Source organism: Bradyrhizobium sp. (genome assembly GCF_016219575.1).
In the GTDB taxonomy this organism is placed as follows: domain Bacteria; phylum Pseudomonadota; class Alphaproteobacteria; order Rhizobiales; family Xanthobacteraceae; genus Bradyrhizobium.
This window is the reverse complement of sequence record NZ_JACRMG010000028.1, coordinates 1-205,910: the sequence shown is the minus strand read 5'-3', so window position 1 is coordinate 205,910 and position 205,910 is coordinate 1. Positions and strand designations below refer to the sequence as shown.

At 61.9% G+C, this 205,910-nt stretch carries 187 protein-coding genes, 1 tRNA gene and 8 pseudogenes; 108 read left to right on the top strand and 88 right to left on the bottom strand.

Features of this window, described 5'->3' with window-relative positions; all coding sequences use genetic code 11:
* From trbJ to HZB49_RS22570, 7 genes are all read left to right on the top strand, one after another.
* The coding region (trbJ, locus tag HZB49_RS22600; RefSeq protein ID WP_291615324.1) for a P-type conjugative transfer protein TrbJ at positions 1–606 on the top strand (606 nt) is incomplete at its 5' end.
* Positions 603–977, top strand: coding sequence for a putative entry exclusion protein TrbK-alt (trbK-alt, locus tag HZB49_RS22595; RefSeq protein WP_082770511.1), 375 nt, complete (start codon positions 603–605; stop codon positions 975–977). The genes trbJ and trbK-alt, both read left to right, overlap by 4 nt.
* Positions 978–2,207, top strand: coding sequence for a P-type conjugative transfer protein TrbL (gene trbL, locus HZB49_RS22590; protein ID WP_021075732.1), 1,230 nt, complete (start codon positions 978–980; stop codon positions 2,205–2,207). It abuts the gene before it with no gap.
* An 85-nt stretch (positions 2,208–2,292) separates the two neighbouring features.
* Positions 2,293–2,970 carry a conjugal transfer protein TrbF gene (trbF, locus tag HZB49_RS22585; protein ID WP_021075733.1) on the top strand — a complete coding sequence of 226 codons (678 nt, stop codon included), beginning with the start codon at positions 2,293–2,295 and terminating at the stop codon, positions 2,968–2,970.
* Positions 2,971–2,975: 5 nt separating this feature from the next.
* Positions 2,976–3,944, top strand: coding sequence for a P-type conjugative transfer protein TrbG (trbG, locus tag HZB49_RS22580; protein WP_035649424.1), 969 nt, complete (start codon positions 2,976–2,978; stop codon positions 3,942–3,944).
* Complete coding sequence (locus HZB49_RS22575) at positions 3,944–5,134, top strand: TrbI/VirB10 family protein (protein ID WP_021075735.1); 1,191 nt, start codon at positions 3,944–3,946, stop codon at positions 5,132–5,134. Before trbG ends, HZB49_RS22575 begins: the two co-directional genes overlap by 1 nt.
* A 9-nt stretch (positions 5,135–5,143) precedes the next feature.
* Positions 5,144–5,386, top strand: coding sequence for a DUF2274 domain-containing protein (locus tag HZB49_RS22570; protein ID WP_021075736.1), 243 nt, complete (start codon positions 5,144–5,146; stop codon positions 5,384–5,386).
* Here the strand turns inward: HZB49_RS22570 and HZB49_RS22565 are convergent.
* From HZB49_RS22565 to HZB49_RS22550, 4 genes are all read right to left on the bottom strand, one after another.
* Complete coding sequence (locus HZB49_RS22565; protein WP_021075737.1) at positions 5,359–6,315, bottom strand: LysR family transcriptional regulator; 957 nt, start codon at positions 6,313–6,315, stop codon at positions 5,359–5,361. The genes HZB49_RS22570 and HZB49_RS22565 overlap by 28 nt on opposite strands.
* Before the next feature lie 182 nt (positions 6,316–6,497).
* Positions 6,498–6,782 (bottom strand): LysR family transcriptional regulator, encoded by a 285-nt coding sequence (locus HZB49_RS22560; RefSeq protein ID WP_156457153.1) that lies wholly within the window; start codon positions 6,780–6,782, stop codon positions 6,498–6,500.
* Between the two features lie 20 nt (positions 6,783–6,802).
* Positions 6,803–7,897, bottom strand: a complete 1,095-nt coding sequence (locus HZB49_RS22555) for an acyl-CoA dehydrogenase family protein (protein ID WP_021075738.1) — start codon at positions 7,895–7,897, stop codon at positions 6,803–6,805.
* Between the two features lie 2 nt (positions 7,898–7,899).
* Positions 7,900–9,117 (bottom strand): acyl-CoA dehydrogenase family protein, encoded by a 1,218-nt coding sequence (locus tag HZB49_RS22550; protein ID WP_021075739.1) that lies wholly within the window; start codon positions 9,115–9,117, stop codon positions 7,900–7,902.
* A gap of 209 nt (positions 9,118–9,326) precedes the next feature.
* Between HZB49_RS22550 and HZB49_RS22545 the strand changes: the two genes are divergently transcribed.
* The 4 genes from HZB49_RS22545 to HZB49_RS22530 all read left to right on the top strand — a co-directional run bounded on the left by HZB49_RS22545 (position 9,327) and on the right by HZB49_RS22530 (position 12,922).
* The gene (locus HZB49_RS22545) at positions 9,327–10,478 is read left to right on the top strand and encodes a hypothetical protein (RefSeq protein WP_021075740.1); all 1,152 of its coding nucleotides are present in this window, start codon (positions 9,327–9,329) and stop codon (positions 10,476–10,478) included.
* Positions 10,479–10,483: 5 nt separating this feature from the next.
* Positions 10,484–10,900 carry a Zn-ribbon domain-containing OB-fold protein gene (locus HZB49_RS22540; protein WP_021075741.1) on the top strand — a complete coding sequence of 139 codons (417 nt, stop codon included), beginning with the start codon at positions 10,484–10,486 and terminating at the stop codon, positions 10,898–10,900.
* Positions 10,897–11,787 (top strand): MaoC family dehydratase N-terminal domain-containing protein, encoded by an 891-nt coding sequence (locus HZB49_RS22535; RefSeq protein WP_061026541.1) that lies wholly within the window; start codon positions 10,897–10,899, stop codon positions 11,785–11,787. The genes HZB49_RS22540 and HZB49_RS22535 overlap by 4 nt, the downstream gene beginning before the upstream one ends.
* A 274-nt stretch (positions 11,788–12,061) precedes the next feature.
* Positions 12,062–12,922 (top strand): alpha/beta hydrolase, encoded by an 861-nt coding sequence (locus HZB49_RS22530; RefSeq protein WP_021075743.1) that lies wholly within the window; start codon positions 12,062–12,064, stop codon positions 12,920–12,922.
* Between the two features lie 243 nt (positions 12,923–13,165).
* Here the strand turns inward: HZB49_RS22530 and HZB49_RS22525 are convergent, their stop codons facing one another.
* The 16 genes from HZB49_RS22525 to HZB49_RS22450 all read right to left on the bottom strand — a co-directional run bounded on the left by HZB49_RS22525 (position 13,166) and on the right by HZB49_RS22450 (position 32,620).
* Positions 13,166–14,914 carry an NAD(P)/FAD-dependent oxidoreductase gene (locus HZB49_RS22525; protein ID WP_021075744.1) on the bottom strand — a complete coding sequence of 583 codons (1,749 nt, stop codon included), beginning with the start codon at positions 14,912–14,914 and terminating at the stop codon, positions 13,166–13,168.
* Positions 14,915–15,232: 318 nt separating this feature from the next.
* Entirely contained in the window at positions 15,233–16,447 is a 1,215-nt protein-coding gene (locus HZB49_RS22520; RefSeq protein ID WP_245325337.1) for an ABC transporter substrate-binding protein, read from the bottom strand.
* Between the two features lie 120 nt (positions 16,448–16,567).
* A complete protein-coding gene (locus tag HZB49_RS22515) occupies positions 16,568–17,374 on the bottom strand; it encodes an ABC transporter ATP-binding protein (RefSeq protein WP_021075746.1) in 807 nt (268 codons plus the stop codon).
* A 17-nt stretch (positions 17,375–17,391) separates the two neighbouring features.
* Complete coding sequence (locus HZB49_RS22510; RefSeq protein WP_021075747.1) at positions 17,392–18,465, bottom strand: branched-chain amino acid ABC transporter permease; 1,074 nt, start codon at positions 18,463–18,465, stop codon at positions 17,392–17,394.
* A 4-nt stretch (positions 18,466–18,469) separates the two neighbouring features.
* Positions 18,470–19,357: a branched-chain amino acid ABC transporter permease gene (locus tag HZB49_RS22505; RefSeq protein WP_021075748.1), complete on the bottom strand. Its 888-nt coding sequence runs from the start codon at positions 19,355–19,357 to the stop codon at positions 18,470–18,472.
* Between the two features lie 3 nt (positions 19,358–19,360).
* Positions 19,361–21,286, bottom strand: coding sequence for an AMP-binding protein (locus HZB49_RS22500; protein WP_021075749.1), 1,926 nt, complete (start codon positions 21,284–21,286; stop codon positions 19,361–19,363).
* Complete coding sequence (locus HZB49_RS22495) at positions 21,273–22,073, bottom strand: ABC transporter ATP-binding protein (RefSeq protein ID WP_035649285.1); 801 nt, start codon at positions 22,071–22,073, stop codon at positions 21,273–21,275. Before HZB49_RS22495 ends, HZB49_RS22500 begins: the two co-directional genes overlap by 14 nt.
* A 122-nt stretch (positions 22,074–22,195) precedes the next feature.
* The gene (locus tag HZB49_RS22490) at positions 22,196–22,618 is read right to left on the bottom strand and encodes a PaaI family thioesterase (protein ID WP_245325336.1); all 423 of its coding nucleotides are present in this window, start codon (positions 22,616–22,618) and stop codon (positions 22,196–22,198) included.
* A 117-nt stretch (positions 22,619–22,735) separates the two neighbouring features.
* Positions 22,736–23,608 carry an alpha/beta hydrolase gene (locus HZB49_RS22485; RefSeq protein ID WP_021075751.1) on the bottom strand — a complete coding sequence of 291 codons (873 nt, stop codon included), beginning with the start codon at positions 23,606–23,608 and terminating at the stop codon, positions 22,736–22,738.
* Between the two features lie 97 nt (positions 23,609–23,705).
* Positions 23,706–25,211 (bottom strand): AMP-binding protein, encoded by a 1,506-nt coding sequence (locus HZB49_RS22480; RefSeq protein WP_021075752.1) that lies wholly within the window; start codon positions 25,209–25,211, stop codon positions 23,706–23,708.
* Positions 25,212–25,299: 88 nt separating this feature from the next.
* Positions 25,300–26,064, bottom strand: coding sequence for an enoyl-CoA hydratase/isomerase family protein (locus HZB49_RS22475; RefSeq protein ID WP_021075753.1), 765 nt, complete (start codon positions 26,062–26,064; stop codon positions 25,300–25,302).
* A gap of 32 nt (positions 26,065–26,096) precedes the next feature.
* Positions 26,097–26,879 carry an enoyl-CoA hydratase-related protein gene (locus tag HZB49_RS22470; RefSeq protein ID WP_021075754.1) on the bottom strand — a complete coding sequence of 261 codons (783 nt, stop codon included), beginning with the start codon at positions 26,877–26,879 and terminating at the stop codon, positions 26,097–26,099.
* 41 nt (positions 26,880–26,920) lie between these two features.
* Positions 26,921–27,715, bottom strand: coding sequence for an SDR family oxidoreductase (locus HZB49_RS22465; RefSeq protein ID WP_021075755.1), 795 nt, complete (start codon positions 27,713–27,715; stop codon positions 26,921–26,923).
* A gap of 28 nt (positions 27,716–27,743) precedes the next feature.
* Positions 27,744–29,741: a biotin carboxylase N-terminal domain-containing protein gene (locus HZB49_RS22460; RefSeq protein WP_021075756.1), complete on the bottom strand. Its 1,998-nt coding sequence runs from the start codon at positions 29,739–29,741 to the stop codon at positions 27,744–27,746.
* 19 nt (positions 29,742–29,760) lie between these two features.
* On the bottom strand, positions 29,761–31,368 hold the full coding sequence (locus tag HZB49_RS22455) for a carboxyl transferase domain-containing protein (RefSeq protein WP_021075757.1): 1,608 nt from the start codon (positions 31,366–31,368) through the stop codon (positions 29,761–29,763).
* Between the two features lie 88 nt (positions 31,369–31,456).
* On the bottom strand, positions 31,457–32,620 hold the full coding sequence (locus tag HZB49_RS22450) for an acyl-CoA dehydrogenase family protein (protein WP_021075758.1): 1,164 nt from the start codon (positions 32,618–32,620) through the stop codon (positions 31,457–31,459).
* Positions 32,621–32,874: 254 nt separating this feature from the next.
* On the opposite strand from HZB49_RS22450, the gene HZB49_RS22445 reads away from it, so the two are divergent.
* Entirely contained in the window at positions 32,875–34,482 is a 1,608-nt protein-coding gene (locus HZB49_RS22445; protein ID WP_156457150.1) for a carboxyl transferase domain-containing protein, read from the top strand.
* A 16-nt stretch (positions 34,483–34,498) separates the two neighbouring features.
* On the opposite strand, the gene HZB49_RS22440 is transcribed toward HZB49_RS22445, so the two are convergent.
* The 4 genes from HZB49_RS22440 to HZB49_RS22425 form a co-directional block, all read right to left on the bottom strand.
* Positions 34,499–34,897 carry an OB-fold domain-containing protein gene (locus HZB49_RS22440; RefSeq protein ID WP_244646212.1) on the bottom strand — a complete coding sequence of 133 codons (399 nt, stop codon included), beginning with the start codon at positions 34,895–34,897 and terminating at the stop codon, positions 34,499–34,501.
* A gap of 17 nt (positions 34,898–34,914) precedes the next feature.
* Positions 34,915–36,105, bottom strand: a complete 1,191-nt coding sequence (locus HZB49_RS22435) for a hypothetical protein (protein WP_021075761.1) — start codon at positions 36,103–36,105, stop codon at positions 34,915–34,917.
* 30 nt (positions 36,106–36,135) lie between these two features.
* A complete protein-coding gene (locus tag HZB49_RS22430) occupies positions 36,136–36,855 on the bottom strand; it encodes a nitroreductase (RefSeq protein ID WP_021075762.1) in 720 nt (239 codons plus the stop codon).
* 87 nt (positions 36,856–36,942) lie between these two features.
* Positions 36,943–38,619, bottom strand: a complete 1,677-nt coding sequence (locus HZB49_RS22425; RefSeq protein WP_245325334.1) for an AMP-binding protein — start codon at positions 38,617–38,619, stop codon at positions 36,943–36,945.
* Between the two features lie 120 nt (positions 38,620–38,739).
* On the opposite strand from HZB49_RS22425, the gene HZB49_RS22420 reads away from it, so the two are divergent.
* A complete protein-coding gene (locus HZB49_RS22420) occupies positions 38,740–39,549 on the top strand; it encodes an enoyl-CoA hydratase/isomerase family protein (protein ID WP_021075764.1) in 810 nt (269 codons plus the stop codon).
* A gap of 79 nt (positions 39,550–39,628) precedes the next feature.
* On the opposite strand, the gene HZB49_RS22415 is transcribed toward HZB49_RS22420, so the two are convergent.
* Together HZB49_RS22415 and HZB49_RS22410 are read right to left on the bottom strand one after the other, a co-directional pair.
* Entirely contained in the window at positions 39,629–41,248 is a 1,620-nt protein-coding gene (locus HZB49_RS22415) for an AMP-binding protein (protein WP_021075765.1), read from the bottom strand.
* A gap of 99 nt (positions 41,249–41,347) precedes the next feature.
* Entirely contained in the window at positions 41,348–43,315 is a 1,968-nt protein-coding gene (locus HZB49_RS22410) for an AMP-binding protein (protein ID WP_021075766.1), read from the bottom strand.
* A gap of 305 nt (positions 43,316–43,620) precedes the next feature.
* On the opposite strand from HZB49_RS22410, the gene HZB49_RS22405 reads away from it, so the two are divergent.
* Positions 43,621–44,313: a transglutaminase family protein gene (locus tag HZB49_RS22405; protein WP_021075767.1), complete on the top strand. Its 693-nt coding sequence runs from the start codon at positions 43,621–43,623 to the stop codon at positions 44,311–44,313.
* 180 nt (positions 44,314–44,493) lie between these two features.
* Here HZB49_RS22405 and HZB49_RS22400 read toward each other — a convergent pair whose 3' ends face one another.
* Positions 44,494–45,684 (bottom strand): acyl-CoA dehydrogenase family protein, encoded by a 1,191-nt coding sequence (locus HZB49_RS22400; protein WP_021075768.1) that lies wholly within the window; start codon positions 45,682–45,684, stop codon positions 44,494–44,496.
* Positions 45,685–45,773: 89 nt separating this feature from the next.
* Between HZB49_RS22400 and HZB49_RS22395 the strand changes: the two genes are divergently transcribed.
* Both HZB49_RS22395 and HZB49_RS22390 read left to right on the top strand, forming a co-directional pair.
* Positions 45,774–47,840, top strand: a complete 2,067-nt coding sequence (locus tag HZB49_RS22395) for an NADPH-dependent 2,4-dienoyl-CoA reductase (RefSeq protein WP_021075769.1) — start codon at positions 45,774–45,776, stop codon at positions 47,838–47,840.
* An 18-nt stretch (positions 47,841–47,858) separates the two neighbouring features.
* Positions 47,859–48,731 carry an SDR family oxidoreductase gene (locus HZB49_RS22390; RefSeq protein WP_021075770.1) on the top strand — a complete coding sequence of 291 codons (873 nt, stop codon included), beginning with the start codon at positions 47,859–47,861 and terminating at the stop codon, positions 48,729–48,731.
* A 57-nt stretch (positions 48,732–48,788) separates the two neighbouring features.
* Here the strand turns inward: HZB49_RS22390 and HZB49_RS22385 are convergent, their stop codons facing one another.
* Positions 48,789–49,643: an SDR family oxidoreductase gene (locus HZB49_RS22385; protein WP_021075771.1), complete on the bottom strand. Its 855-nt coding sequence runs from the start codon at positions 49,641–49,643 to the stop codon at positions 48,789–48,791.
* An 87-nt stretch (positions 49,644–49,730) separates the two neighbouring features.
* Between HZB49_RS22385 and HZB49_RS22380 the strand changes: the two genes are divergently transcribed.
* Complete coding sequence (locus HZB49_RS22380; RefSeq protein WP_021075772.1) at positions 49,731–50,516, top strand: enoyl-CoA hydratase-related protein; 786 nt, start codon at positions 49,731–49,733, stop codon at positions 50,514–50,516.
* Positions 50,517–50,623: 107 nt separating this feature from the next.
* Positions 50,624–51,796: an acyl-CoA dehydrogenase family protein gene (locus HZB49_RS22375; RefSeq protein ID WP_021075773.1), complete on the top strand. Its 1,173-nt coding sequence runs from the start codon at positions 50,624–50,626 to the stop codon at positions 51,794–51,796.
* Between the two features lie 21 nt (positions 51,797–51,817).
* Here the strand turns inward: HZB49_RS22375 and HZB49_RS22370 are convergent, their stop codons facing one another.
* From HZB49_RS22370 to HZB49_RS22360, 3 genes are all read right to left on the bottom strand, one after another.
* On the bottom strand, positions 51,818–52,459 hold the full coding sequence (locus HZB49_RS22370) for a TetR/AcrR family transcriptional regulator (protein WP_063817274.1): 642 nt from the start codon (positions 52,457–52,459) through the stop codon (positions 51,818–51,820).
* A gap of 260 nt (positions 52,460–52,719) precedes the next feature.
* Positions 52,720–53,955, bottom strand: coding sequence for an acyl-CoA dehydrogenase family protein (locus tag HZB49_RS22365; RefSeq protein WP_021075775.1), 1,236 nt, complete (start codon positions 53,953–53,955; stop codon positions 52,720–52,722).
* A gap of 187 nt (positions 53,956–54,142) precedes the next feature.
* Positions 54,143–56,599, bottom strand: a complete 2,457-nt coding sequence (locus HZB49_RS22360) for a LuxR C-terminal-related transcriptional regulator (RefSeq protein ID WP_061026540.1) — start codon at positions 56,597–56,599, stop codon at positions 54,143–54,145.
* A 325-nt stretch (positions 56,600–56,924) separates the two neighbouring features.
* On the opposite strand from HZB49_RS22360, the gene HZB49_RS22355 reads away from it, so the two are divergent.
* The 5 genes and pseudogenes from HZB49_RS22355 to HZB49_RS22335 all read left to right on the top strand — a co-directional run bounded on the left by HZB49_RS22355 (position 56,925) and on the right by HZB49_RS22335 (position 62,050).
* Entirely contained in the window at positions 56,925–58,127 is a 1,203-nt protein-coding gene (locus HZB49_RS22355; protein WP_061026539.1) for an alkane 1-monooxygenase, read from the top strand.
* A gap of 227 nt (positions 58,128–58,354) precedes the next feature.
* Positions 58,355–58,492, top strand: a pseudogene (locus HZB49_RS22350) (rubredoxin); the annotation flags it as partial.
* A 246-nt stretch (positions 58,493–58,738) separates the two neighbouring features.
* Positions 58,739–58,903, top strand: a complete 165-nt coding sequence (locus HZB49_RS22345) for a rubredoxin (protein ID WP_245325341.1) — start codon at positions 58,739–58,741, stop codon at positions 58,901–58,903.
* 43 nt (positions 58,904–58,946) lie between these two features.
* A complete protein-coding gene (locus HZB49_RS22340; protein ID WP_021075779.1) occupies positions 58,947–60,410 on the top strand; it encodes an aldehyde dehydrogenase family protein in 1,464 nt (487 codons plus the stop codon).
* 8 nt (positions 60,411–60,418) lie between these two features.
* Positions 60,419–62,050, top strand: coding sequence for a choline dehydrogenase (locus HZB49_RS22335; RefSeq protein WP_021075780.1), 1,632 nt, complete (start codon positions 60,419–60,421; stop codon positions 62,048–62,050).
* 92 nt (positions 62,051–62,142) lie between these two features.
* On the opposite strand, the pseudogene istA reads toward HZB49_RS22335, so the two are convergent.
* Together istA and HZB49_RS22325 are read right to left on the bottom strand one after the other, a co-directional pair.
* Positions 62,143–62,967: pseudogene (gene istA / locus HZB49_RS22330) on the bottom strand (IS21 family transposase); the annotation flags it as partial.
* A 362-nt stretch (positions 62,968–63,329) separates the two neighbouring features.
* Positions 63,330–65,336: an EAL domain-containing protein gene (locus tag HZB49_RS22325; protein WP_021075783.1), complete on the bottom strand. Its 2,007-nt coding sequence runs from the start codon at positions 65,334–65,336 to the stop codon at positions 63,330–63,332.
* A 405-nt stretch (positions 65,337–65,741) separates the two neighbouring features.
* Between HZB49_RS22325 and HZB49_RS22320 the strand changes: the two are divergent.
* A pseudogene (locus tag HZB49_RS22320) lies at positions 65,742–66,164 on the top strand (transposase); the annotation flags it as partial.
* Positions 66,165–66,268: 104 nt separating this feature from the next.
* Here the strand turns inward: HZB49_RS22320 and HZB49_RS22315 are convergent.
* Entirely contained in the window at positions 66,269–66,508 is a 240-nt protein-coding gene (locus tag HZB49_RS22315; RefSeq protein ID WP_082770518.1) for a PilZ domain-containing protein, read from the bottom strand.
* A 336-nt stretch (positions 66,509–66,844) separates the two neighbouring features.
* Between HZB49_RS22315 and HZB49_RS22310 the strand changes: the two genes are divergently transcribed.
* From HZB49_RS22310 to HZB49_RS22305, 3 genes and pseudogenes are all read left to right on the top strand, one after another.
* Positions 66,845–67,276 carry a GAF domain-containing protein gene (locus HZB49_RS22310; protein WP_035649294.1) on the top strand — a complete coding sequence of 144 codons (432 nt, stop codon included), beginning with the start codon at positions 66,845–66,847 and terminating at the stop codon, positions 67,274–67,276.
* Positions 67,221–67,421, top strand: a pseudogene (locus tag HZB49_RS30095) (GAF domain-containing protein); the annotation flags it as partial. The gene HZB49_RS22310 and the pseudogene HZB49_RS30095, both read left to right, overlap by 56 nt.
* 76 nt (positions 67,422–67,497) lie before the next feature.
* A pseudogene (locus tag HZB49_RS22305) lies at positions 67,498–67,662 on the top strand (ABC transporter permease); the annotation flags it as partial.
* Between the two features lie 42 nt (positions 67,663–67,704).
* Here the strand turns inward: HZB49_RS22305 and HZB49_RS22300 are convergent.
* Positions 67,705–67,917 (bottom strand): annotated as a pseudogene (locus HZB49_RS22300) (AAA family ATPase); the annotation flags it as partial.
* A gap of 39 nt (positions 67,918–67,956) precedes the next feature.
* Positions 67,957–68,241, bottom strand: a complete 285-nt coding sequence (locus tag HZB49_RS22295; protein ID WP_021075786.1) for a hypothetical protein — start codon at positions 68,239–68,241, stop codon at positions 67,957–67,959.
* A gap of 248 nt (positions 68,242–68,489) precedes the next feature.
* On the opposite strand from HZB49_RS22295, the gene HZB49_RS22290 reads away from it, so the two are divergent.
* The 3 genes from HZB49_RS22290 (at position 68,490) to HZB49_RS22280 (ending at position 70,521) form a co-directional block, all read left to right on the top strand.
* Positions 68,490–69,086: an AMP-binding protein gene (locus tag HZB49_RS22290; RefSeq protein WP_365858903.1), complete on the top strand. Its 597-nt coding sequence runs from the start codon at positions 68,490–68,492 to the stop codon at positions 69,084–69,086.
* A gap of 18 nt (positions 69,087–69,104) precedes the next feature.
* A complete protein-coding gene (locus tag HZB49_RS22285) occupies positions 69,105–70,073 on the top strand; it encodes a tripartite tricarboxylate transporter substrate binding protein (protein ID WP_021075788.1) in 969 nt (322 codons plus the stop codon).
* 166 nt (positions 70,074–70,239) lie between these two features.
* Positions 70,240–70,521, top strand: a complete 282-nt coding sequence (locus HZB49_RS22280; RefSeq protein WP_291615282.1) for an acyl-CoA dehydrogenase family protein — start codon at positions 70,240–70,242, stop codon at positions 70,519–70,521.
* 38 nt (positions 70,522–70,559) lie between these two features.
* On the opposite strand, the gene HZB49_RS22275 is transcribed toward HZB49_RS22280, so the two are convergent.
* The 3 genes from HZB49_RS22275 to HZB49_RS22265 form a co-directional block, all read right to left on the bottom strand.
* A complete protein-coding gene (locus tag HZB49_RS22275) occupies positions 70,560–70,706 on the bottom strand; it encodes a hypothetical protein (RefSeq protein WP_021075790.1) in 147 nt (48 codons plus the stop codon).
* Positions 70,707–71,062: 356 nt separating this feature from the next.
* The gene (locus tag HZB49_RS22270; protein WP_035649301.1) at positions 71,063–71,326 is read right to left on the bottom strand and encodes a hypothetical protein; all 264 of its coding nucleotides are present in this window, start codon (positions 71,324–71,326) and stop codon (positions 71,063–71,065) included.
* A 257-nt stretch (positions 71,327–71,583) separates the two neighbouring features.
* Positions 71,584–72,423: an IclR family transcriptional regulator gene (locus HZB49_RS22265; protein ID WP_021075791.1), complete on the bottom strand. Its 840-nt coding sequence runs from the start codon at positions 72,421–72,423 to the stop codon at positions 71,584–71,586.
* A 176-nt stretch (positions 72,424–72,599) separates the two neighbouring features.
* On the opposite strand from HZB49_RS22265, the gene HZB49_RS22260 reads away from it, so the two are divergent.
* The 8 genes from HZB49_RS22260 (at position 72,600) to HZB49_RS30090 (ending at position 80,845) form a co-directional block, all read left to right on the top strand.
* Entirely contained in the window at positions 72,600–73,370 is a 771-nt protein-coding gene (locus tag HZB49_RS22260) for an SDR family oxidoreductase (protein ID WP_021075792.1), read from the top strand.
* A gap of 47 nt (positions 73,371–73,417) precedes the next feature.
* Positions 73,418–75,145, top strand: coding sequence for an FAD-binding protein (locus HZB49_RS22255; RefSeq protein ID WP_291615278.1), 1,728 nt, complete (start codon positions 73,418–73,420; stop codon positions 75,143–75,145).
* A 38-nt stretch (positions 75,146–75,183) separates the two neighbouring features.
* The gene (locus HZB49_RS22250; protein ID WP_021075794.1) at positions 75,184–76,347 is read left to right on the top strand and encodes an ABC transporter substrate-binding protein; all 1,164 of its coding nucleotides are present in this window, start codon (positions 75,184–75,186) and stop codon (positions 76,345–76,347) included.
* 62 nt (positions 76,348–76,409) lie between these two features.
* On the top strand, positions 76,410–77,291 hold the full coding sequence (locus HZB49_RS22245) for a branched-chain amino acid ABC transporter permease (protein ID WP_021075795.1): 882 nt from the start codon (positions 76,410–76,412) through the stop codon (positions 77,289–77,291).
* A gap of 3 nt (positions 77,292–77,294) precedes the next feature.
* Positions 77,295–78,260 carry a branched-chain amino acid ABC transporter permease gene (locus tag HZB49_RS22240; RefSeq protein WP_021075796.1) on the top strand — a complete coding sequence of 322 codons (966 nt, stop codon included), beginning with the start codon at positions 77,295–77,297 and terminating at the stop codon, positions 78,258–78,260.
* On the top strand, positions 78,257–79,039 hold the full coding sequence (locus HZB49_RS22235) for an ABC transporter ATP-binding protein (RefSeq protein ID WP_021075797.1): 783 nt from the start codon (positions 78,257–78,259) through the stop codon (positions 79,037–79,039). Before HZB49_RS22240 ends, HZB49_RS22235 begins: the two co-directional genes overlap by 4 nt.
* A gap of 1 nt (position 79,040) precedes the next feature.
* Positions 79,041–79,766: an ABC transporter ATP-binding protein gene (locus tag HZB49_RS22230; RefSeq protein ID WP_021075798.1), complete on the top strand. Its 726-nt coding sequence runs from the start codon at positions 79,041–79,043 to the stop codon at positions 79,764–79,766.
* The gene (locus HZB49_RS30090; protein WP_021075799.1) at positions 79,766–80,845 is read left to right on the top strand and encodes a hypothetical protein; all 1,080 of its coding nucleotides are present in this window, start codon (positions 79,766–79,768) and stop codon (positions 80,843–80,845) included. The genes HZB49_RS22230 and HZB49_RS30090 overlap by 1 nt, the downstream gene beginning before the upstream one ends.
* A 58-nt stretch (positions 80,846–80,903) precedes the next feature.
* Here the strand turns inward: HZB49_RS30090 and HZB49_RS22215 are convergent, their stop codons facing one another.
* The 3 genes from HZB49_RS22215 to HZB49_RS22205 are packed head-to-tail and all read right to left on the bottom strand — an operon-like array spanning position 80,904 to position 84,068.
* The gene (locus HZB49_RS22215; protein WP_021075800.1) at positions 80,904–81,677 is read right to left on the bottom strand and encodes an SDR family NAD(P)-dependent oxidoreductase; all 774 of its coding nucleotides are present in this window, start codon (positions 81,675–81,677) and stop codon (positions 80,904–80,906) included.
* A gap of 19 nt (positions 81,678–81,696) precedes the next feature.
* Positions 81,697–82,950 (bottom strand): thiolase family protein, encoded by a 1,254-nt coding sequence (locus HZB49_RS22210; protein ID WP_245325322.1) that lies wholly within the window; start codon positions 82,948–82,950, stop codon positions 81,697–81,699.
* 2 nt (positions 82,951–82,952) lie between these two features.
* Positions 82,953–84,068, bottom strand: a complete 1,116-nt coding sequence (locus HZB49_RS22205; RefSeq protein ID WP_021075802.1) for a CaiB/BaiF CoA-transferase family protein — start codon at positions 84,066–84,068, stop codon at positions 82,953–82,955.
* A 115-nt stretch (positions 84,069–84,183) separates the two neighbouring features.
* Here HZB49_RS22205 and HZB49_RS22200 point away from each other — a divergent pair, with 115 nt between their 5' ends.
* The gene (locus HZB49_RS22200) at positions 84,184–84,999 is read left to right on the top strand and encodes an enoyl-CoA hydratase/isomerase family protein (protein WP_365858858.1); all 816 of its coding nucleotides are present in this window, start codon (positions 84,184–84,186) and stop codon (positions 84,997–84,999) included.
* A gap of 19 nt (positions 85,000–85,018) precedes the next feature.
* Here HZB49_RS22200 and HZB49_RS22195 read toward each other — a convergent pair whose 3' ends face one another.
* The 6 genes from HZB49_RS22195 to HZB49_RS22170 all read right to left on the bottom strand — a co-directional run bounded on the left by HZB49_RS22195 (position 85,019) and on the right by HZB49_RS22170 (position 91,875).
* Entirely contained in the window at positions 85,019–85,810 is a 792-nt protein-coding gene (locus tag HZB49_RS22195; protein ID WP_021075804.1) for an ABC transporter ATP-binding protein, read from the bottom strand.
* 50 nt (positions 85,811–85,860) lie between these two features.
* Complete coding sequence (locus tag HZB49_RS22190) at positions 85,861–87,090, bottom strand: ABC transporter substrate-binding protein (protein WP_021075805.1); 1,230 nt, start codon at positions 87,088–87,090, stop codon at positions 85,861–85,863.
* A 62-nt stretch (positions 87,091–87,152) separates the two neighbouring features.
* Positions 87,153–88,199 carry a branched-chain amino acid ABC transporter permease gene (locus HZB49_RS22185; RefSeq protein ID WP_021075806.1) on the bottom strand — a complete coding sequence of 349 codons (1,047 nt, stop codon included), beginning with the start codon at positions 88,197–88,199 and terminating at the stop codon, positions 87,153–87,155.
* Between the two features lie 3 nt (positions 88,200–88,202).
* Entirely contained in the window at positions 88,203–89,087 is an 885-nt protein-coding gene (locus tag HZB49_RS22180; RefSeq protein ID WP_021075807.1) for a branched-chain amino acid ABC transporter permease, read from the bottom strand.
* Positions 89,087–91,069 carry an AMP-binding protein gene (locus tag HZB49_RS22175; protein ID WP_021075808.1) on the bottom strand — a complete coding sequence of 661 codons (1,983 nt, stop codon included), beginning with the start codon at positions 91,067–91,069 and terminating at the stop codon, positions 89,087–89,089. The genes HZB49_RS22180 and HZB49_RS22175 overlap by 1 nt, the downstream gene beginning before the upstream one ends.
* Positions 91,066–91,875, bottom strand: coding sequence for an ABC transporter ATP-binding protein (locus tag HZB49_RS22170; RefSeq protein WP_021075809.1), 810 nt, complete (start codon positions 91,873–91,875; stop codon positions 91,066–91,068). The genes HZB49_RS22175 and HZB49_RS22170 overlap by 4 nt, the downstream gene beginning before the upstream one ends.
* A gap of 140 nt (positions 91,876–92,015) precedes the next feature.
* Between HZB49_RS22170 and HZB49_RS22165 the strand changes: the two genes are divergently transcribed.
* The gene (locus HZB49_RS22165) at positions 92,016–92,987 is read left to right on the top strand and encodes a nitronate monooxygenase (protein ID WP_021075810.1); all 972 of its coding nucleotides are present in this window, start codon (positions 92,016–92,018) and stop codon (positions 92,985–92,987) included.
* A 102-nt stretch (positions 92,988–93,089) separates the two neighbouring features.
* Here the strand turns inward: HZB49_RS22165 and HZB49_RS22160 are convergent, their stop codons facing one another.
* From HZB49_RS22160 to HZB49_RS22150, 3 genes and pseudogenes are all read right to left on the bottom strand, one after another.
* On the bottom strand, positions 93,090–93,716 hold the full coding sequence (locus tag HZB49_RS22160; protein ID WP_021075811.1) for a TetR/AcrR family transcriptional regulator: 627 nt from the start codon (positions 93,714–93,716) through the stop codon (positions 93,090–93,092).
* Between the two features lie 98 nt (positions 93,717–93,814).
* Positions 93,815–94,975, bottom strand: coding sequence for an acyl-CoA dehydrogenase family protein (locus tag HZB49_RS22155; RefSeq protein WP_021075812.1), 1,161 nt, complete (start codon positions 94,973–94,975; stop codon positions 93,815–93,817).
* Positions 94,976–95,219: 244 nt separating this feature from the next.
* A pseudogene (locus HZB49_RS22150) lies at positions 95,220–95,570 on the bottom strand (IS5/IS1182 family transposase); the annotation flags it as partial.
* A gap of 10 nt (positions 95,571–95,580) precedes the next feature.
* Between HZB49_RS22150 and HZB49_RS22145 the strand changes: the two are divergent.
* The 5 genes and pseudogenes from HZB49_RS22145 to HZB49_RS22135 form a co-directional block, all read left to right on the top strand.
* Positions 95,581–95,890 (top strand): annotated as a pseudogene (locus tag HZB49_RS22145) (type IV secretory system conjugative DNA transfer family protein); the annotation flags it as partial.
* A 97-nt stretch (positions 95,891–95,987) separates the two neighbouring features.
* Positions 95,988–96,179 carry a GntR family transcriptional regulator gene (locus tag HZB49_RS30085; RefSeq protein WP_035649309.1) on the top strand — a complete coding sequence of 64 codons (192 nt, stop codon included), beginning with the start codon at positions 95,988–95,990 and terminating at the stop codon, positions 96,177–96,179.
* 6 nt (positions 96,180–96,185) lie between these two features.
* Positions 96,186–96,386 (top strand): tripartite tricarboxylate transporter substrate-binding protein, encoded by a 201-nt coding sequence (locus tag HZB49_RS30080; protein ID WP_035649311.1) that lies wholly within the window; start codon positions 96,186–96,188, stop codon positions 96,384–96,386.
* 391 nt (positions 96,387–96,777) lie between these two features.
* Positions 96,778–97,965, top strand: coding sequence for a cytochrome P450 (locus HZB49_RS22140; RefSeq protein ID WP_021075814.1), 1,188 nt, complete (start codon positions 96,778–96,780; stop codon positions 97,963–97,965).
* 160 nt (positions 97,966–98,125) lie between these two features.
* Positions 98,126–99,262, top strand: a complete 1,137-nt coding sequence (locus HZB49_RS22135) for a nitronate monooxygenase (protein ID WP_021075815.1) — start codon at positions 98,126–98,128, stop codon at positions 99,260–99,262.
* Between the two features lie 925 nt (positions 99,263–100,187).
* Here HZB49_RS22135 and HZB49_RS22130 read toward each other — a convergent pair.
* Positions 100,188–101,573, bottom strand: a complete 1,386-nt coding sequence (locus HZB49_RS22130) for a tyrosine-type recombinase/integrase (protein ID WP_021075817.1) — start codon at positions 101,571–101,573, stop codon at positions 100,188–100,190.
* Positions 101,574–101,685: 112 nt separating this feature from the next.
* Here HZB49_RS22130 and HZB49_RS22125 point away from each other — a divergent pair.
* Positions 101,686–101,762: transfer RNA gene (locus tag HZB49_RS22125), tRNA-Glu, on the top strand.
* A gap of 167 nt (positions 101,763–101,929) precedes the next feature.
* Here the strand turns inward: HZB49_RS22125 and HZB49_RS22120 are convergent.
* On the bottom strand, positions 101,930–103,069 hold the full coding sequence (locus HZB49_RS22120; RefSeq protein WP_291615257.1) for an acyl-CoA dehydrogenase family protein: 1,140 nt from the start codon (positions 103,067–103,069) through the stop codon (positions 101,930–101,932).
* A gap of 19 nt (positions 103,070–103,088) precedes the next feature.
* Between HZB49_RS22120 and HZB49_RS22115 the strand changes: the two genes are divergently transcribed.
* The 5 genes from HZB49_RS22115 to HZB49_RS22095 are packed head-to-tail and all read left to right on the top strand — an operon-like array spanning position 103,089 to position 109,347.
* A complete protein-coding gene (locus HZB49_RS22115; protein ID WP_291615255.1) occupies positions 103,089–104,018 on the top strand; it encodes an FCD domain-containing protein in 930 nt (309 codons plus the stop codon).
* Positions 104,019–104,069: 51 nt separating this feature from the next.
* Positions 104,070–104,879, top strand: a complete 810-nt coding sequence (locus HZB49_RS22110; RefSeq protein WP_291615253.1) for an enoyl-CoA hydratase-related protein — start codon at positions 104,070–104,072, stop codon at positions 104,877–104,879.
* Between the two features lie 8 nt (positions 104,880–104,887).
* Positions 104,888–107,113 (top strand): acyl-CoA dehydrogenase family protein, encoded by a 2,226-nt coding sequence (locus HZB49_RS22105; RefSeq protein ID WP_291615332.1) that lies wholly within the window; start codon positions 104,888–104,890, stop codon positions 107,111–107,113.
* A 9-nt stretch (positions 107,114–107,122) separates the two neighbouring features.
* Positions 107,123–108,322 (top strand): CoA transferase, encoded by a 1,200-nt coding sequence (locus HZB49_RS22100; RefSeq protein WP_291615252.1) that lies wholly within the window; start codon positions 107,123–107,125, stop codon positions 108,320–108,322.
* Between the two features lie 56 nt (positions 108,323–108,378).
* Positions 108,379–109,347, top strand: coding sequence for a tripartite tricarboxylate transporter substrate binding protein (locus tag HZB49_RS22095; RefSeq protein ID WP_291615251.1), 969 nt, complete (start codon positions 108,379–108,381; stop codon positions 109,345–109,347).
* A gap of 12 nt (positions 109,348–109,359) precedes the next feature.
* Here the strand turns inward: HZB49_RS22095 and HZB49_RS22090 are convergent, their stop codons facing one another.
* Both HZB49_RS22090 and HZB49_RS22085 read right to left on the bottom strand, forming a co-directional pair.
* Entirely contained in the window at positions 109,360–110,313 is a 954-nt protein-coding gene (locus tag HZB49_RS22090) for a tripartite tricarboxylate transporter substrate binding protein (RefSeq protein ID WP_291615250.1), read from the bottom strand.
* Between the two features lie 133 nt (positions 110,314–110,446).
* Entirely contained in the window at positions 110,447–110,932 is a 486-nt protein-coding gene (locus HZB49_RS22085; RefSeq protein WP_291615249.1) for a MarR family transcriptional regulator, read from the bottom strand.
* Positions 110,933–111,116: 184 nt separating this feature from the next.
* Here HZB49_RS22085 and HZB49_RS22080 point away from each other — a divergent pair, with 184 nt between their 5' ends.
* Genes HZB49_RS22080 through HZB49_RS22055 form a run of 6 tightly spaced genes read left to right on the top strand, consistent with a single transcriptional unit; the run spans position 111,117 to position 116,716 of the window.
* Positions 111,117–111,434 carry a hypothetical protein gene (locus HZB49_RS22080; protein ID WP_291615247.1) on the top strand — a complete coding sequence of 106 codons (318 nt, stop codon included), beginning with the start codon at positions 111,117–111,119 and terminating at the stop codon, positions 111,432–111,434.
* A gap of 21 nt (positions 111,435–111,455) precedes the next feature.
* Positions 111,456–112,775 (top strand): Rieske 2Fe-2S domain-containing protein, encoded by a 1,320-nt coding sequence (locus tag HZB49_RS22075; protein ID WP_291615245.1) that lies wholly within the window; start codon positions 111,456–111,458, stop codon positions 112,773–112,775.
* A 10-nt stretch (positions 112,776–112,785) separates the two neighbouring features.
* Entirely contained in the window at positions 112,786–113,742 is a 957-nt protein-coding gene (locus HZB49_RS22070) for a PDR/VanB family oxidoreductase (protein ID WP_291615243.1), read from the top strand.
* Positions 113,743–113,784: 42 nt separating this feature from the next.
* Positions 113,785–115,068 (top strand): CoA transferase, encoded by a 1,284-nt coding sequence (locus HZB49_RS22065; protein WP_291615241.1) that lies wholly within the window; start codon positions 113,785–113,787, stop codon positions 115,066–115,068.
* Positions 115,065–116,261, top strand: coding sequence for an acetyl-CoA acetyltransferase (locus tag HZB49_RS22060; RefSeq protein ID WP_291615239.1), 1,197 nt, complete (start codon positions 115,065–115,067; stop codon positions 116,259–116,261). The genes HZB49_RS22065 and HZB49_RS22060 overlap by 4 nt, the downstream gene beginning before the upstream one ends.
* Positions 116,258–116,716: a zinc ribbon domain-containing protein gene (locus HZB49_RS22055; RefSeq protein WP_291615237.1), complete on the top strand. Its 459-nt coding sequence runs from the start codon at positions 116,258–116,260 to the stop codon at positions 116,714–116,716. The genes HZB49_RS22060 and HZB49_RS22055 overlap by 4 nt, the downstream gene beginning before the upstream one ends.
* A 28-nt stretch (positions 116,717–116,744) precedes the next feature.
* On the opposite strand, the gene HZB49_RS22050 is transcribed toward HZB49_RS22055, so the two are convergent.
* Together HZB49_RS22050 and HZB49_RS22045 are read right to left on the bottom strand one after the other, a co-directional pair.
* Positions 116,745–117,596: a GntR family transcriptional regulator gene (locus HZB49_RS22050; RefSeq protein ID WP_291615235.1), complete on the bottom strand. Its 852-nt coding sequence runs from the start codon at positions 117,594–117,596 to the stop codon at positions 116,745–116,747.
* Between the two features lie 68 nt (positions 117,597–117,664).
* A complete protein-coding gene (locus tag HZB49_RS22045) occupies positions 117,665–118,435 on the bottom strand; it encodes an SDR family NAD(P)-dependent oxidoreductase (RefSeq protein WP_291615233.1) in 771 nt (256 codons plus the stop codon).
* A 173-nt stretch (positions 118,436–118,608) separates the two neighbouring features.
* Here HZB49_RS22045 and HZB49_RS22040 point away from each other — a divergent pair, with 173 nt between their 5' ends.
* Genes HZB49_RS22040 through HZB49_RS22025 form a run of 4 tightly spaced genes read left to right on the top strand, consistent with a single transcriptional unit; the run spans position 118,609 to position 122,329 of the window.
* Positions 118,609–120,126: an acyl-CoA synthetase gene (locus tag HZB49_RS22040; RefSeq protein WP_291615231.1), complete on the top strand. Its 1,518-nt coding sequence runs from the start codon at positions 118,609–118,611 to the stop codon at positions 120,124–120,126.
* A 29-nt stretch (positions 120,127–120,155) separates the two neighbouring features.
* Positions 120,156–121,097 carry a tripartite tricarboxylate transporter substrate binding protein gene (locus HZB49_RS22035; protein ID WP_291615229.1) on the top strand — a complete coding sequence of 314 codons (942 nt, stop codon included), beginning with the start codon at positions 120,156–120,158 and terminating at the stop codon, positions 121,095–121,097.
* Between the two features lie 9 nt (positions 121,098–121,106).
* Positions 121,107–121,967 (top strand): MaoC family dehydratase, encoded by an 861-nt coding sequence (locus tag HZB49_RS22030; RefSeq protein WP_291615226.1) that lies wholly within the window; start codon positions 121,107–121,109, stop codon positions 121,965–121,967.
* Between the two features lie 17 nt (positions 121,968–121,984).
* Complete coding sequence (locus tag HZB49_RS22025; protein WP_291615224.1) at positions 121,985–122,329, top strand: hypothetical protein; 345 nt, start codon at positions 121,985–121,987, stop codon at positions 122,327–122,329.
* A gap of 177 nt (positions 122,330–122,506) precedes the next feature.
* Here the strand turns inward: HZB49_RS22025 and lipA are convergent, their stop codons facing one another.
* Positions 122,507–123,535 (bottom strand): lipoyl synthase, encoded by a 1,029-nt coding sequence (gene lipA / locus HZB49_RS22020; RefSeq protein ID WP_291615222.1) that lies wholly within the window; start codon positions 123,533–123,535, stop codon positions 122,507–122,509.
* A gap of 623 nt (positions 123,536–124,158) precedes the next feature.
* Between lipA and aceE the strand changes: the two genes are divergently transcribed.
* The 16 genes from aceE (at position 124,159) to phaC (ending at position 146,828) form a co-directional block, all read left to right on the top strand.
* On the top strand, positions 124,159–126,846 hold the full coding sequence (gene aceE, locus HZB49_RS22015; protein WP_291615220.1) for a pyruvate dehydrogenase (acetyl-transferring), homodimeric type: 2,688 nt from the start codon (positions 124,159–124,161) through the stop codon (positions 126,844–126,846).
* A 23-nt stretch (positions 126,847–126,869) separates the two neighbouring features.
* Positions 126,870–128,435 carry a dihydrolipoyllysine-residue acetyltransferase gene (locus HZB49_RS22010; RefSeq protein ID WP_291615218.1) on the top strand — a complete coding sequence of 522 codons (1,566 nt, stop codon included), beginning with the start codon at positions 126,870–126,872 and terminating at the stop codon, positions 128,433–128,435.
* Positions 128,436–128,451: 16 nt separating this feature from the next.
* Positions 128,452–130,197 (top strand): dihydrolipoyl dehydrogenase, encoded by a 1,746-nt coding sequence (lpdA, locus tag HZB49_RS22005; protein ID WP_291615216.1) that lies wholly within the window; start codon positions 128,452–128,454, stop codon positions 130,195–130,197.
* A 14-nt stretch (positions 130,198–130,211) separates the two neighbouring features.
* Entirely contained in the window at positions 130,212–131,186 is a 975-nt protein-coding gene (locus HZB49_RS22000; RefSeq protein ID WP_291615214.1) for a TAXI family TRAP transporter solute-binding subunit, read from the top strand.
* Between the two features lie 28 nt (positions 131,187–131,214).
* The gene (locus HZB49_RS21995; protein WP_291615212.1) at positions 131,215–132,582 is read left to right on the top strand and encodes a dicarboxylate/amino acid:cation symporter; all 1,368 of its coding nucleotides are present in this window, start codon (positions 131,215–131,217) and stop codon (positions 132,580–132,582) included.
* A gap of 70 nt (positions 132,583–132,652) precedes the next feature.
* Positions 132,653–133,831 carry an acetyl-CoA C-acetyltransferase gene (locus HZB49_RS21990; RefSeq protein WP_291615210.1) on the top strand — a complete coding sequence of 393 codons (1,179 nt, stop codon included), beginning with the start codon at positions 132,653–132,655 and terminating at the stop codon, positions 133,829–133,831.
* 125 nt (positions 133,832–133,956) lie between these two features.
* A complete protein-coding gene (phbB, locus tag HZB49_RS21985; RefSeq protein ID WP_291615208.1) occupies positions 133,957–134,682 on the top strand; it encodes an acetoacetyl-CoA reductase in 726 nt (241 codons plus the stop codon).
* A gap of 54 nt (positions 134,683–134,736) precedes the next feature.
* Positions 134,737–135,120 (top strand): acyl-CoA thioesterase, encoded by a 384-nt coding sequence (locus tag HZB49_RS21980; protein ID WP_291615206.1) that lies wholly within the window; start codon positions 134,737–134,739, stop codon positions 135,118–135,120.
* An 11-nt stretch (positions 135,121–135,131) separates the two neighbouring features.
* On the top strand, positions 135,132–135,557 hold the full coding sequence (phaP, locus tag HZB49_RS21975; protein ID WP_291615204.1) for a TIGR01841 family phasin: 426 nt from the start codon (positions 135,132–135,134) through the stop codon (positions 135,555–135,557).
* A 68-nt stretch (positions 135,558–135,625) separates the two neighbouring features.
* The gene (locus HZB49_RS21970) at positions 135,626–137,905 is read left to right on the top strand and encodes an NADP-dependent malic enzyme (RefSeq protein WP_365858826.1); all 2,280 of its coding nucleotides are present in this window, start codon (positions 135,626–135,628) and stop codon (positions 137,903–137,905) included.
* 39 nt (positions 137,906–137,944) lie between these two features.
* Positions 137,945–139,267, top strand: coding sequence for an NAD(P)/FAD-dependent oxidoreductase (locus HZB49_RS21965; RefSeq protein ID WP_291615199.1), 1,323 nt, complete (start codon positions 137,945–137,947; stop codon positions 139,265–139,267).
* 89 nt (positions 139,268–139,356) lie between these two features.
* Positions 139,357–140,730 (top strand): cytochrome ubiquinol oxidase subunit I, encoded by a 1,374-nt coding sequence (locus tag HZB49_RS21960; protein ID WP_291615197.1) that lies wholly within the window; start codon positions 139,357–139,359, stop codon positions 140,728–140,730.
* Positions 140,727–141,731, top strand: a complete 1,005-nt coding sequence (locus HZB49_RS21955) for a cytochrome d ubiquinol oxidase subunit II (RefSeq protein ID WP_291615195.1) — start codon at positions 140,727–140,729, stop codon at positions 141,729–141,731. Before HZB49_RS21960 ends, HZB49_RS21955 begins: the two co-directional genes overlap by 4 nt.
* A gap of 187 nt (positions 141,732–141,918) precedes the next feature.
* Positions 141,919–143,604, top strand: a complete 1,686-nt coding sequence (locus HZB49_RS21950) for an ATP-binding protein (protein WP_365858821.1) — start codon at positions 141,919–141,921, stop codon at positions 143,602–143,604.
* Complete coding sequence (locus HZB49_RS21945; RefSeq protein ID WP_291615193.1) at positions 143,594–144,970, top strand: sigma-54 dependent transcriptional regulator; 1,377 nt, start codon at positions 143,594–143,596, stop codon at positions 144,968–144,970. Before HZB49_RS21950 ends, HZB49_RS21945 begins: the two co-directional genes overlap by 11 nt.
* A 139-nt stretch (positions 144,971–145,109) precedes the next feature.
* Entirely contained in the window at positions 145,110–146,828 is a 1,719-nt protein-coding gene (gene phaC / locus HZB49_RS21940) for a class I poly(R)-hydroxyalkanoic acid synthase (protein WP_291615192.1), read from the top strand.
* Between the two features lie 779 nt (positions 146,829–147,607).
* On the opposite strand, the gene HZB49_RS21935 is transcribed toward phaC, so the two are convergent.
* From HZB49_RS21935 to HZB49_RS21910, 6 genes are all read right to left on the bottom strand, one after another.
* On the bottom strand, positions 147,608–147,823 hold the full coding sequence (locus tag HZB49_RS21935; protein ID WP_291615190.1) for a hypothetical protein: 216 nt from the start codon (positions 147,821–147,823) through the stop codon (positions 147,608–147,610).
* Entirely contained in the window at positions 147,811–148,773 is a 963-nt protein-coding gene (locus HZB49_RS21930; protein ID WP_291615188.1) for a hypothetical protein, read from the bottom strand. The genes HZB49_RS21935 and HZB49_RS21930 overlap by 13 nt, the downstream gene beginning before the upstream one ends.
* Before the next feature lie 175 nt (positions 148,774–148,948).
* A complete protein-coding gene (locus HZB49_RS21925) occupies positions 148,949–149,758 on the bottom strand; it encodes an ABC transporter permease (RefSeq protein WP_291615186.1) in 810 nt (269 codons plus the stop codon).
* A gap of 27 nt (positions 149,759–149,785) precedes the next feature.
* On the bottom strand, positions 149,786–150,745 hold the full coding sequence (locus HZB49_RS21920; RefSeq protein ID WP_291615184.1) for an ABC transporter substrate-binding protein: 960 nt from the start codon (positions 150,743–150,745) through the stop codon (positions 149,786–149,788).
* 20 nt (positions 150,746–150,765) lie between these two features.
* Entirely contained in the window at positions 150,766–151,536 is a 771-nt protein-coding gene (locus HZB49_RS21915; protein ID WP_291615182.1) for an ABC transporter permease, read from the bottom strand.
* Positions 151,520–152,320: an ABC transporter ATP-binding protein gene (locus HZB49_RS21910; protein WP_291615180.1), complete on the bottom strand. Its 801-nt coding sequence runs from the start codon at positions 152,318–152,320 to the stop codon at positions 151,520–151,522. Before HZB49_RS21910 ends, HZB49_RS21915 begins: the two co-directional genes overlap by 17 nt.
* Before the next feature lie 272 nt (positions 152,321–152,592).
* Between HZB49_RS21910 and HZB49_RS21905 the strand changes: the two genes are divergently transcribed.
* Both HZB49_RS21905 and HZB49_RS21900 read left to right on the top strand, forming a co-directional pair.
* Complete coding sequence (locus HZB49_RS21905) at positions 152,593–152,787, top strand: type II toxin-antitoxin system HicA family toxin (protein WP_291615178.1); 195 nt, start codon at positions 152,593–152,595, stop codon at positions 152,785–152,787.
* Positions 152,784–153,185: a type II toxin-antitoxin system HicB family antitoxin gene (locus tag HZB49_RS21900; protein WP_291615176.1), complete on the top strand. Its 402-nt coding sequence runs from the start codon at positions 152,784–152,786 to the stop codon at positions 153,183–153,185. The genes HZB49_RS21905 and HZB49_RS21900 overlap by 4 nt, the downstream gene beginning before the upstream one ends.
* Before the next feature lie 66 nt (positions 153,186–153,251).
* On the opposite strand, the gene HZB49_RS21895 is transcribed toward HZB49_RS21900, so the two are convergent.
* From HZB49_RS21895 to HZB49_RS21875, 5 genes are all read right to left on the bottom strand, one after another.
* The gene (locus tag HZB49_RS21895; RefSeq protein ID WP_291615174.1) at positions 153,252–153,548 is read right to left on the bottom strand and encodes an HGGxSTG domain-containing protein; all 297 of its coding nucleotides are present in this window, start codon (positions 153,546–153,548) and stop codon (positions 153,252–153,254) included.
* Positions 153,545–154,198, bottom strand: coding sequence for a hypothetical protein (locus tag HZB49_RS21890; RefSeq protein WP_291615172.1), 654 nt, complete (start codon positions 154,196–154,198; stop codon positions 153,545–153,547). Before HZB49_RS21890 ends, HZB49_RS21895 begins: the two co-directional genes overlap by 4 nt.
* Before the next feature lie 303 nt (positions 154,199–154,501).
* Positions 154,502–155,407 (bottom strand): PaaI family thioesterase, encoded by a 906-nt coding sequence (locus tag HZB49_RS21885; protein WP_291615170.1) that lies wholly within the window; start codon positions 155,405–155,407, stop codon positions 154,502–154,504.
* Between the two features lie 57 nt (positions 155,408–155,464).
* The gene (locus HZB49_RS21880; protein ID WP_291615168.1) at positions 155,465–155,719 is read right to left on the bottom strand and encodes a hypothetical protein; all 255 of its coding nucleotides are present in this window, start codon (positions 155,717–155,719) and stop codon (positions 155,465–155,467) included.
* A gap of 92 nt (positions 155,720–155,811) precedes the next feature.
* Positions 155,812–156,561 carry an aldolase/citrate lyase family protein gene (locus HZB49_RS21875; RefSeq protein WP_291615166.1) on the bottom strand — a complete coding sequence of 250 codons (750 nt, stop codon included), beginning with the start codon at positions 156,559–156,561 and terminating at the stop codon, positions 155,812–155,814.
* Between the two features lie 162 nt (positions 156,562–156,723).
* Here HZB49_RS21875 and HZB49_RS21870 point away from each other — a divergent pair, with 162 nt between their 5' ends.
* Entirely contained in the window at positions 156,724–157,977 is a 1,254-nt protein-coding gene (locus HZB49_RS21870; RefSeq protein ID WP_291615164.1) for a serine hydrolase domain-containing protein, read from the top strand.
* A 14-nt stretch (positions 157,978–157,991) separates the two neighbouring features.
* Here HZB49_RS21870 and HZB49_RS21865 read toward each other — a convergent pair whose 3' ends face one another.
* Complete coding sequence (locus tag HZB49_RS21865) at positions 157,992–158,186, bottom strand: hypothetical protein (protein ID WP_291615162.1); 195 nt, start codon at positions 158,184–158,186, stop codon at positions 157,992–157,994.
* Positions 158,187–158,383: 197 nt separating this feature from the next.
* Here HZB49_RS21865 and HZB49_RS21860 point away from each other — a divergent pair, with 197 nt between their 5' ends.
* A complete protein-coding gene (locus HZB49_RS21860) occupies positions 158,384–158,800 on the top strand; it encodes a hypothetical protein (RefSeq protein ID WP_291615160.1) in 417 nt (138 codons plus the stop codon).
* 80 nt (positions 158,801–158,880) lie between these two features.
* On the top strand, positions 158,881–159,819 hold the full coding sequence (locus HZB49_RS21855; RefSeq protein WP_291615158.1) for an AEC family transporter: 939 nt from the start codon (positions 158,881–158,883) through the stop codon (positions 159,817–159,819).
* A gap of 11 nt (positions 159,820–159,830) precedes the next feature.
* Here the strand turns inward: HZB49_RS21855 and HZB49_RS21850 are convergent, their stop codons facing one another.
* Both HZB49_RS21850 and HZB49_RS21845 read right to left on the bottom strand, forming a co-directional pair.
* Positions 159,831–161,300, bottom strand: coding sequence for a GH1 family beta-glucosidase (locus HZB49_RS21850; protein WP_291615156.1), 1,470 nt, complete (start codon positions 161,298–161,300; stop codon positions 159,831–159,833).
* A gap of 17 nt (positions 161,301–161,317) precedes the next feature.
* Positions 161,318–162,253: a glycoside hydrolase family 16 protein gene (locus HZB49_RS21845; RefSeq protein ID WP_291615328.1), complete on the bottom strand. Its 936-nt coding sequence runs from the start codon at positions 162,251–162,253 to the stop codon at positions 161,318–161,320.
* A gap of 203 nt (positions 162,254–162,456) precedes the next feature.
* Between HZB49_RS21845 and HZB49_RS21840 the strand changes: the two genes are divergently transcribed.
* From HZB49_RS21840 to HZB49_RS21825, 4 genes are all read left to right on the top strand, one after another.
* Entirely contained in the window at positions 162,457–163,419 is a 963-nt protein-coding gene (locus HZB49_RS21840; protein ID WP_291615154.1) for a VOC family protein, read from the top strand.
* Positions 163,420–163,576: 157 nt separating this feature from the next.
* The gene (locus tag HZB49_RS21835) at positions 163,577–163,813 is read left to right on the top strand and encodes a hypothetical protein (protein WP_291615152.1); all 237 of its coding nucleotides are present in this window, start codon (positions 163,577–163,579) and stop codon (positions 163,811–163,813) included.
* A 93-nt stretch (positions 163,814–163,906) separates the two neighbouring features.
* Positions 163,907–164,782: a dihydrodipicolinate synthase family protein gene (locus tag HZB49_RS21830; RefSeq protein ID WP_291615150.1), complete on the top strand. Its 876-nt coding sequence runs from the start codon at positions 163,907–163,909 to the stop codon at positions 164,780–164,782.
* A gap of 173 nt (positions 164,783–164,955) precedes the next feature.
* The gene (locus HZB49_RS21825; RefSeq protein ID WP_291615148.1) at positions 164,956–167,283 is read left to right on the top strand and encodes a xanthine dehydrogenase family protein molybdopterin-binding subunit; all 2,328 of its coding nucleotides are present in this window, start codon (positions 164,956–164,958) and stop codon (positions 167,281–167,283) included.
* Between the two features lie 99 nt (positions 167,284–167,382).
* Here HZB49_RS21825 and HZB49_RS21820 read toward each other — a convergent pair whose 3' ends face one another.
* Genes HZB49_RS21820 through HZB49_RS21810 form a run of 3 tightly spaced genes read right to left on the bottom strand, consistent with a single transcriptional unit; the run spans position 167,383 to position 170,626 of the window.
* Positions 167,383–168,579 carry an acyl-CoA dehydrogenase family protein gene (locus HZB49_RS21820; protein ID WP_291615146.1) on the bottom strand — a complete coding sequence of 399 codons (1,197 nt, stop codon included), beginning with the start codon at positions 168,577–168,579 and terminating at the stop codon, positions 167,383–167,385.
* A gap of 12 nt (positions 168,580–168,591) precedes the next feature.
* Positions 168,592–169,737, bottom strand: a complete 1,146-nt coding sequence (locus HZB49_RS21815; protein ID WP_291615143.1) for an acyl-CoA dehydrogenase — start codon at positions 169,735–169,737, stop codon at positions 168,592–168,594.
* A 1-nt stretch (position 169,738) separates the two neighbouring features.
* On the bottom strand, positions 169,739–170,626 hold the full coding sequence (locus HZB49_RS21810; protein ID WP_291615142.1) for an enoyl-CoA hydratase: 888 nt from the start codon (positions 170,624–170,626) through the stop codon (positions 169,739–169,741).
* 220 nt (positions 170,627–170,846) lie between these two features.
* Between HZB49_RS21810 and HZB49_RS21805 the strand changes: the two genes are divergently transcribed.
* The 4 genes from HZB49_RS21805 to HZB49_RS21790 all read left to right on the top strand — a co-directional run bounded on the left by HZB49_RS21805 (position 170,847) and on the right by HZB49_RS21790 (position 173,942).
* Positions 170,847–171,455, top strand: coding sequence for a LemA family protein (locus HZB49_RS21805; RefSeq protein WP_291615140.1), 609 nt, complete (start codon positions 170,847–170,849; stop codon positions 171,453–171,455).
* A 22-nt stretch (positions 171,456–171,477) separates the two neighbouring features.
* Entirely contained in the window at positions 171,478–172,362 is an 885-nt protein-coding gene (locus HZB49_RS21800) for a YgcG family protein (RefSeq protein ID WP_291615138.1), read from the top strand.
* A 1-nt stretch (position 172,363) separates the two neighbouring features.
* Positions 172,364–172,861: a TPM domain-containing protein gene (locus HZB49_RS21795; RefSeq protein WP_291615136.1), complete on the top strand. Its 498-nt coding sequence runs from the start codon at positions 172,364–172,366 to the stop codon at positions 172,859–172,861.
* An 88-nt stretch (positions 172,862–172,949) separates the two neighbouring features.
* A complete protein-coding gene (locus tag HZB49_RS21790) occupies positions 172,950–173,942 on the top strand; it encodes a tripartite tricarboxylate transporter substrate binding protein (RefSeq protein WP_291615134.1) in 993 nt (330 codons plus the stop codon).
* A gap of 19 nt (positions 173,943–173,961) precedes the next feature.
* Here HZB49_RS21790 and HZB49_RS21785 read toward each other — a convergent pair whose 3' ends face one another.
* Genes HZB49_RS21785 through HZB49_RS21770 form a run of 4 tightly spaced genes read right to left on the bottom strand, consistent with a single transcriptional unit; the run spans position 173,962 to position 176,940 of the window.
* A complete protein-coding gene (locus HZB49_RS21785; protein WP_291615132.1) occupies positions 173,962–174,435 on the bottom strand; it encodes a YbaK/EbsC family protein in 474 nt (157 codons plus the stop codon).
* A 4-nt stretch (positions 174,436–174,439) separates the two neighbouring features.
* Positions 174,440–175,183, bottom strand: a complete 744-nt coding sequence (locus tag HZB49_RS21780) for a haloacid dehalogenase type II (protein ID WP_291615130.1) — start codon at positions 175,181–175,183, stop codon at positions 174,440–174,442.
* On the bottom strand, positions 175,180–176,019 hold the full coding sequence (locus HZB49_RS21775; RefSeq protein ID WP_291615128.1) for a dienelactone hydrolase family protein: 840 nt from the start codon (positions 176,017–176,019) through the stop codon (positions 175,180–175,182). The genes HZB49_RS21780 and HZB49_RS21775 overlap by 4 nt, the downstream gene beginning before the upstream one ends.
* Positions 176,020–176,055: 36 nt before the next feature.
* Positions 176,056–176,940, bottom strand: coding sequence for an amidohydrolase family protein (locus tag HZB49_RS21770; protein ID WP_291615126.1), 885 nt, complete (start codon positions 176,938–176,940; stop codon positions 176,056–176,058).
* 116 nt (positions 176,941–177,056) lie between these two features.
* Between HZB49_RS21770 and HZB49_RS21765 the strand changes: the two genes are divergently transcribed.
* The 5 genes from HZB49_RS21765 to HZB49_RS21745 all read left to right on the top strand — a co-directional run bounded on the left by HZB49_RS21765 (position 177,057) and on the right by HZB49_RS21745 (position 179,582).
* Entirely contained in the window at positions 177,057–177,533 is a 477-nt protein-coding gene (locus HZB49_RS21765; protein WP_291615124.1) for a MaoC family dehydratase N-terminal domain-containing protein, read from the top strand.
* 13 nt (positions 177,534–177,546) lie between these two features.
* Complete coding sequence (locus tag HZB49_RS21760) at positions 177,547–177,996, top strand: MaoC family dehydratase (RefSeq protein ID WP_291615122.1); 450 nt, start codon at positions 177,547–177,549, stop codon at positions 177,994–177,996.
* Between the two features lie 289 nt (positions 177,997–178,285).
* Positions 178,286–178,411, top strand: coding sequence for a type B 50S ribosomal protein L36 (gene ykgO / locus HZB49_RS21755; RefSeq protein WP_006611362.1), 126 nt, complete (start codon positions 178,286–178,288; stop codon positions 178,409–178,411).
* 108 nt (positions 178,412–178,519) lie between these two features.
* Positions 178,520–179,194 carry a tetratricopeptide repeat protein gene (locus HZB49_RS21750; protein ID WP_291615120.1) on the top strand — a complete coding sequence of 225 codons (675 nt, stop codon included), beginning with the start codon at positions 178,520–178,522 and terminating at the stop codon, positions 179,192–179,194.
* Positions 179,195–179,297: 103 nt separating this feature from the next.
* The gene (locus HZB49_RS21745; RefSeq protein WP_291615118.1) at positions 179,298–179,582 is read left to right on the top strand and encodes a hypothetical protein; all 285 of its coding nucleotides are present in this window, start codon (positions 179,298–179,300) and stop codon (positions 179,580–179,582) included.
* Between the two features lie 154 nt (positions 179,583–179,736).
* On the opposite strand, the gene HZB49_RS21740 is transcribed toward HZB49_RS21745, so the two are convergent.
* On the bottom strand, positions 179,737–179,922 hold the full coding sequence (locus HZB49_RS21740) for a hypothetical protein (protein WP_291615326.1): 186 nt from the start codon (positions 179,920–179,922) through the stop codon (positions 179,737–179,739).
* 264 nt (positions 179,923–180,186) lie between these two features.
* Between HZB49_RS21740 and HZB49_RS21735 the strand changes: the two genes are divergently transcribed.
* The gene (locus HZB49_RS21735; RefSeq protein WP_291615116.1) at positions 180,187–181,143 is read left to right on the top strand and encodes an alpha/beta hydrolase; all 957 of its coding nucleotides are present in this window, start codon (positions 180,187–180,189) and stop codon (positions 181,141–181,143) included.
* 1 nt (position 181,144) lies between these two features.
* Here HZB49_RS21735 and HZB49_RS21730 read toward each other — a convergent pair whose 3' ends face one another.
* Both HZB49_RS21730 and HZB49_RS21725 read right to left on the bottom strand, forming a co-directional pair.
* On the bottom strand, positions 181,145–183,070 hold the full coding sequence (locus HZB49_RS21730; protein ID WP_291615114.1) for an HlyD family type I secretion periplasmic adaptor subunit: 1,926 nt from the start codon (positions 183,068–183,070) through the stop codon (positions 181,145–181,147).
* Positions 183,067–184,878, bottom strand: coding sequence for a type I secretion system permease/ATPase (locus HZB49_RS21725; RefSeq protein WP_291615112.1), 1,812 nt, complete (start codon positions 184,876–184,878; stop codon positions 183,067–183,069). Before HZB49_RS21725 ends, HZB49_RS21730 begins: the two co-directional genes overlap by 4 nt.
* Before the next feature lie 257 nt (positions 184,879–185,135).
* Between HZB49_RS21725 and HZB49_RS21720 the strand changes: the two genes are divergently transcribed.
* The 3 genes from HZB49_RS21720 to HZB49_RS21710 all read left to right on the top strand — a co-directional run bounded on the left by HZB49_RS21720 (position 185,136) and on the right by HZB49_RS21710 (position 189,802).
* Complete coding sequence (locus tag HZB49_RS21720) at positions 185,136–186,707, top strand: hypothetical protein (RefSeq protein ID WP_291615110.1); 1,572 nt, start codon at positions 185,136–185,138, stop codon at positions 186,705–186,707.
* A gap of 243 nt (positions 186,708–186,950) precedes the next feature.
* A complete protein-coding gene (locus tag HZB49_RS21715) occupies positions 186,951–188,816 on the top strand; it encodes an ethylbenzene dehydrogenase-related protein (RefSeq protein WP_291615108.1) in 1,866 nt (621 codons plus the stop codon).
* Positions 188,813–189,802, top strand: coding sequence for a 2Fe-2S iron-sulfur cluster-binding protein (locus HZB49_RS21710; protein WP_291615106.1), 990 nt, complete (start codon positions 188,813–188,815; stop codon positions 189,800–189,802). The genes HZB49_RS21715 and HZB49_RS21710 overlap by 4 nt, the downstream gene beginning before the upstream one ends.
* Positions 189,803–189,820: 18 nt before the next feature.
* Here HZB49_RS21710 and cycA read toward each other — a convergent pair whose 3' ends face one another.
* Positions 189,821–190,213 (bottom strand): cytochrome c-550 CycA, encoded by a 393-nt coding sequence (gene cycA, locus HZB49_RS21705; protein ID WP_291615105.1) that lies wholly within the window; start codon positions 190,211–190,213, stop codon positions 189,821–189,823.
* 206 nt (positions 190,214–190,419) lie between these two features.
* Here cycA and HZB49_RS21700 point away from each other — a divergent pair, with 206 nt between their 5' ends.
* The 6 genes from HZB49_RS21700 (at position 190,420) to HZB49_RS21675 (ending at position 196,897) form a co-directional block, all read left to right on the top strand.
* Positions 190,420–191,913 (top strand): FAD-linked oxidase C-terminal domain-containing protein, encoded by a 1,494-nt coding sequence (locus HZB49_RS21700; RefSeq protein ID WP_291615102.1) that lies wholly within the window; start codon positions 190,420–190,422, stop codon positions 191,911–191,913.
* A gap of 9 nt (positions 191,914–191,922) precedes the next feature.
* Positions 191,923–193,161 carry an FAD-binding protein gene (locus HZB49_RS21695; protein WP_291615100.1) on the top strand — a complete coding sequence of 413 codons (1,239 nt, stop codon included), beginning with the start codon at positions 191,923–191,925 and terminating at the stop codon, positions 193,159–193,161.
* Positions 193,158–194,474: a glycolate oxidase subunit GlcF gene (glcF, locus tag HZB49_RS21690; protein WP_291615098.1), complete on the top strand. Its 1,317-nt coding sequence runs from the start codon at positions 193,158–193,160 to the stop codon at positions 194,472–194,474. The genes HZB49_RS21695 and glcF overlap by 4 nt, the downstream gene beginning before the upstream one ends.
* Before the next feature lie 82 nt (positions 194,475–194,556).
* Entirely contained in the window at positions 194,557–194,895 is a 339-nt protein-coding gene (locus HZB49_RS21685) for a hypothetical protein (RefSeq protein ID WP_291615096.1), read from the top strand.
* Between the two features lie 361 nt (positions 194,896–195,256).
* Positions 195,257–196,294, top strand: coding sequence for a TorF family putative porin (locus tag HZB49_RS21680; RefSeq protein ID WP_291615094.1), 1,038 nt, complete (start codon positions 195,257–195,259; stop codon positions 196,292–196,294).
* A gap of 90 nt (positions 196,295–196,384) precedes the next feature.
* On the top strand, positions 196,385–196,897 hold the full coding sequence (locus HZB49_RS21675) for an HPP family protein (RefSeq protein ID WP_291615092.1): 513 nt from the start codon (positions 196,385–196,387) through the stop codon (positions 196,895–196,897).
* On the opposite strand, the gene HZB49_RS21670 is transcribed toward HZB49_RS21675, so the two are convergent.
* The gene (locus tag HZB49_RS21670) at positions 196,892–198,640 is read right to left on the bottom strand and encodes an ABC transporter ATP-binding protein/permease (RefSeq protein ID WP_291615090.1); all 1,749 of its coding nucleotides are present in this window, start codon (positions 198,638–198,640) and stop codon (positions 196,892–196,894) included. The two genes, HZB49_RS21675 and HZB49_RS21670, sit on opposite strands and share 6 nt — an antisense overlap.
* Positions 198,641–198,880: 240 nt before the next feature.
* Between HZB49_RS21670 and HZB49_RS21665 the strand changes: the two genes are divergently transcribed.
* Entirely contained in the window at positions 198,881–199,291 is a 411-nt protein-coding gene (locus tag HZB49_RS21665) for an META domain-containing protein (RefSeq protein ID WP_291615088.1), read from the top strand.
* 188 nt (positions 199,292–199,479) lie between these two features.
* On the opposite strand, the gene HZB49_RS21660 is transcribed toward HZB49_RS21665, so the two are convergent.
* The 3 genes from HZB49_RS21660 to groES form a co-directional block, all read right to left on the bottom strand.
* Entirely contained in the window at positions 199,480–200,682 is a 1,203-nt protein-coding gene (locus tag HZB49_RS21660) for a hypothetical protein (RefSeq protein ID WP_291615086.1), read from the bottom strand.
* Between the two features lie 118 nt (positions 200,683–200,800).
* Entirely contained in the window at positions 200,801–202,447 is a 1,647-nt protein-coding gene (gene groL, locus HZB49_RS21655; RefSeq protein ID WP_291615084.1) for a chaperonin GroEL, read from the bottom strand.
* A 158-nt stretch (positions 202,448–202,605) separates the two neighbouring features.
* A complete protein-coding gene (gene groES, locus HZB49_RS21650; RefSeq protein WP_291615082.1) occupies positions 202,606–202,902 on the bottom strand; it encodes a co-chaperone GroES in 297 nt (98 codons plus the stop codon).
* A gap of 322 nt (positions 202,903–203,224) precedes the next feature.
* Between groES and HZB49_RS21645 the strand changes: the two genes are divergently transcribed.
* Positions 203,225–203,746 (top strand): hypothetical protein, encoded by a 522-nt coding sequence (locus tag HZB49_RS21645; RefSeq protein ID WP_291615080.1) that lies wholly within the window; start codon positions 203,225–203,227, stop codon positions 203,744–203,746.
* 214 nt (positions 203,747–203,960) lie between these two features.
* Here the strand turns inward: HZB49_RS21645 and HZB49_RS21640 are convergent, their stop codons facing one another.
* The gene (locus HZB49_RS21640) at positions 203,961–204,734 is read right to left on the bottom strand and encodes a protein phosphatase CheZ (RefSeq protein WP_291615079.1); all 774 of its coding nucleotides are present in this window, start codon (positions 204,732–204,734) and stop codon (positions 203,961–203,963) included.
* A gap of 298 nt (positions 204,735–205,032) precedes the next feature.
* On the opposite strand from HZB49_RS21640, the gene HZB49_RS21635 reads away from it, so the two are divergent.
* Positions 205,033–205,734 (top strand): L,D-transpeptidase, encoded by a 702-nt coding sequence (locus HZB49_RS21635; RefSeq protein WP_291615076.1) that lies wholly within the window; start codon positions 205,033–205,035, stop codon positions 205,732–205,734.
* Positions 205,735–205,910 lie beyond the last annotated feature (176 nt).

The window sequence follows — 205,910 nt, the reverse complement described above, 5'->3', positions numbered from 1 at the left end:
CGAGCCCTGCAGCAGATCAACAACCAGATCACATCGCTGCAAAATCAGGCGCAGATGCTGGTCAATCAGGCCAGGAATCTCGCGAGCTTGCCCTATTCGTCACTGCAGCAGTTGGAGCAGTCAATCCAGCGTACGCAGCAACTGCTCGCCCAAGCCCAGCGCATCTCTTTCGACATCCAGCAAATCGATCGCGCGTTCTCCACCACGTACGCGCCGGCATCTCCCGACGCCACGGACCAGGCGCTGATCGCGAATGCGCAGGTCCGTTGGCAAAACTCGGTTGCAGGCTTTCAAGATGCCATGCGGGTGCAGGCTACGGTGGTCAGTAATCTCGACACCAATCGCGCCCAGATGTCGACGCTCGTCACCGCCAGCCAGGGCGCGACCGGCGCCCTGCAAGCGAGCCAGGCTGCCAATCAGCTTCTTGCGCTGCAGGCACAACAGCTTGCCGATCTCACGGCAACAGTCGCCGCTCAAGGACGCGCCCAAAACCTGGAATCTGCCCAGCGAACGGCCGCTCAGGACCAGGGCAGGGAGCAACTCCGGCGCTTCCTGACGCAGAGCCGAGGTTACCAGCCCACAATAGTGCAGATGTTCCACCAATGAGTGATTTCAGGGCGTTCAAGGCGCTGTCTCTCGGCGTGACAATCTTTGTCGTCGTGCTCGCTGCTGCTTGCACCATCCACCTGCGTGACGACGACAATCAGCCTCAGCCTGCCTCTTCGGTCGTCCGAGAAGGCGATCCCCAGACAGCCGAGCTCGAGCGATGTCGTTCAGTTGGATACGAGCAAAAAGACAGACTTGCCGAATGCCGAAAGGTTTGGGCGGAACAGCGCCGCCACTTCCTAAGGCAGAACATCGACACTCCGCGCAATCCCGCCCGGCCCGATCCAGACGCCACACCGCCTGCGTCCGTCAAGGATCAGAGCCGTTTGCCGCCCGGTTTGTTTCCGGCACCTCAGCCGACGGAGCGATAGATGGGTGGTACAGGCATCATCGACCAGTTTCTGGAAACATTCACCCGCTATATCGACTCTGGCTTCGGCCTGGTGGGAAATGAGGTCGGACATCTCGCGTCCACGCTTGTTGCCATCGACATCACGCTGGCGGGATTGTTCTGGGTCTGGAGCTCCGATGAGGACATGATCGCTCGGCTGGTCAAGAAGACCTTGTTTGTCGGCGTCTTCGCTTTCCTCATCGGGAACTGGAATGGCCTGGCCCGCATCGTCTTCGAGAGCTTTGCCAGTCTGGGGTTGAGGGCCTCTGGCACGGGCTTGTCGTCCGCAGATTTCTTGAGGCCAGGACGGATCGCCCAGGTCGGCCTGGATGCCGGACGGCCGATCCTTGAATCGATTTCGGGGCTGATGGGCTACGTCAGCTTCTTCGAGAATTTTGTACAGATCGTGGTGCTGCTGTTTGCCTGGATCGTCGTGCTGCTGACGTTCTTCATCCTCGCCATCCAGCTCTTTATCACCTTGATCGAGTTCAAGCTGACGACCCTGGCCGGTTTCGTGCTGATTCCGTTCGGCCTGTTTGGGAAGACCGCCTTCGCAGCCGAGCGCGTACTCGGAAACGTCATCTCGTCCGGCGTCAAGGTATTGGTGCTTGCCGTCATCGTTGGGATCGGATCGACCCTGTTCTCCCAGTTCACCTCGGGGTCCGGCGGTAACCAGCCGACTATCGAAAATGCGATGGCACTGGTGCTCGCGGCCCTCTCGTTGCTTGGCCTCGGTATCTTCGGGCCGGGAATTGCCAACGGCATTGTATCTGGCGGTCCGCAACTTGGGGCCGGTGCGGCCGTCGGAACCACGATGGCCGCAGGTGGTGTGGTTGCCGCCGGAGCAGCACTCGCAGCAGGCGGGGCTGCTCTCACCGGCAGCATGGTTGGAGGCGCGGCGAGGGGAGGCAGCGCGCTCATAGGCGGCGCGGCATCCGCCTTTCGGACGGGCGCGCAGACCGGGGAGGCGGGCGCCACTTCGGCAGCGAGTCCCCTGCGATCGCTGGCCGCCCGCTTTGGCAGATCAAATGCCGCGGGCGATGAAGCCGGCGGCGCGGATGCGTCATCTGGAGGCGCACCCGCCTGGGTTCGCCGCATGAAACGTGGACAGGCTGTCAGTCATGGTGTCTCGGCGACGACGCAGGCGCTGCGGTCCGGGGATCGCGGCGGAGGTGGGGCCTCCGTCGATCTCAAGGATTCAGAGCGCTGAGGTCAGCACCGTCGGAGCACCTCTCAGAACTCTTCAAACGTACCAAACGCTACTCACGCCCGATTTCTCGTACGTCGAGGTCAACATGTTCAAACGATCGGCCGTTCATTATGGCCGCACACCTCAGCCGGTTACGCCTTACCAAAAAGCCGCGCAGGTTTGGGATGACCGGATCGGCTCGGCGCGTGTCCAGGCCAGGAATTGGCGCTTGATGGCCTTTGGTTGTCTGTTCCTCTCTGCCGGCTTCGCCGCTGCTCTCGTCTGGCAGTCAGCACAGGGGTCCATTACGCCTTGGGTCGTTGAAGTCGATCGCCTCGGCGAAGCAAAGGCGGTCGCGCCAGCAAATTCGACCTACAAGGCAACCGACCCGCAAATTGGCTTCCATCTCGCCCGCTTCATCGAACATGTCCGCGGCCTCCCGATGGACGCCATCGTGCTACGCGAGGATTGGCTTCGGGCGTATGATTTCACGACCGATCGCGGTGCCGCCGCGCTGAACGACTACGCCCGCAACAACGATCCCTTCACAAAAGTCGGGAAGATCCAGGTCGCCGTCGAAGTATCCAGTGTCATCAGAGCTTCGCCCGACAGCTTCCGTATCGCCTGGATCGAACGCCGCTACGAGAATGGTCAGCTTGCCGCGACCGAGCGGTGGAGCGCCATCGTCAGCGTTGTCGTGGAACCGCCGCGCGACATCGATCGGCTGCGCAAGAACCCTCTCGGCATCTACGTCAACGCCATCAACTGGTCCAAGGAGTTTTGACAGTGATGCCGACAAATCAACGTTCACTGCGAATGAAAACGGGGAGTGGATTTCCGGCTCTCCTGATTTGCGCCTGTGCCCTTGCTGGGTGCACGACATTCAAGCCGCCGCAGATCAGCTATGACGACGAAATCCCGCCGCTGCCCAGTCAACCGGCGCTTGCAGACGATCGGCCGCGCTCCCTTCACGTCCCACCCGCTTGGACGCCGGCACGGGGCGGCAAGGAGAAGGAAGCCGAAGCACCCGTTGAACGGATCGAAAGCGCCAACGATGCGGCCCGCGTACAGCCTCGGAAGGCGGGGTATTTCAACGCTGTGCAGGTGTTTCCATATAGCCCAGGCGCGCTCTATCAAATCTATGCGGCGCCAGGACAGATCACGGACATTGCCTTGGAGCCAGGTGAGAAATTGATCGGCTCCGGACCCATCTCCGCGGGCGACACGGTGCGCTGGGTGGTCGGAGATACCGAGAGCGGCAGCGGTGACATCCGGCGGGTCCATATCATGGTCAAGCCGACACGAGCGGCCATCGAAACCAACCTCGTTCTCAACACCGATCGGCGGACGTATCTGATCGAGCTGCGCTCGCGTGAAAAATCATACATGCCATCGGTCTCCTGGTTCTATCCTGAAGACCGAGCCGCGCGCGGTCGTGCGCTTCCGCCAAAACCCTTCATTCCGGATCCTGCCCAACGGCGCTATCGATACACCTTCGAGGGCGACAATCCTCCCTGGCGCCCCGTCAGCGCCTTTGACGATGGCCGCAAGGTCTACATCGAGTTCTCGCCGGGCATCGGGCAGGGCGAAATGCCTCCGCTGTTCGTCATTAACTCCGACGGCAAGCCGGGTCTCGTCAACTACCGGGCATTCGGCAACGTCCTGATTGTCGACCGGTTGTTCGCGGCCGCCGAACTGCGGCTGGGGGGCGAGGAACAGCAAAAGGTCCGCATCATCAGAACCGATGGGAGATCTTGATGAGCAACACCGAACAGGAGGCCACAAACCGGACGGGTGCTCCGCCGGCGCTCGAGACAGAAACGAGTTCTTTTCGGTTGCGGCCGGAGCGCCCGCACGTCACGCGGCTCTCGCGCAAAGCACTGATCGGGGGCACGGCGCTGGTGCTGATCCTCTTGACCGCTGCCGTTTTCCTGGCGCTGCAAACACGCGAGAAGCGGGCTCCCGCCCCGGACGAACTCTACTCAACCGATCACCACAATGTGGCGGACAAGCTTGCGAGCTTGCCAAAGGACTACGGTTCAATTCCCCCGGACGTGCCACGACTAGGGCCGCCTTTGCCAGGTGATCTAGGCCGTCCAATTGTCGCGGCACAGGCCCAAAACGGCCCGCTAGCGGTTGACGCCGAGCAACAACGAGCAAGCCAGGAAAGTGAAGCTGCACGAACCAGCAAAGTTTTTGCCAATACGGTGACCCGACCATCGCCTGGCCAAGCGGCGCCAGCCGAGACCTCGCCAACGGGAGCCACTTCAACTGACGACGCATTTGCCCAGAACGGTCAAGACCGTAAACTCGCGTTCGTCAATGCTTTGATCGATCGACGCACCACTAGTCCTGACCGTTTGGCCAAGCCGGCTTCGCCATTCGTAATTCAGGCCGGGACCATCATTCCGGCGGCACTCATCACTGGGATCCGCTCCGATTTGCCGGGCCAGATCATCGCGCAGGTAACCGAAAATATTTTTGACACGCCGACCGGTCGGGCTCGTCTTGTCCCGCAGGGAGCGCGCTTGATCGGTCTCTATGATAGCCGAGTATCGTTTGGACAGTCGCGCGTCCTTCTGGTCTGGACGAGGCTGATCATGCCGAATGGTCGCTCTATCGTACTCGAAAGACAGACGGGGGCAGACACCGCGGGGTATTCCGGCCTTGAGGATGAGGTCGACAACCATTGGAAGGAGTTGCTCGGAGCAGCGGCCTTATCGACATTACTCGGTGTGGGTTCAGAGCTTGGATCTGGCGCCGACGCTGGATCCAGCACGGCCGTTCTTCAGGCGCTCCGGCATGGGGCCGCCAATTCTCTCAATCAGACCGGACAGCAAGTGGTCCGACGGAACCTCAACATTCAACCGACGCTCACAATCCGGCCAGGTTTCCCTGTGCGTGTCATCGTCAACCGTGACTTGATGCTTGAGCCATACAAAGGATAGGGAGTACACATGGCGAAACTCAAGCTCGGTGCCATCGCGGACGATAAACCCGTGAAGTTGACGATCGAACTTCCGGCAGCCGTACATCGCGATCTGCTTGCTTACGCTGAAATCCTCGCGCGCGAGAGCGGCCAGTCTGCGTATGATCCGGTAAAGCTGATCGCACCAATGTTGGCGCGATTCATGGCGACGGATCGCGCTTTTGCAAGATCACGAAAGACGCCTTACGGAGCCACCGGACCGAGGGGATAGCGCTCGCCAAGCAATTTCAGGAGGTTTTGGAGAGCAGGGTTTTCGTTGTCCGCTCGCCAAACCGCTGAAAAGCCGATGCGGCTCGACCCCGTTCCGTCGCGCAACTCCCGATAAACTAGACCGGAAAAATTGGCCCCGATATCGGACTCCAGCACGAGACTGATGCCGAACCCCACGGCGATCAAGCTCTTGATGACCCCGCGGCTGACGTCATGACGTTCGATCCGCGGTCGGTCATCGGGAGAGATTAGCTTTGCGTTCAAGAGATCCTCAAGCTCGCGCCCTGGATCGTAGTGGCTGAGCAAAACAGTCTGATTCCGTAGATCCGTCCAGTAGATGACTTCGCGCGCAGCCAAAGGATGCTCACTCGGCAGAACGGCCAGAATTCGTTCACTCCAGAGTGGCGTTGTTTTGCTATCGAGGGCTTGCGGGTCGCCCGTTAGGATGCTCACGTCAATGACACTGTTGCGGAGCGCGGTTGTGAGCCGCGTTCTCGACCTCTCGACGGTTACAAGCTCAACGTGCGGAAAAAGCTTCTTGAAGTCGAGTAATGTTGCGCGCAGATTGCCTGCCGTCAGCGAAGTACAGAACCCGATGACGAGACGACCCGCTTCGCCAGACCCGTGCGCTCTTGTTGATGCAGTCAGCGCCTCGACTTGTTCAAGTATCGAGCGCGTCATGCGCAGAAAGTGACGACCTGCCGGCGTTGCTCGAACGCCACCGCTTGACCGCTCAAAGATGACAACGCCAATCGAGTGCTCAAGGAGCTGGACAGAACGACTGAGTGTCGATTGCTTGATCGACAATGCATGGGCAGCTTGCCGAAAACTCCCGTAATCTTCGGCAGCGATCGCGTGTTGGAGTTGGCTGAAGACAACGGTCAGGCGTCGGCCTCCGACAGGTGGACCGGCAAAATTCGTATCGTCCATATGAGCGACACCTTCATGCTCAAGTTGCGTCGAGTTAGATCGTGCAAAACATTAAGACAATTGTTGGTTGTAAGATGACGCGGCTTGCTCCGTGAACAACCGAGCCACGACGCTCCAAGCAAGGCAGAGTATTGCTCGAATCGGCGAATTGTGAAGCGACCGAGTCTAGAAATCCACGAGCGTTACCCGCAGACAGTTCGGAGAAAATCTCGTCCAACCGTCGTTGCTTGCACCCCGCCGCTGGATCGCTCGAAGTCGGTCATACCGAGTGAATGTTCGAGCTGGCTAATGCAACGGCTAAGCGCGGATTGCCGAAGCATCAAGACTTCGGACACGCGCCGAAAGCTACCGTGACCCGCTGCTGCCACAGCGTATCGAATACTCTGCAGATCAACGTCGGACGTTTGACTAGGACTAGGTTTTCTGTGGGATAATATTCGCTGACCATTCTTGCCGCTACTGAACATTCGTGCCATTAGAGGACGCTTCAACTCACCCACTCTTGCGCTACGGCGGCCTGGTGTCTGCAGCGCTCGGGAGCCCCGAGAAGCTGCCGGTTGAACGCAATGCGCTTGAACCAGTAATGAAGGCCGAGCAGGTCCGTAAATCCGATGCCGCCGTGAATCTCGGTCGCCAGACGGGAGATTTCGCGGCCGGCATCACCTAGATGCGCCTTTGCCTGCAGCGCGGCAACGCGAGCTTCCTCAGGAGACCCATCCTGAGCGTGAGCCGCGTACCACACCAGCGAGCGGCACGGCTCGAGCATGGTGATGATGTCGGCGAGCGTATGCTTGACGGCTTGAAACGAGCCGATCACGCGGTCGAATTGCACCCGCTCCTTGGAATAGAGCAGCGCCTTGTCAAACATGGACTGCGCCGCCCCTAGCGTGTCGGCCGCGAGCATGACGCGGCCAGCGTCGAGCACGGCGGTCGCCGCTGCCTTCGGATCGTTGGCGGCGCCAAGGATCTCAACCCCCGCATCATGCAGTACCAAAGCCGTCAACGGTCGTGTGCGATCAAGACTGCGATGCGTGCTTACGCTGACACCGGGTTCCCCGACCGCGGCGAACAGGCCGGCACGGCCGTCATCAAGGTAGACAATGAAATGCGTCGCGTTTCCGCCATCGAGCACACCCGTTACGCATCCGGACAGCATATTTCCGGCGAGGCGGACAGCCGCCTCGCCGGTCTGCCCCGACATGCCGGCGAACCCGACCCCGATCCGGACTTCGCCGCTTGCGATCCGCGGCAGCCATGCTTTCTGCTGGGCGCGGTCGCCACTGGCAATCAGGGCGAGGGGGGCCATGACCAGCGCAGCCGCGAATGGCGTCGGTGTCGCGTGATATCCAAGCGCCTCCGCGGCAACAGCCGCATCAAGCAGCGAGAGGCCCAGACCCCCAAAGTCCTCGGGGACCATGATGCCCATGATGCCCTGTTCCGTGAGGCCCGACCATAGTTCACCATCGAAGCCCAAGCCGCCCTCCGCGATCTTGCGCAACTTGCTCATGGGCAGTCTTTGGTCCAGAAATCCGCGCAAGGAATCCGCTAGCATCAATTGCTCTTCGCTGAGGCCGAACTCCATGCTTATCCTCTGACGGTTGGCGGGGCGGATTTCGGCTCGCGCGGCAGACCCAGTCCGCGCTCGCCGATGATGTTTTTCTGGATATTCGATGAGCCGCCACCGATGATGAGGCCGATGTCGTACATGTTATCTATCTGCCAGGTGGTGGCTTCGTCGTCTTCCGCCGCTTCGCCGACCGGTTCGTAAGCGAGCCCCGCCGCGCCGAGCACGTCAACGACCAGCGATGACAGCCGATACGCAATCATCGTCCCGTTCAGTTTGACGATCAGGCGTTTGACCCCCGAATCCTCTCCCTTCGCCTGCTCGGTCATTAATCGAAGACCGTGGTATTTCGAGGCCATCACCTCGCCCTGGAGTTTGAGCAATCGCTCGCGATACTCGGGGATGTCGATGAATCGGCAGCCATCGAGCGTCGTTTTTTTCATCAATTCGACAGCCCTCGCCAGACGGTAGGTCAGCTTGTTGGCGTCGCCGAGCAGCATCCGTTCGTACTTCAAGGTGACATTGGCGACATGCCAGCCGTCGCCGCGTCCCATCACAATCTGGTCGGTTGGCACGCGGACATCCGTGAAGAACGTCTCGTTGAACTCGGCGCGGCCGGTCATCGTGACCAATGGGCGCACCTCAATGCCAGGCGCATTCATGGGGACAAGAAGGTAGGACAGCCCATCGTGCTTGCTCTTGTCGAGCTCAGTACGGCAGAGGAGGAACATCATGTCGGCGTAGTGGGCAGAACTCGTCCAGATTTTCTGGCCATTGACGATGAATTGGCTATCCTCGACACGGGCGCTGGTTTTGGCGGCGGCAAGGTCGGAGCCCGAACCGGGCTCCGAATAGCCCTGGCACCAAATGATGTCACCGCGGATGGTAGGCCCGATCCATTGAATGCACTGCTCCTTCGTTCCGACCTCGAGCAATGTCGGCACCAGCATGGAAATGCCCTGGTTCATGATGCCCGGAGACACGCCCGCGTTCGAGAATTCTTCGGCGATGATCGCCAATTCCAGGATGTCGACCGGCAGGCCGAAGCCGCCATATTCGCGGGGAATGTTGCGGGCAAAATAACCGCGCTCCAGCAGAAGCTTCTGCCAATCCAGGGCTCGCGCGTCAGGCCGCTTCCGTCCGCCCCCCGTTTTCGGCGAAAGGTGGCCGTATTTCTTTACGAAGCCGCGCGCTTCCTCCTGGAGGGCGCGATGTCGGGCGCTGTAGCGGAGGTCCATAGAGACGCTCTTTCCCAGGCGCGGTTTGTGCCTGTTACTCTACACGGAAAGGACTAGCCACGGTCGATTGACCGCGCTACGGATTAAATCTAACATCTGTTCGAAATAGTCGTGCCTTGGGCGGCCGGCGTCAAGTAGAAAGCTTGAATGATTGTTCCGTCGTCACGGAAATCGTTCAGGGGTTGCGAGCCTCCGTGGGAGCTTTGCCTATGTCACTGAAAGAAAAGGCCGCCATCACTGGCGTGGGAGAGACCGAGTACACGCGCATGTCGGGCAAGAGCATACTTGCGCTTCAGCTCGAGGCTTCGTTGAATGCGATTGCGGATGCGGGGCTCAGTCCCAAGGAAATCGACGGCATTATTCCATACTCGAATTCGCCGGTCGTAGCCGAAGACTTTGTCACGAATTTCGGTATATCCGACCTGCGCTTTTCGGCCACTGCGCCGCTCGGCGGAGCCAGCTGCGTCGCGGCCATACAATGTGCGCTGCTCGCGATCAGCGGCGGCGTGTGCAGCAACGTGCTGATCCCGATCGGTCGTAACGGCTCGTCTGCGGGTCGCATCGGCACGCGCGTTCAGCAAATGCCCCAGTTCAAGGTCGTTGGTGAGCATGAGATGCCGGTCGGCGCGATCGCCCCGGCACAGCTATATGCGCCGATGGCCCGTCGCCATATGGAACTGTTCGGCACGACGAGCTCGCAGCTTGGCGAAATCGCCGTGTCTACCCGTCACAACGCAATTCTCAATGGCCATGGGATGATGACGAAGCCGCTGACCCTTGAGGATCACCAGACGTCACGCATGATCTCCGATCCTTTGAGACTTTATGATTGCAGCCTGGAAAGCGACGGCGGCGCGGCGATCGTGGTCAGTGGCGCGGACCGGGCAAATGATCTTCGCAAACCACCGGTCTACGTCATGGGGGTCGCCGAAGGCCATCCGGATTCACCGAGCGTCATCACGCAACGCCCGGATATGACGCGCCTCGGGATCGCGAAGGCTGCGCCGAAGGCGTTTGCCATGGCCGGTGTTTCGCCTGGAGATATTGACGTTGCCGAGATTTACGACTGCTTCACCTACATCGTGCTGTGTCAACTTGAAGACCTCGGCTTTTGCAAGAAAGGCGAGGGCGGTCCGTTTGTTGCGAGCGGAGCGATTCGGCTTGGAGGAAAATTGCCGATCAACACCCACGGCGGACTGCTTTCTCAGGCGCATATGGTCGGCATGAACCACATTGTTGAACTTGTGCGTCAACTCAGAGGCGAGGCCGGCAAGGCACAAGTTAGGGGAGCCGAGATCGGCCTTGTGACTGGATACGGCGATATGGGCGACGGATCCGTCGCGATCATGCGCAAAGGATGATCGCAATGACTGCGGAGACCTACCTCAAGCCCGTTCCTGAGCCGACCCATGAGTCGAAGCCCTATTGGGATGGCCTCCAAAATGGACGGCTGCTCCTTCAGAAATGCGGGCAATGCGGAAAAATCCGTCACTATCCAAGGCCGGTTTGTGACGTCTGTTATTCGTTTGAAGTGAAATGGATCGAGGCCTCGGGCCGGGGAACGGTCCACAGCTGGACCATCACCCATCACGCCTTCAATCCCGGGTTCAAGCTCGATTTACCTTACATTCTGGCCACTATCGACCTCGAGGAGGGCGTACGGATGCAAGTCCCTCTTCGCGGCGCCAGGGAGACGGACGTCAAACTTGGGCTGCCGGTTCGTGTCATTTTCGAACAGGCCAAGCCCGATCTGGTGACTCCCGCCTGTGTAACCGCGTCGTGACCATCACCACCCGGAGCGGCATCAAGATGAACGTGGACATTGACGCACTGCGCAAGCACATCGGGACGAAAATCGTCGAGCACGATGTCGCCACCCAGGCGCCGCTGCGCGGACTTGCGGTGACCTTCGATCGGCAGGACCAGATTCCAGGGCCCGGGGATCCGATCCAGCCGGGGTGGCATCTGGTGTATTTCATGCCGCTGTCGCCCAAGGCTACTCTCGGTGACGATGGGTTGCCGATCTCTGGCGGCGTTCTGCCGCCGATGCCGTTTCCACGGCGGATGTATGCGGGAACCGAACTGACCTTCCACGATCCGATCCGCCTCGGCGATGCGCTCAAGCGCGAGACGGAGTTCACCGATGTCTCGCTACGGTCGGGCGGTACCGGAGCGTTGATATTCGCGACGCAGACCCGTCGCATTTTCACGCCTCGCGGCCTTTCGATTGTAGAACAAAATCACACAGTGTTCCGCGAAGAAGTGAAGCCTGGAGAGAAGAGCGTCACACCGAAAAGGAACAAGCCGCCAGCCGATACACCGTGGCGCCGAACGATTACGACGGACCCGGTTTCCTTGTTCCGCTATTCCGCGCTGACTTTCAACCCGCACCGCATTCATTACGACCGGGACTATGCGATGCGCGTCGAAGGTTATCCCGGCCTTGTCGTGCATGGACCCTACTCGCAGCAGTGCCTGATCGACCTTGCGCGCGATCACGCTCCGGAAAAAACGCTAAAATCGTTTTCGCAGCGCGCCCGTGCACCACTGTTCGACACGGCGCCTTTCAGCGTCGTTGGCCGCGCCGTTGACGGCGAAAAAGGAGCGGAGCTGTGGGCCCTCACACCGGAGGGAACCATCGCCATGGAAGTCACAATACGATACGCGTGAGAACAATGGTTAATGAAAAAGTTGTTTTGACGGATATCAATGATTGTGGCCAATCATCGCTTCTGTGTAAGCAGTTATGCCCCGAAGCGCGCGTCAGCTTAAAGAAGCTCCGCCGCAAAGCTGATGATGTTTAAGCAGCCATGTGGGTTGACTTCACGATAGACGATCTGGCGATCCTTCAGGCTCAGCTACGGCTGCTCATGGCGCAACCCGCGAGTGTAGATCGTGCGGCCGACGAGTGGGATCAAAAGAGCGCAGGACGGGCAATTTGAGAATGATCGCTTCTAGGGTTGGCAAAATTGCGACGTTGACGTCGGACAACGTGAATAGCTGCGCTCCGCTTCTGCATTTCGCACATGCGACCGGCTTCAATGCGGAAACGTATCGACGCTTTCTGGAGCAGCTATCAGCAAGCTTCCGTGTCGTCGCGTCCGACGCGCGTGGACATGGACGCACCACATTGCCAGCAATTCCGGAAAGGCTAACAAGTTGGGAGACCTATGAATTGGATCTTGAGGAGCTTCTTGGCGTTTACAAGGAGCCTGCCTTCCTCGTGGGTCATTCGATCGGTGCAACCGTCAGTGTGATGCTGGCGGCCCGACGGCCAGACTTGGTGCTCGGGGTGGGCTTGCTCGAGCCGTCATTTGTCCCGTTCGAGAGGGCGTATCGAGTTGCGAGCGAGCGGCGGGAGGGGCGCATCGTGGACTTCGATATTGCAATCCAGGCGCGCAAGCGCCGATCGACATGGGCGTCCCTGCCGGAGATCCGCGAGTCTTATGCAAAGAAAGCAATGTTCGCCACTTGGCAAGACGGATTTCTTGAAGATTATCTTGAGGGTGGGTTGGTATTCCTAGCTAACGATCAAATCCGGCTGGCGTGTAATCCATCCTGGGAAGCTGCAACCTTCCAGGCCGCGACGACCGATTTTTGGGACATTCTTCCACGTTACAAAGGCAAGTTACTGTTGGCCTACGGCTCGCGATTTAGCACTGTAAGTGATGTCGATGCGAAGAAGATTGTCGAACTTGCACCTCAAACTCGCGTATTCAATTTTCCGGAGAATAGCCATTTTCTTCCAATGGAACGGCCAGAAGCACTATCTCGGCTGATTATGAGTGAGTTTGATAATTCCTAGCGTGGCTATCGCCGCGGATCGATTGAGCGATTTTACTGTTGCGCCGGCGCGACGATTGCCATGAGGCCGCCCAACGTGATTGCGCGCGACTGGATCGTGGCGCCAAGCATCGGTTGTTCAGCGGAAAACATGCGGCGCCATTCCATTGGAAATCACGGAGACGACCCGGGAATCAATCGCGGAAAAGTGGACATTGACGATAACTGCTTCCAACCCACATAACAGCCATGTGTTGATCACTCTTCAGACTACTGGGACACGTTTGGCGGCGACGGCGGCCGGTGAAATGACGTCGATGTCGATCGGCACCCGCCAGCGCTCGGTGTAGCGCACCTGGGGCGCCGCGTTGCTGGCCGGTGCGCCTTCCAGCACAAAGCCATCGAAGCCGGCACTCATCACCTCGTTGCATTTCTGCACATAGACCGGGAAGCCGCCGATATACGGCATGAAGACGCGCGGCCGGCCGGGGATGTTGGTGCCGACATACCAGGAGCTGCAGGTCGATCGCAGCGAAACAGTCGATACGTCAGTGACGTGCTCGACCCAGGCGTCCTCGTCCTCGCGCTTCGGCTCGATGGTCGCGGCCCCGACGTCGCGCATGTGGGCCATGCAGTCGGCCAGCCAGTCGACATGCTGCTCAATCGCCTGGATCATGCTGGCGAGCACTGAGGGACTACCGGGACCGGTGATCGTGAACAAATTGGGGAAGCCGGCGGAGGCGATCCCGAGGTAGGCGCGCGGGCCGGCGCGCCACTTCTCGGCCAGCGTCAAACCTTTGCGGCCGGTGATCGCAATCTTGTCGAACGAACCCGTCATCGCGGCAAAGCCGGTGGCGCAGACGGCGGTGTCCAGTGGATACGCGACCCCGTCGACCTCGATGCCGTCAGGCGTGAAGCGTTCGATCGGCGTCTTGGACACGTCGACCAGTTTGACGTGCTCCAGATTGTAGGTCTCGAAGTAGGAAGTATCGACGCAGAGCCGCTTGCAGCCGAACACGTTGTCCGGACACAGCAGGTCGGCCGTCGCCGGGTCCTTCACGATGCCGCGAATCTTGCGGCGGGCGAAGTCGGCGATGGTGTCGTTGGCGGCCTTCTCGAACAGCAGATCGCCGAAGGCGCCGAGGAAGGGCAGGCCGCCGCGGGTCCAGGCTTCCTCGTATTGCCGTTCGCGCTCTTCGGGTGCAGCCTCCAGCGCCGGCTTCATGTTGAAAGGAAAATAGAAGCCGGTCGGGCGTCCGCGTGCCTTGGCCCGCAACGCCGGATAATCCGCCTTGGCCGCCTGCAAATATTCAGACGTCAGGCTCTCGTTGCGCGCCGGCACGGACCACGTCGCCGTGCGCTGGAATACCGTGAGGTGCGCCGCCTGCTGCGCGATGATTGGGATCGACTGAATCGCCGAGGAGCCGGTGCCGATCACGCCGACCCGCAATCCTGTAAAGTCGACGCCTTCATGCGGCCATTCGCCGGTGTGGTAGATCGGACCGCGAAAGTTCTTCATGCCCCTGAAGTTTGGCCGGTTCGGTGCCGACAGGCAGCCGACCGCCATGATGCAGAATCTGGCCAAAACCCTGTCGCCGCGGTTGGTCTCGATCAGCCAGCACCCGGCGTCTTCGTCGAACGTCGCCGCGGTGACACGCGTGTCGAACACGATATCCCGGCGCAGGTCGAAACGATCGGCAACGTGGTTGGCGTAGGAAAGGATCTCGGCCTGCGGCGCGTATTTCTCCGACCAGTTCCACTCCTGGTCCAGCTCCTCGGAGAAGGAGAATGAGTACTGCATACTCTCGACGTCGCAGCGTGCACCTGGATAGCGGTTCCAATACCAGGTGCCACCCACGCCACTGCCGGCCTCGAAGACCCGTGCCGAGAAGCTAAGCCCGCGCAGGCGATGCAGCATGTACATCCCGGCAAAGCCCGCACCCACGATAACAGCGTCGAAAACCGCTCCCATTTCGCCTGGGCGCTCTTGTCGCGTTGTGTTGTCGGCAATCATGACTCGTGTCGTCTCCTTTGCAGGTCGACTAAGCTAATCGAGATAAGTTCGTTCTCCGCAGGCGCCAGAGGGTTCGCAAATAAAGCCCGAGAAATGCATCTCGTACCCCGGCTCGCCTATTAAGTCCTGAGTCTTATATTTTGGTAGGCGGGCAGGGCAATCCACCAGTGGCCGAAGCTGGTACATGGCGGATCGAAACGCAGAGCTGGCTAGCTATATGCCGCAGGCGGACGGCATCGGAGATATTTGCAATGGAATGGAATCAGCGCCAACTTGGCCGGCAACGTCGGTAAATCGACTTCGCCGGCCAGAGACAGTTCATTTTTGCGTCTCAGATTTGGCGAAGTCCGCCGACTGTTCCTTCACTACGCTCCAAACCTCGTCTTGAAAGCCAGCGATCCAATCGGTTTGTGCAACCCATTTCTCTCCATCCCACATTTCAATGCGTGTCTTGCCGCCGCCGCCATGATCCTGTGCCGTGACTGTAATAGGTGCAATCAGCCCGTTAGCATCGTAATTTTTCAGACTCTCAAGACCAGTCTTAATTTTATCGGGTGTTAGCGGCCAGCCGCCATTCTTGATCGCAAGCCGTGCGCCTTCGAATGCGATCGAGTAGATCGCAAGACCAGTGTTGTAATAGACGTCCTCGGTAAATTTGCGATCACCGTTGCCTTTGCCCCTGTCGTAAAGCTCCTTGATAATCTGCTGAACCAACGGCTGATATGAGCCGCCGGCGACGTTGGTGCCGCGTTTCAATCCCTTAGCGACATCGGGTCCAATATTCTTGATATCGACCTCGTTGAGCCAATTAACAGCGATATACTTTTCAATCGAGATCCCATTGCGCTTCATCTCGCGCGATGCGATCACATGCATATTCGACAGGCTCCAGCTCACAATCCAGTCGGGGTTAAGACGACGGATCTGCGTCCATGCCGAGGCCTGATCGTTGCCCGGCAGCGGATACGGCACGAGCTGCAACTCGAAACCCTCCTTCTGCGCCAGCGTCTTCAGAATACCGATCGGTTCCTGTCCGAACGGATAATCGATATAAAAGAACGCGACCTTGACGCCCTTCAGATTTCCGCCGGACTTTTGTTTGATGTATTCAATGTCATTGGCGGCCTGACCCCAGTAGGTCGGCCCGATCGGAAATACCCATTTGAACACGTTGCCATCGACCGCATCCCCTCGACCGACCAGTGACTGGATCAGGATGTTGCCATCCTTCATAATGCGCGGAAGGACCGCGCGCGATACCGGCGTCGACAACATGTCGAACACCATCACGCCTTCGCGCTTCAAGCGTTCGTAGCATTCGATGCCGCGCTGCGGCTCGTTGCCGTGGTCCTGCACGATAATTTCGATCGGATGGCCTTCGAGACCTCCCTTCGCATTGAGAAGGTCGGCATAGTCGCGCACAGCTTGGGCAATCTGCGGCGTGACGAACGTATAGGCCTTGCTCAGGTCATAGCACAGCGCGAAGCGCACAGGATCGGCCGCGGCTGCCGGCACGACGTTGAGCAGCGCCAACGCTAGTCCGCCTAGTATAGATAGTAATCTCATTTTAGCGATCCTTCCTTGGTTGACTGAGCGAACTCAGGAAATTCTTAATCATCCCAGCTTTATCGAACGACGCACATCTGGTGATCGTCAGGTCAGCCAACGTTTCCGCCGGCTATAATGTTTGATGTCACGAAAATTCTTGTTTTGCGCGCCTCCCAGGTAAAATTCCTGAATGTCGGGATTTTTCTTCAATGCAGCCGCACTGTCGTGCATCACGATGCGACCGCTTTCGATCAGATAGCCGTGGGAGACAATTTCGAGCGCGGCAATGGCGTTCTGCTCAACCAGCAATATCGAAAGTCCTTCATCGCGGTTGATGCGGCCGAGGATCTGGAAGATCTCAGCCACGAGAAAAGGAGCCAGTCCCAGGCTGGGTTCGTCGAGCATCAATAGTTTTGGCTGGGTCATCAGAGCACGGCCGATTGCGAGCATTTGCTGTTCGCCGCCGGAGAGATAACCCGACGCGACGGTCCGGCGCTCGTGCAGACGTGGGAAATAACTGTAAACCCGGTCCTTGTTGCGGTTCATGTCCTGGCGGCTATGCAACGCCGAAGCCGCGATCAAGTTTTCGTCGGGCGTGAGATGTTCGAACACCCGACGCCCTTCGAGCACGTGGGCGATCCCCAGCTTGACGCGGTCCTGCGGCATCAGGCCGCCAAGGCTTTGGCCGCGGAACTGCAATTCGCCCCGCCGCACCTCGCCCCGCTCGGCCGTGAGCAAACCGCTGATCGATTTCAGCGTCGTACTCTTTCCCGCGCCATTGGCGCCGAGCAGGGCCACCATTCCGCCCTCGGGCACATCGATCGAAACACCTTTGATCGCAAGCGAAACGTGGTCGTAGACGACCTCAATATTGTTGAGGGACAGTATCTTAGCGGCAATGGGTGCATTCATGGCGTTCGTGCTTCCCGCTATTTCTTCGTGTAGCCGAAAGGCCATACCAGAAGATAGTCCCGAATGTTGTTGTAGATCTTCCCAAGCCCCAGCGGTTCAATCAGGAGAAACCCGATAATAAGCGCGCCATAGAAAGCTTGGGGTAGATGAGCCAGAGTTTCGATACCCAGCGAGAACCCGAACTTGGTTGCCGCCCAGGAGATGAAACTGTTCATAACGCCCGGCATCAGCAGAATGAACGCGGCGCCGAAATAACTGCCGATGATGCTGCCCAGCCCGCCCACGATGACCATCGCCAACGCCTGAATTGAGACGTCGACGGAAAACTGCTCGGGGGTTACGGCATGGTAAAATGTACCGATCAGGATGGCTCCGCTCACGCCACCGATGAACGAGGATGTCGCGAACGCCACCAGTTTGAAGTAGAAGCTGTTCACGCCGATGACCGCGGCTGCGTAATCTTTCTCCCGAACAGCGACCAGAGCGCGGCCGAGCGCGGTGCGCCGCAGATTGAGCATGAAGGACGTAACCAGCACGCACCAGACGAGGGCGACGTAATAGAGTCCTGCATCGGAGGTGACAGCCCAGCCCAGCAGGCGGATGTCAGGTGCCTGCAACGTGGCCTGTGTGCCGCCGCTGATCGCGGGTACGTGCGAAATCGTCCAGTCCATCACGAACTGCAAGGCGAGCGTGCTGAGCGCCAGATACAGGCCTTTCACGCGCAGTGCGGCAAAAGCGAACACACTTCCGATAACCGCTGCTGTTATTCCCGCGAGGACGATGGCAATCTCCCACGGTATGCCCGCCCTTGTGGCATGAACCGCGGCGTAGGCGCCGATTCCCATCACCGCTGCGTAGCCCAAATGAAATTGCCCCGCCCATCCGAGGATCAAATTGAGACCGAGCGCGCCCGCAGTCCAGACAAGCCAAGGCAGCAAGTAACTGCTGAGATAAAGCGTGTTCATGTAGATCGGCGCGGCCAGCGCCAGCAATAGCAGAATACCAATCATCCATCGATCGGCGGGGATCGGAAACAGTGCGCGGTCGGCGCTGTAATCCGTATGAAAAATCCCGGCTTGACGGAATAGCATGATCCTAGACCCTCTCGATGTCGTGGCGACCGAAAAGTCCGTGCGGTCGGATCAAGATGGTCAGGATCAGCATTGCCGCATCGACAAGATCGCGACTCGCGCCACCCAACAGGGGATCGAGAACGCTGGATGCAATTCCCTCGACGACGCCGAGCAGGACGCCGGCGAGCAACGCGCCTCCTATACTGTCCAGTCCGCCCAAAACGGCTACGGTCACGCCCTTGAGCAGCAGTTGCGCGAGCGATTGATCGACGCCCTGTACCGAACTCCAGAGCACACCGGCAATCGTCGCGACCACCGCCGACATGGCCCAAGACAGCGCGACGCCGCGCTCGACCGAAATGCCGACCGACCAGGCCGCCGTATAATCATCGGAAATCGCACGCAAAACCACACCCATCCGGCTCCGGAAGAACAGCACGAAAAAACCGAACATCGCAATTGTGACCACCGCTCCAAAAGCGTAAGCACGATTGATCAATAATGGACCGAGAAAAAGCGGGGCATCGCTGATGCCCAGATTCATGGGTCGCGTGGTACCGCCCCAAATGGTCATCGAGCCGGCTCGCAGGAAAATCTCCAGGCCAAGCGTCATCATCAGGATCATGATGATGGGGCGGCCGGCGAGGCGCCGCAGCGCCACCCGTTCGATGGCCATTCCGATGATGAACATTGTTATGATCGCCAGCGAAATCGCGGCCCAGATCGGTGCGCCCGCGCTGTTGGCGAACGCGAGCAGGACATAAGCGGCCAGCATCGTCATCGAGCCCTGTGCAAGATTAGGCACCGATGACGATTTGTAGATCAGGACGATTCCCATCGCGACAAGTGAATACATCAAGCCAATAAGCGCGCCGTTGGCAGCAGATTCCATCAACGATATCGCGTCCATTCTTCAGGCCTCCTGTACCGACAGTGTGCGTTCGATGACGCCGACTTCGCCTGACTCGTAGCTGACCTTTGCCTTCATCAGCACTGTGTTTTGATGCCCGTAGATGGCGTCGATGATCGGTTTGTAGCGCTCCTCCACGACGTTACGTCGAATCTTTCGGGTTCTGGTGATTTCGCCGTCGTCGGCATCGAATTCCTTGTGCAGGCAGACGAATTTCCGCAACTGCAAGCCGTGCGGCAGTGCACTGTTAACGTGCTTCACCGCGGCGGCGATCAGGGCGATGACCTGCGGCTTCTGCGACAGGTCGGCATAGGAGATGTAGGAAATGCCGCGCAGTTCGGCCCAAAGGCCGACAGCTTCCTTGTCGATGCAAATAATGGCTGACAGCGTATCGCGGCCGCTTCCGAGTACCGCAGCATCCTTAATGTACGGACTGAACTTGAGCCGGTTCTCAATATAGTTGGGAATATAGCGCTCGCCCTTCGCGGTGTGCACGATGTCCGACAGGCGCCCCAGCACCACGAGGTGCCCGTCAGGTTCGAGGTAACCTGCATCTCCGGTGTGTAACCAGCCGTCTTCGAGGCTTTCGCGCGTGGCCTCGTCCTGCTTGAAGTATCCGCTGAACACGCTGCCCGAGCGGACCAGGATTTCGCCGGCGTCGCTTATCCGGATATCGACGCCCGGCAGGGGACGTCCGACGGTGTGGAGCCTTACCTCGTTGAGATCCTGGATGGCATTGTAGGCACTGGTTTCAGTCTGGCCATAGAGTTGGCGCAATTTGATGCCGAGCGCGCGGTAAAAGACGAACGTATCCTCGCCCATCGCTTCACCGCCGGTGAAGGCGCCACGCAGCCGGGTCAGGCCGAATTGGTCCTTGATCGGTCCATAGACCAGCCACTCGCCTATTGGGCTCAACAACCACTGCTTGAGTGTCGGCTGACCGCCTTCGAGCTTGCGTTTTTCGGCTGAAATGGCCAACGCCATAAAAAACTTGTAGACCAGCCTCTTCAGCCACGAGGAATCTTCCATGCGCACCTGGATGGTGGTCAATAGATTGTCCCAGCTGCGCGGTGCGGCCAGATAGAAAGTCGGCGCAATCTCGCGCAGGTTTTGCAGCACGGTCTCCTGCCGCTCTGGAATATTGATCGTGAAGTGCAGGGCGATTCCGGCGCCCATCGTCACCGCGAAGTCGCCAACCCAGGCCATCGGCAGATAGGCCAGAATGCTCTCGCCGAACTGGAACGCTCCGCCTCGATAGGCATTTCGAACGCCGGCCAACAGGTTACGATGCGACAGCACCACCCCCTTGGGCTTGCCGGTGCTCCCGGAGGAATGCACGAACACGGCCGGGCCCTCGGGCTGCGCGCGGGCGATCAGCTCGTTTCGGAGATTGGGGTTGCGGATGACTAGCTCCGCGCCCTTTGCCTGAAGCGTGTCCCATGAGATCAGGCCTGGATTGGCGTAAGCGGCCAGTCCACGCGGATCGTCGTAGATAATATGCTCGATCGTCGCGCCTTGCTCGCGCAGATCGAGTATTTTGTCCACTTGTTCCTGGTCTTCGGCCAGCGCGAAACGCGCGCCCGCCTCATGAACGAAGTGGCGAATTTCATCGAGGGTTGCATCGGGGAAGGCCGGCATCGCGTACCCACCGAGGGCGCCAGCGGCCAGCATCCCCGCGTAGAGCCGAGGGCGGTTGTCGCCCAGCACCAGCATGACGTCGCCCGCCTTGAAATCCAGTTCTTCGAGACCAGCGGCGCAGCAAAGCACGATCTCGAGCAGCTGCTGCCACGTCGTCTGATTCCAGATGCCCTTGTCTTTCTCGCGCATCGCGACACGATCGGGAAAGACTTCGGCATTCTGCGCCAGAACGCGGATCAGCGTGGTATCGGTTTCGAAATTCCAGGCCAAGGCCGGTTCAGCGCGCGACATGCGCACCCCCGATGTATGCCTCGATCACCCTTGGGTCGGCGACGACGTCGGCCGGCACGCCGCTGCCGATCATTTCGCCATAGTTCAACGCCAGCATGCGATCGCAAATGCCCGTGATGACGTCCATGTGGTGCTCGATCAGCAGCACGGTGACATTGCGTTCATCGCGTGCATCCAGGATGAAGCGCGCCATGTATTCCTTTTCTTCCTGGTTCATCCCCGCCATCGGCTCGTCGAGGATAAGGAAGCTGGGCTCGGCGGCCAAAGCGCGCGCCAATTCGACCCGCTTCTTCAGGCCGATCGGAATCCCGTCGACCAGTTCGTCGCGTACGCCTTCAAGCTGCAGAAAATCGATCACGTCTTCGACCGCGGCGCGGTTCAACGTCTCGTCGCTGCGGGCAAGCCACCAATAGAGCGCCGTACGTCCTACACTGGGTTTCATGTGAATGTGACGGCCCAGAAGGATGTTATCGAGTACGCTCATACCATTGAAGAGCGCCAGGTTCTGGAAGGTGCGGGCAACTCCCAACGTCGCGACATAGTGTGGCGCCAGGCCCGTGATGTCCCGGCCGTTCAGCAGAATATGTCCACGCTGTGGCGGATAAAATCCGGTGATTGCGTTGGTGAGGGTGGTCTTGCCGCATCCGTTGGGGCCGACAAGGCCGAATATCTCGCCGCGCTCGATCCGCATATCGATTCCGTTCAGCGCGACAATGCCGCTAAAGCGTCGCTCGACAGACCGGCATTCGAGTACTGGGGCGTCGCCGCCGCGATCCTTGAGGGTCAACTTGAATCCCGTTTGAAGGTCAATCTGTTAAGAACACTTTCAGTTTCCAAATCTAACGTCTGTTAGGCATTTGGGCAACTGAAGAATGGTGCGTTGCAATTGGCCAAACGACCGTACACGCCTCATTGTGCGAGATATGCGCCCCGCCCACTGGCTAAGAGAACTCGGCTGGTATCGGTCACGCGTACGTCGGCAGTGCTTATCCGGCGCCCCAGTTTGACCACCATGCCGCGAGCGAGAACTGTCCCGCGGGTGGCCGGCCGATGATAATCGACCCGAAGATCTGCCGTAGCACTTACAATACCCCCGGCTGCGCGAACGGCGTAAAGGCCCGTTAAATCGATCAGGGCTGCCAGGATTCCACCGTGAGTTGCTTCGATTGCAGTATTGGCAACAAATTCCTCGCGCCAAGGTAGAGAAATTTCGATTTGTTCACGAGCGACCATGATGGCTTTCAATCCCAGCCACCGGTGGAACGGCGAAATCATCAACGCCTTTTGAAATTCAGCAATAGTCTCTTCGTTGGGGGGGCCAGTCTCATTCACTCGTTCGCTCCTATGTATTTTCTTTCAGCAATCAAGCACTGACATGCCACCACCGGCTATCACTGGTTCATTCCTTCGACAAAGCTCTCACAAAATGGGTCGACTTCGATTGCGGGGCTAATCGTCGCGTGTATCGCCATTACGTTGTGATATCTGCGGTCCTCGAAAGAAACTGACGACGGCCTCAGTAAATGCATCATTTCGATCGCCAACGACCATATGACCCGCGCCGGCAATATCGGTGTACGCAGAGTGGGGAGCAAGTCGAAGAAACTCTTGCGCAGCATCCACGCTTACCAAATTGCTTGATCCTCCACGTATCAGGTGAATCGGCAGCTTAAGGTTTTTGGCAGCGTCGGTCAGTCGGTTTTCGGACTGGCCCACTTTGCCATTTGTCACAGAAGTTATGAAGCGCGGATCCCAGTGCCAGCGAAGACGTCCGTCATCGCATCGTCTCAAATAGCGGTCGAGGCTCTCCGAGCCTTTCCGTCGCCGTCGATTTGGCAAATAGTTGGCGATCGCCTCGGCGGCTTCATCGGGCGAAGCAAAGCCGTCCGCCAAATGTGCCCTCATGAAATCCAGGACGTGCGCAACGCCGACCGGCTCCATATTTGGTGTAATATCTACAAGCGTAAGCGAAGTGAAGGATCCTGAGCGAAGTTCACCTTCGGCTATCAAGCCCGCCAGGCCGCCGAGGGAAGCGCCGACGAGAGCTGGTTTCTCGTCTAGTTGATCAGACATCGCAAGGAGATCCATCGCAAAGTCGTCGAGTTGGTAAGAGCCCGATGGCGACCATGCACTTTCCCCGTGGCCACGCAAATCCATCGCAATTGCACTATATCCTGCCTGCATCAAGGCCCGTGCAGTTCGAGTCCACGCCAAGCGGGTCTGGCCCCCTCCGTGCGCCAGCAAAATCGGCGAACCCTCACCAAACACGTCGGCTACAATCGCGTGTCCCTGAGCCCCGCAAAAAATCTTCTGTTTTTTCACTTGCGTCCTCAACTATCGTCACACCGCGCTCAAGTTGTTCCTTATTGAAACGGCACCTCGAAATAACGCGCAACACCTGGCAATCGCCAAGTCCTCTCTAAGAGTTGTCGAATTTGACTGCGGCGCGATCGATTTCGCCCTTGGCGGTCCTCGGCAGTTGATCGACGAAAACAATGTGCTTTGGCTTCTTGTAGCGTGCGATCTTTCCGGCGACGAAGTCGATGAGCTCGTCGGCGGTGACATTCGCGCCAGTTCGGCGCACGCAGATCGCTTTGATGGCTTCGCTCCACTGGGGATCAGGCACGCCGATGACCACGACGTCGGCGATATCTGGATGTTGGAGAATCGCGTTTTCGACCTCCGCCGGGTAGACGTTCTCCCCACCCGTCTTGATCAGCTCTTTCTCGGGAGCACGGCCGGCATACCAGAGATAGCCATCGGCATCGAAATAGCCGATGTCGCCGGTGTGATGCCAGCCATTACGGAAGGTGTGGGCAGTATCGGCGTCGTTATTCCAGTAGCCTTTAAAAACGGTGGGACCACGCACCACGATCTCGCCGGTTTGTCCGGTGGGCCTTGGTTTGTCGGCGCTGTCGACGACCGTAATGGTGCGCCAGAACAGGGGGCGCCCAGCTGATCCTGGCCGGTTGCGGTAGGGCGACAGCGTTGCGAGGCCCGATGTCTCGGACTGTCCGAAGGCTGCCCAGAATACCGCGTGGGGGCACGCTTTCTCGAAGCGTTCAATCGTCGCCGGGGTATCCAGTCCGGTCACAGCACGCAACGTCTTCAATTCGTCGCCCTTGGCCTGATCCATCAGGCCCGCCAGCATCGGCGCGAACTCCGACATGACGGTCACCCTCTCGGCGGCAATGTCGCAAACCGCCTGTTGCGGGTCGAATTTCGAAGCGATGACGCTGGCGCCGCCAGCCTGCTGTACCGTCAGCATCAGGCCAAGGCCGGCGACGTGGAACAGCGGCAGCACACCAAGATTGACGTCGCGCTCGGTCAGGCTCCAGGCCTGCACCAGCGAGCTGTGCGCCGTTAGAAGGTTGGCTTGCGACAACAGCGCGCCGCGCGGCCGCCCGCCGACGGCGGCGGTGTGAATGATTACGAAGCCATCATCGGCGCTGAAGTTCACGTCAGACATCGACGCGTCCGAAGCCGCAAGATTTGCGAGCGGCGCAAACGGCGCAGTGTGCTTGCCGATGCCAAAATAGCTCCGGACCGAAGGTAGCGACGGTTTTAGAGCCGCGATAATCTCCTGGTATTCTGCCCCCGCCACAACCAGCACCGGCGCACCGTCGGCGAGGACGTAGCCGATTTCTTCGGCGTTGAGCCGGAAATTAACCGGCAGCAGGATCGCGCCGAGCCGTGCGACCGCTCCGATCACATCGATCATTTCGAGCGAGTTTTGCGAAAGGATGGCGACGCGGTCACCGGATTTTACGCCCTCGCGTGCTAGGCCCGCCGCCAGCCGCTCGACCCTTTTCAGATATTCACGATGGGTGATGCGCTGGCCTTCAAAAACGAACGCGGTGCGGTCGGGAAAAAATTCCGCATTGCGGCGGTACACGTCGAGGAAAGTAAATTCTTTCAGGGGCATCGAGTCCTCGATGTTATGCACGATCTATCTACCGCAAAGTGCTCCACTCGAAGAAGGTCTTCGAAGCCGTCGCTCGCAGCGCGCTTTGTCAACTCTCGAATTTTGGCTCACGTTTTTCGAGAAAGGCAGCGATACCTTCCTGTGCGTCTCGATGCATGAATAGGAGCGGAAAACCATCGATGGCGTGCCGTATCTCATCTCCACCGAGGCCGCGGTTGTAAAACGATTTGGCCATCTGCACCGCAAGCTTTGGTTTTGATGCAATTCGTTCGGCAAATGCCAGGGCGTCCGTGAGCAGATCGCCGTGAGGAACCACACGTAGTACGAGGCCTAGTCTGAATGCCTCATCCGCGCTGATTGGATCGCCGAGGATACTCATTTCTTTGGCCTTGGCGCGGCCGACCATATCGTGCAGGCGTACAATCGCAAAACCGGGCAGTAGTCCGAGCTTGATCTCCGGTACCGCGAAGCGTGCGCGATCCGATGCGATGATAAAGTCTGAAGCGATCGCGAGTTCAAAGCCACCGCCGAACGCAATACCATTGACGGCGGAGATTACGGGTTTGCGGCAATTTTCCGGTGCCGCTAATACCGCCAAAGCCTCGATCATAAACTTGCGTACTTTGTCCGGATCAAAGTTGAAGCCGCTAATATCGGCGCCCGCGCAAAATGCCTTGTCCCCGTTGCCGGTGATGATGGCGACGCGGACGTTGTCGTCTGCATCCACTTTCTTCAGGCCATCCAGAATACCCTCACGGATGCCTGTGCTGAGTGCGTTAAGCTTGCCCGGCTCGTCCAGCGTAAGGATGGCGATCTTCCCTTTAGTTTCATAGTTGACGCTGCCTAGTCTCATCGCAGTCTCCCTTACGTTATAGCGCCCTGTCTTTAGCGAAACGCGCTGAAATCCGGCTTGCGCTTCTCGAGGAATGCATTGGCGCCTTCCTGCTGTTCTTGTGTCGTAAAATAGGCGGGTGCGACCTCGCGGACGAGGTCATCCATGTCGCGCTCCATGATCGGCGCCATGTGATAGTAGAATGAGCGCTTCAGAATCTTCAGGCAAGTGGGGCTCAAAGCCAGGAGTTCGTCGCAATACTTCCGCACCTCGACGTCAAGTTCGGCCATCGGAACGACGGAATTGGCCAGTCCCCAGTCGAGCGCTTGTTTGGCGGTGTAGCGTCGCGCCAGCATCCAGAGCTCTCGCGCGCGCTTGTGGCCAAGCACATTGGCGCTGTGCGAGACGATGTAGCCTCCGGCCGGGGAGCCGACACGTGGACCATTCTGGCCAAAGATCGCATGCTCCGCGGCGATGGTGAAATCGCAGAAATAGGCGATGTGGTGTCCGCCGCCAATCGCGTAACCGTTGACACGCGCGATCACCGGTTTCGGGCATTCGACGATGTGGCGGTTAAAGTTGAATTTCAGTCCTTCGAGCCCGCTCTTGCCGCCGGCGTCCTTCTCCCAGTTGACGTCGCCGCCGACGCAGAACGCGCGCTCGCCGGAGCCGGTGAGGACGATGACGCCAACTGTTTTGTCTGCGGTTGCCTCGAGGATCAGCCGCTCCATCTCTACGATGTTATCGCCGGTAAAGGCGTTGAGGGTCTTTGGCCGATTGATGGTGATGGTCGCGACGTAGTCCTTGACGTCGTACAAGATCTCTTTTTCGGACACGATGGAACTCCATTTTGTTCTGGCGAAATTAACGGCCGACGTCAGCCGATCATGGTGTATCCGCCTGACACCGACAGGACCTGGCCGGTGACATGACCTGCGGCGGCGGACGAGAGGAACACTACGGCATTGGCAATATCGTTTGGGCGACCCAGCTTGCGCAGCGGCAGCGCCTTGGCGACTTTCTCGAATTGCTCCGCCGTGAACATTGAGTCTGGCTTTGTCCACATGCTGTTGGCGCCGACTTCTTCCGTATCCACGGGAACAGTGACGCCAGGACAAACGACGTTGCAGCGGATGCCATAGCGGCCGTTCTCTTTGGCAATGGTCTTCATGAAAGAATTAACGGCGGCCTTGACGCCACCATAGACCGCCTCGCGCGGCTCGCCCGAGCGGCTTGCGTCGGAACTGATCGACACGATAGCGCCGGCACCCTTCGGAATCATGATATCGAGCGCACATTTGGTGCAGTTAAGCACGCCGACGTAGTTGATCTTGATAATCTTGTCCCAGAACTCGGGCGTTGTTTGCGTAAAGAACATCAGCTGATCCCAGCCTACGTTATTGACGAGCACATCGACCGTGCCATGCTTATCGGTAGCGGCCTTGAACATGGCGTTTACCTGATCGAAATCGGTCACGTCGGTCTTGATTACCTGAATGCTGGCAGCGCCGTTCTTCCGCGCAAGTTCGGCAACTTTCTCCGCCTGCGCCTGGTCGAGATCGCCAACCGTAATGTTGGCGCCCTCGGCTGCAAACCCGAGCACAATGGCTCGGCCGATGTTGGAGCCGCCGCCAGTGACGACGACCGATTTGCCCTTCAGATTAAAATCCATACTTGCCACTCCCGGTTCTGTCATTGAATTACGGTTGCTGCTCTGGCTCCACGACCACGACAACCGCGTTGCGCTCGACGGTCTCGCCCGGCCGGCAATTGACTGCCGTGACCACGCCATCGGTTTCGCAATTGATCCGCAACTCCATCTTCATCGATTCCAGTACGGCTGCGACATCGCCCGCCTTGATCGTATCGCCGACTGCGACGTTGACCTTCAGGATCATGCCCATCATAGGCGCACGCAGCTCGCCGCTGGTTTCGGCGACAGCGCTGATGTAGGTAAGATAGGGGATTGCCGTCAGCGTGTGGACGCCGCGGCGATGGTGGACAAAGATGGTTTGGTTTTCCTGATAAATGCGCACCGTCTCACGCCGCGCGCCGACAATCGCCGTGAAGCAGTCGTCTTTGAGCGGGATGAGTCTGACCGGTAGCTTCTCGTCGTTGACGCCGACAATCATCGAGCCGTCGGCCTTGAGCGGTGCGAATCGGATCTCCGCGCTTGCGCCCGCGGTTTCGAGGTGCAGGATCGGAATCGGTGACAATCCGTCGCCACCCGCGGCCATGTGCCATCCAGTCATTTCGCGCGACTGCCACGGCCCCCTTGCGAGGGGCTGTCGTTGCCGGATCATCCAGAAGTAGGCGCCCAGCGCCAACGCCCCGGCGTCCAGATTCTTTGCCTTGTCGACCAACTGGTCGATTTGCTCGTCGATCAGGCGTGTGTAAAAGGTGGCACTGCGCGTCGCTGGCAGGCCGAGCAAGCGCTTGAGAAATCCTTGATTGGTCGTAATTCCGAAAATCGAGGTCGCGTCGAGAGCCCGCTCGAGTTTATCGAGCGCCTCATTGCGCGTTTCGGCGTGGGCAATGAGTTTTGCCAGCATCGAGTCGTAATACGGCGTGACTACCGACCCGCTTTCGACGCCCGTCTCGACGCGAACGCCGTCGGCGGGAAATTTGACGTAAGCGAGGTCTCCCGTGCAAGGGAGAAAATTATCTGCCGGATCCTCCGCACAAATGCGCACCTCGACGGCATGCCCGCTACATGTCACCGCATTTTGTGTAAACGGCAGCCCTTCTCCGGCGGCGATGCGGAGCATCACCTCGACAATATCGATGCCGGTGACCATCTCGGTCACGGGGTGCTCGACCTGGAGACGCGGGTTTACTTCCAGAAAATAGTAGGTGTCTCCGCTCAGGATGAATTCGACAGTGCCGACCCCGCGATAGTTCAGGCGCTTGCCGAGCCGCACCGCGTCGGCGGCCATTTTGTCGCGAAGCGTTGCGGCGAGATTGACGGCAGGGGCTTCCTCGATGAGCTTCTGGTGACGGCGCTGCAGGGAACATTCACGCTCGAGCAGGTGAAGCACGTTGCCTTTGCCATCGCCGGCGATCTGCACTTCGATATGGCGCCCGCGTTCGACCAGTTTTTCGACGATCAGTCCGGGATAGCCGAACGAATTCTTCGCCTCACGCATGGCCGATTCGATCTCATTGGCAAGGCCATCGAGATCGGAAACGGCACGCATACCCTTGCCGCCGCCGCCGGCCGCTGCCTTCAGCATCACCGGAAGCCCGACTTCCTGGACGATCCGGGCGATCTCGGCAGCATCCTCACTGGGCTTCTTGCTGCCGGGGACGATAGGCACGTCGGCCGCCTCAGCCTCTTTCTTGGCAGAGGCCTTGTCGCCGAGCCGTTCGATCACGTCCGGCGTCGGCCCGATAAAAACCAGACCTGCCGCCTCGACGGCGCGGGCGAACGTGGCGTTCTCGGCCAGAAATCCGAAGCCGGGATGGATGGCCTGGGCGCCGGTCGCTTTCGCTGCGGCAATCACCGCATCGATCCGCAGGTAGCTGTCGGACGCGGCGGCGCCTCCAATCTCTATGGATTCGCCGATCATCTTCACATGCAAGGCGTCGGCGTCGGCTGTGGAGTGAATGCCGGCAACCGCGACCCCGAGCCGATGGCAGGTTCGCGCGATCCGGCAGGCGATCTCGCCGCGATTGGCAATCAGGATTTTCTTGAACACGGAACGATATCCTCTGTCATCACATCCTGAACACGCCGAAGTCTGTTTCCTGCTGTGGCAGACGGCCGGCGAGATCAAGCAAGAGGGCCATCACGTGGCGGGTCTCGAGCGGATCGATCACCATGTCACACCAGGTGTTGCGCGCGAAGTTGTAGGCGTTCGCAAAATCCTCAAAAGTCTTGCGAACCGGAGCGCGATAAGCCTCGCGCTCTTCGTCGGTCCAGCTCGTGCCATCGCGCTTGTGGATATCGTCCTTGACCATCGCGAGCGTGTTGGCGGCCTGATCCGGCCCCATGATCGCGGAGCGCCCGTGCGGCCACATCATCATCGCATGAGGTTTGAAGGCACGGCCGCACATCGCCAGATAGCCGGCTCCGTAGGAATTCCCGATGATCAGCGTGTATTTCGGCACGTTGGCGCTGGCCATTGCGGTGATCATCTTTGCGCCGTGCTTGGCGATGCCGCCTTCTTCCGCCTCGCGCCCGACCATAAAGCCGGTGACGTCGGCCATGAACAGCAGCGGGATATTGCGCTTGCAGCAGAGGTCGATGAAGTGAGTCGCCTTCAGCGCGCATTCGGAAAACAGCACCCCGTTGTTACAGAGAATCCCGATCTCGAAGCCCATTATGCGGCCAAAGCCGGTGATCAGCGTCTCGCCATATAGCGGCTTGAATTCGTGAAACTCACTGCCATCGACCAACCGCGCAACAATCTCTCGATTGTTGGTGGGGATACGCGGGTCCGTGCTGATCAGCCCATAAATATCCTTGGGGTCGAAGCGCGGCTCTCGCGGTGGCGCCACGTTCCACCGTTGCATGGGAATGTCACCGAGATTGGCGACGATATCGCGGGTAATCGCGATCGCGTGGCTGTCGCTTTCCGCCAGATGGTCGGTGACGCCGCTGACGCGGCTATGCATTTCACCGCCGCCGAGCGCTTCGACGCCGACTTCTTCCTTGGTCGCGGCATAGACCAGTTGTGGTCCGCCCAGGAACATGGCGCCCTGATTGCGGATGATGACGGTCTCGTCGCAGAGCGCCGGCATGTAAGCGCCGCCGGCGGTCGAGGGCCCATGGACGATTGCGATCTGCGCGATACCCTCGCTCGACATCCGGATCTGGTTGTAAAAGATCGATCCGAACTGTCCGTCGTCGGGAAAAATGTTGGGCTGGTCCGGCAGGTTGGCGCCGCCGGATTGCACCATGGTGACGCAGGGGAGGCGGTGTTGCCAGGCGAATTTCTGTGCGCGGACGTGCTTCTTGCAGGTGATCCCGTAGTAGGTGCCGCCTTTGACCGTGGCGTCGTTGGCGATCAGCATGCAGGCGCGGCCCGACACCATTCCAACGCCGGTGACGATGCTGCCGCCGGGCGGCACGCCGTCATACATGCCTTCGCCCGCGAACTGGCAAAATTCGAGGAACGGCGAGCCGGGATCAATTAGCGCAGCGATCCGTTCGCGAGGCAGTAATTGCTTGCGCTCCTTGTGCAGCAGCCGCGCCCGTTCCGGACCGCCGACCATTGCAGCTGCCCGGCGCTCATGCAGATCGGCGATTCTCAAGCCGTAAGCGTCCCGGTTACGGCGATACTCTTCGCTCGCAGCGGACACATCGGACTTCATGAGAGCCATTGCAGACAACCTCGTTCTTTGGGGGGATCTCTGAACAATTGAAGACGAATCGCCGGTAGAATCGCGCCTCACCGTTCCGGGTCTTGCTCTAATAACTGCGAGGCAAGCCCATCACGTGCTCGCCGATGTAGTTGAGAATCATTTCGCGATTGAGCGGCGCGGTCTTCAACAGCCGCACCAGCGGATAGATATCGAAGATGCCGTACTCCTTGGTGAACCCGTTGCCGCCGAAGCATTGCAGCGCGGTGTCCACCGCCTTGATGCCGGCGTCGGCTGCGGCAAGTTTTGCCATGTTGGAGAATTCGCCGGCTTCGCGGCCCTGATCGAAGATCCAGGCGGCTTTTAGTGTCATCAGCGATGCCAATTCGACATCGGTGCGGGCGCTGGCCAGGGGATGCTGCAAGCCCTGATAAGATCCGATCGGCACGTTGTTGAAAACCCGCCGCTCCTTGGCGTATTCGACTGCCCGGTTCAGGGCATAGCGGCCGAGACCGCAGGAAATCGAACCGACAAGAATGCGTTCGGGATTAAGGCTTTTGAACAAAATGCCGAATCCCTTGTCGACTTCGCCAACAATGTCCTCCGGCCCAAGATCGACTTCGTCGAAAAACAGCTGCCATTGTGTTTCCGGGGCCGGAATGCTCACTGGAATGTATTGCTTCTGCACGCCCTTGGCTTTCAGGTCGACCACAAACAGGGTGAAGCCATCGGTTTTCTTCTGAACCTCGGTATGCGCTGTCGTTCGCGTCACCACCAGCGCGTAGTCCGCGCCATCGGCGTCGGTGATAAATGTCTTCTGACCGCTCAGCGCGAAGCGATTGCCACGCTTCTTTGCTATCGTGGAAGTACGAATCGTGTTGGTTCCCGCGTCAGGCTCGGTGATCGCGAAGCAAAAGCGCGTCTTGCCGCCACACGCATCGGGCAGATAGCGCAATTTCTGCGCTTCGCTGCCGTATTTGGCTATGAATCCCAAGCTCATTGCCGCGCCGACGACGAGGTTTAGCAGTGGAATGCCATTGTTTGACAAGCCCTCAAGGAACAGGTGCATCTCGACCATGCCTTGTCCCGAGCCGCCGTATTCCTCAGGCACCATCGTTCCGACGAAGCCATCCTCCGCAACCTTGCTGTAAAGGGCTTGGGGGAATACGTGCTTGTCGGCGCATTCCATCCAGTATTTGCGATCGAATTGCTTCGCAACCATATCGCCGTATTCGTAGATTTGCCGCTGCTCGTGCGTAAGATCAAAGTCCATGTGGGAACTCCGCCGCCGGCCGAAACCGCGTTGTTCTAAGTTGAGAATTCGAAACCCTCTCGGGAACACCGTCGAGTTTATTGTTTGCGAGGCGGCCGGCTGTCGGTCGGCAGCATCAATTGCTTGCTATCTTTAGGCAGAAGCGGCTAGGATTTCAACCTAACAATCGTTCGAAAACGAACGAATGTTAGAAAATAATGAAGACCGTCGAGCCCGCATTTCCTGGCTTGTGATCAGTTTTGGGGAATAGCCAATTGACCGCGATGAAATCCGCTGTCGCGACCGGGTCGGACGAGTTCAAGCTCAATCGCGCTCATTATCTGGCGCGGATCGCCGATCTCCAAAGGCGTCGGGCCGAGGCCAATCAGGGCGGCTCCGCCAAGGCTCGCGCCTTGCATAAATCGCGCGGCCAGCTGCTGCCGCGCGAACGCATCGCGGCGCTGATCGATCCCGGTTCGCCGTTTCTCGAGTTCGGCCACCTGGCGGGCGAGGGGATGTACGACGGCGTGCCGCCGGGCGCGACAATTATCACGGGCGTCGGACAGGTCTGCGGGCGCGGTTGCATGCTTATCGCCAACGATGCCACAGTGAAGGGCGGGACGCTGTTCGGCATGACAACGAAGAAGCATACCCGCGCCCAGTTGTTTGCGTGGCAACACCGGCTGCCCTGCATCACCTTGGTGCAATCAGGTGGCGGCTTCCTGCCGGACATCGCCAATATCTTTCCGGACGAAGGGCAGGCCGGATCGATCATGTACAATCAGGTAAAGATGTCGGCCGAGAATATCGCGCAGATCGCCGTCGTTCACGGCCCTTCGACCGCGGGCGGCGCTTACATTCCGGCGCTGTGCGACGAGGTGGTGATCGTACGCGACCAGGGCGCGATGTTTCTCGGCAGCCCGCAACTGGTATTTGCCGCGACCGGCGAGACCATCGAGATCGAACCGCTCGGCGGCGCGGAGATGCACAGCCGGATCAGCGGCGTCACCGACCATATCGCCGAGAATGACAGCCACGCGCTGGCGATCGTGCGTAATATCGTCGCCAACCTGGGAGAGCCGCCGCGATTGCGCTGGACGGTCGAGCAGGGCGAACCGCCTTGCCATGCGGTCGAGGAAATCTATGGAATCGTCAGCGCTAACCGGCGCATCCCAACGGACAACCGGGAGATCCTGGCGCGCCTCATCGACGGCAGCCGCTTTCAAGACTTCAAGCATCTTCACGGCGAAACCATGCTATGCGGATTTGCCCGCATCCACGGTTTCGAGGTCGGCATCCTGGCCAATAACGGCGTGCTGTTTTCGGAAAGCGCGGTCAAGGGGGCGCACTTCATCGAACTTTGCTGCAAGCGCGACATTCCGTTGCTGTTCCTGGTCGATGTCTCCGGCTTTATGGTCGGGTCCGCAGTCGAGCGTCAGGGCATTGCCAAGCATGGAGCCAAGTTCATGACCGCGATGGCCTGCGCCGATGTGCCGAAATACACTATCATTACCGGCGGCTCTTATGCCGCGGCTTATTTCGCAATGCTAGGCCGCGCGTTCAAACCAAACGCTACCCTGATGTGGCCAAGCGCCCACGCCGCCTTGATGGGACCGGAGCAGGCGGCGACAACGCTAACGATGGTGCGCGACAATATCCATCAGCGCGAAGGCAGTTCTTGGACCGACGAAGAACGTGAAGAGTTCAAGCGGCCGATCCTGAGGGACTTCGAGGCGTTCGCCGATCCCTATAACTACGCCCGCCATTTGTGGTGCGATATGGTGATCGAACCTGCGGAGACCCGCGAGGTGATGGCGCTGCTGCTCGACCTCGCCGGCCGGACGCCTGCCAAGCCGACGAGATTCGGGGTGTTCCGGATGTAGCTGCTCGCCTGTCAGGCTAAGCCCGCCGGAAGCGCGGCAGCGTCACTTCCTCGCTGATTTTTTCGCAGACGAGCATGACGTCCATGTCGAACGTGACCTCTTCGGGCTTGCCGCCGGTATAGGTGCTGATCATCCGCGGGCCCTCCTCCAGATCGATCAACAAAACAGCGTAGGGCAGATCGGTTTTGAAAGCGGGTCCCGGTGCGCGCTGTACCACGCTGAAGGAATGTACCTTGCCGCGCCCGCTTGCCGGTCGATGGGCAAGATTTTCGCCGCCGCACTGCCGGCACATCGCCTGCTGGTAATATTGCACGTGGCCGCAATCGGCGCAGTGCTGCAGCAGCAGCACGCCGTCGTGCAGGCCGCGCCAGAGGGCGGCGGAATCCGCGTCGGGCGTCGGCACCGGCTTCTTCATGGCGTCTTCGGACGAGATCACAGCGTGTTCTCCGTGCCCAGAATGGTGGTGGCATTGGTTGCGAAACCCGCGCCGAGGCTGTGCACCAGCCCGAGTTCCGCGCCCGGCACCTGGCGTTCGCCGCATTGGCCGCGCAACTGCGCGATGACCTCATGAAAATGGAACAGCGATCCCGGCATTCCCGAATGGGCGAACGACAACAATCCGCCATGGGTGTTCGATGGAATCTGGCCGCCATAGGTCATATGGCCGTCCGCGACGAAACGGCCGCCTTCGCCCTTCGGGCAAAAACCGAGATCTTCCAGCATCATGATGACGGTGCCGGTGAAGCAGTCATAGACGCCGGCGACGTCCATGTCCTTGGGGCCATAGCCGGCCATTTCGTAAGCCTTTCGGCTCGACGCGACCGCGCCGGTTTCGGTCAGCGAGGGCATCAGGAAAATATGTTCGTGGGTGTAGCATTCGCCGCCGCCCAGAATGTAGATCGGGCTTTTGATGCCGAGCGCCTTGGCATGTTCGGCCGATGTCAGAATGAATGCCGCGCCGCCATCCGATATCAGCGAGCAATCGAGCTTGTGGTAGGGCGTCGTCACCATAGCTGAGCTTAGCACGTCGTCCACCGTGATCGGGCTGGTCTGCTGCGCACCGGGCGTGCGCATAGCATGACGCCGCTGGACCACGGCGACTTCCGCCAACTGTTCCGGTGTGGTGCCGAAATCCTTCATATGCCGGTGTGCCGTCATGGCAAAGGTATTCGCGACAGGAATGCCGAACGGCATCTCGTATTGCTGATCACGGCTTTCCGTCATCGAGCGCAGCGCCAGATCCGGCGTCAGGCCGGTCAGCAGGCTGTCGCCGCCGACCACGAGTACGACCTCGGCGAGGCCGCCATGAATGGCAGCGGCGCCAATATTGAACATCGTCGCCGCCGTCGCGCCGGATACCTGAAGCGTGTTCGAAAAGGTCGGCTGAATACCTAAATACTCGCTGAACGCAACGCTGAAGCGATGGAAGGGAGAAGCGAAGGCATGGCTCGACAGCACGCCGTCGATCTCGTTTTTCCCGATGCCGGCATCGGCCAGCGCCTTCTTCGCGGCGTCGGCGGCGAGCCATAACGGGCTCTTTCCCGGCACCTTACCAACCGGCGACATTCCGATACCGATTACCGCGACCTTGCCGCGTAGCGTTTGTTTACGAATGGAAAGCATTTGGTCTCCGCCCGGCGTGATGCGTGAAGGTCAGTTTCCGGCCGTCGTGCGTGCCGAGGCGACGCCCGTGCTGCCGCCGGAAAATCCCAAGAACTTGGCGTAGGTATCGACTGGCACCCGCCTGGTGACGAGCTTGTTTTCGGGCGCAGTCGTGTCCTCGTAACCCAGCGCCACGCCACAAATCAGGATTTCGGTGTCGTCAAACGAAAGATGCTTGCGGATGATGTCGTGGTACCAGGTGAACGCGGCCTGGCCACAGGTGTGCAGGCCATGACCGCGCGCGGCGAGCAGGATGTTCTGCAAGAACATACCCATGTCGATATAGCTGCCGGTGTTCAAGCGGCGGTCCATCGTCACGAAAAGTCCGACCGGGGCGTCGAAAAAAAGATAGTTGCGGTTCATCTGCGATGTGCGTGCGGCAACGTCGTCGCGAGCAATGCCAAGCTTTGCGTAAAGGTCGTAGCCGAGCTCGCGCCGACGCCCGATATAGGGCTCGTGCCATTCGGTCGGATAATACTCATATTCCGGCCGATGCTTGTCCGGTTCAGTTTCGGCAGCTTTCAGGATGTCCGCGCAGAGCCGATCCTTCACCTCGCCCGCGATCGCGTAGACCTTCCACGGCTGGATGTTGTGGCCACTTGGCGCACGCGCCGAGACCTCGATGATTTTTCGCACGACCGGTTCTGGAACCGGCTTGGGAAGAAATCGCCTGACCGAGCGCCGCGTCAAAATGGCTTCTTCGACATTCATGTTTCCGTCTCCGATTGCGGTGCCTTGCCGCGAGCAGTTTTCGTTCGACGAAAATTGCGACGCGAAGAGCTAATGGGCGTGTCCGTATTAGCTGTTTACCCGTTGCCTTTCGCCCGCCAGCCTGGCTTCGAGCTCGTGGCGCTGAACCTTGCCGCTGGTGGACCGCGGAAATTCCGAAAAATCGATGAACCGGAACTGCCGGGGACATTTGTATCCGGCAAGATCGCGCCGGCACAGAGCAAACAGGTCCGCCTCGGTGACCGTGGTGTCGCGGCGCGACACGAATGCCACGGGAACTTCACCCCATTTCACATCGGGGACACGCACAACCGCGGCCTCGGTGATCCCTGCATCACTCATCAAAACGCGCTCGATCTCGGCTGGATAAACGTTTTCGCCGCCAGTCTTGATCATGTACTTGGCGCGATCGACGAAATCGAGCGAGCCGTCATCATTGCGCCGAAACACGTCGCCCATGTGAAACCACCCGCCGCGAAAATCGCGCACGTTGGTATCATCAGCTTTCCAATAGCCGGAGAATAAAGTTGGGCTGCGAATAGCCAACTCTCCCGGTGCGCCAATCGGAACCTCCTTGTCGGCAGAATCGACAAGCTTGATGTCGCAGAACGCGCTTTGTTGCTTCGCCAGGCTGGCAGGTATTTCGCCTACCGGGATCAACGATCTGGTTGCCGGCGGCAAGCCAGTCTCGGTCGAACCAAAACTGTTGACGTAGGGAGCTCGCAGCAGGTCAGTGACCTCGGCGATGACATGCGGAGGGACCAGGTCGGCCATCGCGCCGCAAAGGCCAACGCCTTTTACGGTCGTTTTTTGCTCCTTGAAGCCGGCGATGAATGCTTCAATCATGCCCGGAATCAAGACAAACCAGCCGATCCGATGGCGCTCCAAAGCAGACAATAACGGCTCGATCTGGAAGCCATCGACCACGACGACCGTTCCCCCGCGCAACAGTGTCGCGAGACTGTGGTCCGTGGATGCCATGTGAAACAGCGGCGCCCAGGCCACAAAGGTATCGTGATGCGAAATGTTCAGCTCGGAACTGAACACCAGCGCCCGCATGATCATCGCCCGATGCGAAATGACGGCCCCTTTGGGTTGGCCGGTGGTCCCACTGGTGTAAAGGATAACCAGGCCGTCTTCGGATTCCGCCGCAATGGGCAGCGCATGACCGTTTTGTTCTTGCAATATATGCTCGTATTGCGGGCCGATCTTGATAACCTTGCGGTCCCCTATGGGAGAAAGTTCGAGATTTCCGGCCAGTTCTTCTTCAACAATCAAGAGCTTCGGTGAGACCAGATCGATACAATAGGCGAGTTCCCGCTGCGACAATCGCCAGTTCAGGCAAGCGGTGATGACCCCGAGATTGGCGGCCGCCAGCTCCACTTCGAGATACTCCGGTCTGTTACGCGAGAGCAATGCTACGCGGTCGCCTCGTCGAAGATCTTGGCTCGCCAGCATCGAGGTTGCCCGATGTACACGGTCAAGGAGCTGCCCATAGCTGATCTGTCTGCCCTGATACTCGATCGCGACCGAAGATTTGTGGATCAGCGCTCTCGCGCGAAACAGCTCGCCAATCGTGGGACTGGCGCCCGCCCTCGTTGTCAGAGCTTTTTCGTGCCCGTCTGTCACGGCAAATCCTCCGAATCTTGCTCTCGCCGCCCCCGACGACGGCCTCAATTGAAAAGTATAAGCTTGCAGCCTTTCCCGATCGGTTTTAAATTCTAACATCTGTTCGAATGAATTCATAGCAGGTTCGTGGCGAGGACGTATCGGAAGGCAGGAGAAATCTGCCGACTGCGATATGCATCGTCATCCCCTGTAAGATTTAACCCGACCAAGCAAATCAAGTGTCCAGAAGGGAAGCCGATGTCCAATCGTTATGCTGCTTATACCAAATTGAAGCTCGACTATCCGTCCAAGCGGGTTCTCCGGCTCACATTCGACCGGCCCGAGACCTACAATTCGGTCGACGCCGAGACCCACACTCAGCTCACCAATATCTGGCGTGACATCAACGACGATCCAGATGTCAACGCGGTCATCGTGACCGGAGCTGGCAAAGCCTTTTCGGCGGGGGGCGATTTCGAGCTGATCAAGAGTATTCTAGACAACCCGGTCGCACGGATGTCGACCTGGAAGGAGGCCAAGGATCTCGTTTATAACGTTATCAATTGCAACAAGCCGATCATCTCGGCGATCAACGGCGTCGCCGTCGGTGCAGGTCTCGTCGTCGGAATCCTGGCCGATATCTCGATTTGTGGAAAGTCCGCGCGCATCGTCGATGGTCATACGCGGCTTGGCGTCGCGGCGGGCGATGTCGCTTGCATCATCTGGCCGTTATTGTGCGGCCTTGCAAAAGCAAAATATTACCTGCTGACCTGCAAGCCACTGTCCGGCGAAGAAGCTGAGCGGATCGGTCTGGTGTCGCTATGCGTCGAAGACGCGGACTTGCAGAGGATAGCGATCGAGACGGCCGAGGAGCTTTCTAGCGGCGCGCAAAGCGCGATCCGTTGGACCAAGTACGCTCTTAACAACTGGCTGCGCGTCAATGGTCCGCTGTTCGATACCTCGACCGCGCTTGAGATTTTGGGTTTCACCGGCGCCGAGGCGCGCGAGGGATTGGCGTCCCATCTCGAAAAACGCAAGCCGGTGTTTCCGCAGGATTGCCCGCTCTGATTTTCGCGCGCGGCGGTCATCTCAGAAGGGGGCCGGAATTTCACCCGGCCTTCTTCTTGCGGCAGCCGTTAGCCGAGAATTATTTCATCGAACTGACGATCTCGCGAAGCCTGAATTTCTGCACTTTGCCGCTCGGCGTTTTCGGCAAGGCTTCGAGCACCTCAATGCGCTCCGGCCAGTAGTTCTTGGCTACAGCGTTCTCCGCCATATACGCCATCACGTCAGCTAACGTCAGTAATGCTCCCTCGCGCAGCACGACACAGGCACAGGCCCGCTCGCCCAAGCGTTCATCTGGCACTCCGACGATTGCGACTTCCCGGACGGCTGGATGGCGATACATCAGTTGTTCAATCTCGATCACCGGAACGTTCTCGCCGCCGCGGATGACGATGTCCTTGGTGCGCCCCGTGATACGAATGTAGCCGTCCTTGTCCTTGCGGGCGAGGTCGCCGGTCTCAAACCAGCCATCCTGATCGACGGCATAGAGATGCGGCCGCTTGAGGTAGCCCACAAAGGTGCCGGGGCCCCTCGCTTGTAGGCGCCCTTCTTCATCGTGAGGCAGGACTTTGCCCCCGCCATCGACGATCCTGACTTCCATACCCTGGCTTGGGCAACCGTCGGTCTCGAAGACTTTTTCCGGTGGATCGTCGAGCTTGGTGGTCGTCACCAGCCCGTTTTCCGTCATCCCCCATCCCGAGACGATGTGCGCACCAAGATTCTGTGTGGCCTGGCGCACTAAAACACGGGGAATTGGGGCGCCTGCCGATACGAAAGTGCGCAGTGAACGCAGCGCTTCAGGCCGCCGCTCCGCCTCCGCAGTCAAATCCGCCAGAAACGGCGTCGATGCCATGGTCATCGTCACGCGCTCTGTCTCGACAATATCGACCGCCTTGGCTGGATTCCAGATATCCTGAAGAATGACCCGTCCTCCCAGATACAGCGGCAGCAGCAGGCCGACGAGAAAACCGGTCTGATGGGCCATCGGCGAGGCCATCAGCACGACATCGTTGGCTGTGAGACGGACGCGATCCTCAAAATATCGCACGCTGTTCAGCAACGTATTGCCTGTATGCATCACCCCCTTGGGCTCACCTGTTGTGCCCGACGTATAAAGCAATTGCACGACATCATCGGCCGAGGCAGCGGTCGCTGCCTCAACCCGCTTTCCCGGCGAATTCAGCACGGTCTCGAAGTCTTGATTGTCGCCCGAACCGATAATGACGACGTGCTCAAGTGTGGGCACCTTGGCCTTGAGGCGGTCCGCCATTGCGGCGTGATCGAAATCGCGAAATCGCTGTGGAACGATCAGCACGCGCGTCTCGGCCAAGGTCAGCATGAATTCCATTTCGCGATCGCGGAAAATCGGCATGATGGGATTTGTGACCGCGCCGATCCGCAGCAGTGCGAGGTGAAGAGCCATGAATTGCCACCAATTCGGCAACTGATACGACACCACTTCGCCAGGCTTGACACCAAGCCGCAACAAATTAGCCGCGGTTCGCTCGGCAGCTTGCTGCAGTTCGCCGTATGTCAGCGCCGTACGTCGGTTGGACGCAGCTTCGTAGCCAACAACCGCGAGCCGCCCTGGATCGTTTCTGGCATGCCTCGAAAAAAACTCGAGCAAGGTTTGATCGCTCCAGAATCCAGCGGCCCGCATCGCTTGCTTGCGCTGATCTGACAAGATCGGATCCATCCCCATTGTACGCCTCTCCTTATGAAATCCTTGGAGTACCGGGGTCGGGGCCCGGTAAAAAGTCCGCTTCCACCCAGCCCGACAGCTCGCCATTTTCTCCGTGGTTTATGCGGCGCCAAGTTTCTCGCGAAGCCTGTCAACTGCTTCGGGATTGGCGAGTGCGGAAAGATCGCCGGGATCCTTGCTTTCGAACACTGCTCGCAGCACCCGGCGCATGATCTTCATGTTGCGGGTTCGAGGCAGATCATCTACAAAAATTATCTTCTCCGGCCGGTACGATGCTCCCATGCCGCTCACGATAGCGGATGAGAGCTCGTTGACAATTTCACTCTCGACGTTCGTACCTGGCATGAGCACGCAGGCACAAACGATCGCCGAACCCTTTACCGGGTGCGGAATACCGAACACCGCCGCCTCGGAGACCTTGCCGGTGTCGATCAAAATGCCTTCGAGCTCGGACGGCCCGGTCCGCTTGCCTGAAATCTTGATGGTGTCGTCGGAGCGCCCGAGAATATAGTAAAGCCCATCATGGCCGCGCATCGCAAAATCGCCATGCACCCAAAGGCCGGGAAGCGTGCTCCAGTAGCTTTCGACATAGCGCGCATCGGCCTTCCACAAGCTCTTGGTCAATCCGATCGACGCCTGGCGGAGCACCAGTTCGCCGACTTCGCCGGGCGGCAAGCTCTTGCCGGACATGTCCACGATGTCCGCGCCGACACCGAGCGCCGGACGGGAGAACGAACCGGGGTTCATCGGATGGTTCGGCGTCCCCGTGAAGATGCAACCTCCAACCTCGGTGCCGCCGGAAATGTTGATGATTGGAAGCTTTCTCTTGCAGACATGCTCGAAGAACCATTGCCACGGCGCGTTGGTCCATGCCTCGCCGCCCGACGCGGTCATACGCAGGCTCGACAGATCGTGGCGCTCGACGTCCTGCGTTCCATAGCGCATCAAACTACGGACTATGGTGGGGGATACTCCGAGATAGCTGACGCGATGATCCTGGATCAGCCGCCAGAATCGTCCGGTGTCCGGAAAATCCGGCGTGCCTTCGGCGATCAGAAGGCTCGCGCCGGCGAAACTGGGAATACATGCGCACATCGCGCCGACCATCCAGCCCATGTCACTGAGAAAGAAAAAACGGTCCGATGATTTGAAATCGGCGCAAATGATCATGTCGCGTGTGACCATAGAACCGATGAAGCTGATATGGGTCCAAACGCAACCCTTCGGTTCGCCGGTGGTTCCCGAGGTGTACAGCAGAATCGCGGCATCTTCCGCATTCATTTCGGCGGTCGCGATAGCGCCGTCCTTGCCGATGACGATATCGTGCCACCAGTGATCGCGGCCCTTTCGCATCGGGGTTTCGATCTTAAGGCCTTCACGATCGACGACGATCACGTGCTGCACTGTCGGTGAGGATTCGAGCGCGACGTCGAGGACGGATTTGAGCGGTGCCGCAGCGCCCCGCCGCCAGGTCCCGCTCGCGGTGATGACGGCCTTGGCGCCGCCATGGTTGAGCCGGGTTTGCATGGGAGCCGGACCGAAGCCGGAGAACAGCGGCATCAGGATCGCGCCCAATTTCAGCACAGCGAAAAACGCGATAAAGGTTTCCGGCAGGTTCGGCAAATAGAGAGCGACCACATCGCCCTTACCGACGCCGAGATCACGCAGTCCCTGCGCAAGCCGTCCGACGCCGCGGTCCAATTCACGATAGGTAAGCGCGCGCTGTTCGCGCTTGTCTTCACCCTCCCAGACCAAAAATGTCTGGTCCCATACGGGCGTGCTGCGATGCTTGTCAATGCAGTTCAGCACGATGTTGGTGGTCCCGCCGACGCACCAGCGTGCCCATGGCTGCCCGCGCGACAGATCCAACATTTGGTCGTAACTGCGATAGAATCGAACATCGCAGAACTTAAAGACTTCCTCCATTAGCCATGCCGGATCGGCCTCAGCCTTCGACGCGAGGTGATCGTAATCGTCATATCCGGTTGCGCGCAGGAAAGCGGTCAGATTGCTTGTTGCAATTAGCTCCGGCGGAGGTGTCCATGCATAGGACGTTGGATTATTCATCGACTACGTTCCCTGATTTGCAGTCAAGTTCAATTCGAGATTGACTTACCGGCCGATAGGAACGCATGCCCGATCGAACACGAGACGGTGGACAGGCCCGCCCGATAAGCATGTGTCCAGCCTGGACGCCTAATGCTAACGCTCTCGTCTTGCGAGTTCAATCGATTCTAACAATCGTTTGATAAATCTATTCGTATGGAACAACAAATGAGGTATCCATCTTTTGGACGCCGGTCGCAACCCGATTTGACTTGCCTCAATTTCTAACGTCTGTTAGGTTAGTGCAGGTACCAATCGAGGCACAAGTGAAAGTCAACCCGGACCTCGCGGAATTTCTCGCTCCAACGCATTACGTGGATTGCGACTCACCTGCGATTAGAGAGTTTGTCTCGCGTGTGGCTGGCGACAAACAGGACCGGTCGACGGCCGAGAAGGCAATCCTCCTATTTAACGCGGTACGAGACCAGATCAGATACGACCCCTACGCGGTGAGTTTGTCCGAAGCCGATTATCGCGCCAGCGAGATTCTCAAAACGCCTTCGGCGTTTTGTGTTCCGAAGGCAATATTGTTGACGGCCGCCATGCGCGCAGCGGGAATCCCCGCCGCGATCGGCTTTGCAGACGTTCGCAACCATCTGAATTCCCCCAAGCTGACGGAGTTAATGGGGACTGATCTCTTCATTTATCACGGCTACGTCGCGCTTTGGCTCGATAGGAAGATGTTCAAAGTGACGCCCGCGTTCAACATGGAGCTATGTGAACGATTTGGAGTCCGACCTCTTATCTTCGACGGTACGGCCGACGCGTTGTTTCACGAGTTCGACACGAGCGATCATCGCCATATGGAATATGTCAATGACCGAGGTTGGTTCGCCGACGCTCCGATAGGCAAGATGCTTGAGGACTTTCGCGTTGCATATCCCGCGCTGGTGACATTGAATACTGGTGGCGTCTTAATAGATGACGCTGCCTTCGGAGCGCCTCAATCAGGGGAGTAGGCCGGAGCGAACGAAACCGCGGGATTTGACTAGCCGAATCCAGGTGCGAGCTGAACACGACACTTGGGCGCGCAGTTTATCGATGGCGCGATCGGAATCGTCCGATTGGCCCCAGCCCGAAAATCTACGCACGGCGGCACGCGTCTCGCCGAGAGATGGCAATGGGGGCGATAGGTACGCTCATTTTGAGATCTGCCGCAATTCGGAAGGCTGCTTGGCGTATTGAACCGCGACACGACCGACCTTTTCACGTGCGATGACAAGTTTCTGAATTTGTGCGGTTCCGTCGCCGATTTGCAGGCCCATCACGTCGAGGTAACGCTGATGAAACGGCAGATCGGTGGTGTAACCGTAGTGGCCGTGAGTGAGGAGGCACTGGTGGATGATCTCGCAGGTCACTTTCGGCACATACCATTTGCACATCGCAGCTTCCGCGGTATGTGCAAGCCCGCGATCTCTGAGCGAAAGCGTATAGTAGCAAAGCTGCCGCATCATGGTGAGCTGGGTCTCGGCTTCCGCGAGCGGAAAGCTCACGCCCTGAAACTGCGCGATCGGCCGCTCGAAGGCGAGCCTTTCGGTTGAGTATTGCCATGCTTCATCGACCGAAGCCTGGGCAGGTCCGATGCACTCAAGGCCGATCAAGGCACGGCTATAGTCGAAGCCTGACATGATCTTGGAGAATCCCTTGTTCTCCTCTGCCATCAGGCACTCGGCCGGAATGAAGACGTCGTCGAAGAACACCGAGCCGCGTCCGACAGGTTTGGTACCGATGTCATCAAAATGCGTCCGCGTGATTCCGCTCTGCGCCAGATCGACAAAGAATGCGCTGACGCCACGTGCGCCGTCTTCGACCTTCCCGGTTCGGGCAAAGATGACTGCTGCGTCGCATTGATCTGAAAAACTCATGGAAGTCTTTTCACCGTTGAGGCGATAGCCATTTCCCGATTTTTCAGCTCGCAAAATGAGGTTGGCAGCGTCCGAACCGCCCCGCGGCTCGGTCAGGCCGAGGCCGATGATCTTCTCACCCCGGGCCACTTGCGGTAGCCACTCCTGAGCGATTTCGGGCGAGGCGTGCTCTGCGAGCATTCCGCCGAGCAGTGACGCCAGAAGTTGGACGTAGCTGGCGTTGAAGTCTCCATAAGCGATCTGCTCGACAATAATGCCTGCCGTCACGCTGCTCTCGCCAAGGCCGCCGTATTTTTCCGGCAGATCGGCGCCAATCAGGCCGAGTGACCCCATTTGTTTCAGCATGGCACGATCGATGCGGTGTTCCCTTGCCCGCCTCTGATAGTGGGGGCCCAGCTTGTCCTTCGCGAAACGCTTCGCGGTTTCCTGAAAAGCCTGCTGCTGCTCGCTAAGCGCGTAATCCATCGCGATTCCTCCCATCTAGGTGATCTTCAGTTCTTGCATTCAGTCTAACAACTGTTAGAAATTTAACAACCAGCCACGGAGGCAAGTCCATGCTGACGCCGACCAGCCCCGGAACATCGCTTTACCCTCATTTGCTATCTTCGCTAAAGGTAGGGCGGACCACGTTGCGTAACCGCATGATCATGGGGTCGATGCACACCCGTCTCGATATGGAGGACAACGGCGTGCACAAGATGGCGGTTTTCCTTGCCGAGCGCGCCAAGGGGGAGATAGGACTCATCATTACCGGCGGTTATGCGCCCAACAGCGCGGGTCTGATTGAGCCTGGGGGGCCGATTTTGACCGAACGTGCGCAAGCTCGCGAACTTCGTCGCATCACTGATGCTGTCCATCAGCACGGTGGTAAAGTCTGCATGCAAGTGTTGCATTCGGGCCGCTATTCCAAGCAAAGGGACTGCGTCGGTCCTTCTGACATCCCCACCCGCATCAATCGGTTTCCCCCGCGTGCAATGACTGGGGCAGAGATTGAACAGACGATCTCGGATTACGTGCGCTGCGCGCTGCTCGCAAAGGAGGCCGGGTTCGATGGCATTGAGATCATGGGATCGGAAGGTTACCTCATTAATCAGTTCACGGTGGTGCGAACCAACAACCGTACCGATGAGTGGGGCGGATCGGAGCAGAACCGCCATCGGCTCGCGGTGGAACTCGTCAAACGCTCGCGAAGCGCCACCGGCGACGACTTCATCATTGTCTACCGAATCTCGGCGCTGGACCTCGTCGAAGGAGGTGCAACCGGCGAGGAGATTGATCGGCTTGCCCAACGGGTCGAGGCCGCGGGCGCCGACATTCTCAACACCGGTATCGGCTGGCATGAAGCGCGCGTTCCCACGATCGCTTACGTCATTCCGCGCGGCGCATGGCGTTTTGCGGCATCGCGTCTGAAGAAAGCGGTCAGGATTCCGGTAGTGGCATCAAATCGCATTAATACGCCGGATACCGCAGAAGAGATTCTGGCGGCGGGGGATAGCGATCTAATATCGATGGCCCGCCCGATGCTGGCCGATCCGCACTTCGCCAGGAAGGTGCGGGAGGGCAACGCCGGCAAAATCAACATCTGCATTGCCTGCAATCAGGCCTGCCTCGACCTGATCTTTTCCGAGCGGACCGCGAGTTGCCTGGTTAATCCGCGTGCCTGCCGCGAGACTGAGTTTGAGGACGGCCCGGCTCAGACCTCGCGCAGGATCGCAGTGATTGGCGCAGGCGCGGGCGGTCTCGCAGCTGCCGCGGAAGCCAGCCGACGCGGGCACAAGGTAACCCTGTTTGAGGCCGCTGATCGCATAGGCGGGCAACTCAACCTTGCCCGAGCAGTCCCGGGCAAGGTCGAGTTCGACGAAATGCTGAGTTATTACAGCGGCCAAATCGCCGATGGCGGCGTCGATCTCAGGCTGAATTCTGCTCCATCGGTTAGTGACCTGAAAGACGCGCGGTTCGATGCTGTCGTTGTCGCCTGCGGCGTCCATCCCCGTGTGCCGGAGATTCCCGGCATCAAACATCCCAAGGTGGTGTTCTACAACGATTTGTTGAGTGGCAAAAGCCACGCGGGACGGCGAGTCGCCATCATCGGCGCGGGAGGCATCGGTTTCGATGTCGCCGAATACCTCTGCCATTCGCAGCCTGATGAACCGCCAAAATCACGGGCAATGGATATTCGTGAGTTTCAGCAGGAGTGGAATGTCGATGCCAGCCTTACGAAAGCTGGAGGGCTATCGGGCGATCCGCTGGCACCAAAGCCAAGTTCGCGCGAAATTACCATGCTGCAGCGCAAGAAGACGCGGCCTGGCCTCGGTCTCGGCGTCTCGACTGGTTGGATCCTGCGTAGCAGTCTTGAAAAGCGCGGGGTCAAGATTGTCGGAGGGGTTATCTATCAGCGGATCGACGATCAAGGTTTGCATTTCGTGGCCGAGGGTGAGCCAAGTACGCTCGCGGTCGATACGATCGTAGTTTGCGCCGGCCAAGTATCTAACCGCGATATGCTCACCGAACTGCTCAAGACCGGAATCGAGACGCATGTCATCGGCGGCGCCAAGGAGGCTTCCGAACTCGACGCGATGCGTGCGGTCGAGGAGGGCGTGCGGGTCGCGCACGCGCTTTAAAGGGGGGAGGAGCCTGAGATGAGTTCGCAAAGCAGCCAGCCGAGTTACGGGTTCACCGACGACGAACTCTCCACGATCCCGACAGTGTACCGACCTGATCTGTTCACCGGCCAGACCATCATCGTCAGCGGCGCGGGGAGCGGACTCGGGAAGGCGATCGCATTCCTGTTTGCGAGGCTTGGCGCCAATCTGGCAATCTGCGGGCGCGACGCCGAGAAGCTCGCACACGTCGTTCCGGATCTAGAGAGTCTCGGCGCCCGCGTCTTCAGTAGAAGTCTCACCATCCGCGACCCCGATCAAGTCAACGAATTCGTCAAAGACGTCTGGGATCATTTTGGTCGTGTCGATGTGATGATCAATAATGCCGGTGGGCAGTTCGCCCAGATGGCCATCGACTTCAAGCCAAAGGGCTGGAACGCAGTGATCGATACCAACCTGAACGGATCGTGGTGGATGATGCAAGCGGCGGCTCGCGAGTGGATCGAGCGCGGCAAGACCGGCAATATCGTCAATATCGTGGCATTGATCTGGCGAGGCCTGCCGGGGATGGCGCACACCGCCGCGGCGCGGGCCGGGGTGATCTACGCGTCCAAGACCGTCGCGGTCGAATGGGCGCCGCACGGCATCCGGGTGAATTGTGTTGCCCCTGGCGTCAATGAAACCACGGCATTCGACCGCTATGTTCCGGAAGGCTCCGCGACCTACAAGGAAGCGAATCCCATGAAACGGCACGGCGATGCATGGGATATCGCCGAGGCCTGCGTTTATCTCGCCGCGCCGTCAGGGAAATTCATCACGGGCGAAACGCTTTCGGTAGACGGCGGGCAGCAAATGTGGGGCGATCCGTGGCCTGCCGGACGTCCGAAATATTTTCGCATTGGTCAGACGTAAACAAGCTCCCGAAATCGAATATCCGATATGCCGCCGCAGCGTTAACGATTTTGACCGCTACGACAATCCTGCATCGCCGCGTTCGCGTTTGGCAAATTTAACGGCGTCGATCATATCGCGGGCGTCGTGGGCCAGATGTAGCGTCTCGCCGCCGTCGATGTACCAGTCCTCGCCGGTGACGAATTGACCGAGCGGCGAGGACAGAAAAATGATTGCTGCAGAAATATCCTCGACGCTGCCCATGCGCCCCAGCACGTTGCGGTTGAGCCTGACCCAGTCGTCCGGCGGTATCGGATAGCGGCCAAGCGCCTCGGTCTTGATGGTTCCGGGTGCGACGCAGTTTAGGCGAATACCGAACTCGGCCCACTCGTAGGCGAGCGTTCGCATCATCGCGGTAACGCCGCCGCGCGCTGCCGCGGTATGCACGAAGCCGCCAAGGCCGCTGCGGATACAGGCGGTTACGAACACAATCGATCCGCCATTCGCCAACATGAAATGGTCCGCGGCAGCCTTGGTTACCTGCCACGAGCCGATCAGGTTGTTGCGGATCACGGTTTCAAAGCCCTTGTTGCTGAGTTCGCGGGCTGGCGTGACGAATTGTCCGCCGGCATTATTGACGAGGATATTGAGCCCGCCGAACTCGGCTTTGATCTTCTCCATCGCGCGTTCGATCAAGTCGGGTTCGCGAATGTCCGCCGACACGGCAAATGCCTCGCCACCCGCGTCGCGGATTACCTTTGCGGTGCTCTCTATCGGATCGATGCGGCGGCCGAGAACGGCGATGCGGGCCCCGCAGCGCGCCATCTCAATGGCCGTGGCGCGGCCCATTCCTGTGCCGCCGCCGGTGACGAGTGCGACCTGGCCCTTGAGAAGTTCCGGCGCGAAGCGCGTTTTTGAAGGACTCTCGTGCATCACCAATCCCATGCCTGAAAATACTTTTGCGTTCGGTCGAGTTTAATATATTCTAACATATGTTAGAATACATAAAAAGGCAGATCGATGTCAGACAATGAACCTATACGTTATTCGCTCGAGGATGGCATTGCCACGATTACCATCGATCGGCCCGCGCGTAAGAACGCCCTGTCGGTTGAGGCGATGAACGGTTTGACCAATGCCTGGGAGCGTGTCGAACGGGATTCCCAGGCGAGGGTGGTGATCCTGACCTCGGCTGACTGCGGCGTATTCTCCGCCGGTCTGGACCTCAGGCAGGCAGCCGAGATCAGGGCGCGTGACGGCGTCGACATACTGACCCTGATGCGCGATCCGATGCAAACGGCCATGCGAACCGTTTCAAAGCCGATCATCGCGGCGATGACTGGGTCGCTGATGGCGGGCGGGATGCTGCTGGCGCTGAAGTGCGACCTGAGGATCGGCTTACGCGGTACACGCGCCGGGATTACCGAGGTCAAGATGGGGCGGGGATCGCCGTGGGCAGTACCGCTGCTCTGGATGTTGCCGCAACCCGTGGTGATGGAACTCGTCTTGACCGGCGAGACCCTGCCGATCGAGCGGCTCGCGGAGTATGGTTTCGTCAATTATCTGGAAGAAACACCCGACGCTGTTCGTGCGCGTGCATTGCAACTTGCGCGCAAGATTGTAGAAGGCGCACCATTGTCGGTGAGGGCGGCCAAGGCCAGCGTGTTGGCCGCGATGGACCTCGGCTGCGAGAAGGGGCTCGTTGAGGCCAACAGGCTTCATGTCGAAGCCTACGCAAGCCTCGATGCCATTGAAGGCCCGAGAGCCTTTGCAGAGAAGCGTAAGCCGGTGTGGCAAGGTAAATAAGGCAAGGCAGATGAGGATTGTGCCGAACGATGTCCGCTTTCATGCTTTCGAGTTGATAGCGGATACCAATCCTTTCCGACAATTTTTCCTTACCCGCAGGGTCAACGATGAGCACGCACCACGTCGGCACCCCGAAACGCTCGGCTTATTTCAGAGAAGAGCATGAACTGCTGAAAGCCCAGATACGGCGATTCGTCGAGGAGGAGATCAAGCCGTATGCGCTGCAATGGGAGCAGGACGGCATGGTGCCGCGCGACGTGCTGCGGCGCATGGGTGAGCTTGGCTTTCTGGGCATCCGCTATTCAGCAGAATATGGCGGCTCGAACATGGATACGTTGGCCACCGTTGTTTTGGCCGAGGAACTGGGACGGTCGACGTTCTCGGGAGTGGCGATCACGGTTCTGGTTCATACCGACATGGCGTCGGTGCATCTCTACAACGCCGGCTCGCAGGCCTTGAAGGACCACTTCATGCCGGATGTCATTGCAGGGAAGAAGATCGTCGCTGTCGGCGTCACCGAACCTGGCGCGGGCTCTGACGTGAAAGGCATTCGCACCACCGCGCGCCGCGAGGGCGACGGCTATGTGCTCAATGGCACCAAGATGTTCATCACCAACGGTGTACATGCGGACCTTTATTGCATCGCCGCCGTGAGCAGTCCGGATGCACGTCCGTCCCAGCGCTTGTCGATGTTCCTCGTGGAGAAAGGTACGCCCGGTTTCCGGGTTGGTCGCGATCTCGACAAGCAGGGCTGGAGGTCATCAGACACGGCGGAGTTGCTGTTCGAGGATTGCCGGATCCCCGCAACGAACCTGCTCGGCGAGGAGGGACGCGGTTTCTACGGGATCATGCAAAACTTCCAGAACGAGCGGATCGTGCTCGGTGCAATGGCGATGGGTGAGGCGCTAGCTGCGATAGAGATCACGCTGGACTGGGTCACGCAGCGGCAGACCTTCGGCGCGCCGCTGTGGTCGAGACAGGCTATCCGTCATCGGTTGGCGATGCTGGCGGCCAAGGTTGAGGCAGGGCGGCAACTTGTTTATTGCGCGGCATGGCTGGTAACGCAGGGGATCGATGCCACCAAGGAAGTATCGATGGTCAAGGCTTATTGCGGCGAGCTCGTCAACGAGGTGATGTACACGTGCCTGCAATTTCACGGCGGCATGGGTTACATGCGAGAGAGTACGATTGAACGAATGTCGCGAGATGCTCGCGTTCAATCAATTGGCGGCGGCACTACTGAAGTAATGCTGGAAGAGGTCGCCAAGCGTATGCGATAACCAACGCACAAACTGGAAACACTAACGCGGCAAGATGCCGTTGAAGATCAGCAACGTGGTCCGGCTCGCCAATTCCTGTACCGAGCTGCTTTTTCGCGCATCGAACCACTCGACCGTCCAATTCAAGGCACCAAGAATAAACCTGCGTAGCGGAACGATTAGTATCTCCGGGCGGATTTCGCCGGCACGCTGCGCATCCGCCAGCATGTCATCCCAATATTTGCCATAGGCGCGGCGCAGTGGACGATGGCGCTTCTTGATGCGCTCCGGCAACTGACCGTAGACGCGCATGTTGGCGGAGGTGTAGTCGCTTTCTTGCAGCAGGGTGACAAGATGAGCTTTGATCGCGGCGCTGATCTTGTTCCGGTGCGACCCCTTGCCAAGTTCGTTCACACTTGCCTTTACCGCATCGAATATACGTTGCAATCCAAGTTCGAGGATTTCGTCCAATATCGCGGTTTTCGAATCGAAGTGGTAGTAGATGCTGCCTGCCTTCATTCCCGCCTTGTCAGCGATCTGTCGAAGCGTAGTGGCGGAATAGCCCTGCTGTCGAAAAAGCTGTGCCGCGACCCGAAGGATAAGGTCTCGTGAAACGTGCGATTTCGGCGGCACGGAAAGTGCGACATTTTTACGCTTGGGCTCGCGCTTGGCAACCCGCTTCATTCTCGATGAAGATTTCAAATCTTGCTCGCTCAAACCCGAATGGCATCACCGTACAAAGCCCAGCTCTTGCACCAGATGAGTAATGCCGTGTAATAGACCAACAAGGCTGTTCGGGCAACATTGCGAAGCGCTGAAACTACTTTCAATGGGCGGCCAGCGAACGACTCAAGCCTCGGACGATACATCATCACGATCCGACCGTAATAGACGGATCGGCCTCTTGCAAGGGAGCCGGGCCTTGTCCCCATTGGTCTGGCCGGCTACAACTCGATATCGCCGGCCAGCAGCCGCTGCGCGATGGTGCGTGCCAGGATCTCGTTGGTGCCGTCGGCAATGTTGATGATTCGCAAATCCTGCAAGGCATGGACGAGGCCGACCTCGTTGGTAAGGCCCATGGCGCCGTGGGCCTGTATCGCTTGATCGACGGCTCGATAGCCCACCTGTACGGCGTAGGCTTTCGCCATCGACAACTCCTTCACGGCCCGCTCGCCACTATCGAGCAGCATCGCGGCGTTGAGTCCCATCAGATGCGCGGCGTGAAGTTCAGTGGCGGCGCGCGCGAGCGGGAACGAGACGCCCTGATACTCGGCGATCTTGGCGCCGAACGCCTCACGCTGCTTTACATAGCCGAGCGCCTTCTCGATCGCCCAGCGGCCCTGACCAACCGCACGTGCCGAATTGTAGATCCGCCCGAGCGAAACGCCATAGAGCGCGAGCTTGAAGCCGTCGTCGAGCGCGCCGACGAGTTGCCACGGCTCAACCCTGATGTTCTCAAGCACCAGCGCGCCTTCATGACCGCCGGGATGACCGAAGAGCCGCACCACGCTTTCAACTTCAAACCCCTCGGTGTCGGTCGGCACCAGAAAGCCGCTGATCCCGCCGGCTTTTCGCTGCGCCTTACCCGGATCGGTGACGGCAAACACGATGCACCATTCCGCGGTGGGCGAGTTCGTGGTCCAGAGTTTCCGTCCGGTGATGCGCCAGCCGTCTCCATCGCCCACCGCGCGGGTCTTTATCATGCTGGCGTCCGAGCCCGCTCCTGGTTCCGACAGTCCGAAACACATCGAGGTGCGTCCCGTGATCATTGCGTCGAGACAGCGCGCCTGCGCCTCCGGTGTCGCTTGCGTCAGCATTGCGCTCGGCCCAAAGGCCCAATGAGCGATCACCCAGGGCGTCAGGATCGAATGGCCGCCGATTCGTCGGTAGACGGCCTCCCAGGCGACGTAATAGGCAAGATGTCCGAGCCCGCCGCCGCCAATCGCGGCTGGCGCACACATCGCGTAGTAACCTGCCGCGGCGGACGCCATGCGCACCTCGCGGATTAGCGCGCGCACCTCCGGCGCATAACGCCCGTCGGCAGCATAGGTGAGGCGCGGATCATTGAACAACGCGTGGTTGCGCTCCAGGCGCGGGAGAACCTCGGCTTCGACAAACCGCATGACCCCATCGCGCACCGCAACCACGTCTTCGGGAAGCTGAAAGCCGATTGCGCTCATGTAACCATCTTCCGTGTCGAGACCAGGGGCTGCGGGCGAAGCGACTTTAGTTATAAGGCAAACTCATCTCACGAGCGATTGTACGCTGTCGTGTTCTCCGGCTGCTAAACATCGAGGGAGCCGACCAGGGCGTATCAAGGGCGAGCCACTCATCTTTTCTTTTCAGGCTAAAGCCGGAAATACCCCGTCAGATCAGATTGCGACGCTCGGCCTCGCTGATGGCCTGCACGCGGTTGCGTGCTTTCAGGTCAGCGAAAATCCTGCGCATATGCCATTTCACCGTGTCTTCGCTGACCAGGAGTTGGTCAGCGATCCGCTTGTTCGAAAGTCCATCGCGGGCAAGCCGCAGGACGCTGATCTGCCGGACGGACAGCGTGGTAAGCTCGAGGGGGAACGAGGGCCGCTCAGTCCTTGGCCTTGGCTTGGCGATCCCGTCGAAATCGAACGTGACAAAGGCATCGGCGGATACCGGGGCCAAGGCGAGCAACAGATCCCGCGTGTCTAGCCCGGTCCGGTAGCATCCCAACTGCTTGATGAGTTCGAAGGCATTGACCGCCTTTCGTCGCGCGGGCGTCAGCGCCCCGGCGGCGGCGTGGGCCCCAGCTTCGCACATCAGCGCGCGCACTTCCAATCGACCAGCACCGATCGACCGCGCGATCTTGGCAGCCGCCTCGGCGTTGCGGAGGGCGAGGCTGTGCTGCCCCTTGGGGATGGCTTCCATCGCGCGCAACAGCGATATTTGGGCACGCAGGGGTCTTGCATGGGGCCCGGTCAGGACCTCACTAGAGTCACGCGGCAGCAGGTAGTCGATATCCCGCGCGCCGCTTAACAGGGCCAATTCGGCAAGTTCCAACTCGATCAGCATTCCCAGTCGCGGCAGTGCCCTTTCCCCCGCAAGGGCGCGTGCCCGTTCCAGCAATGCCGCGGCGCCCCTGAGATTGCCATTGGCCCGATGCCAGGTCGCGATGACGCGGCTGACCCCGTAGAACACGTCGGTAACGCCGTAGTTGGCGACAAAGTCAAGCAACCCGGCGACAGAGTGCTCGGCGATATCCAGCCGCCCCAGTTCGAACAGCACGTCAAGTTCCAGGGCGATCAGCAGCTTTGACGAGAAGGATGTGCGCGTCACCTGAACGTCGCTGTCATTGCGGGCGGTATCGATAAGTTGCAGCGCCGTGCGCATGTCGCCCCTGGCGAGGGCTGCCTGAATCTCGGCCGCATAAAGCCAGCCAAAGGCATAGTGTTGGTGCGCGGCGCTGTTGACTGAATGGGCCATGACTAGCGCCTGCTTCAGTTCGTCAAACCGGTATTCACTCGCTAGCATGAAGGCCAGACAGGTGAGTGCCGCACCCTTGCCGACGGCATTATCGTCGCCAAAGTTACTGATCCAATCGTTGCACAGCCGCTCGCTCAACTCCAGTTCGTCATGGGTCGCAGCACCGATCGCGCGGACCAGTTGCAGCCAGCCGCGGTCAGGATGCGCACCGGACGACGCGCGCGGGGCGGGCAGATAGCCCAGCAGCCTTTCGGCCTTGTCGGCCTGTTGGCTGAAATACATCGTCCAAGCGTAGCTGAGGCAGATGATCGGATGCTTGCGCAACTCGCGGGTTGGGAACCGGCCCAGCCATTCGCGCAACGCCTCGATCTCGCCTTGGCGCAGGGCGAGATCGAGCATGATGTCCTCACTCAGCCCCAGCGCCCAGCGGTGGTCGCCCGCCCGCAGCGCAAGGTTTACCGCCTTCTGGAACTCGCGCCTCCGCCAGTGCCAGAAGGCCGCACGTTTCAGGACATAGGATTTTCGCTCAGCACTGCGCACCAGAAACCGATGCTGAAGGTAATCGCGGAGAACCGGGTGCAGCGAGAACAGCGTTGAGTCATTTTCGGCGGGGCGAAACAGCAGGTGATCGAGGTCGATCTCCCTGATCAGCGCGTCGGCGTTGGTGGACTTGTAGGCGTAATTGTAGCTTTCCGCCGAAATCGGGTCGATCATCGCTGCGTTTTCAACGAACTCAAGCTGCCGACGCGACAGGCGTCTCTCGATCTCCTCATGGAGGAAGGTCACCGTTTCGGGCCAGTTTACCGCGGGCCGGACCGGCAATTCGGTCCGGCACATGATGTGGCAGAGCGCGGGCCAGCCCTGCGTCTCGGCGATCATCTGCTGTGCTGTTACGTTGGCGACCGGGTGCGCCCGCAAAAACGTTTCGGCATCGTCCAAGGTGAAGGCCAGATCGCGGGCATGGACCTCCCGCACTCCGCTTTCCAGCCCCAGCCGGGCAAAACCGCGCCGGGTATCCCCGGCGATAGCGAATCGGACATTCGGCGGGGTTTCCAGCACGAAGGTTTCCAGTGCGTGCAGCAGGGCGGGTGCGTGTTCGATGTCGTCGATGCAGATTACATTGGCCGGTCGCTCAGCGCCGAATTCTTCCCATAGCGTGGCCACTAACTCGGCCAGATCCGCCGGGACCGCTCGGCCTTCGCGGGACGCTGCGTCGAGCAGTTGGCCGTAGATGGCCTCCGCCAGCGCGCCTTCCGTTTCGTATCCGTCGCGCAAAGACACCCAGGCTGCGTTGTTTCCAGCAGCCCTGAAGGCCAACCAGTTCTGCGCCAGAACGACCGATTTTCCATAACCCTGCGTTGCGCGCAAGATCAGTGTCCGGGTCTCCGGTTGGCCTGAAAACGTAAATCGGGGCCGCGCGATACAGCGCCTGGCGATTGTCCCCAGACGCGCGGAAATGCGGACGGCACGCAGCCGTCCCGGATATGTCGGCTCGTCGCAGGTACCCCTGATCATGGGCGTCTCAAGGCAGCGCAGATAGCTATAGGATACCCCAATCGGGAACTACACTTAAGTGTAGTTGTGAGTCCCGGCCCAATGATCTCCGCTTCCTCCGCTCGCTCGGAATCGGGATGGGCGTACTGGTGTCACCTGCCGCGCGACGAATGGTGGGGTCAAGGGGAGGACATGCCGAATGATCAATACGCCAGATCAGTCTGTTTCAATCTTAGGCTACATCGACCGTAAGCGCTATCTTTGGATGCTGTCCACCCTGTGGCCGGCGACGCCAATGATCGGGCTCTGGCTGGTAGCGCAGACCGGATGGAGCATCTGGTACGCCTTGGTCCTGATCGTCTGGTACGCGATGGTGCCGCTTCTGGACGCCATGTTCGGCGAGGATTTCAACAACCCGCCGGAAGAGGCCGTCGAGATGCTTGAGAAGGACCGATACTACCGCGTCCTGACCTATCTGACCGTGCCGATCCATTACGCAGCCCTGATTGTAGCGGCCTGGTGGGTCAGTACCCATGCGATGTCTTGGCTCGAAATCATAACCTTGGCGCTCTCGCTAGGAATCGTGAACGGCCTCGCGCTGAACACTGGGCATGAGCTTGGGCACAAGAAGGAGACTTTTGACCGCTGGCTGGCCAAGCTGGTGCTTGCGGTTGCGGGTTACGGCCATTTCTTCATCGAGCACAACAAGGGCCATCACCGCGACGTTGCCACCCCGATGGATCCCGCGACCTCACGTATGGGCGAAAGCATCTACAAATTCTCCACCCGCGAGATACCCGGTGCCTTCCGCCGCGCATGGGCCCTTGAAGAAGAACGTCTGTCGCGCCGGGGCAAGAGCGTTTGGAGCATAGAGAACGAAATTCTGCAGCCGATGCTGATTACCTTCGCGCTCTATGCGGGTCTGCTTGCCTTCTTCGGCCCCCTGATGCTGGTCTTCCTTCCGATCCAAATGGCGTTCGGGTGGTGGCAGCTGACTAGCGCCAACTACATTGAGCATTATGGCCTGCTGCGTGAAAAACTGCCCAATGGCCGCTACGAGCACCAGAAACCGCACCACTCGTGGAACTCGAACCACATCGTGTCGAACCTGATCTTGTTCCATTTGCAGCGCCACTCGGATCACCACGCGCATCCGACGCGGTCCTACCAATCGCTGCGCGACTTCAAGGATCTGCCGACGCTGCCCTCGGGCTATCCGGGCATGTTCTTCATCGCGTTGATCCCAAGTTGGTTCAGGTCGGCCATGGACTCGCGCGTGGTAGATTGGGCCCATGGCGATCTGAGCAAGATCCAGATCGAGGATGGCAAGCACGCGCTTTACGAACGCAAGTTTGGTACGGTCGGCACCGACGCAAAGCCCGGCTTGGTTGCTGCCGAGTAAACCGCCAACTTCCGCACCGCTCTCGCTTGCCAAACGATGCGGACACCCGACACCACAGCCCTGAGCCACTCGACTCGTTTCAATCGTCGGGCGGCCAGCGGCTGGCCATGTGGGGCGGTCAGGCCGTGCGATAGGGCAGAGGTTGCGCGCCGATTACGGAAAAAACCAGGGATAGCTGCCATTCGGCCCAGCAATGTCAGATCGGCGGAAAAGGAGGAAAAAGGAACATGGCCAAGTACCAGTGTCCTGGTTGTAAATACACCTATGACGAAACGCTGGGCCATCCGCATGAAGGATTTCCCGCAGGCACTGCTTGGGCCAACGTGCCCGACGAATGGGCTTGCCCCGATTGCGCAGTGCGCGACAAGGTCGACTTCGAATTGATCGGCGAAGCGCCGGCCGCTACGACGCCGGCCACTCAGGCCGTCGAGTTTGCCGGGACGGCACGTAGCGCGGTCCCGGTCACCGACACGGCCGTTATCGAAAAGCCCGCCAGCCCGATGTCGAAACCGGCGGCGCGGATGGCCGCCGTACCGCAGGCCGCGGAGGCTTTGCCCCCCCAATTGTTCAGCCTGCAAAGCGAGCCCGGCTTTGCCGAAAACAAGCCCTTTGTGAAATGGGTCTGCATCACCTGCGGGCATATCTACGACGAGGCACTCGGCGACCCTTCCGGGGGCATCGCTGCAGGAACCCGGTTCGAAGAGATTCCCGAGGATTGGTGTTGCCCGGAGTGCGGCGCCACCAAGAAAGATTACGCGCTTTGCCAGGAAACCTAGTCAACTCGTGTTGGCAAAGGGTATCGGGCCGATCAGGCCCGCCATGGAGGTCATTGTGAATATTCACGCCGATCCGAACGACATTCCATTGGTGGATACCAGATCTACCGTTGCGGATGTTTTTGCGAAGCAACGGGAGGCGGGCTGGGCGCGTCGCTCGGATTTCGACCGCAAGGCACGCATCGCGGCGCTGAACCGGCTGAGGGAAGTCCTGCAGCGGCGCGAGACGGACATCATCGCGGCTCTTTATGCGGATTTCCGTAAGCCCGAGAGCGAGGTGAGGCTGACCGAAATCCTGCCGGTGCTGCAGGAGATCGCGCACACCAAACGCCACTTGAAGGGCTGGATGCGATCGCGCCGGGCAGCGGCCACGCTGGGTGTTTTCGGCACCAGGGCCAGGATCCGACCCGAGCCGAAAGGGATCTGTCTGATTATTGCGCCGTGGAATTATCCGTTGAATCTAGCCTTCGGGCCGCTGGTCTCGGCATTGGCGGCCGGCAACAGCGCGATCATCAAGCCGTCGGAACTGACGCCTGCTACCTCCACCCTGATTGCGGATATAGTGGCCGAAACGTTTTCGCCCGATCTGGTGGCGGTGGTCGAGGGCGATGCAGCGGTCGCGCAGGAGTTGCTGGCACTACCGTTCGACCACATCTTCTTCACCGGCAGCCCGCAGGTGGGCAAGCTGGTGATGGAAGCGGCGGCGAAATCACTGGCCTCGGTTACCTTGGAACTGGGAGGCAAGTCGCCCACCATCGTTGGCCCCACTGCCAACCTGAAAAAGGCCGCGCGTAATATTGTCTGGGGCAAGTTTGCCAACAACGGCCAGACCTGCATTGCGCCCGACCACGTGTTCGTGCATCGCGACATTGCGCAAGAGTTCAACGAGACGGTGATGGCGGAAATCGGTCGCGTCTATGGCAAGACGCCCGAGGTGCAGAAGATGACGCCCGACTATTGCCGTATCGTGAATGACCGGCATTTCAACCGGGTCGCCGGCCTGATCGAGGATGCCCGTGCCAAAAGCGCGCGGATACTGCTGGGCGGGCAGACGGATGCGGTGCAGAAATTCGTGGCGCCCACGCTGATCAGCCAGATCACCCCCGAGATGGCGATTTCGCGCGAGGAACTGTTCGGCCCGATCCTGCCGATCATCGAATATGACGATATCGACAAGGTGATTGATCAGATTAACGCCAATCCGAAACCGCTGGCGCTTTATGTCTTCGACAATAGCCGGGCTTTTGCCGAGGACATCATCACGCGCACCAGTTCCGGCGCGGTGGGGATCAACCTTACCGTCGTGCATTTCCTGCATCCCAATTTGCCCTTTGGCGGGGTGAACAACTCGGGCATCGGTGCGGCCCACGGAGTCTTTGGCTTTCGGGCATTTTCGCATGAGAAGGCCGTCCTGCAGGACCGCTACTCGATCGTCCACATGCTGTTCCCGCCCTATACAGGTTTTGTGAAGCGGCTCATCAGGCTTGTCGTCAAGGTGCTGGGGTAACTGGTTCGATGGAACAACGATCTGAAAGTCACGGAACGTACGACTACATCATCGTGGGAGCCGGCTCGGCAGGCTGCGTGCTTGCAAATAGGCTGTCCGCAGATCCCGCGAAGCGCATCCTCTTGCTGGAGGCGGGACCGCGAGACAAGAGCGCGCTGATCCATACGCCGATCGGCATCGCGCTGCTGGCCAACAGCAAGAAACTGAATTGGGCCTTCAATACCGAACCCCAGCAGCATCTGAACGCCCGCCCCCTGTTTTGGCCGCGCGGCAAGACGCTGGGCGGGTCCAGCTCGATCAACGCGATGGTCTATATGCGCGGCCACAAGGCGGATTACGACGGTTGGGAAGTCGCCTCTGGCACCTCGGTCTGGGGCTGGGACCGTGTCCGCGCCCTGTTCAAGCGACTGGAAAACAATCAACGATTCGGTAATTCAGAATACCACGGGACGGGTGGTGAACTGTTTGTCAGCGAATTGCAGACGGTCAACCCGCTCAGCCGATCCTTCGTCAAGGCGGGGCGCGAACTGCAGATCCAGCATAATGATGATTTCAACGGCGAGCGTCAGGAAGGGGTCGGCCTTTATCAGGTTACCCAGAACCGCGGGCGGCGCTGGAGTTCGGCAAAGGCGTTTCTGGAAAGCGCGCTGGACCGGCCGAATCTGGAGGTCATCACCGATGCGCGGGTGACCCGCGTGGTGATGGACGGGCGGCGCGCGATCGGCGTGTCCTACAGGCGGAACAACAAATACAAGCAGGCGCGGCTGAACCCTGCGGGTGAGGTTCTGCTGTCTGGCGGCGCGGTGAATTCGCCGCAGATATTGATGCTCTCGGGCGTCGGCGCAGCGGAGGAGCTGAAGGAACACGGCATTCCGGTGCTGCATGACCTGCCCGCCGTGGGCAAGAACCTGCAGGACCATCTGGACATCACGCTGATGAACGCGGCCAGTTCGCGTCAACCGATCGGAGTGGCACTCAGCTTCCCGCCGCGCGCGGTGGCGGGGCTGTTTTCCTATATCTTCCGCCGCAAGGGGTTTCTGACCAGCAACGTCGCGGAATCGGGCGGCTTCGTTAAAAGCACGCCCGAGCGCGACCGGCCGAACCTGCAATTCCACTTCCTCCCGACCTATCTGAACGACCATGGACGCAAGATCACCTACGGTTATGGCTTTACCCTGCACATCTGCGACCTGCTGCCGAAAAGCCGGGGCAGGATCGGTCTGAAAAGCCCCGATCCCCTGGATGATCCGCTGATCGACCCGAAATACCTCGATGACCCGGAGGATATGAAAACCATGATCGCGGGGGTCAAGATCGGCAGGCGCATCTTCGACGCGCCTGCCATGGCTGTTCATTCCCGGCGCGAGGTTTTGCCCGGTCCCGCGGTTCAGAGCGATGACGAAATCGCCGCCGATATCCGCAAGCGGGCCGAGACGATCTATCACCCGGTCGGAACCTGCCGGATGGGCGCCGATCCGGCGTCGGTGGTCGATCCGCAGCTTCGGGTGCGCGGTATCGAGGGGCTGCGGGTGATCGACGCCTCGATCATGCCGACGCTGGTGGCGGGCAACACCAATGCGCCGACCATCATGATCGCGGAAAATGCTGCTGACATGATTTTGGGGAAGATCCATATTTAGGCTGTGTCGCAGAATATTTCCAGCAAAGCTGTCAATCCGTGTGAAATATGCCGATCCGGCGGGTGTGACTCCAACCGAGTTCGGATGAAAAGCCTACGTCCGACGCTCTCGTCGACGAAGCCTCGCCATGCCGCAAGATCGTCGAAGTCGCGCGACGCGCGCAGCAACAGGGCGTCGGCGAGCGCCCTCTTGAGATGGCCATGCGCGCTCTCGATCGAACCATTCTCATGCGACACTCCGCGATTGTTGCGGGTCGGTGTCATGCCGTAATAGCCGCAGAATGCCTCGTAGCGTGTCGTCAAATCCTCCTTGGCGTCGGCGCCGAGATTGCGGAACGCCGCCGAAAGGCTGTCGCTTCGGTGCTGCTCGGGAACCCCGCCCAGCGACCACAGGGCGTTCTGCAACCCTTCCGCCAGCGCGACAAAGCTCTCGCCACCGAGCACGACATGGGCGTGTTCGAAGCCGGAAAACGGCAGACGGAAGTGATAGAACCGGCAGTCCAGCAACTGGCCGGCGACGGTGATCCGCGACCTCGGTGAAGTCTGACAAGCCCATGCGACCCGGCGGATGCTCCTGGCGGAAGATCACCTCCCGGTCCGGGCCGTTCACCGCGCGCCACGCCCTGATCCGCCGTTCAAGCGTCCGCCGCTTCCCGGAGCCCAGTTCCGGGTGCCGACGGCATAGTTCCTCGAACACGGCGATCGGCCGCAATCCGGGGCGGCCTTCAGCATGGGGAGGACGTCGTTCTCCCAGACGTCGACGAATGGATCGGCGCGGCGACGTTCGCGGGGCGCCTGTTTTTGGGTTGGAAGTCGGGGATCCTTCTCGAACCGGTAGGCGGCGGAGGTGCTGAATCCGGCCTTCGCAGCGGCAATGGCTGGCGAATGGTTGCGGCGCAAGTTCATGAAAAGCCTCATTTGTTGATCGGTGACGTGTCGGTCAGCCAAGGAATTGGGGTCCTCTCGAAAGAGAAAACCGATCCTTGACCAGCCGCCGTTACCGCCAAATGAGGCCCTTCGGGCGCCCACGCCGCTGCTGGGGTAACTCCGGTCGGGCTACGCCCTCCCTTCGTCACCCCAGCAGCGGCGCATTCTCATCCTGATTGTCGCGGGATTCCCATCTTGATTGTCGCGCCGCACGACCCGGACATCATCATGAGATGCTCGACGACCTTGGAAAGGACCATGACCCCAGCGATGACATCAGAAAGGAACTTGACACGGACCCGCAATTAAAGGGCCGAATAACGGTAAATGTGGCTTGGACATTCTGGTCGTCATCACGCAACGACTCTGGTCTGTCCCCGCATTCTGGAAAGCAGGGCAGCGATCTCCCCGGCCGGTCGCGCTGGGCTGAACAGATAGCCCTGCACCTCGGTGCAGCCTTCGGCTCGTAGCGCAGCAAGCTGCTCCTCCGTCTCGACGCCCTCGGCGGTCGTGATCATGCCAAGGTTCACCCCGAGCCCCATCATAGCCCGCACGATCGCCAAGGAATCGGCCCGATCCGGCAAACCTAGAGTGAAAGACTTGTCGATCTTGATCTTGTCGAACGGGAATTTCCGCAGGTAGCCCAACGAAGAGTAGCCTGTCCCGAAATCATCCATGGCGATGCTGAGTCCGAGTTGTCGAAGCTCATACAGGACCGCGATGGTCGCCTCCGTATCCTGCAACAACGCGGTCTCGGTGATCTCAATTTCAAGCCGGCTTGCAGGCAGTCCCGAATGACCTAAGGCTGCCACGACATCGAGGGATAACCTGTTACTCCTAAATTGAAGAGAAGATACGTTAACGGCGAGTTTCAGGTGATCGGGCCATCCCATGGCGTCCGAACACGCCTGTTTCAGCACCCAGGCTCCGATTTCGTTGATCAATCCGATCTCTTCCGCAAGCGGTATGAAATTGTCGGGCCCAACCATGCCGCGCACGGGGTGTCGCCAGCGCAGCAGCGCCTCGAAGCTGCTGACCTCGTTCGTCTGAAGGTTGACGAGAGGCTGATAGAACACCTCGAACTCCTCCCGCGCCAGAGCCTTGCGGAGATCGACCTCAAGCGCTCGACGAGCTTGCATTCTCTCGTCCATCCAGGCTTCGAAAAAGAAGTACTTGCCCCGGCCATCCGCCTTGGCTCGATAAAGAGCCATATCGGCCTTCTTCAGAAGCTGGTCTGGGTCGTGACCATCGGTGGGCGCCACGGCGATGCCGACGCTCGCTCCGATCATGAGCTGATGGTCGCCGATGTCGTAGGGCGTGCTGAGCGTCTCGATGATTCGTTGCGCCAGCACGGCCAAGTCGTCCGGCTGACCCACGGCCAACACAACTGCAAACTCGTCTCCCCCAAGGCGGGCGACAAAGGCGTCGTCACGCATGCTCGCGCGCAACCGATCCGCGACAGCGACCAGCAACCGGTCCCCGATCGCGTGGCCAAGCATATCGTTCACGGCCTTGAAACCATCCAGGTCAAGGTAGATAACGGCGAGCTGTTCGCCCCGGCGCGCTCGCTTGAGCGCCTGCTCGGCCTCTAGACGGAACAGCACCCGGTTGGGCAAGCCCGTGAGCGCGTCGTGATGCGCCATATGCGCGATCCTCGCATCCGCCGCGCGACGTTCGCTGATGTCCTCGAAGGTCGCGACCCAGCCACCATTCTCCGTTGGTACGGCCGAGATCGAGATCGTGCGGCCATCCGCGAGCCGCTGCTCAGGTAGCAGACGCTCATCCCTCGCGAGAGCAGCCTTTATCGTCGCGTAAGCTTCCACAAGGTCGCATTCCCAATCGTGGCCCACGCATTCCGGCTCGGCAACGCGGTGGATGGGAGTTCCGGGCTCGATGGCCTCGGCGGGGAGACCGTAAATATCCTGAAAGCGGCTGTTGCAGACGACAAGCCGGTCATCGGCGTCGTACATGCAAAGCCCCTGCGACATGTTCGCCATGGCCGAATTCAGTAGATTTGATTTAAACTGGACGTCCAGGCCACGCTCATGGAACTGGCGGAGCGTTCGGGCCAACGCTCCGATCTCATGTTTGCGGCCTTCATACTCGGGCAAAAACTCCATCCCCGGATATGCGTCAGCAGATGTTTCGGGCCGCTCGATAGCCGAGGAAGTCCGGGCAAGCGGCGTTTCGCCGGTGCGTAACCGTTCCATGGCAGCGGTGAGCAATTCGATTGGCCTCAACATGCTCCTATCGACGAAGTACCCGATGGCAAGCCCGATCATCAACGCCGCCATCACGGCGCAGGAACCGAGAACGAGAGTTAAGTCAATGGCGGCCAAGTGACGATCGGACAGCGCCATGATGCCGTCCGGCTCAGGTTTGGACGCAAGTTCCAGGAAGCTCGACCGAATGTCGTTTCGCGTGAGGATAAGGTTAGTGACAGCTACCGCCCCGAGAAGCGGTCCAAGTACGCAGAGGAGCGCCACGGATCCAAGAACAGTTTGCCGAAGATTAAGGTGCATTTTACTCGTTACAGACATTGCCAGCCGTTGGCTAATATTAGGCTGTCGTTACGAAAGGAAGTATTAAAGCCGGTTGACGATGTGTGGACACTCACAAATCTTTCAGGCCGCTATGATCTAGCCCGTCTTATTCGCCAGATGGCACCGGAGAGGCTGGCGAGCGTGGTGTAAAGCGCTGATGCGGCGTAGGATTCGGTTGCGAAGCCAACCCCATCACCTTCAACCGCGAACGCCACGCCCGCCATGACCGATGATACGATTCTGCCCTTCTCATTTCCAGCCGTTCACACCAAGAAAATTACAGCTGCCTTCGATGGCGGTCGCCTGACCTCGAATGGGGGCGTGATGCTTCTGGCGATGGCCGAGCGGCGTCTCGGTTTGGCCGACAAGTTGGCCCGGATGTTCCCGGATCGGCGCGACCCGACGCGGGTCGTGCACAGCCTTGTCGATATGTTCCGCGCTCGCATGTTTGCGATCTGCTGCGGCTACGAGGACGCCGACGATCTCGACCATCTGCGGTCCGATCCGGCGTTCAAGCTGGCCTGCGGACGGCTGCCGGACAGCGGTCGCGATCTGTGTTCTCAACCGACGCTGTCGCGCCTGGAGAATGCTCCACGCCTGCGCGACGTGATCCGCCTGACCTACACTTTGGTCGACGCATGGATGGATAAAGCCGTAACCGCGCGGCCACGTGGATTTGGATCACTCAAATACCAAAATGCTGGAACAGAAGCGGGGACGGCAACCCTGGGGGAGGTGTGATTGTCGTCTCAGTCAAATGCGACGCCAATCCGTTTCTCTTTTCGCCATTTGACATGACACGGTCGGCTTAGCTGATCTGCCTCTATAACCAGTCTGAACTCGTGAGGAATGCCTAGCGGACTTTCGACGTCCAGGGCGGCGCCGCTCGCCGACAAGTTCCGCACGGTACAGCTAATACCACCCCCACCGAATTCTATCGTCCCGGCTTTCAGCACGCGATGTCGAGGCGCGGTACGTTTGTTGTCCATAGGCGGACCATAGCCGAAAATTCTTAGAAATTCGCAAAGGTCATAGTCGACCCGCATGAGCATGGGTCATCGACGGGACGTGGTGACGGGAAGACCAAAGCCAGCTCTGTGAACCGTTCCTCGGCGGCGTAGGCCAAGGGTGCAGAAGTCTTGAGGCCATTCGACACTGACTAAAGATACTACACGCCCTCAAATCGAGCCAGATCTGGACTGCGTCTCCCCAATATTCCCCGACTTACATCGCCTCATTTACAAAGCGTTAACCTCAATCCGTAGCGGCAACTTAGCCGGGAAGCATCATCGTGACAGCAACCCGATGGAACTTTCGAGATCGAAATGGCGGCGCAACACAACCGGGCAAGAATGTTCGCGGTACTGAGCGCGACCAACGAAGCGATCTTACGGAGCACTTCCGAACAAGATCTCTATCAAGATGTTTGTAATGCTGCGGTTGATGGCGGCAAATTTCTGGGCACGGCCATTTTCCTGATCGAGGACGACTCTTCGTGGTTCCGGATGGCCGCTGGGGCCGGTCCCTTCGTTCATTTGATCGAGCAACTTCGTTTTTCTTCTGATGCCACCATTCCGCACGGTCAGGGACTCGGTGGCGAGGCGTTTCGCACGGCCAGACCGTGCATTAGCAGCGATGTTCTCAACGATCCCAGAACCCAACCGTGGAAGGAACTGGCCGCGAGCGCGGGCCTGACGGCGAGTGCCGTGCTGCCTCTCCTTCGAGACGGCCAAGCGGACAAGACATTGGCACGATAGCCCAATTCCCATCAGATCTGGAGCCGGCCTACCCCTATTGAGAAATGGAGAAGCGGTTGGCGTCCTGCTCTTCCTGTCGAGCGAAACGGATGTGTTTACCCCAGAATTTATGAAGCTGCTGGGGCGGCTTGCTGACAACGTATCATTCGCGATGGAAATGCTGGAGCGTGAGGACGCCCGACGCGCTGCAGAGCAAGCTAAGGACCGGCTGACGCGGATGCCCCGTCAACGACTTCATGACCAAGAACGGAAGCATCCGCGACGACGGCCGCATGATGCGCGACATGTACCTTTTGCAGACCAAGAAGCCGTCGGAATCGAAGGGCGAGTGGGACCTGATGAACGCCGCCGCGACCATTCCGGCTGAGGTAGCGTATCGGTCGCTCGCGGACCCGCCCAATGGCGCCGAGCACCTTCCCGTCCCTCTTGATGGGAATGCGGGAAACGACTCTGTCTCCGCCGCGCATGCGCTGAATTTTCCCGACCTCGGCCTTGCCCGTGGCCACGATCTCATGCAGTCGCGTGTTGTCGATGACGGTCTCGACCGGGCGTCCGTTTCCTTCGCCGGCCTTCAGCCCGAAAAACGCTTCGTGGATCGGAGAAATGTAGACGATCTTGGCCTTGTCATCGACGATCGTCATGGCGTCGAACGGATCCGTCAGCAGGTGCTGCAGGATGTCTCAGGAGAAATCGACGCTGCCGATGAAGCTGAGAAGTGCGTCGCCCGGCGTTTCGCTGAGAACGAGCATCTCTCTGGACCCGGCCGGAGTGACCAGCACCATGTAGATCTTGCGATCGAGATTCAGCGTCGTGATGCGCCGCTCGCGGGCCTCGGCCATCCATGCCTGATCTGCGGTCAACGAATTCAGACGTGGATCGGAGCCCACGCCGACCGAAGCGATTACACGAGCCGCAGCGTCGAAGAGAAGCACACCGGCAATCGTGGCGGTAATCGGATTAGGCATTTCCTCAGTGTCCTTGTTGAGGACACGTGAGCACAGTGAGGACGCCGCTCAAGAAACTTTGCCGCTCCTGAGGACACAAATTTAAGAGGCTCCAAAGGCTACCCCTGCAAAACAAGGAGTTCCACGACCCAGGAGCAGCAGCGGCGAAATGGCACGGGTGTTGCTGATGTCTGGATAGCAGCAACGCCCATGAAGGCAGTTCTCGAATGCTGCATTGCGAGATAGGATGAAACCGTACTTAACTCTCCATCACCCTGCGAGCGCGCAGCGCTACTACAGCGAACGGATGGTGGCGCGAAGACACCTTCTACAGTCTGCTCACCAGTCATGCGACCGAGCGGCCTGATGCCGTGGCGCTGCAGGATGCTCGCCAAACGCTGACGTGGGGTGAGCTCAAGCGTTGGACGGACGGTGTCGCGGCAGATCTGCGCGAATACGGGCTGGTCGGCAGCGACCGCGTGATGATGTGGTTGTCCAACCGCATCGAGGCGGTCGTCATGTTCCTCGCCTGCGCGCGTGAAGGGATCGCCTGCAACCCCTCGGTCCACAAGACCTACACATGCGCCGAGGTCGGCGACCTTCTCAACACGCTGTCGGCGCGGGCGCTTCTGACTGAAGACGGTTGGGGGACCGACCGTGCGACCGTCGACTACGGCTGGTTTCTATCCGGAGATCTTGGCGTCATGGACGCCAAAGGCAATCTCCGCATCGAGGGGCGCCTCAAGGACCTGATAATCCGGGGCGGCCACAACATCTATCCGTCGCACTGGCTTCTTTCTTACTTATCGCGGCCATGCGGACAGCCAACGTGCGTGGCACACGCTTTGCTGACTACCAAAAAATAATGACTTCGGGAGGGTTACATGAAGAGTTGGTCGGCAATCGTTGGCGCTCTGATCCTAAGCTCGCTACCTATGGCTGTGTTGGCTGATACGTACCCGTCAAAGCCGATACGGTTGATTATCCCATTTGCTGCGGGTGGCCCGACAGACGCGCTTGGGCGAACGTTCGCTAAGGAACTCGGGGAAGTACTTGGACAAACAGTCGTCGTCGAGAACAGAACTGGCGCGGGCGGAAACATTGGAACGGACGCCGTCGCCAAGTCCCCTCCAGACGGCTACACGATCGGCTTCGGCACGAATGGACCGCTCGCAGGCAATGTCACGCTCTTCAAGTCGCTGCCTTATGATCCGACCACGGCATTCGCCCCAATCACCCGCATCGCGTTCGTATCGAACTTAATCGCAGTGCATCCTGCTCTGGGTGTGAAAACGTTGAGCGAACTGATTGAGTTGATTCGAAGAGAGCCCAACAAGCACAATTTCGCGCACGGAGGCTCAGGCACTACACAGCATCTCGGCGGAGAGCTGTTCAAATCGATGGCGCAGCTGCAGATGAGCGGTGTGGCTTATCGTGGCGAAGGGCCCGCGCTTAATGACGTTATTGCGGGTCATGTCCCGATCATCTTTTTGAGTCTTGCGACCGGCATCCCCATCGTGCAGTCGGGTCACCTCATCGCGCTGGCGGTGACTTCGAAGGATCGCATTCCGGCTCTCGCTAACATTCCGACGGTGGCTGAAGCTGCCCTGCCAGGGTATGTTGCAACAGCTTGGTACGCGCTGCTCGCGCCTGCCGGTACTCCACAGCAAATAGTTGAGAAGCTGAATGCCGCTTCTCGCAAGGCCATGGAGTCTCCTGGGACGAAGAAGCTTCTCGATCAAGCCGGAGCGATTACTGCCCCCACCACACCCGGCGAGCTTGGCGAGTTCATCAAGAGTGAAATCAGTCGTTGGAAGCCAATCATTGAGATGTCTGGCGCCAAAGTCGACTGACGAGCCGGTAGGACTTCTTGCGCGTCCAACCCCAAATGTGCTCGCACTCCCGAAACTAACGACGCTGGTACTTTTATTGCTCAGGCTTTCACAAAGAGAACTTGAAGCACCGTGTTGCATTGCGAGATAGGGATGAAACCGTACTTAACCCTCCATCACCCTGCGAGTGCGCAGCGCTACTACAGCGAGTTCGCGTGTCATGACGTACCGGCTCGCGTCCCTCATGGACAAGGGCGTCGCGCCGAATACGGCCGCGGCGGTGACGAAGATATTCGCCACCGAAAGCAATTCCAAGTGCGCCGATGCCGGCATCCAGATCATGGGCGGCGCGGGACTGATGATGAGTTCGGAAATGCAGATGTATTTCCGCGATTCCAGGGTCGGAACGATAGGCGGAGGCACCAGCGAAATCCTCCGCAACGTGATCGCCAAGTCAATGCTCTCATAGGAGGACGGACAATGCGTGGTATCTCTCGTCGAACCTCCCTAGCCGGAACAGGCGCGCTCGCGCACACGCCGCGCCAGCAATAGCAGCTTTGCGAACGCCGCTTCGAGCCCGCCGTCACCTTCGATCTTGCGGCCAATGTCGCGGATGACGCGGCCGAGATAGGTGCCCAGCTTCCTGAGGATCATACACAACTCCCACCGTATCGCCCTTGAAGGCGACAGCATGCGAAGGAAAAAATCCGCGCGCCCCTTGACCGACGTCGAAAACAGCGAAACGAATCCCGGTTGACCTCAACAACCAGGTAACCAAAAGCCCTTACCCCAGCTGTCCGTCAGTTAGCAAAATTGCTGTCCAATTTTTGCGAAATACGCAGGATGAAACATCTTCAACGTACCGCTGCTTGAGAAGCGATGAGAAGGGCTATTTGGGGCGTGCTGATAATTTCGGTGGTTAGCGCCTTCGGCGGCGTTGCCTCGGCGCAGGTGTCCGATGAGGTTGTGCGTCTGGGCGTACTTGACGATATGACCAGCCGCGTTTTAGACTAGCTGCGTCGGGCAAGGCTTCTAAGTGTGGTCAGGCTGATGGGCGCAAATTCTCCCCCCGGGGGACGATGGACAGGCCCCCGTCTTCGCGCGAGTGAAGACTGAGCGCGCTCTTGCTCACCACCCTCGACGAGACGGAGCACAGCATTGATGTACGCAAGTTCGTGCTGAGCCTGCTCGATCTTGGCTTGGTAGGCAGCAATCATGCCGCTGATCTCGGCGCGCTTTTGCTTGAACATTTGAATGATGAGCTGATCGGCCATGCTGCATTGAAGCCGAAATCAGCCGGCCGCGACCAGCCCCGAACTTGGTGCCGTTGCTCCATAATTCGAGCGATGGCGGCGTTACTACGACAACGTTACGCCGCGCTCCTCGCTCGGCTATCGGCCGCCGGCACCAGAAACGATCTTCCCGCCAGCATCTGGCCTGGCCTGTGCTTCGCTCCGGCCAGGCCAAATGCTGGCCGATCACGGCCGGACTCTAACATGAGCCGTGGTACCGCTCCGTGGGGCAGGCCAATCTAACGCCCGTGCGCGCCGTGGTATCCGAGCGAGGCCGATAGTTCGGCTGCGGTATCGGCGACGAGTTTTCCAAGTGCTCCATTTGGTTTCGCGTCGACGCGTGTTGAGCGACCAAACACTGTCAGGGCCATGATCAACTTGCCGGTGATATCGAACACCGGTGCACTTACGGCGCCGAAGCCGTCACCACCGCCGTCTGACAGGCAAGAATAACCGCGCTCCTTGATTTCACGCATCATTCCAGCCAGAGACGCCCGTTCTTTCGGTACGTTGAGACGGCCCGACCGTCGGTTCTGGTCCAACTCGCGCTCGATTGCGGTGGCCGTACGAACCGGGTCTTCGTAGGCACAAAACAAGAGCCCCGTCGCGGAATAGGTCAGCGGGCAGTGGTGCGACGGCGCCATGGTACTCGCCAGGTCATGCCGGGCCTCGACGACCTTGATCATCGTAGGGCCCTTTTCGCCCCAGACGGCTAGCGCCGCTGTCTCGCCGACCTGATCGACAAGTGTGTGCAGCGTCGCTTCAGCCACTTGCAACGGCTCGAAGCGACTGAACCCCTTGAGCCCAAGCTGGAAAGCTACAGGTCCGAGGTCGTATCGAGACGTCGCCGCATCCTGCCGCGCCAATCCGACGCGCATCAAACTGACGAGATATCGGTGCGCTTTGGCAGAGGGCATGCCTGCCCTCTGCGCCAGATCGGCCAATTTGAGCGGCCCATCGGCCTGGATCAGTGCGTGAATTAGATCGCCAGCAACCTCTACCGATTGGATGCCGAGTTGTGTCGGCTTGTCTGCGCCAGGCGCGTTTTCCGGCAGAGGTTCGGTTGAGCGGTCTACCATGAGTGTCCTTCACAGCGGCAAAGTTGCCTAATCCGACAGGCTTGACAGCCTGGCTCGCAGGAAGCATCATTACAGAATAGGAAGTTTATTACGAATTGTATAACTATCGAAGCTAGTACGAACAATACGAGACGTAACTGTGCGCAGCAACAGTTGATGCTAGGGGAGAGAGGCAGATGCACGACGGATCCATTTCTGGCCTGCTGGCCGGCGATGTCGCTGTCGTCACGGGGGCGGCGCAGGGCATTGGAGCCGCTATCGCCCGCGGACTTGCCACATCCGGAGCCTCAGTAATCGTCGTCGATCGATACGCCGAGGGTGCCTGCGCAACGGCCAACGCGATCAAGGCTGTGGGCGGACACGCCGAAGGGTATGGGCTCGATGTTGCGGACCGTGCTGCGTGCTTTGCTTTTGCAACCACTGCAAGGGAGGTGTTCGGTGATGTGGCTGTGCTGATCAATAATGCAGGGATCACGCGCCGCACCGCACCCGACGACCCTGAATTTCTCAACCACCTCGACGCGCAGATTGCCGTCAATCTGAACGGCACTGCCAACATGACGATAGCTCTGCTGCCGCAGCTGCGGCGCACCAAGGGACGCGTCGTCAATGTCGGCTCGATTGCTTCCTTCGTCGCCTATCGGAATTCGGCCAGCTACGCCGCCACCAAGGGCGCTGTCATTCAGCTGACCAAGGCGCTGGCGGCCGATCTGGCAGCGGACGGGGTACGCGTCAACGGGATTGCACCAGGTGTCATTGCCACGCCTATGACCGAAGGGACGCGCGCTAATCCCGAGGTGATGGCCCGGTTTCTGAATCATACGCCGATGGGGCGCGTAGGCGAGCCCGAAGAGCTCGTGGGGCCGACGCTATTTCTTGCCTCACGCATGTCCTCCTACGTGACCGGTGTCATGCTACCTGTCGAGGGTGGGTATCTTACTTCATGAACGCCACCACCATAACCGCTTGTATCTTGTATTATGGATGATCTGCCATGGTTGCCTCTTCCAAGCACGCGATTCCAAATGAAACCCAGCATTGCGATGTGTTGGTCGCCGGCTCCGGCGCAAGCGGCATGGTTGCCGCCATCGTTGCCGCGAAGAAGGGGCTGAAGGTTATCGTTGCCGAAAAGGAAGCGGTGTTCGGTGGCACAACAGCGTTATCGGGCGGCTATCTCTGGGTGCCGAACAATCCGGTGAGCATCGAAGCTGGGGTCAAGGACAGCAAGGACGCGGCGCTCGCGTATATGAAGCACGAATCGGGCAACCACTACGACGCTGCGAGGGTCGATGCATTTCTCGACGCAGGTCCCGAGATGGTTGCCTTCATGCATGCGTATACGCAGGTGCGGTTCGAAGCGGCTCCCGCATTCTCGGATTACCATCCGGATGCGCCGGGTGGCACGCCGGTCGGTCGCTCGATACTGACGCAACCTGTCAGTGCGACAATTCTCGGATCGGATATTGACAAGCTGCGACCGCCGCGGCCTGAGCTAACGCTCTATGGCCTCGCAATCGGCTCTGGTAAAGAGCTTTGGCACTTCTATCGCGCCACGCAGCGGCTGGAATCCTTCCTCTACGTCGCCAAACGTTTGGTCAAATTCGGGTTCGACCGCTCCGTGCGGGGCCGGTCGATGCTGTTGACCAACGGCAATGCGCTGGCCGCGCGACTGTTTCGGTCGGCGTGCGAACTCGGCGTGCCGATCTGGCTCGACAGCCCGGTGAGAACGCTCATCCGAAACGACAGAGGCCATGTCGTCGGTGCGGAAGTGCTGACACCAAAAGGCAGGCGCCGTGTGCTGGCGAACAAGGGCGTCGTACTGGCCTGTGGCGGCTTTCCGTTTGATTTTGCCAGGCGGCAGACCCTCTACAATCACTGCGCCGGTGAGAGCGAGCATTGGTCGGCGGCGAGTCCTGGAAACACTGGAGACGGCGTACGTCTGGGCGAGTCGGTTGGCGGCGAGGTCGTCAAGGATTATCCCAACGCGGGTGCCTGGGCTCCGACCAGCCTTGTGCCGCGCAAGGATGGTACCAAGGGCCCGTTCCCCCACTTCATCGACCGCGGCAAGCCGGGCGTCATCGCTGTCTCGCGAGCCGGACGCCGCTTCGTCAACGAAGCCAACAGCTATCATGATTTCGTGCAGGGCATGGAATGTGCGTGCCCTTCGGACCAACCGGCGGAGGCATTCCTGATCGCCGATCACCGCACCATCCGCAAATACGGTCTTGGCCATGTGAAACCGGCGCCGCTACCTCTTCAACCTTCGATCCGCTCCGGCTACCTGATGCGCGGCAACACTCTTGCCGAGCTTGCATCAGTGGCGGGCATTGAACGAAACGCTTTCGAGGAAACGGTCGCCCGCTGGAACGCGGACGTTCCGACTGGCACGGATACTGCCTTCGGCAAAGGCTCGACCGCCTACAACCGTTTTCACGGCGATCCAGAGGTCAAGCCGAACCCGTGCCTCGCGCCGATCGCGACCGGTCCATTCTACGCTGTGCGGGTCGTCCCCGGCGATATCGGCACTTTCGCAGGCCTCAAAACCGACGAACACGCGCGTGTGATCGGCCCTGACAATACGCCGCTCAAGGGGCTTTATGCCGTCGGCAATGACATGGCGAGCGTGCTTGGCGGGAATTATTCCGGCGGCGGCATCACGCTCGGACCGGGCATGACCTTTGGTTACATCGCGGGCCTCCATGCGGCCAGCGAACGCAACTGAAGACCAGTATCGAGAAACTCTAAGGGAGGAAACCCATCATGACAACATGCAGAAACCTGCTTTCCGCCGGTCTGGGCCTGACTATGGCCGTCGCTTTATTGGGAGCAGCGCAGGCCCAGGATAAGGAAATCCGCATTGGTGCGTTGATCGCAGCCTCGGGGCCAACGGCCTTCATCGGCGCATCACAGAAGAACGCCTTCGAGATGCTCGTCGAACAGATCAATGCGCGCGGCGGCATGGCCGGTAACAAGATCAGGCCGTTCCTCTACGACACCGAAGGCAACGGCACAATCGCGGCCCAGCAGTTCCGCCGCCTAATAGATTCAGACAAGGTGCATGTTGTGGTCGGCCCCTCGACGACCGGCGAAAGCCTGGCGATCCGCGCGGTCGCAAACGAAAACAAGGTGCCGCTCGTCAGCTTCGCAGGCGCGGAAGCGGTTGTTGTGCCCCCAACCCCTTACGTCTTCAAGACTCCACCGACCGACCGCATCGTTGCCGAGCACCTGATTTCTTTCATGAAGGTCAAGGGCGCCACCTCCGTCGGCATCCTGTCCTCCGCCGATGGTTTTGGGCAGGCCGGTGCCGCAGTCGTCAAAGAGGTAGCCAGCCAACTCGGACTGAAGGTCAACGCAGCGGAAGAGTTCGGCCCACGCGATACCGACATGACGCCGCAGATCCTCAAGATTCGGTCGAGTGGCGCCGATGCGATGCTGATCTGGAGCGTCAACCCCGGTCCGACCATCATACTCAAGAACGCGGCGGCCATTGGCTACAACAAGCCGATCTACAACAGCTATGGTGCTGCCTCGCCGCAGCTGATCGAGCAGGCCGGCGCGGCAGCGGAGAAGTCTTACGTATCGTCCATGCGTCTGCTCGCGCCCGAGAGCCTTGCCGCAAACGATCCGATGCGCCCAGTGGTGACCAAACTCGCGGCCGATTACAAGGAGAAGTTCAAAGCCGACGCCACGACCTTCATCGGGCATCCCTCGGACGCGATGCTGCTCATCGAGGAAGCGCTGAAAAAGGCTGGCGGGTCCCCGGATCGCGAGAAGCTGGCGGAAGCCATGCGCAGTGGCATTTCCTTCCCCGGCGCCAACGGGATGTTTCGCTTCACTGACGCCAACCACAACGGCCTCGACCGGGAGTCGCAGTCGATGGTGATGCTGCAGGTTCAAGGCGGCAAGTTCGTCACCGTGAAGTGACCTGCAGGGCGGGCGGTCTTGCAATCCGTCCGTCAGCGACCGAAGCAAAGCCTGGAGGTAAAATGGATACCCTGCTGCAAATCCTGATCACGGGCCTCGTCGTCGGCTGCATTTACGGCATGGCGGCACTTGGTTTCACCATTGTGTACAATGCTACCAAACTGATCAATTTCGCCAACGGCGAATTCCTGATGCTCGGCGGCGTTCTTCTTGCCTGCGCGGCGCAGGCCGCCAAACTGCCGATGTCGCTGGCGCTCCTGCTCGCTGTAGCGGGTGCGGCGCTTACCGGCTGGCTGATGCAGCGCTGCATTCTCGATATGGCGATGGCGCGCAGTTCCGATCCGTTGACGCTGGTGATGCTGACCATCGGCGTGGCGCTCGCCTTGCGCGGGGCAGCCGCGCTCGCCTTCGGGCGTGAAATCACGTTCGTGCCGGAATTCGGGCTTTTGCCGCTGGTGTTGATAGGCAACGTCTACATTCCGAGCCAAGGCCTCTGGATCATCTTCGTCCTGGCGCTGACCAGCACCGTTTTGTGGTACATGTTCTCGAAAACCATGTTCGGCAAGGCAATGCGCGCCGCGAGTCAAGAACCGAGGGCCGCCGCCCTTTGCGGCATCGAGCCGAAGCGCGCCGCCGCCATCGCCATGACCTTGGCGGGTGCGCTCGGTGGTTTGGCCGGCGCGATGCTCGCCCCGATATCCGCAGCGTTCTACGAAAACGGCATCTTCCTTGGTCTCAAGGGCTTCGCGGCGGCTGTCGCCGGCGGGCTGGGCAACCCCATCGGAGCTATTGTCGGTGGACTGTTGATCGGCGTTGTTGAGAGCCTGTCCGCCGGATACGTCGCCTCCGGCTTCAAGGATGCCGTCGGTTTTATCCTTCTCATTCTCGTTCTAATCCTTAGGCCGCAGGGCCTCGTCGGTCGCGCCATCGTTACACGGGTCTGAGCCATGACCACTTCGACATCGAATTCCAACCTCCGGCATGACGCGGTTATCCTCGCAGGCCTTGCTGTGGTTCTTACGCTCGCAGAACTAGCGCTGACCAGCCAGTTCCATCGCTCGATTCTGATCCTGTCGATGATCCACGCTATCGCGGCCATTGGCCTTACGTTGCTGCTGGGCTACGCAGGGCAGGTCTCGCTCGGCCAAGGCGCCTTCATGGGCATTGGCGCTTATGCGGCGGCCTTTGCCCTGCAGAAGCTGGCGCTGCCAGCGCCCGTGGCGCTGGTGGCTGCGGTGCTATTGCCGGGGCTGCTCGGCTTCTTGATCGCCCGACCGATCCTGCGCCTGTCGGGCCACAATCTCGCGCTGGGCACATTGGCGCTCGGCGCCGTGTTTTTCGTCGTGGCGGCGCAATGGCGCAGCGTTACCGGTGGCCTCGACCCCGGTATCGTCGATCTGCCGAGTCTGGCGATCGCGGGTTTCAGCCACGAGCGTATACTCTACATTCTGGCGGGCATCTCGTTGCTGTCGGCGATCGCCGTCGCCGTATCACTCGTAGACGGGCGGTTCGGGCGCGGCCTGATGGTGCTAAGAACATCCGAACTCGTTGCCGCTTGCATGGGCGTCGATACGGTTCGGGCCAAGTCTATGGTCTTCGCCATCGCCGCCGCTTTGTCCGGCCTGTCTGGCGCTCTTCTGGCGCTTTATCTACGCTCATTCAACGCCAGCGCCTTCGGTGTCGGGCTCTCCATCGAGCTTTTGATGATGGTCATCCTCGGGTCGCTTTCGACCGTCTGGGGCGCGATCTTCGGCGCCTTCGCCATCATAGTCCTGCCCAACCTACTCGAAGGCTTCGATCACGCCAAACACCTAATCTATGGTCTTGTCATGGTAGGCATCATGATGTTCGCTCCCCGGGGTCTTGGAGAAACGTTGTTCCGCCTTGTCACCCGCAAGAGAAGCGTCGCATGAGCAGCACGCCTCTGGCTTCGATCAAGGGCCTGTCGAAGCGATTCGGCGGCATTGCGGCCGTGTCTGACGTGTCGTTCGACCTGGTCGCCGGGGAAGTCACGGCGCTGATAGGTCCGAATGGCGCAGGCAAGACCACGCTGATCAATCTCGTTACGGGTGTTCTCGCCTGCGACGGTGGCACAATCAGCCTCGAAGGAGAGGACATCACCGCTCGGCCGACGCATCAGCGCGGCACGGCCGGCATCGCGCGAACGTATCAGACCCCGCAGATAGCGCATGGCATGAGTGTTCTGACCAACGTAATGGCGGGCGCTTACCGGTTCGGCCAGCATGGCCTGTTGAGTTCCGTGTTCCGACCCTGGGTGGTCATGAAAGAAAATGACGAAATGGCTGCTCGCGCCGCGCAGTGTCTTACGCGTGCGGGCGTCGCCGAGCAGTGGTGGCAGCGTCTGGCGACGGATCTGCCCTATGGGCTTCAGCGCCGCGTCGAAATCGCCCGCTCATTGGCGCAAGATCCCAAGCTGCTGTTGCTGGACGAGCCCGCCGCGGGCCTCAATCCAAGCGAAACGGCGGACCTGTCGCGTCTGCTTTCTGAGATCGCCGCAGATGGCCGCGCCGTCCTGCTTGTCGAACACGACATGGGCATGGTGATGTCGATTTCCTCGCATATCGTTGTGGTGAATTTCGGTCGCAAGCTTGCAGAGGGTACGCCGAAAGACATCGCATCGAACAAGGACGTGATTGCTGCCTACCTCGGCGCGGATGAGGCGGTGGCCTGAAATGACCGAGCTTCTCTCTATTGCCGATTTGAAGGCTGGCTACGGCCCGGTCGAAGTGCTTCACGGCATTTCCATCGCCATTCGAAAAGGTGAAATCTTCTCCATCGTCGGCGCCAACGGCGCCGGGAAATCGACGCTTCTCAATACGATTTCAGGCTTCAACCCGATCCGCTCCGGCGCCATCGTGTTTGACGGACGACCGATTGCTGGAACCGCTCCAGCAATGATCGCGCGCGCTGGCCTACGTCATGTGCCGGAAGGACGACGCGTTTTTGCCGAGATGACGGTGGAAGAAAACCTGTCTCTCGGCGGCTATGGCCAGCCGCATGCTGAAGTCGCCGATCGGATCGACCGGATTTACGAGCTGTTTCCGCGCCTCGTAGAGCGGCGGACGCAGGCGGCGGGCACTATGTCCGGCGGCGAGCAGCAGATGTTGGCCATTGGCAGGGCCCTGGCGGCTAAACCAAGGGTGCTGATGCTTGATGAGCCATCGATGGGGCTCGCACCTCAGGTCGTTGCTGAAATATTCCGCCTGATCTTGCGCATGCGACACGAATTGGGACTTGGGATACTTCTGGTTGAGCAAAATGCCAAAGCAGCGCTGCGTATCGCAGACCGCGCCTGCGTGCTGTCTCTGGGGCAGATCACTCTGCGCGGCGCAGGCGCAGATCTCTTGAATGATCCGAGTGTCGTCGAGGCGTTTCTTGGGGGGAACGCGGCTACTTGATGGAAACCCACCGCATCTCCGAGTCAGGACCGGATCGCGAACTGCTTGGATCGCTGCGTGCTCTTACAGGACTGGATACCCCCGCAACCATAGAGCGTTTCGAGACCGAGTATCCGAATGCAACTTTCTGGGCGACGTTCGGTCAATCCGAAGCCTCGGGCTTGGCGATGCTTTCGCCGTACCGCGACCGTCCGAAATCCGCGGGCCGGCCGCTGTTTTGGCGCAGCATCGCGGTCGTCGATGGCGATGACCGCGCGAATCCGGCCGGCGAAATCATCGACTTCGTGAACGGACAAATCGCTCGCTACAAACGGCCGAAGCACGTTGTGTTGGTCGATAAACTTCCGAGGACTGCGGGGGCGACCTCGATCGGGCTGCTGTTAAATCAGCGCACGGCAGACGTAGCGGTAAAGGTAACCCGCCACGACGGGCTGCCTCATCCGACCGCGGCAGAGAGGCGCCGAATACCATCGCGCCATTCCCGCTGTAGCCGCGCGCAGAGTTCTGCGACCGGAATGATGTCGTTGACGCCGCCGACTCCCTGTCCCGCGGTCCAGATATCCTTCCACAGTTTCGGGCTGATCTCGCGCGCGACGTTGAAGCTGCTGTGGTCCTTCGGGTTGTCGTACGGGCGGTTCAGCGTCTGGGCGAGAAAGCTGGCGCCGGCCACCCGCACCGGCACAGACGGCAATGATCCCGTCGGCGTTGGCGTCGAGCGCCTTCTTGGCATGCTTCATCGTGGTCGCGTCGTGGAACACCAGCCCGCCATAGGTATGTATGGCGTCGGTCAGTTCTCGCGTAATTCCGAGGGTCGTGATGACGATGGGAATTTCATGACGGATGGCCGCGGCGAAGTCTGCCGCGTGCCGAGGATTGGTGGAGTGAACGACGAATTGCGCACCAAAGGGCGCGCAATGTTGCCCGGCGAGCCGGCCGCGTATGTCGGCCAGCCACGCTTCGAAACCGTCCGTCGTGCGCTGGTTGAGCACCGGAAAGGTGCCGATCACGCCAGCTTGACAGGTCTCAACGACCAGATCCGGTCCCGAGAAACATCGGCGCTGCCATCACCGGAATTTTGAGATGCCATCGCAGTCGATCAGGTAGCATATCGGATGCCGATTGCCAGAGGAAACGTGGTCAACGCGACTGCATGCGGGCGCCTGCATCCAGATCGAGCGTGGTCGCGTTCAGGTACGAGTTCTCGACGATATGTTGCACCAGCCGGGCAAATTCCCGCGGTTGTCCCATCCGGTTCGGATACAGGATCATGCGATCGACGATCGACTGAGAGACATTGTCCGGAATGCCTGCGACCATTGCGGTATCGAACAGCCCCGGCGCGATCGAGACTATGCGGATACCGTGTGGCGCCAAGTCGCGGGCAACTGGAAGCGTCAGGCCGATTACGCCCGCCTTGCTGGCGCTGTAGGCCGCTTGACCGACCTGCCCTTGGGATGCAGCGCCCGATGCCGTGTTGACGATGACGCCGCGCTCGCCACCCTCGGCGTCAGGGGTGTTCCTGGTCATCGCGAGCGCAGCGAATCTGATGACATTGAAGGTACCGGTCAGGTTGATCGCGATCACCTTGTTCCACGTCGCGATCGGGAACGGCTCGCCTTTTGATACGGTCTTGGCGGCATCGGCGACCCCCGCGCAATTCACTGCGACATGAACGCCGCCGAACGCGGCGACGACCGCCGCGATCCCGTCTTTCACGCTGCTCTCTTCGGCGACATCGACGACGCGCGCCAGGCACGCATCGCCGAGGTTCGACTTTAGTGCCTGCAATTTTTTCTCGTCGCGATCGAAACCGGCGATACGCACGCCGGCCGCGGCGAGCACCTTGCAGGTCGCAAGCCCCAGTCCAGAAGCGGCACCCGTCACTACGGCAATCTTGCCATGAAGCTCCATGAAATATCCTCGTTGTCTTCTATTTGCTCAGGATGGTCACGCACGCCACCGCTTCTTCGATACCGTGCAGTCCGCCGCCATTTTCGGCGATCGCGATCCGCGCGCCGTCGACCTGGCGGGCCCCGGCCTCATGACGCAGTTGCGCGACAAGTTCGTGGACCTGCGCGAGGCCGGTGGCGCCGACCGGATGCCCCTTCGACTCCAGCCCTCCCGACGGATTGACCGGGACGCGCCCGCCGATGGCGGTTTCGCCGCGTTCGCTGATGGCGCCGCCGTCGCCAAAGGCGCACAGGCCGAGATTTTCGATCTGGATGATCTCGCCCATGGCGGTGGCATCATGCACTTCGGCAACTGAGATATCGCCCGGACCGACGCCCGCCTTTTCGTAAGCGCGCCTGGCGGCGCGTGCGGTGCAATGGTTTTCGACGTCCGAAGGGTCACGGTCGCTGCCGGTCTGGACCACGGATGCCAGCACCCGGATCGCGCGCGACCGATCGATGCCATAGCGCTTCAGTCCCGCTGCAGTTGTCACCACAACCGCCGCGGCGCCGTCCGATACCGGCGAACACATCGGCAGCGTCAACGGATAAGTGATCGGCGGCGCGCTCAGCACCTCGTCAATGGAATAGGGCGTACGAAACTGTGACAGCGGATTTTCAACGGAGTGTCGGTGATTCTTCGCCGCGACTGCGGCGATCTGGCGCTGCGTCGTTCCGAAACGCGCCATGTGAAAGCGGGAGAACGCCGCATAAACATCCATGAATACGCTGTAGGGCTTGTCGGACGTTGTGCCGGGCGGCGGATCGATGCCTTCGCCAAGCTTCATGAGCCGCTCGCCGATTTCGTCCTTGCGGCTGATGTCCCAGGCGCTGTCGAATGACCCGAACATAAGCTCGCGATCCCTCGAGAACATCTTCTCGGCACCAACCGCAAGCGCGACGTCTCCGTCGCCTGCTTTCAGGAAGGTGACGGCCAGGTTCAGCGCCGAGCTGCCGCTCGCGCACGCGTTCTCGATGTTGACGACCGGGATCTGCCCGATCCCCATCGACCGCAACGCGATCTGACCGCGCACCATGTGCTGCTTTTCCATGTGTCCTTGCGACGCGTTGGCGAAGTAGGCGGCTTCCAATGCCGTGGTCGCGAGGCCGGCATCCGCGAGCGCTGCGTTGACCGCCTCCTTCGTCATCGTCTTGATGTCCTTGTCGAGCATGCGGCCAAACGGCGTCATGCCCACGCCCACGACGTATACGTCTTCCATGGCGGCGGCTCCCATTCTCAGGTTATATTCTGTGCCCTTAGCGACAGTTCGGACAGCACTTCCTCCGTGTGTTCGCCGAGGCCAGGCACGCCCCGCGTCGGTCCCGGATGGTGGCCGTCAATAATCAAGGGTTGCGCGACATAGCGGCGACGCCTGCCATCGCTGTCGGCCACCTCGCCGAACAGCCCCCGTTCGATGAAGTGCGGGTCGGCCGCGACTTCGTCAATTGCGCTGACGGGACCCCAGGGGATTCCCGCGGCGTCAAGCTTGTCGGCCCATTGGCCGCGTGGCGCGGCGGCGATGGCCTTGCCGATGCGCGCAACCAGTTCGACTTCCCGTCGGGTTCGTTGCGCGCGTTTCAGATCAGCTACGTCCTCCATGCCGATCAGCGTGCAAAGCGGCCGCCAGAACCAGTCCTCATGCGCGATCGACAGCGACAGCAGCTTGCCGTCCTGGCATTCGAACAGACCATAAGCGGGCTCTGCCGCGATGTCGGCGAGCGGCTCGCCGTTCATCGCCGGGCCAACCATGACCGACATCCACGATACCAGCCCGTCGGTCATCGACACGTCGATATACGCCCCCTTTCCCATGCGCGCGCGCGCCAGCAGCGCCGCAAGCACGCCGAGCGCCGCAAACATCCCCGATGAAAGGTCGCCAACCGCGATATCGCTCGGAAGCTGCGTCGAACGCGTTGCGGCCTGGGCGTGCAGGAATCCGGCGAGAGCCTGGTAGGAGAGATCATGGGCGGGTCGGTCGCGGTAGGGGCCGGTCTGTCCGAAGCCGGAGATCGACGCATAGACCAAACGGGGATTGATCGAGGCCATCGCCTCATAACCCAGCCCCAGCCGCTGCATGGTGCCGGGCCGAAACCCTTCCAGCAGGACGTCGGCAGAAGCGACGAGATCCCGGAACCGCTGCTTGTCGCCGTCCGCCTTGAGATCGAGCGCCACCGAGCGCTTGTTGCGATTGAGCGCGGCGTGGAACGCCGGAAACTGCCGCGCGGGATCTCCGATGCCCGGACGCTCGACGAGGATGACGTCGGCCCCAAGATCGGCCATCAGAAGCGTCGCGTAGGGCCCGGGATATTGCTCAGCCAGGCTGACAATACGAATACCCTCGAGCTGCAACATGACGATGTCTCTTCCCCGGATATGCAGAGCCTAAGCTTGCAGATTTTATTCGTTGGTCTATAATTTTACTGACTAAATTATTAATTGACCCAAAAGTCAAATACTTGTTGTCGAGGTGAGAACAGTGACGACGTCTGAAAAGATCAAGCCGGAGCAAAGCGTTCTGGTCGAAGTTCGTGCCGATGCGGTATGGATCACGCTCAATCGGCCGACGGCGCTCAACGCGATTACGCCCGACATGGTGGCGGGAATTACCGCCGCTCTAACGCATGCCGATGATCCGGCGATCAAGGCCGTGGTGCTGATGGGCACCGGGCGTGCCTTTTGCGCCGGAGCCGATTTGAAATACGTCAATAGCGCGACGCAGGGCGATGCACCCGCCGCGACGCGGTTCCTCGACGCCGTCCTCGACATGATGGCACGACTGGAGACCTGTCCGCGGCCGGTCATCGCCGCAGTCAATGGGTTGGCCCTAGCGGGCGGCCTGGAGTTGGTGCTGTGCTGCGATCTGGTTATCGCAGCGCGGTCAGCGAAGCTTGGTGACGCGCATGCCAATTTCGGTCTGCTGCCGGGCGGCGGCAGTTCGGTGCGGCTGCCTCGAAAAATCGGTCCGACCCGTGCGAAATATCTGCTGTTTACTGGCGATTTCGTGCCCGCCGACGATCTGGTTGCCTGCGGTCTCGTCAACGAGGTCGTCGATGACGCCGAACTGACGGCGGCGGTCGAGCGCTTGGCCGCCAAGCTCGGGTCCAAGAGCTCGCTGGTGCTCCGCCGCATGAAGGCGCTGGTCGCCGACGGTCTCGAACAACCAAAGGAGGTTGCTCTCAGGCTCGAATTGCTCGCAAGCGAAGTCCACGCCCATAGCCACGATATGAAAGAGGGACTTGCCGCATTCGAGCAAAAGCGCAAGCCGTCGTTCATCGGCCGCTGAAACGCTTTCTGCGCCTCAATTATCCGAGCCATCGCTTGCGGCGCCGATAGTGCTTGATGTTCCGATAGCTCTTGCGCACGCCTTCGAGGTTGAGGCCGAGATAGAATTCGCGGATGTCCTCGTTGGCGCGAAGGTCGGCCGCGTTACCTTCCAGTACGATGCGTCCGTCTTCCATGACGTATCCGAAATCGGCGAGGTCCAGCGCGACGCGGGTATTCTGTTCGACGATGAGCAGCGTCAGGCCATCTTCCTTCAATGAGCGGAGAACGCCGAACACCTCATCGACCATCATCGGCGCCAGCCCCAACGACGGCTCGTCGATCATCATGAGCTTCGGATTGGCCATCAGCGCGCGGCCGATCACCACCATCTGCTGTTCGCCGCCGGACAAATAGCCGGTCGTGCGCGACTTCAGCAAGGCAAGGCGCTTGATCCGGTCGTAGACGCCATCGAGCCGCCGCCGCATCGCCGGCGCTGAAGGCTCCATATGACCGCCGGCAATCAGGTTCTGCTCCACGGTCAGGTGACTGAGGACGCGGCGGCCCTCCATGACGTGGACGATCCCGTTGCGGACGATTTTTGCCGGATCACCGCCGTCGATCCGCGAGCCCTCGAACGAAATCGTCCCCGACGTCACCTTGCCGTCCTCGGTCATGAGGAGGTTCGAGATCGATTTGAGCGTGGTCGACTTGCCAGCTCCGTTGCCGCCCAAGAGCGTGACGCAAGACCCCTTGGGCACGACGAGCGTAATACCCTTCACCGCAAGGATGACGTCGCTGTAGATAACCTCGACATTGCTGAGCTCAAGCATCGACAACTCCGCGGCCGGAGCGCTGTCGCGCTCCGGCTGGTTCAGCCGGGTTACCACTTCGCAATCGTGGGGACCGGCACGTTTTCAGCGGCGATAACATATTTACCATCCTTGATGGTCGCGACGTTGACGGTCAGGCCCTTGACCGGGAATGGCGCCTCATTCGTATAAGTCAGGTTTGGCAGAATGCTGAAAGTCTGATCGGCCGAAATCGGTGTCGTCAGCAGCGCGGTGCGAACCGCCTCGCCAGTGACTTTGTCGGCGCCGACCTTGCGCGCAGCCGCCTCGATCGCCCGGAGTGCGACCAGCGTCTGATTGTAGCCCATGACGCTCGCGACGGACCATGTCGCCTGCGACTTGTATTTTGCGACGACCATCTGGTGGAAGTCGTGGGCTTTGGTCTTTTGCTCAGTCGGCACGGCCATGCCGTAGACTTCATAGTCGCCTTCCAGGTCCTTCATGCCGCCAACGGCCTTACCTGAGGCAATCAGGCCGTTATGCGAACTCATCATGATCGGAATATCGGCCTTGCCGAGCGCCTGCAGCGCACGCTTGGTCGCCACAACCGCGGCCGTGTTGGTCTGGATATCGATAACTTGCACGCCCTTGCGGATCAGGCGGCCAACCTGGGTGGTCAGATCGGTCGGCTGAACTTCGGTAAAAATGGTCTCGACGATTTCAGCCTTGTCCGGGTTGTCCTTGGCGAACTTCTCCGCGCCCTTGGCAATATCGACATAAGCCGGCGAGGCTTCCGAGGAAATGATGCCGACTTTCAGCGGCCCCTTGATGCCGCGGGTGCTGCGGAACCATTCGAAGAACCCGGCAGCCTCATGGCCATAAGTTGGCCGCGGGTTGAAGATCCAGGGATCGCCTTTCCAAGCGAACCCGTAACCGGCCGTCGACATCAACATGGGCACCTTGTCCGCCGGAAGCCGACCTTGCAGCGCGGCGACGTCAGGTCCACCGACGCCGAGTACGGCCACCGGATTGAGTTCGGCCTTGATGCCGGGCCAAAGGCTCGCAGTCTGCGCCGCGTCGTAGCGCCCGTCAAAGTCCTTGATCCCGATCTTGATGCCCATTCCCTTGCCGACTTCTTCGTTCCACCAATCGACAGTGGCGCGACGGGCGCCGACAAGGTCCTTCATGATGTCGGCGTAGGGTCCGGTAAAGTCGGCGATCGAGGCAATATTGTAGGTCGTCTGCGCCGAAGCGGGCAGCGCGAGTGTGACGACCGCCACTGCCGCGGCGCCTGCGATCCATTTAAAACGTCTGCTCTTCATCTCTACGTCCTCCCGGTTCTGTTATGTTTCATGGACACCGCCCTGCGGCGGCTTCGCTACGTTCAGTATGGAAACGGCCATGTCCGATACGACCGCTTCAGGATATTCCAGCGATGCATCAGGCCGCGCGGCTCGAAGATCAGAAATGCTGCAATGACGCTGCCGAGAAACACATTCATCAGGGAAAATACGACATCGCCGCCGATCGAGGGGAATTGCGAGACGACGGATGGCCCGAGCGACACGAAGGCCTCCTGAATGCATTTGATGACGACGACGCCGACGAGAGCGCCCGTGATCGACCCCATTCCGCCGACGATTATCATGGCAATAAACCATATCGAATTGAACAGCGTGAACTGATCGACCGCGACAAAGCGAACGAAATAAGCCCACAATCCGCCGCCGACGCCGGCATAGAATGCGCCGACCAAGAACGCGGTCGCCTTGATGGCCACGACATCAATGCCCATAATGCCGGCTGCGACGTCGTCGTCGCGCACGGCTACGAAAGCGCGTCCGTACCGGCCCCGCACCATGCCGTAAGCGCCAAAGGTCATGAGCGCCGCGACGGCGAGACAGAGATAATAGATCGAGATATCCGTCGCGAACGCGAATCCGAACAGGCTGGCAGGGTCGAGCGTCAGGCCGTTCGAACCGCCAAACCATGGCAGGTTCAGAACGAAGAAATGAAACAGCGCCTGGGCGGCGATCGTCGTCAGCGCCAGGTAGAACCCCTTGATGCGCACCGCCGACAATCCGAAGATGAAGCCGAACACAGCCGCGGAACACCCCCCGAGCGGGATGGTCAACCAGAACGGAAACCCCAGTTTCGTGGCCAGAAAACCGGTCGTGTAGGCGCCGACGCCCATAAAGGCGGCCTGTCCCAGATTGATCTGGCCGGCATAACCGGTGGTGACCTGAAGGCCGAGGACGATCACCGACGAGATCAATATCAGCGTCGAGATGGCGAGCAGCCGCGGTCCGAACAGGATCGGCAGCGCCAGCAGGAAAATCAGAAACAAGGCTAGGGCAATCTGCTGCGGACGCGTCCGCACCAACGCCGCATCGCGCGCAAAACTGGTGGCGAAAATGCCGGCCGGATCCATCGCTCAAACCCTCTCGATCGTTCTCCACCCGAACATTCCGGTCGGGCGGATAAACAAGATGACAAGCATGATCACGAACGGGAATACCGAGCCAACCGCTCCGCCGACCACCGGGTCGACATAGGCCGTCACAAGTCCCTGCACGGCGCCGACGATCAGACCGGCCAACAAGACTCCGGCGATCGACTCGAATCCGGCGAGCAGGGCCACCGGCAGCGCCGAAAGCCCGATGTCCGACGCCAGGAAATTCAGCGACTTGCCGCTGAGGTAGATGATCGCGCCGAGGGTCGACAATACGGCGCCCAGCGCCCAGGCGAAAGCGATGGAGCGTTTCACCGAGATTCCCATCGACAACGCGACCTGATGATCCTCGGCGACCGCGGTCATTTTGAGTCCGGCGCGGGTGTTGTTGAAGAACCACGACAGGCCCAGTCCGACAATCACCGTGATCACGGCGCCGATCAGCAGTGACCGCGGAATCAGGATGTCGCCGATGATCACCGGCTTCAACGCGAAGATGATCGGAAACGGCCGGACCTGCGGTCCGAATATCAAAAGGATGAGGCCCCTGATGAGAATCAGCAGGCCGATCGTCACCATCACCATCGCGAAACTGGACTCGCCGACGAGACGCGAAAAAAAGATGCGCTCGATGATAAGCCCGAATATCGCCGATACCGCCATCGCCAGCGGAAGCGCCACGAACAGTGGCAGTCCGGTTTGGATCACCATCCACCAGACGATGAAGCCGCCGAACACGACGAGCTCGCCTTGCGCAAAGTTGAACACCTTCGACGCGCGGTAGATGACAATGAAGCCCATCGCGATAAGGGCGTAAAGGAGCCCTACCAGCGAACCGTTGATCAGGTAATTCAGAAAGTCGATCATCATGACATCCCGGCCATTTTGCGCCGCGCCTGCACCGCCGTGGCGACCAGAGGGGCCGCGTCGACGGAATGAATCAGCACGTTGGCCGCCATCGTTCCGCGGCGTCCATCCTGGTAGGTGACGGGGATTGAGAGCGCCACGCGATCTTTGCCGGCGTAGAGGCCGTCGATCAATTCTGCATAGCGTTGCACCAGAAATTCACGTCGTAGCTTGCGCGTGCGGGTCAATTCGCCCTCGTCCGGATCGAGTTCCTTGGGAAAATTCGCAAATCGCCGGACTTGTGCATGATCGGGCAGAAATTTGTTGATGCGGACGATCTCTTCGCGGATCAAATCGGCTACGGCTGTCATTTGCGAGAGGTCGGCGAATGTCGAATAAGCCAGCCTGCGTTCCTCCGCCCACCGCGATACCACACCCATGTCGATATTGATCAACGCTCCGATGTAGTCCCGCGACGCGTCGCCAAGCGTCATGATGTCCTTGATGAACGGACTGAAGCGCAGCCGCGTTTCGATGAATTGCGGTGGATAGCTTTGACCGGAACTCAGCTTGGCGAGATCCTCGATCCGCTCGAGGAAAACCAACTCGCCGGAGGTAGTGACGGAAACAGCGTCGCCGGTCCGGTACCATCCGCCATCTATTCGTTCGGTGGTCTTGTCGGGCTTGCCGAAATAGCCCTGAAAGAAAGATCCACCGCGTACGAGCAGTTCGCCGTCCGGTGAAACCTTCCATTCCAGCGCCGCTGTTGCGGGGTGGGCTTCAAGCCAGTGGCCGACGGTTTCGAGGTCGTAGCGTTCGCCCTTGTGAATCGTCATGATGCCGATCTCGGTCGAACCGTAAATATTGCGCAAGGGTACGCCGATGGCGTGAAACAGCCGGAACACATCGGGCGCCATGGTTGATCCGCCGCTCAGCGCGACCTTCACGCGCGTCAGGCCGAGCTTGTCGCGCAACGGCTTCAGAACCAAAGTCTCCGCGATCGGAAATGCCAAGTGGGCTGCCAATGGTACCGGCTTGCCGTCGAGCCGAGCGACGTTGACCTTGCGTCCGATCTTGACGCCCCATTCGTAAATGCGGCGGCGGATTGGCCCCGCGTCGAGCATCTTTGCCTGGATCGTCGAGGCCAGGCTCTCCCATTGCCGGGGTGCGAACACCATCGCCTCGACCGCGAGTTCGCGGAGATTGGCCAGAACCTGCTCCGGCGACTCCGGAAAGTTGACCACCAGCGGCAAGGTGACGCCGATCGTAACACCGAACAATTGTTCGGTGACCCAGGCAGGCGCAATGTAGGTGAGGTAATCCATGCCCGGCGTCAGGTCGGTGCCGTTCACCAATCGATGCGCGTTGTCGATCAGATAACGGTGCGTGATAATGACGCCTTTGGGACGCCCCGTCGTGCCGGATGTGTAGGACAGGATGGCGATGTCGTCAGGCTGGCCCAATGCGACAAGGCTATCGAACAACCCCGGCTCGGCGGCGTTCCGCTTGCGTCCCTCGTCTTCCATGTGCTCGAGCTTCATGAGGCTCGGCTGCCGGTAAGACCACATGCCGGTATCATCCCAGTAGATCAGCCTGCGCAATGTCGGGACGCTGCCGAGTACTGCGAGCCCCTTGTCAATCTGCTCCTGGTCCTGGCCTACGAAGTAAACCGCCTGACTGTCGTTCAGGAGGTACTCGATTTCACCGACTGTGAGGTCGGGGTAGAGCGAGACGACCTTGCCGCCGAGCGAGAGCACGGCAAGCTCCATCCAAAAATTCTCGGGCTCGTTTTCGCCGATGATGGCGACCGTCTCGCCGCGCGCAAACGACATCGATTGCAATCCAACCGCCAGGTTGCGGACGCGCTCGAGCACGTCGCCGTAACGGAACTCACGCCAGATGCCCCGATACTTGTGACGCGCGATTAGCCGCTCGGGCTCCGCCGTGGCCCGGTCGACGAATGCCTGCGGCAATGTTTTCATTGGTGTGGCGGCTGAGGTCATTTTTCGCCCAGGTAAGCTTTCATGACCAGCGGGTCCCGCTGAATCTGGGCGGGCGTTCCGGTCGCGATCATTTTCCCGAAATCTAGTACGTAGATGCGGTCCGCGAGGTCCATGACCACACCCATATCGTGCTCGACGAGTACGACGGGGATGCCGCGCGCCTCGCGTACGTCGAGGATGAACCGGGCGAGGTCTTCCTTTTCCTCGTTGTTCATCCCGGCCATCGGCTCGTCCATCAGCAGAATTTTCGGTTCCTGCGCGAGCGCGCGGCCGAGGTCGACACGCTTGCGCAAGCCATATCCAAGTGTTCCGACCGGCTGATGGCGGATCGATTCGATTTCCAGCAATTCAATGATTTCCTCGACGACCTCGCGGTGCTGCGCTTCCTCCTTTTGGGCCCAGTGAAAATGCACGAAGGCCTGCAAAATCGAACTGCGCATATGCATGTGCCGCCCGATCAGGATGTTCTCGATCACGGTCATGCCGGGAAAGATGTGCGTTCCCTGAAACGTCCGCGCCAATCCGGATCGCGCGATTTGATGGACGCTTCGGCCGACCATCTGCTCACCATCGAACACGATGCGGCCCTGCTGCGGTCGATAGAAGCCGCTCATACAGTTCATCAGCGAGGTTTTGCCGGCGCCGTTGGGGCCGATAACCGCAATGAGCTCGTCGGGCCTGATCTCGATCGAGACTTCGTTCAGGGCGACAACGCCGCCGAACGACATTCGCAGACGGTCTGCGGTCAGCATCGGCCGCATACCGCTCACGTTGGGCTCCGCATGGGTCGCCGCTTCGGCGCTCATGTCTCCTCCGTAGTCGCGCAGTCGTTCAAAGCGCGCGCGTAGTTATTTTCGTTGCGTTATGACCAATCAGGCATAATACTTACTTGCAAGTCAAATAGATTTTTGACGCTTTTCATGCGACCAATTCACGGCGTGAACGAATGCTGGGCGACCCCAATCTTGCTGTGCAACTCCGCACCCAGCTCAAATTGCCCGTTCTGGTTGGGCCGATGTTTCTCGTATCGGGTCCCGACCTTGTCATCGCTTGTTCGCAGGCCGGCGTCGCGGGCTCTTTTCCGACCCTTAATGCGCGGTCGACGGCAATCCTGGATCAATGGCTCGCGAGGATCACGGCCGAGTTGCAGCCGGACGCGGCTCCCTATGCAGCGAACCTGATCGTCCATCCAACCAACACCAGGCTGGCGGAAGACGTCGATCTGGTCGTCAAACACAAGTCGCCGCTGGTGATTGCCAGCGTCGGACATCCGGGTCGTGTTGTTGCCGCCGTAAAGAGCTACGGCGGCTTGGTTTTCTCCGACGTCGCCTCGCTCAAACACGCCCAACGCGCGGCGGAAACCGGCGTTGATGGTCTGATTTTGTTGTGTGGCGGCTCCGGCGGCAACACCGGTTGGCTCAACCCCTTCGCATTCGTCACCGCCGTTCGTAAATTCTTCGCCGGACCCCTTGTTCTCGCCGGGGCGATCTCGAATGGCCGCCTGATCCATGTTGCGGAAGAGCTCGGCGCCGACTTCGCCTATGTCGGTACGCCCTTTATCGCGGCGACGGAGAGCATGGCGGCGGATGATTACCGGCAAATGCTGATCGATAGCAACGCCGACGACATTCAGCTGACGGCCGAAGTCACTGGCCTTCCCGCCAACATGCTCCGCAAAAGCCTCGAACGCAGCGGCTTCAGGCCGGAGCCGAAGCATGACGGTTTCAATCTCCTGAAGGAGATCGAGACGCTGAAGGCATGGCGGGATATCTGGAGCGCGGGGCAGGGCGTTGGCGATGTCGAGCGTGTCGAGCCGGCTGCGGGCGTGATCGACCGCATGACGCATGATTACGATGCGGCGCGCGCAGCAAGCCAGCAACGGGCCGCGCGCAGGTTCGCTTCAGTCGGCAGTCAATAGCTCGCGGGACGGCTCTCGTCCGCTTTTGCCTTAACGGCTCAAGGTGGGGGCCGATCCCACGGATATACGCAATATCCAGCAACCGCGGGATACGCTCTTAGGCTAGGGCGAAACGGCGTGGTCGAGAAGGTCTGTAAAAACCTTCGCGATCTCCGCGCCGCTTTTCGGTCCGTCCTTATCGAACCACCGTGCCATCCAGTTGACCGCACCCATGAAGAAAAACACGGTCAATTTTGGATCGACCTGCCGTATGCTGCCGTCGGCCATGCCCTTCTCGATAATCGCCTGCATCTGATGCTGCGCCTTGTCACGGCGCGCGGCGACGATCTTGCGGTTGGCGGGATCGAGCGCCTGGAATTCGACGAGGACGGCGCAATCGCCGATCTCGCTGTTGTGCGACTCGATGAATTCCTTCGCAAACGAAAGCAGAATTTCACGGCCGTTCCTGCCGGTCTTGTACGCGTGCTCGAACGCGCGATCGCCGAGATCCTGCGACAGCATATGGCACTCGAACAGGATTTCCTGCTTGTTCTTGATGTAATAATAGAGCGCGGGCTTGGTCACGCCAAGCGTCTTGGCGACATCGTCGAGCGACGTCGCATGATATCCTTGCGAGCTGAATGCGCGCGCCGCCTCTTTCAGCAAGGCGGTTCGCTTCAGATTGAATTGCTGGTCGCGGGTCTGAACGGTGTCGTTCCACGCGGCAAGCTGACGGTCACGGCCAGACACCACCACTCCTAGAATTTCATTGCGAGAACAGCAGCGCTGATCCCGGCACAATTGAGCTGATTCGGTCAGCTTTTATCAACGCGAATACCCATCGCAAGTCAAAGATTGCGGGCGATGATGAGTTTCTGGATGTTGCTGGTGCCCTCGTAGATCTTGCAGACGCGGACATCGCGGCAGTAACGCTCCACCGGGAAATCCCGCAGATAACCGTATCCGCCATGAATCTGCAGCGCCTCGGAGCACACTTTCTCGGCCATTTCGCTGGCGAACAGCTTCGCGATGGCAGCCTCCTTCATGCAGGGCAGGCCGGCCTCGAGCAGGCGCGCGGCATGAATATAGTATTGTCGGGCGATATCGACCTGCGCCGCCATGTCGGCGAGAGCGAAGCTGACGCCCTGCAGCTCCATGATCGGTTTGCCTGCGACCTCACGTTCGCGCGCATAATGTATGGCTGCTTCGAGAGCCGCCTGCGCGATTCCGACCGCCTGCGCAGCGATGGCGATGCGGCCGTCGGAAAGACCTGACATCATGATGCCGTAGCCGCAATCGAGCGTGCCGAGGATGTTTTCCTTGGGAACGCGGAGGTCGTCGAGCTGGATCTGGGCGGTATGCGCGGTCCGCTGCCCGAGTTTTTCCTCAATGCGACTGACTATGTAGCCTTTTGCAGGCGGCTCGACCAGGAAGGTGGTGAAGCCGCGCTTGCCTGCACCCGGATCGGTGCGCGCGACGATGATCGCCACGCCGGCCTCGCTGCCGTTGGAGATGAACTGCTTGGTCCCGTTGATCACGAAATCATCGCCGTCGCGGCGCGCCGAGGTTCGAAGTGCCGATGTTTCGGAACCAGCCTGCGGCTCGGTAATCAGGAAGGCGCCGATCTTGTCGCCGGAGGCAAGCGCAGGAAGCAGTCGCTGCTTTTGCTCGGCAGTGCCGTTTTTCGCAATGACATGAGCTGCGCCGAGATTGTGAACGTGGACGATCGTTCCGACCCCGCCGTCGGCGGCGGAAAGTTCCTCGATGGCGAGACAATAGGCGAGAAAGCCAGATGCCGAGCCGCCGTATTCCTCGGAGACGGTCATGCCCATGAAACCCTGGGCGCCGAGAACTCTCAGCTCCTCGGTCGGCCACGCCGAGGTGCTATCACGCTCGGCTGCAGTTGGGGCAAGGACATCCCGTCCAAGTTGGCGCGCCGTGTTGCGAACCATGCGCTGCTGTTCTGACAAAAACGGCTCCGAACCTGTATCGCTGAAATGCTTGTTCATGGTCGCATCCCATCCGCAATTAAGGCCGCAGAGTTGCGGCATGCAATTTACGAGAGGATACATTAATTTACCCGTGGGTCAAATTTCGGTCATGCGCGCGCCGGTTTTCAAATGCCTTCAACTCGTTAGTCGACCCTGAAGAACCGGGATTTCAGGCTGACATGAGCCGCAGTCCGAGGCTGGGCCGAGCTAGGATTTTGAACAGCAGAAGGCTCAGCCGGTTGATGAGGCGGCGGAAGTTTTATCCGACGGCAGCAAGGACGGAATTGGTGGCGTTACCGTCGCGATACCAAAGGTAATTGCGGCCCATTCGGGGTTCGGATTTGAGATGGCCGATCACCGGCTCGACGACGGAACGAACGCCGGCTGTGCATCTCGCGCTTGATCTGTGGCGTTACCCGCCGCTTCTAGCCTGACGTAAACACCCTGAACTTGTAATCCGGCGGGGCGTTGTGGCCCGATAACCCTTGTCGAGGAGAATGCGCGCGATGGTGTTGCCGATCAGCGCCTCTATCTCGGGGATGACGGTTGCGAGCGCGTGGCCGTCATAGCGGTTGCCGGGCAGCGCCTTCGCATGGATCACGAACTGACAGCCATCGGGTGGCATCGTTGCCTTTGCAATGTCGATCTGGCGGGCGCGCGAGGCAAAGACGGCCGCAACCTTTGGTTCGGCGCGTTGGGCGGCGGCCTCAGAACTGCGGGCCGCGCAGCTCATGGACCAGGATGGCGTCGTGCTCGGCGGTTCGGCCGCCATTACCTTCGCCATAATGGACCAGAGCACGTCCTGTGTTTCGCGCCGACCGGAGCGGCAGGGGCGTCGGCCTTGTCATTCCGACCCTGCTGACCTGGCCGGGCAGTTTGTCTTGTTCACGATATCAAAGGAGAGAAATCAAAGGAGAGAACTGGAATCTAACCTGAGGTTGCCGCGCCCGGCATGGACAACGCATACCGCAGCGCACGATAAGCCACTTTGCGGCCGGTCGACGGTGCGTTAATCAATTGAGCAGGCCAGATGTCGATCCGACCAATCAAAACCCACCACACGTTCGAGGTGATCTCGGATCAGATCCGCGACGAGGCCCGCTCGGGCGTCCTGGGAATGGGCGACCGCCTGCCCAACGAGCGGGACATGGCAAAGGCTCTTGCCGTAAGCCGACACGCCCTTCGGCGAAGCGCTGCGCGGCTTGGAATCTCTGGGCGTTAGTCGCTTGTGTCGGCGCAAGCTTATCCGTCAAAGCCGATCACGTGGCTGATACCGTTCCCGGCGGGCGGGCCGACCGATGTGCTCGCTCGTGCCGTCGCACCCAAGCTCAGCGAGGCTCTCGACGTTACCGTAATTGTGGAGAATCCACCAGGCGCCGGCGGTGGCACCGCAATGGTTTCGCTCGCGAAGGCGAAGCCCGATGGCTAACCGTTCGTAGCCCGGCCCCCAGCATGCAGGGGTCCAGGCGGCACGCCAAATAGCCGCGTTCTTGCCGCAGGCCGGCGGCTCGATCCAAAAGACGTTGGCAGACAACAAGCGTCACATGGCGGATGGGGATAATGATGGATATTGGCATATCCCGTGCATTTCTGCAGAAGGGGGAACCCGTAACTTCTTGACGTCCGGCAAGACGAGCTAGATGATATCCCTAACAATCGTTAGAAATTCGTTGGCGAGGAGTCGACGGTTTGTGCGGCGCGGTATGGTCGGGGTTGCCTGAGCCGAACAGCCGCGATCGGCGTGAGATGGAAGAACTCTGTGGATGAGAGTGGCGTCCGCCCAAACGTGGCGGCTCGTCGTTAGGAATGGAGGTCCGAGTATGAGAGATCGGCATCCCGTCACTGATTGGGCAACAGACTTCGACCACCTTGACCCGCGATGGATTGAAGACCCGTTCCCAATCTGGGACGAGCTGCGCCGATCCTGTCCGGTTGCTCATACGAGTCGGTTCCAGGGTGTGTACTTTCCCACGCGTTACGAAGATATCCGTCAGATTGCGTATGATACCGAGCATTTCTCTTCACGGCGGGTTCAGGTGCGCGAGACGCCGCCCCCCGTGAAATCGCCGGCGCCTCCGATCACGTCTGATCCGCCGCATCATCGCGCCGCACGTATGGTCCTGCTGCCTCAGTTCACGCCCGAAGCCATCAACAAGCTGATCCCGACAACGCGCATGATCTGCAATGACCTCATCGATCGGTTTATCGGCGACGAGACGTGCGACGCAGCGGTGGATTTTGCCCAGCATATTCCGGTGCGTGTGATTGCAGGGATGCTTGGCCTGCCGCCAAGCGATGGGGAAATGTTCCGTGGATGGGTGCATGGGCTCGTTGAGGAAGCCATCCTGGACGATGCCACGATGGTGCGTACCCTGTCGGAAATGACCGCCTACCTGCTGGATCACGTGGAGCAGCGTCGCAGGTCGCCGGCCGATGATCTCATCAGTTATCTGGCCGCCGATCGGATTGATGGTGCGCCTTTGACGGACAACCACATCCTCGGCACCCTCCGCCTTCTGCTCATTGCCGGTATCGATACGACATGGAGCGGGATCGGAGCTTGCCTATGGCATTTGGCCAAAACGCCCGCTGATCGGCGCCGCCTAGTTGCTGAGCCCGCGCTGATGCAGACGGCCATTGAGGAATTCTTGCGGGCCTATTCTCCGGTGACCATGGCGAGGCTCGTCGCCAAGGACACGGTCGTAGGTGGCTGCCCTTACGAGAAGGGGCAAATGGTGCTGCTCTCCTTCCCGGCGGCCAACCGAGATCCCGCGGTTTTCCCGGACGCCGATAAGGTCATTATTGACCGCAAGGCGAACCGCCATGCGGCCTTCGGCCTCGGAATACATCGTTGCGTCGGTTCGAACCTCGCGCGCATGGAACTCACCGTTGCGGTCGAGGAGTTCTTGAAGAGGATTCCTGAGTTTCACCTCGCCGATTCCAAAGCTGTCACGTGGTCCGAAGGTGCGGTCAGGGGACCTCGAAAGCTCCCACTCCTGCTCGGATGACCGGCACGCCAGCCTGGGCGGAGCGTTGGGCTCGTCTTCCGATCGCATATAGGTCTAACAGGATGCCCAGCATGACACCGAAAGCCCTGCGCGGCCCCCCGCGCGAATCTGGGCGGACAGCTTGGATCTGTGGGCGCAAGAGACAGAGGAGGCGGCAACCATGAAAACGGCGTTGTGCAAGAAGTTGGGTATCGAATTCCCGTTATTTGCGTTCAGTCATTGCCGCGATGTCGTGGCAGAGGTGACGAACGCAGGCGGTTTCGGCGTTCTCGGCGCTGTCGGACACACACCAGAGAGCTTGAAAATCGAACTGGACTGGATCGACTCGCGTGTCAAGGGCCGGCCCTACGGTATCGACCTGCTGATTCCGAACAAAATGGAGGACAAGCAGGGTGACCTTGCAGAGGCTGAGCTGCAGTCGCGGATTCCGGACGGACATCGAAAATTCGTGAACAGCCTCCTCGAGCGGCACGGCATCGATACGTCGGATCTTTGGAGCGGCGAGTACGACAAGCGCACGGCCGACAGCATGCGGGAGGCGGGAGCCGCAAAGCTTCTCGACGTGGCGTTCCAACATCCGATCAAGCTCTTCGTCAATGCCCTCGGTGTGCCACCGAAGTCGATCATGGAACGGGCACGGTCGAAGGGCATCCTCGTTGGCGCACTGACCGGAGCCAAAGAGCACGCCATCAAGCACGCCGAGGCGGGGGTCGATATACTTGTCGCTGCCGGCACCGAGGCGGGTGGCCATTGCGGCGAGGTTTCGACGATGGTACTCGTCCCCGAGGTCTTGCAGGCCATCGAGCCTTACGAAAACATCGATGTTTTAGCCGCGGGTGGCATAGCAACAGGCCGGCAGATGGCCGCCTGCATGGCGATGGGCGCAGCGGGCGTCTGGTGTGGGTCGGTTTGGCTGACGACCGTCGAGGCCGAGACGACGCCCACGGTCAAGCAGAAGATGCTGAAGGCGACGTCGCGCAACACCGTCCGTTCCCGGAGCCGCACGGGCAAGCCGACGCGACAGTTGCAGTCGGCCTGGTCGGATGCCTGGGGCGCCAAAGATGCGCCGGAGCCCCTGGCGATGCCGCTTCAGGGACTACTCAGTCGGCCGCCTATGGCCAAGGTCGATAAGCTCGCAGAGAGCGGTCACGACGGCGCAAAGAATCTTGCGGCATACTTCGTAGGCCAGGCGGTCGGCCTGATGAATACGGAGCAGTCGGCACGGTCGGTCGTCGCCGATTTCATGAAGGATTATGCGGAAGCTGTAGAACGGCTTTCGGGCACGTTGCATGAGTAGGTCGAAGGACACCACGCCAATCGTGGAAGTCAACCACCCAGACTTGCAGGCGGCGCGGCTTGTTGCGGAGCGGCGCGTTGGGACCGGTATTGCTTACGTACGCGCGGCTCAAGTGAGATCATCTAATGTCACCGACGGTTGATCCGAAGCATCCCGATTTCATCGCCGACCAGCACGCGGCCTACCGGAGGCTCCGCGCGAATGCCCCCGTCTGCTGGAGTCATTCGCTCAGAGGCTGGGTTGTCACCCGGCATGACCTCGTCAGCAACATTCTGCTTGATCAGCGCTTTTCGGTGGAGAAGTTCACGCCTTTTGTGGCGACATGTCCGGACAAATGCGAGAAAAGATCGAGATAGTGACGGGCGTGCTGGAGAATTGGATGGTTTTTCGCGACCCTCCGCAGCACCAGAGGTTGCGCGGAGCGCTCGCGAAGTATTTTTCGCCCAAGGAGATGGAGCGGTTACGACCGCGCGTGATTCAAATCGTCGATGAGTTGATCGACTCTTTTGCTGCAAATGGCCGTCGAGTTGATTGGGGAGTTTGCCGTACCATTGCCGACGAGGGTCATTGGCGGAGTTGTTCGGAGCCGGGGAGCACCGTATCGCCAAATTGAAGCAGTGAGGGGCAGGCAACGGCGGAGCGATTTTCGTCAACCGTGCCGAACAAGGTGCCCCTATTGTGCCCCAACTTTGCTGGGGCACAGCTCCAGGGATTCGATTGCTAAGTCTTTGAACAGAAAGGCCGGATGGTGGACGCACAGGGGATCGAACCTTGGACCTCTCCCGTGTGAAGAGCCGCCGCATCATCGGGACGGCTTCTGGTAACGCTCTTGGAAAGATCAGGCGGCAAGTTTGGTGCGGATCTTGTCGCGTGATTACCGGCGCCATCAGATGAATGAATTCGATCAAAATTGCAGGATGATCCCTTACGCGCGTTTTCCTATCGGCACCACGTTTCCATCGCTCCGCGGCACCAGGGACACGACTGCCGCTCTTGCGAGGTCTTCCAAGGCGGTCGCAATGTATTTCGCGTAGTGCCGCTCGATCATTTTGACTGAGGTGTTGTGCAGTTTGGCGACCTGTTGGATGGGCAAGCCCTTTCGGAGACCGCGCACGATGCTCGAGTGCCGCAAAGCATAGGGAATCACCTCCGGCATACCGGCGCGCTGGCGAATGGCCTTCCAGGGACGTGCAAGTTCGCCTCTTTTCCACGGACCGCGTTCAGACTTCTTCCACGCGATACCGCTCGGCTCCTGTTCATGGATCCATCGCTCGAAAAGAGGTGCATCGCTTGGCCGCCCAGCGATTGCGGGCAAGAGCACCTCAATCACATCGTCGCCCACTGGGACCGGGTCTGAGCCACTATTGCCGCCGCGCCCCTTGTAGGAGCCCGGCACCATCAGACGTCGTGCAGAAACCTGTACGTCACCCACGCGCATTCGCCTCACCTGGGCATACCGCGCGCCGGTCGCGGCCAGACACACGACGATCCGGTATAGATCGCCATCAAATCCTTGCTCCTGATCGACTTCACACGCAGCTTGAAGGATGGCGCCAACCTCTTCATCCGTGAGAATCTGGTTATCTCGAGCAACCGACACATGATCATCATCATCGACCCGCTCGGCTTTGAAGCCGGCCTTCACAATGGCGAGGAACGTCGGATTTAGTTTCTTCCGATCTGCGGAAAGCCGGGGCCACGCGGCATTTAGTGCGGCCTTGAGGTCATTCACGAACCGCTGCTTGGTCGTGACCTTTAAGTCCTTCGGCAAACCCTCACGCCACGTTATCAAGTCGTCTTCTTTCAGGGCATGCAGTTGCACTGATGCGAGAGGAGCAGCTCCCGCAGCTTCCTGATTGCCGCGCTTTTCTTGACCGAGAACGTAGCGCCGCAGCTTGGTACCGGCGTCGGATCGGACGTCGCGACCTGTTCGGCGTCTTTCTCGAGCGTCGCGTTCCTTGATGTAGGATTCAACGGCCGATCGCACGGTAGGAGCCGGGCCCGCCGCCTGCGACGCGGCCTCTGTTCTGGCTCGAGCTACGGCCTCCCGAGCCGTTCTCACGGCCTGTTCGAAGGTCAGAATCCCTTCGGCGCGCTTGTCATTGATGTCGTTTGTGATGCCGACTTGCGCCTGCTTGTAGTTACCGCCTTCGTGGTGATTACGCCAGCGAACAAGCCAAACGCCGCCCCGTTTTCCTTTACGATAGCCCAGATGCGCTTCCGCATCGAGGCGGCGCCAATGTACGCCAAGCTCGAGCCTAGAGCGCGCTTTAGCCGTCGTGATCTGAGCCTCGGTGAGTGTCTTTGACATAGCGTTCGCCGATTTTACGTCGAATATCCGTTGAATATAAACCCATGTACATTGGCGAACAATACTGGACTATGGGCATTCAACCTATTGAAATTATTGAACGTCGGCGGACGGTGGCGAACGGAGAAGGACTCATTATTTGGCCCTCTCAAGGCTGAAACAGGGGTTCGATTCCCCTAGGGAGCGCCAAGCCTCGCCGCAATATATTGAATCTAAAAGACTTATTGTTCGGTTTGGGCGAGCCGGTTGAAGCGGAGTGCCACCCCGCGCTTGAGATCATGGCAACACGCAAAAGCTGGCAGCCTCGCCGCTCCAATTGTGGGCCTTCTTGCGTTCTCAGCGATGATCCGCGTGCATTAGCGGAGCAACTCGCGGGCGATTACCAGGCGCTGTATCTGATTGGTCCCTTCAAATATCTGGGTCAGCTTGGCGTCGCGCATCATGCGCTCGACCGGATAGTCCATGGTGTAGCCGTAACCGCCGAAGATCTGCACGGCGTCGGTCGTCACTTTCATTGCCATGTCGCTTCCGACGCATTTGGCCATGCTGGCAAGAACGTTGAGGCGCTTCCAGTCGCCGGCATCGCCTGCGCGGGCACACTCGTACACCAGCGCGCGTGCCGCTTCGATCTGCATGGCCATGTCGGCGAGCATGAACTGGACGCCTTGGAACTCCGAGATAGGCTTCTTGAACTGCTTCCTTTCCTTCGCATAGGCGACGCAGGCGTCGAGCGCGCCCTGCGCCAGGCCCACGGATTGAGCGCCGATGGTCGGGCGGTTGAGGTCGAGCGCACGCATCGAGGCACGGAATCCCTTGCCTTCTTCGCCGACGAGGTTTTCCCGGGGGACCCTGACATTGTCGAAGAAAATCGGCGTGTTGGGCGCCCCGCGAAAACCCATCTTGCGCTCATGGCGCCCGAACGAAACGCCAGACATCTTCTTCGGCTCGACGATGAAGGCGCTGATTCCGTCGGCGCCATTGCCATCGCTCGTCCGCGCCATCACCACGATGTAGTCGGCGACGACGCCATAGCTGCACCACTGCTTGCGGCCGCTTAGAACGTAGCAGTCGCCGTCCTTGCGCGCGCGGGTGTTGATCGCGGCGACGTCGGAGCCGGCCTGGGGTTCGGAGATGGCGATCGCGGTGACGATGCCACCCCCGGCGATGATCGGCAGGTATTTCTGGCGCTGCTCCTCCGAACCGAAATGCAGGAGCGGCATGATGAACATGGTGTTGAGCGCTGCAATCGAGGCGCAGGCGGGCGAATACTTCGAGATCTCCTCGCGTGCGATGCAGGCCATAGTGAGATTGCCGTTCGGCCCGCCATACCTTTCCGGCACCCAAAGCTGCATCAGCCCCATTTCGCCGAACAGCTTCACGAGTTCGGTCGGAAAGCGATCGGTCTCGTCGATTTCCGCAGCGATCGGCGCCACATGCTTCTCGGCCATCCTGCGGACGGTGTCGCGGAAGGCGATCTGCTCCTCGGAAAAGTTCATGGGCCCTCTTGAGAATTTTTTGCTCGAAGCCGAAAAAGGGGCTTCCGTTGAATGGGTGATCCATTTAATAATTCACCCGATGAGCACCAAGTCAAGCCCCCGAGCGCCCGCGCGCTCACGCAACGCCCCGTCCGGCAGGCCGAAGCGCGCCGCCGATCAGCGGGCGGCGGCAAGTCCGTCGCCGGCCCCGAGGTTCCGGCCGATCCATACAAGACGGGCGTTCGAGGAAATCTGCGAACGCATCCGCGAACAGCTCGCCCTCGGAATGCTGAAACCCGGTGACAAACTGCCGCCGGAGCGTGACCTCGCCCAGCAACTCGGCGTCAGCCGCAATGTCCTGAGAGAAGCGCTGCGCAGCCTCGAAATGGCCGGCGTGCTCAGATTGCTGAAGGGCGTCAAAGGCGGGGCCTTCATCCAGGAAGGCGACACCAGCCGCATGAACGACGTCATGCGGGACATGCTGAGCCTCGGCACGATTTCGGTCCGCGAGCTGTCGGAAGCGCGTGTTCACGTCCTCGACCTCGTGGTGGGGCTTGCGTGCGACCATGCGCGGCAGTCCGATCTCGACGCGCTTGAAGCCAATATCGAGCGAACGGAGCTTGCGACGAAGGAGGGCAGGCTGCTCGACCGGGTCGAGTGCTCCCGTGAGTTCTATAAGCTGCTGGCGGCTTCGACCGGAAACAAGGTGATCGCGATGATCATGGATTCGGTGACCGAGATTCACATGCGCTTTGTTTACGCCAAGGTGGCGTCGAGTGGTGTTGCGATGAGCCGGCTGGCCGAGCGGCGGCGTCAACTGCTCTCGGCGATAGCCAGTCGGAACGCTGCATCAGCGCGCCGCTTGATGCGGACGCATCTTGAAGCCGTCCAGCGAATGCTGGAGCAGGATCCAGGCGCGATGTCGCTGCATGTCGCATTGGCCGAGGTGCAGCCGGGCATGCGCCGTTAGCGGCCCGGAACGCAGTGCCGCTCAAATCGCGATAACAACGGGAGGAATAAGGTGTCGAACTACGCGAAATATGAGTACCTCAAGGTTGAGGTGTCGGAAAAAGTGGCGACCGTGACCTTGAACCGGCCGCAAGCGCGCAACGCGATCAATCAGAAACTGATCCGCGAGCTGCGGACGATCTGGGACGATCTTGGCGACGACCACGCCGTCAGCGTCGTGGTGCTGACCGGCGCCGGCGATTTCTTTAGTGTCGGCGGTGACGTCAAGGCGATGTCGGAGCGCCCAGGCGGGGATGTCCTCGAGGAGGGCGAGGTGCATGATCCCATGATCAGCCGCCGCGCCGTCACCCGGCAGCTCGAGCTCGACAAACCAATCATCGCGGCGATCAATGGCGACGCCATTGGGCTCGCCGCGACGCATGCGCTGCTGAGCGATATCACGGTCATGTCCGAGGACGCGCGTATCGGCGACACGCATGTTTCGCGCGTTGGCCTCGTTGCCGGCGACGGCGGCACCGTGATCTGGCCGCTGCTCATCGGCATCAACAAGGCCAAGGAATTCTTGATCCGCGGCACCTTGCTGAAGGGCAGGGAAGCTGAACGAATTGGCCTGGTCAATCACGTGGTTCCCCGCGCCGAAGTGCTGGGCAAGGCGCGGGAAATCGCCATCGAGCTTGCCAACGGTCCGACATGGGCCATCCGCTGGACCAAGCTGTCGATCAACCAGATCGTCAAGGATCGCGTGAACATGCTGCTCGAAGCGTCGATGGCGCTCGAACAGGTCACGTTCGAAACCGCGGACCACAAGGAAGCAACCATGTCGTTCAAGGAGAAGCGCAAGCCGAAATTCGGTCAAGCGTGAGCCCTGCCATGGGTGCGGCGAGCCTTGAAAGCGATGACGTCACCGGCCTGCTTCGCGACTCCATGCGCGGGCTTCTCGAAACGCATTGGCGCGCCGATGGCTCGACGGATGGCGCGTCCCCGGAAGCGATCGCCGGAATTTGGGACAGGCTGGTCCAGCAGGGCGTGACGGCCCTAGGCGCCGATCCGCAGGACCGCAGCCTCTCCCCGATCCTCGTAGTGATGGAGGAGCTGGGCCGCGCGGCCTGTCCCGCGCCGATGTGGTCCGCAGTGCTGGCCAATATCGCCCTGCCAGACGCATCCTCCGCCGGCAGCGACACACGGCGGGCGCTTGCGGCGGGCACGGCGAGTGTGGCGTTTTCCTTCGGTGCCTTCGATCCCGATCCTGGCATCGGCGCAATTGCACTCGACAATGAAAAAGCGATGGGATCGCTTCGTTTCGTCGAGGCGGCGGGAAGCGCCACGCATCTGCTTGTGCCCGTGGGTGAGACAGAGCTTGCGCTGGTCGACCTCGGAGGTCCCGGGGTCAAGCGTGTGCCCACGCGTGCGATGGGCGCTTGGGGCAACTGGGAGCTGACACTGGACGCGGCGCCGGCAATGCTTATGCCCATCGGCAATGTCGGCCTTGGTGACTTGCGATCGGTCGCCGCAATCGCGCTGCTCGCGCGAGCCCATGGCGCCGCGCGCCGGGCATTCGAACTGGCGACGGAATATGCCAAGGAGCGGCAGCAATTCGGGCAACCGATCGGAAGATTTCAGGCGATTCAGCACAAGCTCGCCAATTGCTTCATCGACCTCGAGGGTATCAGGCTCGTCCTGCACCATACGGCGAGGCTGTTCGACAAGGGTGACGGCGACTGGTCGTACTTCGCCGATTGCGCGATGGCATTCGCCGGTTCGGCGCTGCGGCGTGTTTCGCTCGAGACGCAGCACACATTCGGCGCCATCGGCTATGCCGAGGAGCATGAAGCACCCCGGCATTTCAAGCGCGTGCATCTGGACACTATTGCGCTTGGTGGTGCGGCCCACGCCAAACGACGTCTTGCCTCGCATCTGTTCGACAATGGCGGCGCGGGGTTGCCGCAACACGATCTCGGCCCCGCCGGCAACGAGTTGCGTGAACAGGCGAGGCGCTGGCTTGCGCGGAACTGGGCGGGAGACAGGAAGGCGGCTCTCGACGCCAGGCCCTTTGCCAAGCGCGAGTTTGATGCCGAATTTTCCCGCGACATCGGCGGCACCGGGTGGATCGGCCTCGGCTGGCCGCAGGAGTTCGGCGGTCAGGCGCGGACGCCGCTGGAGCAAATCGCTTTCATCGAAACCATGGAACGGAGCGAAGCGCCGCGCATCGGGGCGTCGATCCAATCCAACGCCCTCATGATGTTCGGCACGCCGGAGCAACAGAAAAAATACCTGCCCGAGATCCTGCGTGGCGAGGCCATGCACGGCATGGGCTACAGCGAGCCGCAGGCGGGGTCGGACCTTGCGGCACTCCGGACCAGTGCGGTTAGGGACGGCGACCACTGGGTGATCAACGGACAGAAGATCTGGACCACGACCTGGTGGGGCAAATACATGTTCCTGGCGGCACGGACCGACAAGGATGCAAAGCCGCCCCACGCCGGCATCAGCATGTTCATCGTGCCGATGAACGCGCCGGGCATCATGATCCAGCCGGCGACCACGATGTACGATGGGTCGTTTGCCAACATTTTCTACGACAACGTTCGCGTGCCTCTGGAAAACCTGGTCGGCCGGGTGAACGAGGGCTGGAAAGTCCTGACCGGGGCGCTCGCTTTCGAACGCGGCCTGGTTGGTGGCGGCATCGTGCTGAAAGTCGCGCACGCCTTTGAGCAGCTTCGGCAGCACCTGATGGCACGGCCGGAATTGAGCGGAGATCCGATCGTCCGGGAGCGGATGGCGACGTTCGCTTGCGAGATCGAGGTAGGCCGCCAGTTGATGATGCATTGCGCCGAGCTCGCGGCGGACGGCATCACGCCGCCGGAATATGGCGCGATCAGCAAGGTCTTTTCCAGCGAGCTGATGGAACGCTTCGGCGAAGCCGCGCTCGACATGTTCGGCATGAGCGCGACGCTGTCCGAGCAGATGCCCGGCGCGATCGACAATGGTCGGTTCGAGCAAAACCTGCGTCATTCCCTGATGTGGGTGATCAGCATCGGCACCAACGAAATTCAGCGCAGCCTGATTGCCCAGCGCGCGCTCGGTTTACCGCGATAGGGAGAGACGATGCAGGGCCAGCCATTGAATTCGCCGCTCGACGGCATCCGCGTACTGGATTTCTCCATTATGCTGGCCGGTCCCTATTGCGCGCGCCTGCTGGCCGATGTCGGCGCCGAGGTGATCAAGATCGAGCCTCCCGAAGGCGAAGAGATGCGCCTGCGTGCGCCGCTTCGCGATGGCCAGAGCGCCTATTTCGGCCAGCTCAATGCCGGCAAGAAGAGCATCGCGCTCGATCTCAAATCACCGGAGGCGATCAGTCTCGTGCATCGCATGGTCGAGAGCACGGACATCCTGGTCGAGAATTTCCGGCCCGGCGTGATGGAGCGCCTCGGCCTCGGCTATGAAGCGCTGCGGAAGATCAATCCTCGCCTGATTTATTGCTCCATCTCCGGCTACGGCCAGACCGGCGCGCAGTCCGAGCGCCCCGCCTACGCGATGATCGTCCATGCGGAGAGCGGTTTCGACCGCGCGCTGATGCGATACGCTGGTGATCGCGACCGGCCGGCGGCCGGAGCGGTGTTCGTTGCTGATATTCTCGGCGGCATCTTCGGCTTTTCGGCCATTCAAACCGCAATGGTGCAGCGGGCGCGCACGGGAGTAGGGCAGCACGTCGATGTCGTTCTGATGGACTGCATGCTGAACCTCCTGGTGTACGAATTGCAAGAAGCGCAGTTCTCGGCGCCGGTGGCGCGGCCGACCTATGGACCGGTGCGCGCAAGCGACGGGGACATCCTGATCGCGCCGGTATCGGCGCGCAATTTCGCGGCGCTTCGCGAACTGACCGGGCTGCCGGAGCTTGCGTCCGACCCGCGATTTACCTCGGTGGCGGCGCGCGGCTCCAACTGGAGTACCATGATGCATGTGGTCGAGAGATGGACGGCACGGCACTCCGTGGATGAGTGCCTGGCCGCGCTCGATCGCGCCGGCATCCCCAGCGCGCGCTTCCGCGATCCGGCGGAGACACTGCACGATCCGCATCTGTCCGAGCGTGGCGTTTTCGCTGACATCGCCGACGTTGCAGGCGAGTTCAAGGGTGTCAACGCACCATGGCGCATGTCGGGCGCCCGAACCGGGATGGGCCACGACATCCCCGCCATTGGTCAGCACCGGGACGAGATTCTGGCGCGCGTGCTTGGCTGGTCGTCGAAGGAAGTCGGACAGGCCGCGGCTGCCGGCGCGTTCGGAAAAGTGGCGGCAGCATCATGAATTGGGTGCTCGCTGCGAGCCTTGGACAATAAACGAAGGAATATGGGAGGATCGACGTGAAAGTGTTGCGAGTTCTGGCTTTGCTTTTCGGGGCCGCGGTTATCGCCGCGCCTGCCGCCGCGGATAATTTTCCCTCGCGGCCGATACGGCTGATCGTGCCGTATCCCGCCGGCGGTTCGACGGACATCATGGCGCGTGCGCTGCAGGAGCCGGTGGCGAAAATCCTCGGCCAGCCGATCATCATCGACAACCGCGGCGGCGCGGCGGGTACGACCGGTGCCAATGAAGCGGCCCGATCGGATCCCGACGGCTACACGCTGCTGTTTGCGAACAACGGCCCGATTTCGATCGCCCCGTTGCTGCAAAAGGGCGTCGACTTCGATCCTCTGAAGAGCTTTGCACCGGTCTCACTGGTTTCCACGGCGCCGCTGGTGCTGGTGGCGAGCGAAAATGTTCCTGCGAAGGACGTCGCCGGGCTCATCGCCTACGCCAAGGCACAGAGCAAGCCGATGCTGTATGCGTCAGCCGGACCGGGATCGCTTGGACATCTCAGCACCGAGCGCTTCCTCAATCAGGCGGGCCTGCAGATGGTCCACGTTCCCTACCGCGGCCAGGCACCGACGACCCTCGCAATCTTCTCGGCCGAAGTGGATATGCTGCTCACGACGACGTCAGATACTCTCAACGAGCATATCAAGGCCGGAAAGGTGAAGCTGCTTGGCGTGTCGTCGCCCGGTCCTTCGCCGGTTGCACCGGGAGCGGCGCCGATCGGCAATGCCTTGAAGGGTTTTGCGGTCGAAACCTGGTTCGGCATTCTCGCCCCGGCGGGAACGCCCGCTGATGTCATCAACAAGCTCAACGCAGCGCTGAACACGGTCCTGGCGACGCCGCAAATACGGGACCGCTTTCTCGCCTATGGCGTCGAAGCCAGGGCCAGCACGCCCGTGGAACTGCAGGCGATGATCGCCGCTGAGATACCTTCGTGGCGCAAGGTGATCGAGGAACGCAACGTCAAGGCCGAATAGCGGGAAGGTCCGCTAGTCGAGTGTGATGTTGGCTTCCTTGACGACCTTCGACCACTTGTCGAGATCGGTGCGGATGGTTTCCGCAAAGGCTTCCGGCGTCGAGCTCTTGGGTTCGACGCCGAGCTTCTTCAGGGATTCCTGCACCGACGGCGTCGCTATCGCGCGGGTGATGGCATCGTTCAACTTGGCCACGATTTCCGGAGGCGTGCCGGCCGGCGCGAGGATGCCGAACCAGACCACGACCTGAAATCCGGGAAGCGCCTCGTTGATAGTTGGCATGTCGGGAAACAGCGGCGAGCGCGACGCCGTGCTGATGCCCAGCGATTTGAGCGTGCCAGCCTGGACCTGACCAAGACCTTCGAGCGGCGTGATGAAGTAGACCGAAACCTGGCCCGCCAGCGTGTCGCTCGTTGCCGGTGCGCCGCCGCGATACGGAATGTGCCGCATTTCGATACCGGCCTGACGACGAAACAGCTCCGCTGTGACATGCGAGGCAGATCCGAGTCCGACCGACGCATATGTCAGGGCGTTGGGATCCTTCTTTCCGCGTTCGATGAGATCGGTAACGCTGCTGATCCCGGTTGACGGAGCCGTCACAAGCAGGAACGACACTTCCACGACCTTCGAGATTGGTACGAAATCGCGGATCGGATCGTAGGCAAGCTTCTTGTAGAGGCTGGCGTTCAATGCATTCGGTCCCAGATTGCCGAACACGATCGTGTATCCGTCCGGCGCCGCGCGGGCGGCTTCAGTCGTTCCGATGATCCCTCCGGCACCCGATTTGTTGTCGATGATAACCGGCTTCCCCAGAAGTTCTGTAAGGGGTTGCAGGATTGCACGCGCGAGAATGTCGGTGGAGCCGCCTGCCGGATAAGGCACAATCATCCGGATGGCTCGCTCCGGATAGCCCTGAGCCAGAGCAGGAGCAGCGAACAAAAACGACAACAACAGAACCAGCGCGCGCATCAGCGCCTCCCCTAGATGGCGCTCTACGGCGCCTCGGAAATATATTTTAGTACGTATACGTAACGTATAGCCAGGGGAATATCAACCGCCTTGGTCGGGTGAGGGGAGACGTCCCGCCGCCGGTGCCGCCGGCTCAAGCGCTGGGGTCAGTCGGTGCTGACTTTGCGATCAGCAGCATGCAACGCAAGAAATGCGCGCGATCATCATGGCTCAGGGGGGCGAGCATGAGGTCCTGTAGCCTTGCCGCGGCGGGAACCACGGCCATCAGAGCGCTGGTGCCCTTGGCCGTGATCTGTACCTGGATCGATCGCCGGTCGCCGGGATGGCTCTTCTTCGAGATCAGCCGGCGCGCCGTCATCCGCTTCAGCATTTCGCTCAGCGTGTTGCGATCGCAACTGATGCGTTCCGCAAGGGCCGACGGCGTCATCGGGCCCTGTTGCAGCAGCGCCATCAGAACGCCGAACTGCCGGGGGGTGATGTCGGTTTGCCGCGTCACACTCTGATAAAGGCCGTCATATTTGGCTTCGAGCAGCCGCAGCAGAAAGCCGATGCCGCTCTCCAGCCTCCATTGGCGCGCCAGGGCGGCCGTTGAATCTGCGTCGTCCTTTTCGACCGGCATGGCGCTCTGTTTCCCAACTGCTCGAGTGCAACAAGCGGTTAGCAGCTTGGCCGCGGCCTCTCAACCGCCGGCGAAACTGGCGCGCGCCCGAGGGGCATTGGACGGTTGCCAGGGCGAGCTCAATATGATACGTATACGTATTAAATGGCGTCCCAGACAAGAGGCGCCCTAGGGGAGGCCTGCGTTGGATCTGCGCGCTCTGCTGTCGATTCCCTATCTGCTTGAGGCGGAAGCCGTCGAGACGGAGCCCGGAGAATGGCTCGTGCGTCTCGCTTATCCGGAGCTTCCCGGTTGCACCGCGGAAGGATTCGTCGTCGAGGACGTGCTGAAGAATCTGGAGCGGCGGCGGATCGAAATGATTGTCGCCCTGGCCGAAGCCGGAAAGCAGCCTCCGATTCCGCGGCGGCCGCTTGCTTCATCCGACCCGCTATGGACCGCACGCGATCTCGGACTGTCGGACCGGATCGCGGCATTGCTGGCGGCCAGAAGGCCTGAAATCTAACGAGCGATCGAGGAGAAAATCATGCTCTCGCACGAGGACAACGAACGATTGGTGAGGGTCGGCAAGGGCACGCCGCTGGGGGAGTTGTTTCGCCTCTACTGGATTCCGTTCCTGCCATCCGCCGACCTGGCGCGCGATGGCCAGCCAAAGCGCATCCGGCTGCTCGGCGAGGACCTCGTAGCCTTCCGGGACACGGAGGGTCGCGTTGGCCTAGTCGATCACGCCTGTCCGCACCGGCGTGCTCCAATGGTCTTCGCGCGCAATGAAGATTGCGGCCTGCGCTGCGTCTATCACGGCTGGAAATTCGACGCGACGGGCGCGGCAACGGATATGCCGGCCGAGCCAATCCGCAGCCGCCTCAAGGAGCGGGTGCGGATCAAGGCCTATGCTTGCCGCGAGCGCAACGGGATGATCTGGGCCTATATGGGGCCAGAGCAGGCGGCGCCACCGCCGCTCCCGAATGTCGAGTGGAATCTCGTCCCCGAGGCGCAAGTTCACATCTCGCTTCGCGTTCAGGAGTGCAACTGGCTGCAGGCCGTCGAAGGCGAGATCGATTCCGCGCACGCGCCGCTGCTGCACGGCCGGCTCGATGCGCAGGGCACGACCAGCGCCTGGATCCAGAAGCGCGACCTTCGTCCGACCTTCGAATGCGTCAAGCAGGATTTCGGCATGAGCATCGCGGCGCGCCGCCACTACGATGCCAACACGCTCTACTGGCGTGTCAATCAGTTCATGCTGCCGTTCTACACGCTCGTTCCGCCGCTGTCGCCGTTTCCAGATCTCAGCGGCCATGCCTGGGTGCCAATCGACGACGAGAACACGCTCTGCATCATGTTCTCCTATCATCCTTCGCAGCCGCTGCTCGCCAAGACCCGCGAGGTCTTCTCGGAAGGGCACAAGGGCCGAGAGAGTGGCCATGCCAGCCGCAACGCGCTGGTCAAGCAGCCGGTGACGGTGCCCTACGCCGACTATTGGACGAAGTACAATCCACAGAACGGATATCAATTCGACTACGAGTCACAGCGAACGACATGGTTCTCCGGTCTCCCCGGATTGTGGGTCCAGGACGGAGCCTGCCAGAGTGGCGTATCGCCGATTGCCGACCGCACCAGAGAGAATCTGTGTTCGAGCGACACCGGTATCGCCATGACCAGGCGTTTCATTCTCGAGGCACTCGGCGCCTATCGCGATCACGGCACCAGGCCAACGGGCGTTACCGATCCCGATGTGTTCATGGTTCGCGCGGTGTCCTTGCGGCTGCCGCCGGAGGACTCGTGGATCGATTCCGGAGCGCCTTTCATGCGGGCCAAGCTCGGCGCGGACTTCGGCTACGAGCTCTAAGCGCTCCGACATGGCGGACGGTCTGCAGGAACTGCGCGTCAAGCGCATCAGCTATGAAGCCGAGGGCATCAACTCCTATGAGCTGGTGCTTCCGGCGGGCGGCGACCTGCCGCCCTTCAGCGCCGGCAGCCATATCGACCTGCATCTGAGGAACGGCATGATCCGCAGCTATTCGCTCATCAACGACCAGAGCGAAAGGCATCGATACGTCATTGCAGTCAACAAGGACGCATCGAGCCGCGGCGGATCGAGCTTCGTCCACGATACCTTCAAGGCGGGCGATATCGTCAAGGCCTCCGCGCCGCGAAACAATTTTGCGCTGCGCGAGGATGCCGAATATTCCCTGCTGATTGCGGGCGGCATCGGTATCACGCCGCTGATGTCGATGATCCGGCGCCTGGAAACGCTCGGTCGTCCGTGGAAGCTGTCCTATGCGGCGAGGACGCGGCGGGCGGCAGCATTTCTCGACGAACTCGACGCCATCAGACCGGACGCGCAGCTCAATTTACATTTTGATGATGAACATGGCGGACGGCCGCTCGATCTTGCAGGCGTCGTCGTAGGCACGCCGACGCATGCGCATCTCTATTGCTGTGGTCCGCTGCCGATGCTCGATGCCTTCGAGAAAGCTACCGCCGGTCGTCCGGCTAGTCATGTCCACGTCGAGTATTTTCAGGCCAAGCAAGCGGCCGCGGTGGACGGCGGGTTTGAGATCAAGCTGGCGCGCAGCAAATGCACGATCTCGGTTGAGCCGGGCAAGACCATTCTCGATGCTGTGCTCGATGCCGGCATCATGGCGAATTACTCCTGCTCGGAAGGGGTTTGCGGGACCTGCGAAACCCGGGTAATCGAGGGAATCCCCGATCATCGCGACCTGTTCCTGAGCCCGGAAGAGAAGGCGGCGAACAAGACCATCATGATCTGCTGTTCGGGATCGAAGTCTGGCACGCTGGTGCTCGATCTCTGATCGGATCGTCCGGAAACCAAGAGAAGTATAGAGGACGGAAAGATGCTGGATCGGATCGAAGCGGAGTTTCCAGAGCACACGCCCCGAACACCCGGTGCACCCAAGGCGCTGGCCGGGATCAGGGTCGTGGATTTCTCGCATTTCATCGCAGGACCGTTCGCGACCATGATCCTCGCCGACATGGGTGCGGAGGTGATCAAGGTCGAGGCGCCGGTGCGGGGCGATGATCTCAGGCGCTATCCGCCTGTTGATGGCCGGTTGAAGTACGGCGCCCCGTTCCTGTGGACCAACCGCAACAAGCGAAGTGTCGCGATCGACCTGAAATCGCCAGAGGGCGTCGAGGTCGCATGCGACCTGATCCGCACGGCAGATGTCGTGGTCGAGAATTTCTCGACCGGAGTCATGGAGCGGTTCGGGCTCGGCTACGAGAGCTGCCGCCAGATCAGGCCGTCGATCATCTATTGTTCCGTCTCCGCCTACGGCCGGGAGGGACCTTTCTCCGACCGGCTCGGCTTCGATCCGATCGCCCAGGTCGAGAGCGGGTTTGTATCCATGAACGGCTATGCGGACCGCGAGGGCGTGCGGGCGCTGTCACCGGTCATGGATATCAGCACGGCGATGATGGCCAGCAATGCCGTTCTCGGCGCACTTGTCGCACGCGAGCGCACTGGCATCGGTCAGGCGATCGAAGTGTCGCTGTTCGACAATGCCGTTCTGATGACCGGATACGCGTCGATGCAGCAGTTGTTCACGGGAAACGATCCGCAGCGGCACGGCAACACCAGTCCGGATACGTGTCCGTCGGGCGTTTTTCAGGCCACCGACTGCACCTTCTACATCAACTGCGGCAACGACAAGATTTTTCAGCGCCTGATGTCGCAGGTGATCGACCGCCCCGACCTTGCTTCGTCCGAACTCTATGCAAGCCCGCCTGACCGCATCCGCCGGCGTGACGAGCTGTTTGCGATTCTTGGGGAGGCCTTCGCGCAGCATCCCTGGTCGCATTGGCAGTCGCGGATGCGCGCCGCCGGCGTGCCGTGCGGCAAGGTACGGACCGTCGGCGAAGCGATCCGCTCGCCGGAGGCGCAGGAACGCGGCATCGTTACCCGAATTCCGCACGAAGAGGTGGGATGGGTGCCGAATGTGAATCTTCCGATCCGCTATTCGCAGACGCCGATCGTTGATCCCGTGGCCGCGCCTGCCGTCGGCCAGCACACTGGCGAGGTGCTGAGCGACTTGCTTGGCTATGATGAGGCGCGCCTTGCGCGTCTCGCCGAGGCCGGCGCATTCGGTACCGACGCATCTTCTCAGGTCCTCAAGGCATGACGGCGCGGGCAGCCAGCGAGCGCACCTTGCGGGGACGCGTTGCCGTCGTCGGAATCGGCGAGACCGATTACCATCGCCACGGTGCCTCGCCCGATCCGGAATTCAAGCTGGCCCTGAAGGCGATCCTGGCCGCCTGCAACGATGCTGGCCTCGACCCGCGCGAGATTGACGGCTTCTCGTCCTACAGTGACGATCGAAGCGATGCGGCGCGCCTGGCCGCGGCGCTGGGGACACGCCGGTTGAGCACCGCGACGATGCAATGGGGCGGCGGGGGCGGGGGCTGCTGCGCGGCGGTGGCGAACGGCGCAGCGTCGATCGTCGCAGGCCTTGCGGACTGCGTCGTGGTGTACCGCTCGCTGGCGCAAGGACAGTACGGCCGCTTCGGGCAGGCCAGCGGCATCAGCACCATCTCTGGCGAGCGGGCCTATTTGATGCCCTACGGCGTGCTGGCCCCGCCGCAGCGCTTTGCGATGCGAGTGCAGCGCTATATGCATGAGCATGGCGTGAGGCAGGAAGCCATGCAGGCGATTGCGCTGGCCTCATACCATCACGCACAATCGAATCCGCGCGCCGTGATGTATGGCAAGCCGCTCGATCCCGCCAAGTACAACGCCTCGCGCTGGATCGCCGAGCCGTTTCACCTTTTCGATTGCTGCATGGAAAATGACGGCGCCGCCGCCATTATCCTCGTGCCTGAGGAGCGCGCCGGCGATTTCCGCAACAAGCCGGCCTATATCCTTGGCGCGGCCGCCGGCGCCGGCTATCGCAGCGGGGCGATGCCGCACAATTCGCCGCAATACGCCAGCGCCAGTTTTGAAACTCTCGCGCCGGCGCTCTACCGTATGGCCGGGATCGGGCCCTCCGACGTCGACGTCGTTCAAAGCTATGAGAACTTTACTGGTGGCGTGGTGATGGCGTTGGCTGAGCATGGCTTCTTCAAGCCCGAGGAGGCGAACGACTTTCTCACGCTCGAGAATCTGATCGCGCCCTCGGGGAAGTTGCCGTTCAACACCAGCGGGGGGAATCTGGCCGAGTGCTACATGCACGGGTTTGAGCTGGTGATCGAGGCGGTGCGCCAGATACGTGGTCAGTCGGTCAACCCTGTCAAACGCAATGACGTGGCGATGGTGATCGGCGGGCCGATGGTGACGCCGGCCAGCAACCTTCTGCTGGGCTCCGGAGCAACGCTATGAGCGACACACCGCGCGCGGCCTATCTTCCTCGGGGATTGCCGATTCCGGTCCCCGAAAACGATGGACTATCGGCGCCGTACTGGGCGGGGTTGCGACAGAACCGCCTCCTGGTGCAGCGCTGTCCGCGTTGCAAGACCTGGCAGTTCGGGCCGGAATGGCTTTGCCACCACTGCCATTCGTTCGACATCGAGTGGGTAACCGTCGAGCCGCGCGGCCGCATCTTCAGTTGGGAACGGGTCTGGAGCCCTTCCCACGACGCCTTACGCGGGCATGGACCTTATCTTGCGGTCCTTGTGGAGCTGCCGCATGCCGGTGACGTGCGCATGGTGGGAAATCTGCTCGGCGATCCCATGCAGGCCGTTAGCATCGGTGCCGATGTCGAGGGCGTATTCGAACATCACCCTGAATCCACGCCGCCATATTCGTTGCTGCATTGGCGGACCACCGCGGGGTGAGGTAGGTGGAACGATGAGCCGGCGAAAATCAGGCCGGCACGCGCGTGCGTCGGCGGGCGTCGCTGCGCAACTGGGCCTTTTCAGTGTTCAGCAGGTGCGCGTTCAGCTTGGTGAGGTAGCTGCGCATCGTCTCGCAGGCGCCGTTGGTATCTTTTGCCCTGATCTGTTCGATCAACCGCAGACGGGAAGCGATCACGGGGTCATGGGCTGGTGGGCCGGCGATCAGGACAAAGCGGCGGATCACGGAAGCCATCGCTTCCAGGATTGCCGACATCACCTGGTTGCCGGTTGAATTTGCCAGCAAGGTACTGAACTCGACGGCCTTCAGGGTCCGTTCCTCGTAACGGCCTTGCCGCGTCAATTCGACGGTTTCGGCCACGTTCCTGCTCAGCCGTTCGATATCCGCAGGCTTCGCGCGTTCGCAGGCGGCGCGCACTACCGCGTCCATCACCATCAGCCGCGCCTCGAGCAGCGTCGCCAGCGAAACATGTCCGAAGTCGAGCATGTCGCGGAAAGTGCGGGTGACTTGCCCTGCGCCGGTTTGAGTGATGAACGCGCCGCCCCGGCTGCCCTTTTTCATTTCTACGATGCCGGCGATCTCGAGGCTGCGAATGGCTTCGCGCAGCGCGGTGCGGCTGACATCGAGCATCTCGGACAATTCGCGCTCGGACGGCAGGCGGTCGCCGGCTTTCAGTTCGCCGCTTACCAGCTTGGCGCGGATCGCGTCGCATATCTCCTCGAAGATCCGTCGGGTCTTGATCGGATAGAAGGGCTTTCCGGCAGAACGGGTCTCCTTGCGATCACCAGCCGGTAATGCCAGCGCGCCGTCCGCAGTCTTGCGACCGGTATGCGGCTTCGGCCTGGATCGTGGTTGCGGCATGAGTCGTTCCTGGTGTCAGGTCTTCATCCGCCGCCGCCCGTCCCTTTGCAAGGGTCTTGGGCTGGCCATCAGATGGAAATATGAAAGCCGCCGTTGACCGCAATATGCTGGCCGGTGATGTAGGAAGCGGCGTCCGAGAGCAGGAAGCACACCGGCTGCACCACTTCTTCGGGCTGCGCCCAGCGCCCCATTGGGATGCGCGCCAATATCCCGTCGCGAAACTTGTCGCCGCGGATCGTTTCGGTCATCGGCGTCTCCACCACGCCAAAGCAGACGGAATTGGTCCGGATTCCGAACTTCGACCACTCCTTGGCCGACGTCATTGTCATGCCCAGCATGCCGCTCTTGGCCGCGGCATAATTGATCTGGCCAATCGAGCCGGCGCGCCCTGCGTCGGAAGAGATGTTGACGATGGAGCCCACATTGGTTTCTCCGCCGCTCTTTGCGCGCTGCAACATGGTGCGTCCCACCGCCTGGGTCCACAGGAACGCTCCGGTGAGATGCACCTCAATGACGTCATTCCATTGTGCAAGCGTCATCTTCTCCGACATCGCCGGCCGGGTGATGCCGGCATTGTTGACGAGTCCATGGATCGCGCCGAACCGCTCGACGATCTTTTCGACCGCGTCGGTCGCGAACGCCTCGTCCGTCACGCTGCCGGTAATGGTCATCAGCCGGGGGTCGGATTTGTCGTAGGTCGACAGCGCATCGCGATTGAGGTCGATGGCAACGGCATTGGCGCCGAGCTCTCGCGCCAGCGTGATCGTGGCGCGGCCGATGCCTTGCGCTGCGCCGGTAACGACGACGGTCTTGCCTTCCAGAGAAACGATGTTGCGCATGGCGTGGCGTCCTTGGTTTCAGATCGAGCGGGCGTCAGCGGGGCGCAATCGTCGGCCGGACGAATGTCCAGCCAGGCAACGGAGCTATGCCGCCAGGGCTATTGATCCAATGGTCAGTCCATTATATTGAAACCGATGTCAAAGCCGGGCGCAAGACCCGCGGACGGGAGGAAATGGTGAGCGAAAATACCGCGACCGTCATTGTCGGCGAGCGCATCCGTTCAAAGAGCGAACTGCTCGCGCGAGGCCGTCGCGCCGCCACTGGCCTCGCCGGGCTTGGCGTTCGCGAGAACGATGCCGTTGCGCTGCTGCTGCGGAACGATTTTGCCTTTCTCGAAGCGACGCATGCGGCCAATGCCATCGGCGCCTATGCGGTGCCGCTGAACTGGCACGCCAGCCCCGACGAAATCACCTACATGCTGGACGACTCGAAGCCGAAGGTGCTGGTCGTTCATGCTGATCTGCTCGAGCCGGTGCGCCACGTCATTCCGGCAGGCTGCGAGATCCTGGTGGTGCCCAATCCGGACGCCACCAATCCCGTCGCGGTGACGGATGGCGATCGGGAGTGGGACCGCTGGCTGGCCGCGCATGCGGAGTGGGGCAAACCACCGCAGCCGCCGCGTTCGTCGTGGATCTACACCTCCGGAACGACGGGCCGGCCCAAGGGCGTGCGGCGCGAGCCGGCCACGCCGCAACAGGCCACCGCGATGCGCGATCTGTTTCAGGTCGTCTATGGTTGCCGCGAGGGAATGCGCTCCTATGTCGGCGGCCCGCTCTATCATGCCTCGCCCAACGCCTTTGCGCGGCAGGGTCTGGCGCTGGCCGACACGATCGTGCTGTCGTCGCGTTTCGATCCAGAAGAATTGCTGCTGCAGATCGAGCGCTATCGTCTGACCACGCTGGTGATGGTGCCGACATTCTTCGTGCGGCTGCTCAAGCTTCCGGAAGACGTTCGGCGCAAATGCGACGTATCGTCCCTCGAACTGGTGCTGCACACCGGTGCGCCGTGTCCGCCCGACGTCAAGCGGGCGATGATCGCCTGGTGGGGGCCGGTTCTCGTCGAAACCTATGGCGGCTCCGAGACCGGCATCGCCACCATTTGTACTTCGCAGGACTGGCTTTCCCGACCTGGGACCGTGGGACGTGTCGCTCCCGGCGGCACGATCAAGATATTCGATGAGCAGCGCCGTGAACTGCCGCCGGGCAGCAGCGGCGAAATCTTCGCACGCTCGCCGGCCTATCCGGATTTCAACTACCACGGCCGCGATGACGACCGCCGCTCCGTCGAGATCGACGGACTGATCACCTGTGGCGATGTCGGCTACCTCGATGCCGACGGCTATCTGTTCCTCAACGACCGCAAGCGGGACATGATCATCTCCGGCGGGGTCAATATCTATCCCGCCGAAATTGAGGCGGTGCTGCAGGGCTGTCCGGGCATTCACGACTGTGCGGTTTTCGGCATCCCCGACGATGAGTTTGGCGAACGCATCTACGCGGCAGTTCAGCGCGAGGCGGGCGCAGCGCTGACCGAGGACGACGTCAGAAGTTACGTGCGCGAACGGCTGGCGGCTTTCAAGGTGCCGCGCGCGGTGGTTTTCCACGACACGCTGCCCCGCGAAGAAAGCGGCAAGATATTCAAGCGAAAGCTGCGCGAGCCGTTTTGGGCCGGGCGTTCAACACGAATCTGAGAGGGGCCATGATCACACGACGAGCATTCATGAAATGTGCCGCCGGCCTTGCAACCCTTGGCGCGCCACCCGCGCTGGCGCAGTCGGCGCCCTGGCCGAGCCGGCTCGTGAAAATCGTGGTGCCGCTACCGCCCGGTGGCGTGATGGACGGCTTGAGCCGCGTCGTGGCCGAACGGCTGGCGCAGCGTCTCGATCAGTCCGTGATCGTGGAAAACAAACCGGGCGCGAACGGCATGATCGCAACGAGTGCGGTTGCGGGGGCAGACCCCGACGGATACACCATTCTTTCGACCATGAGTTCGATCGTCCAGAACGTTTCGCTGCACAAGACGCCGAGCTACAAGATGTCCGATCTGCTGGCGCTGGCGCCTCTCGGCCGGTTGCCGATCGCATTCATCGTGCCCAGGACGCTCGGCGTTACGACGTTGCGGGAATTCGTCGAGAAGGCGCGCGGCAGCCAGAAGTCCCTCAGTTACGGAACCTACGGCCTCGGTTCGAGCGCCCATATCATTGGTGAAGTGCTGATGAAGAACACCGGCATCAAGCTGCTTCAGGTGCCATATCGCGGCGAGGCCCCGGCGCTGACCGCGATTCTCGCCGGCGAGATCGACAGCGCCTTCGTGTCGGTCGGCGGTGCGGTGGCTCAGGCCGAGAAGACGCAGACGCTGGCGATCGCCAATCCGGCGCGCATGAAGCGCTATCCCGACATTCCGACGTTTGACGAGGCGGGCTTCCCGGTGCTCGGCCTGACCGGCTTCAGCGGCTTCTTTGCGCCGGCGGCCATACCCAGACCCGTTGCCGAACGGCTGAGCAAGGAGTTGAGGGATATCGTCGCCTTGCCTGCCGTCAACTCCAAGCTGCTTGATCTCGGCTTTGAGGACATGAGTGACGTGACCGATTTTCCGGGCTTCGTCGATGACGAGGTCAAGCGCTGGGCATCCGTGATCCGCGAATTCAATATCAGCATCTAGGACGCGGCGGTGACCATCGATCTTGAGGCGCTCAGGGCGCTGCAAATCGCTGACATGCGCTTTGTGTATGGCGAGCGCGAGACCATGCTTTACGCGCTCAGCGTCGGGATGGGGCAAGATCCGCTCGACGCGCGCGAGCTTCCATTCGTGTACGAAGGCGCCGGGCTGCGGGCGGTTCCCACGATGGCGGTGGTGCTCGCATCGACCGGGATCATCCGCAGGCTGGGTATCGATTTCGCAAAGATTCTCCACGGTGAGCAACGGCTGACGCTGCATCGCCAGCTGCCGGTTGCCGGCGAATTACTGGCCAATTCACGCGTCAGTGCCGTCTACGACAAGGGCGCGGGCAAAGGCGCCGTGCTGCTCTTGGAGACGACTGCTAGATTGGCGGCGGACGACTTGCCGCTATTCAGCTTCGTCATGACGATCATGGCGCGCGGTGACGGGGGATTCGGCGGGCCGCAAGGTTCCGGCCCGGAGCCGCATCAACTTCCCGATAGGCCGCCGGATCACATCAAGGCGTTCAAGTCCCGCCCGGAGGCGGCGTTGCTGTACCGCCTAAACGGCGATCGTAATTCGCTCCATGCGGATCCGAAGGCGGCGTCCCGCGCGGGGTTCGATCGGCCGATCCTTCATGGGCTCGCGACCTATGGCATCGCCTGCCGCGCACTGCTGCGCGGCGCCTGCGACTATGATTCGGGGAGGATGCGCTCGTTCGATGCGCGTTTCTCCGCGCCGGTCTATCCCGGCGATGAGATCGTCACGGACATCTGGCGAGACGGGGATACCGTGTCGTTCAGGTGCCGCGTGCCCGCTCGCGATGCCGTCGTGCTCAACAACGGGCGATGTCTGCTGGGTAGCGCGCCATGAAGTAAGCCCCCTGCGGCTTGCTCCAGCGTTGCGCCCACACACCATCTACTATCGCCGATCGTGTCGGAACCGCGTCGGAATCCGCTGGCCTCCGCGACGCGTGCGACATAAAGGCGCTGCAGATTGTCGACGCCATTTCGGACCTGCTGGTCCGGCTCGATACCGAGGGCAAGATCGTCAAGCGCTCCAAGAAGGTCTACACGATGATGCTGTTCGGCATGCTCAACTTCAGCCACACTTGGTACGATCCGAAAGGCAGCATCGAGCCGAAGGAATTCGCCGACATGGTGGTGGACCTGTTTCTCTATGGCTTTACACCGCCTGTCGCAAAGGGAGCGGCCGCCCGCAGGCAACACGCGTGAACTCGAGGGAATGCCGAGCGTCGACTCGCTATACCCGGTTGCGGAAAAGTCGGCCGGGACCCTGCGCCTCTCTTTCCCAGTTTGGGCGGCCATTCTGAAACGCCTTGAATGACAATGAGGCGATTTCATCCCAAACATTTCTATAAGGCATTGAAGTAATTATGTTATCTCGATTCCCTAGGGAGCGCCGAAATCCACGATATTCTGCGACATGGTACGATGCGGCTCCGGCTGGGGAGTGCTACCCCTCCGCTCTCGTAGCTTGCGGAAGTCATCGCCGGCGTGGTGCGAGGAGCGTGTCAACGGCGTCGCCGATACGAGCAAGAAGCCCTTGGCATAAGCGACCCTCTCATAGGCTTCGAATTCGTCAGGAGGCACGAAGCTTACGACAGGGTGATGCTTGCGCGTGGGCTGCAGATACTGGCCGATGGTCAGGAAGTCGACGTCGGCGGAACGCAAATCGTCCATCAATTGCAGCACCTCATTTCGATCCTCACCGAGACCGACCATGATGCCGGATTTGGTGAAGATTTGTCCGTCCAGTTCCTTAACGCGCTGTAGCAGTCGGATCGAATGGAAATAGCGTGCGCCGGGGCGCACGGTCAGATACTTCGACGGCACCGTCTCCAGATTATGGTTGAACACGTCGGGTTTCGCAGCGACGACCCTCTCGAGTGCGCCCGCCTTGCGCAGAAAGTCCGGAGTGAGGATCTCGACCGTGGTAACCGGGCTCGTTGCGCGGATTGCAGCGATCGTTGCAGCAAAATGCGCCGCGCCGCCGTCGGCGAGGTCGTCGCGATCGACCGAGGTGACGACGACATGCTCCAGCCCAAGCTTGGCCACCGCTTCGGCGACCTTGACCGGCTCGTCGGCGTCAAGCGGACCGGGCCGGCCGGTGCGCACGTTGCAGAAGGCGCAGGCGCGCGTGCAGGTATCGCCCATGATCATGAACGTCGCGTGTTTCTTCGCCCAGCACTCGCCAATATTGGGACAGCCGGCTTCCTCGCAGACGGTCACGAGCTTGTTCTCGCGCACGATGCGCTTTGTCTCGGCCCATTGGGCAGAGCCGGGCGCCTTCACGCGAATCCACGCAGGCTTGCTCTGGATGGGCGTGTCGGGGCGGTTCACTTTCTCGGGATGACGCGGCGTCTCGGACCGCATCTTCGCTCGCGGATCGTTGTTGAGGAGATCGAGTATGACGGTCATTTGGTCAACCTCGTGATGTGCGAGAGCCGAAGATGACGGCGTAGAGAATCCAACGTGGTGAAATCGCAGAAGTGCGCTCGCGCTGCCGCACGCGATGGAAACGCAAGAGCGCGCCGGCCGCGGACATTCGCGACCCGAACGAAGTTAGTCAACCTGAATGTCACTTGCACACTTGCCGCTCATTTTGCCGAAGGCGCGACACATTCCACCTTGGCTTTCCGCGGTCGGATCAGGCCAAAGCGCGCCGCGATTTGGAACGCGGCTTGATGGTCCGATCTTTCGGGCGGAACCCGCGGCGTGTTTTCCGGAGCTTCAGACAAGTCCTCGCTGAACATACTTGCGGCCGCGATGGGGTGCCCGGCAAACCCAAGCGAAATGAATGGCATGGGTGCGAACGGCTGGCCGTTCCGAGGTCTGGCACGAATGCTGCTTAAGTATCAGCAAAACAAAAAGCAGCTCTAAACAAGCAACGCGAGGGGACGTTCATATGCCAGCCAGCACTCAATCTTTCACCTAGAGCGACAGGCGATACCGCCTGCGCGGCATTGCGCACTTCCGCCTGAAGGCGAAAGCGCAATGAGCAGTGACGCCTGACTTCGGCTTGGCATGCAAGGGAGAGAGTAATGACAGTCGCGGACGCGCACGATCAGGATCCGCAGGAAACCCGGGAGTGGCTGGATGCCCTGTCGGCGATCCGAGGTCACCGCGGCAATGAACGGGCCGAATTCGTCGTCAATACGATGATTGACGCCGCGCGCAGCGGCGGCCTCGGCATCCGGCAGACTCTGACGACGCCCTATTGCAATACTATTCCGCCGGATCAGCAGGCGGCGTTGCCGGGCGACCGCGCGATCGAGCACAAGCTGCGCTCAATTATCCGGTGGAATGCTCTGGCCATCGTCCTGCGCGCCAACAAGGAGAGTTCGGAGCTTGGTGGCCATATCGCCAGCTTCCAGTCCGCTGCCACGCTCTATGACATCGGCTTCGGTCACTTCTGGCACGCCCCGACGGAAACCCACGGCGGCGATCTGATCTTTGTTCAGGGGCACTGCTCGCCCGGCATCTATGCGCGCGCTTTCCTCGAGGGGCGGTTGAGCGAGGAGCAACTCCTCAGCTTCAGGCAGGAGACCGGCGGCAAGGGCCTGTCGAGCTATCCGCACCCGTGGTTGATGCCGGATTTCTGGCAGTTCCCAACGGTGTCGATGGGACTGGGACCCTTGATGGCGATCTATCAAGCGCGGTTTCTGAAATATCTGGAGAACCGCAATCTTGCCGATACATCGAACCGCAAGGTCTGGGCCTTCATGGGCGACGGCGAAACGGATGAGCCGGAATCGCTCGGCGCGATCTCGCTGGCCGGTCGCGAAAATCTCGACAATCTGATCTTCGTCATCAATTGCAATCTGCAACGGCTCGATGGGCCGGTCCGCGGCAACGGCAAGATCGTCCAGGAGCTCGAAAGCGTTTTCCGTGGTGCCGGCTGGAACGTCATCAAGGTGCTGTGGGGTTCGGGCTGGGATCGCCTGCTCCAGCAGGACAAGAGCGGATTGCTGCTCAAGCGCATGGAGGAATGCGTCGACGGCGAGTACCAGGATTTCAAGAGCAAGAGTGGCGCCTATATCCGCGAGCACTTCTTCGGCAAGTATGACGAACTGAAGCAGCTCGTCGCCGACATGAGCGACGACGAGATATGGCTGTTGGCGCGCGGCGGCCACGATCCGGAAAAAGTGTTCGCGGCCTATACGGCGGCAGTGAACCACAAGGGTCAGCCGACGGTGATCCTGCCGAAGACCGTCAAGGGCTATGGCATGGGCGAGTCCGGCGAAGGCCAGATGATCGCGCACCAGGCCAAGAAGATGACGCAGGACGCGCTGCGCGGATTCCGCGACCGCTTCCAGGTGCCGGTCGCCGATGATGATCTGGCCAAGGTTCCTTTCCTCCGCCTGCCGGAGGACAGCCCGGAGATGAAGTATTTCCGGGAACAGCGCGCCAAGCTTGGCGGCAGCCTGCCGCAGCGCCGGCGCAAATCCGCCTCCTTGCAAATTCCGCCGTTGTCGATGTTCCAGCGGCTGCTCGACGCTACGGGCGACCGTGAAATCTCGACCACGATGGCGTTCGTGCAGATGCTCGGCACCCTCGTGCGCGACAAGGCGATCGGCAAGCACATCGTGCCGATCGTGCCGGACGAATCCCGCACCTTCGGCATGGAGGGCATGTTCCGCCAGCTCGGCATCTATTCATCGGTCGGCCAGCTCTACCGGCCGCAGGACGCCGATCAGTTGATGTACTACCGCGAGGACAAGAGCGGACAGGTCTTCCAGGAGGGCATCAACGAAGGCGGCGCGATGTCGAGCTGGATCGTCGCGGCGACATCCTACAGCACGAACAACGTGCCGATGATCCCGTTCTACATCTACTATTCGATGTTCGGGCTGCAGCGCGTCGGCGACCTCGCCTGGCTTGCCGGCGACATGAGGGCCCGCGGTTTCCTGCTCGGCGGCACTGCCGGGCGCACCACGCTCAATGGCGAAGGGTTGCAGCATGAGGACGGCCACAGCCATGTGCTGGCCGGCACCATCCCGAACTGCATCTCTTACGATCCGACCTTTGCCTATGAGGTCGTGACCATCGTCCGCGAAGGCATGCGCCGCATGTATGAGGAGCAGGAGGATGTCTACTACTACATCACGCTGATGAACGAGAACTATCAGCATCCTTCTCTTGCCGAGGCCGGCAAGGGAGCGGAGGAGGGAATTCTCAAGGGGCTCTACCTCCTGAAGAGCGGCGGTGAAACGGCGAAGAAGGGCCTTCGCGTCCAGCTCGTCGGCTCGGGCACGATCCTGCGCGAGGTGATCGCGGCTGCCGATCTGCTCAAGGCGGATTTCGGCGTCACCGCCGACGTGTGGAGCGCGACCAGCTTCAACGAACTGCGCCGCGACGGCATGGCGTCGGAGCGCTGGAACCTGCTGCATCCGACCGAGCCGCGCCGCAAGAGCTGGGTGGAAGCGCAGCTCGAGAAGCATCCGGGACCGGTCGTGGCCTCCACCGACTACATGCGCAACTACCCCGATCAGATCCGGGAATATATGCAGGCCGCCGGCCGTCGCTACGTCGTGCTGGGCACGGACGGTTTTGGCCGCAGCGACTACCGCGTGAAGCTGCGGAAATTCTTCGAGGTCGACCGGCATTACGTCGCCGTCGCCGCGCTCAAGGCGCTCGCCGACGACGGAGCGGTCAAGCCGGCGGTCGTGGCCGAGGCCATCGCCAAATACAAGATCGACACTGGGCGCGCCGCGCCCTGGACCGTCTGACGCAGCGATCCGAGGACAGCACGATGAGTGGTCTGATCGACATCAAGGTTCCCGACATCGGCGACTTCAAGGACGTCCCCGTGATCGAGGTCTTCGTCAAGCCAGGCGACAAGGTCAAGGCCGAGGATCCGCTGGTTGCGCTGGAATCCGACAAGGCGACCATGGAAGTGCCGTCGCCGCGCGATGGCGTGGTGAAGTCGGTGGTGGTGAAGGTTGGCGACAAGGTCAGCGAAGGCGCAGTGATCGTTCAATTCGAGGGTGCCGGCGCCGAGCAGGTCGAGGCGCGCCCGGTCGTCAGCGCTCCGCCGTCGCCGGTCAACGCACCAGCTGGAGTCGCTGAGGTGCGAGTCCCCGATATCGGCGACTTCAAAGACGTTCCGGTCATCGAGATCTTCGTCAAGGCAGGCGACAGCGTGAAGGCAGAGGACCCGTTGATCGCGCTCGAATCGGACAAGGCGACGATGGAAGTGCCGGCGCCTCTCTCGGGGACGGTACGAGAGATCAAGGTTGCGACCGGCGACAAGGTCAGCGAGGGCTCGATCATTCTCGTGCTCGCCACCAGCGACGCGGCGGCGGCTGGCTCTGCCGCTCCTGCGCCGGCAGCTGCATCAGCGGCTCCAGCCGCGGCTCCCGTGGCGCAAGCCGGCGGCGTCGACGAGAAGGCCTTCGCGCTCGCCTATGCAGGTCCCGCGGTGCGCAAGCTGGCGCGCGAGCTGGGCGTCGATCTCGGCAAGGTCAAGGGATCGGGCAATCATGGCCGCGTTGTGCGCGAGGACGTCGAGGCCTTTGCCAAGGGCGGCGCGGCGTCTGCCAAGCCGCAAGCAGCGACCGCAAGCAGAGGCGGCGTCGGCGGCATCGACCTGCTGCCCTGGCCCAAGGTGGATTTCGCGAAATTCGGACCGGTCGAGCGCAAGGAGCTCGGCCGCATCAAGAAGATTTCAGCGGCCAACCTTCACCGCAACTGGGTCGTCATCCCGCACGTCACGACCCACGACGAGGCCGATATCACCGATCTCGAACAATTCCGGGTGACGATGAACAAGGAGCTGGAGAAGAGCGGCGTCAAGCTCTCGCTGCTGCCGTTCATGGTGAAGGCCGCGGTAGCGACCTTGCAGAAATTCCCCGAATTCAATGCGAGCCTCGACGGCGACACCCTCGTCTACAAGAATTACTGGCACATCGGCTTTGCCGCGGACACGCCGAACGGCCTGATGGTACCTGTCATCCGCGACGCCGACAAGAAATCGGTGCCGGAAATCGCCAAGGAGATGAACGCGCTCGCCAAGATCGCGCGCGAGGGCAAGATCAAGCCAGACCAGATGCAGGGCGGGACGTTCTCGATCTCCTCGCTCGGCGGCATCGGCGGCATCTATTTCACGCCGATCATCAATGCGCCCGAAGTCGCGATCATGGGCGTCTGCAAGGGTTACTGGAAGCAGCACTCTGCTGACGGCAAGACAGCCAACTGGCGGTTGACGTTGCCGCTGTCGCTGTCCTGGGACCACCGTGTCATCGACGGCGCAGCCGCGGCCCGCTTCAACGTCTATTTCGCCAATGTGCTCGCCGATCTCCGGCGCGTGCTGTTCTGAGGTTGGGGAGCGCAGCATGGCTCAGATCGAAGTCAAGGTTCCCGACATCGGCGACTTCAAGGACGTCGCGGTCATCGAGGTCATGGTGAAGCCCGGAGAGACCGTCGCGGTCGACACCAGCCTCATCATGGTCGAGTCCGACAAGGCGTCGATGGAGATTCCATCTTCGCACGCCGGCGTCGTCAAGGAAGTGAAGGTCAAGACGGGCGACAAGGTGAGCGAGGGGTCGGCCATCCTGGTGCTGGAGGCAGCTGGCGCTGCGGCTGCGCCAAAGCCTGCGCCGGCAGCTCAACCTGCCGCCACCGCGCCGCCGCCGCCGGCGCCTTCCGCATCATCCTATTCCGGCAAGACGGATATCGAATGCGACATGCTGGTGCTGGGCGCCGGTCCCGGCGGCTACTCGGCCGCTTTCCGTGCCGCCGACCTCGGCATGAAGACCGTGCTGGTCGAGCGTTACGATACGCTGGGCGGCGTGTGCCTCAATGTCGGCTGCATCCCGAGCAAGGCGCTGCTGCATACGGCTTCCGTTGTCGACGAGGTCAAGCATCTCCCCGATCACGGCATTTCCTATGGGGCGCCGCAGATCGATCTCGGCAAGCTACGCGCCTTCAAGGACGGCGTGATCAAGAAGCTGACGGGCGGCCTTGCCGGCATGGCGAAGGCCCGCAAGGTCGAGGTTGTGACCGGCGTCGGTGCCTTCCTCGATCCGCATCATCTCGAAGTCGTCGCGGTGGGCGGCAAGAAGACGGTCAAGTTCGCCAAGGCGATCATAGCCGCCGGCAGTCAGGCCGTAAAACTGCCGTTCTTGCCCGAGGATCCGCGCATCGTCGATTCGACCGGCGCGCTGCAACTGAAATCGATTCCCAAGCGCATGCTGGTGATCGGCGGCGGCATCATCGGGCTTGAAATGGCGACGGTCTATTCAACGCTCGGCACGCGCATCGACGTCGTCGAAATGCTCGATGGCCTGATGCAGGGCGCCGACCGCGACCTCGTCAAGGTCTGGGAGAAGATGAACGCGCGCCGCTTCGACAAGGTCATGTTGAAGACCAAGACGGTCGGCGCCAAGGTAACTGCTGCCGGGATCGAAGTCAGCTTCGAGGGCGAACAGGCGCCCGCAGGGCCGCAGGTCTATGATTTCATCCTTGTGGCGGTCGGCCGCAGCCCGAACGGCAAGAAGATCGGCGCCGAGAAGGCCGGCGTCGCCGTGACCGAGCGCGGTTTCATCGACGTCGACAGGCAGATGCGCACCAACGTGGCGCACATCTTCGCGATCGGCGACATCGTCGGGCAGCCGATGCTGGCCCATAAGGCCGTGCATGAAGCCCATGTCGCCGCGGAAGTCGCCCATGGCGAGAAATCATACTTCGACGCGCGGCAGATTCCTTCCGTCGCCTACACCGATCCCGAAGTCGCCTGGGCGGGCAGGACCGAGGATCAGTGCAAGGCCGAGGGAATCAAGTTCGGCAAGTCGGTCTTCCCATGGGCGGCCTCGGGCCGCGCCATCGCCAACGGTCGCGACGAGGGATTCACAAAACTGCTGTTCGATACGGCGACGCACCGCGTCATCGGCGGCGGCATCGTCGGGACGCATGCCGGCGACCTCATCAGCGAGGTCTGCCTTGCGATCGAGATGGGATGCGAGCCGGCCGATATCGGCAAGACTGTTCACCCGCATCCGACGCTTGGCGAGTCCATCGGGATGGCGGCTGAGGTGTTCGAGGGTCACTGCACGGATCTTCCGCCGCAGAAGAAAAAGTGACGCTGGAGGCAGTCATGACATCAAGAGCGTGGCGAATTCTCGTCCTTCTCGCATTCGTTCTGCTTCCGCCCAGGTTGGCGTCGGCGGCGGAGGCGCATTGGCCCCAGGTGCTCACTCTCGGCACCGCGTCGGAAGGCGGCACCTATTACGCCTATGGCGAAGGGCTGGCTCGATTGCTCACGCAAGAACTCGGCATCGCGGTGGTGGCGCGGCCGACCGGCGGCCCGATCGACAACATCAAGCTGCTTGAGACCGGTGAAATCCAGCTGGCCTTCGTCACGCAGGGCGTGGCGTTGCAGGCGTGGAGCGCCAGCGCTGCCTGGACCGAAGCACGGCAATACCGAAACATGCGCGCGATGTTCGCGATGTACGATACGCCGTTTCAGTTTCAGGTACTCAGTGACTCGCCAATTCAATCGTTCGCCCAATTCGCGGGCAAACGCATCGGTGTCGGACCCGAGGGCGGCACCACCGCCACCTACTTTCCCGAGTTCCTCAAGGCGCTGAAGATCGAGGCCACCCTGATTCACGGCGATTGGGCGGTGCTCGCGGAGAAGTCGGTGACGCGGAGCATCGATGCGCTCGCGGTTGGCGCCGGCGTGCCGGCTCCGTTCCTTATCGATATCGAGCGAAAGGCGAAGGTGCGTTATCTGCCTCTCACGCGGCAGGAGATCGCAACGCTGCGCCTGTCAATGCCGGAACTCTCCGCATCCGTCGTCGCGGCGGGTTCGTATCCTACCCTGCGGCGCCGGTACGACACGGTCGGTCTGTTCAACTTTGCCGTTGCGCACAAGGATCTGCCGAACGATCTGGTCACGGCCATCGTCGACACGGTGTTCGCCAATAACGAGCGGATGATCGAATTTCATCCGGCGGCGGCGGAAACGATCCCCTCGAACATCGCGCGTAACAATTTCATTCCGCTACATGGTGGAGCGGTCAGTTGGTATCGCAGCAGGGTTACGCCTGGGGTCGTGCAATCGGACTGAGAAACAGTTTCTAGGGAGGGAATGAGACATGGCAACAGCAGCAACGACGGACGGTCACCATTCCGCAAGATGGTATCAGCACCTCTATGTGCAGGTTCTGGCTGCAATCACCGTTGGCATATTGCTGGGGCATTTTTATCCTCAGATCGGCGAGCAGATGAAGCCGCTCGGCGATGCGTTCATCAAATGCATCAAGATGATCATCGCCCCGATCATCTTCTTCACGGTTGTGCATGGAATCGCGAGCATGCGCGACATGAAGAAGGTCGGACGTGTTGGTTTGAAGGCATTAATCTATTTTGAAGTGCTGACGACGGCTGCGCTGATCATCGGGCTTGTGGTGATCAATTTGTGGAAGCCTGGCGTCGGCATGAACATCGACCTATCGAGCGTTGACACGAAGTCGATCGCGGCCTTCACCGCAAAGGCGAAGGAGCAGGGCACGATTCAGTTTCTGATGGCCATTATCCCGTCGACGGTCGTCGGCGCTTTTGCCCAAGGCGAAATCCTGCAAGTGTTGTTCTTTGCGATCCTGTTTGCATTTGGGCTGCAGGCTCTCGGTCAACACGGCGAGGGCGTGCTGCGGCTTATCGACGTCGTGAGCCACGTGTTCTTCAAGGTCGTGGGCTACATCATGAAAGTTGCGCCGATCGGAGCCTTCGGCGCAATGGCGTTCACGATCGGCAAGTATGGGCTGGCGACGCTCGTTTCGCTGGCAAACTTCATGCTTGCGTTTTACGTGACATGCTTGTTGTTCGTCTTCGTCGTGCTCGGCTCCGTTGCTGCCCTTTGCGGCTTTTCGATCTTCAAGTTCATCCGCTACATCAAGGAAGAACTCCTGATCGTGCTTGGCACTTCGTCGTCGGAATCGGTGCTGCCGCGCATGATCGCCAAGACTGAAAATCTTGGCTGCGAAAAGTCGGTCGTCGGTCTGGTCATTCCTACCGGCTATTCGTTCAACCTCGATGGCACCTGCATCTACTTGACAATGGCCGCGATCTTCTTGGCGCAGGCCACCGGTACGGAACTGACGATCTGGCAAGAGCTCGGCATCATTGGCGTTCTGCTTCTTACATCCAAGGGCGCCGCCGGTGTCACGGGATCCGGCTTCATCGTTCTGGCCGCAACACTTGCATCCGTCGGGACGATTCCGGTCGCGAGCATTGCCTTGATCCTTGGCATTGACCGCTTCATGTCGGAAGCGCGCGCGCTCACCAACCTCATAGGAAATGGCGTTGCGACAGTCGTCGTCGCCAAATGGGAAGGCGCGCTCGATGAAAAAATGCTCCATCGACGTCTGGACCAGGAGAGCGATGTCGAAGCTGATGATCCGGAGTCGGTAAAGATTGCGGATGACGAGATCGAGGCAGGGGCGCCCCGGCCGGTCGTCGCTTGATCCTGAGAACGGCAGCCTATTGCAGCGCTTTGCAACAGTTTGGGAAGCGCAGGGAACGCTAAACGAGGAGTTGACCATGACTGACGTAGTAATTGTGTCCGCCGCGCGTACAGCTGTTGGCTCCTTCAACGGGGCGTTAGGATCGCTGTCCGCCCACGAACTCGGGGCTGTGGCGATCAAGGGCGCGCTCGAGCGGGCCAAGGTCTCGCCGGAAGAAGTCGATGAAGTGATCCTGGGGCAGGTGCTGGCCGGCGGAGAGGGACAAAATCCCGCGCGGCAGGCTGCCATGGCGGCAGGCATTCCGCAGGAGAAGACGGCCTGGGGCATGAACCAGCTTTGCGGTTCGGGCCTGCGGTCGGTGGCTCTCGGGTTGCAGCAGATTGCCAACGGCGATGCCAAGGTCATCGTGGCCGGAGGCATGGAGTCCATGTCGATGGCGCCGCATTTGTCTCACCTGCGCAACGGCACCAAGATGGGCGACGTCAAGTTCGTCGACTCCATGCTGAAGGACGGCCTGCTGGATGCCTTCCACGGCTATCACATGGGAGTCACCGCGGAGAACATCGCCGCCAAATGGCAGATCACACGGGAAGAGCAGGACGCGTTCGCGACCAGCTCGCAGAACAAGGCCGAGGACGCGCAAAAGGCCGGCAGGTTCAAGGACGAGATCGTTCCCGTCACGGTCAAGACCCGTAAAGGAGATGTCGTCATCGACCAGGATGAGTATATCCGAGCGGGCACGACGGTGGACGCGTTGGCCAAGTTGAAGCCCGCCTTCAACAAGGAGGGCACGGTGACCGCCGGCAACGCGTCGGGTCTCAACGACGGTGCAGCCGCGATGGTGTTGATGAGCGCCGACGAAGCCAAAAAGCGTGGCCTCACGCCGCTGGCGAAGATCGTGTCCTGGGCAACCGCTGGCGTCGATCCCGCGGTGATGGGATCGGGGCCAATTCCGGCGTCGCGCAAGGCACTCGAAAAGGCCGGCTGGAAAGTCAGGGATCTCGATCTCGTCGAGGCCAACGAAGCCTTTGCGGCGCAGGCCATCGCGGTCAACAAGGACATGGGTTGGGATCCGTCGATCGTCAACGTGAACGGCGGTGCTATCGCCATCGGTCATCCGATCGGCGCATCCGGCGCCCGCGTTCTGACCACGCTGCTGTTCGAGATGCAGAAGCGCGGCGCGAAGAAGGGCCTTGCCACGCTGTGCATTGGCGGCGGCATGGGCGTCGCCCTGACGGTCGAGCGCTAAGCCAGCGGACGAGGCCGCCCGTTGCGACCGGAGCCAGCGGCGGACGGCACCACGCCGTCCGCGAAGGACAACGGCTCCCCGAGAGCCGGCGAAAAGACGAATTGATCGAAAATCAGGAGGAGACGATGTCCAGAGTTGCGGTGGTGACCGGCGGAACGCGCGGCATAGGTGAGGCGATCTCGATCGCGCTCAAGGCGGCCGGCTATAAAGTGGCGGCGAGCTATGCCGGCAATGACGAAGCGGCAGCGAAGTTCAAGAGCGAGACCGGCATCAATGTCTACAAATGGGATGTGTCGAGCTACGAGGCCTGCGTCGCGGGCTTGAAACAGGTCGAAGCCGACCTTGGTCCGGTGGAGGTGCTGGTCAACAACGCCGGTATTACCAAGGACGGCATGTTCCACAAGATGACGCCGGACCAATGGTACGCGGTCATCAACACCAACCTGAACTCGCTGTTCAACATGACGCGGCCGGTGTGGGAAGGCATGCGCGAGCGCAAGTTCGGTCGCGTGATCTGTATTTCCTCGATCAACGGCCAGAAGGGCCAGATGGGCCAGGTCAACTATTCCGCCGCCAAGGCGGGCGACATGGGTTTCGTGAAAGCGCTGGCACAGGAGGGAGCGCGCTCCGGCATCACCGTCAACGCGATCTGCCCCGGCTACATCGCCACAGAGATGGTCAAGGCGATCAACCCGGAAGTGGTGGCCAAGAACATCCTGCCCCTGATTCCGGTCGGGCGTCTGGGCGAACCGCATGAGATCGCGCGGACGGTCTTGTTCCTGGCGTCGGATGATGCCGGCTTCATCACGGGCTCGACGATATCCGCAAACGGCGGCCAGAGCATGATTTGAGTCGCCGCCATGTCGATGCAGCCACGAGGGGATCTCACGACAAGGACGCTTGCCATGCCCGCGGATGCGAATCCGAGCGGAGATATCTTCGGCGGCTGGGTGCTCTCGCAGATGGACATCGCCGGCGGAATCCATGCCGGCCAGCGCGCGCAATGTCGCGTCGCGACGGTTGCGGTCGAGGCGATGCAATTCATCAAGCCGGTGCACGTCGGCGATGTTCTGTGCGTCTATGCGGCGCCCGAGCGTGTGGGACGTACGTCGCTGGCAGTCCGTCTGGAAGCGTGGGCGCTGCGTCGGCGCTTGGGGGACCGCGTCAAGGTGACGGAAGGCATCTTTACGTTTGTCGCACTGGATGCCGATGGACGGCCCGCGCCGATCGCATCCGATCGACAAGAGGAAGCATCAGCTCCGGTTCAAACCCGCAGTACCGATAAATGAAGGAGAGCGAAATGTCCGACAGCAATCCGAAAGCAAACGAAGCCGACTGGGGTTTTGGCGCGCTCGACTTCGCCAAGCTCGTCGAATCCTGCCAGATCAGCGGTGTCGACATGACGTCGTTGATCGACATGGAGAAGAAGAATATCGACGCGCTCATTGAGGTGAATCGTTCGGCATATGACAGCTGGCGAAACCTGATGGCGCGACAGACCGAGGTTTTCCAGGAAACGATGAAGGCGATCGCCGCCGAGGCAAGCACCGAAACCGCAGCGGGACGGCGCACTGAAATCGCCCGGCAGGGATTCGAGAAAGCTCTCGCCAACATGCGCCAGCTCGCCGAGACCGCGACCGAGCAGCAGAAGCAAACCATCGAGATATTGCGCCGGCGTTTCGAGGACGGAATGGCGGCCATGCGCCCTCGTGGCGGAAGCGCCTGAGGTGGGCTGACCGCAAGTGCAGAAGAGAGACGCATTCGCCGCTCGAACAATGGGTAAAATCGGGGAATATGATGGACCAGGATCTGAGGGAAGCCGCACTCGAATATCATCGCCTGCCGAGACCGGGAAAGATTTCGGTGGTGCCGACCACGGCGATGGCGACGCCGCGGGATCTGTCGCTGGCATATTCCCCCGGGGTGGCGGAACCATGCCTGGTCATCGCCAAGGACCCGCTGCAAGCCGATGAGTTGACGGCGCGCAGCAATCTCGTCGCTGTCGTCACCAACGGCACTGCCGTGCTTGGTCTCGGGAATATCGGTCCGCTGGCGAGCAAACCTGTCATGGAAGGCAAGGCGTGCTTGTTCAAGAAGTTCGCCGGCATCGATGTGTTCGACATCGAGCTCGCCGAGGAGGACCCCGACGCACTGATCGAAACGATTGCCAGGATGGAACCGACCTTCGGCGGCATCAACCTGGAGGACATCAAGGCACCGGAATGCTTCTACATCGAACAGAAGCTGCGCCAGCGAATGAAGATTCCGGTATTTCACGATGACCAGCACGGCACCGCGATCATCGCAGCAGCAGCGATCCTCAACGGCCTGAAGCTGGTCAAGAAAGACATTGCAGAGGTCAAGCTCGTTTGCTCCGGCGCGGGTGCGGCGGCGCTTGCATGTCTTGATCTCATCGTCAGCCTTGGATTGCCGCAAGATCGCATCATTGTTACCGATGCGAAAGGCGTGGTCTATGCCGGCCGCACGGATGGCATGGATGACAATAAAGCCCGCTATGCCGTGAAGACGGACGCGCGAAAGCTGGACGAGATCATCCACGACGCGGATATCTTCCTTGGCCTGTCCGCGGGTAACGTGCTCACGCCCGATATGGTCAAGAAGTTGGCGCGAGACCCTCTGATCTTCGCCATGGCCAACCCGATACCGGAAATCATGCCCGAAGACGCCCTGGCGGTGCGTCCCGATGCGATCATCGGGACGGGACGATCGGACTACCCCAACCAGATCAACAACGTGCTGTGCTTTCCGTTCATTTTCAGGGGCGCGCTCGACTGCGGCGCGACGACGATCAACGAGGAGATGAAGCTCGCGACAGTGCGCGCTCTGGCGGACCTCGCCATGACGGAAGTGCCCGAGGTGGTGGCCGCGGCGTACAAGGGGGAGAAGCTTCGCTTCGGCCGCGAGTATCTCATTCCAAAGCCGCTCGACCCGCGCCTCATCGAGGTTGTCGCACCGGCGGTGGCCAAGGCTGCGGCCGACAGCGGAGTTGCCAAGCGTCCGATTGCGGACATGGAAGCTTATCGCCAGCAGCTCAGCCGGTTCGTCTATCATTCCGGCAACGCGATGCAGCCGGTCTTCTCGGTGGCGAAGGGAAGCGGCAAGTCCCTGCTTCTGGCGGAGGGCGAGGACGAGCGCGTGCTGCGTGCCGCACAGGTGGTCGTGGACGAGAGGATCGCAAGGCCCCTGCTGGTCGGCCGGCCGTCGGCGATCGAGGAGAGAATCAAGTCGTTCGATCTTCGACTCAGGCCTGGCAAGGACTGTGAGATCATCGATCCGCATGATGCGCAGGTCTATTCCAGATGCGCGGAACTGTACCATTCGCGCAGAAAGCGCGACGGCGTGTCGGCAGCGCTGGCTCTCTCGGAGACCCGAGGCAACGCGACCGTGCTCGCCTCGCTTCTTCTCGGCACCGGCGTCGGCGACGCGATGCTGTGCGGTGTCGTCGGGAGGACCGGCGACCATCTGGCCGCCATCCGCAACGTCATCGGAACCCGGGAGAATGTGCGGACGCTTGCGGTAATGCAGATGCTCATCCTGCAACAGCATCAGCTGTTCATTTGCGACACCCACTGCAATCTCAATCCGACCGCCGAGCAGATCGCCGACATTGCCCTGCTGGCGGCGGCGGAGGTCAAGCGTTTCGGCATCACGCCGAGAGTTGCCTTGCTGTCGCATTCGAGCTTCGGGAGTTCCGCGGCTCCTGAAGCGCAGAAGATGCGGGAGGCGCGGGCGATCATCCGCAAGCGGTCGCCCGATCTGGCGGTTGAAGGCGAGATGCGCGGAGATGCCGCGCTGTCGCAGTCCGTGCTTCATCATGAGTTTCCCGATGCCGATTTCGAGGGGCCGGCGAATGTGCTGGTGATGCCAAATCTCGACGCGGCCAATATTTCCTACAATCTGCTCAGGATGGCGGCAGGGCAGGGACTTACCGTCGGAGGCATCCTGCTGGGGGCGGCCAAGCCGGCCCACATTCTCACGCCATCATCCACGGTGCGGCGCATCGTGAACATGGCGGCCGTTGCGATCGCAGACGCGATTTCCGAAAGAGCATGATCGAAGGATGGGTCGGCGGTTCGATCGATTGAGGCCATCATGAGCAAGCCGCAGTTGGGAAAATCCCGCATTGTGATCGTCGGAGGCGGAGCCGGCGGCCTGGAACTTGCGACGCGCCTGGGCGACAGGTACGGGCGCAAGGGAAAGCTCGACGTCACGCTGATCGAGCGGAAGCGCACGCATGTGTGGAAGCCGAAGCTGCACGAAATTGCCGCCGGCAGCATGGATATGTCCGCTCACGAGGTCGACTACCTCGCGCAGTCCTATTGGCATGGCTTTCGTTACCGCATCGGGGACATGATCGGAATCGATCGGGACCGTCGACAGGTGGAGGTGGCGCCTTACCTCGATTCTGAAGGTCGCGAGGTTACGCCGAAGCGGACCTTCGACTATGATGTCCTTGTCGTCGCGATCGGAAGTCAGAACAACGATTTCGGCACGCCCGGCGTCGTCGATCACGCGATCAAGCTCGAATCTCAGTCGGACGCACGGCGGTTCCACGAAAGAATGGTCAATGCCTGCATCCGCGCGCATGCTCAATCGGCGCCTCTGGGCGCTCACCAGTTGAAGGTCGCAATCATCGGCGCCGGTGCGACCGGCGTCGAACTATCGGCCGAGCTCCACAGGACGACGCGCGAAGTGGTGGCGTATGGTCTCGATCAGGTCGATCCCCAGAAGGACATCAGGATTACGTTGATTGAAGCCGCCGATCGCGTTCTTCCCGCGCTGCCCGAACGAGTCTCGAAGGAGACGGAAAAGCTGCTCGGCAGATTGGGAGTCAATGTGCTGGTCGGTGCCAAGGTCTCCGAGGTCGGCTCGGATCATGTGAGCCTGACCGACGGTCGGACAATCCCCGCCGAGCTGATCGTATGGTCGGCGGGAGTCAAGGCGCCCGATTTCCTGAAGGATATCGCCGGCCTCGAAACCAACCGCATCAATCAGCTCGTTGTTCGGCCGACACTGCAGACAACGCGCGACGACAGTATCTTTGCCATCGGCGACTGCTCGGCCTGCTCATGGGGCGCGCGCGGCAACGTGCCGCCGCGCGCGCAGGCTGCGCACCAGCAGGCCTCCCATCTCTATTCCCAGATTCCGCGCTATCTGCAGGGCGAGCCGCTTGGGGATTACAAGTACCGGGATTTCGGATCTCTGGTGTCGCTCGGCGAATTCAGCACCGTCGGCTCGATGATGGGGGCGCTTGTGGGCGGCAGCCTCGTCTTCGAAGGTCTCTTTGCGCGGATGATGTACCTGTCGCTCTACAAGATGCATGAACACGCGCTGCATGGTTCGGTGAAGGTCGCGCTGGACACGCTGGCGCGGCTGATCACCCGGCGCACCGAACCGCATGTGAAGCTGCATTGATAGCGGGTCGCAAACGGGATGGATGTCGAATCGACTGTTGCGCGTCTGACTGACCCTGAGGCGCAGCGTCGAAAATGTAGGGGAAGCTGATGGACGCCGTGTTCCTTGCGCGCATACAGTTCGCCGCCAACATCACGTTCCACATCCTGTTTCCGTCGATCTCGATCGCATTGGGCTGGGTTCTCCTGTTCTTTCGGTTCAAGCACCTGCGCGCGAGCGATCCACAACAGAAGGTCGATTGGCTCCGTGCCTACCGCCTGTGGACCAAGGTGTTTGCCCTGACGTTCGCGCTCGGGGTCGTCAGTGGCGTCACCATGAGCTTCCAGTTCGGCACGAACTGGCCGGGCTACATGGAGCGCGTGGGTAACATCGCCGGCCCGTTGCTCGGTTATGAAGTGCTGACCGCGTTCTTTCTTGAAGCGGGCTTTCTCGGCGTGATGCTGTTCGGCTACCACCGCGTCGGCGAGATGGTTCACCTGGGCGCGACCTTCCTCGTCGCGTTCGGTACGCTGATGAGCGCGTTCTGGATCCTCGCTCTCAATTCGTGGATGCAGACGCCGGCGGGACACGAAATCGTCAATGGCCAGTTCCACGCGCGCAGCTGGCTCGAGATTATCTTCAATCCGTCCTTCCCGTATCGCCTGGTCCATATGGTGCTGGCATCCGCGTTGACGTGCGCGTTCCTGTTGGTCGGGATCAGCGCCTGGCAGCTCCTGAAAGGCGTCGCCACGGCCAGCGCGTCCCGCGTGCTGCGGACCGGGCTCATTTTCGCTGCCTTGGCCGCGCCCGCCCAGATGTTGGCGGGCGATTTTCATGGGCTCAATACGCTCAAGCATCAGCCGCAGAAGATCGCGGCCATGGAGGGCGTCTGGGAAACCACGCGCGGCGCGCCGCTGCTGCTGTTTGCGATTCCGGACGATGCGGCGAGAACGAACCGTTTCGAGTTGGCCGTGCCGAAGCTCGCGAGCCTGATCCTCAGGCACGATCCTGACGGTGAAGTCAGGGGGCTGAACGAGTTCCCATCGGCGCACCCGCCGGTCTTTCCGGTGTTCTGGTCGTTTCGGATCATGGTCGGCACCGGCATCCTGATGCTGCTGGTCAGCTGGGTCGGCCTCTGGCGGCATTGGCGCGATGGCTGGGATTTCACCCGGATGCCGCGACCCATGCTCAAGCTGTTCGCCGGAATGACCTTTGCCGGTTGGGTTGCGACCATTGCCGGATGGTACGTCACGGAAATCGGACGCCAGCCTTTCATCGTTGCCGGACTCATCCGAACCAGCGACGTCGCCTCGCGTGTTCCGTCATCGAGCATTGCCCTCACTCTCGCAATTTACGTTGCGCTCTATCTGGCCTTGCTCGTGGCCTATGTCGGCGTGCTCAAATACATGTCGGAAACGGCCGAAAAAAAATCGAAAGGGATCGCGCCGGTCGGCCAATTTCAGCGCCAGGGAGGACCGGCATGACTGCAATGTCGTTCGACGAATTGCTCCCGCTGATCTTCATCGGATTGATGGGGATGTCGCTGCTCGTCTACGTCGTGAGCGACGGATACGATCTCGGCGTCGGCATGCTGATGCATCGGGCGACGCCCGAGGAGCGGGATACCATGGTCGCATCCATCGGCCCGTTCTGGGATGCCAATGAAACATGGCTGGTCCTTGGCGTCGGCCTTCTCCTGGTTGCTTTCCCCAAGGCGCACGGGCTGGTCCTGTCGGAACTGTACCTGCCGACCGCGCTCATGCTGGTCGGCCTGATCCTGCGCGGCGCAGCCTTCGACTTCAGGGTCAAGGCCAAGGCCGACCGGAAGGCGATGTGGGACCGTCTGTTCATCGCCGGGTCAATACTTGCGTCCGCATGTCAGGGCTGGATGCTCGGCCGCTACATCAGCGGCTTCGGCGAGGGCTGGAATTACCCGATCTTCGCCGGTGCCATTGCGGTGGCGCTGCCGATGGCCTACGCGCTGCTCGGCTCCACCTGGCTCGTGATGAAGACGGACGGCCAGCTCCAGGACAAGGCGATCGAGTGGAGCAAGATCGCCTGGCCGCCCATGGTCCTCGGGCTGATCCTGATCTCGATGGCAACGCCCTGGATCAGCGAGACCGTTCGCGTGCGGTGGTTTACCCTGCCGGCGATGATTGCGGTGGCCTCGATCCCGATTACGGCAGGGATTGCGCTCGTGACGGTTCGCGTCCTGCTCGGCTCGCCCGCCGTGCGCGGCGCCTTGTGCTGGCTGCCGTTCGCACTGCTTGTGCTGGTCTTCTTCCTGAGTTTCCTCGGCCTCAGCTACAGCATCTACCCGTTCGTGGTGATCGACAGGCTCACGGTCTGGGAGGCCGCCAGCAGCCCCGATTCGCTCAAGGTCATCCTGATCGGAGTTTGCGTCACGCTGCCTGTCATTGTCGGCTACACCGGATTTTCCTATCGCGTATTCCGGGGCAAGACCATAGAGTTGGACTATGCTTGAGCTGTCGTCTGTCATGGCCGACGCTCCTCGGTTTGTCCTGGTTCACAAGATGACGGAGCTTTCATCCCCGGTGAACATCAAGAGGAGTCCCGAAGTTAGTTCGGTGGCCCCCAGCTCCATACGTTGGCTTGTTCGCGGAACGGCTGCGCTGGCCCTTGTTGCTGGCGCTTCGTGGCTTGGATATGCCGTGGCGTTCCAGCGCGGACTGGACCATCTGCATGTTGCCGCGCAGCAGCGGCTGGCGATGGAAGCAGCCAGGCTCGACGGTCATCTTTCGAGATTTGAATATTTGCCGTCATTGCTGGAGACATCGCCGAGCGTCTTCCGATTGCTTGCTGCTCCAGCCGATGCCGCATTGCAGCATTCGGTTAGCCTGTACTTGAAATCCATCAACCTGCTTGCGGGCGCCGACAACCTCTACGTCTTAGGTGTTTCGGGCGACACCCTGGCCGCGGCTGATTTCGAGGAGCCGGGCACGCCGGTCGGCCAGAACCTGTCGTATCGCCCATATGTGAGCGAGGCTCTCGCGAAAGGCCGAGGGGCGTTTTTCGGTGTTGGCATCACCAGCGCGCGCGCTGGCTACTATCTTTCCTATGCCCTGAAGGAGGGCGGCGCGACGAGAGGTGTCGCTACTGTCAAAGTCAATCTGGATTCGTTCGAGCGTGCGTGGCGCGACATTGACAGTGACATTATCCTGCTGGACGAGCGTCAGGTCGCCATACTCGCCTCCCGCGACGGGTGGCGCTATCGGCCGATGGCACCGCTGTCGGCTCAGATGCGTGATGAAATTTCGCGATCCAAACCCTACGGCAACCATGACCTGACGCCGCTCGGATGGACCGTGGTCGCTCGGTCCCGCGTCACCACCGAGAGCGGAACCGCATATACGGTGAGCGAGTTTCCAATCAACCGGGGCCTCTGGAAGCTGGTCCTTCTCGACGACGAGGCGCCTACTCGGCAGACCGCGCTCGTGATCGGCGGGATGTCGGGCCTTGCCTCCATGGTTGCGTTGCTGGCAGCTGGTCTCGTGTTGCAACGCCGGAGAGAGATCAGGCAGCGCCTTGCCAACCAGGCTGCGTTGCAGGCCGCGCACGACATGCTAGAGACCAGAGTGCAGGAACGGACCGCCGAGCTGCGGGCTGCGCAGGATGAACTTGTCCATGCCGGCAAGCTGGCTGCGCTTGGCCAGATGTCCGCCGGCATCGTGCATGAATTGAACCAGCCGCTGGCGGCCTTGCAGACTGCTGCTGACAATGCGATCTCGTACGTCGACCGCGGGTCGATCGGCGATGCCCGTGGCAATCTCACCCGTATCGGCGAATTGGTGCGCCGGCTCGGGCGCCTGACCAGCCAGCTGCGGGTCTTCGCTTACAAGTCGAGCAGCCCGCTCGATACGGTCTCCGTCGAACATGCCATGGCTGAATCCCTCAAGATCCTGGCCGGGCGTGTCAAAGATGGAGGCGTCGACGTTGTGACGGGGATCGACGCCGATCTCTGCGTCCTTGCCGATCAGACCCGACTCGAGCAGCTGTTCTGCAACATCGTGGCGAATGCGCTGGATGCCGTGGAGAGCGTCGAGCGAAAATCGATCCTGATCCGGGCGACCCGGGAACTGGGACAGGCCGCCCGCTGCCGCATCGCCATCAGCAACAGCGGTCCGGCGATCGCGTCCGATGTTCTGCAGCGCATGTTCGAACCGTTCGTGACGACCAAGCCTGCGGGCAAGGGGCTCGGCCTCGGCCTGATGCTCTCCAACCATATCGCGCGTTCCTTTGGCGGCGAATTGCATGCGCGAAATCTTCCGGATGGCGCCGAATTTGTCGTGATCCTTCCGTTGGCCGAGATGACAGAGGCGGCTTCGCATGGGCGATGATCAATCAATTGGCGTGATCTACGTCGAGGACGACGAGGATGTCCGGATCGGCGGCGTTCAGGCGCTCGAGCTTGCAGGATTCTCGGTGTCGGGATTTGCCTCGGTCGAGACCGCCAGCGCATCTGTGCGCGCCGATATGCCTTTCGTCGTGGTCTGCGACGTGCGCCTGCGCGGCAAGAGCGGCCTCGAATGGCAGGCCGATCTGCGCAGGCTGGATCAGGATCTGCCGGTGATCCTGATCACCGGGCATGGCGATATCTCCATGGCTGTGCACGCGATGCGCAACGGCGCTTACGACTTCATCGAGAAGCCGTGTTCCTCGGAGCAGCTGATCTCGGTGGTGCGCCGGGCGGTGGAAAAGCGCCGGCTTACGCTGGAAGTGCGCTCGTTGCGATCGGCGTTGGCGGACCGCCAGGGAATCGAGGCGAGCCTGCTGGGCCGATCGCCGCAGATACAGGAAGTGCGTCGGCTGGTATCCACATTGGCCGCTACCAATGTCGACGTCACGATCTATGGCGAGACCGGAACCGGCAAGGACGTCGTCGCGCGCTGTCTGCACAATCACAGCGGCCGCCGCGCCGGCCACTATGTCGCGGTGAATTGCGGCGGCCTGCCGGAGTCGCTGGTCGAGAGCGAGTTGTTCGGTCACGAGGTCGGCGCATTCACCGGCGCCACCCGCCAGCGTATCGGCAAGATCGAATATGCGAATGGCGGAACGCTGTTCCTTGACGAAATCGAGAGCATGCCGCTGAGCGTGCAGGTGAAGCTGCTGCGATCGTTGCAGGACCGGTCGATCGAGCGCGTCGGAACCAACAAGCCGATCTCGGTGGATTGCCGCGTCGTGGCTGCGAGCAAGACCAATTTGCTCGAGCTGAGCGAAAAGAAGCTGTTTCGCGCGGATCTCTATTATCGCCTTGGCGTCGCATTCATCGAACTGCCGCCGCTTCGCGAGCGACGCGAGGACATTCCGCTGCTGTTCGAGCACTTCACGCTGGATGCCGCCAGACGCTTCGAGCGCGACGCGCCAATATTGGACGAGCAGACGCTGTCCGTCTTGCTGGCCTATTCGTGGCCGGGGAACGTACGAGAGCTCCGCAACGTCGCCGACCGTTTTGTGCTGGGCGTTCTCGACGGTAAGGCGATCAATAAGGCCGGGTTTGGCACGTCGGATCTGTCGTTGCCCCGGCAATTGGAAAACATCGAGCGGTCGATCATCGAAGACGCGCTGCGGCGCAAACAGGGCGACGTGCAGGCAACCGCTGCGCTCTTGGGCGTCCCGAAGCAAACCTTGTACGACAAGATAAAGCGTCTCGCCGTCAACGTTGACGGTATCCGCGAAGGCGCGATCGTCCGGTCAGGAACCTGACGAAGGCGAGTGAACTCTATGACGCCGCTGGGCGGCGCCGTGTTGCCGGACATGGCAATGAGAATGAAGGGCGCCAGCAAGAAGCTGCCCGGAACAGGAAACGCAACACTTCATCCTACTGCTGAGTGAGGGATATCTGATGAATCGGCCATTCAATATGCCGGACGAGTTTGTCGATGGATTCATGAAGGCGGGCGCGAGCCTGTGGCGGTCTCTGGGCGGGGCAGCGAATGGCGAGCGTGACGGCGCGGCGGTCAGCTTGCCTCTGGGTTCGTCGGGAGGCATCGCCGAATTGCAGGCCGACTATCTGAAGGGGTTGTACCAACTTTCGGAATACATCATCAAATCAGCAGCAGCCGGGCAGAGCGAAGGGGGCGTCGAAACCCCGCGCGGCGATCGTCGGTTCAATGGCACTGAATGGCGGGAAAATTCGCTCTACAGCATACTGAAGCAATACTACCTGCTGAATTCGCGTTATTGCACCGACTTCGTCGAAGCCCTGGACATGGACGAAAAGGAAAAGCACCGGCTCCGTTTCTTCACGCGCCAGCTCGTTGAGGCGATGAGCCCGACCAATTTTATCGCCACCAACCCTGATGTCATCAAGCTTGCGACCGACAGCGAAGGTCAAAGTCTCAAGGCCGGCCTCGACAATCTGATGGCGGATCTGGGCAAGGGCAATTTGACGATCACGGACGAAACCGCATTCGAGGTTGGAAAGGACGTCGCGACTTCCAGCGGCGCGGTCGTATTCGAGAACGACCTGTTTCAACTCATTCAATATGAGCCGACGACGGAGCAGGTGGCCGTGCGACCGTTGCTGATCGTGCCGCCCTGTATCAACAAGTTCTACATTCTTGACCTTCAGCCGGCCAATTCCTTCGTCCGGTTTGCGGTCGAACACGGTATGACGGTCTTCGTCGTTTCCTGGCGCAATCCGGATGCCTCCTGCGGGCATCTTGGATGGGATGATTACGTCGAGCATGGCGCAATGCGCGCCATCGAGATCGCCCGGTCGATTTCCGGTGCCGACAAGGTCAACGTCGTCGGCTGGTGCGTCGGCGGAACCATCCTGTCGTCGGCACTCGCGATCCTGCGGACGCGGGGCGACGAATCGGTCGCCAGCGTGACGCTGCTGACGACCATGCTCGATTTCCGCGAACCGGGCGATCTCGGCATATTCGTGGACGAGGAGAGCGTGCGACAGCGTGAGCAGACCATCGGGAATGGCGGCATCTACCGCGGCGCCGAGTTGGGGTTCGTCTTCCAGACCCTGCGTTCGAAAGAGCTGATATGGCCGAACGTGATCAATAATTACCTGAAAGGAAAATCGCCCGAGCGTTTCGATCTCCTGTTCTGGAACGCCGACGTGACCAACCTGCCGGGACCGATGTATTGCTGGTACATCCGCAATATGTACCTGGAGAACAATCTCCGGGAGCCGAACAGGTTGACGATGTGCGACACGCCCGTGGATCTGGGCCGCGTCGATCTGCCTGCCTACGTTCTGGCGACCGTCGAGGATCACATCGTGCCCTGGCGCTCAGCCTATCGAACGACGGGATTGTTCAGCGGCGACATTCGCTTCGTTCTGGGCGCGAGCGGGCATATTGCCGGTGTGATCAACCCGGCGTCGAAGAACAAGAGGAGCTATTGGATTTCGGACCATCGATGCGACGACCCGGCGGCATGGCTGGCGGGCGCGGACGAACAGCCGGGCAGCTGGTGGAATGACTGGATCGCCTGGCTCAAGCCGCGGGCGGAAGAGCAACTGCCGGCGCGCACGCAACTCGGCAGCAACCTCTATCCTCCCGGTGAATCTGCGCCTGGCCGATACGTGAAGGCCAAGGCGGACTAAAGAGCGAGCCTGGCTCGCCGGACAAATTGGCGTGACACATGCCTTCCAACGGCAAGGATGCTACCCGCACGAAGTGAAGTTTCTCCTCGTTCCAGTTTGGGCGGCCATTCTGAAACGCCTTGAAAAACAATGACGCGTTTTCTGACCCAAACACCTCTCTAAAGCCTTGAATTCATTGCCTTGTCTTGCTTCCCTAGGGAGCGCCATGCTCAACAAATCGATCTCGTCGGCATTTTCGCGGTATTTGTCCCAGTCTGCTTTGGGTTGGGACAGGCAACGTTTCTGCAACGTTCCTCATTTCTTTTGGATCAGATCCAATTAGTCCCGCTGGCGGGCCTTCGTCGTTTGTTTGCGGCGGAATGGGCCTGAATAACGCATTGAGAATTATCGCTCGATCCTGATCGGATGCGGGATGCTTTTCGTCCTGAAGAAGGCCCATGTAGGTAAGAGCGAGCGACTTCCGGTGCGCCGCGTCATCGGCAAGGTTCAAGTTTGAATGATTACTCGGCTGATATTCTTTAGGAGCCACGCATAGAAGAGAGTCGGAACAGTAATCACCGCTAAGCCGGAAATCGAGAATCCACCACCGGGAGCGGAGGTCAACTTTGTGACCGCCGTTGCGACTTGCTCCCACGACATTAGGGCAGCAACTATCGGCACTATTACCATTCGCCATGCCGGCGTCAGCCGTTTAGCTTGCTCGCTCATGAGTTTCGACCAACATCATCCACAAAAAGCGATCGCCTACGGAGTATGGAAGACAAGACACCGTTACGCAACTACGCGTTGCTAAGCGGAAGCTCTTCCAACAGCTTCCGTGCTTCACCCAACAGCGCCTGAACCTGCCTTCGCTTGGCGATCGCATCCTTGGTGAAGAAGTCATGCGTGCACGCGTTCTGGTTTGCTTTTGGCGCGCCGGATGCCGGTGTGCCGCCGTGCATGCCGAAGCCGCCCGAGCACAGCGGATTGAGAGAAGCAGAACCTACTTCTTGCACGTCGGCGCCCGGCCGGGGCCCGCTTCCGGCTCCTTGCGATATCGCGCGAGCATCGGTTCGAGCTGCTCCCTCGACCAGAATTTCGGAGCGCCGATCTGTTTCAGGCAGGCGGCGTTCCAGTAAGGCCTGCTGGACGAATGCCGCCGGCGAGCCGAGATGTCTTGCGCGACCGCCTTGATGTCCTCCGATTCCGGGTAGATGTAGATCGTCGTCGGATCCTTCATCAACGGAACGATCTGTTCGGCGTTGGACCACGACCAGCTTGTGCAGCCGTTGCTGCGTCCGCTGGCGTAGTCCTCGATATTGCCGACCGGAACGCAGCCGTTTTCATTCGCGTAGGGACTCTTCGGCATATATCGATAACGTATCTGCCTCAGCAAGACGGCCGCATGCCCGCCGATGTCGCGTTCCCTGGCGTTGGCGGTCTCTCCCTCGCCGTCGAACTGCACGAACGAGCGCACCAGGGTGGCCTCCTGTTTCGCGGAATTGCGGTAATAGCCCTTGAACAAGGTTCGCGTTTCGGCCGTCACATAGGCGCCGCCGGTCGTCAAATACGAGTCCTGCGCATTGCCGAAATTCTTCACGCATTCTTTTCCGTTGCCGAAGTTCGCGCCCTTGACGTTGCGGCCGCTGCCATGGCCCGTGCCGGCCGCGCGAAACGTCCGGTCGGCTTCGCAGATCGTGTAAAACCGCTTCCCCGATCCGCCACGGTGGGGATGCGTCGCGTCCATGGCGAAATAGCAGGGGTTCTTGACGACGCCTTCGGCCACCTTCTTCAGATAGAGCGCGCGCGCCCGCTGCAACACCACCTGGGCGATCTGACCCTCGCCTTCGCCGACGTGGCTCTGCAGCCAGGCCGGAATCTCGGACGGTTGCTCCGTTGCAAGGGATGCCGCCGTCCCGCAAACGGCAATCGTGCCGGCGAGACAAAGGCGCTTGATAAGGTGCATTCCCCACTGCAGCAACGGAACGTCTCCACCTTGTTCGACCCGCTCCCGGTTCAGTTGCTGCTCCGGCAATGATCCGGCGATCGTGAATTGGATTGCCGCCTTCGGGCGGTCTGCGCAGATGATAGTCGATTATCTCCCGCTTTGCAGTCCTGAAGGCAATCCTGGCGGACAGGGCTCACGACCTGCCCATCCACGGGACCATGCGCGCCTCCAGTGCGAGAAAGATCCTGTTCAGCGCGTAGCCCGTTGCGGCGAGATAGAGGACGGCGGCGTACATCAGGTCGGGCCGCATCGCGTATTGCGTCTCGACCAGATAGTAGCCGATGCCGCTGGAGCCCGCGATCATCTCGGACAGCACGGCGACGACCAGGCAAAGGCTGGTCGCGGTGCGCAGGCCCGCCGCAATCGCAGGCAAGGTCGCGGGGAACACGACGCGGGCGAGCAGGCGAACCGTTGACGTCCGGAAGGTCCGGGCGGTCTGGATCAGGGTGTCGTCGATGGCGGCGACGCCTGTGAAGGTGTTGCTGAAGATCGGGAAGAAGCTCGCCAGTGCTACGATGAAGATCTTCAGCGCGTCATCGACGCCGAGAAAGAGAATGAGCGGCGGGATCACGGCCGGTGTCGGCATCGGCCGGACGATCTCGATCAGCGGCAGCAGGCCGTATCGCAGCACGCGGTTCCGGGCCAGCACGATCCCGAGCACGATCCCCGCGACTGAAGCCGCAATGTAGCCGATCGCGGCCCGGCGCAGCGTCGAGGCCAGCGCAAGCAGGATTTCGCCGCCTGCCAGCTGCGCGATGGCCGCCGCGAAGATGTGCGAGACGGGCGGCCAGTATGCGCTGACGATCCAGCCCGCCCGGGACGACAGTTCCCAGAACGACAGCAGCACGGCGAGCAGCAGGAAGCCGTAGGCGCGGCGGTCCATTCCGTTCGGACCGGACCGGCGTGAACTCCGCTTCTCCCGCACGCCTGCCAGGCCGTCCATCGCCGACACCCGCGAACTCTCCTGATCTCAACGAGCCAGGGGATCGACGATCTTGTCGAGATCGAGCGGCGCGGGCAGCAGCTTGCTCTCGATCATCAGCTGCATCGTCTTCCTGATCTGGGAGATATCGGAGCGGACCGGTGCGGTCGGCACCGGGGCCAGCTTGAGCAGCGCGACATCCGCTTTGGTGTAGCCGCTGATCAGGGTCAACAGCGCCTCGTTGGTGAGGTTGGCATTGTACCATTCGATGCCCTTGCGAAGTGCTGCGACGAACTTCTTGACCGTGTCGGGCCTCGCCGCGAGCAGCTTTCCGGTCGTGATGTACTGGCCGACGTCGACGCCGGGCTGCACGTCCGAATAGGGCATGCCGACCTTGCTCAGGCCGCCTTTCTGCGCGGCAACGATGGAGAACGGCGGGACCATGAAAGCCGCATCGACGCGGCTCTGGCGGAGCGCGTCCTCCATCTGCGGGAACGGCACTTCCTTGAAAGTGACGCGCTCGGGATCGCCGCCCGTCGCCTTGACCCAGGCGCGGGCATAGAGCCAGATCACGTTGTTGCGGGTGTTGACGGCGATGCTCTTGCCCTCGAGGTCCTTGCCGCTCTTGATCCCGGAATCGCTCTTCGCGAAGATTCCCGTGGCATCGAGCTTGGGGTCCGTGACATTGGTGCCGGCCGCGATGACCTTGACGTCGAGCCCTTGCTGGGCGGCCAGCAGCGCCGACACGACGTTGCCATACGCGATATCGAAGCTGCCGCCGACGAGCCCGGGAATTCCGGCCGCGCCGCCCGCGGACGGGGTCGTGTCGATCTCGAGCCCAACCTCGCGGAAATAGCCGTTCTGAACGGCGGCGAACAGTGGCGCCACGTCGCCGATCGGGATGATGCTGATGCGGACTTTTTCCAGATCGGCCGCCGGTGCCGGCGCAGCCGGCAGCGCGACGAGACCCATCATTGCCAATCCCAGCCAAACCAATGCTTTGCGCATGTTCTCTTCTCCTTTGATCCTCAGCTTCGGCCGCGCCAGGGCACCAGGCCTCGCTCGGCGATATCGAACAACTTCGTCAATGCTCCCCCCATCGCGACCAGCACGACGATCCACGCGAACATGTCGCGGACCTGGAATGAGCGCTCGAGGTCGAGGATGCGAAAGCCGATACCGTCTTCGCCGGCCAGCATCTCGGCGAGGATGACGATCACCAGGGCGAGACCGAGCGAGACGCGCATCCCGGCCAGGATCATCGGCAGCGACGCCGGCAGGATGATCGAGACGATGGTGCGCGCGCGAGAGACCTGGAACGTGCGCGCCGTTTCCAGCAGAACGGGATCGAGCCCCCTGACGCCCTGGAAGGTGCTGATCAGCACCGGAAACACGGCCGCGAGCACGACGAGGGTGAGCATCGTTGCCTTTCCGATGCCGAGGAACAGGAACAGCACGGGGACGAGCGCGGGTTTCGGAATCGGACGCACGATTTCGACCAGGGGCTCCAGGAGCCCGTAGAGGGTCTCGCTCGTGGCCATGGCGATGCCGATGCCCACCCCGATGAGCACGGCGAGCACATAGCCGGCAACGAACAGGCCCGCCGTATGCGCCAGCGGACCGGCGATCGCGCCGGAGGTCATGAGCGCGAACAGTGCCGCGGTGATTTGTGAAGGACTCGGCAGCAGGACCGGGTTGGTCCAGCCAAGGCGCGAAGCGAACTCCCAGATGCACAGCACGAGGACCGGCGAAACCAGTCCCAGCAGTCCGAGGCCGAGGCGCTCACGCCGACGCGACATGCCCGTCATTCCTTGCGAGCAGGGAGGCGGTGATGTGATGGCGGAGTTTCAGGAAGCGCGGATCCTCGCGGGTCGTGAGCTGGTCGCGCGGCCGGGGCAGGCCGACGTCGATGACCTCCTTGAGCGAGGTGGGCCTCGCGCCCAGCACGGCCACGCGATCGGCAAGGAAGATCGCCTCTTCGACGTCGTGCGTGACGAGGATCGCGGTGAACTTCCGCCGCTCCCACAATTGCAGCATCAGGGTCTGAAGCTCCATGCGCGTCAGCGCGTCCACGGCGCTGAAGGGCTCGTCGAGCAGCAGCACCTGCGGATCGGCGGCAAGCGCCCGCGCGATGGCGACGCGTTGCTGCATGCCGCCGGAGAGCTGCCAGGGATACTTGTCTTCAAAGCCGTCGAGGCCGACCTGCCGCAGATAATCCCTGCATTGCGCCCGCAACTCGCCACGCCGGGCCCGGGGCGCGCCCTCCACGGGAAACATGACGTTGTCGATGACCGTGCGCCACGCGAAAAGGGATTTGGCATATTGCTGGAAAAGATAGATCACGCCCGGCGGCGGCTCCCGAACGGGCTTTCCGTCCAGGACGACCTTGCCCCTGGTGGGGTCCGTGAGACCTGCGGCCATCCGTAACAGGGTCGACTTCCCGCATCCCGAAGGTCCGACGACGGCGAGAAACTCCGAAGGCGCGGCCTCGAGCGTGATGTCGTCGAATGCAACGAAATCAGCGTCGTTTCCGCTCCCTTCGAAGACCTTCGTAACGCGGTCGAACCCCAGCCTCTGGCTCACATCGTCCCTCGCGCTCGCCCAGGAATGCCTGTGCGCAAATCGAGTCTGTTCGCCTATTGAACAGTCGTTCGTCTACGCGCAAAACTATTGTGCCATTCATTCTCAATGTCAACGAAGGCCGTGGCCCGCGCTGGGCGACGTCGAGCACCGCAAGGTTGTCGTGTCGCGCATCGTTCGCCTGATGCGTCTCGTGCGCTTCGATCGATGATCGCGTGCATAATAATACGCATTCCTGATTGACCATACACCCCCGCCGGATTACATGATTGGCTATGGGTAACGAGACCAACACCCGGAAAATCGTTGCCCGGCTCTTGCGTGAAGGCTGGCGGAAGCTCCACGGCGGAAATCATGACAAGTTCGAGCATCCCGGCAGACCCGGTGTTCTCATGATCGTCCCGCGTCACCGCGAGGTTTCGCCGGGTGTGGCGCGCGACATTGCGAAAAAGGCGGGATGGATTCGATGACCCAGTATGTCGGCGTTCTCGACGGTAACGGCAAAACCTACGGCGTGAGGATTCCGGACCTTCCCGGCTGCTTCGGTGCGGGCCGCTCTCCGGAAGCCGCGCTGGCCGATGCCATGTCGGCAGCCCGTGAATGGCTCGCCCACCGTATGACGAAGGGCGATAACCTGCCCAAGCCTCGTAATATGGCGCAAATCCTCAAGGCCCGAGAAATCGATCCGGCTGCGAACGAGGTAGCGGTTCTTGTTCCGGTGGTTCTTGACAGGGGGCGCACTGTGCGCGCCAACCTCACCCTTGATGCGGGATTGCTGGAAGCGATCGATGCGGAAGCTGAAAAGCGAGGTCTTTCCCGGTCCGCTTTTGTTGCCAGCCTTGCGCGCGAGCGGTTGGAGACGGTGTGAGCAAAGTCAGGAGGACACTTTGCGCCGCCGCAATTTGTCAGTGTCATTCGGCACGCCACTGAATTCTTATTTATTTGCGCGCCCCTGAATGCCCGCTCGCTTCATCTCCTCCAGCAGCTTCCGCGCTTCCCCCAGCAACGCCTGAATCTGCCGTCGCTCGGCGATCGCATCCCCAGTAAACAGGCCGTGCTTGCGCGCGTTCTGGTTGGCCTCTGGCGCGCCGGATCCCTCTGCACCGCCGTGCATGCGGCAACGCTTCTTGCCTTTCACCGCCGGCGAGCGGCACGGATCGCCGCAGCGGGTCTTGGCGCCGCACCGCGGGCTCGCCAGCATCGGGCCGGCATTGCGGCGGTGATTGCTCATGCCTGCGCTTCCCGCCTGGCACCGGCAGAATCCTGATCTCGCCTGGAGCCGGAGGCCTTCGGCGCGGCGGATGCTGGCTTCTTGTCCGAAACGATTACGCTGGCATGCTGCGTGACGTTGCCGACGATGGCCTTGCCGCCGTCGGCGACCGACACGTTCTGCACGGTGATGGCGGGCTCGCCATGGCTGCGATGGCGGTTGAGCGCCTCGATCTGGGCGGGAAACGTGCGGGCGAGCCGGCCCAGGGCGCGCGCGGCGCTGTCGTGCTGGGCGATGTCGTTCGCGTTCGCCAGGTGCTGGGCGCATCGCATCGCCATCACGTGAACCGCAACCATCTGCGCCACCAGCATGGCCTCGATGGAATCCCGGGGCTTGATGCTCTTCACCATCGCAATCATGAAGGAGACGTTGACCTCGTCGGGGCTGCCGCCGCTTACGCTGGCTCTCACCAACTGCCGGAGGATGCCATCCATCGCGTCGCGGTCAGCGACGCCCAGCGCGTTCGCCATCAGCTGCTCGCCGAGTTCCGGATCCGGATGGTCGATGGAAAATCCGTTCGACCTGAGCTTGATCCGCGGGGCTGCGGCAGCTTCGGTCGGGCCGGTTGCGGCGATCGCCGTTGGCATCGTGAGGTGCGGGGCGGTGTTCATGTCGATACTCCCTGGCACGCGCGTGGGCCACGCGCGTGGTTCGGCCACGCGCAAGCGAAGCATTCGCCGCGGCGAGCCGGTGCTGTTTCAATGATGGGTCTAAGGATTTTCGCCCGCAATCGCTGCCGATGCGCCCGCACTTGCCGGGCGGCGGATATCGGCACGATTTCGGAATAATGGAAGAATGCAGCTGATTTGCCCGACGTGTCAAGTCGCTTCTTCGGGCGCCGGCCGCCGCCCGGCTACTTTGCATGGGGTTGTTTTCGATATTTTGGGGTGCGCGCCCGCCGCAAGCGCAGTTTCCTAATCCTTCTCCGCCTGCCGCAGCTTGAAATGCCCGAACGCGGTGGCGATCGGCCTGGTCTCGTCCTCCTGCCAGGCCTGCGCCTGGAAGGCGACGATGCGCTGGCCCTGCCTCACGATCGAGACACTCGCAAAGCTGTCGACGGCGCGTCCCGAGCGCAGATAGTTGACGGTCAGCCCGATCGGCTTCGGCCGCGTCGAGGCGCCGAGCTCGCGGGTGAGGCCGACGATCGCCGTCGTCTCCAACAAGGCGCCGGTGATGCCGCCGTGGATGGCGGGCAGCACCGGATTGCCGATGATCCTTTGCGAGAAGGGCATGTGCAGCACGCCGTCTTCCCTGACGCGGATGCCGAGGCAGCGCGCGAACGGGCTTCGGGCGAACGGACCGGAATCGTCTTCCGGCGCGTCGAGGGTCGGCACGTCATGGGCCTGCCGGTCGCGCAGCATGTTGCTGCGGTTGGCGCCGACCATGAAGCAGGCGGCGGCAGTCGCCACCGGATCGTCCTCGGTCTCCTGGTAGGCGGTCGCGCGCACGAAGGCGATGGAGCGGGTGACGTGATAGCAGACCGCGCGCGCCTTGATGTCGAGGCCGGGCTTGGCCGGCTTCTGGTAGTCGATGCGCAGGTCGAGCGTCGCAATCGCGCGGCTGCCGTCGAGCGCGAGCTGCACGGCCATGCCGCAGCTCTCGTCGAGCATGGCGGTGACCACGCCGCCGTGGATCACGCCGGTCTCGGTGTCGCCGACGAACAGGGATTGGTAGGGCAGGCTGGACCAGGCTTCACCGCGCTCGGCGCGGTCGATGCGTAGTCCGCTGGCGCGGCCGTAGGTGGAGCGGCGTTCCGCGATGGCGCTTGCGAGTTGTTCGAACGGCAGCGGCTGGCCGTCATAGGTCGAGATTTCAGACATGCCGGCGTTTTAGACCAGCGATGCCGGGCCAGCCAAGGGAAATGGCGGCAATTCGCCTCAATGCGCGTCAGTCGATGTCGTCGCGCGATAACGCCGCCAATTGTCGATCGTGGCCTGATACCTGACCCGTTCCTTCGGCCTTGTCGCCGCCTTGTCCGCAGCAACTCCAACGGTCGCCTGCGAGGCCGGTTGCGGCCTTGCCTGCCACGGAGTTCCCGTCAGCCGAACCGCGAGGATGGCGAGGAGAACGATGGCGATGGCGGTGCCGAGAACCGGCAGTGCGTGCGGGTGACTACGGGGAGTGACGGTCATTTCGCAACTCCGGCGATGATGTGCATCGCCGTTCTGCCGCGAAACCCGTCAGTCGCCTGTGAAGCCGCTCACACCAGGTGCGCCGCTCGCCGTCATCTTTTCGTGAGCGTGCCCAGGAACTCGCTGGCGCCGGCGTCGAGAATGCGCGGCAGGTGGTTGTAGACGTAGCGGCAGCCCTGGCCCGTGACCCATGGCAACGACTCCGTCGTGGCCGGCATACCCGGCGCCTTGCCCGCCGCGCGAATCTTGCCGAGCGTCCGTTCGATCGCTTCGGCCACCGGCGGCGCCTTGGGATTGCCGGGAAAACCCATCGATTGGGATAAGTCGGACGGCCCGATGAAGAACACGTCGATGCCGTCGACCTTCAGTATCTCGTCGACATTGGCAACGGCCTGCTGATGTTCGATCTGGACGCATACCAGCGACTGCGCGTTGGCCTGCGCGGCGAAGTCGGGCATGCGCCCGCCGAGCCCCCAGCGGTCCGGCCGCGTGCCGGCGGCAAGCCCGCGTCCGGCGCCGGGGCCGAACTTGACCGCCGCCACGGCGCGCTCGGCGTCGGTGCGGCTGTTGATATGCGGGATCTGCACGCCCTTCACGCCGCGGTCGAGCACGGCCTGGATATCCGCCGCATCGTTGCTGCGCGGCCGCGCGATGGCGGTGATGCCGCATGCGTCGGCGGCCATCGCCATCACCTCGATATCGGCGGGACCGATCGAGCCGTGCTCGCAATCGATCAGCACCCAGTCGAAACCGGCATAGGCGAGCATCTCGACGAGTTGCGGACAGGGAAACATCAGGGAGACGCCGAGCGCGACCTCGCCGCGGTGGATCTTGGATTTCATGGCGTTTTGCATGGGAAACTCGCAGGGCGCAGGGAACACCGTTACTGGAGCACACCATGCGCCGGAAGGACAGCCGGGCCGGGCGGTCCCGCCGCCGGCCTCGCGCGGGCAGCGGAAATGATTGTATAAGGAGATCGGGAATGGCGACCGTTACAGGGAACGATGACCGGACCGATCACCCGGCGTGACGCTCTGTTGCAGGCGGCGGCGCTTGCGTCGGCAGGCATGATTCCGGCCGTGCCCGCCTTTGCCGCCACGCGCAGCAACGACCTCGACAAGTCGCTGCATTCAGCCGTCGCCGCCCACGCCATTCCCGGCGTGGTCGCCATGGCCGCGGACAACCGCTCGATCCTCTACGAAGGCGCGATCGGCATGCGCGGCGCGGGTGCCGATACCCGCATGACGACCGACACGATCTTCCGCATCGCCTCGATGGTGAAGCTCCTGACCTCGGTCGCCGCGATGCAGCTCGTCGAGCGCGGCAGGCTGAAGCTGGACGAGCCGGCCGGCAATATCGATCCGGTGCTGGCGGCGCCGCGCGTCCTCACCGGGTTCGACGACAAGGGCGCGCCGCAGCTGCGCGAGGCGCGCGAATATCTCACGCTGCGCAATCTGCTGACGCACACGTCGGGCTTTTCCTATCCGCTGTGGGACAGCAACGTGCTGCGCTACGTCCAGATCGCGCGCAGCCGGAAGGACAAGGATCTGCCGCGCATGCCGCTGATGTTCGAGCCCGGCGCGAAATGGGCCTATGGCGGCAGCATCGATCGGGTCAGCCGCATGGTGGAGATCGCAAGCGGCCAGGGCATCGACCGTTATTTCCGCGACAACATCACCGGTCCGCTCGGCATGAACGATACCGGCTTCACCATCACCGCGAAGCAGCGCGCGCGGCAGGCGCGGCTGCACCGGCGCGGCGCCGACGGAAAACTGGTGGCGCAGCCGTTCGAGAAGCTGGAGACGCCGACGGTGTTCTCGGGCGGCGGCGGCATCTATTCCACCGCGCCGGACTATCTGCGGCTGCTGCAGGCGCTGCTCAACGGCGGCAGCCTCGACGGCGCGAAGATCCTCAAGGCCGAAACCGTGGCCCTGATGGCGGCCAACCAGATCGGCAATCTCGAGGCCGGCATCATGAAGACGACCAATCCGGCGCTGTCCAACGACGTCGATTTCTTCCCCGGCACGCGGCTGCGCTGGGGGCTCGGCCACATGATCAATGCCGATCCCGTGCCGGGTGCCCGCAAGGCCGGCAGCCTGACCTGGGCCGGGCTCTACAACACTTATTACTGGATCGACCCGGCCACGCGGGTGGCCGGCGTCATCATGATGCAGATCCTGCCGTTCGCCGACCGCCAGGCCCTGAAGGTCTACCGGGAGTTCGAGCAGGGGATTTGCCGCAGCGTTCGCCGGGCCTGACGGGCGTAGGAACGTCAGTTGGCATTGACAGCGCCAAGCGCCTTTCGAGCGGCCGCGGCCGCGTCGGCCAGATAGAGCAGGGGAATGGCAAGCGGGCCGATCAACGCCGCAGTCCACACCCAGCGGGTCTGGCTGCGCCCGCGCTCATGGGCGAGGTAGCCAACGACGAGCATCGATCCCAAGGCCGTCACAACAAGAATCGGGTCCATCGGAGTCTCCTGTTTGGCTGAAGATACCACCGGAAGCGGGACGGGGGACTGCCGCCCCGGTCATAACCCTGTGAAGCCGCCCTTAACTCCGCCGGGCCCGCTTTATTCCCTGGTGGTTTCGATGGTTGCCTGCAGAACCTTTTTGGCCGGTCCGCAGACATACTCGAACGGCGCACCTTTTTGGGGACTCCTGCTGCATGAAGACCTTCCGTCCGACGGAAATCCATCAGTTCGCAATTCAAGCCAAGCTCAACTTCGCCCTCGGGGCCCGCGTCTATGACGAGATCTTTGCCGGGTTCGAGGTTACGGAGATTGTCGGCGACGAGCTCCGGGGCTGGGCCACGTCGGAATACCGTGCCGCGGTGATCGATATCCACTTCTCCGCCGAGGTGGCGCGGATCGCGCAGGCCGTTACCGGGCAACCCGTTCGGCGCACCAGCTTCCTGCTGCGCGGCCTGAGGCACGATACGGAACGCCAGCCGGCCTGGGATGCCGATGCGGGCGCCATACACCTCGTTGCCTCCTTCGCCACCACCTCCAAGCGCCGGGCCCTCCTCGCGCGCCACAAGGGTGTGAGGTCGTTGCGCATGAAGCTGCTGCGGTCGAGGTCATAGGCTGTCGTCGTCAAGCCCCGGATGGCGCGACGGGGCTTTGGTGATAGAACCCTGGCGGATCTCCCGGCAATGAGTCCCGCATGGCCACCGTCCTGATCGTTGCCCCGGTCTTCGCATTGATCGCGGCCGGTTATGCGGCGGTGCTGTTCCGCTTCGTCTCCGAGACGGCCAACAAGGGCATTTCCGAATTTGCCTTCAGCATCGCCATCCCCGCGCTGCTGTTCCGGACCATCGTCGTGTCGGAGTTTCCCTCCGTCAGCGCCTTCCAGGTGTGGGGCGCCTATTACGGCGCGGTGGCAGTCACATGGATCGTCGCCCTCCTGATGTCCTTCCTGTTTCGGCAGGAGCGCGAGGACGGCCCGGTCTTCGCGATCGGCTCCGTCTACGGCAACATCGTGATGCTCGGAGTGCCGCTGACGCTCTCGGCCCTGGGCAGCCAGGCCGCAGGGCCGATGGCCTTGATCCTGTCGGTGAACACGCCGCTGCTCTGGCTTTGCGGCACGCTGCAGATGGAACTGACGGACCGCAAGCGGTCCGGCTCGGCCGCTTCGCTGATGCTGCCCGTCATTCTCGATCTCGCCCGCAACCCGATCATGATTGCCATCGGCCTCGGCCTGCTCTGGCGCCTGACCGGGCTTGGACTGCATCCCGTCGTCGACAGGACCATCGAGCTGCTGGCGCAGGCGGGCTCGCCCACGGCGCTGATCGCGCTCGGCATCAGTCTCTACCGCTTCGAGATCAGGGGCGCGAAGCTCGGCATCGTGGTGATGTGCGCGCTGAAGCTGCTGGCGATGCCGGCGCTGGCCTGGACGTTCGCGCATCTCCTGCACCTGCCGCCGCTGGTGACGGCTGTGGTCGTGCTGTTTGCGGCGATGCCCACCGGCGCCAACGCCTATATCTTTGCGGTGCAGTACCAGCGGCTCGTCAACCCGGTGTCCGGCTCCGTCGCGCTCGGCACGATGCTGGCGGCAGTGACGCTTCCGCTCATGGTGTTGCTGGTGACATCAGCGCCCCGCTGACGTCAGCCGCGTTACGGGCCGATCGCGTTCCTTGCCACCACGTCGCGGAAGAACTCCGTGCTCAGCTTCGGCGTGCGCACCTGCGTCTGGAAGTCGACGTGATAGAGGCCGAAGCGCTTCTCGTAGCCGAAAATCCATTCGAAATTGTCCATCAGGCTCCAGAGGAAATAGCCCTTCACCGGCACGCCCTCCGAGGTCGCGCGCTGCAGCTGGGCGAGGTAGTTGCGCAGGAAGCTGATGCGGTCGAGATCGTAGACCTTGCCGTCGTCGCGCAGCTTGTCCTCGGACGAGGTGCCGTTCTCGCTGATGTAGATGGTGTCGATGTTCCATATCTTTGCGGCGATCTTCGGCGCCCAGTAGATCACTTCCGGGCCGATGTGCAGCCACTCCGAATTCATGTGCGGGAAGGAGGAGGGGAAGGGCAGTACGGCCCAGCCGGGCTTCTTGTCGGATGCGGCGATGTAGAATTGCGGTGCGTAGATGTTGAGGCCGACGAAGTCGTTCTTCGCGCCGATGATCTTCAGCTCCTCGGCCGTGAACTTTGGCGCATCCTTGCCCGCATATTCCAGAAAGCCGTCGGTGTACTTGCCTTCCAGCATCACGCCGAGAAGGCCCGCGTTCAGTTCGCGCGTCGCCATCTCGGTGGCGCGAATGTGCTCCGGCGTCGCGAAGGCGGGTACGCAGGCCGCGATGTTCTCGGCGGGGCCGACCCTGGTGCCCTTGCGCGCGGCGGCGCGGATCGCCTGCACCGCAAGGCCGTGGCCGAGCACGACGTTGTGGCGGGCCTGGTTGAGTTCAGCCGCGGGCAGTTTCAGGCCGGGCGCGTCGATGCCCCAGCCATAGCCGAAATTGAGGAAACGCCCGGCCTCGTTGATGGTGAAGATGTTCTTCACCCGATCGCTGATGCGCGCGGCGACATGGCCGGCGTAGTCGCCGAACGCCTTCGAGGTGTCGCTGGATCGCCAGCCGCCGGCGCGGTCTTCCAGTGCCTGCGGCAGGTCCCAGTGATAGAGCGTGGCATAGGGCTCGATGCCGTTGGCGAGCAGTTGATCGATCAGGCGGTTGTAGAAATCGAGCCCCTTGGGGTTCGGCGTGCCGGTGCCGTCGGGAAACACGCGCGGCCAGGCGATGGAAAAGCGGTAGGCCCTGGCACCGAGCCGCTTGATCAGCTGCACGTCCTCCCTGTAGCGGTGGTAGTGCTCGTTGGCGCGGTCGCCATTGCTGTGATCGGCGATCTTGCCGGCGGTGTGCGAAAAGGTGTCCCAGATCGAGGGGCCGCGGCCGTCCTCGTTGACCGCGCCTTCGATTTGATAGGACGAGGTGGCCGTGCCCCAGACAAAAGCTTTCGGAAAGGCTGCGGGCACGAAGCGGTCCTGCGCGGGCTTGCCTTTCCGCTCCGCGGCTGCGGCCGGCATGGCGAGGCCGAGTGCGGAAAGGCCGGCCAGTTTGGCAAGCAGCCGGCGCGAAAAATTCAAAGCCATTGAATGAACCTCGGAGTTCAGGGATCGATTTGAAAGGCCGAGATCCGGTCGATCTCGAATGCGACGGTCTCAGGCGAGTCGGCTGCGACAAACCCGACCCCGACGAAATATTTTGCGCCCATCGCCAGATTGACGATCATGTACATCGGTGCGACGAAGCTGACGGGCGCCTTGATGTCGGCGACCGGCTTGCGGTCGATGAAATAGGTGATGCGATCGGGTTGCCACAGCACGCCATAGTCGTGGAAGGCGGTGACGGCATCGGGCACGACGAAGTCAAAGCCGCAGCTGTGCACCTTCTGGGTTTCGAAAATTCGCCAATGCGTGGTCATCACCACGTCGCCCGGACGCTGGCCGCGGCCTTCCATCACGTCGATCTCGGGCGGCCAGCCGCCGTCGTCGGCGAGCATCCAGAACGCTGGCCATACCGCGACGCCGGCAGGAATCTTGGCGCGGATTTCGAAGTAGCCGTATTTCTGCGCGAACGAGCCCTGCGTCGTCAGGATTCCCGAGATGTATTCGTTGTTGAACAGCACGTCACGCAACTCGGGCGGCGTGCGCATGGCGACGATGGACATCACCCCGTCCTTCACCCTGAAGGGATCGAGCCCGAGCGGCCTGGCGCCGCGACCGGCATAGCGCGGATCGACATAGATCTGCTGCTCGCCGTTCCAGGCGGTCTTGCGTTTGAAGTCGGAGCCGTCGCCGCCCCAATAGCGCGCCTCCGGCCAGGCGGCGCCGCCGGCGTAGTGCGGCGTCCATTTTCCCCTCGACAGCGGATGCTCGTCGAAATCGTCATGAAAGGTGCGGTGCAGGGAAAGCGCCGATAGCGGCGTGCTCGCCTTGTCGATGCGCCGGCATCGCTCGTCTGCGGGATCGCTTGCCACCATCAGCGAGAGCTGCGTCGGCGCGAGCCGCTGCATCTCCTGCGCCATTGCGGCCGGCGACAGCATGAGGGCGGCGATGATCGGCAATACGCGCGGCGTCAAACTGTCCCTCGCTCACCCGATACTGATTGGCCGGGCGCATTTAACCGTTAGGCGCATCTGCGGGCAAGAAACGTCGACGAACATGTGATCGGACGCTGCGGCGTTGCGGGCTGCATCGGGGCGAAAACGTGATAGACGGAACCCGGATCAACCGAAGCAAGCCCGCGATGAACCCCGACATGACCCGACGTACCCTGCTGCAGATGGCCGGCGCCTCTTCGCTAGCCGCCGCCGCTTCCGCTGCCGCTCGCGCCGAAGGCAGCGCCGGCGGCGGGCCGACTTTCGCCAACCGCACCCCGATGCGGGTCGGCATGGTGACCTTGCGGGTGCGCAAGCTCGACCCCGTGGCCGACTTCTATCGCGACGTGATCGGCCTTGCCGTAATGGAGCGCAGCGCGACGGCCGCGACCCTCGGGGCGGGCGGCGTGAAGCTTCTTGTGCTCGAGGCGCGTCCCGATGCCGCGGAAGAGTCGAAGCGCGCGGCCGGCCTCTATCATACCGCCTTCCTGATGCCGACGCGCAAGGATCTGGCGCGCTGGCTGGTGCATGCGGCGATCCATCGCGTGCCGCTGTCCGGCTTTGCCGATCACCGCGTCAGCGAATCCGTCTATCTCGACGATCCCGAGGGCAACGGCATAGAGGTCTATGCCGATCGCGATCCCGCGCTGTGGCAGTGGAATGCCGGCACGGTGACCATGGGCACCGACCAACTCGACATCGACGATCTGGTTTCGCTCACCGACACCAAGGTCAGCGATTATGCGAAAGCGCCGGACGGAATGCGCATCGGCCACATGCATCTGCGCGTCGGCGATCTCGCGCAGGCGGGCCTCTTCTACCGCAACACCATCGGCTTCGATCCGACACGGGAGCGCCAGGGCGCCGCGTTCCTCTCCTCCGGCCGCTATCACCACCATCTCGGCCTAAACGTCTGGCAGAGCGCCGGTGCCGGCCGCCGCGACGACAAGGCCACGGGGCTCGCCTGGTTCTCGCTGGAAATCGAGAAGCCCGATTTGTTTGCTGCTCAGGAAGAGCGGTTGCGCAACGCGGGTGCCGAAGTCGTGGCCGTCACGGGCGGCATCGAAGTCAGCGACCCCTGGGGCACGAGGGTGCGGCTGATCGGGTTGTAATTCCCTGTTTTTCAATGGCTTGGGCCAGGTTCCGGGCTGTGTGACCTTTTGCACATAAGCCGCCGGAACAATCGCATAGGGTTCCTGTCAGGCGGATCGAACGACCGTTTTCCCAATTCCCATCCCGTCTATGGGGTTTCATTCACAGGGGCTTCCAATGAAAAAGATTGCCTTGATGCTTGTCGCTGCCGCCACCATTGCGGCTTCCGTTTCTGCACCCGCCGAAGCGCGCGGCGTGCGCGTGGTTCGTCCGGCTGCCGCTGTGGCTGCGGCGACTGCTGCTGCAATTGCCGCCGACGCTTACTTCTACGGCGGTTACTACGCTGCTCCCGGCGTCGTCTATTATGGCGGCCCCGGCTACTACGGCTATCCGGCCGTTCGTTATGGCTGGTGATGCCCATGATGGCCCGGAGTTCCTGGCTCCGGGCCATCTTGCCGTGAGGCGCGTTTGACCTGTTCACGCGCGACGATCTAGAATCGCGTCGTCATGACCGACTTCCACGGCGTCTTCCCCTACCTCGTCTCCCCCATCGATCCCCAAGGCCAGATCAGCACCAAAGTGCTGGAGAAGCTTTGCGACGATCTCATCATAGCCGGCGTGCACGGGCTGACCCCGCTCGGCTCAACCGGCGAATTCGCCTATCTCAACGCGGCGCAGCGCACGGCGGTGGTCGAGACCACCATTGCGGCGGCCAAACGGCGCGTGCCCGTGATTGCCGGTGTCGTCTCGACCTCGACGGCGGATGCGGTGGCGCAGGCGAAGGCGTACCAGAAGCTCGGCGCCGACGGCATCCTCGCCATCCTCGAAGCGTATTTCCCGCTGCCGGACGGCGGCGTCGAAGCCTATTTCCGCGCCATTGCGGATGCCGTCGACATCCCGGTCGTGATCTACACCAATCCGCAATTCCAGCGCTCGGACCTGACGCTCGACGTCATCGAGCGGCTGGCCGCACATCCCCGCATCGGCTACATCAAGGACGCCTCCACCAATACCGGCCGGCTGCTCTCGATCATCAACCGCTGCGGCGACAACATCCGGGTGTTTTCCGCCTCCGCCCATATCCCCGCCGCTGTCATGCTGATCGGCGGCCTCGGCTGGATGGCAGGCCCGGCCTGCATCATCCCGCGGCAGAGCGTCGCGCTCTACGAGCTCTGCAAGGCCAAGCGCTGGGACGAGGCGATGGTTCTGCAGCGAAAGCTGTGGCGGGTCAACGAAGCCTTCGCGCGATTCAACCTCGCCGCCTGCATCAAGGCGGGCCTTGCGATCCAGGGCTACGATGTCGGCGACCCCGTGCCGCCGCAGGCGCCGCTCACCGCCGAGCAGCGCAAGATCGTGGAAACCGTGCTGCGCGAGGTGAATTGATTCATCAACGGCCTGCCCCACCAGAGACACGACTTTCCTGAGAGCGAACACGATTGTCCCGGCGGCGCACACGCTGCACAGATGACATGCAGCTTTGTGCCCGGCATCGGTTGTTTCGCAGGAAAAATCCGCTAAAACCCCGTCGCTAACGAAAAGACTCGAAGGACAATCGAATGAACATTCTTCCCGGCAATCTACGTTTTGGCGCGGGCAAGCCGATCAAGCGTCTGGAAGACCAGCGGCTGCTCACCGGGAAGGGAGCTTTCATCGACGACAAGCCGGATGACGGCGCGCTCTGGCTCTATCTGCTGCGCTCGCCGCATGCGCACGCGAAGATCGTCTCGATCGATACAGCCGAGGCGGCGAAGCTGCCCGGCGTGACGGCGATCTATACCGGCGCCGATCTCGTCAGGGACAACATCGGCACGCTGCCGACGCTGGACATTTTCAAGCGGCCGGACGGCTCGGCCATGACGGTGCCGCCGCGCCGGCTGCTGGCGCATGAAGTGGTGCGCTTCGCGGGCGAGGCCGTCGCTGCCGTCGTGGCGAAGTCGCGGCTGGAGGCGCAGACCGCGGCCGAGGCGATCTCGGTCGATTACGAGGTGCTGCCGTCGGTGGTCGATCCCGTGGAGGCGACAAAGCCCGGCGCGCCCGTGGTGTGGCCGCAGGCGCCCGACAATATCGTCGCGGCGATGAGCTATGGCGATGCGGCCAAGGTCGAGGAAGTTTTCTCGAAGGCCGCGCATACCGTCTCGCTCGAAATCGTCAGCCAGCGGCTGGTGCCCTCGGCCATGGAGCCGCGCTCGACCATTGCGGAGGTCGAGAAGGGAACCGGAAGGCTCTTGCTGCACACGCAGTCGCAGACGCCGGGCTCGACCCGCGACCTGCTGGCCGGCGCGATCCTCAAGCGTCCGCCGGACAGCGTGCGAGTGCTGGTCGGCGATATCGGCGGCGGCTTCGGCCAGAAGACCAGCATCTATCCGGAAGACGGCATCGTCGCCTATGCCGCGGTCAAGCTGAACAGGAAGATCCGCTGGCGCGGCGACCGCACCGACGAATTTCTGGGCGGCACCCATGGCCGCGACCTCACCTCGACCGGCGAGTTCGCGCTCGATGCCAAGGGCCGGGTGCTGGCCTATCGCGTGCGTTCGATCGGCGCGACCGGGGCCTATTCGTCGGGCACCGGCAACATCATTCCGCTGGTGCTCGGCCCGTTCGTGCAGAGCGGCGTCTACGATCTCCCGCTGGTGCATTACGAGGTCAAGACGGTCATGACCCACACCGCGCCGGTCGGCGCCTATCGCGGCGCGGGTCGGCCGGAGGGAGTGTTCATCGTCGAGCGGCTGATGGATGCGGCGGCGCGCCAGATCGGCATGGACCCGCGGACCATCCGTAAGGCGAACTACATCAAGCCGGCGCAGCTGCCCTACACCAATGCCGTCGGCCAAGTGTACGATTCCGGTGCCTTCGCGCACATGCTCACGCGCGCCACTGAACTCGCCGACTGGGACGGCTTTGCCGCGCGCAAGCGCGCCGCCAAAAAGCGCGGCATGCTCTATGGCCGCGGGCTGACGTCGTACATCGAATGGACCGGCGGCCGCGCGCATAACGAAAAGGTCAGCCTGCATGCGACCGGCGAAGGCCGCGTCATCCTGCATTCCGGCACCATGGCGATGGGGCAGGGGCTGCAGACCACCTACAGCCAGATGGTGTCGGACGCGCTCGGCATTCCCCTCGACAGGATCGACGTGATGCAGGGTGACACGGATCTGGCCACTGGCTTCGGCAGCGTCGGCTCGCGCTCGCTGTTCGTCGGCGGCACGGCGGTCGCGGTCTCCAGCGCTGACATGATCACCAAGGCGCGCGAGAAGGCCGCGAACCTGCTGGAGGCTTCCGTCGGGGACATCGAGTATCGCGACGGCTGGCTCACGGTGGTCGGCACCGACAGGCGCATCAACCTGTTCGAGATCGCCAAGAAGGAAGGCACCGGAAAGCTCTCCGTCGACAGCGAGGGCGAGGTCGACGGGCCGAGCTGGCCCAACGGCACGCATATCTGCGAGGTCGAGATCGATCCGGAGACGGGCGTGACGAAAGTCGTCCGCTACACCACGGTCGACGACGTCGGCGTCGCCGTCAATCCGATGCTGGTCACGGGCCAGGTGCATGGCGGCGTCGCGCAGGGCATCGGACAGGCGCTGTATGAAGGCGTCGCCTACAGCGAGGAAGGCCAGCTGCTCACCGCGAGCTACCAGGACTATTGCCTGCCGCGCGCCGACGACATTCCGCCGATCGCGGTGACGCTCGATCCCTCCGCGCCGTGCAAGACCAATCCGCTCGGCGCCAAGGGTTGCGGCGAATCCGGCGCCATCGGCGGCCCGCCCTGCATCACCAACGGCGTGATGGACGCGCTGTCGGAACTCGGCATCAAGCAGCTCAACACGCCGCTGACGCCGGCCAAGATCTGGCAGGCAATCCGGGACGCGAAGGGGGCGGCTGCCTAGCCGTCATTCCGGGGCGTGCGCAGCATCGAACCCGGAATCTCGCGCCACAACTTCGAGGTTCCGGGTTCAGCGCTCCGCGCTGCCCCGGAACGACAGCACTCAAATCCCCAGCACCATCTTGGCGATGATCTCGCGCTGGATTTCCGACGAGCCGCCGAAGATCGTCCAGGCACGGCCGTTGAGGAATTCCGGGACCACCGTCAGCATCTCCTCTGGCACCGGCGGCTCGTGGTTGAGCCGGTAGAGCGGGCGCACCGGCTCGACGGCGAGGCCGTCATGACCGATGACGTCGACGCCGAGCCGCGTCACAGCCTGGCGGATTTCGCTGTTGCGCAGCTTGAGGATCGACGACACCGCGCCGGGATTTTGCCCGGTCTGCAGCGCAGAGAGCACGCGCAGCTCGGTCATTTCCAGCGCATCGATGTCGACCTCGACCTCCGACATGCGCAGCGAAATGTCGGGATCGTCGATCGCCCGGCCGGTGACGTCGGATTCCGCAAGGTCGGAAATCGTGCGCAGCGCCTCGCGCAGCTTGGCCGAGGCGATGCCGGCGCCGCGCTCGAACTCCAGCAGATATTTGCCGTAGGTCCAGCCCTTGCCTTCTTCGCCGACGCGGTTGGCGACGGGCACCCGCACGTCGTCGAAGAACACCTGGTTCACCTCGTGATCGCCGCCGATGGTGAGGATCGGCCGCGTCGTGATGCCCGGCGTCTTCATGTCGATCAGGATGAAGCTGATGCCGTCCTGCTGCCGCTCGGTCTCGTTGGTGCGCACCAGCGCGAACATGCGGTTGGCGTGATGGGCGTGCGTGGTCCAGATCTTGGTGCCGTTGATGATGTAGTCGTCGCCGTCGCGCACCGCGCGCGTCTTCAGCGACGCCAGGTCGGAACCCGATCCCGGTTCGGAATAGCCCTGGCACCAATAGTCCTCGCCGGACAGGATGCGCGGCAGGTAGAAATTCTTCTGCTCGGGCGAGCCGAACCCGATGATCACGGGACCGACCATCTTGACGCCCATCACGTTGACATTGGGCACGCCGGCACGGGCGCATTCGGCCTCGAAGATCCAACGCTGCGCCGGCGTCCAGTCCGGGCCGCCATGTTGCACCGGCCAGCCCGGTGCGCCCCAGCCTCTCTTGTGCAGCACGCGCTGCCAGGCCATGCCGATATCGGGATCGGAGAACACCGACGGCGTCAGCGCGGTGGCGCGCTTCATCTCCGGCGTCAGGTTGGCGGCGATGAAGTCGCGGACTTCCTTTTCGAAGGCGCGCTCTTCGGCGCTGAATGTAAGGTCCATGGTGCGCCTCCCTTAGCCCTGAGCCCGCCCGCCGAGCACGGCGTGGCGTCGGTAATGATGAGCGCTGCCGCCGAACAGCGTGTCGAAGGCGAGCAGCCGCTTGAAATAGAGCCCGATGTCGAGCTCCTCGGTGACGCCCATGGCGCCATGCAACTGCACAGACTGCTCGGCGACAAAGCGTGCGCAATTGCCGATCTTGGCCTTGGCGCCGGAGGCGGCGCGGCCGCGCGCTACCGGCTCCGCATCCGCCATCAGCGCGGCGCGCAGCGCCATCGATCGCGCCTCGTCGCATTGCATCGCCATGTCGGCGAGGCGATGCCGGATCACCTGGTTGGCCGAAAGCGGCCGGCCGAACTGCTTCCTGATCTTGGTGTATTCCAGCGTGGTGTCGAGAAGGGTCTGCATGATGCCGACGGCTTCGGAGCCGAGGGCGGCCATGGCGCGATCGGTCACCGCCTCGATTGCGGGCAGCGCGTCACTGCCGTCGCCGAGCAGCGCATCGGCCGGCAGCTGCACGTCGCGGAGGTCGAGGCTGCACGCGTGGCCGCCGCCGAGCCGCGGATAATCGCGCAAGGTCATTCCCGGCGCTCCCGCGGGCACCAGGAAGAGACATAGCTTGCCTGAAGAGCCGTTGGCGCTGACGAGCCGCGCGGAGACGATGATCTGGTCTGCGGCCTGGCCGTCGAGCACCGCGATCTTGTGGCCGCTCAGCCGGAAACCGTTCGGGGTTTTCGCGGCCGTTGTCTCGACCTTGTCGAGATCGAAGCGCGCGGCGCGTTCGGCATGCGCGAAGGCGAGATAGAGCGAGCCGTCGGCGACTTTCGGCAACAGCGCCTGCTTCTGCGCCTCGCTGCCGCTGGTTCCGATCAGCCCCGCACCGATCACGACCGTGGAGAGATAGGGCTCTGACACCAGCCCGCGCCCGAACGCCTCCATCAATATTCCGATCTCGATCGCGCCGCCGCCGAGGCCGCCATATTCTTCCGCAATCGGCAACGCCAGCCAGCCCAGTTCGGCGAACTGCTTCCAGGTCGCGGCGCTGAAGCCGTTGGGCTCGGCCGCCGCCTTGCGACGGTGATCGGCGGTGCAGGTCTCGCCGACAAAACGGTCGGCGCTTTCGCGCAGCAGGCGCTGCTCGTCGCTGAGGGTGAGGTCCATCTTACAACTTCGCTGTGGAGGGTTTTCGCACGGAAGGATGCAGGCCCGAAGGGTCCACCACCATTCCGAATTCCTGGAGGTTATGCGCGTGACAGAGCTGATGCAGCGCAAAGGCCTGCTCGATGGCGGCCGGCTGGCCCATCACGTCGACCGAGCGGTTGACCGCTTCCTTGGTCAGCTTCAGCGCAAAGGCAGGTTTGGCCGCGATCCGCTCGGCGAGCTTCAGCACGAAGGATGAAAGCTCGCCCCGCGGCACGACGTGATTGACCATGCCGAGCCGGTGGGCTTCCTCCGCGCTCCAGACGTCGGCGGTGAACAGCAGCTCCTTGGCCTTGCGCGGGCCGAGCTCCCAAGGATGCACGAACCATTCGACGCCGCAAACGCCCATGGTCACCACGGGATCGCAGAATTCGGCGTCATGGCTCGCGACAATGAGGTCGCAGGCCCAGGCCAGCATCAGGCCGCCGGCGATGCACTTGCCGTGCACTTCTGCGATCGTGGGCTTGGCCAGGTTGCGCCAGCGCCTTGTGATCTGCAGATATATTTCCTGCTCGCGCGCGAAGCGGCCGTGTGCGTTCGGCTCGGCGAAGCCGCCCCAATTTCCGACCGGTGGAAAATCGACGCCGGCGGCGTTCTTGCCGCCGGGGCGCAGGTCATGGCCGGAAGAGAAATGCGGGCCGTTGCCGGCAAGGATGATGACCTTGACCGCGTCGTCCTGCACCGCGCGGTCGAACGCCGTGTTGAGGTCGTAGGTCATCTGCAGATTCTGCGCGTTGCGCGCCTCGGGCCGGTTCATCACGATCCGCGCAATGCGCGGGTCGGGCCGTTCCACGACGATCGTCTCGTACTCCATGGCGCCCTCGCGTTTCCTCATTTTGTTGCCCGCCATGTTGTTATTTCGGCGAGTGGTAGGCAAGGGGCGAGCAATGCAAATCGGAGGCAGCGTCATTCCGGGGCGCGCCTATTGGCGCGAGCCCGGAATCCATACTCACGATGGTGGTTATGGATTCCGGGCTCACGCTTCGCGTGCCCCGGAATGACACGGAGAAACTTGCCCACGCGATGAACCTGTTCTGCTACCCTGCGACAAATCATGCCGGGAGTACAAAATGCGCAAATTCCTCACCGTTCTGGCGACGCTGTCCTGCCTCAGCCTGACCAATTGCGGCTACAACGCCATCCAGATCAACGACGAGCAGGTCAAGTCGGGCTGGTCGGAAGTGGTCAACCAGTACCAGCGCCGCGCCGATCTGGTGCCGAACCTCGTCAATTCCGTGAAGGGTTTTGCGCAGCAGGAAAAGGACGTCCTGCTCGGGGTCACCAATGCGCGCGCCAAAGTCGGCAGCATCCAGGCCACGCCCGAAGTGCTGAACGATCCCGCCGCGTTCCAGAAATTCACGCAGGCGCAAGGCGAGCTCTCCAGCGCGCTGTCGCGGCTCTTGGTCGTCACCGAAAACTATCCGCAGCTGAAATCGGATGCGCTGTTCAAGGACCTGATGTCCCAGCTGGAGGGCACCGAGAACCGCATCACGGTGGCGCGCAACCGCTACATCAAGGCGGTGCAGGAATACAATGTCGGCATCCGCACCTTTCCGAACAATCTGACCGCCATGCTGTTCGGCTACAAGGAGAAGCCGAACTTCTCGGTGGCGAACGAGAAGGAAATATCGGTCGCGCCGAAGGTGGACTTCAGTCCGACGCCGGCTCCTTCCAAGTGAGTGACCGAGACGAAGGCCTGAGATGAGGGCGCTACGGGCCGTTGTGCTGACACTGCTCGTGAGCTGGGCACTTCCGGCGCTTGCGCTGGTTGCAGTGCCGCAGCTCACGGGCCGCGTGGTCGACCGGACCGGCACGCTGTCGAGCGGCGATGTCGCGCAGATCACGCAAGCACTCGCCGATCTCGAGCGACGCAAGGGCAGCCAGATCGCGGTCCTGATCGTGCCGACCACCGACGGCGAGGCGATCGAGCCGTTTTCGCTGCGCGTGGCGGAAGCCTGGAAAATCGGCCGCAAGAAGGTCGACGACGGGGCGCTGCTCGTCGTCGCCAAGAACGACCGCCGCCTCCGCATCGAGGTCGGTTACGGCCTTGAAGGCGTGCTGACCGACGTCGCCACCAAGCGCATCATCGATGAGATGATCACGCCGAAGTTCAGGAGCGGCGATTTTGCCGGTGGAATTTCCGACGGCGTCAACCGCATGATCGGCCTCGTCAACGGCGAGAAGCTGCCGGAGCCCGAGCCGCCGCACTGGGACCGTCCGGCCTGGTTCGGCAACATCGATGCGTTCAATCCCTTCCTGCTCTTCGTCGTTTACGTCGTCAGCGGCATGCTGCGCAGCGCGCTGGGGCGGTTGCTCGGTTCGGCGGCATCCGGCGTCTTCGTCGCGGCGCTGGCCTGGTTCCTGTGGGGCAGTATCGGCGCAGCGCTCGCTGCCGGCGTGTTCGTGTTCCTGATTGTGGTGTTCATCGACATCATGCCGTCGGGCAGGAGCAGCAGTGGCGGCGGCTGGTCGGGCGGCAGCAGCAGTAGCGGCGGCTGGAGCAGCGGCAGCAGTTCCAGTTCGAGCGGCGGCTTCAGCGGCGGCGGCGGCAGTTTTGGCGGCGGCGGCGCATCGGGGAGCTGGTAGCATGGGCATCAGGCGCATCGGCAGGCATCTCCTCGAGCATCGCTGGCGTGAGCGGCGCATCTTTCCGCCAAAGGTGCTTGCGCGCATCGAGCAGGCGATCAAGGCGGGCGAGGCCAGCCATTCCGGCCAGATCCGCTTTGTCGTGGAGGGTGCGCTCGACGGCAGGCCGCTGTTCCGCGATCAGCCCGCGCGCGAGCGCGCGATCGACGTCTTTTCGCAGCTGCGGATCTGGGACACCGAGCACAATAACGGCGTGCTGATCTATCTGCTGCTTGCCGACCGCGACGTCGAGATCGTCGCCGACCGCGGCATCAACGCGAAGGTCGGTGCCACGGGGTGGGAGAAGATCTGCGCCGCCATGGAAAAGGATTTCCGTGCCGGCCTGTTCGAACACGGCGTCATCGAGGGCATCCAGGAAGTCTCGCGGCTGATGGCGCAGCATTTCCCAAAGCGGCCCGGTACCCCCAACGAACTGCCCGACGCGCCGGTGGTGTTGTAGTGTCAGGCCATGCGACGCTTTGCGTGCGGTCGCGGTTTCGGTCTAGGCTAGGCTCCAATCAAGCAAGAAGAGCCAAGGGAGAATGCCGATGAATCGCCGCGAACTGTTGAAGGTTGCCGCCGCGTTGCCGCTGGCGCCTGCCGCGTTCTCCGCCAGCACCTTCGCACAAGGCGCGGCCTATCCCACCCGCAACATCACCATGATCGTGCCGTTTCCGGCCGGCGGACAGGCTGACCTGGCGGCGCGGCCGGTGGCGCTGGCGATGGAAAAGATCCTCGGCAGGCCCGTGATCGTCGACAACCGCGCCGGCGGTGGCGGCGGCTCGGTCGGCAATGCGGCTGCGGCGCGCGCCGAGCCGGACGGCTATACGCTGCTGATGACGCTGTCCTCGCTGGCGGTGCTGCCGGAGGCCGACCGGCTGTTCGACCGCCCGGTGGCCTACGAGATGTCGCAATTCGCGCCGATTGCGCGGGTGCTCGCCGATCCGACGCTGCTTGCGGTGCCGGCGTCTGCGCCCTGGAAGACGCTGCAGGACTTCGTCGATGACGCCAAGGCGAGGCCCGGGCAAATCCCCTACGGCTCCTCCGGCCCCTACGGTACGCTGCACATCGCGATGGAGATGTTCGCCGCCAGCGCCGGCATCAAGCTGCTGCATGTGCCGTTCCGCGGCGCAGGCCCTGCGCTGACGGCGCTGCTCGGCGGCACCGTGCAGGCGCTGGCCTCGGCGCCGGGCGTGCTGAAGCAGCAGGTCGATGACGGCAGGCTGCGGGTGCTGGCGAACTGGGGCGCCGAGCGCATCAAGAGCTTTCCGAACCTGCCGACCTTCAGGGAACTCGGCTACAAGGACGTCGAGTTCTACATCTGGGCCGGGCTGTTTGCGCAGGCCGCGCTTCCTGCGCCGATCATGGCGCAGTTGCGCAAGGCGGTGGGCGAGGCCGTGAAGGCGCCGGAAGTGGTGAAGACATTCGAGACCGCCGGCAGTCCGGTTGCCTATCTCGATGCGCCGGAGTTCGCGAAATTCGTCGCCGATGACAGCGCGCGGCTGATCGCGGCGGTGAAGAAGATCGGCAAGGTGGAGTAGGATACCGGAAGCGCCGTCCTTACGCCGTCACCGGCGCCTGGCAGACGTCCACCCATTCCGCCGATGTCAGCTCCGCCATCCGCTGCGGCGCGATTCGCACTGCGCTGTGGGTGGAACCGGCCGCCGGCACCACCACGTCGAAGGCTTTCAGCGACACGTCGCAATAGACCGGCAGCGGCGATTTCAGGCCGAACGGGCAGACGCCGCCGACCTCGTGGCCGGTGATATCGGCGACCTCCTCGAGTCCGAGCATTTTCGGTTTGCCGCCGAAGGCCGCCTTCACCTTCTTGTTGTCCATGCGCGCGGTGCCGCTGGCGACGATCAGGACCACGCGATCGCCGATGCGCAGCGACAGCGTCTTGGCGATCCGGCCGGGCTCGACGCCATAAGCCTCTGCCGCAAGCGGCACGGTCGCCGAGCTCGTCTCCGATTCGATCACAGTGATTTCCGGCGCCTTCTCCGCGAAGAAGGCACGGACCGATTCGATGCTCATGTTGCTATGACTTTCTGGAGATCAGGGCCGGCAATTCCGAGAGCGAGCGGATGCGATAGTCGGGTGCGAAGCCGAGCTCGTCCATCTGGGTGCGGATCGCCTTGAACATGGTTGATGGTGGCAGCGTGTCGCTTTCCAGGCACGCCAGCGCCATCGCCTCCGGCGTGACGCGCTCGATCCAGGCGACGTTGAGCCCGAACGATTTGGCGCCGCAGGCGTCCCAGGGATTGGAGGAGATGAACAGGACTTCGGCCGGCGGAATCTTCAGGACGGTCTCGATCAGCGCATAGGCATCGGGGCTCGGCTTGAAGATCCGGTTCGTATCGACGCTGATAACGGCGTCGATGATCGGGCGCAGGCCGCTGTTGCGCACCAACGCGTTGAGCATGTCGGGACTGCCGTTGGAGAGGATCGCAAGCTTCTTCTCCGCCATCGCCTCCAGCGCCAGCATGGCGTCGGGATAAAGATCGAGGTGCAGGTATTTTTCCATGATGCGCGCGAACGACGCATCGTCATATTCCAGCCCGAGGCATTTCAGCGTGTAGGTGAGGGCGTCGCGCGTCACCGCGGCGAAGTCCCGGTATTGCCGCATCAGGGAGCGCAGCCAGGTGTATTCCAGCTGCTTGATGCGCCAGACCTGGGTGATGATTTCGCCGTAGCCCGGGAAGATCTCCTCGGTGATATCGGCGACCGATTGCACGTCATACAGCGTGCCATAGGCATCGAACACGATGGCTTTGATGGTCACGGTTGCTTCTCTTTGCTGCCGATCGTCGCATACAGGAATTTCTTCAGCGCGTCGATGGAGCTCTCCAGCGCAGCCTGGTTGAACTCGAGGCGATGGCCGAGCAGTTGCCGCGGGGTGACGAATTCGGGGATGTCAAAATCGTGAAAGGCGCCGGGATGCACGATCAGTTCGATCGGAACGCCCTTGCCCTTCTCGCGCGAGATTCCCCAATCGTCGCGGCCTTCGGCCAGATTGCGGCACTCCCGCGCCGGCGTCCAGTCGTCGAGCTCGCCGACCATGATCAGGGTCGGCACCGTCATGTCGTCCTTGAAGCCGAGGCAGGGCGGGTAGAAGCCGACGGCCGCGCGGAATTTATCCTTCGCGTTGCGCTCGATGCTGCCGCGCTCGACCGAGAGCAGCGCGAGCCAGGCGCCTTGCGAGAAGCCGATCACGGCGATGCGCTCGGGATCGACCGCGGGGTGGTGCTTGAGGAAACTCAGCGCGCGGTAGGCGTCGTACGCAGTAGCGGGCGGCGCGCCGCCGGTGCAGGCCGACTGGATGCCGCGCGTTCCAAAGCGGTCGACGGTCAAGGTCACGTAACCCCAGGCCGACAGTCGCGGCCCCCAGCGCGCGTCGAGCCCGCGCCAGCCACCGCCGCAGCCATGCAGCAGCACGACGGCAGGTGAGGGGCCGCTGCCCGGCAGGCGCAGGAAGCCGTGGAGCGGTTGCGGCGAGGCGACGGGACTTTCGAACTCGACCGGAATCGGCGGCGCATCGGCCGCCGCGGCAACGCTGATACCCGCGCCGGCGATGGAGAGCGCGGCGAGGACGGCGGCTGATCTGGCGAAGGCTCGCATGGATCACCTCGCGAGTGATCCCCCGAGTATACTCCGCTAGATGCCCAAAATCTTCCGTGCGTTGGCCTTCATCACCTTGGGCCGGATCTCCTCGCGGATGTCGAGCTTGGCGAAATCCGACAGCCAGCGGTCCGGCGTGATGACAGGCCAGTCCGAGCCGAACAGCATCTTGTCCTGCAGGATCGAGTTGATGTAGCGCACCAGGATCGGCGGGAAATACTTCGGCGACCAGCCGGAGAGGTCGATATAGACGTTCGGCTTGTGGGTCGCGACCGACAGCGCCTCTTCCTGCCAGGGGAAGGAGGGATGGGCGAGGATGATCTTCAGATCCGGGAAATCGGCGGCGACGTCGTCCATGTACATCGGGTTGGAATATTTCAGCCGCATGCCCATGCCGCCGGGCATGCCGCTGCCGACGCCGGTCTGCCCGGTGTGGAACAGCGCGATCGCGCCGCCGTCATTGATCGCCTCGTAGAGCGGGTAGGCCATGCGGTCGTTGGCGTAGAAGCCCTGCATGGTCGGATGGAATTTGAAGCCGCGGACGCCGTATTCCTCGATCAGCTTCCTCGCCTCGCGCACGCCGAGCTTGCCCTTGTGCGGATCGATGCTGACGAAGGGGATCAGCACATCGAGATGATCGGAGGCGACCTCCAGCATCTCGTAATTGTTGTAGCGGCGGAAACCGGTCTCGCGCTCGGCATCGACAGGGAAGATCACGGCCGCGATGTTTTTCGCGCGATAATAGGCCGCGGTCTCTGGCACGGTCGGCGGATGCTTGTTTGGGGAACCGAAATATTCCGCCATCCGCGCCTGGAAGTCGTCATAGCCGTCGTCGGCATGACAGCCGCAGGGCTCTTCCGCATGGGTGTGGATGTCGATGGCGACGACTTTCTCGATGTCGGGCAGCTTCAGCTTGGGCATGGTTTCCTCTGGCCGCGCAGGCGCACGGGCGGCTTGATTTTGGGTTCCGGAAAATTGATTATACTATATAACAAATTTCGCAAGGCGGCATATCACCGCAAAAACGGGAGGACGGCATGGCCCAGGCGCAAGCCTTCGAGACCGATTTCTGGAAGGACGCCAATCTGCGCAAGGTCTGGGACGAGATCGTCCCCGGCGCGCCGCGCAAGACCATCCCCTATACGCTGACCAAAGAGGCGATCGAACTCTATTGCCGCTCGGTCGGCGAGACCCATCCGGTCTATTTCGACGAAGCCTACGCCAGGACCACCCGCCATGGCGGCCTGATCGCGCCGCCCTCGATCCATATCCTCCTGATGTTCTCCTGCACGCCGGCGGACGACTGGATGCGCTCGCCCGGCACGGTCAATGCGGGGCAGTCCTGGAGCTACAACATCCCGGCGCGGCCCAATGACGTCATCCGGCTTGAGGCCCGCGCGCTCGACAAGTTCATCAAGCGCGAAAGGTTGTTCGTCGTTCACGACAACGTCTTCTTCAACCAGCACGGCGACGTAATCTGTTCCGGCCGCGGCTGGACGATTCGGCCGATGTGAGGGGGAGAGCGCGATGACGACGACGTTCGACAGCCTTTCCGCCGGCGACTTGATCGACGGACCGCAATTTGCGGTGACGCGGGAATCCATCCGCCTGTTCTGCGACGCCTCGCTCGACTACAACCCGCTGCATCTCGACGACGAGTACATGAAGGGGAGTTTCGGCAAGACCCATTTCGGCGGGATCATCATGCACGGCATGAACAATTTCGGCCTCATCTCGCGCATGATCACCGACTGGGCCTATCCCGCCGGAGCCGTGCACCGCAGGCTCGAGACCCGCTGGGTCAAGCCGGTGAAGCCGGGCGACCTGATCCAGCCCTCGGGAATCATCAAGGCCAAGCAGGCCACCGCAAAATCCCGCTGGGTGCTGATCGATGTGGTCGTGAAGAACCAGCACGGCGAGAAGGTCGCCAGCGGGGAGGCCATGGTCGAATTCCCGATGGACCTGTTTTGCCAGTGATCAATCCGGCCGTCATTCCGGGGCGCGACCGAAGGGAGCGAACCCGGAATCTCGAGATTCCGGGTTCGATGCTTCGCATCGCCCCGGAATGACTGGGATTTTTCCTGGTTCAGCAGACCCAAATGCCCCCGGAAAAGGCCCGTTTCGGTTGACATTTGGCCGGGATGCCTTAGAAACCGCCCCGTTCCCGGGCGGTTTGCCGCCGGGCAAAACCCCAATTCGCCGGTTGGCACCCAATCAGGTTCAGGCGCGAGCCGCGGCCTTTGAACGTTACTATCAGGATTGTCCCATGAAGGTCCGTAACTCGCTGAAATCGCTGCGCGGCCGCCATCGCGCCAACCGCCTGGTCCGCCGCAAGGGCCGGGTCTATGTGATCAACAAGGTCCAGCGCCGCTTCAAGGCCCGCCAGGGCTGATCCGGGGCTGACCTGAGGCTGGCTGAGCCGCCTTTCGGCCTCTCTTTTCACTTCGGTTTGAGGATCGCGCTGCTTTGCAGCGCGATTTTTCGCGTTTAGACTTGCGCCATGGGTTTGAGATTCTTGGGTTTGAGATTCCCTCGGCTTGGCCACACCGGCGCAGCGATCCTCGTCGCCGCGATTCTGGCTGCGCTGCCCGCGACCTCTTTCGCACAAGCCGACCCCCGGGTGGTTCCGCCCAAGGATTCCAGGAAGAAGCTTCCGGAGGCGCCCGCCAAGCTGCCGAAGGTCGGCGCCGACCGCACCAAGGGGCTCGACTTCCTGTTCGGCGCGCTGAAGGCCGCGCCCGACGAAGCCAGCGCCAAGCATGTCGAGGCGCGGATCTGGGCGATGTGGATGCAGACGCCGAGCGATACCGCTGCGCTTCTGATGTCGCGCGCCAAGACGGCGATGGATGCCCAGAAGATGGACATCGCGCTGAAGCTGCTGGACTCCGTGGTCAAGCTGCGGCCGGACTACACCGAAGCCTGGAACCGCCGCGCGACGCTCTATTACCTGAAGAACGACTACGTTCATTCCATGCAGGACATCCAGCAGGTGCTGATTCGCGAGCCCCGCCATTTCGGCGCGCTCGTCGGGCTCGGCATGATCATGAATGACCTTGGCGACGAGAAGCGCGCGCTGGAGGCGTTCCGCCGGGCGCTGGCCGTCAATCCACACCTGGAGAAGGTGCCCGACATGGTCAAGTCGCTGACCGAAAAGGTCGAAGGCCGCGATATCTAGTGGCGTCGCGTTAACCACCGCATGCGATGGACATTTTGCGGACTGGCAGGTCCGCCGCCCGCGCGCGACTTATATCGCGGGGTCCATGCAAGGGAGCACGACCATGAAATCCCTGCTGCTCGCCGGCGTCATGTCGGTCGCGTTCGCAACAGCTTCTCATGCCCAGAACTACTGGGTGGCCGGTGACCGCAACACCGGCAAATGCAACATCCTCACCAGCCAGCCGGTGACCTTTGGGCTGCCCGCCTATGCCGGCAGCGGCAGCGAGTACAGCACCTCGTTCACCTCAGGGCCGTACAAGTCGATGGACGACGCGAAGCTCGCGCGTTCCACCATCAGTGCATGCCCGCCGACGCCGGAACCGGCCGACGAGAAGAAGGACGAGTGACGCCTGAGCATGGTCCCGACGATTTTCGGGAAGGAACATGCTTCAGTCAGAGCGTTTTCAAGCGAAGTGGACACCGGTTCGCGCGAAGAAAACGCGTCAAATCAAGAATCTGGAGCTTCGGTTCTGATCCAATCAGAACCGAAAATGCTCCAGTTCAGTGCAGCGCCTGGTTGCCGCGCTGGGCGAGCCCGCCGGGCGAGACGACGGCATAGAGCTGTGCCAGTTCCGCTTCCAGCTGCTCGTTGACGAGCAAGAGTGCCCTCAGCGCCCCCCGCAGGTCGCCGTTGCAGGTAGCCACGATCTTGTCGATGGCTGCTTCGTTCAGGGTACGCATTGAAATCCCTCCGCTTATTCGCTTTACGCTTGGCCGTCCCCCCGGTTCCTGTGCATTGCGGGGAAAGACCGGACAGACGACCTGTCTCTTCGGGTGGGGCCGCCACGTGGCGAAAATGCCGCCGAAAAACCTAAGCACCGGGTAATTACGGGGATGTGAACCCGCTATCCACAGGGGCGGAGGCTTGTGGAAAACTCGACCCTCCGCAGCGAAACCCGGGTGCGTCATGCTCGTAGCTTTTCCGTGCCCCAACCCGTCCGGATCCTCTCGATGTTCTTGCTGATCGTGCTGGCAGCGCTGGCCACCCTGGCGCTGGTCACGTGGACCGGCGCCGTGCTCGCCGAGCGCGCGCACCCGGCGCAGGGGGAAATGGTCGAGGTCGAAGGCGCCACGCTGCATGTCGTCGAACTCGGGCCGCGCGGCGCCACCCCGATCGTGATGCTGCATGGCGCGAGCTCCAATCTGGAAGTGATGCGCCCGCTCGCCGAACGGCTGGCGCAGGATCACCGCGTGATCCTGGTGGATCGTCCCGGCCATGGCTGGAGCACGCGCGCGAGTTTTTCCGATTCCACGCCCGAGCCGCAGGCCCGCATGATCTCGCAGGCGCTGGACAAGCTCGGCATAGGCAGCGCGGTCGTCGTCGCGCATTCATGGAGCGGGGCACTGGCCCTGCGACTTGCGCTCGACCATCCCGAGCGCGTCGCCGGTCTCGTGATGCTGGCGCCGGTCGCCTATCCGTGGCCCGGCGGCGTCAGCCAGTACAATTACGCCGTCACGGCGCCGGTGATCGGCCCGCTGCTGGCGCACACCGTCATGCTGCCGCTAGGGCTCCTGCTCGCCGAGTCCGGTTCGCGCAGCGTGTTCGCGCCGCAGCCGATGCCGGAGAGCTTCATCAAGGACAGTGCGACGCGGCTGTTGCTGCGGCCGCGCGAATTCGTCGCCAACGCTTGGGACCTGGTGACGCTGCGCGCGGCAATGGCCGAGCAGGCGCCGCGCTATGCAGACATCGCCGTGCCGGTCACCATCATAGCCGGCGACGTCGACAAGACGGTCTCCACCCACATCCACTCGCAGCCGCTCGCCAGGACGGCGCAAAACGCCAGGCTGATCGTGCTCAACGGCGTCGGTCACATGATCCAGTACGCCGCGCCAGACCTGGTGGTCTCCGAGATCGAGGCGATGGTCCGAGGTCTCGCCCCGACCAGCGCGGCCGCCGCGGCGAACTAATTCACCGCTCGACGAAGGCGCGCTGCAGCTGGTCGGTGATCGGCTTGAACAGATAGCTCAGCATGGTGCGGCTGCCGGTCTGCATGAAGACTTCTGCCGGCATGCCGGAGACGAGCTGCAATCCGGCGAGCCGCCGCCGCTCTTCCTCCGGAAGCGTCACGCGGACGGTGAAATAGCTGCCATTGCTCTGCTGGTCGCGGCTGATGTCGGCGGAGACGTAGGATACGACGCCCGCGACTTCCGGCGTGACGCGCTGGTTGAACGCCGGAAAGCGCGTGAACGCCTTCTGCCCCAGGCGCACCTGGTCGATGTCGGCCGGCTGCAGCCTTGCCTCGATCTGCAGATCGTCCGCATCGGGCACCACTTCCATGACGGTGTCGCCGGCGCGGATCACGCCGCCGATGGTGTGCACGTTGAGCTGGTGGACGATGCCCGAAGCGGGCGCGCGCAGCTCGATGCGATCGAGCAGGTCGCGCGCGGCGACGCTGCGCTCCGCAAGCTCCGCCTCCTTGCCCCTGACCTCGCCGAGTTCCTTGACCACGTCGGTGCGAAAATCCTGGTCGATGCGCACGCTCTGCAGCTGCGCCTCGCTGATCTTGGCTTTGGTCTCGGCGATCGCCGAGGTCAGTTGCCCGCGCTCGCCCTCGATGCGGGCGGCCTCGCGCTGCAGCGCCGTCAACCGCGGCAACGGCACGAGGCGCTTGTCGTACAGGTCCTGCACGCCGGTCAGCTCGCCCGCGATCAGCTCGAGCTGCCTGGCTTTCGAGCCGACCTGGGCCTCGAGCCCCGCGATCTCCTCGTTGAGCTGCGCGATGCGGTTGCGCAGGAGTCCCTTCTGGCTGTCGCGCGCGCTGGCGCGCGCCTGGAACAGCGTCGCTTCGGCGGAGAGCAGGTTTTTCACCGCGCTCTCGCCGATTCGCGGCGCGAGCTCTTCGGGCAGGTCGGGCCGAGCCAGCCCGTCGCGTTCCGCAACGAGCCGGGCGCTGCGGGCACGGAACTCGTCGAGCTGCTTGGTCAGCACCTGCAGGCTCGCCTGGGCCTGGGTCGCGTCGAGCCGCAGCAGGAGATCGCCGGCCTTGACCCGCATGCCGTTGCGCACCGGAATTTCAGCCACCACGCCGCCGGCCGGATGCTGGATCGCCTTGACGTTGGACTGCACAACGAGATTGCCGGGTACCACCACTGCGCCGGCGAGCGGCATCAGCGTGGCCCAGCCGCCGACAAGCACGGCGGCTGCGATCAGCACGCGCAGCCCGACCTTCAGTTCGCGGGCAAAGTTGCGTCCCGTCGCCGAGGCCAGATTGTCGCCTTCTCCGGCCGGCTCTTCCGGCGCGAGCAGGAAGGCGACGCCGCTGCGGCATTGCGCGATCAGTTGGCCGAAGCGCGTGTCAGGCGGGCGCGGGGCCTCGAGGCGCGGTTGATCCTGCTCCCTGGCCGTCGCTTCGACAGGCACCGGCGGCGGCTTCGGGCTGGAAATCTCCGGTCCGGGTCTCGAAAAATCCATCGCGACCGGGGCAACCAGCGTGACGGGTTTGCGTTTTCGCTGCGGTGGTGCGGCGCGCGGCGGCGGTGTAGTTGGAGGCTGCTGCATGCGTGAGGCGGCCGGCGCGCCTGCGTTCAGTCCCAGCTGTTCGAGGCATACCTCGATGACGCGGCCCATTCCACGCTTCTTGCGCGGCCGCCACTGCGCGCGGCGGCGCGGGGCGCCGGCGGGCCCGGCGTCATTCAGTGGCGGACGGCGCTGCGGCGGCACTTCCGCCTCATTCCAGTTGTCGCGCTCGAATGCCTGGCGCAGGCGCTGCAGCTCCAGGATCAGCGCTTCGCCTTGCGGGCCGACGTCGCGCGGCGGCTCGCGGCGCGGACGTTCCAGCACATCGTCATGAGCTTCGTCGTGGGCTTTGTCTCGGGCTTCGCGTCGATGGTTCATGATGCAGCTCCCTCGAACGCGGCGGCACGGCGTGCGACCGCTGGCGCGGCGGCAGCCTGCCGCTCGGCGATCTGCCGGCTGGCGTTGCTCACGCGCGCAAACACCTCGTCGCGGCGGCCGAAGGCGATCGCCTTGCCTTCGTAGAGCACCAGCGCCATGTCGAGCGCGGCGAGCGCGCTCGGCCGGTGCGAGATCACGATGACGATGCTTCCGGCGGCGCGCAGCGCCTGGATCGCACGGGTCAGCGCCTGCTCGCCCTCGGTGTCGAGATTGGCGTTGGGCTCGTCGAGCACGACCAGGAAGGGATCGCCGAACACGGCGCGCGCGAGCCCGACGCGTTGGCGCTGCCCAGCCGAGAGCGACATGCCGCCCGCGCCGATCCGCGTCGCATAGCCGTCGGGCAGGCGCAGGATCATGTCGTGCACGCCCGCGACCCGCGCCGCCTTCAGGATCGCGTCCGAGGTTGCGGTTTCGTCGAAGCGGCAGATGTTCTCCGCCACCGTGCCGTCGAACAGCGCGACATCCTGCGGCAGGTAGCCGATATAGCGGCCGAGATCGGCGTTGCGCCACTGGTCGAGCGCGCCGCCATCGAGCCTCACCACGCCGGATGCCGCCTGCCAGATCCCGACCAGCGCCTTGGAGAGGGAGGTCTTGCCGGAGGCGCTGGCCCCCAACAGCGCGAGCCCCATTCCGGCGGACAGTGCAAACGACACGTTGCTGACGATCGGCCTCTCCATGCCGGGGGCGACGACCGAGAGATTCTGTACCGACAGCTCGCGGCTCGGCCGCGGCAGCTCGACCGGCGGCGCAGCCGGCGGCGCGGTCGCCTTGCAGATCTCGCGCAACCGCTTGATGCCCTGCCGTGCCGCAACGAGCTGCTTCCAGGTGCCCAGCGCCACCTCGACCGGTGCGAGCGCGCGCCCCATCATGATGGAGGAGGCGATCATCACGCCGCCGGAGGCCTTGTCGGCCACGACGAGCCAGGCGCCCAGCCCCAGCATGCCGGACTGCAACACGTAGCGCAGCACCTTGGCGCCCGATCCGAGATTGGCAGAGACGTCGCTGGCGCGGATGTTTTCCCGCAGGTAGCGCTCGTTGGCGCGCGACCACCGCGCCGTGAAACGGTCGAGCATGCCGAGCGCGCGGATCACCTCGGCATTGCGCTGCGTCGTATCGGCGAGCACCTGCCGCTGCGCGCTGAGATCCATCGCCGTCTTGGCCGCGCCGCGCGACAGGCGCTCGGAAAGCAGCGTCATTGCGATGATCGCGACCGTGCCGGCGAGTGCGGTGAAGCCGATCAAGGGATGGAACAAGAACAGCGCGATCAGGAAGATCGGAATCCAGGGCATGTCGAGGAAGGCGGTCGGGCCCATGCCGGACATGAAGGCGCGGATCTGGTCGAGGTCGCGCAACGGCTGCTGCATCAGCATCGGCTTGGCGCCGCGCAGCGGCAGCGTGGCGAGCGCGGTGTGGATATGCTCCTGCAGGCCGGCGTCGAACAGCGTCGCCACCCGGCACAGCATCCGCGAGCGCAGCGCGTCGAAATAACCCTGCAACAGGTACGCACACAGCACCATCAGCGAGAGCCCGATCAGCGTCGCGACATTGCGGCTCGGGATCACTCGGTCATAGACCTGCAGCATGTAGAGCGAGCCCGACAGCATCAGCACGTTGACGACGCCGCTGAACACGGCGATCCCCGCCATCCGGCGCGCGCTTTCCTGCAGCCGCGCGGCGACCGGATCGTCCGGAGCCGGCAGGCTTGCAGCGCCTGCGGGCGGGCGAGCGTGATTGTACGCGGAACTCATATCCATGCCTTCTGCGCCCCGATCGTCGATATCGGCTTGCTAGGAACCCAAGCCGACCATTTTCCGGCGGCAATGCGACGCCGGCCATGTCGATGATTGGAGAAACGGCGGCGTAGTGGAGGCACGGCGCGCCTGTCACCGATTGGTCAGGCTATCACCTTGCTTGTGCACGCAATGACCCGCGTGTCGTCCGAAAGACGCCACGAAGCGGGACAACCCTCGGTTCAAGCGCGGAGAACTGCAAGGGGATAAGAAAAATGGCTCGCTCGCATCATCAACATCGCCATCATCACAATATTCCCGACGATCCCGATCCGCCGGCACCGCCGGTGACTCCCGATCCGCCGTCGACGCCGCCCTCGACGCCGGCGCCCGCCTTCGCCGATCTCGGCGCCACCTTCAACGATGCCACGCGCGCCCTGGTCGGCGGTCTCTGGCAGAACGTCGTGGAGGAGGCAGGTCAGGGCAACGGCAGCGTGTTCCGCTATCTCAAGGATCTCACGGCGGTGCAGACCGGACTGCAGGCGGAGATCGCGGCCGGACAATTCACCGGCGCCGCGCTGACCCATGTACAGACAATTCTGTCCGACATCACGACCGCGCTGTCGGCGGCGACCGCCTCGGTGAACGGCGGCGGCACGTTCGGCAGCGTCGCGGCGGCCGAGAATGCGCTGCGCACCAGTCACCTCGACATTCTCAATATCGTCAACGGCGATGCCGCGCTGCAAGGCCTTGCCACGCAAAACGGCGGCAATGGATTCCTCGCAACGCCGGCGACACTCGCCGCCGGCGTCACAGCCGCAACGGCGCCGCATGCCAATCTCGCCGAGATCGGCGCCATCTTCAACGACGCGGCAAGCCGCATACTCGGCGGCGTCAACGACGACAACCGGCAGATCATCACCGATGACATGAATGCCGTCATCACCGGTCTCCACGACCTGATCCAAGCGCAACCCATGCTGTTCGGTGGGCTCACCGGCATCCATGCCGACACGGTCATGCGGCAGGCGCAGCTCGAGATCAATTACGTCAATCAGGCCGGCATCAGTCCGGATGCCGGCCGCGCCAGCAACGACAATATCCTCGACATGATCGACATCATCCAGGGCGATACCAATCTGGCGAACATGGCCGTCCAGGGCGGCGTTGCCGGCTTCTCCATATTTCCCGATGCACTCAATCCGACGCCGCGATATCAGGACAATGAGGCGCAGACGAACTTCTGGGCGAACTTCATCGCCGACGGCAATGCGCTCGGACAGCAGGCGATCCAGCTCGTCGGCTCGGGCGACACCGCCGCGATCCAGTCGCTGATCGCCCGGCTTCAGACCTTCGAGAAGAACGCTTCCGATTTCGACCTGTCGCAGGGCGGCATCTTCGAGGCGCGCTTCGACAATGAACTGACGCCGAGCAGTACGCTCGGGGCCGAGGTCGACGCGATGATCAAGGGCCTTACCACCGGCAACGCGGCGCTGGTGGCGGCGGCGGCCCAGGTCATCCATGACAATGCCGCCGATGTCGGCGGCAACAACATCCCGGTGACCGGCGGCACCTACAATCCGGACGGACTGACGCTCGCCGAGGTGCTGTCGACGGCGACACCGGCTCCCGCGGCCGCGGCAGCAACTGCAGCTGCCGCCACGAACGTCGCGGCAGCACCGGCAACGGCCTCCGCCGCGGCGGCGCCGCAACCGCTTGCCGCAGCGGCGATCGGGCCTGAAGGCGAAGACGCCGGCTTCAGCCTTGTCGGCGCGGGTGCGGACATTCCGCACCACGTCCATGCCGACAGGTTCGAAGGGCATCACTTCCATCACCTGTGGGGATGATGCGCTTCGACGCGGCGCGGGCCTGCATCCGATTTGGGGGAGACCAGCGCTGTCGGCGGTTCGACCCGGTTGGGGTCTCGCCGGGTCGGACCGCCACGGCTGAGGTTTCGTCCGCGGTCGGCACGACAAGCATGGCCTCGCCGCCTCCGGCGGGGCGCGATCTGGAATTGGGGTGAGCGATTTGCGGTGTGAAAGTCGGGATTTGTGGCGGCGCATGATGCGGTCCGGCGGCGGAGTGCGTCCATGAAGGATCGCAAGACGGACTATGGCACGGTCATTCTGCACTGGCTGTTTGCAGCCGGGCTCGGCGTGGCCTTCGTCACGGGCCTGCGGATCGCGACCGAAGCGCCCGACCGGCAGTGGCTCAATCTGCTCGACGCGGTGCTGCCGCGCGAAAATGTCTGGGTGCCGCACATGCAGGCGGCGCTGGTGCTCGTCGCATCGGCGCTGGCCTATGCGATCTATCTCTTCCGCTCCGGGCTCACGGCGCGCGTGCGGCTCGATCAAATCCGCCTGCGCGGGCTGTTCGGCAAGGGGCAGGTCAGGCTGCGCGCGCTCAATGCCGTGCTCACCTGGGCGCTCTTCGCCAGCCTTGCCGCGCTGCTGGCGAGCGGCGGGCTGCTCTACTTCGGCCTGTTCGCCGGCCATGACGTTGCAATGCTGCACTGGTACGCGACCTGGGCGGTGCCGGCCTGCGTCGCCCTGCACGTGCTGACGCATGCGAGACTCGGCGGTTTGGCGCAACTGCTGCGCATCTTCCGGCCGTCGCATCTCGCGCCGCCGCCGCCGCCGCTCGATGCGGTCGAACTCCTGACGCTGCTCGCCGAGCAGTCGGCGCGCCTGCAGCCGGAAGCGGAGCGCGACGAGACCCATGCGCCCGAGGCGCGCTTGCAGCCGGAGCATCCGGCCGCACAGACCTGGCCGACGCATCCGATCCGGCGGCCCGCACGCGGTGCGACGCTCAGGGGCCGCGCGACGCTGCAGGCGAATCCGCTGGTCGTGGCGCTGGCGGTTGCATTCACCGGCGTCTCGCTGATTGTGGCGAGCGACCGCCTCGCGGTCGATCGCCTGCAGGTCCGCCGCATCGCCAGCTCCGATGCGCCGCTGGTCGATGGCGACGCCTCCGACCGCGTCTGGCGCAACATTCATCCCTTCACGCTGGTCACGCATCACGGCGACAATTTCGACGGCAGGGGAGAGGCGCGCATCGACATTCGCGCCGTGCATGACGGCGTCTGGGCCTATTTCATGTTCACCTGGGACGATCCGACGCGTTCGTTGAAGCACCTGCCGCTGATCAAGGAAGCCGACGGCTGGCATCTCCTGCACAACGGTTTCGAGAACGGCGACGAGCGCGATTTCAGCGAGGACAAGTTTTCCGTGCTGTTCACCCGCGCCGACGTGACCATCGCCGGCGACCGCACTTTTCACGCCAGCCCGCAGCCGCTGGCCGACAGGCCCGCCACCATGACCGGCCGCGGGCTGCATTATGCGGCGGAAGGCGTCGGCGCGGTCGACGTTTGGCTGTGGAAGGCGACCAGCGGCGGAGCGGCCGGCTGGATGGACGACGGCCATTTCGGCCCGCCATTGCCGCCGACGCCGCAGCAGGCAAGTCACGCCGCGCCTTACAAGGGCGGCTATGCGCCAGACCCCGGCACCGCCGGCTACTCCGACAATTTCGTCGCCAATGCCGCCGCCGACCGCACCATCGTGCCGCGCCGCCTGCCGCGCGATGTCGTTGCGATGAAGGAAGCAATGGGCGAGCTCCACCTCGATCCCGACCAGGGCGAGAGCAGCGGCTCGCGCTGGTTCATGACGGAAGCGGAATCGCTGGCTTATTCGCCAGAGCTCGATTCGCGCATGCCGGTGGGCACGGTCGTTCCCGGCGTGATCCTTTCGGGCGAATTTTCCGGCGACCGCGCCGACATCCGATGCGCGGCGCGCTGGGCAAGCGGCCGCTGGTCGCTGGAGGTGGCGCGCCGCCTCGACACCGGCAGCCCCTTCGACGTTCCGGTCGAGAGCGGCGTCTTCATGCGCGTCGCCGCATTCGACCATACCCAGATCCGGCATACGCGGCACGTCCGTCCCATCCGCCTGGAGATCGAATGATGCGGCGGATCTGCCAGGTCGTGCTCAACAACGAGCGCTATCTCGCCAATGCCGGCGATCTCCTGCTCGACTGGGCGCTGACGAACGGGGTCGAGCTGCCGCATGATTGCCGTGCCGGCATGTGCGGCGCCTGCCGCGTGCGGCTGGTGGAGGGCAGGGTGTTCGGTGGTCATGAGCCGGGCGACGACATGATCCACGCCTGCCAGGCGCGCATCGTCTCCGACATCGCCATCGTTACCGAGGAGGTGCCCGATCCCGTCGCCCTGTCGGGCCGCGTTGCCGGGATCGTGCGGCTTGCGCCCGATATCGCCGGCCTCACCATCGAGGTGCCGAAACCGCTTGCCTTTCTGCCCGGGCAGTTCTGCAAGCTGTCCTTCCGCGGCTATCCGGCGCGCTCCTACAGCCCGACCTATCCGCTGGAACGCCGCCCCGACCATCGCCTGCTGCACTTTCACATCCGCCGCCTGGCGGGAGGCAAGGTTTCCTCCGCGCTCGGCCGCGATATCGGGCGCGGCCACCGGGTCAGGCTGTCGGGGCCGTTCGGCAGCGCCTTCCTGCGCCGCAACCATCGCGGTCCCATGGTGCTGGTGGCGAGCGGCACCGGCTTTGCGCCGATGTGGTCGATTGCAGTCGCCGCCATCATGGAGCGGCCGGAGCGGGAGCTCACCTTCATCGTCGCGGCGCGAACGCTGCAGTCGCTGTACTGCCACAGCGCGCTGTGCCGGCTGGCGCCGTTTCCCAATGTCACGATCATCCCGGTCGTCGACGAGCCGCAAAGCGATTTTCCGGCGATCCGCGGCGGCCTGCCGACCGACCATCTGCCGCCGCTGTCGCCGGACATCGTCGTCTACACGTCCGGCGCGCCGGCCATGACCGAGAGCGTCGGACGGATCGCGCGCGCCGCCGGCGCACGCTGCTATGCCGATCCCTTCGTACCGACCACGACGCCGGCCGAACAGGCGCGGGCGCGCTGGGCGGCGCGCTGAGGCCTGACTGTCGGGCGACTACTTCGCCTTGCCGTCCTTGTCGAACTTGGCGATGTAGGCCCAGAGAGCGTTCGCTTCATCTTCTTTCTTGATGCCCGCGAACACCATCTTGGTGCCGGGGATCTTGGCCTTGGGGTCCTTGATGTAGTCGAGGAAGGTGTCCTTGTTCCAGGTAATGCCGGAATTCTTGTTGGCGTCGGAATAGGAATAGCCCTCGACCGTGCCGGACTTGCGGCCGTCGAGGCCGTTGAGCACCGGGCCCACCTTGTTCTTGGCGCCTTCGCCGACCGCATGGCAGGCCAGGCACTTGTTGAACGAGGTCTTTCCGGCATCGGCGTCCTGCGCCAGCGCGCTGGAGGCGGCAGCAGACGCCGCGATGACAAACAGCGTGCTCAAGGTCAGTTTTTTCATGGTGTGCTCTTCATCTCTTCCTTGCTTGGAGGCCGCTGGTTTTGCCACGGCCGGCTCGCCGTCAACAAGCCGGCCGCGGACCGGTTTCATGACGGCCCCGGCCTTTTTCCAGCAATTTTGCGGCCTGTCCATCCGCCCTTCGACCGCCTACCCAAAGCGCGCCGGACGTGCTTGATTTGCCGTCACAAATCGGCGGGAGGAACTATATGTCGATCATGATGCCGGCAGCGGACGAGGCGGTGCTCGCCCGACGCGACGCCATCGTGGCGGCCTTGCGCGCCATCGTGCCCGGCGAGGGGGTGATCGATACGCCGGCCGAGATGATCCCTTACGAATCGGATGGGCTGACCGCTTACCGCCAGCCGCCGATGGTCGTGGTGCTCCCCGACACCACCGATCAGGTCTCGCAGGTTCTGAAATACTGTCACGAGCAGGGCATCAAGGTGGTGCCGCGCGGCTCCGGCACCTCGCTGTCCGGCGGCGCGCTGCCGCTCAAGGACGCCGTCCTGCTGGGGCTCGGCAAGTTCAAGCGCATCCGCGAGATCGATTTCGACAACCGCGTAGTGGTCACCGAGCCCGGCGTCACCAACCTCGCCATCAGCCAGGCCGTGGCGCATGCCGGCTTCTACTACGCGCCCGATCCGTCGTCGCAGATCGCCTGCTCGATCGGCGGCAATGTCGCGGAAAACTCCGGCGGCGTGCACTGCCTGAAATACGGCATGACCACCAACAACGTGCTCGGCTGCGAGATCGTGCTGATCTCGGGCGAGATCCTGCGGATCGGCGGCAAGTCGGCGGAGAATTCCGGCTACGACCTGATGGGTGTGATCACCGGCTCCGAGGGGCTGCTCGGCGTCATTACCGAGATCACCGTGCGCATCCTGCAGAAGCCGGAGACGGCTCGGGCCCTGATGGTCGGCTTTGCGCAGGTCGAGGCGGCCGGCGAGTGCGTGGCGCGCATCATCGGCGCCGGCATCATTCCGGGCGGCATGGAGATGATGGACAAGCCCGCGATCCACGCCGCGGAAGCCTTCGTCCAGGCCGGCTACCCGCTCGATGTCGAGGCGCTGCTCATCATCGAACTCGATGGTCCCGGCGTCGAGGTCGACGAACTGATCGGGCGTGTCGAGGCGATCGCCAAGGCTTGCGGCTCCGTCACCCTGCAGATTTCCACCAACGAGACCGAGCGCAACCTGTTCTGGGCCGGCCGCAAGGCGGCTTTCCCCGCGGTGGGGCGGATCTCGCCGGACTATCTCTGCATGGACGGCACCATTCCGCGCGGCGCGCTGCCGAAGGCGCTCACGCGGATTCGCGAACTCTCCGAAAAATACGACCTCGGCGTCGCCAACGTCTTCCATGCCGGCGACGGCAATCTGCATCCCTTGATCCTCTACGACGCCAACAAGCCCGGCGAGATGGAGCGTGCCGAGGCCTTCGGCGCCGACATTTTGCGCTGCTGCGTCGAACTCGGCGGGGTGCTCACCGGCGAGCACGGCGTCGGCATCGAGAAGCGCGATCTGATGCCGGAGATGTTCAGCGAGATCGACCTCAACCAGCAGCAGCGCCTGAAATGCGCCTTCGACGCCCAGGGCCTGCTCAATCCGGGCAAGGTGTTTCCGGTCCTGCACCGCTGCGCCGAGCTTGGCCGCATGCATGTGCACGGCGGCAAGCTGGCTTTCCCCGACATCCCGCGGTTCTAGGGCAAGCCAGTGGACACCCTGAAAGTACGTGACGCCAAGGACGTCGAAGAGGTGGTGCGGGCGGCGATCGCCAACGACCAGCCGCTCGAGATCGTCGGCCATGGCTCCAAGCGCCTGATCGGCCAGCCGATGGCGACCAACGCCGTCCTCGATCTCTCCGCGCTCAACGCCGTCTACTCCTACGAACCGAACGAGCTGATCATCACGGTCGAGGCCGGCGCGCCGCTTGCCGACGTCAAGTCGCTGATCGACGCCAAGAGCCAGCAATTCGCCTTCGATCCCATGGACACCGCGCCGCTGCTCGGCACCAGGGGGGGCGGCACCATCGGCGGCATGATCGGTGCGGGCCTCGCCGGCTCCCGCCGCGTCAAGGCGGGGGGCGCGCGGGATCATCTGCTCGGCGCGCATGCGGTGTCCGGCTTCGGCGACAGCTTCAAGACCGGCGGCAAGGTGGTGAAGAACGTCACCGGCTACGACCTCTGCAAGCTCCTGACCGGCTCCTGGGGCACGCTCGCGGTCATCACCGAGGTAACGCTGAAAGTGATGCCGCGCCCCGAGAGCGAGCGCACGCTGGTGCTGCGCGGGCTCGACGACGTCACCGCCAACCGCGTCATGACCGCCGCACTCGGCTCACCCTTCGACGTGTCGAGTGCGGCGCATCTGCCGAGCTCGGTATTTCGTCCCGCGGGCGGCGCGCTGGCCGCGCTGGCGTCCCAGGGGCAGTCGGTGACGCTGCTGCGGCTGGAGGGCATCGAAGCCTCGGCCGCGAGCCGCGCCGCCTCGCTGACCAAGCTGGTGGCGGGCTTTGGCGCGGCCGAACTTATCGAAGACGCCGTTTCCACCGAGATATGGAACGCGATTCGCGACGTCCTGCCCTTTGCCGCCGACGGCGCGCTCGGCGCCTGGCCGGTGTGGCGGATCGTCTGCCCGCCGGCGTCCGGCGGTGCGCTTGGCCAGACCCTCGCTCGCGAGACCGGTGGCGACGTGATTTACGACTGGGGTGGCGGGCTGATCTGGGCGGCGCTGCCGCCGAAACCCGATGCACAGGCCGCAACGGTCCGCAGCCGCGTCGAGGCCGCGGGCGGCCATGCCACGCTGATCCGCGCGGCCGAGGAAGTGCGGCGCCATCTCGACGTGTTCCAGCCGCAGGCCTCCGGCCTTGCCGCGCTGGCGGAACGCGTGCGGCAGAGTTTCGACCCGAAGAACATCCTCAACCGCGGCCGGATGGCGCGGGGACCTGCGACATGAAGACCGAATTCTCGCTTGCCCAACTGGCCGATCCCGACATCAAGGAAGCCGACAGCATCCTGCGCGCCTGCGTCCATTGCGGCTTCTGCACGGCAACCTGTCCGACCTATGTGCTGCTCGGCGACGAGCTCGATAGCCCCAGGGGCCGCATCTACCTGATCAAGCAGATGCTGGAGAAGGAGGAGAAGCCGACGGCGGAGGTGGTCAAGCACATCGACCGCTGCCTCTCCTGCCTGGCCTGCATGACCACCTGTCCGTCCGGCGTGAACTACATGCATCTGGTCGATCAGGCGCGGGTGCGGATCGAGCGCGACTATTCGCGGCCGCTGGTGGAGCAGGCGCTGCGCAAGCTGCTTTCGTGGGTGCTGCCGCGCCCGGATCTCTTCCGCTACAGCATGTGGCTGGCGCGGCTGGGCCGGCCCTTCGCAGGCCTCCTGCCGGCGCCGAAAGCGGGGTCGGTCAATCCGACTTTATTCAGCCGGATCAAGGCGATGTTGGCCCTGGCGCCGGGGCGTCTGCCGCCGCCGGGACCGGCTCCGGGCAGCGTGTTTGCCGCGCAGGGCGAGCGGCGCGGACGAGTCGCGCTGATGCAGGGTTGTGCCCAGCAGGTGCTGGCGCCGCGCATCAACCAGGCCGCCATCAATCTGCTCACCCGCCACGGCATCGAGGTCGTGCTGGTGAAAGACGAGCAATGCTGCGGCGCGCTTACCCATCACATGGGCGACGACCGCGATGCGCTTGGCCGCGCGCGGGCCAACGTCACGGCATGGCGGCGGGAAGCCGAACAGGGTGGGCTGGACGCCATCCTGGTGACGACGTCGGGCTGCGGCACCGTCGTCAAGGACTATGGCTACCTCCTGCGTGAGGACCGCGACTACGCCGCGCCGGCGGCGCAGGTATCGCGGCTTGCGCAGGACATCAGCGAGTATCTCGCCGGCATCGAGTTGCTTCCGTCGAGCCAGAAAGGCGACATCAAGGTTGCCTATCACGCGGCCTGTTCGCTGCAGCACGGACAGAAAATCACACTCGCGCCGAAAGAATTGCTTTCCAAGAACGGTTTCGTGGTGAAAGATGTACCCGAGAGCCATTTGTGTTGCGGTTCGGCGGGGACATACAACATTCTCCAGCCCGAACTTGCGGGCAGATTGCGCGATCGCAAGGTCGCCAATATCGCAAGTGTCGAGCCGGATGTGGTTGCTGCGGGCAATATCGGCTGCATGGTGCAGATAGCCAGCGGTACATCAGTTCCTGTGGTGCATACGATTGAGCTTCTCGATTGGGCGACGGGAGGTCCGCGGCCAGCACTGAACTAGGACTGAACTGATGGCGCAGCAGATAACGGCGATCCGCGACGTCCGATAGTCATTGATCGGCGGCAACAGGAGGATGAACACGATGGCGAAGAAGGCGAAGAAGAAGGCTAAGGCCAAGAAGGCGAAGAAAGCCAAGAAGGCCGTAGCGGCGAAAAAGAAGAAGGGCGCAAAGAAGTCCGCCAGGAAGGCTGCGAAGAAGCCGGCCAAGAAGGCCGCAAAGAAATCCGCCAAGAAGGCCGCCAAGAAGGCCGCGCCGAAGAAGGCGAAGAAGAAAAGCGCTCCGAAGAAGACGGCGGCACCGAAGCCCGCGCCTGCGCCAGCCCCGGCTCCAGAGCCCGAGCCTGCACCCACGCCGAGTTGGGCGACCCCCAGCGCCGGGCCCAGCTGGGGTTCCGGCGGCTCGGACGGCGGCAGCCAGTAGTCTTGCACGACCACGGTTTGCGGAAGAGCCACGGCGGAAACGCCGTGGCTCTTCGGCTTTTGCGGCGGGTATTTCTACGGACGATTGATTCGTAAGGGAGCGGACGGTCTCGGAGGGTTTTCAGGCCTTACCCGGCAGCCTCCCGGGGTTGAACCGGTCAAAATTGTGGTGCGAATGCAACACCCGCCGACAACATCGCGCGAAATGGCCGAAACGCCTAAAAAGGCGGCAGATGCTTGTATTTTTCACTTCACGACTTGTACCGCACGGACCAGATTATCCGCGAGATTTGGTCGCAGTCGGACTTCCGATTCCTTGGGGCAACGAAGCCCGACTGTTCAAGAAGAAGATGGGGATCGTCATGAAGAAAGTTGTTCTGGCTGCCGCAGTACTGGCAGTGACCGCGGGTTCCGCGATGAATGCGGGTTCCGCGCTGGCTGCGGACATGCCCGTGAAGGCCAAGAAGGTGGTGGCGCCGGCGCCGTTCGATCCCTGGGATCTCGCCTTCGGCGCGGCGATCATGAACGACTACATCTTCCGCGGTGTCACCCAGTCCAACCACAAGCCGTCGGTCGCGGTCTATTTCGAGCCGCGCTACAACGTCACCAAGGACGTGCAGCTCTACGTCGGCCTCGCCGGTGAGAGCATCTCCTTCCCGAACCGCGCCGCAGCCGAAATCGACATCTACGGCGGTATCCGCCCGACCTTCGGCATGTTCGCCTTCGACTTCGGTGTCTGGGGCTATCTCTACCCGGGCGGCCAGTGTTTCGGCTCCCAGTACACGCTGGCGCAGGGTAATTGCGGTGGCGACATCGACTTCTCGGTCGGAAACCTGGGTCTCCCGATCAACGGCAACTTCGCCAAGAAGCGGGCAAGCTTCTACGAAGTCTACGGCAAGGTGAACGTTGCCCTGAACGACCAGTTCACCGTCGGCTTCGCCGACTACTACTCGCCGAACTTCCTCAACCTCGGCGCCTGGGGCAACTATGCCGCGGTCACCGCCAAGTGGACCGCCCCCTCGACCACCTTCGGCTCGAGCGGGATTGGCATGTACATCTCGGGCGAATTCGGCCGCCAGTGGCTCGGAACCTCCGACATCTTCTACGGCATCGCCGGCGATCCGGTTTACGCCAACGGCATCAAGGAGCCGGACTACAACACCTGGAATATCACCTACAAGGTGTTCACGCTGGATATCCGTTACTCCGACACCAACCTGTCGAAGGGTAATTGCAACGCCTTCACCAGCGACTTCAGCACCACCAACAGCAGCCCGGCCTTCGTGACGCCGATCAATGGCGGCGCGAATGCACTCACCGCCTTCGGCTCCAACTGGTGCAGCGCGACGGGCATCGTCAAGCTGTCGGCCGACCTGACGGCGATGACCAACCTGAAGTAAGCTCGACCGGTTCAAAGGTTTGGGGGCGGCAGAGCGATCTGCCGCCCCTTTTGCTTTGTGAGGTCATTTCCTTCGCAGGACCATGCGTTGATGAGCCAGGAGCGGATCGGGAAAGGCGAGGAGGCCCGGCTGCATTTTGACTGGCCCACCCTGGTTGCCGGCATGATCGCCGGTCTCGGGGCAGCCATCGCCATCGGCATCATGGAGTGGTTCTCCGTCGCCATGCACTTTCCGCTCGCCGTCATTCCCTTTGCGACCTCGATCGTGCTGGTGATCGGCTCGCCCGACGCCGAGCCGGCGCAGCCGCGCGCCCTGATAGGCGGGCACCTGATCTCCACGCTGGTCGGGTTGTCGCTGCTGAAGCTGACCGGGCCGAGCGCCTGGGCGGCGGCGGCCGGCGTCGGACTTGCGGTGCTGGCGATGTATCTCACCGGCACCTTTCATCCCCCGGCCGGCATCAATCCGCTGCTGGTGATCTCCAACAATCTGCCGTGGTCGTTCCTGTTCGCGCCGGTCTTCCTCGGCACGCTGATGCTGGCCGGCTTTGCATTCCTCTGGCACAGCCGGGGACGGCGCCCCGGCTGGCCGCAGCGCTGGCTATGACGCGGCTTGCCGGGCGACAGCCTCCTCGCGCAGCACAAAGTGGTCGCCGTCGCGGACCAGCGCCAGCTTGCGCTGATGGAAGGCTTCCAGCGTCGAGCGGTGGCCGATCGAGACCAGCGTGGTGGCCGGCAGCTTTTCGCTGAGCAGATGGTAGAGCGCGGCCTCCGACGGTTCGTCGAGGGAAGCGGTCGCCTCGTCGAGGAACAGGAAGGTCGGCGCATGCAACAGCGCGCGCGCCACGCCGAGCCGCTGCTGCTCGCCGAGCGACAGCATCCGGTTCCAGTGCGCCTCTTCGTGCAATCGGCCCGCCAGCTGGGGCAGCCCGACGTCGGCCAGCGCCTGCCTGACCCGCTCGATGTCGAAGGCGCCGGCAGCAGAAGGATAGACCACCGCCGCATGCAGCGAGCCGATCGGAAAGTAAGGCCGCTGCGGCAGCATCATCAGCGTGGCGCCTGCGGGAATCGTTACCCGCCCGTCGCCGAACGGCCAGATGCCGGCAATGGCGCGGAACAGCGTCGATTTCCCCGCGCCCGAGGGGCCGGTGATCAGCGTGCGTTCGCCATCGCGCAGGGCGAGCGCATCGGCCGCGACCACGGGCGCGCCGTGCGGCAACCGCACCAGAAGCTCCCGCAGCTCGATCGCCTTGTCCGTGCCCGCGACGATGCGGACCGAGTCGGGGCTTGCCGCCAGGTGCCGTGAGCTTGCGATCGACATCTCGAACCCGTCGAGGCGGGCCACCACCGCGCGCCATTCGGCGAGCTTGCGATAGACCGAGACGAAGAAGGACAGCGCCTTGTAGACGCTGTCGAAGGCGGACGCCGTCTGCATCATGCCGCCGAGCTGGACCTTTCCGGCGAAATAGGCCGGTGCCACCAGAACGTAGGGAAACACCACCGCCGCCTGCGCGTAACTCTGGGTGAAGAAGGTCAGCCGCTTGGTACGGCTCATGATGCCGTACCAGTTGGAGATGACGCGGCCGAAGCGGTGCATCAGCCGCTCTTGCTCGGCCGGCTCGCCCTTCATCAGCGCGATCTGCTCGGAATTCTCGCGCACGCGCACCAGGTTGAAGCGGAAGTCGGCCTCGCGCTGCTGCTGCTCGAAGTCGAGATTGACCAGCGGCGAGCCGATCCATTGCGTGAGCAGCGTGCCGAACACGGCATAGATCAGCGCGCCCCAGACGAGATAACCCGGAACCGCAAGCTCGTTGCCGAACAGATGCAACGGAGCCGCCGCCGACAGACCCCACAGGATCACCAGGAACGACGCCAGCGACACGATCGAGCTGAGCAGGCCGATGCCGATCTCCATCGTGCGCTCGATGAACAGCTTGACGTCCTCGGTCATGCGCTGGTCGGGATTGTCGGCCGCATCGCCCTGCAGCTGCATGCGGTAATGGTTCGGCCCTTCCAGCCACTCGCCGAGATAATGGCTGGTCATCCAGTTGCGCCAGCGAATCTGCAGCCATTGATTGAGATAGAGCTGGTAGACCGACAGCACGACTGCGAGGCTGGCGAGCACGGAAAATACGCCGATCTCCCAGACGAAACGATCCCAGTCCTTGTCCTGCAGTGCGTTATAGAAGCGGTTGTTCCACTGGTTGATCAGCACGTCGATCGCCACCAGCGACAGCTCGATCGCAATCACCGCCGCGAGCAGGCCGCGGCCGGCCCATTTGTCTTCGGAACGGAAATAGGGGGACGCGATCCGCCATACGGTCGCGAGCGTCGCGCGGATATTGTTCACGGAACATGATCTCCGGAGAATTGGGCACAAGGCCCTGAGAAGGCAGGCGAAAATTCGAACAACGCGGCGCCGGCCGGCAGTCCTTGCCAGCGTTGTCTTGCCGCAGGCTGCAAGTCAACCCGGCAGGGGCGTGCTGCAGCGATCGCCGGCCTTCACATTTCCGCGGTGACCGGACTGGCCAAGGCCGCATTCGTTCCATACAAGGGCGCGCATCGCCGCGCACTGTTTTCGAGAGGTTGCATGGTTTTCGTCACGCGTCGTTTGAAGTTCGTCGCCGCCATTGCATTGTCCGCAGGCCTGTTCGTCACCGCGCCGGCGACCGCCCAGGAATTCCCGTTCGGCCTTGAGATGACGCTGGAGGCGGCGCGCATGCCGGGCTCCAAGCGCATTCCCTCGCTGGACATCGGCGACAATGGCGAGGTCGTGCTCGAGCTCTGGTGCAAGGGCGGCAAGGGCCAGTTCTCGGTGGCCGGCAACACCATCGTCTTCGTCCCCGGCGCGATGGAGAGCCGCAGCTGTCCGCCGGATCGCGCCCAGGCCGATGACGATCTGATCGCGGCGCTGAGCGATGCGGCGACCTGGCGGCGGCAGGGCGATTTCGTCACCCTGATGGGTTCGAAGCAGCTGCGCTTCCGGATCAATACGAACTGAGCACTTCTTCGCCTCTCCCCGCCTGCGGGGAGAGGCCGGATTGCATGAAATGCAATCCGGGTGAGGGGCCTCTCCGCGAGTCCATCTATTACTGTGATCGTGGACGCAGCCCCTCACCCTGACCCTCTCCCCGTAAGAACGGGGATAGGGAAGTGACAGGGCTGCGGCGATCGAGAGACTTGCGTCCCTCACTTCCATGCCGACTTGTCGGCGTCCCAGCGCTGGCCCTTGAATTCCTTTGCCAGCGCCTCGATCGAGCCGTTGTCGTCCTCGGGCTCGGCGCCTTCGTCGTCGGGGCCGGAATCTTCCGACAAATTGAGCTTCGGGCCCGCACCTTCGTCCGCCGTGGTCGTCACCGGGCTCGACACCCACAGCATCAGCCTGTCCGACGTGCCCGGCCTGTCCGCGGACACCTGCGCTGAAACCTCCACCGTCTCGGTCAGCCCGAGCGCGGGATAGATTTGGCTCGGCCGCTTGAAGGTCAGCTTCAGCTTGCCGGTATTGGCGTTCCAGGCCGACCCCGAAGGCGTTGCCGCGAGCGTCTTGCTCAGCACGCCCGATATCGCCGAGGCGAGCTTCTCCCGGTTGACCTTGTCGCCGGCGCGCCAGTCGGCGGCCGCAAAGCGGATCGCGCGGTCCATCTCGACGATCCCGCTGGTCCAACCCGCGAGCGTCACGCCCGGCGTCGCCTTTGCTTTGGCAATCAGGGCCGCGGCGCGCTCGGGATCGACGGTGAGGTTGATGGTCTGCTCGCCCGCGCGCAGTTCGTCGCAGGACACCGACAGGCTGCCCACGGACACTTCGAGCGCCTCGCCCTTCAGGCCCTTGAGGAAGTCGAGCACCTGTTCGAGCTTCACCCGCACCCCGACCGATTCCGGCGAGACGTCCGTGAAGTCCTTCGGGTTCGCGGTGATGCCGTCGTCGCGGGTCTGGCTTTCGAGAAATTCCTTCTCGCTGAGATCGGAATTGTCCGTCGACATCACCTCATTGACCTTCTGGCCGACGGTGATCTGGCCGCGGAATTCGAAGGTGTCGCCGCTCGGCTTGCGCGTCAGTTTCACCGTCACCTGCTGCTTGTCGCCGATGCTCTGCGCCGTGCCGGTGAGGTTCTGGCCGCTGACGGTGAGGTTGGCGACGAAGCGGTCCTTGCGCTCGACGCCCTTTGCGACGGGATAGCAGACATCGAGCGTGGCCGCGGTGACGGTCTTGCCCTGCCGCGTCTCCTTCAGGATCACATCGGCATTGCCGTCCATCAGCCCGTCGATCGCGGTGAAGTAGCGGATCTCGCTGCCGCCGGGGGTGGACTTTGCCGCCGGCTGTTTTGCCTGCGCGAAGGCGAGGTCGGGCGAAAGGGCCGCAAGGCCAAGCAGGCAAAGCAGGAGCGGGCGCATCGCAAAAATTCCTTCGGGGCAGAATCGGGCAGCGGAACCTAGCAAACCCTGGTGTGATCGGCCAAAAAGAAGGCCGCCCGGAGGCGGCCTTCGATCGGTCGTATTGCGCGCCGGGCCTCTAGAAGCCCATGCCGCCCATGCCGCCCATTCCGCCGCCGCCCGGCATTGCCGGGGCGGCCGCTTCCCTCGGCAGCTCGGCGACCATGGCCTCGGTTGTCACCAAAAGGCCCGCAACCGAGGAGGCGTCCTGCAGCGCAGTGCGCACCACCTTGGCGGGGTCGATGATGCCCTTCTCGACCATGTCGACATATTCCTCGGTCTGGGCGTCGAAACCGAAGGTCTCCGACTTGTTTTCGAGGATCTTGCCGACCACGATCGAGCCTTCGACCCCGGCGTTTTCCGAGATCTGGCGCACCGGGGCTTCCAGCGCCTTCAGCACGATGTTGATGCCGGCCTGGACGTCGGCATTGTCGTTGGAGAGGCGGCCGACCGCCTTCTTGGCGCGCAGCAGAGCCACGCCGCCGCCGGGCACGATGCCTTCCTGCACCGCGGCGCGGGTCGCGTTCAGCGCGTCCTCGACGCGGTCCTTCTTCTCCTTGACCTCGATCTCGGTGGCGCCGCCGACCTTGATCACCGCGACGCCGCCGGCGAGCTTGGCCAGCCGCTCCTGCAGTTTTTCGCGATCATAGTCGGACGTGGTCTCCTCGATCTGCGCCTTGATCTGGCCGACCCGGGCCTCGATGTCCTTCTTCTTGCCGGCGCCCTTGACGACCGTGGTGTTCTCCTTGTCGATCACGACCTTGCCGGCGCGGCCGAGCATGTTGACCGTGACGCTCTCCAGCTTCATGCCGAGTTCGTCGGAGATCAGCTGGCCGCCGGTCAGGATCGCGATGTCCTCCAGCATGGCCTTGCGGCGGTCGCCGAAGCCCGGCGCCTTGACGGCGGCGACCTTCAGGCCGCCGCGCAGGCGGTTGACCACCAGCGTCGCCAGGGCCTCGCCCTCGACGTCCTCGGCGATGATCAGCAGCGGACGGCCCGACTGCACCACGGCTTCCAGCACCGGCAGCATGGCCTGCAGCCCCGACAGCTTCTTCTCGTGCAGGAGGACGAAGACGTCTTCCAGCTCGGCGGTCATCTTCTCGGCATTGGTGATGAAGTAGGGCGACAGATAGCCGCGGTCGAACTTCATGCCTTCGACGATGTCGACCTCGGTATCGAGCGACTTGTTCTCCTCGACCGTGATGACGCCCTCGTTGCCGACCTTCTGCATCGCCTGGGCGATCATCTTGCCGATCGCGGTATCGCCATTGGCCGAGATGGTGCCGACCTGGGCGACTTCGGAGGAAGAAGCCACCGGCTTGGCGCGCTTCTCCAGATCCCGGACCACGGCGTGGACGGCGATGTCGATGCCGCGCTTGAGATCCATCGGGTTCATGCCGGCGGCGACCGCCTTGGCGCCCTCGCGCACGATCGCCTGAGCCAGCACGGTGGCGGTGGTGGTGCCGTCGCCGGCGGTATCGTTGGTCTTGGAGGCGACTTCGCGCAGCATCTGCGCGCCCATGTTCTCGAACTTGTCCTCGAGCTCGATCTCCTTGGCGACGGTGACGCCGTCCTTGGTGATGCGGGGCGCGCCGAACGACTTGTCGATGACGACGTTGCGGCCCTTGGGGCCGAGCGTCACCTTCACCGCATTGGCGAGAACATCGACGCCGCGCAGCATGCGCTCGCGCGCTTCACCGTGAAATTTTACGTCCTTGGCAGCCATTGGAACTTACTCCCTGGAAAAATGATCATGCGGCCGCGGCCGCGTTGCTCAACACCGTCATTGCCGGGCTTGACCCGGCAATCCATCAACTGCGCAAGATTCTTCCGAAGAGGATGGATGCCCGGGTTGCCCGGGCACGACGATCGGTGTGGTTGGCCTTACGCCAGCACGCCCATGATGTCGGACTCCTTCATGATCAGGAGCTCCTCCCCGTCGAGCTTGACCTCGGTGCCCGACCATTTGCCGAACAGCACGCGGTCGCCGACCTTGAGGTCGATCGGGATCAGCTTGCCGGCCTCGTCGCGGCCGCCGGGGCCGACGGCGACCACCTCGCCCTGCGAGGGCTTTTCCTTGGCGGTGTCCGGGATGATGATGCCGCCCTTGGTCTTCTCTTCGGCGTCGATGCGCTTCACCACGACGCGGTCGTGCAGCGGACGGAATTTGGATTTGGCCATGACGTTCCCTCAGGACTTCGGTTTTCAGGTCTGGTTCATAGAAACCGGTGTGTGATGCAGGCCGCAGGATACGCCCGGGAGGCGGGCGGCCGGCACGCTTAGCAATCGCGATGCAAGAGTGCTAAAGTGGGGCCGGAGATATGGCGTGGTGAAGGCCGTGTCAAGCAAGGTGGTTAAGGCCTTGGTGAGACCAATATAGGATGGTGGTTCGGAAACCAAGGCGGGGGTCCGGGCGTAAATTGTCCGAGGTCATTGCCCCGGTTGGTGTTTTGCGCTTGGCTGCGGGACGGGAGCGGCCGTTGGAATGTGTCGGGGGATGCCCATGATCAGGTCAGGTAACGCGCGTCCGGTTGCGAGCCTTGCCATCGTTTCCATCTTGTCGGTCGTCTTGGCCGGCTGCGAAACCACGAACCTCGGGGGCATGTTCGGCTCCTCGTCGCCGACCACCGCCCCGGAGCCCGGCGTGGCGCCGGAAATGCCCGCCACCATCCGCGCCGACGAGATCGTCGGCCGCTGGGGGCTTGCCTCCTACCAGGATCCGAAGGACCGCGCCCGCACCGAGGCGATGGCGCGTTCGCAGTGCAAGCAGCCCTACACCATCACCGCCGGCGCCTCGGGCGGCGTCATCATGCACCTGGCCGACCAGGCCACTCCGCAGGAACTGCGGCTGAAGGGTTCACCGAGCGGCAAGAACTATATCGGCCCGGCCGGTCCCACCCCCGGCGAGCAGGACCGCGAGATCGTCTCCTTCGACGGCCGCGTCATGATCACCCGCTTCGTCGACAAGGACGCCGGCACCCGCTACGGCAACATGGTCTACGTCCGCTGCGCGCCAAGGGCGTGACGCGGCGTTCGGTGCTTTAGTCGATCGCTTACAGTTTTCGTCATGCCCGGGCTTGTCCCGGGCATCCACGTTCTTGGCTACTGGAAAGAAGGGCGTGGATGGCCGGGACAAGCCCGGCCATGACGCAACAAACAATCGTCACGCCTGAATTCACGGCTGCAAAGAAAAACGCCGGCCCGGAGGCCGGCGTTCTTGTTTGTCTGCAAACCTGCGATCAGTTGAACATCGCGTCGATGTCGTCCTGCGAGGCGTGGCCGATGTCGCCGTCGAGCTTGGGGCCGTTGAGCAGCTTGGCGTCGCCCTCGCGGGTGTCGACGATCGGCGGCGCATGCGCCTTGATGGCGTCGACGCCGCCCCAGATGTTCATCATCTCGTTGATGTGCTGCTCGATGAACTTCATCGTCGTCATCACCTTGGAGATGCGCTGGCCGGTGAGGTCCTGGAAGTTGCAGGCCTCGAAGATCGAGACGACGCGTTCCTGGATTTCCTCGCTGAGGATCTTCTGCTGGTCGAGCGAGGTGTTCTTGGAGAGCGCGCTGGCGGCATTGTCGATCGACTCGGCCGCTTCCAGGATCTGCTGGGTGGCCTGTTCGGTGCCGCCGACCACGGCGCCGAGCTCGCCGTTGACCTTGGCCATCTCGTCGCCGTTGAAGCTCTTGCCGTGCAGCACCGCGATCTCGCGCTTGGTGCGGCTGATGGCGTCGTGGATCAGGTCGAGCTCGACCTTGAGCTTCTCGCACTGTTCGATCTGCGCGCGGTAGGTCTCCAGCAGCGCCTGGGTGTCGGCCATCTCGCGGTTGGTGGCTTCCTGGACCGTTTCCGGGGCGATGCGGGCGGGAGCCGCCATCTGGGCGCGGATGGCGCGCAGCTCGTTCATGATCTCGCGGTGCATCGGGCCGACATCGACCTCGGGACCCGCGGGCATCACCATCGGCGCATCGCCGAGAATGGCCTGTTCTACTCGGAAGCGTTTGCGATTGACCGACATGGTTGTTCTTCCCACCCCTTTAATCCGCCCCCTTTCTAGACCGATGCGATTTAACGCGAGGTTCACGCGGGGAACTGCTGCAGCGGTGAAAAATACGGAAGCGCAAAGGAGCGATTAACCATGAGCCTTGCGCGTTCACCGAAAATAAACGCTACCCGACAAAACCGCCGCGCGAGGCCGACGTGGTGAATCGAAACGGCGATTCCGTTTACCAAACCGATTAGGTTTTCGTTTGTTATGAATCGTGTGTGAACGGCGCGAAGTGCGCCATCAAAGACGAACAGTACAGAGTACGTCGATGTCCAGAAATCTTGCTCTCGCGCTCCTGGCGAGCGCCTCCATCCTTTGCGCCACCGTCGATCCCGCCGCCGCGCAATCCGGTCAGCCGGTGCGCGTCGCCTCCAACATGGGCGGCGGCTTCATCGAATTCCTGTTCGGCGATGCGCCGCGCGGCGGCCGCTACCAGCAGCCGATGTACCAGCAGCAGCCGGACGTCGGATTTGACGGGCGGCGTTTGCCGGGCCAGCAGGAGGCCGAACCTGCGCAGCGCAGCTTCGATCCCAGATTCAACAAGCAGGTGGTCGACTATCACGGCAAGGAAGACGCCGGCACCATCGTGATCGATACGCCGAACAAATTTCTCTATCTGGTGCAGGGCGACGGCAAGGCGCTGCGCTACGGCGTCGGCGTCGGCCGTCCCGGCTTCACCTGGGCGGGCACCAAGACGATCTCCGCGAAGAAGGAATGGCCGGCCTGGACGCCGCCGCCGGAAATGCTGGCGCGCCGTCCCGACCTGCCGCGGCACATGGAAGGCGGGCCGGACAATCCGCTCGGCGCGCGAGCGATGTATCTCGGCACCTCGCTCTACCGCATCCACGGCTCCAACGAGCCCTGGACAATCGGCACCAACGTCTCCTCGGGCTGCATCCGCATGCGCAACGAGGACGTCATCGACCTCTACGGCCGCGTCGGCGTCGGCACCAGGGTCGTGGTGATCTAGTTTCGAATCGTCGAAACTGTCGCCAAGCAAACAGTGTCGTCCCGGCACAGGCCGGGAGGTGGATTCACACTCGAAGTGCAACACTTGGGCAAAGGACTCGGCTGGGGTCCTGAAGTCAAGGCACTTGCGCGGGGTGTTGTTGTAGGCGGCGACGAGCTTGCGGAACCGTGCTGTTG

Coding starts and splice junctions, on each gene's coding strand:
- trbK-alt (WP_082770511.1), top strand. CDS start 603: ATGAGTGATTTCAGGGCGTTCAAGGCGCTGTCTCTCGGCGTGACAATC.
- trbL (WP_021075732.1), top strand. CDS start 978: ATGGGTGGTACAGGCATCATCGACCAGTTTCTGGAAACATTCACCCGC.
- trbF (WP_021075733.1), top strand. CDS start 2,293: ATGTTCAAACGATCGGCCGTTCATTATGGCCGCACACCTCAGCCGGTT.
- trbG (WP_035649424.1), top strand. CDS start 2,976: ATGCCGACAAATCAACGTTCACTGCGAATGAAAACGGGGAGTGGATTT.
- HZB49_RS22575 (WP_021075735.1), top strand. CDS start 3,944: ATGAGCAACACCGAACAGGAGGCCACAAACCGGACGGGTGCTCCGCCG.
- HZB49_RS22570 (WP_021075736.1), top strand. CDS start 5,144: ATGGCGAAACTCAAGCTCGGTGCCATCGCGGACGATAAACCCGTGAAG.
- HZB49_RS22565 (WP_021075737.1), bottom strand. CDS start 6,315: ATGGACGATACGAATTTTGCCGGTCCACCTGTCGGAGGCCGACGCCTG.
- HZB49_RS22560 (WP_156457153.1), bottom strand. CDS start 6,782: ATGTTCAGTAGCGGCAAGAATGGTCAGCGAATATTATCCCACAGAAAA.
- HZB49_RS22555 (WP_021075738.1), bottom strand. CDS start 7,897: ATGGAGTTCGGCCTCAGCGAAGAGCAATTGATGCTAGCGGATTCCTTG.
- HZB49_RS22550 (WP_021075739.1), bottom strand. CDS start 9,117: ATGGACCTCCGCTACAGCGCCCGACATCGCGCCCTCCAGGAGGAAGCG.
- HZB49_RS22545 (WP_021075740.1), top strand. CDS start 9,327: ATGTCACTGAAAGAAAAGGCCGCCATCACTGGCGTGGGAGAGACCGAG.
- HZB49_RS22540 (WP_021075741.1), top strand. CDS start 10,484: ATGACTGCGGAGACCTACCTCAAGCCCGTTCCTGAGCCGACCCATGAG.
- HZB49_RS22530 (WP_021075743.1), top strand. CDS start 12,062: ATGATCGCTTCTAGGGTTGGCAAAATTGCGACGTTGACGTCGGACAAC.
- HZB49_RS22525 (WP_021075744.1), bottom strand. CDS start 14,914: ATGATTGCCGACAACACAACGCGACAAGAGCGCCCAGGCGAAATGGGA.
- HZB49_RS22515 (WP_021075746.1), bottom strand. CDS start 17,374: ATGAATGCACCCATTGCCGCTAAGATACTGTCCCTCAACAATATTGAG.
- HZB49_RS22510 (WP_021075747.1), bottom strand. CDS start 18,465: ATGCTATTCCGTCAAGCCGGGATTTTTCATACGGATTACAGCGCCGAC.
- HZB49_RS22505 (WP_021075748.1), bottom strand. CDS start 19,357: ATGGACGCGATATCGTTGATGGAATCTGCTGCCAACGGCGCGCTTATT.
- HZB49_RS22500 (WP_021075749.1), bottom strand. CDS start 21,286: ATGTCGCGCGCTGAACCGGCCTTGGCCTGGAATTTCGAAACCGATACC.
- HZB49_RS22480 (WP_021075752.1), bottom strand. CDS start 25,211: ATGCCCCTGAAAGAATTTACTTTCCTCGACGTGTACCGCCGCAATGCG.
- HZB49_RS22475 (WP_021075753.1), bottom strand. CDS start 26,064: ATGAGACTAGGCAGCGTCAACTATGAAACTAAAGGGAAGATCGCCATC.
- HZB49_RS22465 (WP_021075755.1), bottom strand. CDS start 27,715: ATGGATTTTAATCTGAAGGGCAAATCGGTCGTCGTCACTGGCGGCGGC.
- HZB49_RS22455 (WP_021075757.1), bottom strand. CDS start 31,368: ATGGCTCTCATGAAGTCCGATGTGTCCGCTGCGAGCGAAGAGTATCGC.
- HZB49_RS22450 (WP_021075758.1), bottom strand. CDS start 32,620: ATGGACTTTGATCTTACGCACGAGCAGCGGCAAATCTACGAATACGGC.
- HZB49_RS22440 (WP_244646212.1), bottom strand. CDS start 34,897: ATGAAGAAGCCGGTGCCGACGCCCGACGCGGATTCCGCCGCCCTCTGG.
- HZB49_RS22435 (WP_021075761.1), bottom strand. CDS start 36,105: ATGCTTTCCATTCGTAAACAAACGCTACGCGGCAAGGTCGCGGTAATC.
- HZB49_RS22430 (WP_021075762.1), bottom strand. CDS start 36,855: ATGAATGTCGAAGAAGCCATTTTGACGCGGCGCTCGGTCAGGCGATTT.
- HZB49_RS22425 (WP_245325334.1), bottom strand. CDS start 38,619: ATGAATTCATTCGAACAGATGTTAGAATTTAAAACCGATCGGGAAAGG.
- HZB49_RS22420 (WP_021075764.1), top strand. CDS start 38,740: ATGTCCAATCGTTATGCTGCTTATACCAAATTGAAGCTCGACTATCCG.
- HZB49_RS22415 (WP_021075765.1), bottom strand. CDS start 41,248: ATGGGGATGGATCCGATCTTGTCAGATCAGCGCAAGCAAGCGATGCGG.
- HZB49_RS22410 (WP_021075766.1), bottom strand. CDS start 43,315: ATGAATAATCCAACGTCCTATGCATGGACACCTCCGCCGGAGCTAATT.
- HZB49_RS22400 (WP_021075768.1), bottom strand. CDS start 45,684: ATGGATTACGCGCTTAGCGAGCAGCAGCAGGCTTTTCAGGAAACCGCG.
- HZB49_RS22395 (WP_021075769.1), top strand. CDS start 45,774: ATGCTGACGCCGACCAGCCCCGGAACATCGCTTTACCCTCATTTGCTA.
- HZB49_RS22390 (WP_021075770.1), top strand. CDS start 47,859: ATGAGTTCGCAAAGCAGCCAGCCGAGTTACGGGTTCACCGACGACGAA.
- HZB49_RS22385 (WP_021075771.1), bottom strand. CDS start 49,643: ATGCACGAGAGTCCTTCAAAAACGCGCTTCGCGCCGGAACTTCTCAAG.
- HZB49_RS22380 (WP_021075772.1), top strand. CDS start 49,731: ATGTCAGACAATGAACCTATACGTTATTCGCTCGAGGATGGCATTGCC.
- HZB49_RS22375 (WP_021075773.1), top strand. CDS start 50,624: ATGAGCACGCACCACGTCGGCACCCCGAAACGCTCGGCTTATTTCAGA.
- HZB49_RS22370 (WP_063817274.1), bottom strand. CDS start 52,459: ATGAAGCGGGTTGCCAAGCGCGAGCCCAAGCGTAAAAATGTCGCACTT.
- HZB49_RS22365 (WP_021075775.1), bottom strand. CDS start 53,955: ATGAGCGCAATCGGCTTTCAGCTTCCCGAAGACGTGGTTGCGGTGCGC.
- HZB49_RS22355 (WP_061026539.1), top strand. CDS start 56,925: ATGATCAATACGCCAGATCAGTCTGTTTCAATCTTAGGCTACATCGAC.
- HZB49_RS22340 (WP_021075779.1), top strand. CDS start 58,947: ATGGAGGTCATTGTGAATATTCACGCCGATCCGAACGACATTCCATTG.
- HZB49_RS22335 (WP_021075780.1), top strand. CDS start 60,419: ATGGAACAACGATCTGAAAGTCACGGAACGTACGACTACATCATCGTG.
- HZB49_RS22325 (WP_021075783.1), bottom strand. CDS start 65,336: ATGGCGCTGTCCGATCGTCACTTGGCCGCCATTGACTTAACTCTCGTT.
- HZB49_RS22315 (WP_082770518.1), bottom strand. CDS start 66,508: ATGGACAACAAACGTACCGCGCCTCGACATCGCGTGCTGAAAGCCGGG.
- HZB49_RS22310 (WP_035649294.1), top strand. CDS start 66,845: ATGGCGGCGCAACACAACCGGGCAAGAATGTTCGCGGTACTGAGCGCG.
- HZB49_RS22295 (WP_021075786.1), bottom strand. CDS start 68,241: ATGCCTAATCCGATTACCGCCACGATTGCCGGTGTGCTTCTCTTCGAC.
- HZB49_RS22285 (WP_021075788.1), top strand. CDS start 69,105: ATGAAGAGTTGGTCGGCAATCGTTGGCGCTCTGATCCTAAGCTCGCTA.
- HZB49_RS22275 (WP_021075790.1), bottom strand. CDS start 70,706: ATGATCCTCAGGAAGCTGGGCACCTATCTCGGCCGCGTCATCCGCGAC.
- HZB49_RS22270 (WP_035649301.1), bottom strand. CDS start 71,326: ATGGCCGATCAGCTCATCATTCAAATGTTCAAGCAAAAGCGCGCCGAG.
- HZB49_RS22265 (WP_021075791.1), bottom strand. CDS start 72,423: ATGGTAGACCGCTCAACCGAACCTCTGCCGGAAAACGCGCCTGGCGCA.
- HZB49_RS22260 (WP_021075792.1), top strand. CDS start 72,600: ATGCACGACGGATCCATTTCTGGCCTGCTGGCCGGCGATGTCGCTGTC.
- HZB49_RS22255 (WP_291615278.1), top strand. CDS start 73,418: ATGGTTGCCTCTTCCAAGCACGCGATTCCAAATGAAACCCAGCATTGC.
- HZB49_RS22250 (WP_021075794.1), top strand. CDS start 75,184: ATGACAACATGCAGAAACCTGCTTTCCGCCGGTCTGGGCCTGACTATG.
- HZB49_RS22245 (WP_021075795.1), top strand. CDS start 76,410: ATGGATACCCTGCTGCAAATCCTGATCACGGGCCTCGTCGTCGGCTGC.
- HZB49_RS22240 (WP_021075796.1), top strand. CDS start 77,295: ATGACCACTTCGACATCGAATTCCAACCTCCGGCATGACGCGGTTATC.
- HZB49_RS22235 (WP_021075797.1), top strand. CDS start 78,257: ATGAGCAGCACGCCTCTGGCTTCGATCAAGGGCCTGTCGAAGCGATTC.
- HZB49_RS22230 (WP_021075798.1), top strand. CDS start 79,041: ATGACCGAGCTTCTCTCTATTGCCGATTTGAAGGCTGGCTACGGCCCG.
- HZB49_RS30090 (WP_021075799.1), top strand. CDS start 79,766: ATGGAAACCCACCGCATCTCCGAGTCAGGACCGGATCGCGAACTGCTT.
- HZB49_RS22215 (WP_021075800.1), bottom strand. CDS start 81,677: ATGGAGCTTCATGGCAAGATTGCCGTAGTGACGGGTGCCGCTTCTGGA.
- HZB49_RS22210 (WP_245325322.1), bottom strand. CDS start 82,950: ATGGGAGCCGCCGCCATGGAAGACGTATACGTCGTGGGCGTGGGCATG.
- HZB49_RS22205 (WP_021075802.1), bottom strand. CDS start 84,068: ATGTTGCAGCTCGAGGGTATTCGTATTGTCAGCCTGGCTGAGCAATAT.
- HZB49_RS22195 (WP_021075804.1), bottom strand. CDS start 85,810: ATGCTTGAGCTCAGCAATGTCGAGGTTATCTACAGCGACGTCATCCTT.
- HZB49_RS22190 (WP_021075805.1), bottom strand. CDS start 87,090: ATGAAGAGCAGACGTTTTAAATGGATCGCAGGCGCCGCGGCAGTGGCG.
- HZB49_RS22185 (WP_021075806.1), bottom strand. CDS start 88,199: ATGGATCCGGCCGGCATTTTCGCCACCAGTTTTGCGCGCGATGCGGCG.
- HZB49_RS22180 (WP_021075807.1), bottom strand. CDS start 89,087: ATGATCGACTTTCTGAATTACCTGATCAACGGTTCGCTGGTAGGGCTC.
- HZB49_RS22175 (WP_021075808.1), bottom strand. CDS start 91,069: ATGACCTCAGCCGCCACACCAATGAAAACATTGCCGCAGGCATTCGTC.
- HZB49_RS22170 (WP_021075809.1), bottom strand. CDS start 91,875: ATGAGCGCCGAAGCGGCGACCCATGCGGAGCCCAACGTGAGCGGTATG.
- HZB49_RS22165 (WP_021075810.1), top strand. CDS start 92,016: ATGCTGGGCGACCCCAATCTTGCTGTGCAACTCCGCACCCAGCTCAAA.
- HZB49_RS22155 (WP_021075812.1), bottom strand. CDS start 94,975: ATGAACAAGCATTTCAGCGATACAGGTTCGGAGCCGTTTTTGTCAGAA.
- HZB49_RS30085 (WP_035649309.1), top strand. CDS start 95,988: ATGTCGATCCGACCAATCAAAACCCACCACACGTTCGAGGTGATCTCG.
- HZB49_RS22140 (WP_021075814.1), top strand. CDS start 96,778: ATGAGAGATCGGCATCCCGTCACTGATTGGGCAACAGACTTCGACCAC.
- HZB49_RS22135 (WP_021075815.1), top strand. CDS start 98,126: ATGAAAACGGCGTTGTGCAAGAAGTTGGGTATCGAATTCCCGTTATTT.
- HZB49_RS22130 (WP_021075817.1), bottom strand. CDS start 101,573: ATGTCAAAGACACTCACCGAGGCTCAGATCACGACGGCTAAAGCGCGC.
- HZB49_RS22120 (WP_291615257.1), bottom strand. CDS start 103,069: ATGAACTTTTCCGAGGAGCAGATCGCCTTCCGCGACACCGTCCGCAGG.
- HZB49_RS22105 (WP_291615332.1), top strand. CDS start 104,888: ATGGGTGCGGCGAGCCTTGAAAGCGATGACGTCACCGGCCTGCTTCGC.
- HZB49_RS22100 (WP_291615252.1), top strand. CDS start 107,123: ATGCAGGGCCAGCCATTGAATTCGCCGCTCGACGGCATCCGCGTACTG.
- HZB49_RS22090 (WP_291615250.1), bottom strand. CDS start 110,313: ATGCGCGCGCTGGTTCTGTTGTTGTCGTTTTTGTTCGCTGCTCCTGCT.
- HZB49_RS22085 (WP_291615249.1), bottom strand. CDS start 110,932: ATGCCGGTCGAAAAGGACGACGCAGATTCAACGGCCGCCCTGGCGCGC.
- HZB49_RS22075 (WP_291615245.1), top strand. CDS start 111,456: ATGCTCTCGCACGAGGACAACGAACGATTGGTGAGGGTCGGCAAGGGC.
- HZB49_RS22070 (WP_291615243.1), top strand. CDS start 112,786: ATGGCGGACGGTCTGCAGGAACTGCGCGTCAAGCGCATCAGCTATGAA.
- HZB49_RS22065 (WP_291615241.1), top strand. CDS start 113,785: ATGCTGGATCGGATCGAAGCGGAGTTTCCAGAGCACACGCCCCGAACA.
- HZB49_RS22060 (WP_291615239.1), top strand. CDS start 115,065: ATGACGGCGCGGGCAGCCAGCGAGCGCACCTTGCGGGGACGCGTTGCC.
- HZB49_RS22055 (WP_291615237.1), top strand. CDS start 116,258: ATGAGCGACACACCGCGCGCGGCCTATCTTCCTCGGGGATTGCCGATT.
- HZB49_RS22050 (WP_291615235.1), bottom strand. CDS start 117,596: ATGCCGCAACCACGATCCAGGCCGAAGCCGCATACCGGTCGCAAGACT.
- HZB49_RS22045 (WP_291615233.1), bottom strand. CDS start 118,435: ATGCGCAACATCGTTTCTCTGGAAGGCAAGACCGTCGTCGTTACCGGC.
- HZB49_RS22040 (WP_291615231.1), top strand. CDS start 118,609: ATGGTGAGCGAAAATACCGCGACCGTCATTGTCGGCGAGCGCATCCGT.
- HZB49_RS22035 (WP_291615229.1), top strand. CDS start 120,156: ATGAAATGTGCCGCCGGCCTTGCAACCCTTGGCGCGCCACCCGCGCTG.
- lipA (WP_291615222.1), bottom strand. CDS start 123,535: ATGACCGTCATACTCGATCTCCTCAACAACGATCCGCGAGCGAAGATG.
- aceE (WP_291615220.1), top strand. CDS start 124,159: ATGACAGTCGCGGACGCGCACGATCAGGATCCGCAGGAAACCCGGGAG.
- HZB49_RS22010 (WP_291615218.1), top strand. CDS start 126,870: ATGAGTGGTCTGATCGACATCAAGGTTCCCGACATCGGCGACTTCAAG.
- lpdA (WP_291615216.1), top strand. CDS start 128,452: ATGGCTCAGATCGAAGTCAAGGTTCCCGACATCGGCGACTTCAAGGAC.
- HZB49_RS22000 (WP_291615214.1), top strand. CDS start 130,212: ATGACATCAAGAGCGTGGCGAATTCTCGTCCTTCTCGCATTCGTTCTG.
- HZB49_RS21995 (WP_291615212.1), top strand. CDS start 131,215: ATGGCAACAGCAGCAACGACGGACGGTCACCATTCCGCAAGATGGTAT.
- phbB (WP_291615208.1), top strand. CDS start 133,957: ATGTCCAGAGTTGCGGTGGTGACCGGCGGAACGCGCGGCATAGGTGAG.
- HZB49_RS21980 (WP_291615206.1), top strand. CDS start 134,737: ATGCCCGCGGATGCGAATCCGAGCGGAGATATCTTCGGCGGCTGGGTG.
- phaP (WP_291615204.1), top strand. CDS start 135,132: ATGTCCGACAGCAATCCGAAAGCAAACGAAGCCGACTGGGGTTTTGGC.
- HZB49_RS21970 (WP_365858826.1), top strand. CDS start 135,626: ATGATGGACCAGGATCTGAGGGAAGCCGCACTCGAATATCATCGCCTG.
- HZB49_RS21965 (WP_291615199.1), top strand. CDS start 137,945: ATGAGCAAGCCGCAGTTGGGAAAATCCCGCATTGTGATCGTCGGAGGC.
- HZB49_RS21960 (WP_291615197.1), top strand. CDS start 139,357: ATGGACGCCGTGTTCCTTGCGCGCATACAGTTCGCCGCCAACATCACG.
- HZB49_RS21955 (WP_291615195.1), top strand. CDS start 140,727: ATGACTGCAATGTCGTTCGACGAATTGCTCCCGCTGATCTTCATCGGA.
- HZB49_RS21945 (WP_291615193.1), top strand. CDS start 143,594: ATGGGCGATGATCAATCAATTGGCGTGATCTACGTCGAGGACGACGAG.
- phaC (WP_291615192.1), top strand. CDS start 145,110: ATGAATCGGCCATTCAATATGCCGGACGAGTTTGTCGATGGATTCATG.
- HZB49_RS21930 (WP_291615188.1), bottom strand. CDS start 148,773: ATGCACCTTATCAAGCGCCTTTGTCTCGCCGGCACGATTGCCGTTTGC.
- HZB49_RS21925 (WP_291615186.1), bottom strand. CDS start 149,758: ATGGACGGCCTGGCAGGCGTGCGGGAGAAGCGGAGTTCACGCCGGTCC.
- HZB49_RS21920 (WP_291615184.1), bottom strand. CDS start 150,745: ATGCGCAAAGCATTGGTTTGGCTGGGATTGGCAATGATGGGTCTCGTC.
- HZB49_RS21915 (WP_291615182.1), bottom strand. CDS start 151,536: ATGTCGCGTCGGCGTGAGCGCCTCGGCCTCGGACTGCTGGGACTGGTT.
- HZB49_RS21905 (WP_291615178.1), top strand. CDS start 152,593: ATGGGTAACGAGACCAACACCCGGAAAATCGTTGCCCGGCTCTTGCGT.
- HZB49_RS21900 (WP_291615176.1), top strand. CDS start 152,784: ATGACCCAGTATGTCGGCGTTCTCGACGGTAACGGCAAAACCTACGGC.
- HZB49_RS21895 (WP_291615174.1), bottom strand. CDS start 153,548: ATGAGCAATCACCGCCGCAATGCCGGCCCGATGCTGGCGAGCCCGCGG.
- HZB49_RS21890 (WP_291615172.1), bottom strand. CDS start 154,198: ATGAACACCGCCCCGCACCTCACGATGCCAACGGCGATCGCCGCAACC.
- HZB49_RS21885 (WP_291615170.1), bottom strand. CDS start 155,407: ATGTCTGAAATCTCGACCTATGACGGCCAGCCGCTGCCGTTCGAACAA.
- HZB49_RS21880 (WP_291615168.1), bottom strand. CDS start 155,719: ATGACCGTCACTCCCCGTAGTCACCCGCACGCACTGCCGGTTCTCGGC.
- HZB49_RS21875 (WP_291615166.1), bottom strand. CDS start 156,561: ATGAAATCCAAGATCCACCGCGGCGAGGTCGCGCTCGGCGTCTCCCTG.
- HZB49_RS21870 (WP_291615164.1), top strand. CDS start 156,724: ATGACCGGACCGATCACCCGGCGTGACGCTCTGTTGCAGGCGGCGGCG.
- HZB49_RS21865 (WP_291615162.1), bottom strand. CDS start 158,186: ATGGACCCGATTCTTGTTGTGACGGCCTTGGGATCGATGCTCGTCGTT.
- HZB49_RS21860 (WP_291615160.1), top strand. CDS start 158,384: ATGAAGACCTTCCGTCCGACGGAAATCCATCAGTTCGCAATTCAAGCC.
- HZB49_RS21855 (WP_291615158.1), top strand. CDS start 158,881: ATGGCCACCGTCCTGATCGTTGCCCCGGTCTTCGCATTGATCGCGGCC.
- HZB49_RS21850 (WP_291615156.1), bottom strand. CDS start 161,300: ATGGCTTTGAATTTTTCGCGCCGGCTGCTTGCCAAACTGGCCGGCCTT.
- HZB49_RS21845 (WP_291615328.1), bottom strand. CDS start 162,253: ATGCTGTCGCCGGCCGCAATGGCGCAGGAGATGCAGCGGCTCGCGCCG.
- HZB49_RS21840 (WP_291615154.1), top strand. CDS start 162,457: ATGAACCCCGACATGACCCGACGTACCCTGCTGCAGATGGCCGGCGCC.
- HZB49_RS21835 (WP_291615152.1), top strand. CDS start 163,577: ATGAAAAAGATTGCCTTGATGCTTGTCGCTGCCGCCACCATTGCGGCT.
- HZB49_RS21830 (WP_291615150.1), top strand. CDS start 163,907: ATGACCGACTTCCACGGCGTCTTCCCCTACCTCGTCTCCCCCATCGAT.
- HZB49_RS21825 (WP_291615148.1), top strand. CDS start 164,956: ATGAACATTCTTCCCGGCAATCTACGTTTTGGCGCGGGCAAGCCGATC.
- HZB49_RS21820 (WP_291615146.1), bottom strand. CDS start 168,579: ATGGACCTTACATTCAGCGCCGAAGAGCGCGCCTTCGAAAAGGAAGTC.
- HZB49_RS21815 (WP_291615143.1), bottom strand. CDS start 169,737: ATGGACCTCACCCTCAGCGACGAGCAGCGCCTGCTGCGCGAAAGCGCC.
- HZB49_RS21810 (WP_291615142.1), bottom strand. CDS start 170,626: ATGGCGGGCAACAAAATGAGGAAACGCGAGGGCGCCATGGAGTACGAG.
- HZB49_RS21805 (WP_291615140.1), top strand. CDS start 170,847: ATGCGCAAATTCCTCACCGTTCTGGCGACGCTGTCCTGCCTCAGCCTG.
- HZB49_RS21800 (WP_291615138.1), top strand. CDS start 171,478: ATGAGGGCGCTACGGGCCGTTGTGCTGACACTGCTCGTGAGCTGGGCA.
- HZB49_RS21795 (WP_291615136.1), top strand. CDS start 172,364: ATGGGCATCAGGCGCATCGGCAGGCATCTCCTCGAGCATCGCTGGCGT.
- HZB49_RS21790 (WP_291615134.1), top strand. CDS start 172,950: ATGAATCGCCGCGAACTGTTGAAGGTTGCCGCCGCGTTGCCGCTGGCG.
- HZB49_RS21785 (WP_291615132.1), bottom strand. CDS start 174,435: ATGAGCATCGAATCGGTCCGTGCCTTCTTCGCGGAGAAGGCGCCGGAA.
- HZB49_RS21775 (WP_291615128.1), bottom strand. CDS start 176,019: ATGCGAGCCTTCGCCAGATCAGCCGCCGTCCTCGCCGCGCTCTCCATC.
- HZB49_RS21770 (WP_291615126.1), bottom strand. CDS start 176,940: ATGCCCAAGCTGAAGCTGCCCGACATCGAGAAAGTCGTCGCCATCGAC.
- HZB49_RS21765 (WP_291615124.1), top strand. CDS start 177,057: ATGGCCCAGGCGCAAGCCTTCGAGACCGATTTCTGGAAGGACGCCAAT.
- HZB49_RS21760 (WP_291615122.1), top strand. CDS start 177,547: ATGACGACGACGTTCGACAGCCTTTCCGCCGGCGACTTGATCGACGGA.
- ykgO (WP_006611362.1), top strand. CDS start 178,286: ATGAAGGTCCGTAACTCGCTGAAATCGCTGCGCGGCCGCCATCGCGCC.
- HZB49_RS21750 (WP_291615120.1), top strand. CDS start 178,520: ATGGGTTTGAGATTCTTGGGTTTGAGATTCCCTCGGCTTGGCCACACC.
- HZB49_RS21745 (WP_291615118.1), top strand. CDS start 179,298: ATGAAATCCCTGCTGCTCGCCGGCGTCATGTCGGTCGCGTTCGCAACA.
- HZB49_RS21735 (WP_291615116.1), top strand. CDS start 180,187: ATGTTCTTGCTGATCGTGCTGGCAGCGCTGGCCACCCTGGCGCTGGTC.
- HZB49_RS21730 (WP_291615114.1), bottom strand. CDS start 183,070: ATGAACCATCGACGCGAAGCCCGAGACAAAGCCCACGACGAAGCTCAT.
- HZB49_RS21725 (WP_291615112.1), bottom strand. CDS start 184,878: ATGAGTTCCGCGTACAATCACGCTCGCCCGCCCGCAGGCGCTGCAAGC.
- HZB49_RS21720 (WP_291615110.1), top strand. CDS start 185,136: ATGGCTCGCTCGCATCATCAACATCGCCATCATCACAATATTCCCGAC.
- HZB49_RS21715 (WP_291615108.1), top strand. CDS start 186,951: ATGAAGGATCGCAAGACGGACTATGGCACGGTCATTCTGCACTGGCTG.
- HZB49_RS21710 (WP_291615106.1), top strand. CDS start 188,813: ATGATGCGGCGGATCTGCCAGGTCGTGCTCAACAACGAGCGCTATCTC.
- cycA (WP_291615105.1), bottom strand. CDS start 190,213: ATGAAAAAACTGACCTTGAGCACGCTGTTTGTCATCGCGGCGTCTGCT.
- HZB49_RS21700 (WP_291615102.1), top strand. CDS start 190,420: ATGTCGATCATGATGCCGGCAGCGGACGAGGCGGTGCTCGCCCGACGC.
- glcF (WP_291615098.1), top strand. CDS start 193,158: ATGAAGACCGAATTCTCGCTTGCCCAACTGGCCGATCCCGACATCAAG.
- HZB49_RS21685 (WP_291615096.1), top strand. CDS start 194,557: ATGGCGAAGAAGGCGAAGAAGAAGGCTAAGGCCAAGAAGGCGAAGAAA.
- HZB49_RS21680 (WP_291615094.1), top strand. CDS start 195,257: ATGAAGAAAGTTGTTCTGGCTGCCGCAGTACTGGCAGTGACCGCGGGT.
- HZB49_RS21675 (WP_291615092.1), top strand. CDS start 196,385: ATGAGCCAGGAGCGGATCGGGAAAGGCGAGGAGGCCCGGCTGCATTTT.
- HZB49_RS21665 (WP_291615088.1), top strand. CDS start 198,881: ATGGTTTTCGTCACGCGTCGTTTGAAGTTCGTCGCCGCCATTGCATTG.
- HZB49_RS21660 (WP_291615086.1), bottom strand. CDS start 200,682: ATGCGCCCGCTCCTGCTTTGCCTGCTTGGCCTTGCGGCCCTTTCGCCC.
- groL (WP_291615084.1), bottom strand. CDS start 202,447: ATGGCTGCCAAGGACGTAAAATTTCACGGTGAAGCGCGCGAGCGCATG.
- groES (WP_291615082.1), bottom strand. CDS start 202,902: ATGGCCAAATCCAAATTCCGTCCGCTGCACGACCGCGTCGTGGTGAAG.
- HZB49_RS21645 (WP_291615080.1), top strand. CDS start 203,225: ATGATCAGGTCAGGTAACGCGCGTCCGGTTGCGAGCCTTGCCATCGTT.
- HZB49_RS21640 (WP_291615079.1), bottom strand. CDS start 204,734: ATGTCGGTCAATCGCAAACGCTTCCGAGTAGAACAGGCCATTCTCGGC.
- HZB49_RS21635 (WP_291615076.1), top strand. CDS start 205,033: ATGTCCAGAAATCTTGCTCTCGCGCTCCTGGCGAGCGCCTCCATCCTT.